Source organism: Nocardia bhagyanarayanae (genome assembly GCF_006716565.1).
In the GTDB taxonomy this organism is placed as follows: domain Bacteria; phylum Actinomycetota; class Actinomycetes; order Mycobacteriales; family Mycobacteriaceae; genus Nocardia; species Nocardia bhagyanarayanae.
The window spans coordinates 1,552,808-1,782,018 of record NZ_VFPG01000001.1 but is presented as its reverse complement, the minus strand read 5'-3'; the positions used below and the strand labels follow the sequence as shown (position 1 = coordinate 1,782,018).

At 68.1% G+C, this 229,211-nt stretch carries 206 protein-coding genes and 3 pseudogenes (1 of these 209 cut by a window edge); 101 read left to right on the top strand and 108 right to left on the bottom strand.

Annotated elements, in window-relative coordinates:
- Positions 1–1,680 precede the first annotated feature (1,680 nt).
- Together FB390_RS07420 and FB390_RS07415 are read right to left on the bottom strand one after the other, a co-directional pair.
- Positions 1,681–3,111 carry an LLM class flavin-dependent oxidoreductase gene (locus tag FB390_RS07420; RefSeq protein ID WP_141808279.1) on the bottom strand — a complete coding sequence of 477 codons (1,431 nt, stop codon included), beginning with the start codon at positions 3,109–3,111 and terminating at the stop codon, positions 1,681–1,683.
- Complete coding sequence (locus FB390_RS07415) at positions 3,108–4,319, bottom strand: acyl-CoA dehydrogenase family protein (protein WP_141808278.1); 1,212 nt, start codon at positions 4,317–4,319, stop codon at positions 3,108–3,110. The genes FB390_RS07420 and FB390_RS07415 overlap by 4 nt, the downstream gene beginning before the upstream one ends.
- A gap of 137 nt (positions 4,320–4,456) precedes the next feature.
- On the opposite strand from FB390_RS07415, the gene FB390_RS07410 reads away from it, so the two are divergent.
- Positions 4,457–4,759, top strand: coding sequence for a DUF1905 domain-containing protein (locus FB390_RS07410; RefSeq protein WP_246123901.1), 303 nt, complete (start codon positions 4,457–4,459; stop codon positions 4,757–4,759).
- 163 nt (positions 4,760–4,922) lie between these two features.
- On the opposite strand, the gene FB390_RS07405 is transcribed toward FB390_RS07410, so the two are convergent.
- From FB390_RS07405 to FB390_RS07395, 3 genes are all read right to left on the bottom strand, one after another.
- Positions 4,923–5,291 (bottom strand): hypothetical protein, encoded by a 369-nt coding sequence (locus tag FB390_RS07405; RefSeq protein WP_141808276.1) that lies wholly within the window; start codon positions 5,289–5,291, stop codon positions 4,923–4,925.
- Between the two features lie 151 nt (positions 5,292–5,442).
- On the bottom strand, positions 5,443–5,739 hold the full coding sequence (locus tag FB390_RS07400) for a hypothetical protein (protein ID WP_141808275.1): 297 nt from the start codon (positions 5,737–5,739) through the stop codon (positions 5,443–5,445).
- Complete coding sequence (locus tag FB390_RS07395; protein ID WP_067787098.1) at positions 5,726–5,950, bottom strand: hypothetical protein; 225 nt, start codon at positions 5,948–5,950, stop codon at positions 5,726–5,728. The genes FB390_RS07400 and FB390_RS07395 overlap by 14 nt, the downstream gene beginning before the upstream one ends.
- 96 nt (positions 5,951–6,046) lie before the next feature.
- On the opposite strand from FB390_RS07395, the gene FB390_RS07390 reads away from it, so the two are divergent.
- Positions 6,047–6,838, top strand: a complete 792-nt coding sequence (locus FB390_RS07390; RefSeq protein WP_141808274.1) for an alpha/beta fold hydrolase — start codon at positions 6,047–6,049, stop codon at positions 6,836–6,838.
- Positions 6,839–7,127: 289 nt separating this feature from the next.
- On the opposite strand, the gene FB390_RS07385 is transcribed toward FB390_RS07390, so the two are convergent.
- The 3 genes from FB390_RS07385 to FB390_RS07375 are packed head-to-tail and all read right to left on the bottom strand — an operon-like array spanning position 7,128 to position 10,067.
- Positions 7,128–7,769: a TetR/AcrR family transcriptional regulator gene (locus FB390_RS07385; RefSeq protein WP_141808273.1), complete on the bottom strand. Its 642-nt coding sequence runs from the start codon at positions 7,767–7,769 to the stop codon at positions 7,128–7,130.
- A 4-nt stretch (positions 7,770–7,773) separates the two neighbouring features.
- Positions 7,774–8,538, bottom strand: a complete 765-nt coding sequence (locus FB390_RS07380; RefSeq protein ID WP_141808272.1) for a crotonase/enoyl-CoA hydratase family protein — start codon at positions 8,536–8,538, stop codon at positions 7,774–7,776.
- A complete protein-coding gene (locus FB390_RS07375; protein WP_141808271.1) occupies positions 8,535–10,067 on the bottom strand; it encodes an acetyl-CoA acetyltransferase in 1,533 nt (510 codons plus the stop codon). Before FB390_RS07375 ends, FB390_RS07380 begins: the two co-directional genes overlap by 4 nt.
- A 135-nt stretch (positions 10,068–10,202) precedes the next feature.
- On the opposite strand from FB390_RS07375, the gene FB390_RS07370 reads away from it, so the two are divergent.
- From FB390_RS07370 to FB390_RS07355, 4 genes are all read left to right on the top strand, one after another.
- Entirely contained in the window at positions 10,203–10,967 is a 765-nt protein-coding gene (locus tag FB390_RS07370) for a crotonase/enoyl-CoA hydratase family protein (RefSeq protein WP_185757217.1), read from the top strand.
- A gap of 143 nt (positions 10,968–11,110) precedes the next feature.
- Positions 11,111–12,217 carry a glycoside hydrolase family 183 protein gene (locus FB390_RS07365; RefSeq protein ID WP_141808269.1) on the top strand — a complete coding sequence of 369 codons (1,107 nt, stop codon included), beginning with the start codon at positions 11,111–11,113 and terminating at the stop codon, positions 12,215–12,217.
- 147 nt (positions 12,218–12,364) lie between these two features.
- Positions 12,365–13,594, top strand: a complete 1,230-nt coding sequence (locus FB390_RS07360) for an erythromycin esterase family protein (protein WP_246123900.1) — start codon at positions 12,365–12,367, stop codon at positions 13,592–13,594.
- A 666-nt stretch (positions 13,595–14,260) separates the two neighbouring features.
- Positions 14,261–14,947 (top strand): class I SAM-dependent methyltransferase, encoded by a 687-nt coding sequence (locus FB390_RS07355; protein ID WP_141808267.1) that lies wholly within the window; start codon positions 14,261–14,263, stop codon positions 14,945–14,947.
- A 67-nt stretch (positions 14,948–15,014) separates the two neighbouring features.
- On the opposite strand, the gene FB390_RS07350 is transcribed toward FB390_RS07355, so the two are convergent.
- A complete protein-coding gene (locus tag FB390_RS07350; RefSeq protein WP_141808266.1) occupies positions 15,015–15,611 on the bottom strand; it encodes an alpha/beta hydrolase family protein in 597 nt (198 codons plus the stop codon).
- A gap of 230 nt (positions 15,612–15,841) precedes the next feature.
- Here FB390_RS07350 and FB390_RS07345 point away from each other — a divergent pair, with 230 nt between their 5' ends.
- Positions 15,842–17,677 carry an acyl-CoA dehydrogenase gene (locus FB390_RS07345; protein ID WP_141808265.1) on the top strand — a complete coding sequence of 612 codons (1,836 nt, stop codon included), beginning with the start codon at positions 15,842–15,844 and terminating at the stop codon, positions 17,675–17,677.
- Positions 17,678–17,846: 169 nt separating this feature from the next.
- On the top strand, positions 17,847–18,932 hold the full coding sequence (locus FB390_RS07340) for a glycoside hydrolase family 183 protein (protein ID WP_141808264.1): 1,086 nt from the start codon (positions 17,847–17,849) through the stop codon (positions 18,930–18,932).
- A gap of 219 nt (positions 18,933–19,151) precedes the next feature.
- Here the strand turns inward: FB390_RS07340 and FB390_RS07335 are convergent, their stop codons facing one another.
- Positions 19,152–19,535, bottom strand: a complete 384-nt coding sequence (locus FB390_RS07335; protein WP_141808263.1) for a hypothetical protein — start codon at positions 19,533–19,535, stop codon at positions 19,152–19,154.
- A 627-nt stretch (positions 19,536–20,162) separates the two neighbouring features.
- Here FB390_RS07335 and FB390_RS34105 point away from each other — a divergent pair.
- Positions 20,163–20,378: pseudogene (locus FB390_RS34105) on the top strand (NAD-dependent epimerase/dehydratase family protein); the annotation flags it as partial.
- A gap of 219 nt (positions 20,379–20,597) precedes the next feature.
- Here the strand turns inward: FB390_RS34105 and FB390_RS07325 are convergent.
- Positions 20,598–21,032: a hypothetical protein gene (locus FB390_RS07325; protein ID WP_141808262.1), complete on the bottom strand. Its 435-nt coding sequence runs from the start codon at positions 21,030–21,032 to the stop codon at positions 20,598–20,600.
- A gap of 906 nt (positions 21,033–21,938) precedes the next feature.
- Between FB390_RS07325 and FB390_RS07320 the strand changes: the two genes are divergently transcribed.
- On the top strand, positions 21,939–23,108 hold the full coding sequence (locus tag FB390_RS07320; protein ID WP_141808261.1) for a hypothetical protein: 1,170 nt from the start codon (positions 21,939–21,941) through the stop codon (positions 23,106–23,108).
- Entirely contained in the window at positions 23,105–23,389 is a 285-nt protein-coding gene (locus FB390_RS07315; protein ID WP_141808260.1) for a hypothetical protein, read from the top strand. The genes FB390_RS07320 and FB390_RS07315 overlap by 4 nt, the downstream gene beginning before the upstream one ends.
- Before the next feature lie 5 nt (positions 23,390–23,394).
- Here FB390_RS07315 and FB390_RS07310 read toward each other — a convergent pair whose 3' ends face one another.
- From FB390_RS07310 to FB390_RS07185, 26 genes are all read right to left on the bottom strand, one after another.
- Positions 23,395–23,694: a hypothetical protein gene (locus tag FB390_RS07310; RefSeq protein ID WP_141808259.1), complete on the bottom strand. Its 300-nt coding sequence runs from the start codon at positions 23,692–23,694 to the stop codon at positions 23,395–23,397.
- The gene (locus FB390_RS07305; protein WP_141808258.1) at positions 23,695–23,904 is read right to left on the bottom strand and encodes a hypothetical protein; all 210 of its coding nucleotides are present in this window, start codon (positions 23,902–23,904) and stop codon (positions 23,695–23,697) included.
- On the bottom strand, positions 23,904–24,677 hold the full coding sequence (locus FB390_RS07300) for an N-acetylmuramoyl-L-alanine amidase (RefSeq protein ID WP_141808257.1): 774 nt from the start codon (positions 24,675–24,677) through the stop codon (positions 23,904–23,906). Before FB390_RS07300 ends, FB390_RS07305 begins: the two co-directional genes overlap by 1 nt.
- A 95-nt stretch (positions 24,678–24,772) precedes the next feature.
- On the bottom strand, positions 24,773–25,165 hold the full coding sequence (locus FB390_RS07295; protein WP_141808256.1) for a hypothetical protein: 393 nt from the start codon (positions 25,163–25,165) through the stop codon (positions 24,773–24,775).
- Positions 25,166–25,249: 84 nt separating this feature from the next.
- Positions 25,250–25,681 carry a complement C1q domain-containing protein gene (locus tag FB390_RS07290; protein ID WP_141808255.1) on the bottom strand — a complete coding sequence of 144 codons (432 nt, stop codon included), beginning with the start codon at positions 25,679–25,681 and terminating at the stop codon, positions 25,250–25,252.
- Positions 25,681–26,028 carry a hypothetical protein gene (locus tag FB390_RS07285; protein ID WP_141808254.1) on the bottom strand — a complete coding sequence of 116 codons (348 nt, stop codon included), beginning with the start codon at positions 26,026–26,028 and terminating at the stop codon, positions 25,681–25,683. The genes FB390_RS07290 and FB390_RS07285 overlap by 1 nt, the downstream gene beginning before the upstream one ends.
- 8 nt (positions 26,029–26,036) lie before the next feature.
- The gene (locus FB390_RS07280; protein ID WP_141808253.1) at positions 26,037–27,323 is read right to left on the bottom strand and encodes a hypothetical protein; all 1,287 of its coding nucleotides are present in this window, start codon (positions 27,321–27,323) and stop codon (positions 26,037–26,039) included.
- A gap of 101 nt (positions 27,324–27,424) precedes the next feature.
- On the bottom strand, positions 27,425–28,477 hold the full coding sequence (locus tag FB390_RS07275; protein ID WP_185756969.1) for a hypothetical protein: 1,053 nt from the start codon (positions 28,475–28,477) through the stop codon (positions 27,425–27,427).
- The gene (locus FB390_RS07270; RefSeq protein WP_141808251.1) at positions 28,474–29,430 is read right to left on the bottom strand and encodes a hypothetical protein; all 957 of its coding nucleotides are present in this window, start codon (positions 29,428–29,430) and stop codon (positions 28,474–28,476) included. The genes FB390_RS07275 and FB390_RS07270 overlap by 4 nt, the downstream gene beginning before the upstream one ends.
- Positions 29,431–29,556: 126 nt before the next feature.
- A complete protein-coding gene (locus tag FB390_RS07265; protein ID WP_141808250.1) occupies positions 29,557–30,420 on the bottom strand; it encodes a hypothetical protein in 864 nt (287 codons plus the stop codon).
- 198 nt (positions 30,421–30,618) lie between these two features.
- Positions 30,619–32,187: a Gp37-like protein gene (locus FB390_RS07260; RefSeq protein WP_246123899.1), complete on the bottom strand. Its 1,569-nt coding sequence runs from the start codon at positions 32,185–32,187 to the stop codon at positions 30,619–30,621.
- Positions 32,187–33,080 (bottom strand): phage tail protein, encoded by an 894-nt coding sequence (locus FB390_RS07255; protein ID WP_221639222.1) that lies wholly within the window; start codon positions 33,078–33,080, stop codon positions 32,187–32,189. Before FB390_RS07255 ends, FB390_RS07260 begins: the two co-directional genes overlap by 1 nt.
- Positions 33,077–34,846 (bottom strand): hypothetical protein, encoded by a 1,770-nt coding sequence (locus tag FB390_RS07250; RefSeq protein ID WP_141808249.1) that lies wholly within the window; start codon positions 34,844–34,846, stop codon positions 33,077–33,079. Before FB390_RS07250 ends, FB390_RS07255 begins: the two co-directional genes overlap by 4 nt.
- A gap of 83 nt (positions 34,847–34,929) precedes the next feature.
- Positions 34,930–35,361 (bottom strand): DUF5361 domain-containing protein, encoded by a 432-nt coding sequence (locus tag FB390_RS07245; RefSeq protein ID WP_141808248.1) that lies wholly within the window; start codon positions 35,359–35,361, stop codon positions 34,930–34,932.
- Positions 35,322–35,603 carry a hypothetical protein gene (locus FB390_RS07240; protein ID WP_141808247.1) on the bottom strand — a complete coding sequence of 94 codons (282 nt, stop codon included), beginning with the start codon at positions 35,601–35,603 and terminating at the stop codon, positions 35,322–35,324. Before FB390_RS07240 ends, FB390_RS07245 begins: the two co-directional genes overlap by 40 nt.
- 107 nt (positions 35,604–35,710) lie before the next feature.
- Positions 35,711–36,298, bottom strand: a complete 588-nt coding sequence (locus FB390_RS07235) for a phage tail tube protein (RefSeq protein ID WP_141808246.1) — start codon at positions 36,296–36,298, stop codon at positions 35,711–35,713.
- Positions 36,299–36,371: 73 nt separating this feature from the next.
- The gene (locus FB390_RS07230) at positions 36,372–36,683 is read right to left on the bottom strand and encodes a hypothetical protein (RefSeq protein ID WP_141808245.1); all 312 of its coding nucleotides are present in this window, start codon (positions 36,681–36,683) and stop codon (positions 36,372–36,374) included.
- 118 nt (positions 36,684–36,801) lie between these two features.
- Positions 36,802–37,329: a hypothetical protein gene (locus FB390_RS07225; protein ID WP_141808244.1), complete on the bottom strand. Its 528-nt coding sequence runs from the start codon at positions 37,327–37,329 to the stop codon at positions 36,802–36,804.
- Between the two features lie 126 nt (positions 37,330–37,455).
- Positions 37,456–39,861: a hypothetical protein gene (locus tag FB390_RS07220; protein WP_141808243.1), complete on the bottom strand. Its 2,406-nt coding sequence runs from the start codon at positions 39,859–39,861 to the stop codon at positions 37,456–37,458.
- Between the two features lie 398 nt (positions 39,862–40,259).
- Complete coding sequence (locus FB390_RS07215; protein WP_141808242.1) at positions 40,260–40,709, bottom strand: hypothetical protein; 450 nt, start codon at positions 40,707–40,709, stop codon at positions 40,260–40,262.
- Positions 40,710–40,833: 124 nt separating this feature from the next.
- A complete protein-coding gene (locus FB390_RS07210; protein WP_141808241.1) occupies positions 40,834–41,283 on the bottom strand; it encodes a hypothetical protein in 450 nt (149 codons plus the stop codon).
- Between the two features lie 601 nt (positions 41,284–41,884).
- Positions 41,885–42,073: a hypothetical protein gene (locus FB390_RS07205; RefSeq protein ID WP_141808240.1), complete on the bottom strand. Its 189-nt coding sequence runs from the start codon at positions 42,071–42,073 to the stop codon at positions 41,885–41,887.
- A 1,120-nt stretch (positions 42,074–43,193) separates the two neighbouring features.
- Complete coding sequence (locus tag FB390_RS07200) at positions 43,194–43,880, bottom strand: hypothetical protein (RefSeq protein ID WP_141808239.1); 687 nt, start codon at positions 43,878–43,880, stop codon at positions 43,194–43,196.
- Positions 43,877–44,674 (bottom strand): alpha/beta fold hydrolase, encoded by a 798-nt coding sequence (locus FB390_RS07195; protein ID WP_141808238.1) that lies wholly within the window; start codon positions 44,672–44,674, stop codon positions 43,877–43,879. The genes FB390_RS07200 and FB390_RS07195 overlap by 4 nt, the downstream gene beginning before the upstream one ends.
- A 36-nt stretch (positions 44,675–44,710) precedes the next feature.
- Positions 44,711–45,127, bottom strand: a complete 417-nt coding sequence (locus FB390_RS07190; RefSeq protein WP_141808237.1) for a hypothetical protein — start codon at positions 45,125–45,127, stop codon at positions 44,711–44,713.
- Positions 45,124–45,348: a hypothetical protein gene (locus FB390_RS07185; protein WP_141808236.1), complete on the bottom strand. Its 225-nt coding sequence runs from the start codon at positions 45,346–45,348 to the stop codon at positions 45,124–45,126. The genes FB390_RS07190 and FB390_RS07185 overlap by 4 nt, the downstream gene beginning before the upstream one ends.
- A 142-nt stretch (positions 45,349–45,490) precedes the next feature.
- Here FB390_RS07185 and FB390_RS07180 point away from each other — a divergent pair, with 142 nt between their 5' ends.
- Positions 45,491–45,748, top strand: coding sequence for a helix-turn-helix domain-containing protein (locus tag FB390_RS07180; RefSeq protein ID WP_185756968.1), 258 nt, complete (start codon positions 45,491–45,493; stop codon positions 45,746–45,748).
- An 88-nt stretch (positions 45,749–45,836) separates the two neighbouring features.
- Here the strand turns inward: FB390_RS07180 and FB390_RS07175 are convergent, their stop codons facing one another.
- Both FB390_RS07175 and FB390_RS07170 read right to left on the bottom strand, forming a co-directional pair.
- Positions 45,837–46,079 (bottom strand): hypothetical protein, encoded by a 243-nt coding sequence (locus FB390_RS07175; protein WP_141808234.1) that lies wholly within the window; start codon positions 46,077–46,079, stop codon positions 45,837–45,839.
- 235 nt (positions 46,080–46,314) lie between these two features.
- Complete coding sequence (locus tag FB390_RS07170; RefSeq protein ID WP_246123898.1) at positions 46,315–49,053, bottom strand: VanW family protein; 2,739 nt, start codon at positions 49,051–49,053, stop codon at positions 46,315–46,317.
- A gap of 702 nt (positions 49,054–49,755) precedes the next feature.
- On the opposite strand from FB390_RS07170, the gene gnd reads away from it, so the two are divergent.
- The 4 genes and pseudogenes from gnd (at position 49,756) to FB390_RS34095 (ending at position 52,143) form a co-directional block, all read left to right on the top strand.
- On the top strand, positions 49,756–50,784 hold the full coding sequence (gnd, locus tag FB390_RS07165) for a phosphogluconate dehydrogenase (NAD(+)-dependent, decarboxylating) (RefSeq protein WP_141808233.1): 1,029 nt from the start codon (positions 49,756–49,758) through the stop codon (positions 50,782–50,784).
- A gap of 345 nt (positions 50,785–51,129) precedes the next feature.
- Positions 51,130–51,330 (top strand): helix-turn-helix transcriptional regulator, encoded by a 201-nt coding sequence (locus FB390_RS07160; RefSeq protein ID WP_141808232.1) that lies wholly within the window; start codon positions 51,130–51,132, stop codon positions 51,328–51,330.
- Positions 51,327–51,635: pseudogene (locus FB390_RS34100) on the top strand (HipA N-terminal domain-containing protein); the annotation flags it as partial. The gene FB390_RS07160 and the pseudogene FB390_RS34100, both read left to right, overlap by 4 nt.
- 91 nt (positions 51,636–51,726) lie before the next feature.
- On the top strand, positions 51,727–52,143 hold the full coding sequence (locus FB390_RS34095; protein WP_246124362.1) for a hypothetical protein: 417 nt from the start codon (positions 51,727–51,729) through the stop codon (positions 52,141–52,143).
- 161 nt (positions 52,144–52,304) lie between these two features.
- On the opposite strand, the gene FB390_RS07150 is transcribed toward FB390_RS34095, so the two are convergent.
- Positions 52,305–53,627 carry an acetyl-CoA C-acetyltransferase gene (locus tag FB390_RS07150; RefSeq protein ID WP_141808230.1) on the bottom strand — a complete coding sequence of 441 codons (1,323 nt, stop codon included), beginning with the start codon at positions 53,625–53,627 and terminating at the stop codon, positions 52,305–52,307.
- Between the two features lie 251 nt (positions 53,628–53,878).
- On the opposite strand from FB390_RS07150, the gene FB390_RS07145 reads away from it, so the two are divergent.
- Both FB390_RS07145 and FB390_RS07140 read left to right on the top strand, forming a co-directional pair.
- Positions 53,879–55,234 (top strand): 3-oxoacyl-ACP reductase, encoded by a 1,356-nt coding sequence (locus FB390_RS07145; RefSeq protein WP_141808229.1) that lies wholly within the window; start codon positions 53,879–53,881, stop codon positions 55,232–55,234.
- Positions 55,234–56,100, top strand: a complete 867-nt coding sequence (locus FB390_RS07140; protein WP_097246719.1) for a MaoC/PaaZ C-terminal domain-containing protein — start codon at positions 55,234–55,236, stop codon at positions 56,098–56,100. The genes FB390_RS07145 and FB390_RS07140 overlap by 1 nt, the downstream gene beginning before the upstream one ends.
- 55 nt (positions 56,101–56,155) lie before the next feature.
- Here the strand turns inward: FB390_RS07140 and FB390_RS07135 are convergent, their stop codons facing one another.
- From FB390_RS07135 to FB390_RS07120, 4 genes are all read right to left on the bottom strand, one after another.
- Positions 56,156–57,382, bottom strand: a complete 1,227-nt coding sequence (locus FB390_RS07135) for a DUF5685 family protein (RefSeq protein ID WP_141808228.1) — start codon at positions 57,380–57,382, stop codon at positions 56,156–56,158.
- A 103-nt stretch (positions 57,383–57,485) separates the two neighbouring features.
- Entirely contained in the window at positions 57,486–58,085 is a 600-nt protein-coding gene (locus FB390_RS07130) for a TetR/AcrR family transcriptional regulator (RefSeq protein WP_141808227.1), read from the bottom strand.
- Between the two features lie 309 nt (positions 58,086–58,394).
- The gene (locus FB390_RS07125; RefSeq protein WP_141808226.1) at positions 58,395–59,558 is read right to left on the bottom strand and encodes a glycoside hydrolase family 3 N-terminal domain-containing protein; all 1,164 of its coding nucleotides are present in this window, start codon (positions 59,556–59,558) and stop codon (positions 58,395–58,397) included.
- Between the two features lie 588 nt (positions 59,559–60,146).
- Positions 60,147–61,802, bottom strand: coding sequence for an ADP-ribosylglycohydrolase family protein (locus FB390_RS07120; RefSeq protein ID WP_141808225.1), 1,656 nt, complete (start codon positions 61,800–61,802; stop codon positions 60,147–60,149).
- A gap of 129 nt (positions 61,803–61,931) precedes the next feature.
- Between FB390_RS07120 and FB390_RS07115 the strand changes: the two genes are divergently transcribed.
- The 5 genes from FB390_RS07115 (at position 61,932) to FB390_RS07095 (ending at position 68,894) form a co-directional block, all read left to right on the top strand.
- Positions 61,932–62,417 carry a universal stress protein gene (locus FB390_RS07115; protein ID WP_097246494.1) on the top strand — a complete coding sequence of 162 codons (486 nt, stop codon included), beginning with the start codon at positions 61,932–61,934 and terminating at the stop codon, positions 62,415–62,417.
- Between the two features lie 62 nt (positions 62,418–62,479).
- On the top strand, positions 62,480–63,571 hold the full coding sequence (locus FB390_RS07110) for an isochorismate synthase (RefSeq protein ID WP_141808224.1): 1,092 nt from the start codon (positions 62,480–62,482) through the stop codon (positions 63,569–63,571).
- A 113-nt stretch (positions 63,572–63,684) separates the two neighbouring features.
- Complete coding sequence (locus tag FB390_RS07105) at positions 63,685–63,855, top strand: DUF2613 domain-containing protein (RefSeq protein ID WP_084483063.1); 171 nt, start codon at positions 63,685–63,687, stop codon at positions 63,853–63,855.
- Positions 63,856–63,901: 46 nt separating this feature from the next.
- Positions 63,902–68,059: an alpha-(1->3)-arabinofuranosyltransferase gene (locus FB390_RS07100; RefSeq protein WP_141811602.1), complete on the top strand. Its 4,158-nt coding sequence runs from the start codon at positions 63,902–63,904 to the stop codon at positions 68,057–68,059.
- Between the two features lie 328 nt (positions 68,060–68,387).
- Positions 68,388–68,894 (top strand): DinB family protein, encoded by a 507-nt coding sequence (locus FB390_RS07095; RefSeq protein WP_141808223.1) that lies wholly within the window; start codon positions 68,388–68,390, stop codon positions 68,892–68,894.
- 116 nt (positions 68,895–69,010) lie between these two features.
- Here FB390_RS07095 and FB390_RS07090 read toward each other — a convergent pair whose 3' ends face one another.
- Positions 69,011–70,246, bottom strand: a complete 1,236-nt coding sequence (locus tag FB390_RS07090; RefSeq protein ID WP_141808222.1) for an acyltransferase family protein — start codon at positions 70,244–70,246, stop codon at positions 69,011–69,013.
- A gap of 203 nt (positions 70,247–70,449) precedes the next feature.
- On the opposite strand from FB390_RS07090, the gene pgfA reads away from it, so the two are divergent.
- Entirely contained in the window at positions 70,450–71,604 is a 1,155-nt protein-coding gene (gene pgfA, locus FB390_RS07085; protein ID WP_141808221.1) for a cell envelope lipid trafficking protein PgfA, read from the top strand.
- 72 nt (positions 71,605–71,676) lie between these two features.
- On the opposite strand, the gene FB390_RS07080 is transcribed toward pgfA, so the two are convergent.
- Together FB390_RS07080 and FB390_RS07075 are read right to left on the bottom strand one after the other, a co-directional pair.
- Complete coding sequence (locus tag FB390_RS07080; protein WP_141808220.1) at positions 71,677–72,483, bottom strand: LLM class flavin-dependent oxidoreductase; 807 nt, start codon at positions 72,481–72,483, stop codon at positions 71,677–71,679.
- A 183-nt stretch (positions 72,484–72,666) separates the two neighbouring features.
- Positions 72,667–73,824, bottom strand: a complete 1,158-nt coding sequence (locus tag FB390_RS07075) for a polysaccharide biosynthesis protein (RefSeq protein WP_246123897.1) — start codon at positions 73,822–73,824, stop codon at positions 72,667–72,669.
- A 333-nt stretch (positions 73,825–74,157) separates the two neighbouring features.
- On the opposite strand from FB390_RS07075, the gene FB390_RS07070 reads away from it, so the two are divergent.
- On the top strand, positions 74,158–76,122 hold the full coding sequence (locus FB390_RS07070) for an MmpA family trehalose lipid delivery protein (protein WP_185756965.1): 1,965 nt from the start codon (positions 74,158–74,160) through the stop codon (positions 76,120–76,122).
- Positions 76,123–76,171: 49 nt separating this feature from the next.
- Here the strand turns inward: FB390_RS07070 and FB390_RS07065 are convergent, their stop codons facing one another.
- A complete protein-coding gene (locus FB390_RS07065) occupies positions 76,172–77,341 on the bottom strand; it encodes a glycosyltransferase family 4 protein (protein WP_141808218.1) in 1,170 nt (389 codons plus the stop codon).
- Between the two features lie 313 nt (positions 77,342–77,654).
- Between FB390_RS07065 and FB390_RS33425 the strand changes: the two genes are divergently transcribed.
- Entirely contained in the window at positions 77,655–77,801 is a 147-nt protein-coding gene (locus FB390_RS33425; protein ID WP_185756964.1) for a hypothetical protein, read from the top strand.
- Positions 77,802–77,952: 151 nt separating this feature from the next.
- Positions 77,953–78,735, top strand: a complete 783-nt coding sequence (locus FB390_RS07060; protein ID WP_141808217.1) for a class I SAM-dependent methyltransferase — start codon at positions 77,953–77,955, stop codon at positions 78,733–78,735.
- 4 nt (positions 78,736–78,739) lie between these two features.
- On the opposite strand, the gene FB390_RS07055 is transcribed toward FB390_RS07060, so the two are convergent.
- Positions 78,740–79,036 carry a hypothetical protein gene (locus FB390_RS07055; RefSeq protein WP_141808216.1) on the bottom strand — a complete coding sequence of 99 codons (297 nt, stop codon included), beginning with the start codon at positions 79,034–79,036 and terminating at the stop codon, positions 78,740–78,742.
- 243 nt (positions 79,037–79,279) lie between these two features.
- On the opposite strand from FB390_RS07055, the gene FB390_RS07050 reads away from it, so the two are divergent.
- Entirely contained in the window at positions 79,280–80,725 is a 1,446-nt protein-coding gene (locus tag FB390_RS07050) for an aldehyde dehydrogenase (protein ID WP_141808215.1), read from the top strand.
- Between the two features lie 44 nt (positions 80,726–80,769).
- Here the strand turns inward: FB390_RS07050 and FB390_RS07045 are convergent, their stop codons facing one another.
- Together FB390_RS07045 and FB390_RS07040 are read right to left on the bottom strand one after the other, a co-directional pair.
- Positions 80,770–80,973, bottom strand: a complete 204-nt coding sequence (locus tag FB390_RS07045; RefSeq protein WP_141808214.1) for a hypothetical protein — start codon at positions 80,971–80,973, stop codon at positions 80,770–80,772.
- A gap of 188 nt (positions 80,974–81,161) precedes the next feature.
- Entirely contained in the window at positions 81,162–82,115 is a 954-nt protein-coding gene (locus FB390_RS07040; protein ID WP_141808213.1) for a GlxA family transcriptional regulator, read from the bottom strand.
- 88 nt (positions 82,116–82,203) lie between these two features.
- Between FB390_RS07040 and FB390_RS07035 the strand changes: the two genes are divergently transcribed.
- Positions 82,204–82,992, top strand: coding sequence for an HD domain-containing protein (locus tag FB390_RS07035; protein WP_425465899.1), 789 nt, complete (start codon positions 82,204–82,206; stop codon positions 82,990–82,992).
- Positions 82,993–83,077: 85 nt separating this feature from the next.
- Here FB390_RS07035 and FB390_RS07030 read toward each other — a convergent pair whose 3' ends face one another.
- The 4 genes from FB390_RS07030 to FB390_RS07015 all read right to left on the bottom strand — a co-directional run bounded on the left by FB390_RS07030 (position 83,078) and on the right by FB390_RS07015 (position 88,691).
- The gene (locus tag FB390_RS07030) at positions 83,078–84,910 is read right to left on the bottom strand and encodes a phosphoenolpyruvate carboxykinase (GTP) (protein ID WP_141808212.1); all 1,833 of its coding nucleotides are present in this window, start codon (positions 84,908–84,910) and stop codon (positions 83,078–83,080) included.
- 243 nt (positions 84,911–85,153) lie between these two features.
- Positions 85,154–86,698, bottom strand: coding sequence for a coiled-coil domain-containing protein (locus FB390_RS07025; RefSeq protein WP_141808211.1), 1,545 nt, complete (start codon positions 86,696–86,698; stop codon positions 85,154–85,156).
- Positions 86,685–87,824 carry a hypothetical protein gene (locus FB390_RS07020; protein WP_141808210.1) on the bottom strand — a complete coding sequence of 380 codons (1,140 nt, stop codon included), beginning with the start codon at positions 87,822–87,824 and terminating at the stop codon, positions 86,685–86,687. Before FB390_RS07020 ends, FB390_RS07025 begins: the two co-directional genes overlap by 14 nt.
- 84 nt (positions 87,825–87,908) lie before the next feature.
- Positions 87,909–88,691 carry an SDR family oxidoreductase gene (locus FB390_RS07015; RefSeq protein ID WP_141808209.1) on the bottom strand — a complete coding sequence of 261 codons (783 nt, stop codon included), beginning with the start codon at positions 88,689–88,691 and terminating at the stop codon, positions 87,909–87,911.
- Between the two features lie 147 nt (positions 88,692–88,838).
- On the opposite strand from FB390_RS07015, the gene FB390_RS07010 reads away from it, so the two are divergent.
- The 6 genes from FB390_RS07010 (at position 88,839) to FB390_RS06985 (ending at position 97,407) form a co-directional block, all read left to right on the top strand.
- A complete protein-coding gene (locus tag FB390_RS07010) occupies positions 88,839–90,221 on the top strand; it encodes a lipase family protein (protein WP_141808208.1) in 1,383 nt (460 codons plus the stop codon).
- A 59-nt stretch (positions 90,222–90,280) separates the two neighbouring features.
- Positions 90,281–91,090 (top strand): tRNA (guanosine(46)-N7)-methyltransferase TrmB, encoded by an 810-nt coding sequence (trmB, locus tag FB390_RS07005; protein ID WP_141808207.1) that lies wholly within the window; start codon positions 90,281–90,283, stop codon positions 91,088–91,090.
- Between the two features lie 112 nt (positions 91,091–91,202).
- Positions 91,203–91,931 (top strand): NYN domain-containing protein, encoded by a 729-nt coding sequence (locus tag FB390_RS07000; protein WP_141808206.1) that lies wholly within the window; start codon positions 91,203–91,205, stop codon positions 91,929–91,931.
- Entirely contained in the window at positions 91,931–95,323 is a 3,393-nt protein-coding gene (locus FB390_RS06995; protein WP_141808205.1) for an MMPL family transporter, read from the top strand. The genes FB390_RS07000 and FB390_RS06995 overlap by 1 nt, the downstream gene beginning before the upstream one ends.
- Before the next feature lie 94 nt (positions 95,324–95,417).
- A complete protein-coding gene (locus FB390_RS06990; protein WP_246123896.1) occupies positions 95,418–96,281 on the top strand; it encodes a helix-turn-helix domain-containing protein in 864 nt (287 codons plus the stop codon).
- Positions 96,282–96,288: 7 nt separating this feature from the next.
- Positions 96,289–97,407, top strand: a complete 1,119-nt coding sequence (locus tag FB390_RS06985; RefSeq protein WP_246123895.1) for a serine hydrolase domain-containing protein — start codon at positions 96,289–96,291, stop codon at positions 97,405–97,407.
- 10 nt (positions 97,408–97,417) lie between these two features.
- Here FB390_RS06985 and FB390_RS06980 read toward each other — a convergent pair whose 3' ends face one another.
- Positions 97,418–99,244 carry a DUF2339 domain-containing protein gene (locus FB390_RS06980; RefSeq protein ID WP_246123894.1) on the bottom strand — a complete coding sequence of 609 codons (1,827 nt, stop codon included), beginning with the start codon at positions 99,242–99,244 and terminating at the stop codon, positions 97,418–97,420.
- 901 nt (positions 99,245–100,145) lie between these two features.
- Positions 100,146–100,607 (bottom strand): hypothetical protein, encoded by a 462-nt coding sequence (locus tag FB390_RS06975; RefSeq protein WP_141808204.1) that lies wholly within the window; start codon positions 100,605–100,607, stop codon positions 100,146–100,148.
- 325 nt (positions 100,608–100,932) lie between these two features.
- Here FB390_RS06975 and FB390_RS06970 point away from each other — a divergent pair, with 325 nt between their 5' ends.
- The gene (locus tag FB390_RS06970) at positions 100,933–102,123 is read left to right on the top strand and encodes a helix-turn-helix domain-containing protein (protein ID WP_141808203.1); all 1,191 of its coding nucleotides are present in this window, start codon (positions 100,933–100,935) and stop codon (positions 102,121–102,123) included.
- 586 nt (positions 102,124–102,709) lie between these two features.
- Here FB390_RS06970 and FB390_RS06965 read toward each other — a convergent pair.
- The 4 genes from FB390_RS06965 to FB390_RS06950 all read right to left on the bottom strand — a co-directional run bounded on the left by FB390_RS06965 (position 102,710) and on the right by FB390_RS06950 (position 106,636).
- Positions 102,710–103,387: a DUF1707 domain-containing protein gene (locus tag FB390_RS06965; protein WP_141808202.1), complete on the bottom strand. Its 678-nt coding sequence runs from the start codon at positions 103,385–103,387 to the stop codon at positions 102,710–102,712.
- Positions 103,388–103,468: 81 nt separating this feature from the next.
- The gene (locus FB390_RS06960; RefSeq protein WP_141811596.1) at positions 103,469–104,101 is read right to left on the bottom strand and encodes a response regulator; all 633 of its coding nucleotides are present in this window, start codon (positions 104,099–104,101) and stop codon (positions 103,469–103,471) included.
- Positions 104,102–104,169: 68 nt separating this feature from the next.
- The gene (gene macS / locus FB390_RS06955; RefSeq protein ID WP_185756963.1) at positions 104,170–105,348 is read right to left on the bottom strand and encodes a MacS family sensor histidine kinase; all 1,179 of its coding nucleotides are present in this window, start codon (positions 105,346–105,348) and stop codon (positions 104,170–104,172) included.
- Complete coding sequence (locus tag FB390_RS06950; protein ID WP_246123893.1) at positions 105,326–106,636, bottom strand: AI-2E family transporter; 1,311 nt, start codon at positions 106,634–106,636, stop codon at positions 105,326–105,328. The genes macS and FB390_RS06950 overlap by 23 nt, the downstream gene beginning before the upstream one ends.
- A gap of 121 nt (positions 106,637–106,757) precedes the next feature.
- On the opposite strand from FB390_RS06950, the gene FB390_RS06945 reads away from it, so the two are divergent.
- The 3 genes from FB390_RS06945 (at position 106,758) to FB390_RS06935 (ending at position 109,817) form a co-directional block, all read left to right on the top strand.
- Positions 106,758–108,278, top strand: coding sequence for an adenylate/guanylate cyclase domain-containing protein (locus tag FB390_RS06945; protein WP_185757214.1), 1,521 nt, complete (start codon positions 106,758–106,760; stop codon positions 108,276–108,278).
- Positions 108,279–108,282: 4 nt separating this feature from the next.
- Complete coding sequence (locus tag FB390_RS06940; RefSeq protein ID WP_141808199.1) at positions 108,283–109,377, top strand: lysylphosphatidylglycerol synthase transmembrane domain-containing protein; 1,095 nt, start codon at positions 108,283–108,285, stop codon at positions 109,375–109,377.
- Between the two features lie 80 nt (positions 109,378–109,457).
- The gene (locus FB390_RS06935; protein ID WP_141808198.1) at positions 109,458–109,817 is read left to right on the top strand and encodes a DUF3054 domain-containing protein; all 360 of its coding nucleotides are present in this window, start codon (positions 109,458–109,460) and stop codon (positions 109,815–109,817) included.
- 10 nt (positions 109,818–109,827) lie between these two features.
- Here the strand turns inward: FB390_RS06935 and FB390_RS06930 are convergent, their stop codons facing one another.
- Positions 109,828–111,438 carry an NTF2-like N-terminal transpeptidase domain-containing protein gene (locus FB390_RS06930; protein ID WP_246123892.1) on the bottom strand — a complete coding sequence of 537 codons (1,611 nt, stop codon included), beginning with the start codon at positions 111,436–111,438 and terminating at the stop codon, positions 109,828–109,830.
- Between the two features lie 454 nt (positions 111,439–111,892).
- Here FB390_RS06930 and FB390_RS06925 point away from each other — a divergent pair, with 454 nt between their 5' ends.
- Together FB390_RS06925 and aroQ are read left to right on the top strand one after the other, a co-directional pair.
- On the top strand, positions 111,893–112,489 hold the full coding sequence (locus FB390_RS06925) for a hypothetical protein (protein ID WP_141808196.1): 597 nt from the start codon (positions 111,893–111,895) through the stop codon (positions 112,487–112,489).
- Between the two features lie 14 nt (positions 112,490–112,503).
- Positions 112,504–112,941 (top strand): type II 3-dehydroquinate dehydratase, encoded by a 438-nt coding sequence (aroQ, locus tag FB390_RS06920; protein ID WP_141808195.1) that lies wholly within the window; start codon positions 112,504–112,506, stop codon positions 112,939–112,941.
- 16 nt (positions 112,942–112,957) lie between these two features.
- On the opposite strand, the gene FB390_RS06915 is transcribed toward aroQ, so the two are convergent.
- The gene (locus FB390_RS06915; RefSeq protein WP_141808194.1) at positions 112,958–113,404 is read right to left on the bottom strand and encodes a nitroreductase/quinone reductase family protein; all 447 of its coding nucleotides are present in this window, start codon (positions 113,402–113,404) and stop codon (positions 112,958–112,960) included.
- 561 nt (positions 113,405–113,965) lie between these two features.
- On the opposite strand from FB390_RS06915, the gene FB390_RS06905 reads away from it, so the two are divergent.
- From FB390_RS06905 to FB390_RS06895, 3 genes are read left to right on the top strand one after another with little or no spacing between them, the layout of a single operon-like run.
- Positions 113,966–114,895, top strand: coding sequence for an ABC transporter ATP-binding protein (locus tag FB390_RS06905; RefSeq protein WP_141808192.1), 930 nt, complete (start codon positions 113,966–113,968; stop codon positions 114,893–114,895).
- Positions 114,892–115,743, top strand: a complete 852-nt coding sequence (locus FB390_RS06900; RefSeq protein WP_141808191.1) for an ABC transporter permease — start codon at positions 114,892–114,894, stop codon at positions 115,741–115,743. Before FB390_RS06905 ends, FB390_RS06900 begins: the two co-directional genes overlap by 4 nt.
- Entirely contained in the window at positions 115,733–115,975 is a 243-nt protein-coding gene (locus FB390_RS06895) for a helix-turn-helix transcriptional regulator (protein ID WP_185756962.1), read from the top strand. Before FB390_RS06900 ends, FB390_RS06895 begins: the two co-directional genes overlap by 11 nt.
- A gap of 82 nt (positions 115,976–116,057) precedes the next feature.
- Here FB390_RS06895 and FB390_RS06890 read toward each other — a convergent pair whose 3' ends face one another.
- Complete coding sequence (locus FB390_RS06890) at positions 116,058–117,104, bottom strand: NAD(P)-dependent oxidoreductase (RefSeq protein WP_281292300.1); 1,047 nt, start codon at positions 117,102–117,104, stop codon at positions 116,058–116,060.
- Here FB390_RS06890 and FB390_RS06885 point away from each other — a divergent pair.
- Positions 117,078–117,431, top strand: coding sequence for a winged helix-turn-helix transcriptional regulator (locus FB390_RS06885; RefSeq protein ID WP_141808189.1), 354 nt, complete (start codon positions 117,078–117,080; stop codon positions 117,429–117,431). The genes FB390_RS06890 and FB390_RS06885 overlap by 27 nt on opposite strands.
- Positions 117,428–118,543, top strand: coding sequence for a glycerate kinase (locus FB390_RS06880; RefSeq protein ID WP_246123891.1), 1,116 nt, complete (start codon positions 117,428–117,430; stop codon positions 118,541–118,543). Before FB390_RS06885 ends, FB390_RS06880 begins: the two co-directional genes overlap by 4 nt.
- Positions 118,544–118,549: 6 nt before the next feature.
- Here the strand turns inward: FB390_RS06880 and FB390_RS06875 are convergent, their stop codons facing one another.
- Positions 118,550–120,130, bottom strand: a complete 1,581-nt coding sequence (locus tag FB390_RS06875) for an alpha/beta hydrolase (RefSeq protein WP_141808188.1) — start codon at positions 120,128–120,130, stop codon at positions 118,550–118,552.
- Between the two features lie 160 nt (positions 120,131–120,290).
- Here FB390_RS06875 and FB390_RS06870 point away from each other — a divergent pair, with 160 nt between their 5' ends.
- Complete coding sequence (locus tag FB390_RS06870) at positions 120,291–120,602, top strand: GNAT family N-acetyltransferase (RefSeq protein WP_141808187.1); 312 nt, start codon at positions 120,291–120,293, stop codon at positions 120,600–120,602.
- 15 nt (positions 120,603–120,617) lie between these two features.
- Here the strand turns inward: FB390_RS06870 and FB390_RS06865 are convergent, their stop codons facing one another.
- Positions 120,618–121,379 carry a lysophospholipid acyltransferase family protein gene (locus FB390_RS06865; protein WP_141808186.1) on the bottom strand — a complete coding sequence of 254 codons (762 nt, stop codon included), beginning with the start codon at positions 121,377–121,379 and terminating at the stop codon, positions 120,618–120,620.
- A 174-nt stretch (positions 121,380–121,553) separates the two neighbouring features.
- Between FB390_RS06865 and FB390_RS06860 the strand changes: the two genes are divergently transcribed.
- The 3 genes from FB390_RS06860 to FB390_RS06850 all read left to right on the top strand — a co-directional run bounded on the left by FB390_RS06860 (position 121,554) and on the right by FB390_RS06850 (position 123,560).
- Entirely contained in the window at positions 121,554–122,198 is a 645-nt protein-coding gene (locus tag FB390_RS06860) for a YqgE/AlgH family protein (protein WP_141808185.1), read from the top strand.
- Between the two features lie 67 nt (positions 122,199–122,265).
- Positions 122,266–122,850: a sigma-70 family RNA polymerase sigma factor gene (locus FB390_RS06855; RefSeq protein WP_141808184.1), complete on the top strand. Its 585-nt coding sequence runs from the start codon at positions 122,266–122,268 to the stop codon at positions 122,848–122,850.
- On the top strand, positions 122,847–123,560 hold the full coding sequence (locus tag FB390_RS06850; protein WP_141808183.1) for an anti-sigma factor family protein: 714 nt from the start codon (positions 122,847–122,849) through the stop codon (positions 123,558–123,560). The genes FB390_RS06855 and FB390_RS06850 overlap by 4 nt, the downstream gene beginning before the upstream one ends.
- Here the strand turns inward: FB390_RS06850 and FB390_RS06845 are convergent.
- From FB390_RS06845 to FB390_RS06830, 4 genes are all read right to left on the bottom strand, one after another.
- Positions 123,544–124,737, bottom strand: coding sequence for a Cmx/CmrA family chloramphenicol efflux MFS transporter (locus FB390_RS06845; protein WP_141808182.1), 1,194 nt, complete (start codon positions 124,735–124,737; stop codon positions 123,544–123,546). The genes FB390_RS06850 and FB390_RS06845 overlap by 17 nt on opposite strands.
- A gap of 343 nt (positions 124,738–125,080) precedes the next feature.
- The gene (locus FB390_RS06840; RefSeq protein ID WP_141808181.1) at positions 125,081–125,851 is read right to left on the bottom strand and encodes an ABC transporter permease; all 771 of its coding nucleotides are present in this window, start codon (positions 125,849–125,851) and stop codon (positions 125,081–125,083) included.
- Complete coding sequence (locus tag FB390_RS06835) at positions 125,848–126,825, bottom strand: ATP-binding cassette domain-containing protein (RefSeq protein ID WP_141808180.1); 978 nt, start codon at positions 126,823–126,825, stop codon at positions 125,848–125,850. Before FB390_RS06835 ends, FB390_RS06840 begins: the two co-directional genes overlap by 4 nt.
- 185 nt (positions 126,826–127,010) lie before the next feature.
- Positions 127,011–127,526, bottom strand: coding sequence for an EXLDI protein (locus FB390_RS06830; protein ID WP_141808179.1), 516 nt, complete (start codon positions 127,524–127,526; stop codon positions 127,011–127,013).
- A gap of 164 nt (positions 127,527–127,690) precedes the next feature.
- On the opposite strand from FB390_RS06830, the gene FB390_RS06825 reads away from it, so the two are divergent.
- The 5 genes from FB390_RS06825 to FB390_RS06805 all read left to right on the top strand — a co-directional run bounded on the left by FB390_RS06825 (position 127,691) and on the right by FB390_RS06805 (position 132,645).
- The gene (locus FB390_RS06825) at positions 127,691–129,361 is read left to right on the top strand and encodes a thiamine pyrophosphate-binding protein (RefSeq protein WP_141808178.1); all 1,671 of its coding nucleotides are present in this window, start codon (positions 127,691–127,693) and stop codon (positions 129,359–129,361) included.
- Positions 129,358–130,017 (top strand): SRPBCC family protein, encoded by a 660-nt coding sequence (locus FB390_RS06820; protein WP_141808177.1) that lies wholly within the window; start codon positions 129,358–129,360, stop codon positions 130,015–130,017. Before FB390_RS06825 ends, FB390_RS06820 begins: the two co-directional genes overlap by 4 nt.
- Positions 130,018–130,025: 8 nt before the next feature.
- On the top strand, positions 130,026–131,069 hold the full coding sequence (locus tag FB390_RS06815; protein ID WP_185756961.1) for a 3-oxoacyl-ACP synthase III family protein: 1,044 nt from the start codon (positions 130,026–130,028) through the stop codon (positions 131,067–131,069).
- Entirely contained in the window at positions 131,066–132,100 is a 1,035-nt protein-coding gene (locus FB390_RS06810) for an aminotransferase class I/II-fold pyridoxal phosphate-dependent enzyme (protein WP_141808176.1), read from the top strand. Before FB390_RS06815 ends, FB390_RS06810 begins: the two co-directional genes overlap by 4 nt.
- Positions 132,101–132,258: 158 nt before the next feature.
- A complete protein-coding gene (locus tag FB390_RS06805) occupies positions 132,259–132,645 on the top strand; it encodes a cupin domain-containing protein (protein WP_141808175.1) in 387 nt (128 codons plus the stop codon).
- Positions 132,646–132,847: 202 nt separating this feature from the next.
- Here FB390_RS06805 and FB390_RS33420 read toward each other — a convergent pair whose 3' ends face one another.
- From FB390_RS33420 to FB390_RS06790, 3 genes are all read right to left on the bottom strand, one after another.
- Complete coding sequence (locus tag FB390_RS33420) at positions 132,848–133,177, bottom strand: hypothetical protein (protein ID WP_221639220.1); 330 nt, start codon at positions 133,175–133,177, stop codon at positions 132,848–132,850.
- 94 nt (positions 133,178–133,271) lie between these two features.
- On the bottom strand, positions 133,272–133,532 hold the full coding sequence (locus FB390_RS33415; protein ID WP_185756960.1) for a hypothetical protein: 261 nt from the start codon (positions 133,530–133,532) through the stop codon (positions 133,272–133,274).
- 71 nt (positions 133,533–133,603) lie between these two features.
- A complete protein-coding gene (locus FB390_RS06790; protein ID WP_141808174.1) occupies positions 133,604–134,011 on the bottom strand; it encodes an SdpI family protein in 408 nt (135 codons plus the stop codon).
- Positions 134,012–134,125: 114 nt separating this feature from the next.
- Between FB390_RS06790 and leuS the strand changes: the two genes are divergently transcribed.
- Complete coding sequence (leuS, locus tag FB390_RS06785; protein WP_141808173.1) at positions 134,126–136,972, top strand: leucine--tRNA ligase; 2,847 nt, start codon at positions 134,126–134,128, stop codon at positions 136,970–136,972.
- A 43-nt stretch (positions 136,973–137,015) separates the two neighbouring features.
- On the opposite strand, the gene FB390_RS06780 is transcribed toward leuS, so the two are convergent.
- Together FB390_RS06780 and FB390_RS06775 are read right to left on the bottom strand one after the other, a co-directional pair.
- Positions 137,016–137,501, bottom strand: a complete 486-nt coding sequence (locus FB390_RS06780) for a DUF4189 domain-containing protein (protein ID WP_185756959.1) — start codon at positions 137,499–137,501, stop codon at positions 137,016–137,018.
- Positions 137,502–137,637: 136 nt separating this feature from the next.
- Positions 137,638–138,339 carry an SDR family oxidoreductase gene (locus FB390_RS06775; RefSeq protein WP_141808171.1) on the bottom strand — a complete coding sequence of 234 codons (702 nt, stop codon included), beginning with the start codon at positions 138,337–138,339 and terminating at the stop codon, positions 137,638–137,640.
- Positions 138,340–138,546: 207 nt separating this feature from the next.
- Here FB390_RS06775 and ggh point away from each other — a divergent pair, with 207 nt between their 5' ends.
- Both ggh and FB390_RS06765 read left to right on the top strand, forming a co-directional pair.
- The gene (gene ggh / locus FB390_RS06770) at positions 138,547–139,884 is read left to right on the top strand and encodes a glucosylglycerate hydrolase (protein ID WP_141808170.1); all 1,338 of its coding nucleotides are present in this window, start codon (positions 138,547–138,549) and stop codon (positions 139,882–139,884) included.
- Positions 139,885–139,942: 58 nt separating this feature from the next.
- On the top strand, positions 139,943–140,665 hold the full coding sequence (locus FB390_RS06765) for a glycoside hydrolase family 25 protein (RefSeq protein WP_141808169.1): 723 nt from the start codon (positions 139,943–139,945) through the stop codon (positions 140,663–140,665).
- Here the strand turns inward: FB390_RS06765 and FB390_RS06760 are convergent, their stop codons facing one another.
- The 3 genes from FB390_RS06760 to FB390_RS06750 form a co-directional block, all read right to left on the bottom strand.
- On the bottom strand, positions 140,666–142,732 hold the full coding sequence (locus FB390_RS06760; RefSeq protein ID WP_141808168.1) for a PhoX family protein: 2,067 nt from the start codon (positions 142,730–142,732) through the stop codon (positions 140,666–140,668). It lies immediately after the preceding gene.
- Between the two features lie 86 nt (positions 142,733–142,818).
- Positions 142,819–143,622 carry a hypothetical protein gene (locus tag FB390_RS06755; protein WP_141808167.1) on the bottom strand — a complete coding sequence of 268 codons (804 nt, stop codon included), beginning with the start codon at positions 143,620–143,622 and terminating at the stop codon, positions 142,819–142,821.
- Between the two features lie 124 nt (positions 143,623–143,746).
- Positions 143,747–144,283: a lipoprotein LpqH gene (locus tag FB390_RS06750; RefSeq protein ID WP_141808166.1), complete on the bottom strand. Its 537-nt coding sequence runs from the start codon at positions 144,281–144,283 to the stop codon at positions 143,747–143,749.
- Positions 144,284–144,416: 133 nt separating this feature from the next.
- Between FB390_RS06750 and FB390_RS34090 the strand changes: the two genes are divergently transcribed.
- The 5 genes from FB390_RS34090 to FB390_RS34605 all read left to right on the top strand — a co-directional run bounded on the left by FB390_RS34090 (position 144,417) and on the right by FB390_RS34605 (position 150,028).
- Complete coding sequence (locus FB390_RS34090; RefSeq protein ID WP_425465849.1) at positions 144,417–146,015, top strand: hypothetical protein; 1,599 nt, start codon at positions 144,417–144,419, stop codon at positions 146,013–146,015.
- Entirely contained in the window at positions 146,015–147,004 is a 990-nt protein-coding gene (locus tag FB390_RS06735) for a hypothetical protein (RefSeq protein WP_141808165.1), read from the top strand. Before FB390_RS34090 ends, FB390_RS06735 begins: the two co-directional genes overlap by 1 nt.
- The gene (locus tag FB390_RS06730) at positions 147,004–148,521 is read left to right on the top strand and encodes a tetratricopeptide repeat protein (RefSeq protein WP_141808164.1); all 1,518 of its coding nucleotides are present in this window, start codon (positions 147,004–147,006) and stop codon (positions 148,519–148,521) included. Before FB390_RS06735 ends, FB390_RS06730 begins: the two co-directional genes overlap by 1 nt.
- A 95-nt stretch (positions 148,522–148,616) precedes the next feature.
- On the top strand, positions 148,617–149,843 hold the full coding sequence (locus FB390_RS06725; protein ID WP_246124254.1) for a CHAT domain-containing protein: 1,227 nt from the start codon (positions 148,617–148,619) through the stop codon (positions 149,841–149,843).
- The gene (locus tag FB390_RS34605; RefSeq protein ID WP_281292417.1) at positions 149,750–150,028 is read left to right on the top strand and encodes a helix-turn-helix domain-containing protein; all 279 of its coding nucleotides are present in this window, start codon (positions 149,750–149,752) and stop codon (positions 150,026–150,028) included. The genes FB390_RS06725 and FB390_RS34605 overlap by 94 nt, the downstream gene beginning before the upstream one ends.
- A 54-nt stretch (positions 150,029–150,082) precedes the next feature.
- Here FB390_RS34605 and FB390_RS33410 read toward each other — a convergent pair whose 3' ends face one another.
- From FB390_RS33410 to FB390_RS06705, 3 genes are all read right to left on the bottom strand, one after another.
- Entirely contained in the window at positions 150,083–150,379 is a 297-nt protein-coding gene (locus FB390_RS33410; RefSeq protein WP_185756958.1) for a hypothetical protein, read from the bottom strand.
- Between the two features lie 203 nt (positions 150,380–150,582).
- Positions 150,583–151,308 carry an amino acid ABC transporter ATP-binding protein gene (locus FB390_RS06710; protein WP_067786864.1) on the bottom strand — a complete coding sequence of 242 codons (726 nt, stop codon included), beginning with the start codon at positions 151,306–151,308 and terminating at the stop codon, positions 150,583–150,585.
- Between the two features lie 3 nt (positions 151,309–151,311).
- A complete protein-coding gene (locus FB390_RS06705) occupies positions 151,312–153,105 on the bottom strand; it encodes an ABC transporter substrate-binding protein/permease (RefSeq protein ID WP_141808160.1) in 1,794 nt (597 codons plus the stop codon).
- Between the two features lie 394 nt (positions 153,106–153,499).
- Here FB390_RS06705 and FB390_RS06700 point away from each other — a divergent pair, with 394 nt between their 5' ends.
- Complete coding sequence (locus FB390_RS06700) at positions 153,500–154,756, top strand: cytochrome P450 family protein (protein WP_246123890.1); 1,257 nt, start codon at positions 153,500–153,502, stop codon at positions 154,754–154,756.
- Positions 154,757–154,775: 19 nt separating this feature from the next.
- Here the strand turns inward: FB390_RS06700 and FB390_RS06695 are convergent, their stop codons facing one another.
- Positions 154,776–155,570 (bottom strand): LLM class F420-dependent oxidoreductase, encoded by a 795-nt coding sequence (locus FB390_RS06695; RefSeq protein ID WP_141808158.1) that lies wholly within the window; start codon positions 155,568–155,570, stop codon positions 154,776–154,778.
- Positions 155,571–155,820: 250 nt separating this feature from the next.
- On the opposite strand from FB390_RS06695, the gene FB390_RS06690 reads away from it, so the two are divergent.
- The gene (locus FB390_RS06690) at positions 155,821–156,915 is read left to right on the top strand and encodes an ABC transporter ATP-binding protein (protein WP_141808157.1); all 1,095 of its coding nucleotides are present in this window, start codon (positions 155,821–155,823) and stop codon (positions 156,913–156,915) included.
- A 109-nt stretch (positions 156,916–157,024) separates the two neighbouring features.
- Here FB390_RS06690 and FB390_RS06685 read toward each other — a convergent pair whose 3' ends face one another.
- Positions 157,025–157,558 (bottom strand): winged helix-turn-helix transcriptional regulator, encoded by a 534-nt coding sequence (locus FB390_RS06685; protein ID WP_141808156.1) that lies wholly within the window; start codon positions 157,556–157,558, stop codon positions 157,025–157,027.
- A gap of 98 nt (positions 157,559–157,656) precedes the next feature.
- Between FB390_RS06685 and FB390_RS06680 the strand changes: the two genes are divergently transcribed.
- Positions 157,657–158,826 carry a thiolase family protein gene (locus tag FB390_RS06680; protein WP_141808155.1) on the top strand — a complete coding sequence of 390 codons (1,170 nt, stop codon included), beginning with the start codon at positions 157,657–157,659 and terminating at the stop codon, positions 158,824–158,826.
- Positions 158,827–158,855: 29 nt separating this feature from the next.
- Here the strand turns inward: FB390_RS06680 and FB390_RS06675 are convergent, their stop codons facing one another.
- Entirely contained in the window at positions 158,856–159,161 is a 306-nt protein-coding gene (locus FB390_RS06675; protein WP_141808154.1) for a hypothetical protein, read from the bottom strand.
- 405 nt (positions 159,162–159,566) lie between these two features.
- Here FB390_RS06675 and FB390_RS06670 point away from each other — a divergent pair, with 405 nt between their 5' ends.
- The gene (locus tag FB390_RS06670; protein WP_141808153.1) at positions 159,567–160,538 is read left to right on the top strand and encodes an o-succinylbenzoate synthase; all 972 of its coding nucleotides are present in this window, start codon (positions 159,567–159,569) and stop codon (positions 160,536–160,538) included.
- 526 nt (positions 160,539–161,064) lie between these two features.
- On the opposite strand, the gene FB390_RS06665 is transcribed toward FB390_RS06670, so the two are convergent.
- Positions 161,065–161,577, bottom strand: coding sequence for a TIGR04338 family metallohydrolase (locus FB390_RS06665; RefSeq protein WP_141808152.1), 513 nt, complete (start codon positions 161,575–161,577; stop codon positions 161,065–161,067).
- A gap of 727 nt (positions 161,578–162,304) precedes the next feature.
- Positions 162,305–163,150, bottom strand: coding sequence for a DUF2786 domain-containing protein (locus tag FB390_RS06660; RefSeq protein ID WP_141808151.1), 846 nt, complete (start codon positions 163,148–163,150; stop codon positions 162,305–162,307).
- A gap of 182 nt (positions 163,151–163,332) precedes the next feature.
- Between FB390_RS06660 and FB390_RS06655 the strand changes: the two genes are divergently transcribed.
- The 6 genes from FB390_RS06655 to FB390_RS06630 all read left to right on the top strand — a co-directional run bounded on the left by FB390_RS06655 (position 163,333) and on the right by FB390_RS06630 (position 170,538).
- Complete coding sequence (locus tag FB390_RS06655; RefSeq protein WP_141808150.1) at positions 163,333–164,634, top strand: ABC transporter substrate-binding protein; 1,302 nt, start codon at positions 163,333–163,335, stop codon at positions 164,632–164,634.
- 46 nt (positions 164,635–164,680) lie between these two features.
- On the top strand, positions 164,681–165,715 hold the full coding sequence (locus FB390_RS06650) for a carbohydrate ABC transporter permease (protein ID WP_141808149.1): 1,035 nt from the start codon (positions 164,681–164,683) through the stop codon (positions 165,713–165,715).
- Between the two features lie 44 nt (positions 165,716–165,759).
- Positions 165,760–166,629 carry a carbohydrate ABC transporter permease gene (locus FB390_RS06645; protein WP_141811591.1) on the top strand — a complete coding sequence of 290 codons (870 nt, stop codon included), beginning with the start codon at positions 165,760–165,762 and terminating at the stop codon, positions 166,627–166,629.
- 432 nt (positions 166,630–167,061) lie between these two features.
- Positions 167,062–169,344 carry a transglycosylase domain-containing protein gene (locus FB390_RS06640; protein ID WP_141808148.1) on the top strand — a complete coding sequence of 761 codons (2,283 nt, stop codon included), beginning with the start codon at positions 167,062–167,064 and terminating at the stop codon, positions 169,342–169,344.
- A 164-nt stretch (positions 169,345–169,508) separates the two neighbouring features.
- A complete protein-coding gene (locus FB390_RS06635) occupies positions 169,509–170,102 on the top strand; it encodes a GyrI-like domain-containing protein (RefSeq protein ID WP_246123888.1) in 594 nt (197 codons plus the stop codon).
- 10 nt (positions 170,103–170,112) lie between these two features.
- The gene (locus tag FB390_RS06630) at positions 170,113–170,538 is read left to right on the top strand and encodes a GyrI-like domain-containing protein (RefSeq protein WP_141808147.1); all 426 of its coding nucleotides are present in this window, start codon (positions 170,113–170,115) and stop codon (positions 170,536–170,538) included.
- 232 nt (positions 170,539–170,770) lie between these two features.
- On the opposite strand, the gene FB390_RS06625 is transcribed toward FB390_RS06630, so the two are convergent.
- From FB390_RS06625 to FB390_RS33405, 4 genes are all read right to left on the bottom strand, one after another.
- Positions 170,771–171,865, bottom strand: coding sequence for an inositol-3-phosphate synthase (locus FB390_RS06625; protein WP_141808146.1), 1,095 nt, complete (start codon positions 171,863–171,865; stop codon positions 170,771–170,773).
- Positions 171,858–172,415, bottom strand: a complete 558-nt coding sequence (locus FB390_RS06620) for a PadR family transcriptional regulator (protein ID WP_067786837.1) — start codon at positions 172,413–172,415, stop codon at positions 171,858–171,860. The genes FB390_RS06625 and FB390_RS06620 overlap by 8 nt, the downstream gene beginning before the upstream one ends.
- A gap of 114 nt (positions 172,416–172,529) precedes the next feature.
- The gene (locus tag FB390_RS06615; protein WP_141808145.1) at positions 172,530–173,303 is read right to left on the bottom strand and encodes a DUF1707 SHOCT-like domain-containing protein; all 774 of its coding nucleotides are present in this window, start codon (positions 173,301–173,303) and stop codon (positions 172,530–172,532) included.
- A gap of 22 nt (positions 173,304–173,325) precedes the next feature.
- The gene (locus FB390_RS33405) at positions 173,326–174,402 is read right to left on the bottom strand and encodes a DUF1707 SHOCT-like domain-containing protein (RefSeq protein WP_185756957.1); all 1,077 of its coding nucleotides are present in this window, start codon (positions 174,400–174,402) and stop codon (positions 173,326–173,328) included.
- A gap of 94 nt (positions 174,403–174,496) precedes the next feature.
- Here FB390_RS33405 and FB390_RS06605 point away from each other — a divergent pair, with 94 nt between their 5' ends.
- From FB390_RS06605 to FB390_RS06595, 3 genes are all read left to right on the top strand, one after another.
- Positions 174,497–174,982: a DUF5318 domain-containing protein gene (locus FB390_RS06605; protein ID WP_246123887.1), complete on the top strand. Its 486-nt coding sequence runs from the start codon at positions 174,497–174,499 to the stop codon at positions 174,980–174,982.
- Between the two features lie 787 nt (positions 174,983–175,769).
- Positions 175,770–177,956 carry a transglycosylase domain-containing protein gene (locus tag FB390_RS06600; protein ID WP_246124250.1) on the top strand — a complete coding sequence of 729 codons (2,187 nt, stop codon included), beginning with the start codon at positions 175,770–175,772 and terminating at the stop codon, positions 177,954–177,956.
- A 155-nt stretch (positions 177,957–178,111) separates the two neighbouring features.
- Entirely contained in the window at positions 178,112–179,821 is a 1,710-nt protein-coding gene (locus FB390_RS06595; protein ID WP_246124249.1) for a glycosyltransferase family 87 protein, read from the top strand.
- A 78-nt stretch (positions 179,822–179,899) separates the two neighbouring features.
- Here the strand turns inward: FB390_RS06595 and FB390_RS06590 are convergent, their stop codons facing one another.
- Complete coding sequence (locus FB390_RS06590) at positions 179,900–181,474, bottom strand: TerD family protein (protein ID WP_141808143.1); 1,575 nt, start codon at positions 181,472–181,474, stop codon at positions 179,900–179,902.
- 43 nt (positions 181,475–181,517) lie between these two features.
- On the bottom strand, positions 181,518–182,813 hold the full coding sequence (locus FB390_RS06585) for a TerD family protein (RefSeq protein ID WP_141808142.1): 1,296 nt from the start codon (positions 182,811–182,813) through the stop codon (positions 181,518–181,520).
- A gap of 181 nt (positions 182,814–182,994) precedes the next feature.
- On the opposite strand from FB390_RS06585, the gene FB390_RS06580 reads away from it, so the two are divergent.
- Genes FB390_RS06580 through FB390_RS06570 form a run of 3 tightly spaced genes read left to right on the top strand, consistent with a single transcriptional unit; the run spans position 182,995 to position 185,085 of the window.
- Positions 182,995–183,618 (top strand): AIM24 family protein, encoded by a 624-nt coding sequence (locus FB390_RS06580; RefSeq protein ID WP_097246425.1) that lies wholly within the window; start codon positions 182,995–182,997, stop codon positions 183,616–183,618.
- 10 nt (positions 183,619–183,628) lie between these two features.
- The gene (locus tag FB390_RS06575; RefSeq protein ID WP_141808141.1) at positions 183,629–184,321 is read left to right on the top strand and encodes an AIM24 family protein; all 693 of its coding nucleotides are present in this window, start codon (positions 183,629–183,631) and stop codon (positions 184,319–184,321) included.
- 2 nt (positions 184,322–184,323) lie between these two features.
- On the top strand, positions 184,324–185,085 hold the full coding sequence (locus FB390_RS06570; RefSeq protein ID WP_141808140.1) for an AIM24 family protein: 762 nt from the start codon (positions 184,324–184,326) through the stop codon (positions 185,083–185,085).
- A gap of 94 nt (positions 185,086–185,179) precedes the next feature.
- Here the strand turns inward: FB390_RS06570 and FB390_RS06565 are convergent, their stop codons facing one another.
- The 4 genes from FB390_RS06565 to FB390_RS06550 all read right to left on the bottom strand — a co-directional run bounded on the left by FB390_RS06565 (position 185,180) and on the right by FB390_RS06550 (position 191,291).
- Complete coding sequence (locus tag FB390_RS06565; protein ID WP_246123886.1) at positions 185,180–185,965, bottom strand: HAD family hydrolase; 786 nt, start codon at positions 185,963–185,965, stop codon at positions 185,180–185,182.
- Positions 185,966–186,022: 57 nt separating this feature from the next.
- A complete protein-coding gene (locus FB390_RS06560; RefSeq protein ID WP_141808138.1) occupies positions 186,023–188,734 on the bottom strand; it encodes a phosphoribosyltransferase domain-containing protein in 2,712 nt (903 codons plus the stop codon).
- 114 nt (positions 188,735–188,848) lie between these two features.
- Positions 188,849–190,060, bottom strand: coding sequence for an HpcH/HpaI aldolase/citrate lyase family protein (locus tag FB390_RS06555; protein ID WP_141808137.1), 1,212 nt, complete (start codon positions 190,058–190,060; stop codon positions 188,849–188,851).
- Between the two features lie 13 nt (positions 190,061–190,073).
- A complete protein-coding gene (locus tag FB390_RS06550; protein WP_246123885.1) occupies positions 190,074–191,291 on the bottom strand; it encodes a hypothetical protein in 1,218 nt (405 codons plus the stop codon).
- Positions 191,292–191,435: 144 nt separating this feature from the next.
- Here FB390_RS06550 and FB390_RS06545 point away from each other — a divergent pair, with 144 nt between their 5' ends.
- The 3 genes from FB390_RS06545 (at position 191,436) to FB390_RS06535 (ending at position 193,993) form a co-directional block, all read left to right on the top strand.
- On the top strand, positions 191,436–192,011 hold the full coding sequence (locus FB390_RS06545; protein WP_067786815.1) for a TerD family protein: 576 nt from the start codon (positions 191,436–191,438) through the stop codon (positions 192,009–192,011).
- Between the two features lie 161 nt (positions 192,012–192,172).
- Positions 192,173–193,276: a DUF475 domain-containing protein gene (locus FB390_RS06540; RefSeq protein WP_141808136.1), complete on the top strand. Its 1,104-nt coding sequence runs from the start codon at positions 192,173–192,175 to the stop codon at positions 193,274–193,276.
- 93 nt (positions 193,277–193,369) lie between these two features.
- Positions 193,370–193,993 carry a TerD family protein gene (locus FB390_RS06535; protein WP_141808135.1) on the top strand — a complete coding sequence of 208 codons (624 nt, stop codon included), beginning with the start codon at positions 193,370–193,372 and terminating at the stop codon, positions 193,991–193,993.
- Positions 193,994–193,996: 3 nt separating this feature from the next.
- Here FB390_RS06535 and FB390_RS06530 read toward each other — a convergent pair whose 3' ends face one another.
- The gene (locus FB390_RS06530) at positions 193,997–194,959 is read right to left on the bottom strand and encodes a DUF389 domain-containing protein (RefSeq protein ID WP_141808134.1); all 963 of its coding nucleotides are present in this window, start codon (positions 194,957–194,959) and stop codon (positions 193,997–193,999) included.
- 275 nt (positions 194,960–195,234) lie between these two features.
- Complete coding sequence (locus FB390_RS06525) at positions 195,235–196,617, bottom strand: glycosyltransferase family 87 protein (protein ID WP_141808133.1); 1,383 nt, start codon at positions 196,615–196,617, stop codon at positions 195,235–195,237.
- A gap of 678 nt (positions 196,618–197,295) precedes the next feature.
- Between FB390_RS06525 and rpsF the strand changes: the two genes are divergently transcribed.
- From rpsF to FB390_RS06500, 5 genes are all read left to right on the top strand, one after another.
- Complete coding sequence (rpsF, locus tag FB390_RS06520; protein ID WP_067786805.1) at positions 197,296–197,583, top strand: 30S ribosomal protein S6; 288 nt, start codon at positions 197,296–197,298, stop codon at positions 197,581–197,583.
- A 91-nt stretch (positions 197,584–197,674) separates the two neighbouring features.
- Complete coding sequence (locus FB390_RS06515) at positions 197,675–198,217, top strand: single-stranded DNA-binding protein (RefSeq protein WP_141808132.1); 543 nt, start codon at positions 197,675–197,677, stop codon at positions 198,215–198,217.
- A gap of 57 nt (positions 198,218–198,274) precedes the next feature.
- A complete protein-coding gene (rpsR, locus tag FB390_RS06510) occupies positions 198,275–198,526 on the top strand; it encodes a 30S ribosomal protein S18 (protein ID WP_067786801.1) in 252 nt (83 codons plus the stop codon).
- Between the two features lie 17 nt (positions 198,527–198,543).
- Positions 198,544–198,999, top strand: a complete 456-nt coding sequence (rplI, locus tag FB390_RS06505; RefSeq protein ID WP_067786799.1) for a 50S ribosomal protein L9 — start codon at positions 198,544–198,546, stop codon at positions 198,997–198,999.
- A 673-nt stretch (positions 199,000–199,672) separates the two neighbouring features.
- The gene (locus FB390_RS06500; RefSeq protein WP_141808131.1) at positions 199,673–202,330 is read left to right on the top strand and encodes a replicative DNA helicase; all 2,658 of its coding nucleotides are present in this window, start codon (positions 199,673–199,675) and stop codon (positions 202,328–202,330) included.
- A gap of 1 nt (position 202,331) precedes the next feature.
- On the opposite strand, the gene FB390_RS06495 is transcribed toward FB390_RS06500, so the two are convergent.
- Together FB390_RS06495 and FB390_RS06490 are read right to left on the bottom strand one after the other, a co-directional pair.
- Entirely contained in the window at positions 202,332–202,733 is a 402-nt protein-coding gene (locus FB390_RS06495; RefSeq protein ID WP_141808130.1) for a hypothetical protein, read from the bottom strand.
- A 123-nt stretch (positions 202,734–202,856) separates the two neighbouring features.
- A complete protein-coding gene (locus FB390_RS06490; RefSeq protein WP_185756956.1) occupies positions 202,857–205,730 on the bottom strand; it encodes a helix-turn-helix transcriptional regulator in 2,874 nt (957 codons plus the stop codon).
- A gap of 135 nt (positions 205,731–205,865) precedes the next feature.
- Here FB390_RS06490 and FB390_RS06485 point away from each other — a divergent pair, with 135 nt between their 5' ends.
- Positions 205,866–207,026, top strand: coding sequence for an epoxide hydrolase family protein (locus FB390_RS06485; protein ID WP_141808128.1), 1,161 nt, complete (start codon positions 205,866–205,868; stop codon positions 207,024–207,026).
- Between the two features lie 36 nt (positions 207,027–207,062).
- Here FB390_RS06485 and FB390_RS06480 read toward each other — a convergent pair.
- Positions 207,063–207,308, bottom strand: a pseudogene (locus tag FB390_RS06480) (RidA family protein); the annotation flags it as partial.
- A 21-nt stretch (positions 207,309–207,329) separates the two neighbouring features.
- On the opposite strand from FB390_RS06480, the gene FB390_RS06475 reads away from it, so the two are divergent.
- Complete coding sequence (locus FB390_RS06475) at positions 207,330–207,722, top strand: winged helix-turn-helix transcriptional regulator (RefSeq protein ID WP_141808127.1); 393 nt, start codon at positions 207,330–207,332, stop codon at positions 207,720–207,722.
- Between the two features lie 24 nt (positions 207,723–207,746).
- Here the strand turns inward: FB390_RS06475 and FB390_RS06470 are convergent, their stop codons facing one another.
- On the bottom strand, positions 207,747–208,121 hold the full coding sequence (locus FB390_RS06470) for a winged helix-turn-helix transcriptional regulator (protein ID WP_141808126.1): 375 nt from the start codon (positions 208,119–208,121) through the stop codon (positions 207,747–207,749).
- A 67-nt stretch (positions 208,122–208,188) separates the two neighbouring features.
- Here FB390_RS06470 and FB390_RS06465 point away from each other — a divergent pair, with 67 nt between their 5' ends.
- Positions 208,189–208,563, top strand: a complete 375-nt coding sequence (locus tag FB390_RS06465; RefSeq protein WP_141808125.1) for a VOC family protein — start codon at positions 208,189–208,191, stop codon at positions 208,561–208,563.
- Between the two features lie 97 nt (positions 208,564–208,660).
- On the opposite strand, the gene FB390_RS06460 is transcribed toward FB390_RS06465, so the two are convergent.
- Positions 208,661–209,575, bottom strand: coding sequence for an MBL fold metallo-hydrolase (locus FB390_RS06460; protein WP_141808124.1), 915 nt, complete (start codon positions 209,573–209,575; stop codon positions 208,661–208,663).
- Positions 209,576–209,709: 134 nt separating this feature from the next.
- On the opposite strand from FB390_RS06460, the gene FB390_RS06455 reads away from it, so the two are divergent.
- From FB390_RS06455 to FB390_RS06440, 4 genes are all read left to right on the top strand, one after another.
- Positions 209,710–210,552: a LysR family transcriptional regulator gene (locus FB390_RS06455; RefSeq protein ID WP_141808123.1), complete on the top strand. Its 843-nt coding sequence runs from the start codon at positions 209,710–209,712 to the stop codon at positions 210,550–210,552.
- Between the two features lie 91 nt (positions 210,553–210,643).
- Positions 210,644–211,051, top strand: coding sequence for a YciI family protein (locus tag FB390_RS06450; protein ID WP_141808122.1), 408 nt, complete (start codon positions 210,644–210,646; stop codon positions 211,049–211,051).
- Complete coding sequence (locus FB390_RS06445; protein WP_141811588.1) at positions 211,051–212,220, top strand: RNA polymerase sigma factor; 1,170 nt, start codon at positions 211,051–211,053, stop codon at positions 212,218–212,220. The genes FB390_RS06450 and FB390_RS06445 overlap by 1 nt, the downstream gene beginning before the upstream one ends.
- A 96-nt stretch (positions 212,221–212,316) precedes the next feature.
- A complete protein-coding gene (locus tag FB390_RS06440; protein ID WP_141808121.1) occupies positions 212,317–212,664 on the top strand; it encodes a DUF1330 domain-containing protein in 348 nt (115 codons plus the stop codon).
- A gap of 84 nt (positions 212,665–212,748) precedes the next feature.
- On the opposite strand, the gene rpoB is transcribed toward FB390_RS06440, so the two are convergent.
- Positions 212,749–216,249, bottom strand: coding sequence for a DNA-directed RNA polymerase subunit beta (gene rpoB / locus FB390_RS06435; RefSeq protein WP_141808120.1), 3,501 nt, complete (start codon positions 216,247–216,249; stop codon positions 212,749–212,751).
- A 659-nt stretch (positions 216,250–216,908) separates the two neighbouring features.
- Between rpoB and FB390_RS06430 the strand changes: the two genes are divergently transcribed.
- A complete protein-coding gene (locus tag FB390_RS06430) occupies positions 216,909–218,618 on the top strand; it encodes a cutinase family protein (protein WP_141811587.1) in 1,710 nt (569 codons plus the stop codon).
- Between the two features lie 54 nt (positions 218,619–218,672).
- On the opposite strand, the gene FB390_RS06425 is transcribed toward FB390_RS06430, so the two are convergent.
- Both FB390_RS06425 and FB390_RS06420 read right to left on the bottom strand, forming a co-directional pair.
- On the bottom strand, positions 218,673–220,310 hold the full coding sequence (locus tag FB390_RS06425) for an ABC transporter permease (RefSeq protein WP_141808119.1): 1,638 nt from the start codon (positions 220,308–220,310) through the stop codon (positions 218,673–218,675).
- A 2-nt stretch (positions 220,311–220,312) separates the two neighbouring features.
- Positions 220,313–221,224, bottom strand: a complete 912-nt coding sequence (locus tag FB390_RS06420; RefSeq protein WP_141808118.1) for an ABC transporter ATP-binding protein — start codon at positions 221,222–221,224, stop codon at positions 220,313–220,315.
- 82 nt (positions 221,225–221,306) lie between these two features.
- On the opposite strand from FB390_RS06420, the gene FB390_RS06415 reads away from it, so the two are divergent.
- The 6 genes from FB390_RS06415 to FB390_RS06390 all read left to right on the top strand — a co-directional run bounded on the left by FB390_RS06415 (position 221,307) and on the right by FB390_RS06390 (position 227,396).
- A complete protein-coding gene (locus FB390_RS06415; RefSeq protein WP_141808117.1) occupies positions 221,307–221,954 on the top strand; it encodes a TetR/AcrR family transcriptional regulator in 648 nt (215 codons plus the stop codon).
- Between the two features lie 83 nt (positions 221,955–222,037).
- A complete protein-coding gene (locus FB390_RS06410) occupies positions 222,038–222,751 on the top strand; it encodes a haloacid dehalogenase type II (RefSeq protein ID WP_141811586.1) in 714 nt (237 codons plus the stop codon).
- A gap of 193 nt (positions 222,752–222,944) precedes the next feature.
- Positions 222,945–223,835, top strand: a complete 891-nt coding sequence (locus FB390_RS06405) for a DMT family transporter (protein ID WP_141808116.1) — start codon at positions 222,945–222,947, stop codon at positions 223,833–223,835.
- Between the two features lie 32 nt (positions 223,836–223,867).
- Positions 223,868–224,518, top strand: coding sequence for a class I SAM-dependent DNA methyltransferase (locus FB390_RS06400; protein ID WP_246123884.1), 651 nt, complete (start codon positions 223,868–223,870; stop codon positions 224,516–224,518).
- A 151-nt stretch (positions 224,519–224,669) separates the two neighbouring features.
- Positions 224,670–226,019, top strand: a complete 1,350-nt coding sequence (locus tag FB390_RS06395; RefSeq protein WP_141808114.1) for a WS/DGAT/MGAT family O-acyltransferase — start codon at positions 224,670–224,672, stop codon at positions 226,017–226,019.
- A 258-nt stretch (positions 226,020–226,277) separates the two neighbouring features.
- Positions 226,278–227,396 (top strand): NAD(P)H-dependent flavin oxidoreductase, encoded by a 1,119-nt coding sequence (locus FB390_RS06390; protein WP_067786751.1) that lies wholly within the window; start codon positions 226,278–226,280, stop codon positions 227,394–227,396.
- Here the strand turns inward: FB390_RS06390 and FB390_RS06385 are convergent, their stop codons facing one another.
- On the bottom strand, positions 227,397–228,374 hold the full coding sequence (locus FB390_RS06385) for a DUF5996 family protein (RefSeq protein WP_141808113.1): 978 nt from the start codon (positions 228,372–228,374) through the stop codon (positions 227,397–227,399).
- Positions 228,375–228,742: 368 nt separating this feature from the next.
- Positions 228,743–229,211 carry the 3' portion of a FadR/GntR family transcriptional regulator gene (locus FB390_RS06380; RefSeq protein WP_141808112.1) on the bottom strand. Its footprint extends 308 nt past the window's final position, so the window shows 469 of its 777 coding nt (coding positions 309–777); its start codon lies off the right edge, out of view — the gene reads right to left on this strand; the stop codon is at positions 228,743–228,745.

The window sequence follows — 229,211 nt, the reverse complement described above, 5'->3', positions numbered from 1 at the left end:
CCGCCGCGCCCCAGGCCCGGTCACCGCGCACACACCGCCGCGCCCCATGCCCGGCCACCGCGCACACACCGCCGCGGTCACGCCCGACGACGCTGCCAGCACCACCGCGTCCCACCCCGATCACGACGCGGCACCCCGGCCGCGATTCCGCATCGAGCACGAGCCAGGTCGCAATGCCCCAAACCGCCACTACGCGGCCGATACCACCACGCCCTGCGTCCGCGCACGGCGCGAGCACCACCATGCGCGATCACCGCGCAGACACCGCCCCGTCCCCCTCGCGGCTACGCCGCCGACACCACGCCCCGCGCCGGCGCACGGCGCGAGCACCACCACCCCGCCCGCGCTTCCGCGTCAGGCACGTGCCGGTCCGCGCCGCCTTGAAACCGCCCCCACCCCACGCCGATCACCGCGCACACACCGCCGCGTACCACGCCCGACTACGCGTGCCAGCACCACGGCGTCGCACGCCCGGGCACCACCACCCCGCCCGCGATTCCGCATCGGGTACGAGCCGGTCGCAACGCCCCGAAACCGCCGCAGCCCAGGCCTGATCACCATGCAAGCACCGACCCGTACCCCTCGCGACTACACCGCCGACACCACGCCCTGCGTCCGTGCACGGCGCGAGCATCACCATCCCCGCCCGTGATTCCGCATCGAGCACGAGCCAGGCCGCAATGGCCGAAACCGCCCCGACCCCTGCCAGGTCACCGCACACACACCGCCGCCCACCACGCCCCACTACGCGTGCCAGCACTACTGCGTCCCGCGCCCGTTCACCGCCCAGGCACCACCGCTCTAGACGCGATTCCGCGTTAGGCACGTGCCGGGCCGCGACGCCCCGAAACCGCCCCAACCCCACGCCGATCACCACGCACACACCGCCGCGCACTACGCCCAACTATGCGTGCCAGCACCACCGCGGCCCCGCACCCGATCACGACGCGGGCTCCACCACTCACGCCCGCGATTCCGCATCGGGCACGAACCGGGCCGCAATGCCCGAAACCGCCCCAACCCATGCCCGATCACCGCGCAAACACCGCCCCGTACCCCTCGCGACTACGCCGCCGACACCACGCCCTGCGTCCGCGCACGGCGCGAGCACCACCACCCCGGCTGCGATTTCGCATCGAGCACGAGCCGAGCCGCAACGCCCGAAACCGCCGCAACCCCATGCCCGGTCACCGCGCACACCACCGCGTACCACGCCCGACTACGCATGCCAGCACCACCGCGCCCCGCACCCGTTCACGGCACGAGTACCACAGCCCCGCCCGCGATTCCGCACCGAGCACGAGCCAGGCCGCAATGCCCCAAACCGCCACTACGCGGCCGATACCACCACGCCCTGCGTCCGCGCACGGCGCGAGCACCATCACCCCGCCCGCGATTCCGCATCGAGCACGACCCGGGCCGCGACGCCCGAAACCGCCGCAACCCCATGCCCGGTCACCACGCACACCGCCGCGTACCACGCCCGACTACGCATGCCAGCACCACCGCGGCCCCGCACCCGCTCACGACGCGGGCACCACCACCCGCCCGCGATTCCGCATCGGGCACGAACCGGGCGCAAAGCCCCGAAATCGCCTCGCCCATGCCCGATCACCACGCAAACACCACCGCGCACCACGCCCGACTACGCATGCCAGCACCACGGCGCCCCGCACCCGCTCAGGGCGCGGACACCACCACCCCCGGCCGCGCTTCCGCATCGGACAACACCGTCGACCCCGGCCCGCCGAGCCGATACCTGGCCCCGCGATGCTCCTCCGGCAGCCGATCTCCCGCGCCGAACAACGCATTGCGCAAAGTACCCGGCACATACTCCTCGGCGTACGCACCGCGTTCGGTCAACACCGGGACGACGTGCCGCACAATGTCTTCGAACGTTCCCGGCGTGATCGCGTAGGCGAGATTGAATCCATCCACATCCGTCTCCGCGACCCACTCTTGGAGCCGATCCGCCACCGTCGCACCGGAACCCACGAACACCGGGCCGATGCCGCCGATGCCCGCCCAGCGGCCGATATCGCGGACCGTCCATTCGCGGCCGTCGTCGTCGAATTCCTGGAAGGCCGCGACGGCCGATTGGATGGCGTTGCTCTGCACCGCGCCGATCGGTGCGTCGAGGTCGTAGCGGGACAGGTCGATTCCCATCCAGCCGGACATGAACACCAACCCGCCCTCGACGCTGGCGTAGCTCAGGTATTCCTCGTGTTTCGCGCGCGCCGCCTCGTCCGTCTCGTCGGTGACGATGGTCGCGAGCGCGTAGATTCGCGCGGCGTACCGATCCCGTCCTGCGGCTTCCAGCGCGTCCCTGATGCGCGACACAGTCTGGGTGAGCACACGTTTGGAAGGTCCGGCCACGAAGATCGCTTCCGCGTTCTCCGCCGCGAATCGCACCCCGCGCGGCGAAGCGCCCGCCTGGTAGATGACCGGAGTGCGCTGCGGCGACGGCTCGGACAGGTGCACGCCGGGCACGGTGTAGTGGGTCCCGCGGTGCCCGATGTGATGAACCTTCGCAGGATCGACGAAGACGCCCCGCGCCGCGTCGCGCACCACCGCGTCGTCCTCCCAGGACCCCTCCCACAGCTTGTAGAGCACCTCGAGGTACTCGTCGGCCTGGTCGTACCGGGTGTCGTGGTCGAGTTGGTCGTCGGCGCCGAAATTGCGTGCCGCCGAGGGCAAGTACCCCGTGACGACGTTCCATCCGACCCGCCCGTTGGTGAGGTGGTCGAGCGTGGAGAGCCTGCGCGCGAAGGGATACGGGTGTTCGAAGCCGGTGCCGGTGGTGATGCCAAAGCCGAGGTGCTCGGTCACCGCCGCCATCGCCGAGACGAGGAGCAGCGGGTCGGCCACCGGTATCTGCGCGCCCTGGCGCAGCGCCGCGATGTCGTTGCCGCCGTATACGTCGTAGGTGCCGAGCACGTCCGCGATGAAGATGCCATCGAATCGCCCTCGCTCCAACAGGATTGCCAGATCGGTCCAGTAGCTGAGTTCCTTGTAGCGGTGCGATTGGTCGTCCGGATGACGCCACAGTCCGGGCGACTGGTGTGCGACGCAGTTCATGTCGAAGGCGTTGAACCGGATTCGGCGGGTCATCGGGTGGCGCCCCGTTCGCCCGCGCTCCACGCGAACGGCAGGTCGGCGCCGTTGAGCAGATGATCCCCGATGGCGCGGGCCTTCTGGATCGCCGGATTGTGCACCGAGATGGTGCGCGCGTTGCGCCAGTGCCGGTCCAGCCGCAGCCCTTCGGAAACGATGGACGCGCCGCCGACCTCGAACAGCAGGGTGGTCGCGGGCAGCACCGTATCGATGACGCCGAGCTGCGCCTGCGCGGCGGCGAGTTCCACTGCCACCAAATCGCTTTCGTCCTTGGCGCCGCGCGCCAACACCTCGTCCAGTAGATCGGCGACGGCAAGCACGGCGGCCTCGGCGGTGAACGCGGCGGCCGACAGCTTGCCGATCACCTGCTGCACCAGCGGATCGTGGCGCGGCAGATCGGCCGCGGAATGGGTGTAGCCGCGGGTGCGCCGGGCCACCCACTCGCGAGCGTCGCGCTCCGCGCGCCGCGCGATGCCCGCCAACACCGACAGCTGCACCAACTGCAGGTAGGAGGTGGCGTAGGTCGGGCCGGGCGCGCCGTACCCCGGGCCGAGGATCCGATCCTCGGTGACTGCCACGTCGCTGAACTCGGTGGTGCCGCTTGCGGTGAGGCGCTGGCCGAAGCCGTCCCAGTCGTCGTGCTGACGCACACCCTCCGCGTTCGCGTCGACCAGCACGCCGACTCGCTCGCCGTCGCGGTCCGCCGCGGCCAGGATGTGGTCGGCGTACAGGGAACCGGTGCTGTAGTACTTGGTGCCGTTGAGCAGCCAGTGGTCGCCGCTGCGGGTCAGCTTGGTGTGATACCGGTCGACCGCGCCGACACCAGGTTCGGTGATGGCGTTGCCGACCAGCGCGCCCTCGCTCACCGCGCGCAGCCAGCGTTCCCGCGCGGGCCCCGGCTCCGCGAGCAGCTGGTCCTCGACGAAGGAGAAGTGCACGCGCAGCGCCTGCGGCAGGTTAGATTCGGCGGCGGCGAGCTCGATCAGCAACCGGAACAGCTGCCGCACGCTCGCGCCGTAGCCGCCGAATTCGACCGGCGCCCGCAGCGCGCCGAACCTGGCGGCGCGCAGCCAGCCGATCTCCTCGTAGGCCAGTGTGCGGTCGGTTTCGCGCTCCACCGCGCCCTGGGCGATCCGGTCGAAGATCGGCAGGAAGATCTCATCCAGATCGGAGTCCGCGGTACGTGTCGCCTCGGTGGATGTCATCACCCCACGATGAACCCGATCGGCGGCGCGCTCACGGGTTGCGCGCACCGCGATCGAAATGCGGATCAGGCGAACCCATCGAGGTGGCGGTACAGCGTTCCGCGCACCCTGTCGGACCGCGCCGTTACAGTCGCCACGTGGCTGGTTCGAAGTATTCGTTCACGGCGCGGGTGTGGGAGCACTCCGGCGAGGGCTCCTGGCATTTCGTGTCGCTCCCCGAGGAGATCGCCGACGACATCGAGGAGCGCTACGGGCACCGGTCCGGTGGGTTCGGGGCGGTCCGCGTGCACGTCAGGATCGGCGCGAGCACGTGGTCTACCTCGTTGTTCCCGGACAAGAAGCGAGGGACGTACGTGCTGCCGGTGAAGAAGCCGGTCCGGATCGCGGAAAACCTCGTCGAAGGCTCACACGCCGAAATCGATCTGACGATAGCCCTCTGACCCCACCTTCCCACGGCTATCGACGGGAGAGAAATGGCGGCTCCAGGGCGACGCGGAGCCACCATTTCTCTCCCGTCGAATCCATTCGACTACGGTCGATAGAGAAATGGCGGCTGTCACGCTCTCGGAAGGGAATGCCGGGCTGCCCGAAGGATCGCCGTCGTCAGAAAATGCACTCCTGCACCATCCGTTGGGTCGCGGTGCCGACCCGCGTCTGGTCTTCGGCGCTGAGCCCGAGCAGCACCGGATCGACGGGACCGCTCAGGTCCGCGGTGAGAATCCTGCGCAGCCCGTCCTGAGAGATCTTCTCCTCCACGTAGATTCGCGCGACGCACTCGGATTGCTTCGGCGGCAATCCCTTTCCCGACAGCGCCGTGGCGATATCGGATTGGCTCAGGTCCCCCGCGGGCAGCGTGCCTGTCGACGCCACGGTGGTCGGCGCGGCGCCGGCGGTCGATGAATCCGGCGCCGTGCTCGTCTCGTCCCCGCAGCCCGCGAGCAGCGGCAACACCACACACACCGCCGCAATCACCGATTTCCTCACCCGATCAGATATACCTGCCCCGCTCGTTCGCGGGTAGGTAGGTGCTCATGTCCGTCAACGGCACACGAGCAGACCGTGCCTTCCCGTTGCTAGGTACTCATGCGGAGAACCACACCATCCGCAGACACACCCGCCCCCGTCACAAGTCCATCGCGGCGCGCAACGCGGTGTCGATCCGTTCCAGCACCTCGGCGTCCATGTCATCGATGCGGTCGGCGAGCCAGCCGCGATAGATGCGGCCGATGTTGCCCGCGTGCACCCAGCCGCGTCCAGGCACCTGGACCGCGAGGATGTCCTGCGGATCCTGGTCGAGCAGTTCGGCGGCGATCAGCCACTGCCGGGGTGATTCGTTGATGCCGTCGCTGCTGATGAGCACGACGGTACGGCGCCGAGGCGAACCGTGCGGGTGATAGCTCCACAGTTCACCCCTGCGCACGCATCGCCTCCTCGGCGGCGGCCAGCTCCGCCTCGTCGGCCGCGGCTTCCGCCGCCACATCGGTCACCGGACCGACACCCGTGCGCACCGCTTCCCGCCGCGCGGCTTTGGAGATCCACGCCGACGGCGACATGCCCGCCCTGGCCGCCGCCTGTTCCGCGAACGACCAGGCCGCCTCGTCCAGCGATAGAGTGACCTTACGCGTTGCCATACCTTTTATCCTACCCCCGAACGACCACTCTGCCAGCGGGAACACGGATGCCCTGATACTGTTGGCGCACCGCCAACAGAAGAACCGAGGACGAGCATGACTACGTGGAACCATCACCGGGTCGGCACGGGTGAACCGCTGGTCCTGGTGCACGGCGTCGGCAGCCGCTGGCAGATCTGGGAGCCGATCATCGACACCCTCGCCGCGTCCTTCGACGTGATCGCCGTCGATCTGCCCGGCTTCGGGCGCTCCGACCCGTTGCCGCACACAACCGTCGACGAACTCACCGACGCGCTGGCCGATTGGCTCGCCGCGCAGGGCATCGAGCGCCCGCACCTCGGCGGCAACTCGATGGGCGGACTGATCGCACTGAAACTCGGCGCGCGCGGCCTGGCTCGCTCGGTCACCGCGTACTCACCGGCCGGATTCTGGGATACCGCGGGCCGGGTGTGGTGCCAGCAGTCGCTGGGCAAGTCGGTCGTCCTCGCGCGCACTTTGCGTCCGCTACTCCCGACGATTCTCGGCACGGCAGCTGGTCGCACCGTCTTCCTGTCCCTGATCTTCGGCAAGCCGTGGGCGGTGGACGCGCAGGTCGCGATCGGCACCGCCGAGGGCGCGATCGAGTCGACCGGATTCGCCGAAGCTCTGGACTCCTTCAAAGATGTCCGCCTGCCCGAAATAGGCGCGCTCGCAGACATTCCCGTCACCATCGCCTGGGGAAACCGCGACATCCTGCTCACCTACGCCACCCAGCACCGCAGGGCTCGCGCCGAACTGCCCAACGCAAGGCACGTCACGCTGCGCGGCAGCGGGCACTCGCCGTACTTCGACGACCCGGAGGGATGCGCGCGGCTGCTGCTCGATCAGCTGGATAGGAATCGCACGTAACGCACGCGGGACCGAGGTTTCGCGCGAGAGGGCCGTAGCACCGCGCAGGGCCGCCGCCTCGGCCCCGCATCACTCCACCGGCCAAGGCCTCAGCAGCGTCCCGGCCAGACCCGCTGACGGGACCTCCGCGTTGGTGAGCCAGCCGTGCTCGCGCCAGCGGTGCAGCGCGGTCACGCGGCCCGCGCACCATCCACACCGGCCAAGGCTCCAGCGGTCTCCCGGCGAGAGCCGTTACCTCTGCCGAGGCTTCAGCAGCGCTCCAGTCAGCCGCCTCGGCCCGCGCAACCACTCACACCGACCGGGCCTCCAGCAATGTCTCCGCCGGAGCTGTCCCCAACAACACCCGCACCGCATTTCCCCAGCGCTGCTGCAAGATTCGGTTCCGCTCCACATTGCCCGTCAACAGCGCGCGCATGGCGAGCCCGGTCATGATCTCGATGGTGAACTCGGTGATCGTCGGCACCCGGGGATCGTCGGGGAACTCGGCGCGGAAGATGTCGCGAATGCTGGTGTGCATCAGCTCGAAGAGGCGCTGCTCCAAGGGCAGAAAGGCGGCGCGCAGTTCCGCGTCGGTGCGCGCGCCGACCCAGATCTCCAGTGCGGCAAGGAAAGACTCGCCGCTGAACATACGCATGGTGAGCTCGACGGCGGTCACCAGCCGATCGACGTCCTCGGGTATCGCCGCGAATTCCGTTCTCAGCTGCTCCAATCGGCGCGCGGCCAGGTGCTCGACGGCGCCGGCGAGCAGATCCGGCTTGGTCGGGAAGTGGTGCTGCAACGTGCCGCGCGGAACGCCCGCGCGATTCTGCACCTCGAGCGTCGTCGTGCCCGCGTACCCGACCTCGACCAAGCTCTCGATCGCCGCGTCCAGGAGCCGCGTGCGCATCCGCGCGCGGCGCTGCGCCTGCGTCTCCCGGACGCGTTCGGTCATCGGGTCAGCGCCCCTGCCACTTCGGTTCGCGCTTCTGCGCGAATGCCAATGCACCTTCGGCGGCGTCCTTGGAGAACAGCGCGGGCAGCGCGATCTCACCCTGCTTCGCGAACGCCTCGGCCACCGTCCAGTCCGGCGACTCGTCGATGATGCGCTTGCTCGCGGCGACGGAAAGCGGTGCGGCCGCGACAATTTCGGCGGCCAATTCCAGCGCGCTCGACAGCGCGGCGCCCGGCTCGGTGACCCGGTTGACCAGGCCGAGCTGATACAGCCGCTCGGCCCCGATGCGACCGCCGGTCAGGGCCAGCTCGGCCGCGATCGGGCGTGGCAGGCGCTGGGTCAGCCGCAGCACACCGCCGCCCGCGGCCACCAAACCCCGCTTCACCTCGGGGATTCCGAACTGCGCGTCCCGCGCCGCCACGATCAGATCGCCCGTGAGCGCCAGCTCGAAGCCACCCGCCAGCGCGAAGCCCTCGACGGCCGAGATCATCGGCTTGGCGGGCGGTTTCGCCGCGATACCGAGCGGGCCGCGGCGCTGCGTCATCGGCATCTCGCCCTTGGACGCGGCGACGAGATCCATTCCCGCGCTGAAGGTTCCGCCCGCCCCGGTGAGCACGAGAACGCGCGCGTCGGCGTCGGCCTCGAACTCGTCGACGGCCGCCTCGATGGCCTGCGCGGTGGCGAGATCGATCGCATTGCGTGCCTCGGGCCGGTTGACGGTCAGCAGCGTGATCGCGTCGCGGCGTTCGACGAGTACCTGGTCGGTCATCGGAGGGTCCTCTCGGTGCGCAGGGTGAGCTGGTCGGCGGCGGTGATCTGGGCGCTCGCGCCGATCGGGTCGCCGTCGGTGAACGCCGCGATGGTCTCGGCGTCCGAAACCCGAACAAGTATGCGTGCGCCCGCCGGATTCAGCGCGCTGATCACGACGGCCTCGGGTTCGTCGGCGTGCTCCGGCGCGGGGCCCTTGCGGTAGGCGACGGTGTAGGCCTCGACGGTCGCCGGGCCGGTGTAGCCGGGTGCGGTCACGCGACGCGCGTCCGGCGCCTCGGCCTCGACCGCGCGAAACAGGTTGGCGGGCGGACGCGTCGAGTAGACGCCGACGCCGTGCTTGGTGATGTACCAGCCGAGCGCGGTCGCCAGACCGTACGAGCCGGGGTCCTCGCGCAGCCGCGCGGCGAGGGTGGCGATGGAGTGCGTGGCGTAGTTGTTGCCAGGGCCGCCCGCGAAAGTCAGGCCGCCGGTGACCGAGAGCGGCCGCGCCGGATCGTCGATCGGCAGACCGAGTGCCTCCGCGGCGACCTGCACCGCGACGGGGAAGCAGGAGTACAGGTCGACGTGCGCGACGTCGTCGATGCCGACGCCCGCCGCGCCGAGCGCGGACCGGCCCGCCGCCGCGATCGCGGGCGACGCGCTCATGTCGGCGCGCTCGGAGACGAACCAGACGTCCGTCGCGGTCGCGCCACCGTGCGGGAAGACCCACTGATCGCGCGGGACGCCTGCGGCGTCGGCGGCTGCCGCGCTGCACACGATCAGTCCCGCGCCGAGATCCACGGACAGGTTGGCGACCAGCAGTTTCGGGTACGGGGTCGACACGAGCCGGTTGCTCGACGAGGGCGTCACCAGGTCGGCGACCGACTGCGCGGCGGGCATCCAGGCGTAGGGATTGTCCGCGGCAACGGCCGACAACCGCGACCACAGTCCGCCGATCCGCTCGCGGTGCGCGTCCTCGCTCAGTCCGAGCCTGCCGCGCAGCGCGGTCTCCATCAGCGCGTAGAAGTAGACCGGACCCCACAGTCCGGCCGCGGTCTCCATCTCGGAGTTGGGCGCCTTGTCCGAGCCGATCACCTCGGTCGGCGTGACATCCTCCGGTTGCTCGGGCCAGCCCGGCGCGGCGCCCGCGCGGGTCGCCGCGTTCCAGGAGGCCACGGATTCGGCGCCGGTGATCAGGGCGATCTCGGACTGTCCGTCGGCGATGGCCTGCGCGACCGTGTTCAGCAGCCGCTGCGGCGCGTCGCCGCCGAATCGCACGGACTGCATCGTGCGCTTCGGGGCGGTGCCCAGTTCGGCGGCCACCAGCGCGCCCAGATCCGGGTACGGCTTGCTGACCGGCGCGACCGCGGCGACCAGATCGGCGGCGCGCAGCAGCCGGTCCCCGGTGCCGCTGTCCGCGCCCGCCTGGCGCAGTGATTCGGTGGCGAGTTCGACCGGCCCTGGCAGTCCCGGCTCCCCCGTCCTGTGCACGACCTGCCCGACGCCGACGAGCACCGGCGTCCGCGGATCCATTCCGGCTGGCAGCATTGTTCCTCCGCTCCACTCCAGTTACCGTCAACATTGACGGTAACCTGTTTCCGATTGAAGCAGACCCCTCCGACCAGGGCAATAGCCCGTGGACAAGAACTGACTCCAGAGTAAGATCTGGCCATGGGATCCCACATCGCGCTGCGGTTCGACGGCGAACGCGCCTACGTGAACCTGAACCGGCCGGACAAGCACAACGGACTGACCATCGAGATGCTCGAGGACTTGGTCGACGCCGCGCGGACGGTCGCGAAGCGGAAGGCCGTCCGGGCTGTGATCCTGTCCGGGAACGGCCCCAGCTTCAGCAGCGGCTTGGACGTCGCCAAAGCGACCAAAGACCCGCTCAAGGGCGCGCTGAATTTCGTGCCGCTACCCTGGCGCGGCACCAACACTTTTCAAGAGGCTTGCTGGGCTTGGCGGCGGCTGGATGTTCCGGTCATAGCGGCGGTGCACGGTCGCTGTTTCGGCGGCGGATTGCAGATCGCGCTGGCCGCCGACGTCCGCTTCGCCACCCCCGACGCCGAATTCTCGGTGATGGAGGCCAAGCACGGCCTGGTCCCCGACATGACCGGCGCGGCGACCCTTTCCCGGTTGATCGGCATCGACAAGGCGCTGCTGCTGACCATGACCGCCGACGTGGTCGACGCCGCCTACGCGGAGCGCATCGGCCTGGTCACCGAGGTGACCGCCGACCCGCTCGCGGCCGCCGAGAAGCTCGCCGAACGCATCGCGGCGCGCCCCCCGCACGCGGTGGCGGGCGCCAAGCGGCTGTTCGAGCGGTCCTGGCACGCGTCGGCAAGGCGCACCTTCGGGATCGAGCGCGCTACGCAGCTGCCGTTGATCCTGCGATTGGCCATGAAGCGAGATGGAACATCGCACAACGAAAGCAACAATTCGTAGGGACAAGATCGCAAGCCACCAATTTCCCCGGTTCGACTGCTAGCATTTCCGTCGATTTGCCAGCCATTCGAAATGTGCTTCGGGACACATCGGGGGGTGGTGTGTCGAGGTCTGTTTCGGCGAGACCCGGAGGGCCTACGACTTTGAACAAGACCGCAAGAATCCTGCTTTCGACTCTGGCGGGTGGCACGGCCTTGCTTCTCACGGCAACTACCCCCGCCACGGCAAACCCGAACGCGATCAACCCGATTCCCGTGCTCAACGGCACCACCGGTCTGCCGAATCTGGCCGGTCGCAGCCGAGCGGTGTTCCAGGTGACCGGCATGGCGAGCCCCAACAACACGCAGACCTACAACGTGCTCGGCACCGATCTGGGCATCATGTGGGACAACGGCCACGGCGAGATGCTGACCGCGTTCGGTGACACCGCAGGACTCGGCTTCCCCAACCTGCTCGCGGGCAGCATGTGGGCATGGCGCAGCAACATCCTGGTGCGCAGCAACACCAAGGACCCCTCCAACGGCATCTATTTCGACAGCGCGGTGCGCGATGTCTTCGGCCAAGCGCGCGATCTCGTTCCGAGCCCGAAGATTCCGTTCATCGAGATCAGCCGCATTCCGACCGCGGGCATCGCGGTCGACGGCGTCCAGTACATGAGCATGATGTCGGTGAAGACCTGGGACAACGTCGGCGAGTGGACCACCAACTACTCGGGCCTCGCCGCCTCCGCCGACAACGGTGAGACCTGGGCGGATCTCGGGCACACCCGCCGTCCGAACGAGGGCGGCAACGCCAACTTCCAGATGAACGCCTTCTTGAAGAGCGGCGGATACGTCTACGAGTACGGCACCCCTTCCGGACGCGACAACGCGGCGTACGTCGCGCGGGTGCGCGAGCACGACATCCAGAACCTCGGCGAGTACGAGTATTGGGACGGCGAAGGCTGGCGCAAGAACGACGTCAACGCGGCGGCGCCGATCATGTGGGGCGTCGGCGAACTGTCGGTCATGTGGAACGACTATCTCGGCCAATACATCTCGCTGACCACCGACCCGTTCAACTCGGTCGTGATGCGGCGGGCCTCCTCGCCCGCGGGGCCGTGGAGCGACCCTGAGGTCTTGATCGACACCAGGGAACTGCCGTCGGCCTACGCGCCGTCGATCTTCCCGTATCAGACCGGGCGCGATCTGTACTTCATGACGACGGTGCACAGTCAGTACAACGTGGTGTTGATGCGTACCACGTTGTAATCAGGTTCTGCGCGCCAATGGCCGCCGCACTTCTCAACGGGGTGTCCGCGATCCGCGGGCGCCCCGTTTCCCTTTTCCGGAGCGCTTGACCTCAACAATGCTTGATGTATGAGGCTGGCGGCAGAACGCGAAACTCCGGGAGGAACAGTGACTTCTGCATCCAGCATCGTCTCCGCCGAACTGGCGGCCTGGCTGCGCACCGCCGCGCGTCCCGTGGCGGACACCGAGCCGGGCTTCGTCGGGCCGGATCTCGACGAACTCGTCGAATCCCTCGGCTCGGCGACGATCGTCGGGCTCGGCGAGTCGACCAGGTTCTCCCGGCAGACCTACGGCGTGCGGGAGCGGCTCTTCCGCGCGCTCGTCGAACGGCACGGGTTCCGCGCGTTGGCGATCCAGGACAGCGCGCGTTCCGGCGAGCGCCTCGACGAGTACGTCCGCACCGGGGCGGGCGATCCGGAAGCCGCGCTGGCCGGGGCGTGGCGGCCGCTGCGGACGGTCGAGATGGTCGAAACGCTGACCTGGATCAGGCTGTTCAATCAGCAGCACCCGGACGACCCGATCCGCGTTCTCGGCGTCGAACCGCCGGGCGCCGAACCCTCCGACTACGACGCGGTGCTGGACTACCTGCGCCGGGTCGCGCCGGATCGGCTGGAACGCGCCGAATCCCATCTGAGCCCCATCCGCACCGCGCATCAGATCGACGAGCACGTCCAGCGCCACCAAGGCATTCATCCCGGGCGCCCGTTCGCCGAACACGCCCGCGACGCGCTCGCCCTGCTCGACGGACTGCCCGACAGCGATGAGCACCGCACGGCCCGCGCACACGCGCGACTGATCGTCGATTTCCACGAGCACAGCGTGGCCGGACAGGGCGGCTTCGCCCGCGACGAGCGGCCGTCGGCCGAGCGCGTCATCGAATGGCAGCGCGAGACCGGCGCGAAGATCGCGTATTGGGACGGGATTGCCCACGTCAGCGCGCAGGCGCTCGGCGTCGGCTCGGCCGCGGGCGAGTTCCGCGGGACGGGCGCTCACCTGCGCGATCACTTCGGCACGGACTATGTCGCCGTCGCCATCGGATTCCACCACGGCGATCTCGGAATGGCTCAGGCGCCGCGGCCCCGGCCGGAGCTGGTGGACGCGCTGCTCGGCGAAGTGGACCTGCCCGCGTTCGCCGTCGACTTGCGCACGGCGGCAACGGAATCGGTGGACGCGTGGCGCCACGCCCCGGCCGAGCTGCGCACGATCAGCGGAATCTACGACCCGGCGAAGGACGCCGAGGCGCACATCAGCGTGCCGTCGCTGGCGGGCGCGTTCGACGTGCTCGTGCATATCCGCGAGACGTCCCCCGTGCAGTGGTTGCCGACGTTCTCCGGCTGAGCGGCGCCGACGGGTGCGGGAGTGCACCCCCAACCACCCTTTGACTACCGCTCGATAGAGAAATGGATTCGACGGTAGTCAAAGGGTGGCTGCTCAAGATCGACAAGCCACCATATGACTCCCGTCGATTTCCGTGGACTCCCCGAGCGGGCGACGGCCGCAATGCTGTGGCAGCTCGGGCTCGGCGCGTGCCGACGGCGTGGTGCGGCCAGGCACTCCGCGCCGGGCTCGAGGCCGACAAGCAGCGCGGGCGGCGCAACGGTGGCGGCGGTGGCGGCTCGGGCTCGGCACGTGCCGACGGCGTGGTGCGGCCAGGCAGTCCACCCGGGCTCGAGGCCGACAAGCAGCGCGGGCGGCGCAACGGTGGCGGCTTGGGCTCGGCGCGCGCCGACGACGTGGTGCGGCCAGGCACTCCGCGCCGGGCTCGAGGCCGACAAGCAGCGCGGGCGGCGCAACGGCGGCGGCGGTGGCGGCTCGGGCTCGGCGCGTGCCGACAGCGCGGTGCGGCCGGGCACTCCGCGGCGGGCTCGAGGCCGACAAGCAGCGCGGGCGGCAAGGGTGCGGCTGCGGCGGTAACCCGGTGCACCATTGCCGAGTCCCCGGCCTAGTGCGGACGGCGCGGTACCGACAGTTCGCCCGAGCGCGGCGGTTCCTAGACTCGCGGGTATGGATGCGGCCGATTGGGACGCGCGGTACGCGCAGAGTGAATTGGTCTGGGGCGCACCACCGAACAGCACCGTGGTGGAGCACGTCTACGGGCTGGAACGGCGCGTGCCGCCGCGGCCCGACACCGTCGACGGCGAGTCCCTGCCGCGCGCGCTGGACCTGGCGTGCGGCGAAGGGCGCAACGCGGTCTGGCTCGCCACCCACGGCTGGGAGGTGCACGCGGTCGACTATTCGCAGGTCGGCATCGACAAGGGGCGTACCGTGGCCACGCGGTTGTCCCGGTCGGTGCGGGGCCGCATCACCTGGCAGTGCGCCGACGTCACCGATCTCGACGCCGCCGGGATCACCGGCCCGTACGAGCTGGTGCTGATCGTCTTCCTGCACCTGCCCGCCGACCAGCGCCGCGCGGTACTGCGCCGCGCCGCCGAACTGCTCACCCCGGCGGGCACGCTGCTCGTCCTCGGCCACGACACCCTCAACCTGACGGAAGGCTTCGGCGGACCGCCGGACCCCTCGATCCTCTTCACGCCCGACGACATCGTCGCCGACCTCGCTTCGACCTCCGACCTGGAGATCCGCACCGCCGAACGGGTGCTGCGACCGACCGAGCACAGGGACGCCATCGACGCGCTGGTCATCGCGACCAAGCCCGCACCGGAACCCGCCGAGCCCGAGACGACTGCCTGAGTCGCGGCAAAGACGGTCACCGGGACGAAAAGCGCGCTACCAGCTCGGCTGCGCCGCCGGAGCGCACCTACTCCGACCAGCGGCGCAACCATGGCTGCACGGTCGCGGCGATGGTGTCGAACCCCGCACGGAACGAATGCGGCTGCCCCGGGATCACCCGCACCTCGGCCGCGTCGGCGGAATCGGGCACGCCGAAGGGGTCGTTGGCCCCATTGATCACAACAACCTCGATGTCCCCCGGCGCGAGCAGTTCCTCGCGCCGCGATTTCTCCGGCTTCCCCGGCGGATGCAGCGGAAACGAGAGCGCGAGCACGCCACGAGCACGCGCCGCGATCGCCGTACGACAGGCGACCCTGGCCCCGTTGCTGCGTCCACCCTGGATCACGGGAACCCCGCGCACTTTCTTGCGCAGCGCGGCCACGATCTCCAGCCAAGCGTCGTCCTGCTTGACCGCCGAGCCCGGTGCGCGCCGCCCAGCGACGCGGTAGGGCTGCACCACTCTGGCCACCGCGCCACCCAGCTCGAGCGCCGAATCGCGCACCACCATAAGATCTTTCGCCTCCACCCCGCCGCCGGAGCCGTGGGTGAGCAGCAGCAGGAAGGCGGGCTTGCGCGGCCGGTCGAGCTCGATCTCCGCGGGACCCGCGCTCGTCTCGATCTGCACACCTCACCGTAGCCGCGACCGCGTGGAGAGCACAGATGCCACGCTCAGAGGCTGTTTATCGCGTCACATTGCGCCCCGCAGTCTTTGCCAGCCCCTTACCGGCCGGTAATATGGCGCATAAGTTACCCGCGAGTAGCATGCGGAAAACCGGACACTACCCCGGTGGCGACAACGGGCGGGAACGGCAACCAAACCGACCGCACCAACTCAACGGAGAGTGAGTACAGACCATGGGTCACTACAAGAGCAACGTCCGCGACCTTGAGTTCAACCTCTTCGAGGTCCTCGGACTGGGCACCCTCCTCGACGCGGGCGCCTACGGCGACCTGGACAGCGACACCGTCAAGGAGATGCTCAACGAGGTGCGTCGCCTGGCCGAGGGCCCGCTGGCCGAGTCCTTCGTCGAGGGCGACCGCAACCCGCCGGTCTTCGATCCCGAGACTCACACCGTCACCCTGCCGGAAGCGTTCAAGAAGTCCTACCGCGCCCTCGAAGAGGGTGAGTGGATGAAGGTCGGCGTCCGCGAGGAGCTCGGCGGCCTCGGCGCTCCGTCCAGCGTGGTCTGGGCACTGAGCGAGATGATCCTCGGCGCCAACCCGCCCGCTCAGATGTACGGCGCCGGCCCCGGCTTCGCGCAGGTGTTCTACAACAACGGCACCGACGAGCAGAAGAAGTGGGCTCAGATCATCGCCGAGCGCAACTGGGGCGCCACCATGGTGCTGACCGAGCCGGACGCCGGTTCGGACGTCGGCGCCGGTCGCACCAAGGCGATCAAGCAGGAGGACGGCTCCTGGCACATCGAGGGCGTCAAGCGCTTCATCACCTCGGGTGACTCCGACGACCTGTTCGAGAACATCATGCACCTGGTGCTGGCTCGCCCCGAGGGCGCGGGCCCGGGCACCAAGGGTCTGTCGCTGTTCTACGTGCCGAAGTACCACTTCGACTTCGAGACCCAGACCCTGGGCGACCGCAACGGCGTGTTCGTCACCAACGTCGAGCACAAGATGGGCATCAAGGTCTCGGCCACCTGTGAGGTGACCTTCGGCGGCCACGGCATCCCCGCCAAGGGCTGGCTGGTCGGCGAGGTGCACAACGGCATCGCGCAGATGTTCGACGTCATCGAGAACGCCCGCATGATGGTCGGCACCAAGGCCATCGCGACCCTGTCGACCGGTTACCTGAACGCCCTGGCCTACGCCAAGGAGCGCGTGCAGGGTGCGGACCTCACCCAGATGACCGACAAGACCGCGCCGCGCGTCACCATCACCCACCACCCGGACGTGCGTCGTTCGCTGGCCCTGCAGAAGGCTTACGCCGAGGGCCTGCGCGCCGTGTACCTCTACACCGCCGCGCACCAGAACGCCGACGTGGCGAACCTGGTCTCCGGCGCCGACGAGGACGTGGCCTTCCGGGTCAACGACCTGCTGCTGCCGATCGTCAAGGGCGTCGGTTCCGAGCGGGCCTACCAGTACCTGACCGAGTCGCTGCAGACCTTCGGCGGTTCCGGCTTCCTCCAGGACTACCCGGTCGAGCAGTACATCCGCGACGCCAAGATCGACTCGCTCTACGAGGGCACCACCGCGATCCAGGCGCAGGACTTCTTCTTCCGCAAGATCGCTCGCGATCGCGGTGTGGCCCTGGCCCACGTTGCCGGCCAGGTTCAGAAGTTCATCGAGTCGGAGGCGGGCAACGGTCGCCTGAAGGGCGAGCGCAAGCTGCTGGCCACCGCGCTCGAGGATGTCCAGGCCATGGCCGCCACCCTGACCGGCCACCTGATGGGCGCTCAGGAGCAGCCGTCCGAGCTGTACAAGGTCGGCCTTGGTTCGGTGCGCTTCCTGCTCGCCGTCGGTGACCTGCTCATCGGTTGGCAGCTGCTGCGCCAGGCCGAGGTCGCCATCGCGGCCCTCGACGCCGGTGCCACCGGCTCGGATGTGGCGTTCTACAACGGCAAGATCGGTGTGGCGCAGTTCTTCGCCCGCAACGTCCTGCCCGAGCTGACCGCCACCCGCGCGATCCTCGCCAACCTGGACAACGACATCATGGAGCTCGACGAAGCCGCCTTCTGAGGCTCGTAGCTCGAAATACCCGCGGAGCGGTCCGGATTCGTCCGGGCCGCTCCGCGGCGTTTCGGGCCGAGGCGTGTCCGGTCCCACAACTTCACTCGCGCGCCAAAATCGCAGCGGGCAGGCAGAATGTTCGGGGCAGACGCGCGCGCCACAGAAGGGATCCGTCCGGATGAAACGATCGCTGTCCGCTTTCGCCAGAGCCGGGGCCGTCGCCGCGGCCTGCACGGTGGTGCTGGCGGGTCCCGCCGTCGCGGACCCGAACAACATCAACCCGATCCCGGTGCTCAACGGCTGGCGCGGACTACCGCAGCTGCCGGGGCCGACCAAGGCCGTCTTCCAGATGACCGGCATGGACAGCCCGAACCGGACGCAGAACGTCAACGTCATCGGCACCGATCTCGGCATCATGTGGGACGACGGCAGCGGCCGGATGATCACCGCCTTCGGCGACAGCGCCGGGCTCGGCATTCCGAACCTGCTCGCGGGCAGCATGTGGGCGTGGAGCTCGAACGTGCTGTTCCGCAGCACGACCAAGGATCCGTCCGGCGGCATCATTTTCGACAGCGTCGTGCCGAATCCGCTGCCGAGCCCCAAGATTCCCGGCATCGAGATCAGTCTCATTCCGACCGCGGGCATCTCGGTGGGCGGCGTGCAGTACATGAGCCTGATGTCGGTGCGAGAGTGGGGCGATCACGGCAAGTGGCACACCAACTTCGCCACCCTCGCGGTCTCCGGTGACGGCGGCCAGACCTGGGCCCCGCTGCCCAACACCCGCCGCGCGAACGTGGACGGGCACGAGCGCTTCCAGCAGAACGCCTTCCTGAAGCACGACGGCTACGTCTACCGCTACGGCACCGCCGCTGGCCGCAACAATCCCGGGTTCGTCTCGCGGACAAGGGAAGCCGCCATCGCCGACATCGACTCCTACGAGTACTGGGACGGCGGCGCGTGGAAGCCGCAGGACGCCAAGACCTCCGCGCCGATCGTGGAAGGCGTCGCCGAGCTCTCGGTGATGTGGAACGAGCACCTCGGTCAGTTCGTCATGCTGACGACCGATCCGACGAATTCCGTTGTCATGCGGACGGCTTCGGCGCCGGAGGGACCGTGGAGTGCGCCGCGGGTGCTGGTCGAGGCGGCGTCGCTGCCGACGGCGTACGCGCCGATGATCTTCCCGTATCAGACCGGGTCGGATCTGTACTTCCTGCTGACGGTGCACACGCAGTACAACGTCGTGTTGATGAAGACGCCGCTGTAGGGGTGCGGAAATGAAAGAGCGGCCCGGGGTTTCGGGCCGCTCTTTCATGTTTGGGGTGCGATCGCTGTCGGTGCTGTGCGATGCGATTGGGCAGACGCGAGGCGGCCCACCATGCGCGACACGGTCTGCTCGGCAGGCGAGCTGTTGGCTCCACCTGATGGGCACTTGCCGATTGCCGCGATCAGGGCCGCGGCCTCGCGCCACCCGAGTCGGAGGCGATCAGCCCGCCGAGCCGGTGCCGATCAATCGGCCGAGGCCGTTGAGCAGGTTGGAGGAACCGGCGCCCCAGCCGTCCAGCCAGGGGTTGGGGTAGCCGTCCGCGACCGGCAGCGGCTTCACGCCGCCGGAGCCGGTGCTCAGCAGCCGGGAGAGGCCGGTGGCGAAGTTGGACGAACCGGCGGCGGAACCGGTCGGAGCCTCGGTCGAGGTCGGCAGCGGCTTCACGCCGCCCGAGCCGGTGGTCAGCAGGTTGGACAGGCCGGTGGCGAAGTTGGACGAACCGGCGGCCGAGCCGGTCGGGGTTTCCGCCGACGCCACGCCGGAACCACCCAGGACGATACCGGCGGCGACCACAGCGATGCCGAGCACACGAATCTTGCTCATCGAATTCTTCTCTTCCCTCGAAAGCTCTCGTCGGCAACACGCTGCGGCCGACGCGGGCATATGTCTATCACGCGAGATTTGCGGGCACCGACGTGATGATGAACGCAGCGCAAATGATCAGTTACGAGTAGTTCACCCCTGCGGGGACTTCCGAGTGAAGCGCGGCGGTGTGGCTCTACCAGGATTCGGGGCTGACATGCGGGGATGGAGCCAGCCGTGAGGTGGCGGGCGGGGCGCCGGATGTCACCGGACCTGGCAAACGTTCCTTCCGTACGGAATTTTGGCGCGCGGACATTCGATCGAGGTGATTCGATGTGTTGCGCTCGGGGGTTTGGCGAGTAGGTTTTTCGGCGAACTTGCGGGGCTCTAAACGGAAAATTGCCCCGCCTCGGAGGAGGCGGGGCAATTTTGTTGGTTGCGGGGCCGCGGTTTGGCGCGTCGATTGGGGCGCGGCTATACCGCGTCGCGTTGGCGCGGGGTCACGGTGTCCCGTCAATGCCAGGGTTACCGCGTTGCGTCGGCGCCAGGGTTACCGCGTTGCGTCGGTGCCAGGGTTACCGCGTTGCGTCGGCGCCAGGACTACCGCGTCACGTCCGCGGCGCGGTGGTGGGCCAGCAGGTCGTCGGCCAGCTGGCGGTATCGGTAGTCGAACATCGGGCCGAGCACGGCTTCGGCACGGCCACCATCGCGGTGACCGGCGCGTCCGGCCTGGTCGGCACCGCGCTGTGCGCCTTCCTGAGCACCGGCGGCCACCGCGTGCTGCGCCTGGTGCGGCATCCGGCCCGCACGCCCGGCGAACGACGGTGGAATCCCGCGCCGGGATTACCGCGTTGCGTCGACTCCAGGGTTATTACGTGACGTCGGCGCCGGGATTACCGCGTTGTGTCGACTCCAGAGTTGCCAAGTTGCGTCGGTTACGGGGTTACGCGTCGCGTCGGTGCCAGATATTCATGTCGCGTCGGTGCCGTGGAGTTCGCGTCGCGCTGGCCCGGGGCTCTCATTTCGCGCTGGCCCCGGGCTGTCGCGTCGACGACATGCCTATCGCGCGGCTCGACACCCGAATTACTTCGTCGCGTCACCACCGGAGGAACCGGTGGCGAGGAGCTCCAACAGCGGCGCCAGCGACTCCGCTGAACCGGTACCGGTCTCCGTCGACGTCGACTCCGGCGTACCCGACGAACCCGTCGCCAGCAGCTCCAACAGCGGCCCCAACGACTCCGCCGAACCGGTACCGGTCTCCGTCGACGTCGACTCCGGCGCACCCGACGAACCCGTCGCCAGCAGCTCCAACAGCGGCCCCAACGACTCCGCCGAACCGGTACCGGTCTCCGTCGACGTCGACTCCGGCGCACCCGACGAACCGGTCGCGAGCAGCTCGGCCAGCGTGGTCAGCGACTCGGCCGAGCCCGTGTCGTCCGCGGCGGCGAGGCCGGAACCGGCCAGCACGATGCCGGCAGCGGCGGCGAAAGCGAACCCGAACGAACGAATGATCCTCATTTTGAAACAGTCCCCTTGGAAGAAGTTTTCCCTCCGTCGGCGACCTGTTGGTGGCCGACGAGAGTGTTCTATCACAGGGGTCCGATTGTTAACGACGAACAGGTCAATGCGAATGAGATTCGAGTAACGCGAATTTTGCGAGACGCCCGAGATGAAAGGTTCACAATTCGTCCACTCGCGACCGCAGTCCGCGCCCGACAACGGCCGCATGTAGCGGAAAGGCACTCTCAGAAGTCTCCCTACCAGGCGATAGGCCTGGGCATTTCAACAGATTGAACGCGATTTCCGATAAGCGCCCGATAAACCGAGCCCGCCGGGACGCCCGGCGTTCACCCATCGCAAGACCGCAGTATTACGGGCTCACCCTCGCTCGAATCATGCCGTGAGATCTATCTCACAGAATCGACCTGTAACGTTTCACCTGGGGAAATGCCGAAGAATTCATGCGAAATCGCCAAGTGAGATGCGCACAAAATGCAAGCTTCGGCCCGAAGCTTGCGGATGAAAGTACCGGATGGCCCCTTTCCGTATCGCTGCCCCATGACCCAGAACGCAAAAGCCCCGCCTCCGACGGAGAGACGGGGCACTTCGTCGCGCGAACGCCTACTGGGCGGCGGTCCTCGACGAACCGGAGGACAACGCCTTCACCAGGTCCATGAACATCTTGTCGATCGGGTACATGTCCGCGACCTGCTGCGCCGCGGGCGCACCGGGCTGCACCGGCTAAACGGCTTCGGCGCTTGCCACACCGGAACCGGCAACGATCCCCGCCGCAGCAGCGAGGGCAATTCCGCAGTCGACGCCGAACCATCGCTCACCGAAGGCCTCAGCCCCCGGCCGCACCGCTGGACGCGAATTGTTCTCTGCGCCCGCAGTGTTCGTGAGCAGCTCCGGTAGATTCGGATCATGGGGAGTCCGGCCGTGCGTCGGTTATACGAGTTCCGCCGTCCGGTCGCGATTGTGATCGGCATCGTGGTGGCGTTGATGATCGCGAGCTTGCTGCCGAGGTGGTGGTGCGGTCGTGACGCCGACGAGTGGTACCGCGGGAATCCCGCACTGGTGCGTGGACTCGCCGAGGAATTGGTGGCCTTCGAAGCCGATGACGATCATCGGCGTGCGACCAGCTCGGAAAAGGGTCTCGCCGAAATGTGGGGGCTGCTCGCGCACCAGATGACGGCGCTGGGACTGGCGCAAGCCTGTATGGAACACCCCGAATTTCGGGAACGCTACGCCCCGATAGTGACCCGCGCGGCAGCCAAGAGTCTGCTGCCCGAGATGCGCACGGAGTTCACCTCGGCCTGGCACGGCAAGGACGGGATGGCGGAACTCGACAGCCCAGACGGCCACGCCTACCTCTCCTATCCCGCCCTCGCGCTCGGGATGGCGCGCCTCGTCGATCCGGCGTTCCCGCGCGACCTCGCGGTCCGCCACGACGCGCTGATCGCCTCCTTCGAGCGGCGACTGCTCGCCTCGCCGACCGGCCTGCTCGACACCTTTCCCGGCGAGGCCTACCCCACCGACGTCGCAGCCGTCGCCGCCGCGATCGCGGTACACGGCCGCGCGACCGGCGCCGACCACAGGGCGGTCCTCGCGCACTGGGCGCAACGGGTGCGCGCGGTACAGATCGATCGCGGCACCGGGCTGGTGGTGCAGCGCATGGGCGTCGACGGGAAGGCACACGACGCCCCACGCGCCTCCGGAACCGGGCTGGCGGCCTACTTCGCCGGCTTCGCGGACCGCGCACTCGCCGAGGAGTTGGCGACCGCGTTGTTCCGCCAGGAGCGAAGTGTCCTCGGCTTCAGCGCGATCCACGAATACGGCGACGGCCATCACGGTGCCGGAGATATGGACAGCGGTCCACTGATACTCGGAATATCCATCTCCGCAAGCGGTTTCGCGCTCGCCCCGGCTCGCGCCTTCGGTCACCGCGACATGTTCACTCGCCTGTTCCGCACAACCGACCTCTTCGGTCTGCCTCTGCGAAGCGGGCCGCGCTTGCGTTTCGCGACCGGCGGAGTGATCGGCAACGCCCTGCTGCTCGCATTCCTCACCTCCGGACCGGAGCTCGCACGATGAGACTGCCCGCCACCTCCCGATTGCTCGCCGGATGGCGGCTGATCCGCATACCGGCGATCCTGGTCGTGCTGTACTTCGCCCTGCATCCGGTCTTGGCGGCATTGTCGGCGCGACACGGATTCGGCTCGCCCGACGGAGTCGGCCTCGGCTTCCTCACCGTCAGCGCCGCACTGGTCACACTCCGCATAATGCTGCTGGTCGTCGTGCCTGCCGTTCTCACCTACCGCGTTGTGGCTTGGGCGATTACGCGACTCATGGGCCGAGGTACGCCCATCCAGTGAGTCGCTCAGATCTCCTCTTGCAAAGAGGATGGGACTTCGTATCGGGCGACCGGCGGTTCCTGCCCGGGAACATGCAGCCGCAGAAACCCGCGCAGCTCATCGATGTGCTGCTGGAGCGCACGAATCAAACGGATCGCGTCGCGAAAGCGCTTCTTGTCGTCGACCGCCTGGCTTTCCAAAGTTTCGACGCGAGCGCGCAGTTTCGCGACCTCACGCGCCTGCCACGCGGTGACCGCGCCGATCACCGTGGCAACGGCAACACCGAACGCCTGCACCAATTCGGGACTCAACCAACTCTGCGCCATTCATCGTCCGCCGTCCCGCGAAACGGCCGGCGTGACCGCGGGCCGAATGACCGCGCCCGCGATCACCGGGGTGAGCAGACCATAAAGCGTCAGAACCGAATCGATCCACGAGACATCGATCCGATGGCCGACGACGAACGCGATCACGCCGGTGATCGCGACGAGCACCGAGCGCACCAGCGCGGGCTCGGGAAGTTTGGTAACGAACATCAGATCCTTCCTTCCATGGCGTCGAGCAGGCGATCGATCTTGAGCTCGACCGCCTTCAACCGCTGCTCGTTGCGGTAGTCGGCGGCGTCGGAATTGAGCACATAGCCGGCCACCGTGTCCCGGTACTCGGAATCCGCCACCCGAGACTGGAACCCGTACGTGAGCTCGAAATGCACTCTGCGCAGCTTGTCGAGGAGTTCGCGCTGCTCCACATCGGAAAGTGCCATCAGCACACCGCCTTTCAATCGTTCCGCGATATCGGCGCGGAATCGGTCCATATCCATGCCGCCGGGATCCCACTTGCCCTGCTTGGTTCCGGCCCATTCCTTGTGGCCGATCACCCGATCGGCCCCGTGGCCGATCCTGCGCAGGATCGCCGCGCAGCACCCCACGTACGCGTCGTATTGCTCGCGCGACCACCCCTCGGTGCCGTTGTTCACGGCTTCGATACCGATGGTGTGGAAATTCGCGTCGTCCTCGGGCAGCCCCGGCCACCGACCACGCCCCGCGTGCCACGACACACCTGCGGCGACAACCGTCACGGTGCCGTCCCTGTCGAGATGCAACTGCGACAACGGCCCCGCCAAATGCGCGAATCCATAGGCAATTTCGGACGACGGCGTGTGCGATCCCCCCGTGTGATGGGCGATGATCCCCCAGATCTCACCGAAATCCCCGTGCCCGCGCTCGCGCCAGCCGGGAAACTCGACGACGCGCAGGCCCTCCGCCCGGAGAACGTCGGCGAGCCATACCGGATCCCCTGTCCACGACATGGGCTTCCTGCCTTTCTGTATCGGTCCGGATTCCCGCGGCCGTCGGGGCGGGCGGCAAATCTTCTTCGGCGCCAGACCGCGAAATCGCGGAGTGATCAGTTGATTCGAACGTATGTCCCCGATCCGGCCCCGATGGTGGCGCGAAACGCCTGGAATCCAATGTTGTGCCAGGCCTGGACGGTGATCACGTCTCCATCGTTCAGACTCACCGTCGCGGCGACGGTCATTGTTCCGGACGTAGCGGTCACCATGCCGCCGGTCGCGAGGACGGTCGTTCCGTTGAGCATCAGCCGTGCCTGATGGCTTCCGCTGGTACCGGCACTGAACGGGAGTGCGGCGTTGATGGTCGCGGCGGACGCCGAGCCGTTGCACCGCAGCCCATTGCCGACCACTACGGAGCCCGGAAAGCCCGAGGTGTCGGCAGTCCAGCCGGGTACTTCCGCCCACACTTCGCTGGTACCCAACACGTGGGTACCGTTCTTCGTCATGGCCGACGGTTGAAAAACGCTTCCGCCGACAACAATCAGTGGCATCGGTGGTCACCTTCCTTCTGTGTCCCGACTCGAGTGCGGTCAGGGGAGGTCGTAGTACAGGTAGGTGCCTGCACCGGCATTCACGGTTGCGGTGAAGGACTGCGAACCGGTCAACCGCACCCACACCCGATCACCGCGCTCCAGGTCGAGCGGTGTGTCGGTCAGGACCACCGCCGAGTTGCCACTGTCCAGCGACTTGACGACCGTGTCGTTGTGCATCAGCTGGAAGTTCCTTGTGCCGTTGACCGCCAAGGTGCCGGTGACACTGAATCCGCACCGCACGACTACCGCGCCGCGGCCGTTCGAGACGAGTTCGTCGCCCGATATCACCGTCTGGCTGTAGCCCGTGCGAGCAACCCAGCCGATCACCTTCACATCGCTGGAGCCCGCGGGCACCGGCTGGTCACCGGACTTCTCCACGCCCATCGGGACCGCGGGCTCCACGACACCACTGACGACGACCAGCGCCATCAGCTCATCTCCGCTTCCTGCGTTACCACCTCGGCGATCTGCATTGTCAGTACGTCGCCGGCCGCGATGGTGATGTCGGCGGGCACGGTCAACTTGGTGTCACCGCCTTCGGCCACGGGGCCGGTGGCCACAACGGTTTCGTTGAGGAGCAGTTGAATCTCCTGTGCCGAAGCGGTTTCCGAACCGGCACCGCCGGGCTCCGGTGCGGGGGGAGCCCACGTGCCGGGATATCCGGACCGGGTGGTGGCCCATTCCGGCACCCCGCTTTGATCGGTCGGCTCGCCGGTCTCTTCGGAGGCGTCGCTCGAGACGGCGGTGAGGTCGATCGGCGGCCCGCCCAGGCCCATTCCCGCCATCAGACCGTCACCCCCTTCAGGCTGGCCTGCAATCCCTTGCCCGCGGGGTTGTCCACAGTTGTGACGACCACCGTGATCCGCTCCCCGACCGCGAAGGTCCAGTCGCCGGTCACCGTGGTGTCCTGTGCGTGATTCGCGGCGGCGATGGTGGCCGAGGTGCCCGCCACCACGGTGCCGTTGCGCCGGAGTTCGACGACCAGGTTTCCGGTGCCGGCCGTCTCTCCGCGATATGTCACCGATGTGACCTTGACCTGCCGTTCCATCCGCAGTCCCTCGGGCATCACATTGCCCGCGCCCGCGGCGCGGTTTCCGGTGTGGGACTTGAACGCGATGTCGTAGAGCTGACCTGCCGCGGTGGGCGTTCTGGCGTCGGTGAGACGCGTGTCAGTGCTCGCGATGGTGCCGATCGCGGTACGCGCTGCGGCCGCATCGACCGCGGTGACCAGGGAACGCCCCAGTGCGGTGGAGTCGGAAATCTGGTTGGCCGGGTGAGTGTGCGAGGTCGGGGTGCGCGCATTGGTGAGCCGCGGGTCGTCGCCGGCGACCGCAGTGGTCGAGGTGTCGCCGATGGTGGGCGGGAACGTAGCGGGTTTGCCGGTGATGCCCGCCCACTCGGTCGTGCCCGCCGGCCCTCGGATGATGACGCCTTGTCCGTTCGGCAGCCAGCCGCCCGCCGCGGCGTGGTACACATACAGCCGCCCATCCGCCTGCACGACATACTGTGCACCTTCGGGCGGGGTGGCGGGCAGCGAAGCGTAGGTCGCGACCTGGCCATCTATCTGAATGCCTTCGCCGCGAGGTCCCATGACCACCGCATCACCGGCCGAGGACGGCACCGGCGACACCAAAGTCAGGTCGACGAGTCCGGTCGAGCCGGCATCGGGGTTGGCCGAGTCCGGTCCGGGGACGTACTCGGAGACCGCGAAACTGAAGGACTCCAGCGGAATGCGCTCGCCGTCGTACGACAGGTCGAACGATGCCCGCCAGGTCCACTGGGCAGGATTCGTCGCGGAGTTCGGCGCCACAAGGCGCACACCCCGCTTACCGCGCCAGGTGAGATATCCGAACTCGTCCAGCTGGCACTCGTAGTGGTTCGGCAGCTGCACGTAGGTCGCTGGGCTGGGTTGCGCGCCTGGCACAAGCACTTTCGGCGCGTCGGCGCTGAAAGTGACGGTCCCGGTCAGCGGGGGGAATTCAGGAAGATCACCGAGGTCGGGGCCGTCGATGACATTGGCGAGAAAACGCCCGACGACTTTGCCGTACTTCAGCGGGGGCAGATCGGCCATGGATCAATGCCTTTCGGACAACCGGCGGCCGGAACGGCGTACCGGGTCGAGGTGAGTGGCCGGCTCCGAGAGCGAGCCGGTGACGAGTCGTGTGCCGTCGGCTATACGGGCTGGGCGGACACGATGAGTTGCGCGTTGGTCGTGTAGACCCGGTAATTCGCGGTGCCGACCACTCGGCGCACGATGACGTACAGGGTGGCGGTCTGGTTCGCGGCCACCACGGCAGCCGTCGAGCCGGGTTGAATCGGGTACTGGAACGTCGGCGCGATCAATGCGAAGCCGATGGCGCTCACCGCGTGACCCCGGGCGTAACCGACGAGCGCACCCTCGGGTCCGCCGATACGCACCTCGAAGTCGCAGCGGGTTCCGTTGGCGGCCGACGCGTAGGCGGACCCCTCGACGATGGGGCGCCAAGCCATCGGCTGCGCCGGAATGGTGATGGCGGCGACTACCTTGAACGGGTCGGTCATGTTGGTACCACCGGTGAACTGCTTCTCGCCGATGATCCAGGGTCCGGCCAGATTCGGGCTCGGGGCGGGCCGGAACTTCTCGATCGCGGCGTCCCACGCGAGCACATGGTCCTGGCCGAGCGGGTGCACCTCATCGATCAACACATCGGCCGCGTCCTGGATGCGACCGGCCGCACCAGGGTCACCGACATCACCGGTCTCCCCACGAGGGAAGGTGATCTCCAGCCGTTGCGCAGGCGCTGTGCCGTTCATGCTGGCGGCAGCCGTCGAGCCGGTCGCACCGGTGAGTGCCGCACCGGTGAGCTGATTGGGCGCGCCCGGCCTGCCCACCCGGCGAAACGCGTTGTCGAACGCTATGAGTTCGAGCCCGGTCCAGTAGTAGATCGCGTTTTCGGAGACGACCCGCCATGCTTTGCGCGCATCCGCCATGCCGAGACCGAGCGCGGTGAGCGCCGCCAGATCGGCGATATCGCCCTCCCACAGCCAAGGCCAGGCCGGGTCCCCCTCCGGGCCGACCGGACCCGCCGGGCCCTCGCGAAGCTCGATCATGACTTCTCGGTCGGCGAGTTCCACCGGGTTCACCGTGTAGGGAAGTCCCACCGAATCGGAGACACCGCGCATCGTGATCATGACGTCGTCGTCGTAGACGACGGTCGGTTCGTTCACCGTGTTCTCGATGGTCACAACGCCCCCACGGGTCGGGCCGTGCACACGATCTGCGCGTTGGCCATGGTGTAGTCGTAGTTGGCCGTGCCCTTGTTGCGACGCAACACCACGTGCAGGGTCACCGGCTGCCCGGCCGGAACGACGCCGATCGTGCTGTCCGGCGTGAGCCCGCGGGCGCCGTAGTACGGCTGGAATCGATTGAAACTGTCAGCGCCCCAGACCATCCCGGAGCCGAGCGCCACGATCTGGCCGTCGACCGATCCGATGCGCACCTCGGCGTCGACGCGGGAACTGAAATCGCCCGCGCCATCCGTAGTACCAACGACGACGCCGCCGGCGATCATGGGACGCCAGTCCACGTCCTGGGCTGGGACACTCAGCTGCGCGATGGGATGGAACGCCGCGGAGATATTCGACTGCGATGCCGCGAATCCGGCACCACCGTCCCAGGCTTGCCCCTCGGCGATCGTCCACGGCCCGCGCAGTCCGGGATAGGGGCGGGGCTTCCACTTCTCTGTCGCGGAATCCCATACCGGGACGGTCCGGTCGACGTGCGTGCCAGTGGCGTAGTCCGCCGCCTGACGAATCGGGCCCGGCCCACCTGGCTCACCCTTCTTGCCCTTGATCCCACGCGGGATCGTCAGATTCAAGGTCAGGTTGGGCGGAGCACCGACCACTTCCACCTGGAGATCGGAACCGGCCGGACCGGTATCGACCGTACCGATGGTGATTGCGCACGGTTCGCCGTCCGGTCCGAGCGCCCCGAAAGCTTCTGCGAAGGAATCGAATCCAGCGCCGTTCCAATACACCAGCGCTCCGGTCGATACGACGCGCCAAGCCTTTCCGGCGTGTGCGGGCGTCAACTTGGAGGACAGTGCCGTCAGAGCGGCCTGATCCGCGACATCACCTTCCCAGCGGAACGGTCGGGCCGGCTGACCGCCGACGCCCGCGTCACCCGTAGTCCCGGTCATCAACTCGAGCGATCCGTCACGTGGCGTGCCGTGCATTGCCTGCACTACACCCGGCTTCGCGACTCCTTCGTCGATGCCCCGGATCAGAGTGGATGCGAAGTACTCTCCTACGTTGGACATTTCACCTCATCCGATAGGTCGTGCGAATACGACAAGCGATGCCTTCGCATTGCTGAATCCGATATCGCCGGTGCCGGTACCGATCCGTTCGGCCGCCACCACGAGATTGGCGGGCTGCCCGGCGGGAACAATCGCGAAGTCCGTCGTCGGGGACATCGCCTTGGTGGTGCTTCCGTCGCGGTAGCAAGGGAAGACGGGCAGGTACATCCACCCACCGGAACCACCCAGCCCCGTCGCGACGATCTGGCCCTGGGAATGGTGCAGCCGGACCACGATCTCCGCCGATTGCACGGAATTCGCGACCGAGTAGCTGTACATATGGCCGTGCACCACAGGCCGCCACGCGAACGGCAGGGCGGGAATGGTGAAGGTACCGCCTTCGATCCGGTTGGTCGCCGCGATCTGCTCCGCCGCGAAGTCTTCCTGGAACCACGACCAGGGCCCGAAGCCGAGCGGCGCAGGCGCCGAACGGAACTTGCGCGTGGCCTTGCTGTAGGCGAAAACGCCACCCTGGGTCGGCAGGGTCTCGGTGTCGTAATCCACTGCCGCCGATATTGTTCCGGACGCACCGGGGGGCCCCTTCGGACCGCGCTGTCCGGCCGGTACCGTCACCTTCAGCTGCTGGTCAGCGCCCACACCCGAGAACTCGACCGCCGGAACGATCAGGTCCTCGCTGTGCACAGTCTCGGTGACGGCGATGGTATTCGGCGCGGCGACCGGCCCCTGCGGTCCGACCGCATCGGGCGAATGTCGCCAAGCGGTGCCGGTCCAAACGTCCATGCCGTTGTCATCGAGCCGGTGCCACCACTTACCGCGGTCCTCGGCACCCAACCCGAGTGGGCGCGTCGCCGCGTCGGCGATCGTGCCCATTTTCCGGAAGGTACTGCGTGGCCGCCCGCGTCGACCCGGCTCACCGGGAGGTCCGGGCGGCAGCGGAAGCACGGCCATCTCGGGGGAAACCGTCGTTTCGGCGGTCAGCACCGGCAACCCATCCGCGTCGGGTTGCCTGCGCACGGTGATGTGGGCGGGAAAAGTAATGTCCGCCATCGTTTCTCCTCGTCGGATAGGTCAGAAGATGAGCAGATCGAGGTCTGCGCCGACGTCGGTCGCCAGGTCCTTGACCGCGGCCGCGACCCGGCCCAGCCGCTGCCACGCCTTGACGATCGAATCCTCTTCGTCGGCGCCGTCGCCGACGACGATCTGCCATCGGGCCGAGCTCTCGCGGTCGTCGGTGAAGGTCAGCTCGGTCACGAAATCTGTGAAGATGTGCTCACCGAGCGCGAAACCGATCTGGTCGCCGAGACCGAAATCCCGGCCGAGCAGATACGGCGCGTTGTCTTCCACGGAGACTCGCTTGCTGGTGTAACCCCTGGTCAAGTGCAGTCCCTGACGGGCTGCGACCAGTCCGTCGAGCGTGAACGCCTTGTCGCTCCCCGTGATGTACAACTCCCGGAACGCATAGGGGCCCGCGCGTCTCACCCGCTCCTTGTCTCGATAAACCATCCAAGCCAGGAACACGTCGTTGAGCTGGCCGCGATACAGCCAGTCCAGCCCGATGAGCGACAACAGACCCTTGATCGCGATTTCGATGCCCGCGTTCACCCAGCCGGGTGACCGCCCACCGATGATGATGTCGGTGGCGGTCGGCTTGTGCAGGGCGACCTCGGAGGGACCGATTCCCGAATACTCGCCTTCGAAGTACCACACCCAGGGAAAGTTCTTGACGGTGCCCAACGGGCCCGTCTCCCCGTATACCGCCTCGTATTCGGTGGTCGAGTTGAAGTTCGGGTACCGCACCGGAGTGGTGCCGTCGTCCGCGAATTCCTCGATCCACGAGCGAATTCCGTCGAGCAGCGTGCCGGTCGCCCCGGTGACGCCCGACTTGTCGACAGTGTCGAGCACCACCGTCGGCCTGTCCAGATAAAACCATTCCGGCGCAGGCTGTTCGTCCTCACCAGGAAGGAAGAATCGTGCGGTGAGCATGACACCGGAATCCTCGAGCATCGGCGCGAACAGCTTGTCCGCCATGTCGAACCGTGCCGATGCGGCGCTCCAGCGGCTGGTGTCCGTCATCGGGTTCACCGGAACGACCGCGATCGGAAAGAGCGAGTCGCTGCCCTGCAAGCGCATCAGATTGGCCGTCAGATAGGTCGTGATCAATGTACGGACCGGGCCGAACTGGATCATGTGCCGCGGGAACTGGGCCAGGATCGGCGCGAATGGCGCGGCCCAGCAGCAGATCGTCGCGACGTGGTTCCAGCAGTGGATCGCCTCGATATCGACCGTCTCCACACCGTACTCGTCGCGCACGATCGACGCTTTGGTGATATAGCCGTCCCACCGGAAACCTCTGGTGTTCACGGTGATCGGGATGGTCGCATCCTCACCGTCTTCGTTGTTGAAGAGGTGATCGAAATGCACCATGTCGCGCGGGCAGGTCATCTTCAGGCCACCGGCAGCGTTGCGCGGGTAGCTGAATTGCAGCGACAGGTAGCTGTGCTCCTCGCCTACTTCCCGAAGATCCTTGTCCCAATATCGCACGAGCACATCGGGATTGCGGGCGTACTCTTGATCGGCCCGGTGGACCTGGTCCATCCGCCTGGATTCGTCGTGCGGATCCCACGTCGGCGCGCTCATCAGAAGGGCCTCGAGGATCGGGGAGTCACGGCGACGATCAGACTCGAGCTCGTATTTCCGCCCTCCACCTTCACGGTGATATCGCTGGAACTCCACGGCGGCAACGAAGCCATCCACCGACGGCCCGCGAGTCGCGGCCACACATTGCGGAACTGCGAAGTACCGGTCGTGTACACCCGAGCCGTGCGATGGCGTGGATGCGTATCGATGCGCAGTGTCTCGTCGACCTTCAATACCGGCGTCTGGACCAGGCGCAGCAGGTCACCGCCGACCGGATCCAGAATCGACCAACGGCCTGGGCCGTTCATCGTGTAGCGCGGCCAGGCGGGCTGGTCGGCGGCATTGCGGGCACGGACCGTGCCTTCGCCGAAGCCGGAAGCGTTGGTCCACACCGAGGTCTCCTCGAAGTGCCGTTCGAGCGGATCCAGGGCAACCGCCGACATCTTGTACGCCGCGAGGGCACTGCGAGCCGGATCGACGTCACCCACGAATTCCGGCGCCGCATCGAGCTGTGCTTGCTGGAACCGCCAGCCTTGATGGCGAGTGAAATATCCAACGGTCACCGGCTTGTCGGTGGACCACCCACGGAACCAGGCGTCATGCACCGCGTGGAAATCCCGAACCGGGTCCATCGCGGCGCTTTTCGCCGTCCCGGAGATGAGCACCAGGAAATCCCATTCCTTCTTCGATCGCACCGACCGCAAGAACGTCGCGCCATCCTGCCTCGCACCCTCCGACACCAGCAGCTGCACCGGTGCGAACATGAATCCGGCCTGTTTCGTCAGCCGCACCCCCTCGCGACCCGAATTGACACCTGCCAGATGCCAGACCCTCCCGTTGATGTCCCACACGACGACTTTCGTGTCGTGCGTATCCAAGAGCTGGTGGGTCATCGACCGAGACCTCCTCCGCGTTGCTGCGCCAGCGTGCGGCGCCGGCGAACCCTTTCCACCGCTATCGCGACGCTCTTCGGGTCCATGCCGTTGAAGTTGTAAATGTCCTGCCGAGCGGTATGACCGCCCGGACCTTTCGCGAGATCGACCAGGCCGAAGCCGCTGCCGATCACCTCTTTCGCGGTATCGGCGGCATACTTGCCCACCACCTCGACCGGCTTCAGCACCGTCTCGGCGGCGAGCTGGCCAACGGTGGAACCGAGGGTCGCGCCGACCGCGGTGGCGATCGGGGCCGCCGGACCGAGCCCGGCGCCGAGGGCCGTGCCGATCGCGGCGCCGATCTGACCACCGGCCTCGGAAGCCACGCCCGTGATGCCGCCCTTGATCGCACCGAACAGACCGCCGCGCACACCGCCGGTGATAGCGGAGGACAACCCGCTGGAGATCACGTCGTTCGTGTCCAGACCTTCCCAGCCGCCGGATTCCTCGACATCCGAAGGGTTTTCGGAGATCGTCGGTCCCGGTAGCTCCAGCGTCTTCGCCTGTGGGGTCGCGGGGGAATCGACTGTTCCGACGGGATGTGTTCGAAACGGCGCGAGCAAGGAGTTCAGGTTGGATCCCTGATTCGATCCCAAGAGGAACGCCATGGGATCGAATCCCGCGCCCGCATCGGTCGACACCTGGGGTGGCGACATGAATCCAGGCAGAATCCCTTGCAAGAAATCCGACGACGGAACCCATCCGGAGTTCAAGGCTTCCAGCAAGGGAAGTGCCCTCGATGCCGCATCCGCGTTGACGACGAATTCACCGTTGGACAGCCAAGAGAGGTTGTCATCACTCGTCGACGTTCCGCGACCGACGACGCGACCGCCCGTGGACATGCGGGGAATGCCGCCCGCGACGCGCGACAGCAGCTCGGGAACCCGTTTGCGGTCGGGCAACTCGCCTCGGCCACCGAACCGGTGACCGCCGCGACGCGGACGGGGGGCTTGTTCCTCGGGTGGCGCGGTGGCGTCGTCCGGCGCGGGCAGGTACGGGTCATCGTCGATGTCACCCGGTGGCACACTGCCGACGATCCCCGTACCGAGAGCCGGTCCCGGCACGTGGATACGGGATCCATAGTCCTGCACGGACGATCCGGAATCGCGCGCCGGGCCGTGGACGGGGCTACCGCCCGCGATCACGCCGGCCGGCTGTCGCGCTGGAGCCACGGCCGCCGGCCGGGACGCGCCGTTGCCACCGGCCGGCGCCGCGGTGTGATCGCTTCCGGCTTCGGCGCTCGCCGACCACGGTCGCAGCTGGTACGGCTTCTGGTCCGGACTCACCGGTACGACGGTCGCGGTGCCATCGGCGGCGAACAGAATCTCTTTCGCCGATTTCGAGCCGAATATCGTCGCTCTGCGCAATCGGCTGTCCGCGCCGATTTCGAGATCGTGTTTCGTACCGAATCCGTAGAACGCGCCGGGCTGATTCTTGAACAGAAACGTCGAGTGCCGAACAGGGGATGGTCCACCGGCGATCGGTATTCGCTGTAGTCGCGCCAGGAAGCCCGGCGGCTCCTGAAAGAATCCCGGGTGCGCCGGAATGCCGAACACCGGCGCCGGCAGGCCATCGGCGATCACGGCACGGCCGGAACTCTTCGCGCCGACAACCGAACTCGGTGACTTCTTATGATCAGGAATCGGGGCTGCCGTGCGACTCTGACCGCCGCTACCCGGATTCGACTTCGGCCGGTCCGGCCGGTCGTCTTTGTCTATAGGTGCCATTCTTCTTCCAAACCTCTTCGCTCACGGGCCGACACCTGCTGTCGGAAAGAGAAGAATCGTGTTCGCGAATGCCTCGCGGACTCTCACGGCGACGGGCGCTGATCGTCCCAGGTCAGGAAGTCGTTCATCGCTTCGATGCTGGCGGCTGTCCCGATCCGTTCGACGCCGCGTGTGACGCCCGGCCGTGGAATCGGCTCGGGACGGTCCCGACCATCCTGCGCCGCCTTGGTCTTCGACCACACCAGCCATCGCAAAGAGTCCGCCATATCGGCCAGCAGATGCTGGCCGAGCTGCCACTGGTGGTCCTCGCCGTAGACCGAACGCGCCAGCGCGGAATCCGCGGGCGCCTGCTTGATCAGCGCTTTCAGATCACGCCAGCTGAGGTCATCCGTACCGAGCATGCGCAGCCGGAGGCCGATGGTGATCAGGTCGTACTCGATAGCCTCGGTATGCTCTTCGAGAAGAGCATCGAGGCTCAGGATTCCCCCAGGCCGACCCCCGAATGGATTCGCCACGCATCCAGCAGCGCCTGGTATTCGTCCTGATCCATCTCGTCCAGCACCGCCAGAGCCTCGGCCGAGACGGTCAGCTCGATGAGCGTGTACATGGCGTCGATATCGTGCAGTCGGCGAATCCGCCGGATCAAGCCCGGCTTGAGATAAGACAATGACGGGAGCCGGATTTCGATATCGCCCACCTGCCGGACGAAGTCGTCCTTGACCTTGGTGGAGTTCGGTACAACAGGCGCAGTAGTCATGGGCGCAGACCCTTTCACGATTGTCGGTAGGCGCAGGCGTTATGAAGGGCCCAGCGGCAGCGGGCGGGCCTGCGCATAGGTTGAATCCCGCTGCCGCTGGGGGCTTGTCAGACGGCGAAGACGCCGTCGTCGAGGTAGCGATAGGCCTTCACACCGGTGTCGTCCTTGAACGCCTCGACGGTGATGGTGAAGCCGGCCAGTTCCTTGGAGACGAACTTCTTCTCCGTCACCTGCGCGATCCTGGCGTTCGGCAGGACGATGCGCAGCTTCTTGGTGTCGTTCTTCATGTCGAACACCCATGCGCGCGAAGGCAACACCGAACCGGTCTCCTTCACCTTGAGCAGGGTGCCGGTGGTGGCGGTGGCGGCGGTGACGGTCAGGTTCTCCGGACCGAACACCTCACCGAGCACGTCCTTGTCCCACACCGCGTAAAGGGTCAGACCGAAACGCACCGAGTGCTCGGTCTGCAGCTGCGCGATGATGTCGGCGTTCCAGTCCTTGACCGTCTCGACCTTGCGCTCGCCCCTGGACTCGATGCCGTCTTCGGAGACGTAACCGAGCGGCTTCAGCGCGGCGTTGATGGTGTCGGACGCCGAGGTCGGCAGCGGAGTGTTGAGCGGGCCGACCAGGACACCGCCGGTGACGGCAATGTTCGGGGTGCCCGCGCCGATGAACTTGCTGGAAGGCAGAGCCATTGTGTTTCTCCCTTGGGATGTTGCGCAGGCCCTAGGGATTGGTTATTCAGTTGTGACTCCGTTGCAGAGGGAGTCAGGCGAGGACAGAACCTCGCACGTAGAGGTCGGCAGTGATGATTTGCCGAGGGGCGGAAGTAGCGGGATCGGTGTCGTTTTCGACACCGACATCGTCGATGTGGTCGCACCACACCGTGCCGAGGTAACCCGGCGATGCCGCGGCCAAGATGGCGCGCACGATACCGGCCAGCGTCGCAGCGGCGCCGCCGTCGTCATAGCACTCGAGCACCATGCGTGGGCGATCGAGGATCAGGTTCGGCCCACGAAGACCTTCACGATCCTCGCGGTCGACACGCTTCTTCCGGTCGTTGCGGCTGACGCGAACCATTCGCGTCGGCCGTGGATCCGGAATCCTGCCGACCACCTGTGCGGAATCGGAAATCGCGGCGAGCTCCGCGGCGAGAAAGCCGATCAGAGTGGTCTCGATGTCCGGGAACACTATTCGTTCACCCATCGGATGACTGCCTTTCGTCGACGCCGTGGATACCTTCGATCCGCTCACGCAGCTGATCGACGATCCCGACGTAGGCTTCGGTTTTCGTGGCGGCCTCGACAGCGAGGCCGCGCGGGTGGGTGGCACACCATCGGCCGTTCTCGGCCGGCGTCACTTCGATATCGTCGAAGTCGTAGAACGACTCCACGTCCGGAACCGGCCATGCGCCGTCCTCGTCCTTGGTCACATGCAGACCGATATCGAACGCGCCAGGTGGCCCGCCCGGTGTCGGCACCCAACGGATCGTCTCCAGCTCGGGATGCCAACGGACGCCGCGCTGCACGAGATACTCGGCGACCCGGGTGGCTTGCTTGATGGTGGTGACGGTGGGTTCGGCACGCTTACGTCCGACCGAGTCGTGCCATTCCGGAAGGTGAATCACCGACAGCTCTTCAGCCAACGACCGCACTTGCGGATCCAACTCCGCGGTCTTCTCCGATTCGGAGAGTCCGCCTGTCAGCGCATGCTGCACGAACGCCAAGAACTCGGGCGTAACCAGCTGCCCATGCTCGGTTTTCGTATACGAGGGCGGTGGCTGATGGTTGTAGAACTGGACGGATTCGACTGTTTCGTTGTCAGACACGGATTTCTGAATTCCCTTGCTTCGCTAGACACGTAGTGACGGGTCGTCCCGCCGCCGCGGGGTGGGTTGGGGTTGCGGCTGTTCCGGTGCGGGAGCCGGGGTGGCCGGGACTTCGGGAGCCGGAGCCGGAGCAGGAGCGGGTGCCGGTACCGGGGTGGGAGCCGGGGCCGGGGTGGGAGCCGGGGCCGGACTCGGAGTGGGCTCCGGGGTCGTGGTATCCGGAATCGGGATGTCACTCGGCACCTCGGTCGCCGGCCCGGTCGCGGCAGGCCGTGGCATCGGGACTCGCCACGGAAGTCGGAACACCCTGCCGGGGCCGGGCAGCGGGAGGTACGGCATCTCGAACGACGGCCAGCGCCATCCGCCACTGTCACCGCTAGGCGGCTTCGTTTCACGTGGCCGGAGCTCGGGCGGAACGACGCGAGGATCATACGGATCCGGGATCAAATACCAGCCACCCTTGTGGTTCGACTCCCACTTCCAAAACGGCGGAGCCTGGAACATGTAGGGGTACCACTGGCGCTCACCGTGCAGCGGATCCGTCCCGCCGTCCGGGACCACACGCCACTCCGGGGGTTTGCTCGTATCCTCGTTGTTGTATTCCCAATGGGTGTCCTTGGGGATCGGTGGCAGCAGGTTCCCTTTGAACCGAGGGTCATACCACCAGCCCTCCGGTAGCGGTACCAGCTGCATGTTCTTGCCGTCGAATGTCCAGCCGTGCCCGAGCGGAGGGTCCGGAAGCTTGTTCGGGTACTGGAATGGCGCACCGGGGTTGTTGGGCAGCAACTTCCAGCCATCGGCTCCATTCGGCGACCACCGGTAGCCGTCGGGTGTGCCAGGGAGCACCGGTCCTCGCGGCGGCTCGTTCTGCGGCTGTTGCTGCGGCGCGGGGTCCACCGGTTGCTGTTCATGCGGGGGTTGTTGCGGGGGCTGCTGCTGTTGCGGCGTCTGTTGCTGCTGCTGCGGCTGCTGCTGCGGCACATGTTGCTGCTGCGGGGGTTGCTGTGGCGGCTGTTGTTCCTGCGGCGCTTCGGCCTGTGGCTGCGGAATCGGCCGTGGCTGAGGAATCTTCGGAAGCTCGGGCCGTATCTTCTGTGGCTTGTGGCGCCGCTGGTCGATCTGAGCTGACGGTAAGCGGAACCCTGGTTGCGGACTACCAGGAGGTATAGCCGATGCTGGCACACGTGACCGATCGTCCGAATCAGCATCATTTTGGTTCGGTGCTGAGGGTTTGTAGCGCGGCGCCTGCCGCTCGACCGAGGGGAAGTATTCTTCGAACGGACTTCGAGCGTTCGTCCACCTCGCCAACAGGGCTCGCAGAAAGGCGAGCTTCTGTTCGTCCGTAAGCTTCCGGAAAGCTGCGATCTGCGCGGGCGTAAGGCCGAGCTCACGAAGAAAATCTTCGAAATCAGGATGATTTACGATGTCCGGGGTCGGGAAGAACTTCCCACCGAACAGCATGTCGATCACCAACGCCCAGAAGAGCAGAGCCTCTCGGGCGTTCTGCGCATCCGAGCCCGTCACCTCTTGCGGATCTTCGGGCAGAATACCTAGCTCCTGGAGGCGCAAATAGACAGCATTCCAAGCCTTTCGAATCGTACCTCTGTGAAATTCGTCTGCAATGGACATCCAAATGCCGCGCAGATTCGAGTAGTCGTGACGTTCGTCCTCATCGAAGATTCCGGGATATTTATCGAAGATTTGCTGCTCGACAGCATGGTGCACATCTTTACCCCACGGGGCTATACCAGATTCACGCCAATAATTCTTCCGATACTCTGGCAGCAATTTCCATTCGTCATAGAACGGATCGCCGGGATTCGGGATCGGAGCAACATTGGTCGGCTTACCTGGCTTCTTCTTGTTCTCGTTGTTGTTCCCGGCGTCGACATCCTCCGTCTGTTCCTCGCCGGGGGCCACTGCGGCGCCGTCCTGCGGAGTATCAGCCGCCAACGGCTCCTCGACGGGTCCGCGATAGTCGGACTCAACCGGGTCAGCAATGGATGCCGCCACATATCTTTCCGTTTGTAGCGATGTCGGCGCTGTCGAGTCCTCGTCGAAAAGCATGCGACGGTTTTGGATTCGCTCGACCGCCCGCGCCGCACTGACCGGCGTCATGTGATCGAATTCATACGTACGGCCCGCCATATGGTCGACACCGGCGTAACCCCCAACAGAATCGGTTCTCGCAAGACCGGTTTCGATCGTGGCCCGAAAATTTGTGGAATTTCTGCCGACAACCTCGCCGATCTGCCGCGATAGGCGAACAGCTTCCAAGCTCAGGTCTTTCTGCACGCCGACACGAATCGATGTCACCAAAGAGGAGAATTCATCTGCGCCAGGTCGCATCGCCCTGTCGAGCTCATACTTCAGAAATCCAGCTATTTCAGGCACTGCAGGAATACTCGCATCAATAATCCCATTGGCCATATCAGCACCCCGCGTTTATAGGTATGTTCGAGGGCCGACTGGACACATGGAATTCACATGTTCACCAAGCCGGCAAGCTATCGAACTTTCGAACGACATGCGCACGATGAACCGCGTTGGGATCGGCCATCGGACGCGTGCGATGAATTAGCGCAAAAGCGCGATAAATAACGGAAACGAATGGATTCAGTCCGAGAAGTAGACCGAACAGGTCGCCGCAGAGGCGGAACGAATGCGGCGACTCGACACCGCACATGTTGCACGCAATATGGCAATGGTATCGAAATCAGACAACAAGATCTGATTGTGGGCGCGCGAACGATCGAAGTCCGTCGCGAGCAATATCATGCTGCATCGGCAGCATTGCCAAAGGAATGTGGCGTCGCTCTCGCGAAGCTTCAGAAGTCCAGGACTATGTTGCCGTCTTTGTCCAACTTGTTTGCGCCATCCCGAATCCGCGCATCACGATTCCAGAGGAACTCAGCTGCGCGCTCGGAGGCGATCAGCTTGCTACGACCCTGGATACCGAAGTCATCGCTGAACGCCCGCCCCGTGATGACCAGCCCGGTAAGGGGCGGAATGATGATGCGGTCCGGGTCTTCGACCAGCGCACTGATGGAGGTGGTCACCGGACCGAACTCGTAGCCTGTCAGATCCGACTCGGTCAGAGCATCGGCCAGCGGTTTCGTTACCGCGTATGCGCCGCTGTAAGACGTAATCAGTTCGCTGTCGACCGGATAGTAGAACTCGAAATGAGCCGAGACGACTCGCGGAGGATCATAGCTGGAGTCTCTGCTGACCTGACCGAAGTCGGCAGGGACCTCCGGGTTGATCAAGTAGAAAGTCATGAGTTATGTCCCTCGGGTCGGGCGTGCAGTCGGACGACTATGTCTTACATCTTAGTTCACAGCTGCCAAAACAACTGCCGGAGGATTGATCTGGAGGACCACAGGATATTTGGCTTCAACCACGTCAGAGGTCGATGATGATCTCGCCGTTCTCATCCAGCCGGGACGAATATTCGCGAAGGATCTCATCACGAGCGAAGAGGAACTCGGCAGCCCGTTGGGAGGCGATCAGCTTGCTGCGCCCCTTGATGCCGAAGTCGTCGACGAAGGCTCGGCCGGTGATGATCAGACCGAACAGCGGCGGGATGTCGAAGTCTTCGGGGTCTTCGACCAGCGAACTGATCGAGGTAGTCACCGGACCGAACTCGGATCCGTTCAGATCGCTCTCCGCCAGTGCATCGGCCAACGGTTTCGTCACCGCGTACGCACCGCTGTAAGACTTCATCAATTCCCGTTCGACCGGGTAGGCGAACTCGAAGTGAGCCGAAACCACCCGGCGGGGAGTGACGCTATCGTCGTAGACAACCTCACCGAAATCGGCGGGAACATCTGGCCTCAGCAGGTAGAAACTCATCGGTTACATCCTCGGGCAAGCGGGTTGACGTGATATCGGTTTCGGATTTCGCCCCTGCCATCGCGACAGGGCTCGATAGTATCCGAGTTGGTTCTAGCGCGTTGCGAACGTCGACCACACACCCGTAGTGGCGTAATCGAGTAGGTCGGTTTCACGCCCGTGGCGGCGCCCAGACCCCGACCGGACAACGGTTTCGCCGGACGAGACGGATGCCGCGCACGCGGCTGGGTAACCGGGAATGCATGAAGCCCCGAATCCAGTGACTGGATCGGGGCTTCATCTCTGGGTGCGATCGATGCTCGGGTGCGAACCTAGCTTCGATCTGGGCGCAGTTGTAGCGCTGCAAAAAGCTTCACCCAAGCGCGGCGGATTGTCAAGACCAAGATCATGTTTCCTGAAAGCGCTGGCGGTCAACGTCTTTCGGCAACTATCAGCGCCTCGGCAGAACCATGCACCAGTCGATCGAACGGCGACCAGCGCCGGCCAGCAATGGCTTTCGCCAGCATGCAATGCTCGACACAAATACACCATGGCGCACTTGGTCGCGGATCCTCTTCGACAGGCGCGACTTTCGATCACAGGTCGAGCGAGTCGGCGACAACTACCCGAACAGCTCCAAAGGATCTCGGCCGAGCAGCAGCGAGGCAGTGATCAGGTCGCAGAGAGTGGGGTGGTCTCGGGCGATGCGCTCGGCGACGTCCGGGCCAAGGTGTTCGCTCACGGTATAGATCGACTCGGCGTCGAATAGCTGGGCGAACGACAATGATTGACTACCTTGATCCACGATCACACTTCCCCTTTGGCACTGTCCCCCGACAACACTCGACTACTTCGTTTCGACGGGCCGCGGATGGACGGAAACGCCGGCCGGAGCCCTGTGGTCAACCTCGAACCCCTGTTGTCGCAACCTCTCTACGCACCACACGATCGGGTGCGAATCGTGATAGCACCGCACCCCCTTCGAGCGTGGCGCTCCGGCCCAGTGCCTTCCGGCTTCTGGATCGAATGGGACTGTATCAACAACTTCCGACTGGAAGGCTGTGTGGCAGTGGAACTCCGAAGCTTCGAGTGCTGGCGTTGCAGCGAGAACGATCGGCTTCGATGGGTGGAACCCCGCCCCCGGCCGAGAGCCGGCCGGGGGCGGGGCTGGCGCCCCGACGCTCGCATCGTCTGCGACCGCGGCGAACTGCCTGCGGGAAACGGGAGCTGGTCGGGACGGATCCGGGTAGGTCGATGGTGTCCCAGGGAATCGGGTACGTGCTTCGAGTGGCGCCACGCCCCCGGCCGAGGGGCGGACCGGGGGACGTGGCGCTACGCCTCGAACATCGCGGATGCGTCTACGACCGCGCTGGCATCGGCGGGAGACGTCGGGCAAGTTCGAGACGTGCATGCGGCAGGCTCTTTCCCGCTTGTCAATGGACATCGAAAGGGTTTCGGGGGCGTGCCACATGGGTTTGGGCGGGACGGGGTTTGCGCGTCCCAGGTGAAAACGACCGTGGCCCCGCGCATCCGAGAGGACGCACGAGGCCACGGTTCGAAGAATTGTGTCAGGGATATTCCGGAACTTTCCGGGATGATGGCGCAACTCTGGCGCTGCACAAAGTCTCACCTATCGAAGATCGGATGTCAACACCGGTCCGAAAATTTCTCCGAAAATGCTGGTAGGAGGCGATAATTGGATCGAGCCGATCCGATCGAGGTTGGGTAGTGGTCGGCTCGCGATTGCGCGAGCAGCTAGTCATCCGGTTGCCGAATGCTGGTGTCGGAGAACGGCACTACCCCACCTCGCCGAAGCGGGATGGGGCAGTTCTCGGCTGTGAAAGTGTGGCCCGGTCGGTCGAAGCTCGGTGTCGACGTGGACTCCGGTTCCACAAGGGCGTGTTATCGGAAAGTACTGCGGCACTGCGCAATTACTGGTCTACCTTGGAGCGTCGGGATCGACTCGGATAGGCCCGGTGTTCATCGAGCACTTGGCCGACCAGGAATTGTTCGGGCCAATCCGGTGCCCACGGACCCGGCAGCGGTGCGATTCTGCCCGCGTCGCGTAGCGTCTGCACCCGGCGCACCGTCAGCGTGCGATACTCCGCGCCCAATTCCTTTGCCAACGCCGCTATTCCGGACGCGTTCAGGCGGTGCGTGCGAGCCCGTGCAAGCGCGGACTCGTCGAGCACGACCGGAGCCTCGGCCGGACAGACGATCCACAGCGCCGCCTCGACCACGCCGCGGATCCGGGCGGGCGCATCCTCGGCGCCCTCCGTCATGGCCAGCGCGATCAGGTTCCGGTCCAACCAGCGGGCCAAGCCGGCGGTGGTCGGCGAACCCGTGTAATCGAGGCCGCGTTGTTCGCAGGCCAGGCGCACCCACGACACCAACTCCGCATGCAGAGCATCGGCGGCCCGCGCCGCGGCCGGGTTGTACGGGAGGGGTTGTTCGCCCGGTCGGCGATGCATGCGGAAGTCGCGGCGAGCGCCGTTGCGTGCCTGTTTCGTCATCGAGATGGTGAGATCCTCCGCCAAGTCCGGAATCTCACGGAGCAACTCGGCTAGCGCACGCAGTTCCGTGCGCTCGAGGTACAGGTGGTTGGGGTAGTCGCTCAATGCGAGCCCGCCCGTTCGATGGTCATAGTGTTCAGCGCTTCCGCCAGCTGCTGAGCATGCCCTTCGCGGACATAGTCGTCGGTGTGCCTGCCGTCGAGGAGGTAGCCGCGGGCGTAGGCGATCGCGCCCGCCCAACTCCGCCAGTTCTCCAACGACCACCACCGTTGCAACTGCTTGCGGCTGGCGACGTCGATGAGGCTTCGGCCCCAGCGCAGGGCGGCCCCCGGCCCCGCCATGCTGAAGTAGGCGCTGAGGTCGGCGATCAGGCGCAATGGATTTCCGGAGGGCAATGCCGTGATCGGATCACCGGGCGCCGCAGCCCAATACGTCGGAATGTTCGGAACCGGCCGCTGTCCGGCGATGCCGTATCCGCCAGGATCGGAACCGAGGTAGCGGCCGATCGGGCGCAGCGGATCGGCGATCAGCGCACAAGCCACTACCTCCAGGTGCGGCAGTTCGCCCCGCCCGATCTCGGCGGCGACGTTGCCCGCGATCGCGGCGCCCTGGGAATAGCCCGCGAGGATGACCCGGTTCGGCGTGGACTCGATCGCGTCGATCAGGGCATTCCGTCCCGCGGCGAGACTGTCGGCATAGGCGACCTGCCTCCCGTAGTCCGCGGGATATGGAACCATTCGCGAAACGAACCGTGTGCCGTCAAGGGCGGCGGCGAAGGAAGCGGTGACCGTCTCACCGTTGGGATTCCAGGTGCCGCCGACGATCAGCACGTCGATGACCTCTGCGGTCGGCGATGAATTCCATCGCGCGAGCAGCCGATTCCTTCTGAGGGTAGGCATGCCGGATCTCCTTTCGGATTCGGGAAGAGGGGTGCGTCAGCACACGACATCGGAGAGCACCGGCGACAAGCAGGTCGGGCACGCATCTCCCTGTCCCGCCGGGTATTTCAGGTGAAGGTTGCGTGGGTGGGTGGCAATCGCGTTGCCGAGCTCGGGCCGGATTGGATTGGGGTAGCCGTAGTCGACATACACCATCCGGTGATCCGCGCCGACGATGAGGCCGTGCTCCGTACGCCCGCACACAGGCGCTACGAACAGCGCCCAGCGACCGATACTGCGCCGAAACTTCGCCAGCGCCTCGGTGTCCGATCCGGGCAGCGCGGTAGCTGATCGATCGCTCATCGGCGTGATTCCGACCCGCATCGAAAAGTGAGTTCTGTCACCAAATGTTTTGAAAGATTCTTCAGCGAAAACTCGAATAGCTCGCCCCGGTTCCCTCGCGGCGCCTGTCATGGGACCCGCACCGCATCGGGAATCAGATCGACGGTCCGGCGGCCGAGCGCGGCCGCGACACGAACCAGCTCGGACAACGTAAAGGATGTCTCCGCGGTTAATCGGTGGCGGAGCACAGAAGGCGGTATGGAGGTGCCTTTTATCAGCTCGTTCGCACCCATTCCGGACTCGACAAGTGCCACGCGCACACTTTCCGCTATCTTCGCGTCTAGATGATCCATACAGACCAGAATAAGGTCCGTTTGGACTAGCTGCAACCGCATTCGGAGTCACCTGAGCGCCGAGTGGCATCGAGTGCCAATCATGCGAAGACTCGCGGCATGTCGTTTGCCAGGTAGCCGTTCGGACCTCAGAATGGTCCATATGGGTGCGAAAGAGACGGCTTCGGAAATCAACCGTGCGGTGGGAAACGAGCTTCGAGCCGCGCGGGCACGGCGGGACCTGACCAGACAACAGCTGGCCGAGTTGACCGGCCTCGCGGTCAGCACGATTCAGCGATTCGAGAACGGTGAGCGTTCACCGGACATGCAGCAACTGCACGCCCTGTGTGAAGCGTTGAGCATTCCGATGCGGGAGTTCGTCACGCTGGCGCTGAAGGACATCGAGCGCCCCGAGAGGTGATCTCGCGCGGGCTACGCGACGAACTACTTGGCCGCGCGGACCGAACGATCAGCCCCGGGCCGCTTGTCGGCGGGGCTCACGGATGTCGTCATGCGCAGCGCGAACCGGCCTCGCCCTGGCTGACTGCGCCGATCGCGACAGCCTCGGCGTATTCGACGACGGCTTGCACCGAGTCGACATCGAGCGCCAACGAAGCCAGCACGATGTCACATACCGTCGCGGTGCCGTGCAGGACGCGCGATGCGGCGTCCTCTCCGATTGCCGCCCCCAATGCCGCCGCGGCACCGACGTTCCGAACCGCTAGCTCCGTTACCGAGCCGATTTGCTCCACTACCTCAGTTCCCCTTCATCTCGGTGCTCGACTTCGAGCGCGTGATTCGGGGACAGAATCAGCGACGCGTCCCAGAATCAGGGTAGTTATATCCCATAGAATCCTTCATGGCGCACCAAAGACGTCCTGCTACAGGGGAATTCGCAAGACCTCGGAAGTATGGACACCGACGAAGCGGTGTTGCCGAGGATTCGCTATGAGGTGAAGAGGGCCGGTACGACTGCGGGCGTATGGCTCACTCGCACTTCACGACCGGAATGGGGTCGTACTTCACCGTGCGGGTCGCACGGGAGACCTCGCGCCCGGTCTTGCGGTCGGTGATCACTCGCGTATCGGTAATGGTGAATCCCGGCGCGCCTTCGGACGCGATGCAGTCCTTACCCTTCGGCAGGGTGATGGTGTTGGGTTCGGTGGGCTTGGTCTTCTCCCCGGTGATGGATTCGACGTCGACCGTCTTGGTGCCCCAGAGGCGGACGGTGATCTCCGAGCCGGTGGCGAAAGTCTCGATGTAGACGCCGCTTTGGGTGTTGTTGCGGAATTTGAGGTCGATGGCGCCGTCGAAGACGGTGGCTTCGCGCGCGGCCGGGTAGCGGGAGATGTAGTAGCTGTGTTCGGTGTGGCCCGCGTCTTCGAGTCCGGCGAAGTAGGCGGCGTTGTAGAGGGTCGTGGCGAATTGGCTGATGCCGCCGCCGACGGCGGTGCTGGGGCGGCCGTGGTCGATGATGCCGGATTCGACGTAGCCTTCCGCGGTGCCGCGCGGGCCGGTGAATTCGTTGAGCGAGAACGTTTCTCCGGGACGGACGACGGCGCCGTTGACCTTGTTGGCCACGGTGCGGATGTTGACGCCGGATGGTCCGCTGAAGCCGCTGGTGGTGAACGCGCCCATCTGTTCGATGATTCCGAGACCCTGCGCGGCCTCGGTGGTGAGCTTGGGCTCGACCTTCTCGTAGACGGCGGGCGTGCTGCGCTGCTGGGATGCGGCGAGCAGCGTGGGCAGCTGTTCGAGGGTCTTCGGCCAGTTGATCTTGTCGCCGACCACGGCGGGCACGACCCGTGGCGCTCCGCCGGTCACGGCGAAGGTCGCGTCCTTGGCCTCCACCTCGGATTGCGCGAGCTGCGGGGCGAGGATGGCGGTCGCGGCGTTCAGGTCGTAGTTCGCGGCGAGACCGCCGTGGCCGTCGGGAGCGAAACTCAGGACGGTCGCGATCTGTTCGGGGGTGAGGGTGGCGTCGCCGCCCTTACCCGTGAACACCACGTCGCCGCGCACGGCGGGTTCGGCGATCTCGTGTAGCGCACTCTGTACGGCCTCGGGTCGGACGGTGAGAGGTGCTGGGACAACGGGTAATTCGAGGGTGCCACCCTCGATCCAGTGGTCGATCAACGCGTTTCGCGCGGCGGGCATGTCGAGCACGCGGCCGGGCACGGGCGGGACGGCGACCGGCTTGCCGTTCTGGAACTGAATGGTGCCCTCGACAGTGGGGCGATCGTGCACGCGCAGCGCGGCGAGCTGACGGTCCAGCGCGGCGTCGTCCACGGTGCTCGCGACCGAGACCTCGCGGGTGCCGAAGAAGGAGATCACGCGGGCGAAGGGGTTGATCGGCTGGCCGCCGATGCGATCCCAGGTGCCCTGCCAGTCGACGGCCAGGCCCGCGGCGGAGGGGATGAGCTCGGCTCGCACGTCGCCGATCTGCAATGGCAGTTCCTGACCGGCCCGCCCGTCGAGGGTGGTGCGGAGTTTGGCGTCGGCTTCATCGACGTCCATCCCCCCGATATCGATTCCGGCGACGACCACACCGCGCGGCACGTCCCCGGAGGAGAGCACGGCGTCCACGGCGTAGCCGAGGCCACCGACGGCGATCACGGCTCCCGCGACGATTCCGGCGCGACGGATGGCGGGGGTCCGCCACCACGGCCCGGAATCGGCGGGCTCCGGTCTCGGCCTGGGTCTGCGCGCGTTCGCCCAGCGCTGTTGGTTCTCGGTGTCGGCAGGGGGGACGATCGCTGTCGCGTGTTCGGAGTCTGTGGGGTGCCCGCCATAGGGCGCATGGTCGGCATCGGTCCGACCGATGACGGCGGTCGCGTGCTCGTTGGCCGCCCCGTGCCCGCCGTAGGCCGCGCGCTCCGCATCGTCCCTGCGGATGAAGGCGGTCGCGTGTTCGTTGGGTGCCGCATGCTCGCCAAAGGCCGCGCGGTCCGCGTCTGCCTGACCGATGACGGCGGTCGCGTGCTGGTTGGCCGCCCCGTGCCCGCCGTAGGCCGCGCGCTCGGCATCGTCCCTGCGGATGAAGGCGGTCGCGTGTTCGGCATTCGCGACATCTACGCCATGCGGCGCCTGCTCGGCGCGGGCTACATGCTCGCCATAAGCCGCGCGCTCAGCGTCGTCCCTACGGAAGAAGGCGGTCGCGTGCTCGTTGGCCGCCCCTTGCTCGCCGTACGCGGCGCGCTCCGCATCGTCCCTCCGGATGAAGGCGGTCGCGTGCTCGGCGTTCGCGGCATCTTCGCGATGCGGCGCGTGCCCGGCGTGGGTCACATGCTCGCCGGGGGGCCGCTGTCCGGCGGTGCTCAACCACGCCGCATTGCTCGCCTGCCCGGCGCGGGCCACGTCCTCGCCATGGGACGGCTGTCCGGCGTTGGTCGACCACGCCGCATTGCTCGCCTGCCCGGCGCGGGCCACGTCCTCGCCATGGGACGGCTGTCCGGCGTTGGTCGACCACGCCGCATTGCTCGCCTGCCCGGCGCGGGCCGCATCCTCGCCACGGGACGGCTGTCCGGCGTCAGTCGGCCACGCCGTACCGCCCGACTGCCCGGCACTGTCCGACCACGTTGTATTACCCGCCTGCCCGGCGTTCTCCGGCCACGCGGCATTGCCCACGGCCGCGCCATCGGCGCCCGGCGTGCCGCCGCTGGCCTGGCCGGGAAGGTTCTCCTCCCAAGCGCCCGCCCACGTGGCATTGCCCGTCTGCCCACCGTTCATCGGCCCGGTGGGGCTGCCATGCCTGGCATCATTCGCCCAGGCGCCGTTGTCCTGACCCGCGCTCGTCGCTGGGGCTGGGCCGCTCTCCTCCCAAGCGCCACCCCACGTACCACTGCCCGCCTGTGCCGGGTTCGCCCCTTTGTCTTCGCGCCCGGGAGGCATCGCCTGCGTCGGGTAGCTGTCCTGCCCGGCGTCACGACCCGCGCCCGCCTGCTGTGAAGGCACTCGCAGCGGCGAGGTCGGTGCGGAGTCCGCAACCCATCGCTGCGGTTGTCCGGGCTGGGTCACCGGAAGTTGTGTGGTCTTCGCCTCATCTAGCGATTCGCGGTTCGATTCGAGGAGATGACGGAGTCCGACCTCGCCGTCTTGGTGTCGGCCGCGGCCGCGGTGTCCGGTGCTCGACTCGCTGGTCACGAACCGTCCTCCCCGATAGAGGTGCTTTTCTGGGCCGCGCACGGTGCGGGCCGTTATCCACGATAGTTGTCGGCGCCGGGTGCTTCAGTTCAGCTCGGACGCGCAGCAAACCTCGTGCAATGAACCGCCTCGAACACGGAAGAGCCCCGCGCAGTTGCCGGGTCGGGGGTCTGGCAACTGCGCGGAGCCGATCTGTTTATCGGAGCAGCGCACCCCGCGTTACACACTTCCCGTGGACAATCGAGGACGACCCGCCAGACAGCTCGCACACACGAGGGAGATGGACGGATGCAGCTGGGAATGATCGGTCTCGGGCGGATGGGGGCGAACATCGTTCGCCGCGTCGTCGAGGACGGGCACACCGCGGTCGGCTACGAACGCAAACCCCGGAACATCGAGGAGTTGCGCGCCGATCTCGGCGAAAATTTCCGGGGCAGCACCGACCTGCCGGAATTCGTGGGGATGCTGGAGAAACCCAGGGTGGTCTGGGTGATGATCCCGGCGGGGGCGACCGGCGCGGTGATCGACCAGGTCGCCGAGCTGCTCGAACCGGGCGACATCATCATCGACGGCGGCAACAGCCGCTACCACGAGGACATCAAGAGGGCCGAGAAACTCACGCCCAAGGGCATCCACTACCTGGACATCGGCACCTCCGGCGGCGTCTTCGGCCTGACCCGCGGCTTCTGCCTGATGATCGGCGGCGAGGCCGAGCAGGTGAAGTACCTGGATCCGCTGCTGAAATCCATCGCACCCGGCCTCGACGCCGCACCGCGCACCCCCGGCCGCACCGGGGAACCCTCCACCGCCGAGCTGGGCTACCTGCACTGCGGTCCGGCCGGGGCGGGTCATTTCGTGAAGATGGTGCACAACGGCATCGAGTACGGCGCCATGGCCGCCTACGCCGAAGGCCTCAACATCCTGCACAAAGCCAACTACGGCGCCGCGCACAAGGGCGAGTTCTCCGCGGAAGAGACGCCGCTGGAACACCCCGAGTACTACCAGTACGACATCGATGTGCCGGAAGTCACAGAGGTGTGGCGGCGGGGGTCGGTGGTCGCCTCGTGGTTGCTGGATCTGACGGCAGGCGCGCTGTACGCGGACCCGAACCTGGACTCGTTCGGCGGACGGGTCTCGGACTCCGGCGAAGGACGGTGGACCGTGGATGCCGCGATCGACGTCGGCGTGCCCGCACCGGTGCTCTCGGCCGCCCTCTTCGCCCGCTTCTCCTCGCGCGGCGAGTCGCTGTACGCCGACAAACTGCTCTCCGCCATGCGCCAAGCGTTCGGCGGCCATTACGAACTACCCCCGAAGTGAATTCGGGTGGCCGCGCACTGCTTTCGATGAGTCGGTCGAATCCGCCGTCCAACCGTTCGATCGTCGGCGCGCCGAAAAGTCTGCGCCCTCTGCCTTCGGACTCTTGGCCATGATGATGCGGAAGCCAGTCCGCAAGTAGGCGACATCGCCGCTTCGCATAGCCGGCACGCACAGACCCCGCCAGGACCGGTTTCGGCAGAATATTGCCGTTTCCGCGTTCACTGATCAATGAGCAAGCCCCAACAGAGGTGTTTCGGCAGGATATTGCCGATTCATGCATCGCCTGGGCGCACACTCGGCATCGCAACCTGATTTCGGCAGCATCCTGCCGATCGAGAGGACGCCATGTCGGAAGCCACAACCATCGGCCACGCGATCCGAACCGCGAGACGTCGACATCGCCTGACCCAAGAGCAACTTGCCGAGCTCGCGGGCACTTCGACCCGTACTGTCCGCGAAATCGAGCACGGCAGCGGAGGCACCGGCATCGCGACCGTCGCCGCCGTCGCGAATGCGGTCGGCCTCACCCTGGGCGTGACCGAGTGACCAAACCAGCCGACTTCCGCCGAGTCACCAAGGCCGACGTCTACAAGGCGGGTCGCCTAGCCGCCACGCTGGTCCGCACCGCGGATGGCGGAACCGAATTCACTTATCGGAGCGAGTATCTCGCGTCCGCTGACGAGCCGATCGCCACGACGCTGCCGATGCGATCGGCTCCGGTGCTCAACGCGAGCGGCGCGATACCGCCGTTCTTCGCGGGCCTTCTCCCCGAGGGCCATCGCCTGACCGTGCTCCGGCGAGCCGCCAAGACCAGCGCGGATGACGAGCTGACGTTGTTGCTCGCCGTCGGCGGCGACGTCCCCGCACCGGTGCTCTCGACTGCCTCTTTGCCCGCTTCTCCTCGCGCGGCGAGTCGCTGTACGCCGACAACTGCTTTCGGCCATGCGCCAGGCCTTCTGCGCACATTTCGAGTTGCCGCCGAGCAATTGGGCGGCATTGCGAATCGACTCCCTGAACCTGATTGCGACCGATATCGTCGCCGGAATGTACGGGTGGTGGAAGTCCTTCGAGCACTACAGCGTTGCCGGGTCTCGCCCCGTCGCGGTCTCACGGGACGTCGACGTGGTCGAGGCTCATGCCCGCAAGAACACGACCAGCTATGTCAAGCACCCCGTCATCGGCCGGTTGGATCATTCGGGATGGCGGCTGGTGTTCAAGCTACACGCGCGTGAGCGAGTGCAGGCACCTCAGCCGGAACCATATGAGAATGCGCGGGCAGGCGGCCGGTGGGGCAACATGGGCGAGGTCCCGCCACCAGCGGAAACCGACATAGCGAGTATTGATCTGGACGCCAGATAACCGACCACGACGACTCTATGACGTTGCGGGTTGCCAGGCGAACTCGGAAGCTGCGCGGCTGTGACTGAGCCGCGTGCACGCTGAGCTGAAATGAAAACCTTTGCGGTGACGAAACAAAAGCGGCACCCGGGAGGACCCGGGTGCCGCCTTCGGCGTTTACGTCAGCGTTCGAGGATGGCGACGACGCCCTGTCCACCAGCGGCGCAGATGGAGATGAGGGCGCGGCCGGAGCCTTTTTCGGCGAGCATCTTCGCGGTGGAGGCGACGATGCGGCCGCCGGTGGCGGCGAACGGGTGGCCCGCGGCGAGCGAGGAGCCGTTGACGTTGAGCTTGGTGCGGTCGATGGAGCCGAGCGCACCGTCGAGGCCGAGGCGCTCCTTGCAGTACTGGTCGGACTCCCAGGCCTGCAGGGTCGCGAGCACCACGGAGGCGAAGGCCTCGTGGATCTCGTAGTAGTCGAAGTCCTGCAGGGTCAGGCCGTTGCGGGCAAGCATGCGCGGCACCGCGTAGGTGGGCGCCATCAGCAGGCCGTCGGGGCCGTGAATGTAGTCGACGGCGGCGACCTCGGAGTCCACCAGGTGGGCGAGCACCGGCAGGTTGCGCTCGGCGGCCCATTCCTCGCTGGAAAGCAGCACCGCGGACGCGCCGTCGGTGAGCGGGGTGGAGTTGCCCGCGGTCATGGTGGCGTCGCCCAGCTTGGTGCCGAAGACCGGCTTCAGGGTGGCGAGCTTCTCGATCGAGGAGTTCGGGCGCAGGTTGTCGTCGCGGGTCAGGCCGAGGAACGGAGTGACGAGGTCGTCGAAGAACCCGCGGTCGTAGGCGGCGGCCATGTTCTTGTGCGACAGGTAGGCCAGTTCGTCCTGCGCCTCGCGCGCGATGCCGAACTCCTTGGCGGTGATGGCGGCGTGCTCACCCATGGACAGGCCGGTGCGCGGCTCGGCGTTGCGCGGGATCTCGATGCCGAGCATGCTCGGGCGCAGCTGGCCGACCAGCTTGAGGCGGTCCTTGTTGGTCTTGGCGCGGTTGGCGTCGAGCATCCACTCGCGCATGCCCTCGCTGACGCCGATCGGCGCGTCGGACGTGGTGTCGGTGCCGCCGCCGACGCCCGCGTCGATGCGGCCTGCCGCGATCGCGTCACCGACGGTGACGATCGCCTGCAGGCCGGTGCCACAGGCGAGCTGCAGGTCGTGCGCCGGGGTGTAGGGCGAAAGCTTGCTGCCCAGAACGCTTTCGCGGATCATGCCGTGCTCGCCGACCCGCTTGAGGACCGCGCCGCCGACGACCATGCCGAGCCGCTCGCCCTGCAGGTTGAACCGGCTGACCAGACCGTCCAGCGCGGCGGTGAACATGTCCTGGTTGGACGCGTGGGCGTAGGCCTTGTCGGAGCGAGCGAACGGGATCCGGTTGCCGCCCACGATCGCGACCGGACGCGTCGTCTTCGCGGTCTTGGCCGTGCTCTTGGTTGAACGGGCTTTGTTTGTCACTCGAGTCTCCAAGGTCTCGTGGGATGGTCCGGCGCCCGGGAGCGGTGTTTCGCGCAGATCGGTGCCCCGTGCGTTGGTTTACTTTAAACTTACTCTGGAGTAAGTTTGTTGTCGACACCGTACCCCGCAAATGTGCGCTGACACGCCCACCGCGCGGTGCCTGCCACGCAGTCCAGGCCCACGCGGAAACGTGCGGAACACCAGGGGCGAACCAGACATCCGCGAAATTCGAGACAGAAAAGGTAGGAACAGTGGCAGCCAAGAGCAAGGGTGCACCCAACCTCTACGGATCGTTCGTCCACTCCGCCCCCGGCCAGTTCCTGGCGAGCAAGCTCGGTCTGCCGCAGCCGGCGAACCTGCGCCGCTACGTCAAGGGTGAGCCCCCGCTGACCGGTCCGGTGCTCATCGGCGGCAAGGGCCGCGTCGCCGAGCCCGTGCGCGCACTGCTTTCCGACTACACCTTCGCCGACGAGGTCAGCCAAGGAACCAAGTACGGCGCGCTCGTCTTCGACGCGACCGGCATCGGCTCGATCGAGGACCTCTCCCAGCTGTTCGAGTTCTTCCAGCCCGCGATGCGCAGCATCACCCCGTCGGGCCGGGTCGTGGTCATCGGCACCACGCCGGAGCTGGCGGGCACCGTAGACGAGCAGATCGCCCAGCGCGCGCTCGAGGGCTTCACCCGTTCGGTCGCCAAGGAACTGCTGCGCGGCGCCACCGCCCAGCTCGTGTACCTCCACCCGGAGGCCTCGGCCGCCGCGACCGGCCTGGAGTCCACGCTGCGCTTCCTGCTCTCGGCCAAGTCGGCGTTCGTCGACGGCCAGGTGATCCGGGTCGGCAAGGACGACGCCACCGCCCCGGCCAGCTGGGACCGCCCGCTGGAAGGCAAGGTCGCCGTGGTCACCGGCGCCGCGCGCGGCATCGGCGCGACCATCGCCGAGGTGTTCGCCCGTGACGGCGCGAAGGTGATCGTCGCCGACATCCCGGCCGCGGGTGAAGCGCTCTCGGAGACCGCCAACAAGGTCGGCGGCACCGCGCTCGCGCTGGACGTCACCGCGCCCGACGCCGCGGACAAGCTCGCCGAGTTCGCCACCGAGCGTTTCGGCGGCATCGACATCATCGTGCACAACGCGGGCATCACCCGCGACAAGCTGCTCGCCAACATGGACGAGGGCCGCTGGAATTCGGTCATCAACGTGAATCTCGCCGCGCCGCACCGCATCACCGAGGGCCTGGTTGCCAAGGGCGTGCTGAAGGAGGGCGGCCGCGTGATCGACGTGTCCTCCATCGCGGGCATCGCGGGCAACCGCGGCCAGACCAACTACGGCGCCTCCAAGGCGGGCGTCATCGGCATGGTGAACGCCGAGGCGCCGAAGCTGGCGGAGAAGGGCATCACCATCAACGCGGTGGCGCCCGGCTTCATCGAGACCGCGATGACCGCCGCCATCCCGCTCGGCACCCGCGAGGCCGGTCGCCTGATGAGCTCGCTGCTGCAGGGCGGTCAGACCGTCGACGTGGCCGAGACCATCGCGTTCTTCGCCAGCCCCGCCTCGAACGCGGTGAACGGCAACGTGGTTCGGGTCTGCGGCCAGAGCCTGATCGGAGCATGATGACCGAGACCATCACGCTCACCGAAACGCCCAAGAACAGCAGCCTTTTCGTGAAGGCCGCGCTGGGGGCCGTTCCGGTGCCGCTGCTTTCGGCGCGCAAGTCCACGGTGCCGGATCGGGTCGTTCAGCTCGACGGGGTCAAGGTGGATCCGGATCACCTGGCCGCCTACTGCCGGGCCACCGGCCTGCGCTTCGGCGACTCGCTGCCGCTGACCTACCCGTTCATCCTCAGCTTCCCGCTGGCCATGCAGCTGGTGGTGGCGCGCGACTTCCCGTTCGTCGCGGTGGGCGCGGTGCACGCGCAGAACGTCATCGAGCGCACGCGCGAGATCTCGGTGAGCGAGCCGCTGGACTTCCGCACCCACATCGAGAACCTGCGGGAGCACCCGAAGGGTCTGCTGGTGGATGCGATTACCGAGGTCAGCGTGGGTCGCGAGCAGGTGTGGCGGCAGGTGACCACCTTCCTGCACCAGCAGCGCACCTCGCTGTCGGACCAGCCCAAGGGCGAGCCGAAGCCGGAAGAGGTGCCCCCGCCGCCGCTGCGCGCGCTGCGGGTGGATCAGAAGATGATCACCCGGTACGCCAACGCGTCCGGTGACCACAACCCGATCCACACTTCGGCCTTGGGCGCCAAGGCATTCGGGTTCCCGAAGGCGATCGCGCACGGCATGTGGTCGGCGGCCAACGTCCTCAGCAACATCGAGGGCCGCATTCCCGAGAAGGCGACCTACACGGTGAAATTCGGCAAGCCCATCCTGTTGCCCGCGACGGTGAACGTGTACGCGGATCAGGTCGAGGGCGGCTGGGATCTGTCGCTGCTGCACCCGAAGAAGGGTTTCCCGCATCTGACGGCGACGCTGCGCTGAGCTTGCTTCGCGGACGCCCCCGAATCGCTTTGATTCGGGGGCGTTCTCGTGTTCGTCAGCAGTCGCAGCAGCCGCCACAACTGCAGCAATCACCGCAGCCGGAGCAGCACTCGCCGCAGTCGCAGCAGGAACCGCAATCGCAGCTCTTCCACCACGCGTCCTTGCGTTCGCCGGTGCACGGACTGGTGTGGTCGGCGCAGCAGGCGTAACCGGTGCAGTAGACGCCGAACACGATGGTGAGGGCTTGGCCGAGGTTGGGGCGGCGGGTCGGGGGGCGGTGGGTGGTGCGCTGGGCGTGCGCGTGACCATCGCGAGTTGCGTTGCAGGCGTGAGCGGTTACCGCGCCGGCACCCTTCCCGAGCCGACGCACCAGCGCGTGCAGCGGGTCGAGCAGCATCCAGCGGACGGTGGGGACGTCGGCCAGCTGGGCCGCGGCGAGGGCTCTGCGCAGCTCCGCGTCGGACTCCCGCACCAGCTCGTACGACTCGGCGAGGGTGGTGCCCGTCGCGGCGAGCGGGTTGAAGCGGCCGTGCGCGGTGTCGTCGTCGAGATCCGCTACGGCGTCGGAGAGGTGGGCGATACGGCCGAAATGCTCTCCCACGGTGCGGAGGTGGTCCGCGTTCTCCGGTCGGTTCGCCAGAATCGAAGTGTGAGCGAAGAGTTCTGCCGCGCACAGGGCAGTCGGAGCCGTGAGTTCGTCGAGCGTGACGGGCGGCTCGCCGGAGGCAGCGTCGGGACTGACGGCGTGCACGTCGCGTCCGCCGATCCCACTCGGCCCCTCGCCGCCCGCCGCCGGATGAAGAGCGGCAGCACGACTTTCCACAAGCTGTTGTGAATAGATCGCGGCGACAAGAGGTTCCACGTTGAAGTCGATCAGCGCCGCCTGCCTGCGCGCGCTGTCCGCCCAGCGCGTCGACATCCTGGCCATGGGCCGTCCAGCGAGCCGCGAAGCGTCACCATCCGCGACGTGATCTCGCAGCTTGGCCGAGCCGAGCAGCAACGACGCGGTCGACGCGAGCAGGACGCCCGGCGAATCGGCGGCGGCGACCTCGGCACGCTGCATGCCGCGCAGCGGGCACCGGCCCGCGGTAGTGCGCGCCGAAGGAGCGGGCAGCTGTGCTTCGGTCAATACGCTGAGCAAGATCGCGTCGGTGTTGGTCGCGGTGCGCGCGAGCTGGCCGTGGCTGTCCCGCAGGCCGAGACAAAGCCCGCACATGTGCGCCCGCCATTCGGCCGCGTCGATTCCGTACTTTTCGGCGCCGTGCGAGCACGGCCTGAGCATTCCGAACACTTTTCCCCGTTTGTCCCCGAGCCCGCGCGGGCCCTCCTGCTGTGATCTCGACAGAGAGTGGCAGAGCGGAGCGCGGCTGGCAAACGGTATGCGGCTATTCCGGCTTCTTGCGACCGGCCAGACCGCGCCAGGCCAGATCGTCGAGCAGGTCCACCGCCTCGGCGACCTCGATGCGCCCGCTGGCGACCCGGTCGGCGATCGCCTCACCTGCTCCGATCACCGCGACCGCGACGACGTCGAAGTTGGTGCCAGGTTCGGCGTGCTTGGCGCTGGATTCGAGCAGCTTGGCGGTGAGCTCGATGACTCGCTCGCGCGCGTTGTCGATCTCGGAGGCGAAGGCTTGCTGCCCGATCGCTTGGCGGTAGAGCACCTGCCAGGACTTGCGGTTGCGGTCGACGAACCCGAGGAAGCCCTCCAGCGCGGTGCGGACCTGCTCGTGCGGAGTGAGCAGCGGGTTACCGGCGGGCGCGACGGCCTCGATGAAGCGCAGGCCCTCGCGCTGGATGCACGCGCGGAACAGTTCGTCCTTGGAGCCGTAATAGAGGTACAACATCGGTTTGGAGATCTTCGCCTCGGCGGCGATCGCATCCATCGACGTATCGTGGAAGCCCTTGCGCGCAAACACCTCGACCGCGGCGTCGAGCATCTGCTGCTCACGAACCGCCCGAGGAAGTCGCTTCGTTCCGCCCGCCATCCACTCTCCTACCGCATGGTGAATCTCTTATATTACTCCAAGGTAAGTTCCGCCGGACGGATTTGCTCACCAGTCGCCGCGGCCAGCTGTGCGGTGGAACAGGTCAGCGCCTCCCCCCGCCTGCACGGCGAGCCGCAGGGCGAATGCCGTCCGGCAGGGCCGCCGAATGGGCCGGGCCGGTCGACATCGCCGATGGCGGGACCGTCGGCGGAAACTCAGCGATACTACGGGGCGCGGCGGACAGGCCGCCTGTACGTCATACGAAGGTGCGCTTCGGGCGTACGTGCGGCTGTGCCACCGGCCGCACACTCAGCAGGGCGGCAGAGCACCCTTGTACGCGGCCATCCGCAGCACCGAGCGGTCGACCTGCGCGGCGGGTAGGCGACCGCTCGCCATCGCCTGCTCGAGCTGGTCGAGAACGGTCGGGACGGCGTCGGTGGTGATCCACAGGGCATTGTCGGCGCCCGCGACCAGCGCGGCTTCGACCGCGTCCTCGATCGTCATCCGGCTGGTGATGGCCGCCATACCGCCGAGGTCGTCGGTGAAGATCGGGCCGTCGAACGGTGCGGCCCCGTAGCCGGTGCCCTCGCGCAGCAGCGACATGACCTGCGGGCTGATGCTCGCGGGCACGTTCGGGTCGGTCAGACCGGGGACGTCGAGGTGGCCCACCATCACGGCCGCGCCCGAGCCGATCAAGTTCCGGAACGGCACCAGGTCGGCCGTCTGGAGCTGATCCAGCGGCGGCGTGCGCACCGCACCGGTGTGCGAGTCGCCCGATCCGGAGCCGTGGCCGGGGAAGTGCTTCATCACGGTGCCGACGCCGACCTCGCGCATCGCGCGGATGTAGGCGTCGGCGTAGCGGGTGACCACCTCGGGGTCATCGGAGAAGGAGCGGTCACCGATGACGGTGTCGTCGGGCTGGCTGCTCACATCCACGTCCGGGGCGAAGTTGACCGTGATGCCGAGTTCCTTCAGGTCGCGCCCCCGGGTGACGGTCGCGTCGTAGAACTGCTCGGGTGTCATGGTCTGCGCGGTGACACGGGCCGACGGGACCGCCCCGATGATGTCGCGAACCCGCGAGACCCGGCCGCCCTCCTCATCGATGGTCACCATCAACGGCGTCGTCGCGGCCGCTTTCACCGCGTCCAGCGCGGGCCCCGAGATCAGCGACCGGTCGGTCCAGCCTCCGATGAAAATGCCGCCGACCTGCTCGTTGCGCACGACGTTCGCCGCGTCGGCGCCCCCGGTGACGCCGACGGTGAGCAGCTGCGCGAGCTTCTGCCTCGGCGTGAACTTCGCGAGGTACTCGGCGCCGCAGTCGCGCTGGGCCGGGCTGGGCGGGGCAGCCGGCGCGGCCAGCGTCGTTTCGGGGGTTTCGGCGCGCGACGTGGCGGGAGCCGGGCCTTCGCCGTTGGAGCAGGCGGTGGCGACCGCGGCGCAGAGTGCGAGCAGGACGAGAGGCGTCTTCCGCATAGGTCAACGGTAGTGCGAGGAGGAAGCGGGGGTGTTTTGCGGGGTGCCGATTGCACGCCTGCGGGCACCTGCGGCAGCCGCCCGTGCGATGTCAAGGGGGCTGAACAATCGACGGTAGTCAAATGGTTGCTGCTCGAGATCAGATAACCACCATTTGACTACCGTCGATTTCGGGCAACCACCATTTCTCTATCGACGGTAGTCAAATGGCGGTTGAGCCCATGGCAGACCAACAGCCCTCCCGAAATAAACCGGCCAAACACTCCCGATTGCCCTCCCTGAACGCAACCACAGCCAGTCGACCACGCCGGAACAGAGCCCCACCCACCCAACTGCGGGAGGTAAGCCGGGTACGGCACACGACGCGCCCAGCACTGCTCAGAGGAAAACCTGGGTAGGCAAACCTTTTGGTCCGCCACAACATTGGGTGTGAAACCTTGGTAGGCCTACCCCCTTGGGAACCCGCAACATTGGAAACCGTCAACCAACCGCAGCATCCGACCAGGACGCACCGAAATCCCCGGTTACCTTGTATGGCCTGCTAATCCGGATACAAAGCCGCCACCAGCCGACCGCACGCGACCCGCGTCAGACCAGTGCACACGTACGTCGAGCAAGCTCCGAAATGCGCACACCGTCATAACCCATGACCGCACTGTGCAACATGTCATGCACCGGCTCGATCCAATGCCCAGGAATCCCCTTCGCGCCCACCAGAATTCCAGCGACCGACCCGGCGGTAGCTCCATTGGAATCGGTATCGGCCCCACTCTGCACCGTCGAAGCAATCGTCCGCGTGAAATCGCCACCACCCCAGAGCAACCCGGCGGCCACCCGGCACGCGTTGGGTATGGCGTGAACCCAGTTGTATCCCCCGTGCCTGGCGTCGATGTCGTCCACAGCCTCCTCCCATGAGAGACCGCGCTCGAAGTCGGCGTGAACCTCCGCAAGAGCGATCGCCAAACGCGAACGAGGCGGCAGGACATTCTGGGCGGCCACGAGAGCGGACGTCACGGCGGAAGTGCCACGCACCGAGTCCTGCCCGGTAAAGGCGGCAGCGACCAGGGCGGCCGCCCACATGGCCGCGAAAACGCCGTTCCCCGTATGGGATACGGCCGCCTCACGAGCAGCAAGACCCGCGGCGCGCTCCGGATCGCCCGGGCTGACGTAGCCGAAGATGTCGGCGCGGATCATGGCGCCGATCCACTCGCGGTAGGGGTTGCGGACTTCGGCTGTCCGCGGCGGGTGCAGGCCGTCGACGAGGTTCCGGTAGGCGACACGTTCGGCGGTGTAGGTCTGGAGGAAGGGAATGCGTTCCAACCACAGCTTTGCGACGTCGTCGGCGGTGAAGTTCAGGCCGCGGGATTCGAGGAGGTGCAGTCCTAGGACGGTGTAGTCGATGTCGTCGTCGCGCGGAGCGCCATCGATGCGGCCGCGCGCCGACACCGGCCAGGTCGGGTTGAGCGGGAACCGGGGCGAGGGTGGGAGCAAGGCGGGGACGTAGTCGGTCAGCGGATACGCGCCTGCCCGTTCCAGATAGGTACGGATGTGTTCGCGCGTCCACACGAACCCGTTCTCCAGCGGTTTCCCGAGCGCGCAGCCGACGCACCGGCCCAGCCAGCCGCCGTAGACGCGGTCGAAGAGTTCGTCTGATGCGAGGGAACTGGCGGACGAACCAGGTGACGCGCTCGACACCAACCCGACCGGCCCGGCATCCGACGACGCGACGCCAATCAATGCCCGAGGGGCTGCCACGGCGGTGTTGTCGAAGGAAACGCTCGATGAGGGATCGGCCGATCCAGCGGCAGCCGAAGTGGAACCGCCGGGAGGCGGAGGCCGGACCGACGCCTGTCCGGACTCCGAACCAGTCCCGGTCGACTCGCAACCACCCGAGCCAACCCCCGCGGACCCGAACCCCACACCGCCGGCCCGCGCGTCGGATCGCCGAACCGCCGACTCTCCACCCGCCGACTCAGACCGCCCGGCCTGCACCGAGAGCGCGACTTCGGACTCCCCCTCCTCATATCCCCACCCCGGATCCCGCCCCACCGACTCGATCTCCCCCAACAACGCCCAACACCCCTCGGCATCAACCGTCTCGGCCCCCGCCAACGCCCGAACCGCCGACTCGAACCCCGCGACCGGATACCCGGATTCGAGACGCTCGCGCCACTCGAAATACAGCAGCGCACGCGGGTCGGCCTCGTGCCTGCCGTAGAACACCGCTTCGATCGTCCGGTCCATCGCGCTCCCGGTTTCCGCTGCTCAACCGTGTTCCCAAGGCCGATTATCCCTGCGCGCCGCAGCCGCCGGGGACCGTGGCGCGGGGGTAGTGTCGGTTCCATAGCCAGGAGACTTGACCAGGAGGTCACCGTGCCCTGCGATCTGATGCTCATCGCCTACGACGGCTCCGAGAACGCCAAGCGCGCCATCGAATACGCCGGCCGGTTCCTCTCCGCGAACAGAGCCGTTGTGCTCACGGCCTGGGAACCCATGGTGCGCCAGGCCGCTCGGCTGTCGGGGTTGTCGGGCGTGATGCAGCCCGAGTGGGTGCCCGACGAGGAGATCGAGGACATCGCCTACGTCGACGCCCGCAACATCAACACCGAGGGCGTGCGCCTGGCCAAGCTCGCGGGACTGAACGCCGAGGCGCGCACCGCGGAATGCACCACGACCATCTGGAACGCCATCGTCGAATGCGCCGACGACTTGGACGTGGACATCATCGTCGCGGGCACCCGCGGCGCGACGGGCATCCGCGCCCTGTTGCACAGCAGCGTCGCCGACGCGGTGTTGAAGCACTGCCACCGTCCGGTGCTGATGGTTCCGCCCGGAAAGGAACCGCAGCGCGAATTCTGACCCGTGATCTCGGTCGCTCATACGCGCCCGCGGTCGTCGCGCGCCGCTATGGTCGAGGGGTCATGAACGGATTCCTGCTCGCCCAACCCGGTGGCGTGATGCGCGCGACCGGGATCCGGACGGCCTTCGACGACGCGAACCGGGCTCGCAAAGCCTTGCGGAACGGCGCGGCGGAGATCGTCGTCGGGGCGCTGCCGTTCGATCCCAACCGACCCGCCGCGCTCGCCGCGCCCGAGCGGGCCGAGCACACCGCGGGTCCGTGGCGTCCCGCCGCGCTGCCCGAGCTGCCCGCGGTGCGGGTGGTCACCGAAATACCAAGTCCCGCCGAACATATCGCGCGAGTGACGAAATTCGTCGAGCAGCTGAACGATCCGGACCAGCCGCTGCGCAAGGTGGTCGCCGCCCGCTCGGTGCTCGCCGAGGCGGACCGCGCGCTCGATCCGGAACTCGTCGCCGCGCAGCTGCTCACCAGGCACCCGCACGCCAACGTCTACGCGGTCGATCTCTCACCCGCCGGACGCACCGGCGCGACGCTGCTGGGCGCGACGCCGGAGGTTCTCGTCGCCAGGCACGGCGCGACCGTGACGCTGCGCCCGCTGGCGGGCACCCTGCCGCGCCGCGCCGATCCGGACGCGGACGCCGCGCAGGCCGCCAACCTGCTGACCAGCACGAAGAACCGCGACGAGCACGCGTTCGTCATCGAATGGATACGGCAGGTGCTCACGCCGGTCTGCGCCGAGCTGACCATCCCGGACGGGCCGCAGCTGGTCAATACGCACGACGTGTGGCATCTGGCCACGCCGATCACCGGCACCCTGCGCGACCCGTCGACCACCGCGCTCGATCTGGCGCTGCTGCTGCATCCCACGCCCGCGGTCTGCGGCACGCCCACCGTTTTGGCCCTCGACACGATCAACCACGTCGAGGAGGACCGCGGCTTCTACGGCGGCGCGGTCGGCTGGTGCGACACGCACGGTGACGGCGAATGGGTGGTGGCGATCCGCTGCGCCGAACTGTCGGCGGACGGCCGAGCGCTGCGCGCCTACGCGGGCGGCGGCATCGTCGCGGCCTCCGAACCGCGGTCCGAGCTGGACGAAACCACCGCCAAACTGCGCACCTTCCTGGGCGGACTCGGGTGCGCCGTGCCGGAGTAATCCGGGTTACCCCGATATTGTGAGACGCCGGATTGTCACCTTGCTCACCCTGAGCGCGGATCATGCGGTAGGTTGACCCGGAATTGCCTGTCCCGATGTATTGGAGAGCCGCGATGAAGTTTGCTGTTCCTGGTGTTGCGAGTGCGGTTGCCGGTGCCGTGCTCGGCGCGATCGCGGTGTTCGTGATCACCGCGGCGGTGCAGCAGAACACGCGCCCCGACATCGACCGCAGCGGCGACGCGGACTCCTCGTTGCTCAACAACGTTGAGTACGGCAGCCGCTGAGCCGCTGACCTCCGCTTCACCCGCCGACTCGCTCGGCTCCTCCGGTGTGGCCTCGGGTCCGTCCGAGGCCGCGCCGCTCGGTAGACGATGGTTCGCCGCGACGGTTGTCGTGGCGTTCCTGCTCACCTTCTTGCAGGCGCCCGGACTGACGGTCGCCGACACGAAGTACGACCTGGCGCAGAACCCGCTGGGTTTCCTCGACCGCGCCGCGCACCTGTGGAGCAGCCAGGCCCCGATGGGCCAGGTGCAGAACCAGGCCTACGGGTACTTCTTCCCGCACGGCGCGTTCTTCTCGGCCGGAGATCTGCTCGGCCTGCCCGCTTGGGTGACGCAGCGGATCTGGTGGGCGTTGCTGCTGCTCGCCGGGTTCTGGGGGATCGTCCGGCTCTGCGAGGCGCTCGGTCTCGGCAGCCGCGGGTCCCGGATCATCGCGGCGGTTGCGTACACGCTGTCCCCGCGCGTGCTCACCACGCTCGGCTCGATCTCCTCGGAGACCCTGCCGATGGTGCTCGCGCCGTGGGTGCTGCTGGCCCCCGCCGCGCTCGGCACCGCGTATCGGCGGCGCAAGCGGGGCGGCGCGGCGTCGCCCGCGGGCAGTGCGCTGGCGCTCGCGTTGATGGGCGCGGTGAACGCCGTGGCCACGGTCGCCGCGTTCCTGCCCGCGCTGCTGTGGTGGGCTTCGTACAAGCCGAACAAGCGCTGGTGGCGTTTCACGGCGGCCTGGATTCCGCTGCTGGTGCTCGCCACGTTCTGGTGGGCGGTGCCGCTGCTGCTGCTCGGCCGCGTGAGTCCGCCGTTCCTGGACTACATCGAATCCTCCGGGGTGACCACGCAGTGGGCGTCGCTGGCAGAGGTGCTGCGCGGCACCGACAGCTGGACCCCGTTCGTCTCGCCGGAACGCATCGCGGGCGCGGTCCTGGTGACCCAACCCGCCGCGGTGCTGGCCACGGGCCTGCTCGCGGCCGCGGGCATGGCCGGACTCGCCATGCGGTCGATGCCGTATCGCGGGCGGCTGGCGCTGATCCTGCTCGTCGGGCTGGTCGGGATCTGCGCGGGATACGTCGGCGAGCTCAGCGGTCCGTTCGCCGATTCGGTGCGGGTCTTCCTCGATTCGACCGGCGCGCCGCTGCGCAACGTGCACAAACTCGAGCCGTTGATCCGCATTCCGCTGGTGCTCGGTCTGGCGCATCTTCTCGCGCGGGTGCCACTGCCCGCCTCGGTGCCGCTTCCGGCGTGGCGCGGCGCGTTCGCCCATCCGGAACGCGATCGGATGGTCGCCGTCGCCGGACTGATCCTCACCGCGCTCGCGCTGTCCACCTCGCTGGCCTGGACCGGCAAGCTTGCCCCGCGCGGCGCCTACGACGAGGTGCCCGGCTACTGGCACGAGACCGCGGACTGGCTGGCCGAGAACGCCGCCGACACCCGCGCGCTGGTCGTGCCCGGTGCGCCCTTCGGCAGCCAGGTCTGGGGGCTGACCCGCGACGAGCCGCTGCAAGCGCTGGCGAGCACGCCGTGGGCGGTGCGCGACGCCGTGCCGCTGAACCCGCCGGGCACCATTCGCGCGATGGACTCGGTGCAGCGGCTGATCGCGGACGGACGCCCGTCGGCGGGATTGGCCGCCACGCTCGCCGATCAGGGCATCGGAATCCTGGTGCTGCGCAATGATCTCGACCCCGAGACCTCGCGATCGACCAGGCCCCTGCTCGCGCACCGGGCGATCGAGGGATCGCCCGGGCTGACGAAGGTCGCCGAGTTCGGGTCGCCGATCGAAACGAACGTCATCGCGGACGGTTTGGTCGCCGACAACGATCTGCGACCGGCGTATCGAGCGGTCGAGATCTACCGGGTCGAACCTCGGCCACCCGCGGGCAGTGACGTCGAAATCCGGTCCGGCACCGGGGCTCCCGACTCGTTCCCCGGCGCGTACACGGTTCCGCTCAGCGACGTCCCGATGGTGCAGGGCGGACCCGAAGTGCTCGAGCGACTCGACCGCGACGGCGCCGCACCGGGCCCGACTCTGCTCACCTCCGACGCCGCCCGCGCCGGTCTGCCGATCGGACCGGTGACCGTCACCGATACGCCGATGGACCGGGAGGCCGACTTCGGGAAGGTCGACAACCACAATTCGGCGCTGCGCGCGCCCGACGACGCCCGGCGCACGCACAACCTCGTGCCCGACTATTCGGTGCCCGGCGCGGAGCTGGTGCGCGGGGAATGGTCCGGCGCGACCGTGACCGCGTCCAGCTCCGCCGCCGACGCCACCCAGCTCGGCGGCGCGGCGCCCGGCAGTTCGACCGCGGCGGTCGTCGACGGCGACCCCTCGACGGCGTGGATCAGCAACGGCACGGAACGCGCTGTCGGCCAATGGCTCCGGCTCGACCTGGACGAACCGATCAGCTCCGGGCTGCTGCGGTTGACCACCAGCTCGGCGGCGATCGGCGACCCGGTGAAGTGGGTCGAGGTGCGCACCGCCAACGGCAGTGTCTCGGCGCGGATCACCGAACCCGGTGCGCAGGTGTCCATTTCGTTGCCCGCCGGGCGTGCCGACTGGCTGACCATCACCGCCATCCGCACCGAAGGCGGTTCCGGCGGTGGCCAATTCGGTATCAGCGAGCTGACCCTCGACGACTACAGCGTCCGCGACGCCCCCGTCCGCGTGGACATCCGGCACCACACCGTCCTGCCGCCGACCCCCGAGGACGCGCAGGTGACGGCCTGGGACCTCGGCCAGGAATTCCCCGGTCGCAGCGCCTGTTTCGACGCGCCGGACCGGGTTCGGTGCAGCAAGGGACTGGCGCTGGCGCCGGAGGAGCCCGGTCTCTTCGAACGCACCCTCGACTCGCCCGCGCCGATGACGGTCGTCCCCGACCTCACCGTGCGGACCCGGCAGGGGCCCGCGTTGGAGGCGCTGCTCACCGACCGCAGCAGGCCGGTGGCGCGCGGCAAGGCCGACGTCGGCGACCTGCGCGGCTCCGCGTTCGCGGCGACCGACGGCGATCCCCGCACCACCTGGACCGCGCCGGAAGACTCGGTGCGCGACATCACCGGCCCCAAGCCGACTCTCACCATCGAGCTGCCCGAACCCGCGCTGGTCACCGGCCTCGACATCACACCGTCGCTCGGCGGGTTGCCCGCCGCGCCGACCTCGGTGTCGGTGAACCTCGGCAACGGTCCGCAGGTCCGCGAGCTCGACGACTCCGGCGAACCGGCGCGCATCTCGTTATATCCGACGGTCACCGATCGGATCGAGCTCAGCGTGCAGAGCTGGAAGCCGGTGCTGGACAAGACCGCTCTCGGCTTCGCGCTCACCCAGCCGCCCGGCATCGCCGAAGTGGCGGTGCTCGGGCCGGACTATCCCGCGCCCGCCGGGCTGGACCGCGAGGTGACCGTGCCCTGCGAGGCCGGGCCGACGATCGCCATGGGCGGACGCACGATGGGCACATCCGTGACGGCGACCGTGGGCGACTTGCGTTCCGGCGCACCGGTTTCCGCGCGCGTGTGCTCCGATGAAGTCCTCCTCGTGCCGGAAGGTCGCGCGGAAGTCGTCGTCGCGCCTACCGAATTGTTCTCCGTCGACCGGCTGCGCTTGAACCGCACCGACTTCCAGCCCATCGCCCCGACCACGGATCTTCGGCTGCTGGTATTGCCGTTGAGCACGAACGTCGGCTGGGAAGCGCACACCGCCGATGGGCGTTCGCTGGCGCCGATCGTGGTGGACGGGTGGCAGCAGGGGTGGTTGCTGCCCGCGGACGCCGCGGGGCCGATCACGATCTCGTTCCCGGTGGATCGGTGGTATCGGCTGGGGATTTTCGGCGGATTGCTGTTGCTCGTGCCGTTGGCGTTGTTCGCGGTGCCGCGCGGGCGTCGGGTTTCGGCCGACGAGCCCACTTCACCCCGCCCGTGGCGAAGCCGTGTCGTGGGCGCACTCGGCCTCATCGCAGCCGCGACGATCATCGCGGGTCCCGCCGGCACGGGACTCGCGGCGGCGGGCTTGGCCGCGACCCACTTCGCCGCCCGGCACACCGTCCGATTCCTCGCCGCGACAGCGGGACTCGGCACCGCCGTCTCGGCCGCCGTACTGTCCACCGGCCCGTGGCGGGCGCCCGACGGCTACATGGGCCACTCCCTGTGGGTCCAGCTTCCCGCGCTGGTCGCGGTGATCGCGGTCGGCCTCGCCGCCCTCCCTCCGCGCCGAACCAGCTGAGCACACCCCCGCCCGAGGCGGGTCCAGTCGACGGGAGAGAAATGGTGGCTGTAGACCCGGATTCAGCCGCCATATCTCTCCCGTCGAAACCATTTCTCTATCGACGGGAGAGAAATGGTGGTTCGACCATTGACAAGGTCCGACTCATGTCAGGTGCTCAGGGCAGCCGCTGGATCCAGTGCGGTTCGAGCATGCCGAGCTGAACAGCGGCGAGGGTAGGCCCCACAGGAGAGGCCGGTTGGCCCACAAGGGGCGGTCGAGACGCCCCCATGTGCGGCATTTCCCGTAACGCGAACGCTGGAGCGCGGTATCGGTAACGTCCACAGCCGTGACCGACTGTGCCGAATGCGGTTTCGAGTACGACCTCGAGCTCGCGAACCAGACCTCCCGGCTCGCAGAGGATTGTGTCGCGGAATACCGCGAACTGCTCGCGCTCGATCCCGAACGCCTTCGACGCCGGGTAAGCCCCGAAATATGGTCGCCACTCGAATACGCCTGCCATGTAAGGGATGTCCTGCTGACTCAGCGCGAGCGGGCACTCGCGGCGCGGCGGGAGCATCGGCCGACGGCGGTGCCGATGGGACGGGACGAGCGCGTGGAACACGAGGGATACGCCGAACAGCACCCGGAAGACGTGGCGAGGCAACTCGGCGACGCGGCGATGCTTTTCGGCAATGTGCTCGACCGGCTCGGACCCGCCGACTGGGATCGCGAACTCGTCTATACCTATCCCGAACGATCGGCCCGCACACTGCGCTGGTTAGCGGTGCACACCCTCCACGAGCTCCGTCACCACCTGGTCGACATGCGCCGCCAACTCGAAGTCGCGGACTAGTGCCGCTTCCAGAATGGTCGGCGCGGTAACCGACCGAAGGCCACCTTCACCCCGCAAGACCGACCGAACGTTACCTTCAGTCACTCGGACACGACCACTGCGAGAGACCGCCCGACTCAGGGCGCTCCGACCTGCGCCGGATCCGGCACACCGCGCGGGCTGATCGGCCGCTCCTCCGCGGCAACCCCCGCGTCCTTCCGCTCGGTCTTCCGACGATCCATGCGGCGAGCCAACCGCCGCGACGGCTCCTCCACCAGCGCGTAGCTGGCCGCCGCCACGGGCAAGGTGATGGCGACGGTCAGAACGAGGACGTAGACGAAGTTCCCCCCGAACGGCAGGATGCCGAACACCGGGAAGACGATCGTGAGCACCGCGAGGTGCCAGAGGAAGATGCCGTAGGACCAGCGGCCCAGGGTCGCCGCGACGGAGGATTCCAGCCAGCGATGTTTCCGGTCGCCGAGAACCAGCGGCGCGAGCAGGCCGAAGCCGATGATCGCGCCGAGGGCCATCTTCGCGGCGTACTGCCACGGTTCGGCGCGGGTCAGTCCCGCGGGTCCGCCGAAATCGGTGGACGAGAGCAGGAAGGCGATCAGCGCGACGGTCCACATCAGCAGCTGGTTTCCGCCGATACGCCGCCAGATTGATAGCGGATGAACATCGTCGACGAGCTCCGCGAGCAGCATGCCCGCCGCGAACCACGGCAGATACGCGGGCAGCCAGTTGTCGGCGTGGATCGCGTCCGGAGTCGGCACCGGCAGGAAGTTCCAACTCAGGCTCACCAGCGCCAATGCCAGCACCGCCGGCGCTCGCCAGCGCGCCGACTTCCCACGCAACCGGACGAGCGCGAACGCCAACAGCGGAAGCACCAGATAGAACGCCACCTCGACCGAGAGACTCCACATCTGGGTGAGCCCATCGGTCAGCGTCAGCGGCACGAAGACCTGCGTCAACGCCAGATTGGACGCCCACACCCGCCAGCCCGCGGTATCGGCGGCGCTCGGCAGCAGAATCAGCACGAAGCAGACCACCGCCCAGTAGGCGGGCAGAATGCGCGCGGCGCGATGTCGCAGGTAGTAGCCCACCGACGGGGCCGCGCCGAGGTCGCGGGCCGCCGTCGCGTGCGGGCGCCACAGCAGGAATCCGGAGAGCGCGAAGAACACCGCGACGGCCATGTCGAAGCGTTCCCAGATCCGGCCGAGCACCGGCATTCCCGTCGCACCGGTCTGGAAGGCGACGTGCGTGAGCAACACGCCCAGCGCCGCCATGCCGCGCATACCTTCCAGCGCGGGCACGAAGCCGCGCGTCCGCGCCGGGTTCGCGGCCGCGTTTCGGGCGGCGAGGGTGGCGGTCATCTAGCTCCAGTCTGCCGGGGAATTTTTCCAGGTGAGAACTACTCGTTTCACTTTTCGCGCTAAACTCGGGCGATTTCTGGTCGGATTCCGGCCTCGGCACCGCATGGTACGCCAAAGGACTGTTAGTGTCGGGGCTCACGAAGTGCCGCGGACTGCCCGCAGTACTACGCACCGACCTGTGTTCTACGACGAGGAGTGTTTGCATGGCACTGAGTGCCGGTACCAGAAGGACGGTGGCCTGCCTGCTCGTGGGTCTCGGCGCGTTGCTCATCGTGATGGCGCTGATGATCCCGACGTACACCGTCGACAAACTGGCCAAGACTCCTCTCGACCTCGAGATCACCACCATCGCGAACAGTCAGCAGGGCTCGGAGAGCCTCGTGCTCGACTCCAGGTCGCTGACCGCGCCCGAAGGCGCGGCCAAGGTGGACTCCAACGTTCCGCTGATCTCTCAGCGGTTCGTCACGGTCGAAGAGCCTTCCGACGCCACGGAGATGACGATCCAGGCAGGTCAGACCCTGCGGCGCATCGACAAACAGGGCGACACCGGCCTGCTCACCGCCGTCGTCGACCGGGTGACCATCGACCGCAAGACCGGCATGCCGGTCGACAAGGAGCCCAACGGCTCCATCGCGACCACGGTCAACAAGGAAGGCGAGAGCATCGCCGATCCCGTGCAGCACACCGGTCTGCAGTACCGCTTCCCGATCGGCACCGAGAAGAAGTCGTACCCGTACTTCGACCTGAACGCGCGCGCGACCTTCGACATCGACTTCGTCGAAGAGACCGAGATCAACAGCATGAAGGTCTACCACTTCCGGCAGACCATCCCGGTCACCAACCTGTGGGACGTCGCGCAGGCGCCGACCAACCGCCTCTCGCTGCCCGCCGCCAAGTGGGGCCTCGAAGGTGAAGAGCCGGTCACCATGACCCGCTTCTACACCAACACTCGTGACCTGTGGGTCGAGCCGCAGACCGGCACCGTCATCAAGGGCGGCGAGCAGCTGCACCTGTTCTACGCGCGCAGCGGCGACAAGCCGGACGTCACCGCGCTGAAGTCGAACATCGTCTTCGACGAGAACACCGTCGAGTCGCAGATGGCGGTGGCCCAGGACAACATCGACCGTCTCTCGCTGTACGGCCGCATCATGCCGATCGTGCTCGGTGTGCTCGGCGTGATCCTGGCGATCGTCGGCGTGATCCTGGGTGTTCGCGGCGGCAACGCGCCCGCTCCGGCCCGCCCGGTCCGCGGTGGCAACCTGCCGCCGAGCGGTTCGGCCGCTCCCTCGCGTGGCACCGCGCCGCGCGGTGCGGACGACGCTCCGACCGAGCAGATCAATGTGAAGAAGAACCTCTGAGGTTCAGCGAGTTCTGAGAACGGCTCCCCGGCCAGGTTGGGGAGCCGTTTTCGTTTGTGCGGAGTTGTCCGGCTACCGTCCGGCGAGCTCGGCTACGACCGGAGCGAACCTCTCGGCGAAATCGGCGCCGAAGACGAAATAGGAGAAGCCGATCTCCTCCCGTCGCCGCTGGATTTCCTCGGCGGCGGCCGCCGGATCATCCGGAAGTACGGTCAGTGCGTCCGCCGCGCGAAGCGCAGCCGGGTTCGTGCTGGGGTGCGCCATGTGCGGCGCGACAGAGTCACCGATGACCGGCACGGCGAGTGCGAGCTCGATGTCCCCGTTGGTGCGGAAGTCGCGTGCCAGCAGCTCGACCTCGCCGCGCGGCTGATCCCCCAGCGCGAAGGTGACCGTGTCCGCGACCTCGGCCGCCAGCGCCCGGGCCTTCGGACCGAATACGGCCATCGCCACGGGCGTGTGACGGTCGGGGCCGTCGAGATCTCGCAGCGTCTCGACGGTCTCACGTATCTGGGCCAGCCGTTCGTTCGGCGGAGGTACGGCGGGCAGTCCCTTGTCGCGCAGCTCGTCCTCGATTCCCGGTCTGCCGGTGCCGATACCCATTTCGAAGCGGCCCTCGGTCAGCAGCGACAGCGAGTGCGCTTCCCACGCCGTCAGCCAGGGCGGCCGGAAGGGGGAGGCGTAGACCCAGGTGCCCACGCGCAGATCGGTCAGGGCCGCGACGGTGGCCAGCATGGGACCGGGCGCCGGTTGCATCTGCGGGAAGTCGGGCACCAGCAGCGTCGAGTAGCCGCTGTCGGCGATGCGGCGCACGCGATCTCGCCACGTCGGCAGGTCCGTTCTGAGCGGAGCGACCACCCCGAATCGAAACGGTCTCGTCATGCGTGGATTCCTCTCTGCGTCGACGAGATCACCCGGCGGCCACCATGGGGCAGGCGCATGATCATCTCGTTCGGTATATCCAGAGACATTGACGCCGGATCCGCGCGAAATTCACCGGTGCGCCCCGAGATCCATCCTCCGGCGAACGCCCTGTACTCGGGATTACCGTGCGTTCGGCGTGGGTCAGTCCGTCGCCGGTTGGGGTTCGGCGGGCTGGGTGTGGTCGGCGGTGCGCAGGACGACTACGGCGACCACGAGGGTGGTCGCGGCGGCGACGGAGACTGCGGTGACGATGAGCGACGGGACCGAGCGGGCGAAGGAGACCATGAGAGTGACCTCGACGGCGAGGCCGAGCCAGGTGACGGCGGCCAGGGCGGTGCGGTCGACGGCGATCGCGGAGAGCATGGCGCCCTGAAGCACCGCCAGGATGGCGCCGTGCATGGCGAACAGCCACAGGAGGCCTTGGATCGGCGCGTAGTCCTGGCCCGCGAGCAGCGGGGCGATCGGGGCGGCGAGTGCTGCGCAGAGCACCGCGACGATGCCGATGGCGGAGAGGACGGCGAGCGCGTCGCGGATGGCGCGCGCGGAGTGGGTCGGCTGGGCCATCCGCGGATAGAGGACGACGCCCACCGCCTGCGGCAGCCAGAACGCGATCTTGGTGGCGATGGCGCCGAGGGCGTAGCGGCTGGCGTCGACCTCGTCGAGGACCATCCGCACCACGATCAGGTCGGCCGAGGACAGCGCCATCAGCGCGGCCTGCACCTGCGCGGCCCGCAGCACCGGGAGCACGCCGACGGTGTGTTCGCCGGGTTCACTCTCCGCCGTCTGCGCACCTGCCAGCACACGCGCGAAGATCGCCGCCGCGACCAGCCCGAGCGCCGCCGCCCACAAGGCCGCCCCGGCCCCGCCGCCGAGCGCGAGCACGACCAGCGCGGGCGCCACCCGCGCCACACCCGCCGAACCCAGGACCACCGCGAGCTCACGGAAGCGCCTCCCGCCCTGCAGGATTCCCTGCTCACCGGAGAGCAGCACCAGCGCGGGCGCGGCGACCAGCGCACCGGCGCACGCCACCACACCCACATCCAGGGCGACCGTCACCACGGGGACCAACAAGGCCGCCACCACCGCGACGATCAGCGCGCACCGCCACTGCAGACCGCGCAGCGCCGACACCTCGGCCCCCCGCACCCGCTCGCGCGCCACCACGTTCTGCAAAGCAAGCGCCGGCACCGCGCACAGCAGTTGCACCGCCAGCAGACTCGCGAACTCGCTGTACCCGGTGACGCCGAGCCACCGCCCGGCCAACAGTTGCAGCAGGTAACCGGCGACGTTGGCGGTCATCGCTCCCGCCGTAACCAACGTCAGATCCGCCACCACAGGAGGACGACGAACCACAGACATCCCGCAATCGTCCCACCCAATCCGAAACACGCGCGCGCGACCCTGGTGAGAGCGGCCCGCACCCCACTCCCATAGGCCGTGCCGCAGCGCTGACCGCAGCCCGCGCTGCACTCGGTGGCCCCGGGCGGGTGTGCCGAACAGCTCTCGGGGGCAGCCCCGGCCTGATGGCTGGCCCGGGCTGTGGCGCTCAGGCAAGCGCGGTCGAGTGGTCCCGCGCGGCGCGGCACGGTGCCGACGGGACGGGCTCGGGTGGGCGTCGTAGGGTTCTGGGTCGTGAGTGACGGCGGTACGGGACTGCGTGCGCGGGTGATCGCGGGCGGGTTCTGCGCGGTGCTCGTGGGCGTGATGATGGGGCCGCTGTTCGGGCCCGGGTATCTGCTGTTACGGGATGCAGTGAGTACGCCGCGGTCGTATCTCACCGAGTCGGCGCTGGGGCTGGGGGATTCCGCGCCGCGGGCCGTTCCGCAGGACGCGCTGCTGGCGACCGTGTCGCCGCTCGTGGACGGCGGGTTGGTCGTGAAGGCCATTCTTGTTCTCGCGCTGTGGGCCGCCGGGTATGGGGCGGCGGTGCTGGTGCGGGAGTTGCTGCGCGCGCCGCTTCCCGCACAACTGGTCGCGGTGACGGTGGCGCTGTGGAATCCGTACGTGGCCGAGCGGCTCTTGCAGGGGCACTGGAGTCTGATCGCGGGGTACGCGGCGCTGCCGTGGACGGCGCTGGCTGCCTATCGGCTGCGGCTCGCGGCCCAGCACCCCGGCGGGCGATGGCGACCCGACGCGGCGACGGTCGGCGCGTGGGCGGGACTGGCCGGGTGTTTCGCGGCGGCCGGGCTGACGCCGACCGGAGCGCTGCTCGCGGGCGTGACCGCGCTGGTGACGGTGCACCGTCGGCATCTCCTCGGCACGCTCGTCCTCTTGGTGGCCGCGTCCGCTCCCTGGTTGACCGCGACGGCGCTGTCCGGCGCGGGCGCGGAGCCCTCCGATCCCGCGGGCATTCCAGCCTTCGCCGCGCGTGCCGAACCCGGGCTCGGCACGCTGGGTTCGCTGGCCGGTCTCGGCGGCATCTGGAACGGCGAGGCCGTGCCGGATTCGCGCACCACGCCGCTGGCACTGCTCGCCACCGTGCTGCTCCTGGCGATCGTCGTCACCGGCCTCCGTGCGGTCGCCACCGCCGAGACCGGCGGGCCCGAGAGCCTGCGCATTCGTCGCGCCCTGCTGGCGCTGGCCGCCGCGGCCGTCGTGCTGCCCGCGCTCGCCGCGACCGGCTGGGGGATGGCGGCGATGGAGTGGTTGGTGGTGAATGTGCCCGGGGCCGGACTGCTTCGGGACACGCAGAAGTACGTCGCGCTCGCCGTGCCCGCCTACGCCCTGTGCGCGGCAGCGGGCTGCACCGCGCTCACCGCACTCCTTCGCCGAACGGAGAGTGCCGCCGAGGAGAAGCGCGAAGCTTCATCTGCCGTAACCGAATTCGCTGAAGCAGTTGGACACGGCACAGCGCAGGCCATGATGGGGTCGCCCTCGGCGGTGACGAACGCAGCCGATGGCAGCGAAGAACCCCTGACGCCGGCTCCGGAGGTGACCTATTCGGCCCGGCGGTCACTGCACGACGAAGGCGCTGCCAAAGGCGGAACCTTCGTGACCGCAACGGCATTCATCGTGTTCCTCATCCTCCCCCTGTTCGACCTCACCTGGGGCATCGGCAACGCCCTCCGCCCCGTGCACTATCCCCCCGCCTGGCACAACGTCGCTCAACTCATCACCACCCCCGGCGACATCGCAGTCCTTCCCGGCGGCATGTTCCGCAAATTTCCCTACTCCGGCACCGCTCCCGTCCTCGATCCGGCGCCCCGCATGCTGCCCAACGACGTGCTGCAAACCGGCGAGCTCCCGGTCCGCGGCCGCACGGTCTCCGGCGAAGGCACTCGCGCCCGCGACGTGGAAACCTTGCTCCTACAAGGTGGTTCGGCCCAGGACTTGGCAAGACTCGGCGTCGAATGGGTCTTGGTCGAGCGCACCACCCCCGGCCCGCTCGGCGAATCGAAAACCGCACTCGCCCAATTGGACCCGATCTACACCGACGACCAGCTCGCCCTTTACCAAGTCCCGGGGCCGGAAATCACCGCTTCGACCCAGAACCACCGCGAAATCGCGATCGCCGCACACCTTCTTTGGGCGGTACTAGTGATCGGCGGCCCGGCACTCGCCCTTGTCGCTCGACGGGCGTCCCGCGCCGAGACTTAGCAGCCGCCAACGCTGAACGTGCTTATCGCGCGATGCCGTGCGGCGAATCTCAATCCGCTGGCGCCGCAACCAATCCCGACACATGCCCGCCGCGCGACACCGCCGCGAGCACCTCGTACACACCGTTCCCGGTCTGCTCCCAGGAGAACTCCCTTGCCCTGGCGCGCGCCTTCTCCCCCATCACGCCGCGCGCCGCGGAATCCTCCAGCAGGTCGCCGACGGCGGTGGTGAGCTGGGCGACGTCGTCGACGAGCAGGCCGGTGACGCCGTCGACGATGGAGTCGGTGAGTCCGCGGGAGCTGCGGTAGCCGACGGTCGGGACGCCGTGCTGGGCGGCCTCGATGACGGCCAGTCCCCAGCCTTCCTTGCGGGAGGGCAGCACGTGCACCCAGGCGCGGGCGAGCAGTTCGTGTTTGCGCCGTTCGTCGACGTGTCCGTGGAAGGTGACGGCGTCGTCGATGGCCAGCTCATGAGCGGTGGCCTGGAGGTTCTCGGCCCACCAGCCACCGCCGACGACGTCGAGGTGCAGGCCGGGGATCCGGTCGCGCAGCCGGGCGACGGCGGTGAGCGCGTCTTCGATCTGCTTGTGCGGCACGAGCCGCGACAGCACCACAACGCGCGGTTCGGACGTGCGGGTCGCCGCGGCGCCGGTCGGAACGTCGGCGGGAACGGGTTCAGCCCCGTTACGAACCACCGCGATGCGCGAGCGGTCCACACCGAGGGTGGCCAGCTCTTCCGCCGAGGGCAGCGACACGGTCAGGTACTGGTTCTCGCGGTGCACCCGCGGGGATAGTCGCGATTCGATCCACCAGCCGATCCGCCCGACCAGCCGACCGGCGACCGGCCACTGCTCTCGGTGCCCGTGGTGCACGAGCACCACCGAGGGCGCCTTGGTCGCGGCGGCCGCGAAGAACGGAATGCCGTTCTGGGTGTCGATCACCGCGTCGGGCCGCACCCCGCGCAGCGGTCCGATGCCGAGTCTGCCGAGGACGATGGCGGCCAGGGCGCGCGGGTAGACGGTGTAGCGTCCGCCGCCGCGGCTGATGTCGATGCCGTCGATGTGTTCCCGCTTCGGCGCACCCGGATAGCGAGCGGTGCGCAGCGTGACCTTGACCCCGCGTGCGGCGAGCTGCGCGCCGACCTGTTCCAGGTACCGCTCGCTACCGCCGCCCTGCGGGTGCCCGGTGTCACGCCAGCAGAGCAGGAGGACTTCGCGCACGGTGGAGCTTCTCTCGGTCGGTGGGTCTCGCCGGGGGTCGACGGACATCGGGCTACACAATAACGGGCACAGGCGTGCGAAGTCCGGTAATAGTCCGCGCACCGCCGGAGCGCATGCGAAGGGACGCACAAGGTCATCGGTCAAGGGCCCTATCCGCTCATCCTGGCACGTCACCGCCGATTCGAAGCGATTTTCACGAATTTGTCTGAAACATCCTCATTTCACAGCCGGATGCGGATACCCTCCCGCCACCCCCGATTTTCAGGGCAAGGCCGGTCGAAGGCTGACCGGCCATCACGATGAGGAGAACACCATGAAAATGGCACGGACGAGGACCGGCGGCGGCACCGGAAACGGCGGCGACCTCGACGGTCTGCTCGGCATGATCCTGGCGCTGATCACGTCGTCCACCTCGACCGGAAGGCGTACCTCCGCCTTCGCTCCGGCCATGCGCGGCTGATGACGGACTTCGTCCGGCAGCGCCGACGTGGCGCTAGCAGCGGCGTCGGCTGACCGCCCCCGAAGCGGCGGTCCGGTGCGCGCGGCGCCGGGCCGCCTTCCGGACAAACCCACACACCGCGCTCCCGACCCCCTGTGCGAAACTCGGCGCCGTGCTGAGAGCCGAAATCACACCGTCCGACGCGCCCCGATTCGCGCGACGCGCGACGCTGCGCCGGTCGCTGCGACTACTCGGCAGCTTCCGCTTCGAACAGACCGACCCGGCGCGCTTCTACGGCGGCCTCGCCACCGACACCGCCGAGATGATCGGCGATTTCTACGCCGACATCGCCGGAGCCGACCTCGCGGGCACCACGATCCTGGACGTCGGCGGCGGCCCCGGCTATTTCGCGGACGAATTCGCCAAGACCGGTGCCCGCTACATTCCCGTCGAACCGGACCCCTCGGAGATGCACGCCGCAGGCCTTTCCGTCCCCGGCGCCGTGCGCGGCTCCGGCATGGCGTTGCCCTTCCGCGACAACGCCGTCGACATCTGCTTCTCCTCGAACGTCGCCGAGCACGTCCCGCAGCCATGGGCGATGGCCGACGAGATGGTCAGGGTGACCCGCCCCGGCGGACTGATCGTGCTCTCCTACACGGTCTGGCTAGGCCCGTTCGGCGGGCACGAGACCGGACCGTGGCACTACCTCGGCGGCGAGTACGCCGCGCGCCGGTACCGCCGCAAGCAGGGCAAGGAACCGAAGAACCGGTACGGCGAGTCGCTGTTCGCGGTCCGCGCTTCCGAGGGATTGCGCTGGGCCGCAACAACTTCGGCCGACGTGCACACGATCTTCCCGCGCTACCACCCGCGTTGGGCCTGGTGGCTGGTGCGCGTGCCCGCGGTGCGCGAGCTGGCCGTCAGCAACCTCGTGGTTGTCGCGACGAAATCGGCCTGACCGGCTACTGCCGCGCGAGCCAACCGCGGCGCCAACGGCGGACGCCCGTGGAGTCCTGCTCCCACGGCGATTCCTGAATGGCCAGCCCGACCGTCTCCAGCGCGGTCAGGCCGACCTGATCGGCGAGGAGCCCGACGACGGCGACCGCCTCTGCGGCTTGCATCGCCGCCGTGGCCTGCTCGATCGTCAGCGTGCGCCCAGGTAGGAAGGACACCACCCAACCGCCCGAGCCGACGCTCTTCGCCTGGTGTTCGGTCTGATCGCTGGTCATCAACGACCGGCCGATCACTTGCACCGCCATGACACGTTCACCCCAATTACGGTCTCGGATCAATGCCTGTTCGGCCGAAGCCGGTTCGGCCGGAAAACGCGGGAGGGAGCTGGTGAGTAGCTACAGCATCCACTGTCCAGCAACAGAACGCAATAGTGCGTTCTCGGGGAAAGCGAACCGAAAGGTTGGAATTCGTCCAGGTCAGATGGGTGCGCGGAGAGAAAACTGAAACAGGTTACAGACAAGCGGGCGACAAAATTGTAACGTGTTCTCATGCATTACGACAGCTTGTTCATCGGCGGCCGCTGGACCGCGCCAGCGGGCACCGAACGCCTTCAGGTCATCTCACCGACCACGGTCGAGCCGGTGGGCAGCGTCCCCGTGGTGGAGCGGGCCGACGTCGACGCCGCCGTCGCCGCCGCGCGCCACGCCTTCGACCACGGCCCGTGGCCCACGACTCCGCCGCTCGAGCGCGCCGCGGTGCTCACCAGGGCCGCGCGCCTGATCGAGCAGCGTTCGGCCGATCTGCTCGCGACGCTCACCGCGGAGATGGGTGCGCCGCAGATGATCGCCATGACGCTCAACCAGATACCGGCCACCGCGGCATTGGACGCGTATGCCGCACTGGCGCACACGTTTCCGTGGCAGGAGACGCGCGTCGGCGGCTTCGGCACCACGCGGGTCACGCGCGAACCGCGCGGCGTCGTCGCGGCGGTCACCGCGTGGAACGTGCCGCTGTTCCTCGCGGTCAACAAGCTCGCCCCCGCCCTGCTCGCGGGATGCACGGTGGTGCTCAAGCCCGCGCCGCTCACCCCGCTGACCGCCAACATGGTCGCCGACATCTTCACCGAGGCCGGTCTGCCCGAAGGCGTGCTCTCGGTGCTGCCTGCGGATGCCGAGGTCGCCGAGTACCTGGTCTCGCACCCCGGGGTCGACAAGCTCACCTTCACCGGAAGCACCGCGGTCGGCCGCAAGATCGGCGCCATCGCCACCGGGCAGCTCAAGAGCGTCTCGCTGGAACTCGGCGGCAAGTCGGCGGCGATCCTCTTGCCGGACATGGACATCGCGGCGAGCATCCCGGTGCTGGCGTTCTCGGGTCTGATGAACAGCGGCCAGGGCTGCGTCGCGCAGACCAGGATCCTCGCCCCGCGCAGCCGCTACGACGAGATCCTCGACGCGCTCGTCGAACACGTGCGCACCCAGAAGACCGGCGACCCCACCGACCCGTCCGTCCAGTTCGGCCCGCTCATCTCCGAGCGCCAGCGCGAACGCGTCGAGGGCTACATCGCCAAGGGCAAGGCCGAGGGCGCGCGGCTGGTGCTCGGTGGCGGACGGCCCGCCGACCTGGATCGCGGCTGGTTCGTCGAACCGACGATCTTCGCCGACGTCGACAACAAGTCGACCATCGCGCAGGAGGAGATCTTCGGCCCGGTGCTCTCGGTGATTCCGTACGAGACCGAGGACGAGGCGGTCGCCATCGCCAACGATTCGGCCTACGGCCTGGCCGGTTCGGTGTGGACCACCGACATCGAGCACGGCGCCGAGATCGCGGCGCGGGTGCGCACCGGAACCTACGCGATCAACTGGTACGCCTTCGATCCGACCTCGCCGTTCGGCGGCTACAAGAACTCCGGCCTCGGCCGCGAGAACGGTCCCGAGGGACTCGACTCGTTCTGCGAGCAGAAGTCGCTGCTGATGCCGCTCGGCTGGACCGGGTAGACATCCGATTCATGGCGGGGGCGGGCAACTCGGCTCGCCCCCGGTCAGTCGTCGGGCATCACGACCCGCAACGCCGCCGTGTCGTGTCGGTCCGGTCGCTTCGGCGCGTCGACGACCTCGACCCGCCAGCCGGGCGGCAGCGCCTGCTCCAGCCGTCCCGCGGCGCGGCGAAGGGGCGTGCTCGCCGCCGCCAACTCGACGCCGGTCACCAACGGGGCTTCGGACGCGTCCCACTCCAGATCGGTCATTGCTCCAACCACCTCTCACGCGTCTGTGCGCCGCTCGCCCGGGGCGCCTGGGCCGCGACGGCGATAGGGAAGTAGTTCCTCCGTTCGGCTCGCTCGAGCATCGGCGCGCCGATCGGTTGTGAAGCCGATATCGAAGGTCAGGATAGGTCAGCGTCGGCAAACCTCCCGCAGCCGGGTGGGGCGGGCGGTCAGCGGCGCAGCGATCGGCGATATCCGGCGGGCGTCGCACCGGTGGCGGCGCGCAGATGCGTGCGCAATGCCGTGACGCTGCCGAAACCCGCTTGCGCCGCAACGACTTCCACCGGCAGGTCGGTGGTCTCCAGCAACTCGCGCGCCCGCGCGGTGCGCTGCGCCTCCAGCCAGCGCCGCGGCGTCGCGCCCACCTCGGCCTTGAAACGCCGGATGAACGTCCGCTCGCTCATCAGGGCGTGCCGAGCCAGCGCCGAAACATCCGGAGCCACAGCGGGATTCGCGGCGGCCCAGGCCATGGTCGCGGCAAGCCCGGACGCGCCGTCGCCGGAACGTCCCAGCGCGTCCGGAATGTATTGCGCCTGACCACCTTCCCGGTGCGGCGGTGTCACGTTCCAGCGCGCGAGTTCGGCCGCGAAGCCCGCGCCGAGTTCGCGGCGCACCAGGTGCAGGCACAGGTCGAGGCCCGCGGAGAGACCGGCGGAGGTGAGCACGTCGCCGTCGTCGACGTACAGCGCGCCGGGGTCGAGCCGGACCGCAGGGAACAGCTCGGCGAACTCCGCGCAATACGCCCAGTGCGTGGTGGCGGGCCGCCCGTCCAGCAGACCGGCCCTGGCGAGCACGAAGGCGCCGACGCAGATGCTCACCATGGTCGCGCCCCGCTCGGCCGCCGCCCGCAGCGCGTCGACCACCTCGGGCGGCGGCGGCAGGGTGGGCAGACCGATCCCCGGGACGACCACGATCTCGGCCTCGTCGAGCAGTTCCAAGCCGTAATCGACGCGCAGGTCGAAGCCGTTGGGCGTCCACACCGGCCCCGGTCGGATACCGCAGGTCCGCATCTCGAAGCCGCGGCCCTCCCCGGTCTTGTCGGGCCCGTGCCGGAACGCCTGGACCGCGCAGGCCAGGTCGTAGGTCATGACGCCGTCCAAGGCGAGGGCGACCACCTGTTTCACGCCCTCAGTTTGGCATGAATCGGAGCATTGCTGTCATTCACGCCACTGGCCCGAGCCGCGGGTGACCGGTTCACTGAGAACCACCGAGATGGAGGAGGTCGGCGTGGTCGCGCCAGCACAAGACAACCGAGCGCCCGCGGGCATGGACTGGACATGGGCCACGGAAACCGGTGGCGCACTGACCGGCCGCCAGCGCAGACAGCTCACCGGCAAGCTGGTCACAGCGCTGCCGGGCATCGTGGCCGGGCAGGTCCGGCTCGCCATCGGCCGCCGCGGCGCGGGCCGCGTCGATTTCACCGACCTGCGACTCCCCGACTCCCGGCTGGCACGCGCCGCGGAAAACGAAGCGCGCGAACGCCTTACGCCGCACGTCCTCGAACACTCCTACCGGAGCTACTTCTTCGGACGCGCGCTCGCCGAACTCGACGGCGTCCGCTACGACGACGAACTGGCCTACGTCTCGTGCCTGCTGCACGATCTGAATCTCGAACACCCAACGCCGGGAAGGTGTTTCGCGGTCACGGGCGCGGAGCGCGCGGTCGAGTTCGCCGAAGGCGCCGGTGCGACACCCGAACAGGCGCACACCATCGGCGCAGCCATCGCCGCCCATCTGACCATCGGCGTCGCCGATCGGCCGGACGACCTCGGCTTCGTCTCCGCGGGCGCGGGCGTGGACGTGCTGGGCCTGCGCATGGCCGACCTGGCGCCGGACTGGGTGGCCGAACTGCTGCTGCGCCACCCCCGCCACGACTTCAAGCGGCACATGATCGCCGCCCTGCGCGCCGAAGCGGCCGCCGTCCCCGACGGCCGCGCCCGATGGCTGCTCTCCACAGCCCAATTCGCGCCATTGATCCGGCTGGCGCCCTTCCCCGAGTAGCTTCGCGGATCACCGCACGCCGCATACGGCCACTGACACGCGATCGCCCGCACCGAAAGCCGGTGCGGGCGATCGCGTAAGAGAATCAGCCCAGGCGCTGCTTCAGCGCCTCGAACTCGTCGCGCACGCCCGAAGGCAGCTTGTCGCCGACGAACTCGAACCACTCCTCGATCAGCGGGATCTCCTTGCGCCACTCCTCGGCGCTCACCGCGAGCGCCTCGTCGACGTCGGCCGGATCCACATCCAGGCCCTCCAGATCCAGCTGCGCCGCGGTCGGCACGTGGCCGATGGGGGTCTCCTCGGCCTGCGCGGAACCCTCGATGCGGCCGATGATCCACTCCAGCACGCGGGAGTTCTCACCGAAGCCGGGCCACAGGAAGCGGCCGTCGGCGCCGCGACGGAACCAGTTGACGTAGAAGATCTTCGGCAGCTTGGCCGCATCGGCGTTCTTGCCGACGTTGATCCAGTGGCCCAGGTAGTCGCCCACGTGGTAGCCCATGAACGGCAGCATGGCCATCGGGTCGCGGCGCACGGTGCCGACCTTGCCCTCGGCCGCGGCGGTCTGCTCGGAGGAGAGCGTCGCGCCCATGAAGACGCCGTGCTGCCAGTCGAAGGACTCGGTGACCAGCGGAACGGTGGTCTTGCGGCGGCCGCCGAACAGGATCGCCGAGATCGGCACACCCTGCGGGTCGTCCCACTCGGGGGCCAGGATCGGGCACTGCGACATCGGGGTGCAGTAGCGCGAGTTCGGGTGGGCGGCCAGCGTCTCCGTCTCGCGGAGGTACCAGTCGTTGCCCTTCCAGTCGATCAGGTGATCGGGCTCGCCCTCGAGACCCTCCCACCAGACGTCGTTGTGGTCGGTGAGCGCGACGTTGGTGTAGACGGTGTTGCCCGCCTCGATGGTCGCCATCGCGTTCGGGTTCGACTGGTGGTTGGTGCCGGGCGCGACGCCGAAGAAGCCGAACTCCGGGTTGACCGCGTACAGGCGGCCGTCCTTGCCGAAACGCATCCAGGCGATGTCATCGCCGAGGGTCTCCGCGCGCCAGCCGGGAACGGTCGGCTGGATCATCGCGAGGTTGGTCTTACCGCAGGCGCTGGGGAACGCCGCGGCGATGTAGTAGGCCTTGTTCTCCGGGGAGATCAGCTTGAGGATCAGCATGTGCTCGGCCAGCCAGCCCTCGTCGTGCGCCATGGCCGAGGCGATGCGCAGCGAGTAGCACTTCTTGCCGAGCAGCGCGTTGCCGCCGTAGCCGGAGCCGTAGGACCAGATCTCGCGGTCCTCGGGGAAGTGGGTGATGTACTTCGTGTCGTTGCACGGCCACGGCACGTCTTCCTGGCCCTCGGCCAGCGGCGCGCCGACGGAGTGCAGCGCCTTCACGAACGGCTTGTCGGTGCCGAGCTTCTCCAGCGCGGCGGTGCCCATGCGGGTCATCACGCGCATCGAGACGACGACGTACTCGGAGTCGGTGAGCTCCACGCCCAGCTTGGGGTCCTCGGCACCGAGCGGGCCCATGCAGAACGGCACCACGTACATGGTGCGGCCCTTCATCGAGCCGCGGTACAGCTCGGTCATGGTGGCGCGCATCTCGGTCGGGTCGACCCAGTTGTTGGTCGGGCCGGCGTCGGCCTCGGTCTTGGAACAGATGTAGGTGCGGGACTCGACCCTGGCCACGTCCGTCGGGTCGGAGAGGGCGAGGAAGGAGTTCGGCTTCTTCTTCTCGTCCAGCTTCTTGAAGGTGCCCGCGGCCACGAGCTGGTTGGTCAGCCGATCCCACTCCTCATCGGAACCGTCCGCCCAGACCACACGGTCCGGCTGAGTGAGTTCGGCGACTTCTTGTACCCAGGCGAGTAGTTCGCTGTGCTCGGTCGGCGCCTGGCCGTCGGATCCACGAAGACCAGGAATGGTCGCTGAGGTCATGAAAACTCTCCTGAGATGGGCGGCGGTTTCGATGCTTCGCCGCCTGGCCCAAGGCCCATGACCAGCGCGAACACACCGAGTGCCACCGTTGGCGGGAAGGCAACCCGCTACGACCAGTCGAAAGCGCGCCCCGGCTGGACGGCGGACGAGGACGAAGCGGACGCCCAGGTTCCTGCTTAGAGGTTAACGCGATGTGACGATCGGTACGGAATCGGGTTCCTAACTAACTACCCATTCGGTTGCCTATTCAACAGGCACGATGTGCCGATCGAGGATGGCGATATCGCGTTCACATGCCGCCAGCTGGCCCGGCTGCTCGGCCGCGGCGCGCCGAATCCGCGCCTCGAGTTCGGCCACCCGACGATCGGTCTCCACCATCCGCGCGGCGCTCGCGCGCACCACGCGATCGGCCAGTTCCGTCTCCGCTTCCACCAGCGCGGTCGCCACCCGCTGCTCTAGCTGGGCTTTTACGTTGACGAGCGCGTCGGCGACCCACTGCCGGACGTGCGCGCGGTCGGCGACCTGCCGCCGCGCCCGCACCACCCACCATGCGACGAGCGCGCCGAGCAGCAAGGTGACCGGGATGCTCGCCACATCCAACGCCGGGACCAGCGACAGCGGGGCGACGAGCAGCCTGCCGAGGCCGACGCCCGCCGAAGCGCCCAGCGCGATCATGAGGTGATCTTCGACACCCCGGTGCCTCGGCTCCGGGTCGGGGCCGACCCGCGGCGCCGGGTCGCGCCTGCGGTGCGGCGGCGTGCGGTCCGCGCGGCCGGCGCCGTCCAGCCGGTGCGCGAGCTCGGCGAGCCGGTGCTCGATGCTCGCGTCCACCGCGCCGGTCAGCTCGGTCACGGACTGTTGCAGCCGGTCGGGGTAGTCGCCGAGTTCGGCGGGGCGCAGCCGGTCCAGCTCGGTGCGGGCGGCGGTGTGCAGCGCCCTGACGTGTCCGCCGACCTCGGTCATCAGGTCGACCCGCGCCAGGTGCAGCTGGCCGCGCAACGTCGACATGGCCGTCGCGCGGCCGCCGTCGCGCCCCGCGAGCAGCGTGGCGCGCTCCTCGCGCCAGCGCGCCGGTTCCGCGCCCGAGCGCAGCGCGGCGACCTGCTCGACCACCCGTTTCCTGGTGTCGGTGAGGACACGGGCGCGCACCGCGGTCAGCCGCTCGCCGCCGGACGCCGCCGCGCCCGCCGCGGCGGCGGTCAGTTCGGCGTGCAACGCGGTCAGCCCGGACCGGTCGATCAGTCCGGCGTCGCCGCCGGTGCGTCCGGCGACCGCGAGGCGCGCCGAGACCGGGAGGATGTCGAGATCGTCGAAGCCCTGCGCGGTGAGCAGGTCGAGATTGTGCGAACGCACCGTGCGCCAGTCCTGGTAGGCGTGCACGCCGTTCATGACGAGCAGGATCCGGGTCCCGTCGGACCGCAGGCGCCGCACCACGTCGAGGGTGTCGGTGCCGATGCTGGTGCCCGCGTCGAGCAGGATCAGCGCGACGCCCGACGGCGCGCCGCCCGCGGGCGCGGTGGATTCGACGGCCGCGTTCGCGTCGGTCATCGGATCGGTGAGGTCGATGCGGGGTTCGAAACGCGCCAGCTCGGTGCGCAAGAGGGTGGTGTTGGCGTCGTCGGGCCCGATCAGGGCGACCGTCGAAGCCGTTCCCGCGCCGCGCACCGCCTTCAGCAGCGCCATGCCCTGCGGGTTCCAGCGCGCGATCACCGCCTCCACGTCCGACGACAGCGGTTCCGGCGCGGCGGGCTCCCGCGGCGCCGGATCCGGTCGGTCAGAGTCCGGCACTGCTCATTCGCTCCCATAGTCGGATGTATCCGTTGTGCACCCGCAGTGCCGCGCGCCGCGCCACCGGCGGCATGTCGCTCGCGACCACGGCGCGCCAGCGGGCGGCCCGGTTCAGCGCGTCGTCGGCGTCGGCGGGCGCGGGCGACGGATAGCCCGCGGCGAGATGCGCGACCGAGGGATTCGCCAGCCCTGCGCACAAGGCCAGCCACATCGCGTCGTCGCCGTAGAGGTAGTCCTCGAGGATGTCCCTCGCCGGTCCCGCCTCGCCGGGCACCGCGCGGGCGGCCAGCCGCGCCAGCTCGTCGAGCAGCTCGCCGCCGCGCAACGCGGAGACCTGTTCGTAGCGGCGGTGCAGCAGCCGGTGCAGCGCGTCGATGCCGCTGGCGGCGTGCAGCAGTTGCAGGATCGCGTGCGGGCTCAGCTCGGGATCGTGGCGCAGGGCGCTCAGCGCGCAGGTGACGCCGTAGAGCTCCCAGCGGTGCAGCAGCTGCTCGCGTTCGGCGACGTCGGGGCCCGCGGTGGGCGAGACGAACAGGTCCGGCGAGAGCGTCAGCGCGGGGTCCGCGTCGGCCGCGAGCCTGCGCAACGTGGCCATGTCGGCATCGGTGACGGCGCCCGCCCTGGTGCGCACCGCGAGCGCGGCGACCACCGGTAGCGTGAGAATGCCCAGCTCCCTGGTGTACTGCTCGGCGGCGGCCACCGCGTCGCCCCAGCGCGAGCCGATCGCGTCGGCCTTGTTCAGCACCACCACGGTGCGCTCGGGCGGCAGCTCGGCCAGCACCCTGCGGTCGGCGGGCAGCGGCGCGCCCGCGAGCACGTACACGACGATGTCGGCGTCGAGCACCGGGTCGGACGCGCCCGGCTCGTCCACCGGACCGGTCTCCGCCGCCGACATCAGCGCGAGCGCTTGCAGCACCGTGGTCCGGCCGGCGTGCGCGCGCCCGGTCACCTGGATGCGCGGTGGCCTGCGCCAGCGGTTGACGGCGCTGTTGGCGTGCTGACCGATCGCGGCGGCCCGGCCACCCACCGACTGCAGATCGACGAGAAGCCGATCCAGCTGATCCTGTTCGCGCGTCGGCACTCCCCGTTCACGCATCTGCCCGTTGAATTCGGTGGCCGTCGGCATAGCTCACACCCCCTTGTCGACGCGCAATTCTGTCAGACATACGCGGTTCTGTCAGACACAGCGCCGCTCGGCGGCGCCGACCGCTCAGGCGCCCGCGAAGTATTTGTTGACCCCGCGAACCGCCCAGCTCGGGGCGTACTTCGCGGCGGCGGCGAGCAGCTTGGCCTGGGTACCGATCTCGTAGTGCACCTTGGGCAGCCGCGGACGTTTGCTCGTCGCCTCCCAGATGCCGTCGGCCACATCGTCGGCGGTCAGCCGCACGCCGAGCGATTTGGTCGTCCCGGTGCTCATGCCGTCGACCATCGCCGTCGCCACGAACAGCGGCCACACCGCGATCACCCGGATGTCGTGCCGCGACCATTCGAGATCCAAGGCCTCCGTCAGGCTTTTGACCGCCGACTTGGTCGCGCCGTAGCTGGCGAGTTCGGGCTGACCGTAGATCGCCGAGGCCGAGCAGAGGTTCACCACCTGGGCGCCCCTGGTGTCGCGCAGGTAGGGGAAGGCGTGGTGCATGCCCGCCAGCACGCCGCCCAGGTTCACGTCCATGATCGCCTGGTGGGTCACGAGGTCGATGGATTCGAAACGGCCCGCGCGCAGGATGCCCGCGTTGTTGATCAGGATGTCCAGCCTGCCCGTCGCCTCGTCGAACTCGGCGAGCCGCTCGGCCCAGTGCGTGTTGTTCGTCACATCCAGCACCCCCGTGCGCACCTTGCCACCTGCGGCGTTGATGTCCGCGGCGAGCCGGGTGAGGCCGACCTCGTCGATGTCATAGGCGCCGATGTGGTACCCGTGCCCAGCGAAAAGCAGTGCCGTCGCCCGGCCGATACCGGCCGCCGCACCGGTGATGAACACGGTCGGTGAACTCATGACGGCAGTCTAGTGCCGCCGTCGACCCCTGTTACCAGGGTTCACAGAGATGCCGGGCGTCACTTACTCTGCACTGGTGGTCGGCACCATTGTCGGTGCGCAGCTTCGCTTTTCGTGCGGGCGCGACGGCCCGTCGAGGAGGTTGCGATGACCGTCGACGCCATCGGTGTTGTCGACAGCGAACCGGGGGCCGTCGGCCACCGGCCGGTGCGCGGCGCGCAGGCGCTGCCGCCCGGCGACAGGCCGCTACTACCCAGCGCCGATCCGTTCTACCGGGCCCCGCGCGGATTCGCCTCCCGGCCGCCAGGGACCATCCTGCGTAGCCGCGCCATCGATCTCGCACTCTTCGGCCTTGTGCCGCAACAGGTTTCGGCATGGCAGTTGCTCTACCGCAGCAACGACCTGCATGGTGCGCCCGAGGTGGCGGTGACCACCGTGCTGCTGCCCGACGGCGCCGACCCGTCCGAAGACCGTCCGCTGCTCGCCTTTCAGACCGCCATGGACGCGGTCACCGAGAAGTGTTCGCCGTCCTACGCGTTGCGCCGCGGTTCCCGGGCGATCGGCGCGGTCACCCAGGTGGAGTGGCTGCTGGTCGCCAACGCGCTGCGCCGCGGCTGGGCGGTCTCGATCGCCGACCACGAGGGACCGCACGGCAACTTCGGCGCGCCGCGCGAACCCGGTTATCGCGTGCTCGACGGCCTGCGCGCGGCGCTGAACTTCGCACCGCTCGGCCTGCACGTCGACACCCCGATCGGCGTATGGGGCTACTCCGGCGGTGGCATGGCCAGCTCCTGGGTGGTGGAGATGGCGCCGACCTACGCGCCGGAGCTGAACATCGCGGGCGCGGTGCTCGGCGCGCCGGTCGGCGATCCCGAGCAGGTGTTCGCCCGGCTCAACGGCGGCCACTACGCGGGTCTGCCCGCGATCGTCATCGCCGCGCTGCGCAGGCTCTATCCGGCCCTCGGCGCGGTGATCGACGAGGAACTCACCGACGAAGGGCACCGTTTCGTCGCCACGGCCGAGACCTCGACGCCGCTCGGCGCGATCCTCGCGCTCGCGGGCAAGAAGATGGACGACTTCCTGCGGCGCCCGCTCGCGGAGGTCCTCGCCGCGCCCGCGTTCCGCGACATGTTCGACGACCTGCGCCTCGGCAACTCCACCCCCACCTGCCCGCTGCTCGTGCTGCAACCCGTGCACGACCAGGTCATCCACATGGACGGCGTGGACGGCCAGGTCGCCCGCTACCGGAAGGGCGGCGCGTCGGTCACCTACGTGCGCGACCGGCTCAGCGAGCACTTCTCGCTGCTGCCGATGGCCACCCCGATCAGCCTGGCCTGGCTCGCGGACCGGCTGGCGGGCGAGCCGCCGACGGGCGATTCCGACACCACCGTGTGGTCGGTGCTCGCCTCCCCGACCGGCCTGCGCGGACTGCTGGAAATGGCGAGCACCACAGTGAAGGTCGTGCTCGGGCGGCCGCTGCGGCAGGAGACCCCGACGGCACCGAGGATCGTCGCCGAAGTCGCGGCCTGACCTCGCGATGACCGCGCGGCCGGGGTTCGATTGCCGTGCTGTTCGCCGGATGCTGGACAATGGACGCCGTGAACGACGCCGCCAACCACACTGTCGAGTCGGTTCCGGGCAGGCCGTCCACAGCGTCGGCCCCGCTCGAAGCAGGCAGACGATCGCCGACCGGCTCCCGCCTGTACCCCCGGGTGACGAGCTTCCGCTCGCGCCGGGGCGCGCTGACCCCGAACCAGCAGGGCGCCTGGGATCGCATGTGGCCGAAGATCGGCCGCGAGGTCTCCGACGCGCCGCTGGACGCCGCCGCCTGGTTCGGGCGCGAGGCCCCGCTCGTCATCGAGATCGGCTGTGGCACAGGGACTGCCACGGCCGAGATGGCGCAGGCCGAGCCGCACCTGAACCTGATCGGGATCGAGGTCTACCAGCCGGGTCTGGCCCAGCTGGTGCAGCGCATCGAACGCGAGGGCATCGACAACATCCGACTGCTGCGCGGCGACGCCGTCGACGTGCTCGAGCACATGATTGCTGAGCAGTCGCTGACGGGCGTCCGCGTGTTCTTCCCCGATCCGTGGCCGAAGGCGAGACATCACAAGCGGCGCCTGCTGCAGCCCGCCACCCTCGCACTCATCGCCAACCGGCTCCGACCGGGCGGTGTGTTGCATGTCGCGACCGACCACGCGGGTTACGCGGAACACATCGCCGAAGTCGGCGCCGCGGAACCGCTGCTCATCGGCCTCAACGAGGCCACTGGCGGTGTCAGCGCGGACAACAGGGCGACCGCTCCGATCGGCTTCGACCGCCCCGTCACCAAGTTCGAAGGCAAGGCACATCGAGCGGGAAGCGCCATCACCGAGTTCATATGGGGCAAGATCGAATGATGAGCGAGCGCAGCGAGCGACCCATTAGCTCAGTCGTCACGGAGATCCCAGTGCAGCCGAGCCTCCCGCAGGCGACGCGCATGCCCGAGCCGAGCGTCAGCGAGGCGATGGCATGAGCGTCAGTGAGATGGCCCACGAGGTGGTCGACGTGTCCGCGGAGATCGGCGGCGCCGGGACGGAAGGTCTCGGCGGCGCCGCGCCGGACGTGCGCAGGGTCTTGCTCGTCTGGGACGCGCCGAATCTCGACATGGGTCTCGGCGCGATCCTCGGTGGTCGCCCGACCGCCGCGTACCGCCCGCGATTCGACGCGCTCGGCCGCTGGCTCCTAGCCCGCACAGCCGAGCTATCGGTGGGCAGTTCGACCAGGGTCGAGCCCGAGGCCACCGTCTTCACCAACATCGCGCCCGGCACCGCCGACGTGGTGCGCCCGTGGGTGGAGGCGCTGCGCAACGTCGGCTACGCCGTGTTCGCCAAGCCGAAGGTCGACGAGGACTCCGATGTCGACGCGGACATGCTCGCGCACATCGAAATGCGCAGCCGTGGCGCGGGACTGGCCGGCATCATGGTCGCCTCCGCGGACGGCCAGGCCTTCCGCGAACCGCTCGAACGGTTGGCCGCGCGCGGAATTCCCGTTCAGGTGTTGGGGTTCCGCGAGCACGCGAGTTGGGCCGTAACATCCGATACGCTCGAATTCATAGACTTAGAGGACATCCCTGGCGTGTTCCGTGAACCGCTGCCAAGGGTGAGTCTCGATTCGTTGCCCGACGAGGGCGCTTGGCTGCAGCCGTTCCGGCCGCTGTCGGCGCTGCTCACCTCTCGCCCCGCCCAAGGAGTCGCTTAGTGTTCACACGCTGGGGCGATCTGGTCTACCGGCTGCGCTGGGCCGTCATCGGCATGGTCTGCGCGGCCCTCCTGGCTTTGGGCGGCTACGGCCTAGGCCTGGAACACCACCTCAGCTCCAGCGGATGGGACGACCCGACGTCGGAATCCGCGGACGCCGCGCGCATCTCCGACACGGCGTTCGGGCGCGATCACACCAGCGACGTGATCGTGCTCTACACCGCACCCGAGGGCAAGACGATCGACGACCCGCAGTTCCGGGAGAAGATCGTCGACAGCCTCAACCGGCTGCCGAAGGAACATCCCGGCGAGATCGCCAAGGTCAACGGCGCCTACTGGCAGACCGATACCGGGCCGGGCGTTCCGCTGACCTTCGGTTCGAAGGACAAGAAGTACACCTTCGCCTCCATCGCCATCGTCGGCGACAACGACACCGACATGGTGCGCAACTACCGGAAAGTGAAGGACGTCTTCTACATTCCGGGCGTCGACGTCCAGGTCACCGGTCTGCAAGCCGTCGCGGGCACGCTCAACGACACGATGGCCGCCGACCAGAAGCGCATGGAGATCCTCGCCATCCCGGCGGTCGCGGTGCTGCTGTTCTTCATCTTCGGCGGTCTCGTCGCGGCGGGCCTGCCGCTGGTCGTCGGCGGTCTGACGGTGATCGGCGCCAACGGCATCATCATGTTCCTGACGAAGTTCACCGAGGTGAACTCGTTCGTCTCCGGCGTCGTCTCGATGATCGGCCTCGGTCTCGCCATCGACTACGGCCTGTTCATCGTCAGCCGTTTCCGCGAGGAACTGGCCGAGGGCTACGACACCCGCGCGGCCGTCCGGCGCTCGGTGATGACGGCGGGCCGCACGGTCGTGTTCTCCGCGACCATGATCATCGCCAGCCTCGGCGGCATGCTGCTGTTTCCGCAGGGCTTCCTGAAGTCGGTGGCCTACGGCACCATCGCGACGGTCTCGCTGGCCGCGCTCACCGCGATCACCATCCTGCCCGCGATGCTGGGCGTCCTCGGCAAGCGCGTGGACATGCTCGGCCTCAAGCGCTTCCGCAAGACCAAGACCGCGGAGGAAGTCGAGAACGGCTTCTGGGGCAAGACCACGCAGTGGGTGATGAAGCACCCGCTCAAGATCGCCGTGCCGATCTGCATCGGCCTGCTGCTGCTCATCATCCCGGTGAAGAACCTGGCCTTCGGCGGCATCAACGAGCGATACCTGCCGCCGGACAACAAGACCCGCGTGGCGCTGGAGAACTTCTACGAGGTCTTCCCGCTGAAGAAGACCGATCCGGTGCAGCTGGTGATGGTCTCCGACGACAGCGCCGCGGTCGGCAAGGTGTGGAAGGAAGCCGGCGAAGCGCCCGGCCTCACCGGCAAGTTCGAGGTGCCGAGCCGGTCCACCAGCGATCCCGACGTCTACCGGACGAGCGCCACGCTGGAGGATTCGGAGAACTACGATCCGACCATCGAGTACCTGCGCTCGATGGACGTGCCCGACAACGTCCAGCTCTACGTCGGCGGTCAGCCGACGATCCAGAAGGACAGTATCGACGCGCTGCTCGACCGCATGCCGTTGATGATCGCGCTGGTCATCTTCGTGACCACGCTGCTGATGTTCCTGACCTTCGGCTCGCTGGTGCTGCCGATCAAGGCCGCGCTCATGAGCGCGCTCGGCCTCGGCTCCACGCTGGGCATTCTGACCTGGATCTTCGTCGACGGTCACGGCGCGAGCCTGCTGAACTTCACGCCGCAGCCGATCATGTCGCCGGTGCTGGTGCTGATCATCGCGGTGATCTACGGTCTGTCCACCGACTACGAGGTCTTCCTGCTCTCGCGGATGGTCGAGGCGCGCACCCAGGGCGCGTCCACCACCGAGGCGGTCCGCGCGGGCACCGCGCACACCGGACGCATCATCACCGCCGCGGCGCTGATCCTGCTCGTGGTCGTCGGCGCGTTCGCGTTCTCGGATCTGGTGATGATGCAGTACATCGCCTACGGCCTGATCGCTGCGCTGTTCATCGACGCGACCATCCTGCGCATGCTGCTGGTGCCCGCCACCATGAAGCTGCTCGGTGACGACTGCTGGTGGGCCCCGGCCTGGATGAAGCGCATCCAGGAGAAGATCGGCCTCGGCGAGCCGATTCTCGACGACGAGCGGCCGGGCGGGGGCGAGGTCGTCGACCTGGTGAAGACCACGCCGATCACCGATCCCGTGACGATGCAGATGCCTGCGGTGTCGGAGGGCAAGCAGCCCCGTACGCCGCGGCGGGTGCGGACGATCGAGGAGATCGAGGCGGAGGCGCCTACGCAGAGCATCGATTCGGTTCCGGTCGCGAAGGGCAAGGATTCGACTCGCGCGCGGGGCGCTGGGAGTTCGGCTGCGGCGCCGCGTTCCACGACCTCCGGCGCGCACTCGGCCGCACCTGGGGCTCCGAGGTCCACGGCTCCCGGAGCGCCCGGTGTCTCGACTCCCGGAGCGCAGTCGGTGACGCCGCGTGCTGGGACTTCGGGTGTGCATTCGGCCGAGTCCACGCCGGGCGCCACAACGCCTGGGCCGCAGTCAGGTTCGGCCACTCCGCGTTCCACGTCGCCTGGAGCGCAGTCGGGTTCGCCCGCGATGCCGGGCGCCACGTCGCCCGGGGCGCAGCCGCGGCCTCGATCTGTCGGTGCGTACCCGGCCGAGTCCAGCATGCCCGGCGCCACAACGCGTGGGGCGCAGTCCGGTTCGCCTTCCAGCCCGAGCACCGGCACTCCGGGGGCGCAATCGGGTCCGGCCGCTCCGCGCTCCGCGATCCCTGGCGCGCAGTTCGATTCGCCTGGTACGCCAGGCGCCACCACTCCCGGTGCGCATACGGCCTCGTCCGGCACATCGCGTTCGGGGACTCCGGGCCCGCACGATCCGACCCGACCGCGCGCCAGTTCGCTCTCGGGCCTGCCGGATCCGAACCCGGGCAGGGCTGCGACGCCGACGGAGCCCCCGCGGCCGCGAGCCGTGCCGTTCCCAGCGGACCGGGCCGGGTCGACCGACGACGCGACGCGACCGATCCCGTCCGACGGCGCCCCGGCGCGCAGCGACACGTCCGGCGCGAACGCGGGCCAGCACGGCGCGAGCGCCTACGACCCGACGATCGGCGCCGCCCACTCGGCGCCGACGAACCACCACACTTTGTCCGGCACAACGGGTTCCGACCAGGCCGCCCACCACGCGGCACCGGACAACGGCGCGCCGGAGAACCCGGACGACAACCGCACCAGTATCGAGAACTGGATGGCCGAACTCCGGTCCTCCCGCCGCCGAGTCGCGGATTCGGACGAAGGCCGCCACCACAGCGGCGACGGCCGCTCGGTCAGCGTGAACGAACTCCTCCGCCGCCACGACGAGGACTGACCCGCTCCTGGTTCCGGTCGATACCGTCCGCGGACGGACCCGCGTGAGCGATGGCGGTATCCACGCCGTTCCGTAGCCTGGACGGGTGGGAGCTGTGGACTTCGGCCGCGAGCCTGATATGGGTTGGGATTTCGCAGGTCCGGCCGATGCCGGGCCGCTGGATGCCGCAATCATCGGTTACCGCGACGCGAGTGGCGCGGGGTTGGATCTTCGGGTTGCCGGGGCAGCGGCGATCACCGTGGTGATCGAATTGGGGGATCGCGGGCTGATCGTCGACGATGCTGCCGGACAGCGGACCCTCGGTGGCTTCGTGGTCGGGCTTCCCTTGGAGGCCATGCGTATTCGTAGCGAGCGGGCGGAGTGCGTCGAGGTCCGCTTATCACCGATACAGGCGTATTCGCTGTTGGGTGTTTCCCCCACCGATTTGGGCCGGGGTGTGGTCGCTCTGGAGGACCTGTGGGGATCGCGGGCTCGGCGGCTGCGTGAGCGACTCGTGTCGACCCGGACCTGGGACGAACGTTTCGCGGTGATGAAATCGTTTCTGGCGCACCTTGATAGGCCGATGCGGACGCCCGACCCGGAAGTGCTCGCATGCTGGAATCGCATACTTGCCTCCGGCGGCCGGGTGAAGATCGGTGAGCTCGCCGAATCTGTCGAATGGAGCCGGAAGCGGCTGTGGGCGCGGTTCGAGTCCCAGATCGGCCTGACACCCAAGCGGGCGGCGATGCTGGTCCGATTCCGGTACGCGGTCGACGGCCTGCTGGCGGGCCGGCCCGCCGCCGACGTCGCGGTGGACTGCGGGTACACCGATCAGGCTCATCTGTGCCGAGACGTGTCGCTGTTCGCGGACCGCACGCCGGGATCACTGCGGGCAGACGATCTGCCCACCATCGCCCGGCATCGGTACCGGGCCTGGGGAAGATTTTTCCAAGACCGGAGAGTACCGCTCGATCGATAGTGGTGCCGTGACCACCACATTCGATCCCGAGAAGCTACAGACCGCCCTGGAGAACGTCCATCGCGCGGGCATGCCCGGAATTTTCGCCGAGGTGCGCGACGACGACCAGATCTGGCGCGGCGCCGCCGGAGTAGCCGATGTCGACACCGGCCGCCCCGTCACCGCCGAGATGCGACACCGCGTCGGCAGCATCACCAAGACGTTCACCGCCGCCGCTGTGCTGCGGCTGGTCGACGATGGCGAAATAGATCTCGACACACCCATCGGCCACTACTTGCCGCGGCTGGTTCCCGGCGAACGCGGTGCGGCGATCACGATCCGGATGTTGATCAACCACACCAGCGGCCTCGCCGAATTCTTCCCGTACGCCTACCCTTCACTCGCGGCCTTTCCCGCCCTGGCGGAAACGACACCGGAGAGCCTGGATGACCACCGGTTCACCAGGTTTCACGCGACCGAGCTGATCGGAATGGGGGTCTCGGCGCCCGCTACCGGCACTCCGGGTGGCACACCGGGGGTGTACTCGAACACCAATTACCTGCTGCTGTGCCAACTCCTGGAGTCGATTACTGGTACTTCGGCGGAGAAATTCATCACCCGCAACGTCATCGAGCGCGCCGGGCTGCGGGACACCGAGCTCCCGCCCGGACCGCATATCAACGGACCGCACTCACTGCACTACGAGGCGTGGTTCGGCATGATCGACCCGCCGCGCGACTACAGCGTCTATGACATGTCGTGGACGGCGAACGCGGCTTCCCTGATATCGACCGTCGCGGACCTGAACCGCTTCTACCGCCTGCTGCTGGCCGGCGAAATCATCAGTCCAGCGTCGCTGGCGCAGATGCAACGCACCGTTCCGGTCATCGCCTTCGACGGAAGGACCGGCGACTACGGTCTGGGCCTGCAGAAGACGACACTGCCCGGCCACGGCGTCTATTGGGGGCATGAAGGTTCGGTCTGGGGCGGCGGCGCGATGTCCATGATCAGCGCCGACGGCAAACGGCAAGCGTCCATCGCGGTGAATCTGCAGCGCTGGAACCGACTCGACTCCGCGGGGAAGCCGCAGCCCCATCCCATCGACGACGCACTCCAGGCTCTCACCCAACTGGCGCTGGGTGGTTGAGACGCAGCCATCAATCGGCGCTGCGGGTGCCCGCTTCGGCGAAGGCTCGGGCGTAGCGGGTTCCCGTGAGTAGCAGGAGGATTCCGACTACCAGGAAGGCCGCGACTCGGATCAGGCCGTCGAGGGTGGCCAGGTCGAAGAGGAACAGCTTCGCCAGGGCTGCGGTGGTGACCAGCAGTCCGGAGCCGAGGGCGACCTTGGCGATGGCGGCAGAGCGGGAGAGGTTGCGCAGGCCGTAGAGCAGCGCGGCGGTGGCGGCCGCCATCCACACGATGGTGGCGATGCTGTGGCCGATGACGAAGCCGTCCCGCGCGCCCGTCGCGGTGCCGATCGCGACGATCGCGGCGGTCACCAGGTAGAGGGCCGCGCCACTCGCGGCGATCCAGAGGATCGAGTCCTCCGCGCCGCCCTTCGGTGTGCCTGCCAGCCGGCGGATGGTCCAGACCGCCACCGCGACAACGGCGAGACCGACGATCGCCGCCAGCGTGGTGGAGACGGACAGGTGCTTCTCGGCGAGTTGCTGCGAGGCAAGCCTTTCGGGGGTCGCGTTCGCGAGGAAGGCGAGTCCGCCGATCAACGCGAAGGCGATGCCGAGACCCGCGGCGACGCCGGAACGCAGCTGGCCCGCCACGCCGAGGAAGCCCAGTGCGACGAGCAGCGTCGCGATGGGAAGCGTCTGCGTACTCGTCACGCCGACGCATGCCTCGAGCAAGGCGAAGGAGCCCGCGACAGCCGCGGCGATGGCGGTGTGGCCCGGAAGCTTGGCCAGCTCACGGGTTTTCGGCAGCAGCGTCAGCGCGGCAGTCGCGAGCAAGACCAGCGCGAAAAGCCCAGCGATCAGTGCGGCGACGCGGCGGTCGAACAGCGCGGGCACCGCGAGCAACGGGGTGGTCGAGATGGCGAAGGCCACGGTCGCGGTGATGTCGTCGGCGCGGCGGCGCACCACCAGTGCGGTTCCGACCGTGCCGATCAGCGCCGTCGCGATCGCGGCGACCAGAAGCCACAGCTCGCGGGTGTGATCGGAGGTCTCGATGAGCGCCACGGCGATGCCCACCAGAGTGGCGATCACCGCGGGGGCGGTACGGACGACGTGCAGGAACGGCCAATCACGGTCGAATTGCACCGGAACGCAAGCCAATTGCAGCGCGATCAGGAAACCGAGCAGCACCAGTTCGACGGTCACGAACGGCGCGAGCAGCGCAGCGCCCGACACCACGAGCACCGCCAACGGCTGCGACTTCCACCGCATCGCGAGCCCGACGCCACCCGCCGCGACCGCGAACGCCACCGCCAACCCCACCACCGGGTTCAACCAGTGATAGATCGCGGTCACGGCGATCACATCGAGATAGGCGCCCGCGATACCAGTGGCCGCCAACGCGATACCGCCGACCCGCCCACCGGCCTTACCGAAGACCCGCATCCCCGCCCCGACAAGCGCGGCCGAGAAGGCCGCTCCAGCAACAACCCTCGGTACCGGCCCGAAGAACCCGGCCTGTGCCGCGAGCACCAACAGCATCACCACACCGATCAACGTCACCGCCACACCGGCCACGGCAAGCACCCTGCTGATCACCCCGTCCCGCTGCCACCACGGAACATGCGGTTCGCGCCGCACCGGCGGCGCGGGCGGTCGAATCCCGGGCGGCACCATCCCACCACCCACCGGCATCGCGCCCCGCGGAGCCCGGCCCCACGCCTGCGGCGGCACAAAACCCGGCGGCGGCGTCGCACCCGTTGTCGGCGTGACACCCGACGGCGGCATCACACCCGCCTGCGGCACCGCACCCGGCTGGGGCACGGCGCCGGAAGTCGGCGCGCCACTCGACGGCGGCATCACACCTGCCTGGGGGCCAGCACCCGGCTGGGGCACGGCGCCAGAAGTCGGCGCGCCACTCGACGGCGGCACAGCACCCGGCCGGGGCACCTCACCCGAGGGCGGCACAATGCCCCAACCATGCTGCGCCGCAGCCACATACGCCGACCCCTGGCCCGGCCAAGGCGCCCCTGAACCGACGGTCGGAGGCGGAACGGGCGCGCTTCCGACGGGAGATGCGCTCGCCCCAGTGGACGCCGATCCCAGCCCTTCGGCAACACCCGAAGTCGAGCCCGCGTCCTCGACCGCATCCGAACTCGAGCCCGCAGGCCACCCGCCCGCGGCCGCACCTGCACTCCCGGCAACAACGGTGCCCGCGCCAGCAGCAGGGGACGCCGACCCGCTGGCAGCGCCCGAGGCTGAGCCTCCCCCCTCGACCGCGCCCGAAGTCGAGCCTGCGCCTCCGGCAACACCCGAAGCCGAGCGTGCGCTCGCGGCCGCACTCGAAGTAGAACCCGCAGACCGCGCGGTCTCGGCATCACCTGTACTCGCGCCACTGACCGCAGCGGTCGTGGGTCCCGACTGGGCGGTCGCTGGGCCGCGGAGTGGGGCCGGGATCGGATTCGTGCCGCCCGGCACACCCTCGCCCGCCGGACCGGCCGCTGCTCCTTCCGGCGCGATCTGCTCGCCCAGCAGCGCCAGATCTCGTCCGAGCGCACCCATCCGCGTACCCAGCGCGGTGAACTCACCCGACAACCGCGAGATCAGCGCCGGATCGATAGATGTAGTCATATCCCCATGCTCGGCCCCTCATATGTACCGAACATGAGTAGAAACCCCCGGTGACGGGCCGATATCTACCCGATTTCGCCCCGACCGACCCCCAACCGGCTTGCGGGTGGGGGCCGGTCGCGCCAGGCGGTCATGGGGTGGGCGCGGTGCGCATGCCGGTCACCTGATGGATGGCGCTGATGACGTTCGCGCGCGGTGGCATGCGGAGCACACCGGGCGCGGGCTCGCTCGCCCAGTGCCAGCCGCGACGGGAGTCGGTGCTCGGCAGCAGTATGTGGCGGCCGCCGGGGATCACCGTGACCTGATGCCCGGCCAGGCAGCGCCGGACGTGCACGTCGACCGGGGTGGCAGGGCTGGGCGGCGTCACCAGGAAGGTCCAGCTGCGATCGCCGGGGTCGGCGACCACGGGCGCGATCAGCGTCCGGTCCAGCATGGCGAGGACCTTCCTGCCGAGTTCCGGTGGCATGACGACGCCGCCGAGCAGGGTGCCGGTGGTCACCACGGGACGTCCGGCCAGCAGTTGGACGGGCAATCCGTACCGATGTCGGAGCAGGTGCGCCGCTTCGTGCGGGCCGTGACAACGTTCGAACATGATGCTTCCCCTCAGGCGATTACGGTGCTGTGGCAGGTGATCGGCCGTCGGCGTAGCGGACCGTGCAGGTCACGGCCGCTCGGGCGCAGCTGTTCGGGTCGAGCGAGAAAGACTTGCGATGCGGTCGCGCGATCGGCGCGCCGGGCTCGCACAGTGGTTTTCGGCATGGTTTTCATTGCCGCCGCCCTTTGCGTTCTCAAAGTTGCAGAAAGGCAACGGTATTCCAACCAGAGGCAAACGAGTCGTACGTAATGTCCCACTGAGGATGAACACGAAGGCTTAGCGTCGTACCCTGAAACCCAGATGTAACAAAGGACTCGGGTACATGGACGATTCGTCGATCGGGGTGCGGATCCGGCGCTTTCGCGGCAAAGCGCTGACGCAGCGCCAACTTGCCGACCAGGCCGGGGTGAGCGTGGATCTCGTGCGCAAGCTCGAGCAGGGCGGACGCCAAACCGCGTCCATCGCGAGCCTCCAGAAACTGGCCCGCGCGCTCGACGTGGACATCTCCGATCTGGTCGGCAAACGCCACGGGATACCGTCCGGCAACCCGGACGCGGGCATCGTCGCCATCCGGCGCGCGTTGACCCCCGTTGACGACTTGCTCGGCGAGGTGCCCGAGGAAGAGGCCGTCAGCCTCGACGACGGCCGCCGAGCGGTCGACTACGCCTGGGGCGCGTACTGGGCGGGCCGCTACGAACTGCTCACCACGATCCTGCCCGCCAACCTCACCCAACTGCGCGCGACCGTGCACGCCGCACGCAACGGCTCGGTGGCCCCGGCCAACGAACTGCTCGCCCGCATGTGCTGGGTCACCGGTTGCACGCTCGTGCATCTCGGGCAGACCGATCCGGCGTTCCTCGCCATCCGCCAGGCGCTCACCGCCGCCGAACGCGGCAACGATCCGCTGCTGCTCGCGACCATCCGCGGCTCGGTGGCCTGGCAGCTGCTGGTGCAGGGCCGCTACGACGAGTCGCGTCGCGTCGCGCTGCGCGCCGCGACGGAGCTGGAGCCCGCGGGCGAGGTGCCGCACGCCCACTTGTCCGCGTACGGTTCGCTCGTGCTCCAAGGCGCGACGGCGTCCGGCCGGGCCCAGGACGTGCCGGAGGCGCTCTCGCTCATCGAGGCCGCCGGCGAGGTCGCGCTGCGCATCGGCGCCGATCGGCAGGACTACGAAACCTATTTCGGACCTTCGCAAGTCGTGATGCAGACGGTGGACGTGAACGTTTCGTCCGAACGCTATTCCGAAGCGCTCGCGGCGGCCAAGGAGATGCCGCCGAACAGCGGTCTGCCGCAGGCCTCCCGCGCCCGCCACCTGGCCGACACCGCGGTCGCCCTCACCCGCACCGGCCAGCACCAGCGCGCACTGGACGCCCTGCTCAACGCCGAGCGCGTCGGCGGCGTCGACTGGATCAAATACCAATCCCTCCCCCGCCACATCGTCTCCGAACTCCTCGACCACGACCGCCGAGTCCCCTTGCGCGCCTTCGCCCGCCGCATCGGAGTCAACACCTGACGGGCACCGGATCGGCTCCGCCGTTGGCGCGCCCGTCTGTGAGCAGCACCAGCATCGGGCAGCGGCGCGGGCGTCGGTGAGCAGCACCTACATCAGGCCCGCGGCGAGTCAACCCGACTCTCCCCGAACGCCGCCCCATACCGCCTAGCCACTGCATCCTGCTGGCCGCACACGGCCCCAATCGCGGCTCGACCCGACACGCCGCCCTTCTACCCCTGGCCACTTCGCCCGGTCGACTGCCCGCTGCCCCGAATCTCACAGCGTCGCTTCGGTCCCCTTCGACCGCACGCTGCTCTTCGAACTCGCGGCGTCACCGCTCCAGAACCACACGCCCGTCGATCACCTTCGAATCCAGCCGGGCCAGCGTCGAAACCACCATTTCTCTATCGACCGTAGTCAAATTGGATCTCGCGGGAGAGAAATGGCGGCTCAAACCGCCCGAACAGCAACCATTTCTCTCCCGTCGATCGTCGCCGCCGATGCGTGCGGGCGCCGCCGCGTCGATGCTCCGTGCTGGCTCATCATCGTGCCGGTGGTTGCGCTGACGCGCGGCGCGCGGCGGAGACCGTTGCGGAGAGTGCGGCGGTCAGTGGCCGAGGAGTTTGCGCCAGTGCGCGATGAACGGGTGCTTCGCGGTGACCGAGCCGAAGCGGATGCTTCCGTGCACGACCAGGTGGAGGGGGCCGAGTGGGGGGCCGGTGCGGACCTTGTTGTTCACGCTCGCGCCGATGAGGTCGAGGCCGTTCAGGTCGACGGTGGCCTCGGCGGGCACAACGAGGGTCAGCGAGCTGCAGAAATCGTCGACGTTGAGCTCGACCACCTGGGTGGACATCACCGCCTCGGTGAAATCGAGGGTGACGCCGGAGAACCAGTTGTTCAGGTGCAGCGAGGGCGCGACCTGCCACGGCCCGCGCCGGGTCACACCCGACATGCGGCTGCGGATCACGTTGCCTGCGGGAGTGGGCGGCATGGGCGGGCGCTTCGCGAACGAGGGCGTCGAGTTCACGAACGTGGTGGGCGGGGCGGCGGGTTGGCCGATCATGCGCACGCCGGGCAGGTCGATGAGCACGGCGTTCAGTTCGCCGCGGGTCTTGGCGGCGAGGGCGGTGTCCATCCGTTCGGTGAACTCGCCGAGCGAGAGCATCCCCAGCCCGACCGCCCGCTGCAGCAGCTGACCGACGTGCTCGCGTTCGGCGTCGGAGACGCGCAGATCCCGATCACCGACGGAGCCGACGCCATTGGATACCGATTCGGGTCCGCCCATGGCTTCGAGATTACCGAGATTCGGCCGGGCGCGGCATCGGGGCGTTCCCCGATTACGACTCCTCCGTTGGTCGGATGCCGCCTACTCGAGCCCCTGTTCGATCGCGTACCTGGTGAGTTCGACGCGGTTGGCCAGCTGCAACTTCCGCAGCGTCGCCTGCACGTGGTTCTCCACCGTGCGATGACTCAGCCCGAGCCGCGACGCGATCTGCTTGGCGGACAACCCTTTCGCCACCATCCGCAGCACCTCGGTCTCCCGCTCGGTGAGTGCGGGCCGGTGCGGTTCGTCGGGCTCGGCGGGCGCGGTCGCCATTCGGCGATACTCGCCGAGCACCAGCCCGGCCAGGCCCGGGGTGAACACCGGCTGACCGGCCGCCGTCGCACGCACCGCGTCGATCAGTTCGGCCGCCGACGCGCTTTTGACCAGGTAACCGGAGGCGCCCGCCTTGATCGCGTCGAGCACGTCGTCGCGCTCGGCCGACGCGGAGAGCACGAGCACCCGGCTCTGCGGCGACACCCGTAACACCTCGGCGGTGGCCGTCGCGCCGTTCCCATCGGGCAACTGCATGTCCATCAGCACGACGGCGGGTCGCACCGCCGCGGCGCGCCTGGTGGCGGAACCGACACCGTCCGCGGTCGCGACGACCTCGAATCCGGCCTCGGCGAGGTCGCGGGAGACACCGTCGCGCCACATCGGGTGGTCGTCCACCACCATCACCGAAATGGTCTCGGCCGCACCATCGGTCACCGCACCGCTCCTTTCGCCTACTTCATCCTGCCAGGTCAGCGGGCATCGCGCGGCACGCGGAACTCCCACTCGACGCCTTCGCCCACGCTGCCTTCGGTCAGCAGTTCGGCGGTGCCGCCGAGCGCGGCGATTCGGCCGACGATCGACCGCGAAACCCCCATCCGCCCTTCGGCCTCCGCCTCGGCCAGCCTCCCCGGCGCGATGCCGACGCCGTCGTCGCGCACGCTGACGATCAGCTCGTCGCCCGTGTCCTCCAGCAGCACATACGCTTTCGCGTCCGCACCGGCGTGCAGCTCGACATTGGCCAAGGCCGTTGCGACGGCGGCGGCGAGTTCGCCTGCCGCCCAACGCCCCACCCGAACGGGCTCGCCAGGCGTCGACACGAAGATCTTCGGCGTCGCGTGCACGGTCAGCAGCGGACGCAGGTCCACCTCCGCGCCGCCCGCGTCCTCCCGCACGCCCTGCTCGGAGATCAGCACCCGCAGCGCCACTTCCTGCTCCCCCGCGCGCAGCGCCAATTCCTCGGTGGGACCGCCGATTTCGGTGCCGCGCCGCTTGATGTAGCTGAGCACTTGGAGGACGCCGTCGTGCACTTCCCGTGCGAGCCGCTCGCGTTCCTCGGCGGCGGCGGTCAGGCGCACCGCGCGCTGCAATTGCTCCTGCGCGCGCCGGGCGGTGTTGGCGGCCAGCCCGAGTGCCAGGCCGACCGAGACGAGCACCGGCGCGGTCGCGTCGGCCCAGACGTCCTGACCCCACTGGTCGCGCACGGTGATGATGACCGCGGCGATCATCAGCCCGGACGCGATCCCCGCGATCGGACCGCGCAGGATCGCCGCCGAGATCACCGCGTTGGCCGCCCACATGGTCGTCGGCAGGGTCTGGTGTCCGTGGTACCAGTCGTAGTCGGCGACGAGCCGGGTCGCGGCGACCAAACCGATCACCACGACGTGGTCGCCGATCACCACCCACACCCGCACCTTGGCCACGTCGGCCACCTGCCACTGCGAGAGCATCAGCGCGGAAAGCCCCGACCACACCACCATCAGCGCGATGAACACCCAGCTCAGGCGCTGGTTCTGGTAATAGGGCACGGACGCGATCTGCTGACCGACCGCGTACAGCAGCGTCACGAGCCGGAACGCCTGCACGGCCCGCCACAGCGGCGCGGTCGCGGCGTCGGCGGGACTGAGCTCAGCCGACGGAGTCCGGGTCATCGGGCCCGCCATGATGGTTGTCGTCGGAGTTCTTCGTCAGACGGGAACCGTCCCGGTCCGATGCGGAATCGGAACCGCGCAGCGCGAGGCGCGAGCGCGCGGACTCCTCCGCCAAGGTCGCCGCCACGTCGAACCGTCCCGGATCAGGGTGGTCCGGCTCCGCCGAATACAACCCGTGCTCGGCGGTCTGGAGTTCGCCGAACGTCTCCTCCGGACGCTCGGCCAGCAACGATCGGATGGCCGTGTTCATCACCGCCACGGCGGGCACCGCGAGCAGGCCGCCCGCGATTCCGCCGAGCACCACGCCCGCCGCGATCGCCAGCACCACCGCGAGCGGGTGGATGCTCACCGCGCGACCCAGCAGCAGTGGTTGCAGCACGTGGCTTTCCAGCTGCATGACCGCGATGATGATGCCGAGCACGATCAGCGCCGTCACCAGGCCCTTGGTGACCAGCGCGATGAACACCGCGATGGAACCGGCGAGGAACGCGCCGATGATCGGGATGAACGCGCTGATGAACACCAGCGAGGCCAGCGGAAGCGCCAAGGGCACCCCGAGTATCGCCAGGCCCGCGCCGATGCCGATGGCGTCCACGGCCGCGACCACCACCGTGGCCCGCACGAAGCCGACCAGCGAGCCGAAGCCGAGCTGACCGGCCAACCGGACCCGCTCCCGGTGCTGGGTCGGGACGATCCGGGTGACGAACTCCCAGACCTGATCGCCTCCGTAGAGGAAGAAGATCAGGATGAACAGCGTGAGGAAGGTGCCGGTGAGGATGTGGCCGATCACCGTGGCCGTGGTGAGCGCGCCGGAGGTGAGACTGTCCTGATTGGACTGGATGGCCTTGACGATGGTGTCGCCCGCGTTGCGGATCTGGTCGTCGCTCAGGTGCGGCGGACCGTTGATCAACCAGTCCTGGACTCGGTGGACGCTGTCGGTGAATTCGTCCGACAGCTGCGGCACACCGGCCACGAACTGCTCGATGACGAAGGTCATGATCCCGGCCACCAGACCGAGCGAGCCGACCAGCGAGACGAAAACCCCCACCCACCTCGGTACGCCGAGCCGCTGCATCCAGTCCACCAGCGGCGCGAGCAGCGCGGCCGCGAGCAGCGCGATGGCCATCGGAATGACGACGGTCGCCAGCCGCTGCACGATCATCGCCATGGCGATCACCGCGGCCAGGATGACCAGCAGGCGCCACGCCCACTCCGCGGTCTGCCGGACTATCGGGTGCACCGCGTCCGCGGCGGAGTCCCGGCGCGGGCGTTCCTCGAGCTCGGTCACCTCGCTCAGGGTAACGGAGGTCGCCGACGAACCACGCCCACCGGACAGCGGCAAGTGGACGAATGATCGAAACGCTAGATTAGGGGGCGTGTCAGCGCCCTTGGAAGCGGTCAAACAGACCATGCGTACGCGCTGGCCGCTTTACCTGACATCGATGCTGTTGGCGAACGCCTTCGGCGCGGTGCTGGTGTGGGCGTTCATCCAGTACGGACTCCCTGTTCCGGAAGGCGAGGCGGCCGGTACCCGACGCACCGGTCTGCTCATCCCCGCCCTCGTCTTCATCGCGGGCGGGCTGCTCAGCCTCGCCGCTTCCGCACTGATGCTGCGTCCGGTCATGCGCTGGCAGATGCGCGGCGGTCCGCCGAGCCGCCAGGAACAGATGGCCGCGCTGCACGCGCCGTTGCGCCAGGCGATCCTGCATCTGGCGCTGTGGTTGATCGGCGGCGCGGTGCTGGCCGGACTCATCATCTCCGACACGCCCGAGCTGGCAGGCGCGGTGATCGTCACCGAGTGCATGGCGGCGACCATCGTGTTCGGCTTCACCTACATGCTCGGCGAGCGCATCCTGCGTCCGGTCGCCGCGCAGGCGTTGACCGAGGGCACCTTCGATCACACCCTGACGCCGGGCGTCGGCACCAGGATGGCGATGACCTGGGGCATGGGCACCTTCGCGCCGACCATCGCCATCGTGCTGCTGTGCGTCACCCAGATCTCCTCGGACGTGAAGTTCTCGGCGCAGTCGCTGGCCATCTCGATCCTGCTGCTCTGCGGCGTGGTGATCCTGCAGGCGCTGGCGCTGTCCATGCTCACCGGCTCGAGCATCTCCGATCCGGTGCGCCAGCTCAGCCAAGCCATCGACCGGGTGCAGGAAGGCGCTCGCGACGTGCAGGTCGAGGTGTTCGACGGCAGCGAGATCGGTCTGCTCCAGGTCGGCTTCAACCGGATGATGGAGGAGGCGGCCAAGCGGCGCCAGCTCCAGGAGCTCTTCGGCCAGCACGTCGGCGAGGAGGTCGCGCAGCGCGCCCTCGACTACGGCACCGAGCTCGGCGGCGAGACCCGGTTCGTCGCGGTCCTGTTCGTGGACATGGTCGGCTCCACCGCGACCGCCGCCGAACGCCCGCCCACCGAGGTGGTGAGCCTGCTCAACGAGTTCTTCCGGATCGTGGTCGACGTGATCGACCGGCACCACGGGTTCGTCAACAAGTTCGTCGGCGACGCGGCGCTCGCCATCTTCGGCGCGCCGCTGGACCGGCCGGACGCGCCCACCGCGGCGCTCGCGGCGGGTCGCGAACTCCGCGAGGCGCTGCGCGAGGTGCCGGGCCTGGACATCGGCATCGGCGTGTCCGCCGGTCTGGCGGTCGCCGGAAATATCGGCGCCGCCAACCGTTTCGAATACACGGTGATCGGCGACCCGGTCAACGAGGCGTCCCGATTGACCGAATTGGCCAAAGACCAACCGGGTCGGGTGCTCGCCTCCGGCAGTGCCTTGTATTTCGCGGAGGAAAGCGAGCAGGAGTTCTGGATCGCGGGCGAGGAAGTGCAGCTGCGCGGACGGCGCCGGAAAACGCGATTGGCCTGGCCGAAAGAAGGCGCCGACCCGCGCACCGATGCCGACGCCCGAACAATTCCTTCGCTAAGCTGACCGCGTGACGGCCAACGGGGATCCAGCGGGCGAGCCTGCACCGCGAGCGTCCACCGTCGAGCAAGGCCGGCGCAAATTCTGGTGGGTCAAATGGTTGCTGGGCGCCGCGCTGCTGGCTTTGTTGATAGGCGAAGGCGTCTATCTGTGGCCGCGACTGCACGAATCCTGGCGAAAACTCACCGAAATTCATTGGGGCTGGGTCGCGGCCTGTATCTGGCTGCAAGCGCTTTCCATGAGCGGATTCGGCCGGGTGCAGAAACAACTGCTGCATGCGGGCGGCGTCGATGTGAGTCAGCGCAAATCCGTGGCAGTCGTTTACGGCGCGACCGCGATGTCGGTGACATTGCCCGCGGGACAGGTCTTCTCCACCGCGTTCACCTATCGGCAGACCCGGCGGTGGGGCGCGAGTCCGATCGTCGCTTCCTGGCAGCTGGTCATCTCCGGCGTGATCGCCACCGCAGGTCTGGCGCTGCTCGGCGTCGGCGGCGCGCTGCTGGTCGGCAACCAGGTCGGCCCGTTCAAACTCATCCTTTCGCTCGCCGCGGTCGCCGCGCTGATCTGGGCGGGCAACTACATCTCGCGCAATCCCGGGTCGCTGGAGAAGGTGCTGCGACGGCTGCTCGCGCTGGTCAACCGGGTTCGCAAACGGCCCGCGGACCACGGGATGGCGAAGGCCGCCGAGATTCTCGCCCAGCTCGAGTCGGTGGATCTCGGCAAACGCGACGGAGTCTGGGTGGCGGGCTGGGCGGTGGTGCACCGATTCGCCGACGTCGCCTGCCTCGGCGCGGCCTGCTACGCCGTCGGCGCCGAGCCGAAACTCGCCGGACTGCTCATCGCCTTCACCGCGGGCAAGGCCGTCGGCTCCATCCCGTTCGCCCCCGGCGGCATCGTCTACGTCGACGCGACCCTGATCTACGGCCTCACCGCGGGCGCGGGTCTGCCCGCCGCCCAAGCGGTCGCCGCGGCGTTCGTCTACCGGATGGTCAGCTTCATCCTGGTCGCGATCGTCGGCTGGATCGTCTTCGCCTTCCTCTTCCGCACCCCGTCGGCCGACGAGGTCGCGTACGAAAAGGAATTCGAAACCCGCCGCACACTGTGAAACGCGGATGACTGGTCAGTGCAGGTCTCGGGGCGGTGTCGTGATCGAGATAGAACTGACACCGCACTACGCTTGCGCGGGTGAAGAGACTCGCTCCGGTGGCGGCAGACGCGGTATTGGTGATCTTGTTCTGTGTCATCGGACGGCGCAGTCACGACGAGGCGGTGATCGCGGGGCTGTTGAAGACGCTGTGGCCGTTCGCGATCGGCCTGGCGATCGGGTGGGTTCTCGCGCTGGCCGTCGCCGGGCGCGCGGGACGTTTCGACGGGACGGTCCTATGGCCGACCGGAATCCTGGTCTGGTTGTCCACGCTCATCGGCGGCATGGTGCTGCGCGCGATCAGCGGGCAGGGGACCGCGGTCAGCTTCGTGCTGGTCGCGGGCACCGTGCTCGCGTTCTTCCTGCTGGGGTGGCGCGCGGCGATCCGCGCGCTGAACTGATTCCCGCTGCTCACGGCTCCGGTGTCGCCAAGGACTGCAACATCCTGGCCGCCATCCGAGCGGTGGCGTTCCCACTGTCCACGTCGTTGATGTGTACCGCGAACGCCAGATCGCCCATGTTGGCGATCAACCAACCGTCCTCGCCCGCTGTCGCCGCGTAGGCGATCACCGGGTGGCCCCGCAACGGTGTCAGGTGGGGAGCTCCGGTGGCCTCGCGCAACATGGTGCGTAGTCGTTCGGTCAGCTCGCCGCCCAACGGCGTCAGCTGCGCGTCGGTGCCGCCGGTGCGCCCGACCTCGATCTTCGGCGCGGGCACCTCGCCGCGCGCGATCGACGCCGCCGCGATCGCCATTCCGAACGGACTGGCCAGCACCGCGTCCGACCCGCCGCCCTGGCGCACCTGCTCGGCGCTGCGCCCGGCGATGGCGAGCCGTCCGGTGACCTCGTCCAGCCCGGGCACCTGGAAATCGATGCCGATGCCGAGCCTGCTCGCGGCCTCCGCCGCTTCCTGCACCGAGACGTCCTGCGGCGCCTTGCCGTTGGACGCCGCCGCGACGGCGCGGAACAGCTCGATATTGCCGCCGACCGGGTACAGACCGGTGAACGCGACCGGTCCGTGCGCGCTGGCCTGGCTGTTCTGCGCGACCGCGACCACCGCGCCACTGGACGGTTGGATCGCCACGATCGAAGCGGGTGTGCCGACGCTCACCACCGCGTCCTCGGCGGCGCGCTGCAACCGCTGATCCATGGTGGCGACGATGTCCGGCCCCGGCGGACCCTGGTAACCGGCGACCTGGCTGATGAATCGCCCGTCCGGCTCGAAGATCTGCACGCCCCAGCCGGAGTGCTCTTCCTGGCTGGTCTCCCAGACCTTGCGCAGCGCGTCCAGCTGCGGCGACCAGACCCGGCGGTCCGAGGAGATCAGCCGCGGCTGCTTCTCCATCACCACGCCGGGAATCGGCGCCATGCGCGGTTCGAGGATCGCGAAATCGCCCTCGCGCAGGTTGACCGCGACGATCGGCTTGCCCTGCGAGGACGCCAGCTGCTGCATCAGCGACGGACCGGTGATCAGCGGCGCGACCGGCTCGATGGCCTTGGCCAGCGCGTCGGTGGAGGCGACCGGGTCGGACGTCCGCGTGGGGTCGAGCTTGATCACATTGATGACCTGCTCGTGCATCAGCGGCGCGCCGACCATGTCGAGCACCCGCGGCGGCGGCTTCGGCGTGGTGCGCACCAGCTTCACGGTGCGGTTTCCTTGCAGCTGCGGCATCACGACCGACGGCTCCCACGAGATCCGCCAGCCGATCGCCAGCTTGCGCACCGTGCCCTGGATGCTGTAGCTCCAGTTCTTGTTCTCGCCGAAGCTCCAGTCGACGTCCATGCTGAAGATGGCCGATTGCGCGTCCAAGCCGATGAATTGGGTCTTCTCGTAGTCGACCTTGCCGGGAGCGAGACCCTCGAACATTTGCTTCAGCGTTGCCGAAGCGGCGTTCGGGTAGGAGGTGAGTTCCGATGCCTTCTTGTAGTCCTGCTGATCGAGGAGTTCGGTGAAGCGCTCGACGACGGCCGCGGGCTCGTTGGGTTCCTCACGAAACCCGCAGGAACCCAAGGTGACTGCCATAGCCGCCACCCCCGCGAGTGCCATTGCGCCCCGAACGCGAAAGCGGCGGGATCCCCACACATCCATGTCGCCCACTCTTCACTCTTGTCACTCCAGCAACAAGACCACCGTACCTGAAATGAACCTGTTTGCGACGTCCCGGTGACCGGGCCGTTACCCATGCTCAGCATTGTCAATTGTGCCCGAAGACAGCGTCTCCGATAGGCCGAACGATAACGGTATCCAGTCACAAGGCGATAACCGGCGCCGCTACCGTACCGGCCGGAACGCGAACGCGCGAGCGAACCGCCTACCTCGATGATCCGTCCCGAGTCGAGGCCGCCCGACACAGTGCGACCTCCCCGGAGTACCCCATCCCGAGCCTGTTCACGCAGAGCGGAACCGTCGTGCCGTCTTGCGGCGTAATCTTGTAATCATTGAAAGCACTGCACCACAGTAAGTCAGGTGACTCGCCATGAGAAACGAACATCGCGGACGAGGTTTCGGACGCCCCGGCGGTTGGCAGCAGGCCGATCTCCCCGACCCCGCCGATGTGCCCGACTGGTTCGCCGGACGATTGCCCAGCGACTGGTTCGTCGGCAAACCGGTCATCGAAGTCGACCGCGACGAGATCGTGGTGATCGGTGAGCTGCCACTGCCCAAGCCCGAGCGCGCCGACGGCGAGGACGCCGAAGCGCCCACCGAGAAGATCCCGGCCGCGACGAAAGAGGGCGCCATCGCTCGCTTCCGCGAATCCACCCGTCCCGCGCGGATGCAGATCGCGGGCGAGGCCCAGCGCCGCTACGCACGCAATGTGGCGTGGGGCGTCTCGGTGGACGGCGAGCGAATCATGTTCACCCAGCTCGCCGTTCCGGTCATGACGCGACTGCGCCAGCAGGAACGCAAGGTCCTCGACACCCTTGTCGACTCCGGCGTCGCCCGTTCCCGCTCGGACGCGCTGGCCTGGACGGTGAAACTGGCCGGCAAGCACGCCGAGGCGTGGCTCGAGGAGCTGCGCACCGCCATGCGCAAAGTGGACGACCTGCGATCGGAAGGCCCGAAGGGTCTGTGAATTAGGGTGACGGCATGGCCGACACCGCACCGATCCTGGTTCTCAACGGGCCGAACCTGAACATGCTCGGCACCCGCCAGCCCGAGGTGTACGGTTCGGCCACACTCGCCGACGTGGTCGAACTGTGCGAGCGGACCGCGGCAAGGTTCGACAGGGAGATCGTCGCGTTCCAGTCCAATCACGAAGGGGCGCTGATCGATCGGATCCACCAGGCCCGGGGAGCCGAGTCGGCGATCGTCATCAATCCCGGCGGACTGACCCACACCTCGGTGGCATTGCGCGACGCGCTGGTCATTCCGGAAGTGCCGATCGTGGAGGTGCACATCAGCAATGTGCACGCGCGGGAGGAATTCCGGCACCATTCGTTCATCTCGCCCATCGCGACGGCGGTGATCGCGGGAATGGGAATTCAGGGATACGCCGCGGCGATCGAATTTCTCGCCACTCGCTGATTTTTCCCGCGCGGGTTCAGGCGAGACGGAAGACCGGGAAACCCGGTGCGATCGCGGCGAGTTCGGCGTCGGTGGCATCCTTCGTTACGCCCCCGAAGAAGCGGTTGACCTCCCACCCCCACTTCTCCAGGTACACCCGCAGCACCGGAACCTTGTCCGCGTCGGCGACCTCGGTGGCCGTGAACGCCTCGGCCTTGCGCCCGAGCCGCAACTCGCCCGCGCCCGCGACCCGCAGATTCCGCACCCACTGCGTGTGCCCGCGCGGCGCGACCAGGTAGCGAGTGCCGGTCTCGTCGACGAGCAGGTTCACCATCGTGGTCCGCCACTCACCGCTCTTGCGGCCCCGGACGGCCAGCAGCCGCGAACCGGCGATGCTGATCCCCAGCTTGGGCAGCCAGTTGAAGATGCGGTTCATGACGGGATCGAGGCCGGTGGGGGCGATGTAGCGGGTGCTGGCGTTCATGACGACTCCTTGTAGTGAGCACTGCTCTCTGTTGAGAACAATGATCCACGCCAGCGACCCCCGAGTCAAGAGCACCGCTCTCGTTGAATCGGGCGAACGCTCTCCAAGGTCGCGGCCTCCCGGAACCGCCGCCAACGGCCAACAGCGGTCACGAACCCCGACCGCCCGGTGGCACTCAGCCTTCGGGTAGTGGAATCAACTCCAGATGTTCGACCGACCGCGATTCCGCGACACGAGTTCTCTCGGCAACCGACTCCACTCCCCCACTGTGGGAAACCAGCCAACTCCCGCACACACAGCGCAAATAGCGAACGGAACGATGCGAGGACACGAGCATCGGCGAGGACCACGAGCAGGTGGGGCAGGTGTCAGGCATAGCTCACCCTGAATAACCAACGCCCATAAGGCAACACCCCACGCCGCGCGGCGGCCAATTCAAGATCGACTGGTGCCGGCATGACCTCGCCGGTCTCGAGCAGTGTCTCGAGACGAAGCATTGTTCCGGCGAAATGTAGTAGGTATGCTACGACTCATCCGGTCCACATAACGGGAGGGGATGCCATGACTGTGGGCGAAGGCGTCGTCATCGACGTCGAAGGTCTGCGTATGCGCTACGGCGCGAAGGACGTCCTGCACGATGTCGGGTTTCAGGCGCGCCACGGCGAAGTCATCGCGCTGCTCGGTCCCAACGGCGCGGGCAAGACCACCACGATCGAGATCCTCGAAGGCTTCCGCATCCGCTCGGCGGGCCGGGTCGAGGTGCTCGGCGCCGATCCCGCGCAGGGCGACGAGGCCTGGCGGGCGCGCGTCGGCGTCGTCCTGCAATCCTGGCGCGATCACGGCAAATGGCGTGTGCGCGAGATGCTTTCGCACCTCGGCGGATACTACGCGCCGTACGGCTCCGAGCGGATCCGGCGACCGTGGGACACCGACGAACTCATCGCGGCCGTCGGCCTGACCGAACAGGCGGGCGCGAAGATCATGTCGCTGTCCGGCGGCCAGCGCCGCAGGCTCGACGTGGCCATCGGCATCGTCGGCCGCCCGGAACTGCTCTTCCTCGACGAGCCGACCGCCGGCTTCGATCCGCAGGCCCGTCGAGAATTCCACGACCTGGTCCACCGTTTGGCCGACGACCAGCAGACCACCATCCTGCTCACCACCCACGACCTGGACGAGGCCGAGAAGCTGGCCGACCGCATCCTGATCCTGGCGGGCGGCCGAATCATCGCGGACGGCTCGGCCGACGAGCTGTCGCGCCGCATCGCGGGCGAGGCCGAGGTGCGCTGGACCCGCGACGACCAGCGCTTCGTGCACACCACCACCGAGTCGACCAAGTTCGTCTACGAGCTGTTCAAGCAGTACGGCGAGGACATCCGCGAGCTGGAGGTGCGGCGCGCGTCGCTCGAGGACACGTATATGACACTGGTGCGACAGTTCGAATCCGGCGAGGTGGAGAACGAGGTCCACGCCCTGGAGGAGGTGAAGCGATGAACCCGACGACGAACGCGGTCCGCGCCGGCTTGTCCCGCGGCGCGATCGAGCTGCGGCAATCGGTGACCAACGGCCAAGATCTGTTCGGCATGCTGTTCTGGCCGGTCATCATGGTCGTCGTGCTGTTCTTCATGCGCGACGCGAAGTTCGAAGCCAGCGGCTTCGACCTCGGCTCGCTCGCGCTGCCGAGCATCCTCGGCATGCTCGTCGCCTTCAACGGGATATTCGGCATCGGCCAGCTGCTCAGCATGGAGCGCGAGGACGGAACTCTCTTGCGCGCCAAGGCGACCCCGAACGGGATGGTCGGCTACCTGGTGGGCAAAGTGGTCACGGTGTCGGGCTGGGTGCTCGTGCCGTTCGTCATCGTGCTGATCCCCGGGTTGTTCCTGGTGGGCGGCACCGAGATGAACACCGTCGGCGCCTGGCTGTCGCTGCTCGGCATCGTGCTGCTCGGCATGTTGGCCACGTTGCCCATCGGCGCGTGCATCGGTTCGCTGTTCGCCAGCCCGCGCGGCGTCGGGTTCGCGTCCATGCCGATCATGGGACTCGTCGCGGTGTCGGGCATCTTCTACCCGATCACCTCGATGCCCGGCTGGGTGCAGGGGCTCGCCCAGTGCTTCCCGGTGTACTGGCTCGGCCTCGGCATGCGCGCGGCGATGTTGCCGGACGAGGCCGCGGCCGTCGAACTGGGCGGCTCTTGGCGTCACTTGGAAACCGTTGCGGTGCTGGGAATCTGGGCTGCCGCCGGATTCCTCGTCGCGCCGATTCTGTTGCGCAGGATGGCGCGTCGGGAGTCGGGTTCCAGCGTCGCCGCCCGCCGCGAGAAGGCCATGCAGCGTGCCTACTGAGGTCATCTACAACCGGATCGCCATGCTGCGCGCCGAGCGCGGCATCTCCCGGCGCGAGCTGGCGGAAGCGCTCGGTGTGCACTACCAGACGATCGGTTACCTCGAACGCGGCGAGTACAGCCCGAGCCTGCACCTGGCGCTGCGGATCGCGCAGTATTTCGAAGTGGCGGTGGAGGTCGTGTTCTCCACCGCGCCGTTCCCGAGGCTCGGGTCGGCGTCCGAAAGCGCCTGACCGCAAGGCGCTTTCGGACGCTAGCCGACCGAGCCGCGGAGAAGCCGGTACGTCGGCACCGGCTCCCCGGCTTGTTCGCGGTTCATGCCTGCTGCTCGCCCATGATCAGCTCGTACGTGGAGACCGCCTTGCCGCGCTCCTCGCTGGCGGCGACCGCCTTGCGCCAGAAGGCCTGGGCGGTGTGCGAGAACGTGGCGTCGACGCCGACCTCCTCGCTGGCGTCGATGATGTGCTGCGCGCCCGCGACCATCATCTTCAGGCTGGCCAGGTCGGCCCAGCCGCCCGCCTGGTTGGCGACGGAGAACTCCTGCATGAAGTAGGGGAACGCCTCGCTGGAGCGCACCGCGAACGGCACGAACTTCGCGATGTCGTGACCCGACTTGGCGATCATGGCGGTGGCCTGGTCGAAGGCGAGCAGCCACGGATGGAAGATGGTCAGCAGCGCCTGGTAGAAGATCTGCGCCAGACCGTCGTCCTCGCCCAGGTACTCCTGCGGGCTCAGCGGGCGCAGCAGCTCGGCGTGCGCGTCGAACACCTCACGCGGACCGCTGTAGAAGATGTAGGACGCGGGGTGGGCGATGTTGTCACCGGCCGACATCACGCCGCCGGAGATGAACTGCGCGCCGCGCTCGCGGACCCACGCGGCGCCCGCACGTGCCTTCTCGGGTGAATCGGATGACAGGTTGGCGATCACCTTCCCCGCCAACCGGTCCTCGGCCTGGCCGAGGACGTCGTACATGGCGGCGTAGTGGGTCAGGCTGAGCACGATAACCTCGTTGGCGTCGAGCGCCTCGGCGACCGTCTCGGCCCGCTTGGCGCCCAGTTCGACCATCGCGTCGACCTTGGCGGTGCTGCGGTTCCAGACGGTCACCTCGACGCCCGCGTCGAGGAAGGCCCGCACCATCGACTGGCCCATCGGGCCGAGCCCGACGACGGATACGGAACGGGTGGACTGCTCGGACATTCTGTGTCCCTTCGGTTCTGGTTCTGCTGGTTCGCGGCGCCGGGAACGATGGTCGTCTGTGCAGGTAGAGTCGACAAGACCGCACGTCGAGGTGGGGATACTTACCCCGAGGTCCGAAATATGGTCAGGAGGTCGGCGATGAACGGCAACAGTGGCGTAGATCACGATGTGTGCGGCATGTCGGTCGCCATCGACGTCGTCGGCGGGAAGTGGAAGCTGCACCTGATGTGGGTGCTCGGCGCGGGACCACAGCGCTTCGGCGAGATCCGGCGCCTGCTCCGGGGTGTGAGCGAGAAGGTCCTCGCCGAGAATCTGCGGCAGATGGAAGCCAGCGGGGTCGTGCATCGCGAGGTGTTCCCGGAGATTCCGCCGCGCGTCGAATACTCGCTGACTCCGCTCGGCGAGGAGCTCGCGGTGGCGCTGCGGCCGCTCGAAGAGTGGGGCGACAAGCACCGGGTGGAGCTGCTGGGGAATCTGGCTTCGGTCGGGTGAACGACGCGCCGCGGGTGTTGCTCGCGCCCGACAAGTTCAAGGGTTCGCTGACCGCGTCCGAGGTTGCGGCCGCGCTGGCGGCCGGGATCGCGGCGGTGCGTCCGGATGCGGGGATACGGCGAGTTCCGGTCGCCGACGGCGGTGACGGCACCGTGGACGCGTTCGTCGCCGCCGGATGGGAACGGGTCGAGACGACCGCGCCCGGGCCGACGGGTGCGCCCGCGGCCACCTCGTACGCGATGCGTGGAAGTACGGCGGTCGTGGAACTGGCCGAGGTCGTCGGGCTGGCGAAACTGCCTGGCGGGCAATTGGATCCGCTCGGCGCGGGCACGAAGGGGCTGGGCGTCGTCATCGCGAACGCGTTGGACCGCGGTGCGACGCACATCGTGCTCGGCTTGGGCGGCAGCGCATCCACCGATGGAGGCGCGGGTCTGCTGCGGGCTCTCGGCGTTCGGGTGCTGGATGTCGATGGCCGCGAACTGCCCTCGGGCGGAGGCGCTTTGGTCCGCGCGGCGCGAGTCGAGAGCACCGGTCTGCACCCCGAGGCCGCCGCGGCTCGATTCACCCTCGCCTGCGATGTGGACAATCCGCTGCTCGGCCCCAAAGGCGCGGTCGCGGTGTACGGCCCGCAGAAGGGCGCCGACGTGGAGCAGCAGGCGATTCTCGAAGCGGCGCTCGCCAATTGGGCCAACCTCGTCGGCCCGGAGTTCGCCGAACGCCCGGGCGCGGGCGCGGCGGGCGGCACCGGCTTCGGCGCCCTCGCCGTACTCGGCGCCGAGGTGCGCAGCGGCATCGAGGTACTACTCGAACTCCTCGACTTCCCCACCCTGCTCCGCGACGCGACCCTCGTCGTGACGGGCGAAGGCTCCCTCGACGCCCAAAGCCTGCACGGCAAGGCGCCCATCGGCGTCTGCCGTGCCGCGCGAATCGCGGGCGTCCCGGTCGTCGCGGTGGCCGGGCGCGTCCAGCTCTCCACGGAAGCACTGCGCGACGCGGGCTTCACCGCGTCGTACCCGCTGAGCGACCTCCAACCCGATCCCGCACGCTCCATGGCGGACGCCGCCCGACTGCTCGAACAAATCGGTGCGCGTATCGCCGAAGAGGACCTCTGAGCTCGCTTACGGCAATGGCGCCTGTTCGGCGTGGGTGATGGTGACCTGGCCGGTGCGCAGGTAGGTGAGCACCGCGTCGTCGACCGCGGGGTTTCCCCGGCCGAAGGTGCCGTGATCGCCGCCCTCGACCGTGATCAGCGAGCCCTGGAGCGCTCGCGCCATCGCGGGTCCGCCCTCGTACGGTGTGAGCGCGTCGTGGCGGCTTTGCAGCACAAGGGGTTTGGTCCGGAGCTCGGCGCCGGTGAGCGGAACGGGGTCGGCGATCGGGCGCCAGGAGCCGCAGCTGAGGCCGGCGCGGACCAGGTCGGCGCGGGCGTCCATGGCGTTGCCACCGGAGGCGATGGTGCCGATGGCGGCGCCGATCAGTTCCGGGCGGCCGGGCACCGTGTTCTCGTTGCAGGTGATGGCCGAGAAGACGAAGCGGCCGGTGGGGTCGGTGGCGGTGGCGCCCTCGATGGCGAGCAGTCGCTGCACGTTCGCCGGATCGGCGTTGGCGTCGGACATGGCCCGCGCGAAGGTCGGCCAGAACGAACGGGTGTAGGTGGCCACCGCGGTCGCGCCGACCAGCGGCACTTGGGCGAAGCTGCCGCCGGATATCAAGGTGCGCACAAGGTTTTGCAGCTTGCCGCCCTGCTCCATCGTGCCGTTGTAACCGTCGCGGGCGAGCTCGGCCAGCGGTTCGGGCAGTTCGCCGGGCAGATCGGCCACGCTCGCGGGCGGCGGTGTCAGGTTGGCGTACCAACCGCCGCCCTGCGCGGAGACCAGCCGCACCCAGTTCTGGTAGACGCGCAAAGCCGTGTCACCGAGCCGGTATTCGCCGTTGTGCTCGGCGATCCAGGCGAACAGGTCGTCGAGGCGCTGCTTGCCCGCGGCTTGCTGCTGGGCGAACTCCTCGGTCCACACCCAGTCGGGGTGCACGTTGGAGTCCAGCACCATCCGCTCCACGCGGTCGGGGAACAGCGAGGCGTAGACCGCGCCGAGATAGGTCCCGTACGAAGTGCCGAGGTAGCTGATCCGCTCGATGCCGAGCGCGGCCCGTACCGCCTCCATGTCGCGTGCGGTGTTCTCGGTGGTGATCGTGTCCAGATAGCCGGGCTGTGCCGCATCGCAGGCCGTCTTGATCTCGTCGCGGCTGCCGCCGCCGATCGAAACCTGTTGTCCCTCGGCGTTTTCCGTTTCCGACGCGCAGCGCAACGGAGTGGCCCAGCGCAGTCCGCGCGGCTGCACCGCGACGCGGTCGTAGTGGGCGTTCAGCTCGGCGGGCAGTACCTCGATCCGCTGCGCCCAGTAGCCGAGACTGTCCGCGCCGGGACCGCCGGGGTTGGTGAAGATGACGCCGTGTCGTTCGCCGGTTGCGGCGATCCTGCTGACGGTGAGATCGATACGCGGACCATCGGGTTCGGCGTGGTTCATCGGCACGCTGATCGCCGCGCACTGCACGCCCGCGCCTTCGGGCACCGAGCCGTCCGGGCAGGGACCGAAAGCCGGTGCGGGAGCGGCATCGGCGAGACCCGTCACCACCGACCCCGCGAGCACGCTCGCCGCGGCGAGGGCGGCGGCCACCCGTGAAATACGCGTCCTCATCATGTTTTCGCACCTCCGCCGGGCCACGGCTCTCGGGGAGCGCGCGACGCGACCAAGAGCATTCTGCTCAGGCGGCCACCCGGTAGACAAGTCGAACAGGCTATTTCACACCGGGATCCGCTGCGATGTCTCGACATCGGGCACACCGGAGTAGCTTCGAACCATGTCGACCGAGGTCCGCAACAACACCGCCATGGAACGATTCGAGATCTACGTCGACGGTGCGATCGCCGGGTACGCCGAGTATCAGGACACCGCGTCCGAGCGCGCGTTCGTGCACACCGAGATCTACCCCAGCTACGAGCGCCAGGGCTACGCCACCCAACTGGTCGGCACGGCGCTGGCGGGCACCCGGCGCGAGGGCTTCGGCGTGCTGCCGATGTGCCCGCTGGTGCACCACTTCGTGCAGACACACCCCGAGTACATCGCCTCGGTGCCACAGTGGGCCAGACAGCGATTGGGCTTGCCGCAGTAACCGCGACCGCCGCACTCAGTAGTTCGCGACCGCCCCATCGAGCGCGAGCTGGAGATCCGCGCGCACCAGCCGCGCGATCTCCGCGGGCTTGTTCGGCAGCTCGGTGATCGGCGGCTGGAAGTAGAAGCTGGCCGACTTGGCCTCTTCCCTGGTCGGCTCGATCTTCGGGTCGGGGCGGGGACCGTAGCTGAGACCGAGGCTGACCAGCGTCGGGTGCACGCCGAGCTTCATGGCGCGGAACGCGATGTGCCCGATGCCACTGCCGACGGCCTGCACCTGGGTCGGGTCGACGTCGTTGCACGTGCCCTCGGGGAAGACGGCGATGTGGTCGCCGCGCGCCAGCCGTTCGGCGCAGATGTCCATCATTCGCTGACCCGCGGCGTTCACCGCCCTGATGCCGTGGTCCTTGCCGCGGAACACCGGGATCCCGCCCATCATGTCCACCTTGCGCCGCTGGTCGGGATCGATGAACAGCTCGTCCTTGGCCAGCACCCGTACCTTGCCGATGACCGAGCGCAGCGGGCTGCGCCAGGCCGCCGCGGCCACCGTGTACGGATCGTTCTGCGACAGGTGGTTGATCGCGAAGATGATCGGCCGTCCGCTCTTGGTCAGCGCCCGCACCGCGTCCCTCGCGCGCTCCGCGTAGCTGATTCGCGGATGGTATCGGCGTCCCAGAAGGGCGTACGCGGCCATCGCCTTCAGCCGGTTCTGCCGGTGATCGCGGTAGTAGTCGTAGACGCTGTCGCTGTTCTCGAGGATGACCTCGGGCGGTTCCATACCGCCGACTCTACGACGTCGCCGGGCATGCGACACATCGGGCGGGAGAGAGATAGAGCACGCCGACAACCTGACCCAGACAGTTGTCGCGCCGAACGCCACCGAGTCAACTTTCGTCGAAATCGAAGGGCCTGGAAACGAGCACTCGGGCGAACAAACTGCGATGATGTCCGGGTGGCACGCGGAGACGACCCGGATGATCGGAAAACTCACGGCGGGCACGGTGACCGTCGCCGGCGCGATTCCCGGCGCGGCGAGCAGGCGGTGCGCGCGGGCACCCTGCTGCTGGCGGCGACGGACCTGGTCGAGCCGACCTTCCGAAGAACCGTCGTGTACATCATCGAGCACAACGACTCCGGCAGTCTCGGTGTCGTGCTCAACAGGCCCACCGACACCGCGGTGCACGACGTGCTACCGCGCTGGGCGGATCTGGCCACCACCCCGCGCACTCTGTTCAGCGGCGGACCGGTGAAACGGGACGCCGCCCTGTGCCTCGGCACCTTGAAGGCAGGTGCCACCACCACCGGGGTTCCCGGTCTGCGCCGCATCGACGGCCGCGTGGTGCTCGTCGATCTCGACGCGGATCCCGATCGCATCGCACCCCTCGTCGAGGGCCTGCGCATCTTCGCGGGCTACTCCGGCTGGACCTTCGGACAACTCGAAGGCGAACTGGAGAACGAGGACTGGATCGTCCTCTCGGCGCTCTCCTCCGACCCGATCAGCACCGGTCGCTCCGATCTCTGGGCGCATGTCCTGCGCCGCCAGCCGCTCCCGCTCTCGCTGCTGGCCACGCATCCGATTGAACTGGAACGCAACTGAGCACGTGTACTCCTCGAAACGAGAAGGAGTCCACACCGTGAAACGCACGAACTGACCCGGTGACCGCATGGGTATCCCACCGGGCACGCCGGACCAGCCCCGGCCCATCGATCCGGCCGCCGCGCAGCGCGGCGCCGCCGACGGGCCGGACGACCAGGCCGAGTTGATGCGCGTGCTGTACCAGGAGCACGCGCCCGCGCTCTGGCGCTACACCCTCGGCCTGGTGCACGACGCCGGTCGCGCCGAGGACATCGTGCAGGAAACGCTGCTGCGGGCCTGGCAGCGGCCGAACGTACTCGATCAGCAGACGATGTCGGCGCGCGCGTGGCTTTTCACGGTCGCCCGCAACCTGGTCGTCGACGAACATCGCAGCGCGCGCAACCGCAGGGAGTTCCGCACCGACAGCCCGCCCGAACAACCCGCACCCGATCAGGCCGATCGCACGCTGGACGGCTGGCTGGTCGCCGACGCGCTGGCCCGGCTCAGCACCGATCACCGCGAGGTGATCGTGCGCGCCTACTATCGCGGCCTGTCGACCCACCAGATCGCGGCCGAACTGGAGATTCCGCCCGGCACGGTGAAATCGCGCATGCATTACGGTATGCGGGCGCTGCGGCTGGCGTTGCACGAGATGGGGGTGACGAACCGATGATGGACATCGCCGACGACTACACGACGTGGGACGCGCCCTACGTGCTCGGCTCCCTCACCGGCAGCGAGCGTCGCGAATACGAGGAGCATCTGGCGCGATGCGAAGACTGCCGCGCCTCCGTCGCCGAACTCGCCGGACTGCCGGGCATGCTCGCGCTGGTGCCGACCGAGACCGCGCTCGGCATGATCGGCACGGCCGACGGCACCGCGCCCGAAGCGCAGCCGCAAGTGCCCGATCTGCTGCCGAGACTGGCCGCCGCGGAACAGCGGCGCAGGCGGCGCGGCCGATGGGCGGCGTTCGGCGGGGCGGTCGCCGCCGCCGCGGCGGCCGTCGTGATCGCCATCCCGGTGCTGAACAACACGACGACCGGGACGGAAGCGCCGGTGACCGAGCAGGTCATCGCGGAGCGGTCGATGAGCCCGCTGGAGCCGACCCCGATCTCGGCCAGCTTCAAGCTGATGGCCGACGGCGACCGCGCCCGCGTCGTGATGAGCTGCACCTATGGGCCGAGCGACCTGCGCTACACCTACAAGTACACGCTGCTGGTGACCGGCTCCGACGGCCGCCAGATGGAGCTGGACCAATGGCCCGCGGGCCCCGGCACCGTGCTGACCGTGGACCGCACCATCGACATGGCGCCCGACCAGGTGCAGAAGGTGGAGATCAAGTCGTCCGCGACCAACAAGGTGATTCTCACCGGGACGGTTTGAGCGCGTCGGCCGAGGTTGCGTTTTCGCGGTTCCGGCCGACCGAGACAACGGCCGCCGCGGCGATGACGAAAGCCGTGCCGCACCACAGGGCCCCGGACGGCTGCTCGGTGCCGTCGACGACCAGCCCGGCCGTGACCGGCCCGAGTACGGCGCCCATGTTGAACGCCGTCGTCGCCAACGCGCCCGCGATGTGCGGCGCGCGCGGTGCGGCCGTCTGCACGATCGTCGCGATCAAGGTCGACCCGACACCGAACGCGACCGCGCCCGCCACCACCGACATGATCACGATGCCGGTCAGCGTGTGTGCGGTCAGGGCGGCGAGCAGCCAGACTCCCACGAGACCGGCCGTGCCGATGGTGACGATCCGTGTGCGGTGCCGGTCGCTGTAGCGGCCGGTGAGCGTCACCCCGGCGAACGAGCCGATGCCGAACAAGGCCAGCACGACCGGAATCCACCGGTCACCGGTCTCGGTGACATCGGCGGTGATCGTGCCCAGGTAGGTGAATCCGGCGAAGGTGGCGGCGTTGACCAGGATTCCGGTCAGAACGGCCGCGCCGACAGTTCGGCTGCCCATCACCGCCCACTCGCGGCGCATCGACGGCCCTCGCACCTCGGACCGGTCGCCGTCCCGCACATCGCGCGGGATCATCGCCCAGACCGGCGCGATTGTCGCTGCGCCGACGATGGCGACGGCCCAGAACGCCGAACGCCACCCCCACGCCTGGCCGAGCAGTGTGCCCGCGGGCACACCGGCGATGCAGGCCACCGTCACCCCCGACACCACCACCGAGGTCGCGCGCCCGATCATCGCCGGGCCGACCCACCGCGGCAGCGCGGCCAGCACCACGGCCAGGAATCCGGCATTGGCGACCGCCGCGAGAACCCGCGTCACCAGCAGCACCGTGAAATCCGTCGTGACCGCACCGACGACATGGACGACACAGAACAGACCCATGAACGCACCGACCGAATACCGGACGGGCAACCGGCCGGTCACCATCGCCATCGTCGGCGCGCCGAGCACCATCCCCGCCGCGTACAGCGAGGTCAGCAAACCCGCGGAACCGAGCGAGACGCCGACGTCGGCGGCGATCCGCTCCAGCAACCCCGAAACCATGAACTCGGACGTGCCCTGCGCGAAAACCGCGACGGCCAGCACGAAAACCACAATCGGCATGAAGAGACAACTCCCCGGATACAGGGCGCCACAGACACGGCGCCCGAGATGGTTGCCGAATCGGGCGACACCCGTCGGCAGGAAACCAACGTCATCCGGCGTCGCGAGATAACCGAATCCGCCGGTCGCCCAGCGGAACAACACTCACAACGCCGCCCAGCCGTCAGGCCGGGCGGCTACCGTTCGGAGGCCTCCGGGGAATTCACGCCGTCACCATAACAATCGCGTTCGCGAGCGCACTAATGAATTTCCTCGCAGACGCGCAACACGCCTCGCAGAGGTGGCGACTCTGCGAGGCGTGGAGACGGTTTGTGCGGGTCGGCGGCTTTGCCGCGCGGTCGGTTCAGGCAGTCTGCTTGCGGAACAGCGATGCCGACCAGAGGTAGCCGACCAGGCCGAGGCCGACGCACCAGGCGAGCGCGATGATGCCGTTGTTGCCGATCTCGGTGCCCATCAGCAGGCCGCGCAGCGTCTCGGTCAGCGGGGTGAACGGCTGGTACTCGGCGAACTGGCGCATGCCGACCGGCATGGTGTCGGTGGCGACCAGACCGCTGCCGAGGAACGGCATCATTACCAGCGGGAACGGCAGGTTGCTCGCGCTCTCGGGGTTCGGCGCGATCAGGCCGAGCGCCACCCCGAGCCAAGAGAACGCGAACATCACCAGCGCGAACAGGCCGAACACGGCCAGCCATTCCACCGGGTTGGCGTCCGGCCGGAACCCGACCAGCAGCGCCACCGCGATCATGATCACGACGCCGATGAGCGCCTGGATCAGCGCGCCCATGACATGACCCGCCAGCATCGAGGGCTGGAAGATCGCCATGGTGCGAAAGCGATTCACGATGCCCTTGCTGGTATCGGACGCGATGGAGACCGACACCGCGACAGTCAGGTACGCGGGGAGCATCAGCATCATGCCCGGGGTGAGGTAATCGATGTAGTTGCCGCCGGAGGACTTCTCCAGCGCGCCGCCGAACACGAAGTCGAACACCAGCATGAGGATCACCGGCATGAGCACCACGCTGAAGGTCATGCTGGGATAGCGCTTGGCGTGCAGCAGGTTCCGGCGCAGCATGGTCACCGAATCGGTGAGCGCGATCGAGGTGGTGGTCATCGCAGGATCTCCTTCTCGGCAGTCGGGTGCCCGGTGAGGGCGAGGAAGACGTCGTCCAGGTTGGGGGTGTGCACGGAGAGGCCTTCGACCTCGATGCGCGCGTCGTCGAGCCGATCCAGCACGGAGCGAAGCGATTTCACGCCGCCATCGCTCGGCACGGCGAGTGTCAGCTCCTCGTCGCCGACGCCGTCGAGCACGCGCGTGGTCTGCCCGAGCACGTCCGCCGCGGCGGAAAGCTCCGAGGCGGTGGCGAATTCGAGGCGGATGTGTCCGCCCGGCACCAGCTTCTTCAGCTCGGCGGCGGTGCCCTCGGCGACGATGCGGCCGCCGTCGAGCACGGCGATCCGGTCCGCGAGCTGGTCGGCCTCCTCCAGGTACTGGGTGGTGAGGAAGACCGTCACGCTGTAATCGTCGACCAGCGCGCGGATGATCTCCCACATCGAGCGCCTGCTGCGCGGGTCGAGACCGGTGGTCGGCTCGTCGAGGAAGATCACGCGCGGGTCGCCGACCAGCGTCATCGCCAGGTCGAGTCGCCGCACCATGCCGCCGGAGTAGGTCGCGGCCGTCTTGTCGGCGGCCTCGACCAGGTCGAAACGGGCCAGCAGATCGGCGGCCAGGCGCTTGCCGTCCCGGCGCGACAGGTGGTGCAGATCCGCCATGAGCAGCAGGTTCTCCCGGCCGGTCAGCAGTTCGTCCACCGCCGAGAACTGTCCGGTCACCCCGATCACCGACCGCACGTCGTCGCGCTCGGCGGCGAGATCGTGACCGCCGACGCGGATTTCGCCGGAGTCGGCGCCGATCAGCGTGGTGAGAATCTGCACCGTCGTGGTCTTGCCCGCGCCGTTCGGCCCGAGCAGCGAGAAGATGGTTCCTTCCGGCACAGTGATATCGATGCCGTCGAGCACCACGTGGTCGCCATACGATTTGCACAGGCCGAGCGCCGAGATCGCCGGCGCACGATGACCGTTGATCATGGTGGTCCTTTCGTGACTAATTCATTACTTGATGCGAATAAGTGCATGTTTCACCCGCACCGCCGCCCAATCGCGGTGCGGTGTTGTTTCTAGAAGGTGCTATTCGGTTGTCGCGGAATACCTTTCGCGCGACTCGAGATGTACCTCAGTTCGCTGCGGCCATGCGCGGCGTCCGGCTGTGACGATCAGATGTCGAGGTCCTCGATCTGCGGGCGGTCGGCGATGTAGGCCACACGCTCGTAGAGCTTGGCGGGCATCTTGTCCTTCAGCTCGGCGAGCGAGTCGGCGATCTCCATGACGAAATCGCCCCAGTCCTGATCACCGAGGCCGGTGAACCGCCGCCACTGCCTCCAGTCCTTGAAAATGTTGGTGTCGGTGGGGAATTCGGACCAGTTCGAGTACTGCGCGTGCAGCACGAACTTGCCCTTGCGGGACCGATAGACGCGCACGTGCTCGGTGCGCTCGTCGTTGACGTCGCGCCATTCGCCGAGCAGGGATCCGGCGAAACGCACCTGCCGAACGCCGTTGTGGCCGACCCGCAGGACCACTTCCTCGTACCCTTCTTGACGCCCCTCCTCCAGCTCGATGAAACGGCGCAGCGCCGTGGTCACCGCGCCGGACAGATTGCCGCCAACCAGCTCCTGGGCGCGCTGGAACAGCGGTAGATCGTCGTCGGCTACATAGATGGTCTTGTTGGGCATGAACTCACTATACGTAGATGTATACGTACATGCAAGGCGCACTTCCACACCGGCTCGGTCGTTCGATGTTGAACCGCACGGCGGGGCATCTCGTATTCCTCGTGTACGAGGTATGCGATCGGCCGGGCGCACGCGCTGCCGACCGATCCGGGGAAGGAGCGTCTATGCCTGACAGGGTCGCGGATTATCTGGTTCGGGCGGTTTCGACACTCGGTGTGCGGCATATCTTCGGCGTCGACGGCGCCAATATCGAAGACCTATACGACGCGCTGTTCGATTCCGAGGTCACCGGTGTGGTGGCCAAGCACGAATTCTCCGCGGCCACCATGGCCGACGGCTACGCCAGGGTCACCGCTGGGCTCGGTGTGGTCGCCGCGACATCCGGCGGCGGGGCGATGAATCTCGTTGCCGGACTTGCCGAATCGTATGCGTCCCGGGTGCCGGTGCTGGCGCTCGTCGGTCAGCCGCCGACGGCGCTGGAGGGCCGAGGGGCGTTCCAGGACTCCAGCGGGCGCGCGGGCTCGATCGATGCGGTCCGCCTGTTCGGCTCCGTCAGCCGGTACTGCGCCCGTGTGGAAACGGCGGCCCAACTGCCCGACAGCGTGGTCAGGGCAGTCGCCGCCGCCCGGCGCGGTGGGCCTGCTGTCCTGCTGCTGCCCAAGGATGTGCAGCAGGCCGGACTCGATGCGGTCCCGCCGTTCCGGATGCCGCCGCGCTCGTACCGTCGCGATGCGAGCGGGCTCACCGCGGTGCGCGCCGCGCTCACAGCGGCGCGCAGCACGGGAAAGATCGTGATCATCGCCGGCGATCAGGTCGCCCGCGACGACGCGCGAAACGAATTGGCGCGACTCGCAACGGCTCTGGACGCCACGGTCGGCGTCGCTCCGGACGCCAAGGACGTCTACGACAACTTCGATGCGGGATTCTGCGGCGTCGCGGGCAGCATGGGTCACCCAGAACTCACCGCGGATCTCCGATCGGCGGCGCTCTGCCTGGTGATCGGCACCCGGCTGCCCGTCACCGCGCGCGCCGGGCTCGACGACCTGCTCGCCGATCTCACCGTGGCCAGCGTCGGCATCGCCCCGCCCTACCGTTCGACCATCCATGCGACGAGCACCGATCTGTCGATCACTCTCGGTGAGCTCGCCGACGAATTCCGTAGTACCGCAATGGAATCGCATGCGGCGCCGGACGCGTCCGCCCTGACGCCGCTCCAGGTGCCGACCGCCGACGGGCCCGGGCTGCGCTATCGAGAGCTCGTCGAAACCATCGGCGCGGCGCTGCCCGAGGGCACCGACGTCTTCGCCGACGCGGGCAACACGGGCGCCGCGGTGGTGCACCACCTGCGAGTGCCGCGCGGCGGACGGTTCGTCGTCGCCCTCGGCATGGGTGGGATGGGCTACGCCTTCGGCGCAGGCATCGGCGCCGCGTTCGCTCGGCACGGGCCCGGTCGCACCGTGGTGATCGCGGGCGACGGGGCGTTCTACATGCACGGCATGGAAGTGCACACCGCCGTCGAACACCAGCTGCCGATCACCTTCGTCGTGCTGAACAACAACGCGCACGCCATGTGCGTCACCCGCGAACAGCTCTACTACCGAGATCGATACAGCTTCAACAGGTTCCGGCCCGCGTTCCTCGGCGACGGGATCGCCGCCATGTTTCCCGACCTGCCCGCCTACACCGTGCGCACACCGGCCGAGCTCGCCGAAGCGCTCGGTCGCTGCCTGGCGACAGCGGGGCCGTCGTTCCTCGCGATCGACTGCGACCCCGACGAGATTCCCCCGTTCACACCGTTTCTCACCACGCTCGAGAACTCCAGGAGGACCCCGTGACGACCAGCGCCCTGCCCGCGCTCAGCGACATACCGGAAGACGTCGTGCCCGGCGTGCTGCGGATCGAGAACTCCGACAAGGACGAGACGACTCCGATCATCATGGACATGCTCCGGTCGGTGTACCCGCACGACCAGATCTTCGGCGAGTTCTGCCCGGTCCAAGGCTATGTCGCCGCGCCGCCTCGCGAGGTGTACGAATATCTGGCCGATACGAGGTCGCTGGAGGAATGGACCTACAGCCTCCGCGGATTCACCGAAACCGAGGAACCGGGCCTGTGGCTGGCCTACGACCGGCTCGGCGACGCCACCAAGATCTACACCCGCACGGTGGCCAATCCGGACGCGATGACCGTCGACTACCACTGCGCGTGGGACCAGGGGCGGCACCTGTGGATGGTCTACCTGATGCGGGTCGTGGACGCGCAAGTGGTGCTGCACAAGCCGGGTTCGGTTGTGCTGTGGACGAATTGCCGTCATCCGTTCTACGACGAGAACCCCTACCCCGAGACGGCGCCGGCCGGGCGTCCGGTGTGGGTCGGCGACTTCTGGGAGATGTTCTCCGCGGGGCATCAGCTCGAGCTGGACAACCTCAAGGCGATCTGCGAATACCGGGCCGCGCACGGTTTGCCGATCAAGCCCGACTGGATGAAGTGAGGACGCCCATGCCCGCGACCGATCCGGACGCTTCGCCGCTGCCCACCGTCAGCCTGGTCGACGTGTCCTCCTACCTGCCCGGCGCGCCCGTCGAGACCGAGTACTTCACCCAGTTCGCGCGCTCGGACCGGATGGCGAAGAACGTGATGTTCCGCGCCCCACGCGGGCGCCATCACGTGGGCCGAGACGAGACCGCCGTCGACATGATCGAGCGCGCGGTCGAGCCGCTGCGGCAGCGCCGGGGGACACAAGAGCTTTCGAGCGTCGACGTGCTGATCACGCACACGCAGCTGCCGGACAATCCGGTGCTCGGCAGCGGGCCCGAGGTCGCCAGGCGGCTCGGCATGCGACCGCGCGTCGTCTACGACATCCACAACGGCGGCTGCGCGGCGTTCGTGCACATGATGGCGCTGGCCCGAATGATCTTGCAGACCACCGACGCTCGCACCGCGCTCATCGCGGTCGCCCAGAACTGCGCGGGACCGGTGTTCACCCAGACCGAGATTCGCAAACTCGCGCAGGCGCCGGTGCCTGGCGACGGCTGCGGCGTGGGTCTGCTGGTCAAGGACGACAGCGCGCCGATCCTCGACATCGAATGCCGCACCTACCCGGAATTCGCGGGGGACATGGATTTCACGACCAACGGCGAGCGCAAGTACTGGGAACCCGGTCCGGGCCAGGCCTGTGTGAGCTTCACCGAATCCAAGGTCACCAAGGTGTTCGCGCGCGGCAATCGGTTGGTGCCGGAAGTGGCGCTCGCGGTGTGCGATCGGATCGGTGTGAAGGGGCGCGACATCGACACGTTCGTCACCAACCAACCGAACCGGTTGTTCCTGCGCAACTGGCACGACGCGCTCGAGCTGCCTGCCGAACGGCACCCCGACACCTTCGACCGGTGCGGAAACCTCTTCGCCGCTGGGATTCCGGTGACCTTGGACGTGGAGAATCAGGCCGGGCGCCTGCGCAACGGGTCGGTGGTGCTGATGTCCGCGTTCGCGCACGCGGGCGATTTCGCCGCCGCGGCCGCGGTGCGCTGGGGCGCGGCGGGATGAACATCGGGTCCGCCGAGGACACTCGCTCCTCGCGACACCACCATCGGCTATCGCGGCCGGTGCGGTTCGACCTCTCGCTGAGCGAGAATCCCTTTCCGCCCCTACCTTCCGTGCTCCGTGCGGTGAACCAGGCTCTCGCGCAAGCGAATCGGTATCCCGAGTTTCTGCCTCGGTTGTTACCCGAGATCATCGCGCGGCACGTCGGCGTGGCCGGCGATCAGGTGGTCGTCGGGTCCGGGGCGACCGGGGTCGCCATGCAGATCATCCAGGCCGTCACCGGCGACGGCGCGGAGATCGTCGCGGGCACGCCGACCTTCGACGGGTATCCGATCATCGCGGGGATGGTCGGGGTGAATCTGGTGCCGGTGCCGTTGGACGCCGCGGGCAATCAGGATCTTCCCGCGATGCGGCGGGCGATCGACAAGCGGACGGCGTTGGTCGTGGTGTGCCGTCCGCACAATCCCACCGGCACCCTGGTGCCCGTCGGCGAGTTGAAATCCTTCCTCGGCGCCGTGCCGCACCGGGTGACGGTCGTGCTGGACGAGGCGTACGCCGAGTTCCTCGGGCCCGCCGACCGGGCGGACACGCTCGCGCTGCTGCGGAAGTATCCGAATCTCCTTGTGCTGCGGACCTTTTCGAAGGCGTACGGACTCGCGGGGTTACGCATCGGATACGCGTGCGGGCGGCGCGAACTGGTCGAGCGTGTGCGACGACTGCAACTCCCCTTCGGCGTCTCGGCCTCCGCCGTCGCCGCCGTGTCCGCGTCCTACGCCGCCGAACCCGAACTCGAGGCCCGTATCCGTTTCATCACCGCCGAACGCGAGGGGTTGCGCAACGCACTGCTCGCCTGCGGCCACGCCATCCCCCGCAGCCACGCCAACTTCCTCTACCTCCCCGGGCCGGGCGTGGCGACGGCGTTGCGGAGGGCGGGTATCGCGGCGAAGGTCTACCCGGACGGGAGCGCGCGCATCGCCGTCGGCGATCGGGAGGCGGGGCGGGCGGTGCTGGCGGCCGTCGCGGGGTTGCGCTGACCGCCCTTCGCCCCCCGCTGTCCTCGTCCGCGGCGAGCGATGATCAGCGAGCCGCCCAGTACTGCGACCGCTCGACCACCGCGACCCGCTCGGCGGCGTTCCGCGGCAGCGAACGAAAGGATCCGGGCAGCCTCCCCGGCGGATGGTTCGATGGGTGGGTGCGAATCCCACGTCTGCCCGCTCTGGTGGCCAACGCAGCGCCCGCGTCGGGCACCGCGAGCCGAGTTCTCGCGCGCTTCACCATCGCCGGGCGCGACATCCTGCTGCGCCAGACGGTGATCGCTCCCGGCGGCAGCAGCGGCTGGCACTACCACGACGGCACTCTCTTCGTCCTGGTCGCACGCGGAACCCTCGACCACCCCGGCGCAGACGGCGCACCCGTCACCTACCACCGCGGCCGAGTGTTCCGCGAACCAAGCGGCCCCGACTATCCCCACGTCGCCCGCAACCTCGGGCCCACCCCGGTCACCCTTCTCGTCCTCTACCTCAACCCCAAGGGCAGCCCACTCTCCCGCAGCATCCCACCACCCCCGGGCACCGACTGACCCGAATCGACGGGAGAGAAATGGTGGTCACCAACGGCGTGCCAACCACCATTCGACTCCCGTCAGAACCATTTCTCTATCGAGGGGAGAGGAATGGCGTGCGATCAGCCCGGGGGCCTCGGCGGTCGGTGTGCGGGCAAGGAGCCGAGCACGCCGCTGGCCGAGATCACGTCAGCCTCCGCCGCCGCTGGCCGCGATTACGTCAGCCTCCGCCGCCGCAGCCCCCGCCTCCGCCGCCTCCGCCACAGCCTCCGCCGCCGCTACAGCTGCTGCCGCCGCCGCAGCCGCCGCTCCGGCCGTCACTGCCGCCGCCATCGCCGAAGTAGGTGAAGCCGCCCGCGCTTGCCGCAGCTCCCCAGCCTTTGGTGCGGTGCCGCGGCGAGGTGGGTAAGGGTGTGCGACGGAGCCGGACGACGCCCACGACGACGAGCACCGCGGCCAGTGCGAAGAACACGGCGCCTACTCCGAGCCCGAGCGGCGCGCTCACAGCCAGCCCGGCAACGAAGGCCACCACCGCGAAACCGAAATACATCCGAACCTCCCCCGGATAGAGCCGCCGACCGGCGAACTTCCCCAAGCCTACCGACCCCCGACAAGAAACCCCCGGTTTTCCAGCGGCGACGCCCCTAATCGCCTCCGCCTCCGCCACCACAGCCGCCTCCACCGCAGCCACCACCACCCCCGCAGCCGCCGCCGTCGTCCGATCCGCCGCTGTCACCCGCCCACCACCGGCCCCTCGGCCGAACCGTGTTGCGCTTGGTCTGGACGACGCCGATCACCACGAAGACCGCGGCGATCGCGAAGAAGATGCCCGCCAGGGCGAGGCCGTAGAAGTCGAGAATGGCGAAGCCGAGGATGGCGACGATCGTCGCCAGGATGAAGAACATGAACCCCTCCGAAGGCGAACCGCCCGCTGATGAAGCTCAGGGTACGCGCAGGGAGGGGCTTGGGGAGTGAATCAGTTCGCGGGCTGGCAGGCGTCGCGCAGCGAGCACGCGCCGCAGGACTGGCCGCAGCCGCCGATGTCCTTCACGGGCACCAGAGCGGCGATCGCCTCGCCCGCCGCGTTCGCGCCCGCACCCAGAGTGAAGAGGGCGATGACGGCGGTGGCGCCGCCCACGACGAGAGCCACGACACCGCCCGCGGCGAAGGCGACCAGACCACCGGCGAACAGCAGCGCGCCCGCGGCGACCGAGGTCGGAGCGGCGACGCGGTTCGCGATGCGGAAGGTCTCTTCCGAGGTGAGGGCGGCTTCGGTGTGTACACCGACGAAGCGGTTGGGCGGGAGCTTGCCGATCAGTCCGAGCACGCCGGTCGCGATGGCAACGGCGGCCAACACGAACAGGACGAGAGCGACTACGAACACCTGTGCAGGCTAGCGCATGGACGCGCGCGGCCCGATTTTCGGTCCCTCGGACCGCACGTTCTACCCTGTAATACGAAGTTTGTCCAGGATCGGCGAGAACAAGAAGGCAGGACCGTGCAGGACAGTCGTGCAACAGAGAGCGATGTACCCCAGCACCGGTACAACGCTGACCTCGCGGGCCGCATCGAGCGCCGGTGGCAGCAGAACTGGGTGGAGCGTGGCACCTTCCACGCGCCGAACCCGACCGGCCCGCTCGCCGGGGAAACACCCGCGGACAAGCTGTTCGTCCAGGACATGTTCCCGTACCCGTCGGGCGCGGGCCTGCACGTAGGCCACCCGCTGGGCTACATCGCGACCGACGTGTTCGCGCGCTACCACCGCATGCACGGACGCAACGTGCTGCACGCGCTGGGCTACGACGCCTTCGGCCTGCCCGCCGAGCAGTACGCGGTGCAGACCGGCGCGCACCCGCGCGACACCACCGAGTCCAACATCGCCACCATGCAGCGCCAGCTGGACCGGCTGGGCCTCGGCCACGACCGGCGTCGCTCGTTCGCGACCACCGATCCCGAGTACTACCGCTGGACGCAGTGGATCTTCCTGCGCATCTACAACGCCTGGTACGACCTGGAGATCGGCCGTGCCCGCCCCATCGCCGACCTGGAGGAGCAGTTCGCCTCCGGCGCGCGTCCCGCGCCCGACGGCAAGGACTGGGCGACCATGTCCGCCGCCGAGCGCGCCGCGGTGATCGACTCGTATCGCCTTGTGTACCAGACCGATTCGATGGTCAACTGGTGCCCCGGCCTGGGCACCGTGCTGTCCAACGAGGAGGTCACCGCCGAGGGCCGCAGCGAGCGCGGCAACTTCCCGGTCTTCCGTAAGCGCCTGTGGCAGTGGATGATGCGCATCACCGCCTATTCGGACCGGCTGGTCGACGACCTGGATCTGCTGGACTGGCCGGAGAACGTGAAGGCCATGCAGCGCAACTGGATCGGTCGTTCGCGCGGCGCGCAGGTGAAGTTCGATTCGGACGCGGGCCAGATCGAGGTGTTCACCACCCGCCCCGACACCCTGTTCGGCGCGACCTACATGGTCCTGGCCCCCGAACACGAGCTGGTCGACCGGCTGACGGCGGCGCAGTGGCCGGAGAACACCGACCCGCGCTGGACCAACGAGGGCGCGGCGACCCCCGCCGACGCCGTCGCCGCCTACCGCAAGGCCATCGCGGCCAAGTCGGATCTGGAGCGCCAGGAGAACAAGGAGAAGACCGGCGTCTTCCTGGGCGCGTACGCCACGAACCCGGTGAACGGGCAACGGATTCCGATCTTCATCGCCGACTACGTGCTGATCGGCTACGGCACCGGCGCGATCATGGCGGTGCCCGGCCACGATCACCGCGACCACGAATTCGCCACCGCCTTCGGCCTGCCGATCGTGGAGGTCATCTCCGGCGGGGACGTCGCCAACGGCGCCCATGCGGGCGAGGGCGTACTGGTGAATTCCGATTACCTGAACGGCCTTTCGGTCGAAGAGGCCAAGGCGACCGTCATCGGCAGGCTGGAGGCCGACGGACACGGCACCGGCACCATCCAGTACAAGCTGCGCGACTGGCTGTTCGCCCGCCAGCGCTACTGGGGCGAGCCGTTCCCGATCGTCTACGACGAGCAGGGCGCACCGCACGCGCTGCCGGAATCCATGCTGCCCGTGCGGCTTCCGGAGCTGGACGACTTCGCACCGGTGACCTTCGACCCGGACGACGCGAACTCCGAGCCCTCCCCGCCGCTGGCCAAGGCCACCGACTGGGTGCACGTCGAGCTGGATCTCGGCGACGGGCCGAAGAAATACCGGCGCGACACCAACGTCATGCCGAACTGGGCGGGCAGCTCCTGGTACCAGCTGCGCTACGCCGACCCGACCAACCCGGAAGCGTTCTGCGCCAAGGAGAACGAGCAGTACTGGCTGGGTCCGCGCACCGCGGAGCACGGCCCGAACGATCCGGGCGGCGTCGATCTGTACGTCGGCGGTGTGGAGCACGCGGTGCTGCACCTGCTGTACGCGCGCTTCTGGCAGAAGGTGCTCTTCGACCTGGGCGACGTGAGCAGCAGCGAGCCGTACCGGCGGTTGTTCAACCAGGGTTACATCCAAGCGCACGCCTACACCGACGAGCGCGGCGCGTACGTGCCCGCCGCCGAGATCGTCGAGCGGGCGGGGAAGTTCTTCTGGACCGATGCGACCGGCGTCGAGATCGAGGTCTTCCAGGAGTACGGCAAGATCGGAAAGTCGTTGAAGAACGCCATCTCCCCGGACGAGATGTGCGATCTGTACGGCGCCGACACCTTCCGCTTCTACGAGATGTCGATGGGTCCGCTGGACACCTCGCGGCCGTGGGCGACCAAGGACGTCGTGGGCGCGCACCGGTTCCTGCAGCGGGTCTGGCGTCTGGTGGTCGACGAGGAGACGGGCGCGCTGCGCGTCACCGAGGACGCGCCGTCGGAGGAGACGCTGCGCCTGACGCACAAGACGATCGCGGGCGTCGACGAGGATTTCGCCGCGCTGCGTGACAACACCGCGGGCGCGAAGCTCATCGAGCTGACCAACCACCTCACCAAGAACTACCCGGACGGCGCACCGCGCTCGGTGGTCGAGCCACTGGTGCTGATGCTGGCCCCGCTCTCCCCGCACATCGCCGAGGAGCTGTGGGAACGGTTGGGCCACAGCGTTTCCCTCGCGCACGGGCCGTTCCCGGTCGCGGATCCCGCGCTGCTGGTCGAGGACACGGTGGAGTACCCGATCCAGGTGAACGGCAAGGTGCGCAGCCGGATTCAGGTGCCCGCCGACGCCGACAACGCCGCCATCGAAGCGGCCGCGCTGGCCGACGAGAAGATCGCCGCGCTGCTGAACGGCGCCGCGCCGCGCAAGCTGATCGTGGTGCCGGGCCGCCTGGTCAACATCGTCGCCTGATTCGTCGAAAAGGCGCCCACCGTTGTGGTGGGCGCCTTTTCGCTCAGTCCTGGCAGAGCGACTCCAGGATCTGGGTTCGGTACCCGGTGCCGATCTGTATGGCGTTGTACACGGCCTCTTCACGGGTGCGTCCGCTACCGGTGGTGTACTCGACCGAGCCCCAAGTGTCGGTCTTGGCGTTGTAGCTGGTCGATTGCACGAGTGCGCCGCAATATCCACTGGGTAGCCAGATCTGCCAGGCGCAGTCGCCGCCGGTGGTGTAGGGGCCGGAGGAGCCGGTGGGCGGATGGTGTACCACGGGGACCCTGCTGTTGCAGGCGCCGACAGCGGCGTCGACGGCTTCCCCGGACGACGGATAGTTCCAGGCGCTTCCGGTCTCGCCGGTCGATGTCGAGAGCGCGATCGCGGCATAGCGGGTGGCGTCCGCCGAGGCGGTGGCCTGCGGGACGGTCATGGCGACACCGACCGCCGCGGCGACGATGCCCCATCGAGCCAGGCGGGCGGCGGACCGCGGTGCTGAGTTCTTCATGGTCGCGACCTTGCCCGACCGCTCTTGCCGAACTCTTAAGGCGCGCAGGGTTATCGGCATATGCCGGGGCGCCGTCCTTCCGCACTCTTCGGCCGGGCCGCGGCAGCACGTCGTGCGATGTGAACCGGGGCCGACCTCAGCGGGCGATGGGCCGCAGCACGATCTCCGTCGGATGCGCGTCGCGCGGCGTCTCGACGGCGTGCCGCACCGCCGCCGCGACGGTCTCTGGGGTGAGGAACTCCTCCGGCCGGTACTCGCGGCCCTCGTTCGCGGTGATCTCGCGCTGCATGTCGGTATCGATGCGGCCGGGGTGGATGGAGGTCACGCGCAGCGCGGGTTCCTCCAGTCGCAACGCGTCGGCGAAGGCGCGCAACCCGAACTTGCTCGCCGCATAGGAGGCCCAGCCCGCGTTGGCCCGCAACCCGGCGCCCGAATTGATCAGCACCACATGACCGTTCGACGCGCGCAACGCGGGCAACAGCAGCCTCGTCAGCTCGGCGACCGCGATGAGATTGGCCTCCAAGGTGTTTCGCCACTGCGTCACCGAAGATTCCGCGATGGTGCCGAGATCGGCGATCCCGGCGTTGTGCACGAGCACGTCCAGCCGCTCGACCGCGCCGACCGCCGCGGCGACGGCCTCGTAGTCGGTGAGCTCCACCGGCCAGGGCGTCGCCTCCGGCAGCTCGGTGAGGATGTCGCGGAGCGCGTCTTTCGAGCGCGCGCCGAGCAGCAGCTCGTGTCCCGGCGCGAGTTCGCGGGCGATGGCCGCGCCGAGCCCGCGGCTGGCACCGGTGATCAACGCGGTCGGCTTCGGTGTGCTGGTGACGGCGGCGTTCATGCGCCCCACCGTAGTCGGCGCGCCGGAATCGGCCTCGAATCCGTAGCACCGCGCCGACTCGTAGCGATGCACGCATACGTCGGTAACCAATCTCCACGGACGGGGCATGCGAGAGTGAGATTCGCCGAACACCCGGTGCGCCGCGCTGCGACGCAACCCACCGCCGCTGATCGCGCATATCTGCGCGTCGGATCGCAGAATAGGGGGATGGCACATCCGGGTTTCACCCCAACTCAGCTCGCGGCGCGCGCCGCCTACCTGCTGCGGGGCAACGACCTGGGCACCATGACCAGTGCCGCGCCGCGCCTGTATCCGCACATGTGGAGCTGGGACGCGGCGTTCGTGGCCGTCGGTCTCGCACCGCTCAGCGTGGAGCGCGCGGTCGTCGAGCTGGACACGCTGCTCTCGGCACAGTGGAAGAGCGGGATGATCCCGCACATCGTGTTCGCCAACGGCGTGGACGGCTACTTCCCCGGCCCTGCCCGCTGGGAGTGCCGCAAGCTGGCCGCCAACGCGCCCGACGGTCCGGACACTTCCGGCATCACGCAGCCGCCGGTGCACGCCATCGCCGTGCAGCGCATTCTCGATCACTCCCGCCGCCACGGACGCAGCACCAGGGCGGTCGCCGAGCAGTTCCTCAACCGCCGCTGGCCGGACCTGGTGCGCTGGCATCGCTGGCTCGCGCACGCCCGAGATCCGAAGGAGAACGGCCGGATCACGCTCTACCACGGCTGGGAATCCGGCATGGACAACTCGCCGCGCTGGGACCGCGCCTATGAGCACGTCATCCCCGGCGACCTGCCCGCCTACCGCCGCGAGGACGTGCTGGTGGTCTCCGATCCGACGCAGCGACCCACCGACCGCGAGTACGACAGATATCTCTGGCTGGTCGAGCAGATGCGCCGGGCCGGATACGACGACTACCAACTGGCCTCCACCATGAGCTTCGCCGTGCAGGACGTGTTCGTCACCGCGGTCTTCGCCCTGGCCTGCGAGGTGCTCGCCAATATCGGCGAGGAGTACAAACAGCCGCACGCCGACGTGCGCGACCTCTACGCGTGGGCCGAGCGCTTCCGCGCGGGGGTCGTCGCCACCGCCGACGCGCGGACCGGCGCGGCCCGCGACTTCGACGTGCGCCTCCAGCGCTGGATCGATACCGAGACCCTGGCCGTCTTCGCCCCGCTGCTGTGCGGCGGCCTGCCGCGCGACACCGAACGCAGCCTGCTTCGCCTTTTCGAAGGCCCGCGCTATTGCGGCCACCCGGACCTGCGCTACGCGCTGCCGCCGTCGACCTCTCCCGTCTCCAAGGACTTCCGGCCACGCGAGTACTGGCGCGGACCGGTGTGGCCGGTGATGAGCTGGCTGTTCTCCTGGGTCTTCGCCCGCCGCGGCTGGGCCGAGCGCGCTTTCATGCTGCGAGCCGAGGGACTGCGGCAGGCCAGCGACGGCAGTTTCGCGGAGTACTACGAGCCCTTCACCGGCGAACCGCTCGGCAGCATGCAGCAGTCGTGGACGGCCGCCTCGGTGCTGGACTGGCTGGGCTAGCAAATGTCTCGTCTGTAACACTGGTCACAACAGCCACGGCCGCCTAAGGTCGAAGGCCATGGATAGCACTCGTTGGAGAGCGACTCGCAGTCTTGCGTTGTCCGCGATCGTGGTGGGCAGCATCCTTTCGGCGACCGGTCAGGCCGCGGCCGCGCCGGTCGGGCCGGACGTCTCGTCCTGGCAGCACATCGACGGCCGGTTGATCGACTGGTTCGCGGTCAAACGCTCCGGCCACGACTTCGCCATGGTCAAGGCGACCGAGGGCCTGAGCTACATCAATCCCTACTTCGTGCCGGACAGCTTGTTGATGCGGGCGGCGGGCATCGCGCGCGGCACGTACCACTACGCGCGGCCGCAGCTACCGCCGGAACCGCAGGCGGCGCTGTACGCCGCGACGGTGCTCGGGCAGAACGGTCCGCTGGACCTGCCGCCGGTGCTCGATCTCGAGCACTCCGGCGGTCTGAGCCCCGCGGCGCTGATCGACTGGACGCACCGCTACCTGAACACGGTGCAGGCACTGACCGGCCGGGTGCCGATCATCTACACCTACCCGAACTTCTGGAAGACGGCGATGGCGAATACCGGCGAGTTCACCCGCTATCCGCTGTGGATCGCCGACTACCGCGGCAACGCGCAACCCGAGGTGCCCGGCGGCTGGCCTACCTGGACGTTCTGGCAGACCACCGACAGCGGGAGCATCCCCGGCATCGCGGGCCGCACCGATCTCAACGTATACAGCGGCGCCCAAGGCGATTTCGCCACGTTCGCCAATATGGGCTGACTACACTCCGATCCGGCCGCCGTCCTTCTTCCACACCACCGCGACGGACGGCCTCGGCTGCGCGGAACCGCCATCGGGCCAGTGCGAGGACGGGTTGTCGGGGGTGGCGTCGTCGGACTCGCCCGGATGCTGCACGCACACGATCACCCGCGACTCGGTCACGATCGGACCGCAGGTCTCCGCGCCGCGCGGCACGGTCAAGAACTGTTTGGTCTCACCGCGATTCGCGCCGTCCAGCACCACCGAGAAGAGGCCGTCGTTGGACTTCAGCGCGTTGCCGTCGGTGGAGATCCACAGGTTGCCGTACGGGTCGAAGGCCAGGTTGTCCGGGCAGGAGATCGGGCTCACCTTGGTCTTGTCGAACCCGGCGTAGTAGGTGTCCGCCGCGTTCGGGTCGCCGCAGACCAGCAGCAGCGACCAGGTGAACTCGGTGCCGGTGTGATCGTCGTCGATCTCCAGGACCTGACCGTTCTTGTTGAGGTTGCGCGGGTTCGCCTCGTCGGCGCCCGCCTTGCCCTCTTTACCGCGGTTGTCATTGTTGGTCAGCGCGACGTACACCTTGCCGGTGTAGGGGTTGGCCTCGAAGTCCTCCGGGCGGTCCATCTTCGTCGCGCCGACCTTGTCGGCCGCGAGCCGGGTGAACACCGCGACCTCTTCGGCGGTCATTCCGTCGACCAGCGACTTGCCCTTACCCTCGGCGTCCGTCTCCAGCAGCGGAATCCACTGACCCTTACCGGTGAAGCCCTTGTCCGACGGCTTGGCGCCGGTGCCGTCGATCTTGTCCGCGTGGTCGCCGGTGAGCTTGGCGACGTACAGCGTGCCCGCGGCGAGGATGGTCATGTTGTGCCGCCTGCTCGCCGCGCCGGTGCCGGACTGCACCTTGCGGGACGAGACGAATTTGTACATGTAGTCGAACCTCTCGTCGTCACCGGTGTAGGAGACGACGTCGCCACCCTTGGTGACGTAGATGTTCGCGCCTTCGTGCTTGAGCCTGCCCATGGCCGAGTGCTTGACCGGCGTGGAGTTCGGGTCCCACGGGTCGATCTCGACGACGTAGCCGAATCGGTTGGCCTCGTTGGGTTCCTGAGCCAGGTCGAAGCGCTTGTCCGCGCGCTCCCAGAGGTTGGCCGTCGCGCCCGCGGTGAATCCGTAGCGCTTGGCGCGCGCCACGGCGGCGTCACCGCCCGCGGGCTTGTCGCCGTTGGCGAAGTAACCGTGGAAGTTCTCCTCGCCGGAAAGCACGGTGCCCCAGGGCGTTACGCCGCCCGCGCAGTTGGCGAAGGTGCCGAGCACCTTGGTGCCCGTCGGGTCCGCGGAGGTCTTCACGAACTCGCTGCCCGCGGCGGGTCCGGTGAGGGTGAACTCGGTGGTGGCGGTGATGCGGCGGTTGTACTTGCCGAAGACGGGCGTCAGCTTGCCGGTGCCGGACTCGCCCTTGACCTCGACGACGGTCAGGCCGTGCGCCGCCATGGTGATGGCGAGTTGCTCGGGCGTCGGGTTCTCTTTGTCGTAGCCGCGGAACATCTGCGGCGCGGTGGTGTACTCGTGGTTGACCACGAGCAGGTAGCTGTTGGCCTGGCCCTCGATGGGCAGCAGGGCGGCGAAATCGTTGTTGTAGCCGAACTGCTTGGCCTGCGCGGCGGCGGTCTGCCGGTCGAAGTCGAAGGCGGGGGCGTCGGCGAACACCGGGTCGCCCCAACGGATCACGATCGACTGGTCGTAGCCCTCCGGGACGACGACGGCGTCTTCCTTGTTGGGCGCGACCGCGGTGAAATTGGTTCCGGTGCCGGGCGGGCCCGCCGGGGCGGTTCCGCTGGAGCCGGCGGCCTCGTCGTCACCGCAGGCCGCGAGGGCGGAGGCGGCGCCGACCGCGAGAACCGCGGCCGCGCCGCCCTTGATCAGCCCACGCCGGTTCAGGGAGCTGACGATGTCGCCGAAGTACTCGCCGCCCGAGGTGTTGGGCGTCTCGTGAAAGCACGCGTTGGCGCATTTGTACTCGCAGGTCACGGCGGCGCGCGCGGAGCGGCCGTCGTGCTGCACGAAGAGGGCGAGTGGTTTCAAGGTCACGATCACTCCTGCTTTGGGCTGTCGGCCGCACGCTAAACCCCGCAGGCTATTCCCAGGAAACGCGTGGGTGAACAGCCGACCAAGTCTCAGGCGTTCACCGGAACCGCGATGACCACCTCCTGCTCGTTGGCCGGCAGGTAGTGCACCTGGACGATCCTGCCCACCTGCACATTGCCCACGCTGGCCGGCGGCAGGAACTTCTCGGCGCTGGTGCGGAAGGTGCTGCCGTCGGGCCGCGTGACGGCAAGCCCGATCACCACCTTGGAGTAGCCGTCACGGATCTCGCCGGGCACCGACAGCGACTGCACCACCGCCTGCGCCGCGATGCCGCGCGCCGCGATGTCCAGCTTGGCCTTGGTGGTGAAGCCCTTGCGGATCATGGATTCGTTCATCACCCGTTGCGCCTCGACGCTGTCGCCGGAAAGGTCCACCTCGACCTTGTCGGTGCGGTCCGGGAGGTAGCGCACGGGCAGCACAACGCCGGGGCGCAGCAGCGCCAGTTCGGTGAGCGGCACGATCACCTTCGCCGCGGAGTCGAAGACCTTGCCGTCCACGCCCTCGACGCTGAATTCGATGCGGATCTGCGGCTGGTCGTTGACGGTCACGCCGGTCTGCCGGAACGACTTCACGGTGCCGATGCCGAGCAGACCGCCACGGAATTCCGTGGTGTTGAGCCCGGTCAACGCCGACATGATGCCCTCGCCGGTGAAGGCGAAGACCATCACCACCGTGGTGAACGCGATGATCGGCAGGGCCATGAAGCCGTTGAGCCAAGCGGTGAAGCCGGGCTCCCACGGGCTGCTCGGTTCGTAGGTGAGGCCGTGCCAGAGGTAGAGGCCGATCGCGGCGAGAGCGAAGACGATCGCGGCGGCGCGCAGTTTGGTTGCCATGGTGTGCTCCTTGGTTTTTGTCGGTCGGACTTTCCGAGTTCCGGGCCACCCCGTCGTCCCGTCCTGGCGCACCCCTCGGTGGCGCCGGGCGCGTGGGACGACGGGGAGCCGAGCACTCGGACCGTCAGGCGCCGACGATGGTCGAGCAGGCGAAGGTGATGTCGAAGGTCGAGGTCGAGGGGCCCGCGAGCGGGTTGCTCAGGTCGGGCGCGCCGACGCCCTCGCCGGTGACCTTGAAGGTGTTGCCGTCCTTCACGAGCTTCGCCGAGCCGCCCGGCTGGCCGTTGCCGTAGCCGACCGCGTAGGGCAGACCCGAGGAGCCGCCCTGGCTGCCCGCGATGCCGACGGCCTGCACGGTGTCGCCGGTGATGGTGGCGCTGACCGAAAGCTGGCCGTAGGTGGCGTTGTTGTTGTCGGTCAGCGCGAGGGCCAGGGTGTCGCCCTGCTTGGCGCAGGTGGTGTCGAACGTGCCGGTCAGCGCCTTGCCGTCGACCAGCGCCGCGGACTTGCCCGCGGCCGGGCCCGCGGGCGCGGCGGCGGTGGCCTGCTGCGAGGTCGTGGGCGAGCTCGTAGCGGAGTCGTCGCCGCAGGCGGTGAGGAATCCGGTGAGCGCGACGGCGGCGAGGGCGGCGGTTCCGATGCGGAAGTGCTTGGCGTTCATGGTGATCTGTTCCTGTCTCTCTCGGTTGGTCCGGCCCTGTTGGGCCGTTGAGAGAAAGGTAGGAATCGCGCGCCGCCTACCGATCCCAAGTTTCGGCGGCCCGAACCGACCGAAGGTCCGTTAACCTGGTCGAATGCGACGACCGCGCGCCATGGTGCTCGACGAGGTGTGGCGCAAGCTCGACGGTGTCGAAGCACTCAGCGGCCCACAGGGCGGACCGCTGCGCCGGACCGTCAAACTCGTGCTCGACCCGCTGGTCATCCGGCCCGTGCAGCATCCGAGCTGCGCGGGCGCCATCCTGACCGCGGACGGCGCGACGCTGCTCGCCACCCGGATATACGCCGCCGCCGACGTGCTGCGCGCCACCGCGGCCTGGTTCACGCTGCTCAAGCAGGTCCGCCGCGCGCTGCGCATCACCGAGGGCAATCCGCAGGATCTCTACTTCCAGCGCTGTTTCGAGCTCGCGACTACGGCGGGACACCCGGATCCGGTGCGGGACAGGCAGAACGCGGAGGCCGCGCTGCGCGATATCCACGAATTCGCCGCCGGCCGAACCACGCAGGCGCTCAAGGAGCACCTCACCGACGCGGAGGTGGTGCGGGAGCTGGGTGGGTTGATCGAGATCGCCTGGCGGCGTCGTCCGGCGGCGGTCAGCGGCGATCACACAGCGGGGTTCGAGGAACTGCTCGACGCGTGCGCCAACAGTCGGGTGACCGGCGACGGGCAGCCGGAACTGGACCGCCTCGTCGCGGCGCACGCGGGCACCCATTCCGGTATCGACCTGTGGCACCGGGCATCCGGCGGCAGCGCGAACGAACTCGGGCTCACCGCGCATCCGCTGCCGCGCCCGCCCGCGCTCGGCGCGTCGGCGTCCAAGGCGGATCTGGGGCTGCCGTTCGACCGCACGATCTACGAACGGGTCTTCACGGTGTTGCAGGCGTCGAGCGAACGCGCTGAGCTACCACCGATTCCCGAGCTGGTCACCGACGAGATCGCCCGTAGTTGTGCGCCGTGGGCGCTGCTCGACGAGACGCTTCGCGTGGGCGCTGCGGCCGGAGTCGTTCTGGCTGTCGGGCTTTCGCCGTTCGGTGTGGTGTCGGACGAGCGCGGTGGTACGGCGGCGCGGGTGCGGCACCTCTCGGATGCCGCGCGAGCGGAACGCGGAAGCGGGGCGAAGGACGGGCGGTTGGATCGCGGCGGTGCGGCGGTCCTCGCGCGGGCAGAAGGCGACAGCACGGCGGACGCCGCAGGGGCGGAACGCGGCAGGGCGGCCGCCGTCACGCCGCGGGATCGCGGCGGTGCAGCGGACGACCCGTGGTCGAGTCGCGGCGCGGAGAAACTCACGCGGGCAGCCGAGCCGGTAGCCGCGCCCGGCGGTGAGGCGCGCGAAACCGCTGCGCACCAGGTGATCAACAACCGATGGCGGCGCGAAGCCTATGTGCTGCAAGCGCGGCGGCTCGCGGTGCACGAGGCCGAGGAAGCCAGTGGTCCGCTCGCGCAGATCGCCGCGGAACTCCGCACCCCATGGCGGCCCTACCTGCGGCGGCTCTGGGTTCGGTTGCACGGGCGGGATGTTCGCGCGGCTCCGGTAGAAGAACCCGATGAGCTGTGGGATCTGCTGGACGGCGTGGGCCGCTCGGTCATCCTGGATCACCGCACCAAGGTGAAGAACGCGCTCAGCGCGAATGCGGTCGCGGGTGAGTTCGGTTCGACGGAATCGAGGGCGAGCTGATGAACGCGGTGCTCGTACGCGAACACGCGGACGGACTCTGGTCCGTCGCTCCCGTCGGCGCGCCAACGGTTCTGGATGACGCGCCCGCGCTGGACACCCTGGTGTTGGAGGTGATCGGCGGCCATCTCAGCTGGAGTCTGCTTGCCGACGAACGTATTCCGGCCGCCGTGCTGCACGACCTCGACGACGCGCAGGAATGGTTGTGGGCGGTATACGGCGAACGCGTCACACTGGCTGTCGCCGACAAGAGAACCGGCGAACTCGAGGCCGAACCCGCGCTGCCCACTCTGGTGAACAGGGCCAGGCGACTGGCTTACGCGCACTGGGCGGCTCGCTGGTGGCCCGCGTCCACCATCGACGGCATCCCGCCGCTGGATCAGCACCTGCTCGACACCGAGATCGCGACGCTCACCGAGGAATGCGAGTCGCTGGTGGACGGCGTCGACGCGCACCTCGAGCCGGTGACAGCGCCCTCCACCGCGCTCGGCCGGGCGGAGGATTACGCGCTGGCCGCCGGGCCCGGTGCCCGGCACGGCGAGCTGGTCTTGGGGCGAGGCAGCGGCGGATGGGATTGGCGGCGTTGTCCGCCCGGGCTTGTCGACGCCTCCGAACGCGCGGTGTCCTGGGAATTGACCAGGGCCGAGGGCGCGACGCTCGTTCGGGTTCGCGCGGTGGCCGCTCCCCAGTTGGTGTCCGCGCCCGAGCATTTGCGACCGCGTGCGTTGCTCGACACCGTGGGCGGTTCGGTCGACACCGAACTCGAGCTGTTCGGCGATACCTGGCAGGGTGCGGCGTCGGTTTCGTCGGACGAAGTCGCCGCGGTGCGAGTTTATGTTCCCGGCGTTGGTCCGGCGGAGCTGCGTGCCGAACGGGAAGAACGGCAACGTATTCGCGATTTCGCGGTCGCTCGGCTCGGCCGTGCGGCAGCGGGTGACGAGGACGCGCTGCTCGCCGAGGTATCCGCCGCGGCAACGGATTCGGACTTCTGATGACCGCTGACGAGGCGCCGCCCGGCCTGGAACTGCTCTACGAAGGGGCCGCAGCCTATCAGCGCGGCGAGGTCGCGGAGGCGCTGCGCATCTTCGAGCACGCGGTACGCACCACCTCCGATGGCGTGCGAGTCAGCGCGCTGGTGAACGCGGCGAGCATGTGCGACGAGCTCGGCGACCACGCGGGCGCGGTCGTCCGGTTCCGGTCGGCACTGGCGGAGATTCCCGAGGACGCGGTCGAGAAGCGGGCGTCAACGCTCGTCAACTACTCGCAGGCGCTCCAGCACCTCGGCGAGCTCGACGACGCGCAAGCGGCGCTCGAGCAGGCCAGGGCGCTGCTCGCGGACAATCCCGAGTTCGGTGCGCTGCGCGTGCCGTGCCTGCTCTCGCTGACGGCGGTCGCGTTCCACCGCGCCCAATGGGTGCGCGTCATCGAACTCGCCACCGAAACACTGGACGTCGCTGAGCGTTTCGCACCGCACCTGGCCGGTCATCCGCTGATGAACCTGGCGGGTGCGTACTTCGAGACCGGACGCAGGGAACTCGGCATCGACTTCGCCCAGCAAGCGCTGGCCGCGTTCGAGGCGGCGGGCGACCGCAACGCGGTGGCCGAAACCCAGCAGAATCTCGCGACGCTGTACACCAGGGTCGACCGGTTCGACGCGGCGGAGGAGCCGCTGCGAGCGAGCCAGGAGTACTTCGAACAGGCGGGTCTCGAGTATCGCGCCGGAGTCGGGCTCAGGATCATGGGGTTCGTCGCCGAACAACGCGACGACGACGAACAGGCCGAGGCGCTGTACCGGCGCAGCCTGGCCTGCTTCGAGGCATCCGGCGCGGCGCTGGATGTGGCCGCGGTGCAGACCCGCCTCGCGACGGTGGCGTTCAAAGGGTTTCGCGTCGACGAGGGACAGGAGCTGCTCGCCGCCGCGTTCGACGCGTACGCCTCGCGCGGCCTCGGATTGCACTGCGCGCAGGTCGATTTCTGGCACGCCGTGCTGCTGGAGGCCCTCATCGACAGCGTCGACTCGCCGACGCCCGAGCTGTTGACGCTGGCCCGCGATGTCGCGGTGCCGGCGGCGATCGCCATCGACGCCGTCCGATACACGCTGCCGAACGGCAACCAGCGCGCCCAGTGGAACCGCGAGATCGCCGACCCGGCCATGCGCTTGGCGTTCCGATTCGCCTATCTCTGCGGCGACGGCCCACTCATCGCCGATCTCATCGAAACGCAATGCGCTGGAACCACGTTGGATATCGCGGCCACGGACCACCAACCCCGCCCCCAGCTTCCGCTCGAACCGCTGTCGCCGATCGAAACCGCGCCGTCGATGGGAGGTTCCGCGCTCCAACTCGGATCGGCGTTGGCCAAGGTCGCCGCCGCGGCGGGGTTGCGAGTAGCGCCGCCGCCACGGCTGGCAGTCGCGCCAGACGGGCACATCGCGCTCGCCCAGTACATCGCCGCCGCCGAGGGGCGTTATGGGCGCGCGGTGCGGGAGGGGCGGGTGCTGGCGGTATGAGCCGAGTGGTCAGCGATCTACCGGGCGCACGGGAGGTGGGCGCGGGGCCGGACGCGGGGAGAGAAGCATCCGAGCGACCGACGGTTGTCGTGCGGATGGCCGATGCCGGTGACGTCTACATGTCCTGGCGGTGGGAGGACGATTCCGCGCCGCGGGGCGCCGCGATGCTGCCGGGTGATCCGATCACGGAGGCCGTGCGGGCGCTCGCCGACGCGCTGCCGAATCCCAACGTGCCCGGTGGGCTCGAGCGCGCGCTCACGACCGGAGCCTTCGCCTCGCCCGATGCGGAATACCCACTGGCGCAGTCTCTTTCTCGGGCGCTTCTGCCGTACGGCTTGGCGGTGCAGTTGCACGAGCTGTATACGCGCGGAATCCGTCCGCACATCCGGCTGCAACCCTCGCCGCGGGTGGCGCAGGTGCCGTGGGAGATCATCGCGCCCGACCCGGCCTTGCGGCTCGTCGATTTCGCCGACGTCAGCCTGCTCGCGCCCGCGGGTGTCGTGCACGCGCCGGATCGCCGCGCGCGTTCTTGGTCCGCCGACCGTGAGTTGCCCGTGGTGGCGGTCCTCGATCCGCGCGTGCCGGGTTTTCGCGCCGACTCCGCCCTCGGTTCGGTCCTCGGGCGGATGGACGGCACCGGACCGCTTGCCGAGCGAGTCGCCGAACTCGTTGCGGAGCAACGCCTCCGCCCTGTCGTGACAGATCCCGTCGAAGTCTTCCGCCGCACCGATCTGGATCGCGCGTGGCTCTCCGAAACGCTCCGCGCGGGGGCTTCGCGGCTGATCTACGTCGGTCACGTCACGGCCGCGGCCCCGGAATCCGGTCAGAGCGAGAACGCCGAACTGCACCTGGCCTGCGCCGCCGACACCACCGGTTTCGCCGAACCGCTGCGCGCGCACCGTCCGCTCTCGGCCAAGGACCTCCTGCTCGGCACGCACACGCTGGAGCCCGAACCCGTTGCGGGCCCCGACCTTTGGCCGATTCCGAGCCGTGTCGCCCTCATCGCTTGCGAAAGCGGCGGCGACCTACGCTTCACCGAGGCGCTCGGCCTCATCGCCGCCATGATCAACGGCGGCGCCGAACTCGTCACCGCCACCCGCTGGCCGCTCCCCACCGACCTGGCCTTCCAGCGCCTCGCCGGCGCCACCGCCGCGACCCCGCTGCAAGATCTCATCCGCGCCATCGACACCGCCCACGACCACCCCAACCCCCTACTCCCCCTCACCACCTGGCACCGCACCCGCCTCACCACCTGGCGAGAAACCGGCGCCATCCACCACTCCCCCCTCCTCTGGTCCGCCATAGCCACCTTCCACACCTGACCACACCCGCCCGACGGGAGGAACTCGGGATGACGCAGGCCGAGTTGGCCGAGCGGGCGGGATTTAAGCAGCCCGCCGTGGCACGGTTCGAGGCGGGCGGCACCATGCCGACGATCCCGATGCTCGAGCGGTATGCGGAGGCGTTGGGGTTGCGGTTGGAGGTGCGGTTGCGGGCGGCGGGGTAACGGTCACTCGGCCGTGCGCCGGACTGTTGGCGGACAGTCACGGACGCGCCGGGGTCAGTGTTCGTCGTAGTGACCGTTGTGGGGGGCGTGGCGGTGGCCGTCGTGGATGTAGTCGATGTGGTCGCCGTGGGGGACGGCGACGTGGCCGCAGCCTTCACCGTGCACGTGGTCGTGGTTCGCGGCTTCGGTGTGGCCGGAGGGCTCGCATTCGTCGAAGTGGCCGTCGTGGGCGCGGTGCAGGTGGCCGTCGTGGACGTAGTCGATGTGGTCGCCGTGCGGGACGGCGACGTGGCCGCAGCCCTCGCAGTGGGTATGCGTGTGGCCGGTGTGCTCGGAGTGTGCCGCAGTCATCAGAAAGCCTTCTTCCATCGGGATGGACAGGTGCATCTGTGAACAAGGACACATTAACACTTACGCATGAATGCGGTTGCCAAGGGTGCGCTGAACGGCAAGTGCAGGTGCCCGCGAGCGCCACCGCGGGCAATGCTCGACGGACGGCGCACCTCTGCGTGCCGGGTCGGCGGCGCGGGCGGGAAGCCGCCGCGGGCGAAACCTCAGAGCACCTGCGAAAGAAACTTCCGCAACCGCGGCGTCTCGGCCGCGTCGAACAGCGCCTCCGGCGCGCCGGTCTCCACCACCTGCCCCTGGTCCATGAACACCACGTTGTCCGAGACGCTGCGCGCGAACCCCATCTCGTGCGTCACCACGATCATCGACATGCCGCCCGACGCCAGCTCGCTCATCAGCCCGAGCACGCCCTTCACCAGCTCGGGATCCAGCGCCGAGGTGGCCTCGTCGAAGAACATGATCTCGGGCCGCATGGCCAGCGCGCGGGCGATCGCGACCCGCTGCTGCTGGCCGCCGGAGAGGTTCCCCGGACGTGCGTCGGCCTTGTCGGCCAGCCCGACGATCTCCAGCTGCTCGATCGCCAGTGCCCGCGCCGCGTCCTTCGACAGACCGCGCAGCTTGCGCGGCCCGAGCGCGATGTTGTCCGCGACGGTCTTGTGCGGGAACAGGTTGAAATGCTGGAACACCATGCCGATGCGCTGGCGCAGCCGGTCCGGGTCCTCGCGCAGCACCGACTTGCCGTCCAGCAGCACGTCACCGCGGTCGGGTTCGTGCAGCCGGTTGAGCACCCGGAGCAGGGTCGACTTGCCGGAGCCCGACGGCCCGATGACGGTGGTGGTCGTACCCGCGTCGACGTGGATGTCGATACCGCGCAGCACGTGGTTGCGGCCGAGGGTCAGGTGCAGGCCGGTTCCGGTCAGAGATGCACTCATCGTTCAGCGCCCTTCGGTGATGGTGGCCTGCTCCAGCTCGTCGATCGGCTGGTCCGGTCGTCCGGTGCGCATCCGGTGGTCGATGTAGTTGACCAGGTGCGTGAGCGGGATGGTCAGCACCAGGTACATCAGGCCGGCGGCGACGAGCGGCGAGAGATTTCCGGTCTGCGCGTTGAGATCTCGGCCCACCGCGAACAGTTCGCGCTGGCTGGCCAGCAGACCGAGGAAGTAGATCAGTGAGGAATCCTTGATGAGCGCGATGAATTGGTTCATCAGCGCGGGCAGCACCCGGCGCACGCCCTGCGGGATCACCACCAGCGTCATGGCCTGCCGGTAACCGAAACCGATGGCGCGGGCGGCCTCCAGCTGCCCGGCTTCCACGGATTGGATTCCGGAACGGAAGATCTCGCCGATGTAGGCCGAGGCGAGCAGCGCCAGCGCGACCGCGCCGAGCCAGTACGGATTGTTCCCGGTGATGTTGCGCGCCACCGGCCCGATGCCGAGACCGATGAGCAGGATGATCACCACGGCGGGCAGACCGCGGAAGATATCGGTGTAAACCCGTGCTGGCCAACGCAACCAGCGCGTGCGGGAAATTCCCGCGACGGCGAGCAGCATGCCGATCACGGTGCCGAGCGCGCCCGAGACGAGCGCCAATATCAGCGTATTCGGCAGACCCGTCTTGATCAGATCGGGAAACGCCTTGCGGTACAGCGACCAATCGAAGAACGTCTCCCGCAACTGCTGCAGGGTCGATTTCGGAGCGTTCTGCTCCTGGCTCTCTTCCGTCGTGTTCTCCGCGGCGAGTGCGGCGAAGTCGGGCAGCTGCGGCGTAGGCGCGGCCTTGGAGCCCGGCTTCCAGCCCGGCGGCAGCTGCCTCGGCACCCAGTCGCTGTAGAGGCGGGCGTAAGTGCCGTCCGCGATCACCGCGTCCAGGCCGCTGTTGAGCGCGTCGGTCAGCGGTTTGTTGTTCTTGTTCACCGCCCAGGCGGCGAAATTGTCCAGGCTGAAAGCGTTCTGGACCACCGAGGTGCCGTCGCCCGGCTTGATCGCGCCTTCGGCCTGCGCCGAGGGCGCGACCCAGGCGTCGACCTGACCGGTCTTCAGGTTGGCGTAGGCGGTGTTGTAGTCCGGGAACTTCACCGGGTCCAGGCGCAGGGTGTTGACCACGTAGTCGTCCTGCACGGTGCCCTGTACGACCGCGATGCGGGTGCCCGGCCTCAGATCCGCGAAGCTCTTGATCGGACTGCCGTCGACCACCACGAGGGCGAAGTACCCGAAGTCGTATCCGTTGGTGAAGCCGACCAGTTCACGGCGTGCGTCGGTGGTGGTGATGTTGGAGGAGCCGACGTCGAAGCGCGCGCCGGCGACTTGCGCCAGCAGGCCGGAGAACTCGGTACCCGAGAATTGCACTTGGAGACCGAGTTTCGCGGCGACCGCGCGCAGCAACTCGTTGTCGAAACCGGTGAAGGTCCCCGCGGAGTTCACGCAGATGCTCGGCGGCGCGTCCGAGAGGGTGCCGACGCTGAGCGTGCCGGGTGTGATCAGCCCGAGTTTCGTCACATCGATGGATTCGAGCGGGACCGTGTTCGCGGTGGTGTACCGGTCCGGACCCGCGGTGGCGGGTGACGCGAGGTTCGTCGGCGCCGCGGACGCCGCGCTCAGTCCCGGCGGCGCGCAGAGGTCCCTGGTGTCGGCGGAATCGTTGCCGGAACCGCAGCCCGCCGCCGTCAGGCCGACGGCGAGCAGAAGCAAGGTGATCAGGGCACGACGCCGCGCAGCGGGCAGACCAGCCATGTTCCAGACCCTAGTCGGGATGCACCGCAAACCCACAGTTACGGGCGACCGACGCGACGAGGGTCACTCCGAGCCGAACGGCGCGGCTGTGCGAGAATCCCTCGGGAATTTGCCCCGGGTACGCGGAAACTTTCGTCGATGCACTTGGCCCCGTGGCTTGTTCATGGTTCCCACCGATCGAAACTGCTCGACGTTTCCACCGATGCAGCAGGCGGCCGACTTCGCCGCGGCGCCACCACGATCGGACAGCGAGCGATCACTGCTGTCACCGCTTCTCGAGACTGCGTCGGGACTGAATCAGAACCGTTCGACCTCGAAAGGACACAGGGCTAGTGACCTACCTGGATTCACGTTCGGCTTCGGCCGGCTCCGCGTCGAGGACCGGGGGCGCCTCGTGACGGCCGCCAACGAGATCATCGAGCTGACCGACGACGACTTCTACCAGGACCCGCACGCCGTCTACCGGAGGTTGCGCGAACGCGGTCCCATCCATCGCGTCCGCTTGGACGGCGTGCTGAGCTGGCTGGTCGTCGACCAGGACGTGGCAAAACAGGCCTTCGTCGAGCCGAACATCAGCAAGCGGGTCACCTCGCCCGAAGGCCAGGCGGCCATCGCCAAGCACGGCGGAGCCGAGAAGTTCGCGGGCGCTGTCAACGAGAACATGCTCTTCGCCGATCCACCGCAGCACACCCGGCTGCGCAGCCTGGTGGCGAAGGCGTTCGCGAGCCGCGCGGTGCGCGACCTCGGCCCCCGCATCACCGCGATCGCCGACTCGCTGCTCGACGAGTTGAGCGCCAAGGAATCCGCCGACCTCCTCGACGACTACGCGTTCCCGTTGCCGATCATGGTGATCTGCGAGCTGCTCGGCGTGGCGGACGACGACAAGGACGACTTCCGCGCCTGGACGGAGATCGTGGTGAACGAGTCGGCCAGCGTCGAGGAACGCACCAGCGCGGGCATCAGCTTCTTCACCTACCTCACCGAACTGATCGCCGTGCGCACCGACAACCCCCGCGAAGACCTGCTCTCCGAGCTGATCATCGCCAAGGACGACGGCGATCGGCTCGATCAGCAAGAACTCATTTCGATGCTGTTCCTGCTGCTGGCCGCCGGACACGAGACCACCGTCAACCTGATCGGCAACGCGGTGCTCGAACTGCTGCGCGATCCGGCCACCGCCGAACGGCTGCGCGCGGACCCGATCCGCGTCCCGGCATTCGTCGAGGAGATCCTGCGCTGCCAGGGTCCGGTGCACATGGCGACGGCCAGGTTCACCACCGCGCCGATCACGTTGGGCGGTCATGACATCGACGCGGGCGAGTTCGTCATGATCTCCCTCGCGGCGGCCAACCGCGACCCGCGGCGGTACCTGGATCCGGACGGCGTGGAGCCCGCCCGCACCGACAACCGGCACATCGCCTTCGGCCACGGCATCCACTACTGCGTCGGCGCGGCGCTGGCCAGGATGGAAGCCACCATCGCGCTCAACCGACTGCTCGACCGGATCCCCGCGATGTCGCTCGACGGCGATTTCGCCGAGCTCAGCTGGCGCAAGAGCCTGCTGATCCGCGGCCTCGCCGCACTGCCCGTTCGCCTGTCGCCGCCTGTCGAGGGGGCAGCGACCCGCGAGCTTCAGTACTCGGCGAACTGACCGCGGTTCGAACCCGGACTCAGGCCAGTCCGCTGACCTGTTCCGGGTTCACCTCGTCGCGCCAGCGGATGGCCTGCTCGAGCTCGCCGAAGTCGTAGCCGGGGCCGCTCACCCCGACGGTGAACAGCCCGACCCCGGCCTCGACGAACTTCGGCGCCCGCTCCGCACCGGGCCACGGCACCGAGCGCTCGATACGAGAGGCGTCGGTGCCGATGGCGGCGGCGTGCTGCGCGAGCACCTGGTTCTTGTGCGTGAGACCGGCGAGGTCGGCGAAGCTGTGCCAGATGTCGGCGTACTCGGCGACCAGGCGCAACGTCTTCCGCTCGCCACCGCCGCCGATCAGAATCGGGATCTCCCGGACCGGCTGCGGGTTCAGCTTCTTCAGCCGCGCGGTGAGCCGGGCCATGCTCTCCTTCAGCAGATCCAAACGGCTTCCCGCCGTGCCGAATTCGTAGCCGTACTCCTCGTAGTCCTTCTGGAACCAGCCCGCGCCGATGCCGAGGATCAGCCTGCCGTCGCTGATGTGATCGACGGTCCGCGCCATATCCGCCAGGAGTTCCGGATTCCGGTACCCGCCGCCGGTGACCAGCGCGCCGATCTCCACCCGCTCGGTCTGCTCCGCGAACGCCGCCAGCATCGTCCAGCACTCGAAGTGCGCGCCGACCGGATCGCCGCTGAGCGGATAGAAATGATCCCAGTTGAACACGACGTCCACACCGGCGTCCTCGGCCCGCAGCACAGCATCGCGAATCAACCCGTACTTGGGCGCGTGCTGCGGCTGCAGCTGAACTCCGATCCGAACCGGTCGACTCATCTCAGGCCCTCCTCGTCGCTCGCCGATCTCCGCGATCGAGGCTACCGGCGTCCGGAGGATCCGGCGTGGTGAAACCGTTCGCGGTGGTGTGGCGGGGGCGGAGGTCACGAATAGCCGCGGACCGGACTCGGCTGCGGTTAGGTCGAGCGACCGATACCATCGTTCGGACCGTCCGCGCGCCGCGTGCGACGGTGACCCCTCTACTCGGATCGTCCGGCACGTTCCTGCCGGTGAAGGGATGTGATCTGCCGTGGCTACGGTGACCTTCGAGCGGGCTACCCGCCTCTATCCCGGCGCGACCAAACCCGCCGTCGACCAGCTGGATCTGGAGATCGCCGACGGCGAGTTCCTGGTGCTGGTCGGTCCGTCCGGTTGCGGGAAGTCGACCTCGCTGCGGATGCTCGCCGGGCTGGAGGAGGTGAACGGCGGGCGCATCCTGATCGGCGCGAACGACGTCACGCACGCGGAGCCGAAGGAACGCGACATCGCGATGGTGTTCCAGAACTACGCGCTCTACCCGCACATGACGGTGGCCGAGAACATGGGCTTCGCGCTCAAACTGGCCAAGGTCGCCAAGGCCGAGAAGGACCAGCGCGTGCTGGAGGCGGCCAAGCTGCTCGACCTCGAGCCGTACCTGGACCGCAAGCCGAAGGCGCTGTCCGGTGGTCAGCGCCAGCGCGTGGCGATGGGCCGGGCGATCGTGCGCCAGCCGCAGGTGTTCCTGATGGACGAGCCGCTGTCGAACCTGGACGCCAAGCTGCGCGTGCAGACCCGGACCCAGATCGCGCAGTTGCAGCGGCGGCTCGGCACCACGACGGTGTACGTCACCCACGACCAGGTCGAGGCGATGACCATGGGCGATCGGGTTGCGGTGCTCAAGGACGGCCTGCTCCAGCAGTGCGCGACCCCGCGCGACCTCTACCGGGACCCGGCCAACGCGTTCGTCGCCGGTTTCATGGGCTCGCCCGCGATGAACATGTTCACGCTTCCGGTGTCCGACGGCGCGGTGGCGCTGGGCGGGCACGCGCTGCCGGTGCCGCGTTCGGTGTCCGACGCCGCTGAAGGCAAGCTCGTGGTCGGTATCCGCCCCGAACACTTCGAGCTCGGCAGCGGACTCGGTAAAGGCGGCATCGAGATGGAAGTGGACGTGGTGGAGGAGCTCGGCTCCGACGCCTACATCTACGGCCGCACGATCGCCGAGGGTCAGATCAACGGCGCGGGGGAAACCATTGTGGCGCGGGCTGATTGGCGCAACCCGCCCGCGAAGGGCACCCGCCTGAAGCTGTCGACCTCGCCGGAGCACACGTACTTCTTCTCCGCCGCCGACGGGCGTCGCCTGAACTGAACACCGAGCGGTTGCGCTGGATCGACGGGAGTCGAATGGTGGCTGATCGACCTTCTACAGCCACCATTTCTCTCCCGTCGATCGTCCACCTCGTTCTGGGACGGGCCGATCAGGCTCCGGGGACCTCCCGCTCCGAGCGTTCGCGCCGCTGTCGGAGGTAGTCCTCGTTGACTCGGATTCCGAGCTCCTCCAATTCGATTTCCTTGCCTGTCGCGCTGCGCACCTCGACGCGGACCGGCGCGCCCGTCGCCTCTTCCACCAGTAGCAGCGGGGCCGGGCCCGGCTGTAAGTAGGCGTCGCCCCATTGCATCAGCGCCAGGACGGCGGGAAGCAGGTCGCGGCCCATGGGGGTCAGCACGTATTCGTGGCGGGTGCGTTTGCCTTCTTCCTGGTACGGCTGCTTGGCGAGCACGCCCGCCGCGGTGAGTTTGCGCAGTTGAGCGGCGGCGGCCGCGTCGGTGATGCCGACCCGAGCGGCGAAACCGTCGAAGCGCCGGGTGCCGTAGTAGGCCTCGCGCAGGATCAGGACGGCCGAGCGCGTGCCGACGAGGTCCATCGCCTTCGCGATCGAGCAGTCGACGGCCTGCCACGAGCTGAGATCGGCCAAGGGTCCTTCCATTACGGCTGCCATGACGCACATCATAGCGATTACTGGCTTGAGCCGACTATATCCAGGCGTTAACCTGGCTATAAGAAAATTGAGCCAGGGTGCAAGAGCCCCGGTCACAGGAAGGATCCGCCATGAGAGACGCGGTGATCGTCGAAGCGGTGCGCACGCCGATCGGCAAGGGGAAACCGAACGGGGCGCTGCACGACGTGCACGCGGTGGACCTGCTCGCGCACAGCCTGCGCGCGGTGGTCGAGCGCAGCGGTATCGATCCCGCGCTGATCGACGACGTGATCGGCGGCGTGGTCACGCAGGTCGGCGAGCAGGGCGCGAATGTGACGCGCCGGGCGGCGCTGGCCGCGGGCTACCCCGAATCGGTGCCCGCGACAACGGTCGACCGGCAGTGCGGTAGCAGCCAGCAGGCCATCCACTTCGCCGCGCAGGGCGTCATCGCGGGCGCGTACGACATCGTGGTCGCCGGGGGCGTCGAGTCGATGGGCCGAATCCCGATGGGCGCCAACCTCGTCGGTTCGGAGGACGTGTCGGGCATCGCGTTCGCCGATCGCTATCCGGAAGGTCTTGTACCGCAGGGCATCAGCGCGGAACTCATCGCCGCGAAATGGGGCCTCACCCGCACCCAGCTCGACGAATTCGCGCTGACGAGTCACGAAAAGGCCGCCCGGGCAACGAAGAACGGCCTGTTCGCCGCCGAACTCGCCCCTATCAACGGACTGGAAACCGACGAGGGCATCCGCGTGGGCAGCACCCTCCACACCCTCGCCGGACTGCGACCGGCCTACTACGACCCCGCCATGGCCGAGCGCTTCCCACAGATCGGCTGGCAGATCACCGCCGCCAGCGCCAGCCAGGTCAGCGACGGCAGCGCCGCGGTGCTGATCATGACCAGCGAACGCGCCGAGCAGCTCGGGCTGCGCCCGCTGGCCCGCCTGCACAGCTTCGCCGTCGCGGGCGACGACCCGCTCATGATGCTCACGGCGGTGATCCCGGCGACCCGAAAGGTGTTGCGGCGGGCCGGTCTTCAGCTCTCCGATATCGACCTCGTCGAGATCAACGAGGCGTTCTCGCCGGTGGTGCTCGCGTGGGCGCAGGACACCGGGGCGGATATGTCGAAGGTGAACGTCAACGGTGGGGCGATCGCGATCGGTCATCCGTTGGGGGCTTCGGGCGCGCGGTTGATGACGACTCTCGTGCACGCCATGCAAGACCGCGGGGCGCGGTATGGGTTGCAGACGATGTGTGAGGCAGGTGGGCTCGCGAACGCCACGATTCTCGAGCGGTTGTGAGGGCGTGGGCGCCCGGTTCCGCCGGGCGCCTAGCCGAGCACGAGTGCGACGAGGCAGCCGAGTAGCCACGACTCGATCACCAACGGGACTGCGACCAGTGGCGTCCATCCAATTGGTCTGCGGGTGCGTAACTTCGAGAAGGACATCACCGCGGCCGCCACACCCGCCGCGGCGATGCCCGTCCAGGCGATCACGTAGGAGATCGGTAGATACCGCTGTTCGTCGTCCACAAGGAAGTCGTACAGCGGGACGAGAAGCGCTGCGGTCCAGCCGACTCCGAGGGCGATCGAGGTAGCGAAGGCGGCGCGCATCAAGTCGCCCAGTTGCCTCACCATCGCCGAGCTCATACATCCAGGGTGCCCGCACAGGTGCCCCGACAATCTCGACCGAAGGTCCCCGATTGCAGTGCTGATCCGCCTGCAACGCCCACCCGCTTGTCGTACCAACCTGCTCGCCCTATGGGAGAGCCTGCCTCGCCAGGCTGCTCGCCGCACAGCCCTCTGCCGCACCAACCTGCTCGCACTATCGGAGAGCCTGCTTCGCGAGGCTGCCCGCCGCACAGCCCTCTGCCGCACCAGCCCGCCCGCTGCACCGATGTGCTGCCTCACCGGCCCGCTCGCCGCACCAGCCCGCTCGCCCCATCGATGTGTACCGCACCAGCCCGCGAGCCGCATCAACCCTGCCGCGTCGATCCGCTTGCCGGTCGATACCCGCGCCGACGCACCGTAGGCTGGCATGCGATGACTGCCGACATCTCTCCCGAGCCCGTCGTCTACGCGATTCCGCTGCGCACGCGGTTTCGCGGGATCACCGTGCGGGAGGGGATGTTGATTCCGGGGCCGATGGGCTGGGGGGAGTTCTGCCCGTTTCCCGAGTACGACGATCGGGAGGCCGCGGGCTGGCTGGCCACGGCGTTGGAGCAGGTGACGACCGGCTGGCCGGAGCCGGTGCGGGAGCGGATTCCGATCAATTGCACGGTGCCCGCGGTCGATCCGGAGCGGGCGCACCGGATCGTCGGCACGTCGGGGTGCCGCACGGCGAAGGTGAAGGTCGCCGACCATCCGGATTCGCTCGCCGAGGACCTGGCACGGGTCGAGGCGGTCCGCGACGCGCTCGGGCCGGACGGCGGGATTCGGGTGGACGCCAACGCGGTGTGGGATGTGGACACCGCGATCGCCCACATCGCGCGAATCGACCGCGCCGCAGGCGGTTTGGAATACGTCGAGCAACCGTGCCGCACCGTCGAGGAACTCGCCGCGGTGCGCAAGAAGGTCGACGTGCGCATAGCCGCGGACGAATCCATCCGGCGCGCGGAGGACCCGCTGCGCGTCGCCGTGGCGGGCGCGGCCGACGTCGCGGTGTTGAAATGCACACCGCTGGGCGGAGTTCGGCGCGCGCTCGAGGTCGCGGCGGCGGCCGGGCTACCCTGCGTTGTCTCCTCCGCCCTGGAAACCAGCGTCGGCCTCGGCGCGCAGCTGGCGCTGGCCGGCGCCCTGCCCGAACTCGACTTCGCCTGCGGACTCGGCACGATCTCCCTCTTCGAAGGCGACGTAGTCACCGAATCCCTGCGCCCGGTGGACGGTTTCCTGCCCGTCCCACGCACACCATCAGCACCGGACCCCGACCTCTTGAACCACTACCGCCACCCCGACCCCAACCGTGTCGCCTGGTGGCACGCCCGCTACGAGCGCGTCCGCGCTTTGCTCCCTTGAACGGAACCACTGGACCTGCCGGAACCCGCGCCGCGCCCTAGCCAAAACCCACACCGCACCCCGCTGGAAGCCCACACCGCGGCGTGCCCGAAGCCAACACCGCGCCCTGCCAGCGCCTGCACTGCACCCCTGCTCGAAAACCACACCGCACGCCGCTCGAAACCAACATCGCATCCCGCTCGAAGCCAACATCGCATCCCGCTCGAAGCCCACACCGCGCCGTGCCCGAAGCCCGCCCAGCACCCTGCCAGCACCCACACCGCACCCTGCTCGAAGCACGCACCGCGCCCTGCCCGAAGCCCGTACTGCGCCTGCTCGAAGCCCACACGTACCCCTTGCCAGCGCCCGTACTGCGCCCGCTCGAAGCACGCACTGCGGTCTGCTCGGACGCACGCTGAGCTGTGCATCCGTTGAACAGCCATTTCCCTATCGACGGTAGTCAAATGGTTTTGACGGTAGAGAAATGGTGGTTTCAGCGCCCCCGAAAGCAACCATTTCTCTCCCGTCGATCGCGGACTTCGCGCTCCTAGCCGAAGTGGACGCCGCAGCTGAGCATTGTGGTTCGCAGCAGTAGGGCGGCTTCCGGGCCGATGATGCCGTCCACAAGTTCGAGGTAGCGGGTGCAGAACTCGGGGCCATGAGGGGCGACTTTGTCGGCGGCGGGTTCCAGATGGTGGGCGAGTTCGTGCAGCACGACCAGTTCGCGCAGAGCCCACGCGGTGCCGCCGGTGTGCAGCGGCACCGCGAGGACCGCGTCGGCCGCTTCGTAGTGAGCGGCGGTCGCTCCGGCACGCGACCGCACCCGAACCGGCACCTCGGCTCGATCCCATTGGGCCCGAACCCAATTGAGGGCGAGCACCTTGTCAGCATAGGTCTGGACCGACGCCACCGAGGCGAAACGGCGCTCGATCGGCAAGGTGATCTGGGAGCCGTAGAGTTCGACGGTGCGGTTGCCGTGCTCGTCGGCCCGATCGAACATCCCGCGAACCAGCTGCTCGGCGTCGTACACCTTGCCGCGCTGTACATCTCGCACACTCACAGCGGCACTGCCCGTCGCCTACCGGCCGCCCACGCATACCGAAGATCGGTAGGTCGCGGACCCGGCCCAATCCACGCGAACCATCCAAGCGCGCCGTCCAGCCCACCGGGTACCTGACGGCTCACCCGCCCCCGAAAGTCGAATGACCTCTGCCCCCCGGCCTATTCGGGTGATACACCCAATCACGCCGCTTGACCCGCCCAGCACCTGACGGCCCGCCGACTCGCACCGGAAGTCGACGACCCTCTGGCCCAGCACAATTCGGGTGACGTCCCCAGCCGCGCCACCTGGCCCGCGCGACACCCGACGACTTACCCGCGAACACCGAAGATCGGCAGCGCCGCCCCATAGGGCGACGCGCCCGACCTCGACACCGGACCGCCGATCACCCCACCACGCACCCCGCCCAGCCCCGTCGACCTGCCCGGCCGTGCGCCCTGAACCGGCAGCACGCTGTGAGCTGCTTACTGAGCCGGTGAATCGGCAGCTCGATCCCCCACGCGACTCCATCCGCGGAATCACCGCGCCGCACCGGCTGCGATAGCCCGGGCCCGACTCCACACCGGAGCGCTGTACCCACCGGCCGACCTATCCGACCGCCCACGCAGCGGCACCCGGCGACTCACCCACCCGCGGCCGAGGACAACTGCCCGGGCCCGACTCCACACCGGAGCGCTGTACCCACCGGCCGACCTGCCCGACCGCCCACGCAGCGGCACCCGGTGACTCACCCACCCGCGCCCGAGGACAACTGCCCGCGCACCCCACCCAATTCGGGTGAAGTCCCCAACCGCGCCGCCTGGCCGGCGCGATCACCCGCGCGCCGGGCGGCCGCCGAGTGTCCGGCCGACGCTTGGGGCCCGCGCCAGGTGCCGCGGGCTTCCGAGGTGCGGGTGTAGAAGTCGGTGAGTTCCAGTTCTTTGTCGCGCAGGGCGAGGGCGGTGCCCGCGGACGCCGTTTCCGGCGCCACCGCTTCGGCTTCCACTTCCGATTTCACCTCGGCGAGCCTGCGGCCGATGCGCGCGGCGAAGGCCATCTGGAAGTTCAGCCGGGCGGTCACGGGTGCCGCAGGGGCTTGGACGCGGCGCTGTACCGTGCGGCCCCAGCGCTTTTCGCTGACGACCTTCTCGACGGTGGCCGAACGGTACTGTCCCGACTTTATGTAGTGGTCGGACGCGCGCACCATTTGAACGAGCAGGCTGGCGTAGAGCGCCTCGCAGGTGTCGATGTCGGTGTCGAAGCCGTAGGCGTAGACCTGGGTGGAGGTGCGGGCAACATCGCAGCGCACGTCGTTGGCCTGCGCGATCGCGACGAACAGCTGCACATAGGTGCGCAGCCCTTTCTTACCCGGCTCGCCGATCGGGACGACCCGCTGCACCGGCGTCGGCCTGCGCTCGCGCCCGGCGATGTGCGCCCGCGCCACCGCGAGATCGATCGAGGAACGGGTGGCCAGCCGCTGCGCCGCGGCGAGGAACGCCTCGGCCTCGTGCTCGTTGTCGGTGGCCTCGGCCTTGCGCAGCAGACCGCCGATGCGTGTGAGCATCCGATCGGGAACCGCGTTCGGCGAAGTCATCGGCAGCCAGAGTAACCGCGGGCCCCGACACCGTGCGCCCGCCGCCCGTCGCTCTCCCGACATCCTCCGCGACCAGCACTTCTGGACCGCTCTTCGGGCGTGGCGGATGAACACCATGTATCTTCCGTTGTGCAACCGGCAGGGTGTGCTGCTGCTCACGTCGTACCCATGGAGTGTTCGCGATGGCTTTGAAGAAGGTGTCGTCCCTACGTTCGTCGCTCGTGCCACGGGCCGCGCTGGCGGCCGCCTCGGTCGCGCTGCTGACGGCTACCTTCACCAGCGCGTGCACCAGCGACAACGGCGGCAACCCGACGAGCCAGAACCTGACCGGGCGCGGCCCGATCACCTACGTCGAGGGCAAGGACACCACCGAGACCGGTGTGGTCAAGCAGCTCATCGAGCGCTGGAACGCCTCGCATCCCGACGAGCAGGTGACGTTCAAGGAGCAGTCGAACGACGCCTCGCAGCAGTACGACGACCTGGTCGAGCACATGCGCTCCAAGCAGTCCAACTACGACGTGGTCGCCCTCGACGTGCCGTGGACCGCCGAGTTCGCCGCCAAGGGCTGGATCCAGCCGCTGAAGGACTCCTTCGCCATCGACACTTCGACGCTGCTCTCCCCGCCGGTCGCCAGCGCCACCTACAACAACACGCTCTACGCCGCGCCGCGCAACACCAACGGCGGCCTGCTGTTCTACCGCAAGGACCTGGTCCCGAACCCGCCGAAGACCTGGGGCGAGATGCTCGGCCAGTGCCAGATCGCGCGCGACAACAACATCGGCTGCTACGCGGGCCAGTTCGCGCCCTACGAAGGCCTGACGGTGAACACCTCCGAGGTGATCAACGGCTTCGGCGGCACCTTCGTCGGCGCCGACGGCAAGACGCCGACGGTGGACAGCCCGCAGGCGCGCGCCGGTCTGAACACCCTGGTCACCGCCTACAACAACGGCGACATCCCGAAAGAGGCCATCACTTTCAAGGAGCCGGAATCGGCCAACGCCTTCACCCAGGGCAAGCTGATGTTCCTGCGCGCGTGGCCGTCCACCTTCGGTGACGCGGGCGCCGAATCCTCGCTGGTGAAGGACAAGTTCGCGGTCGCGCCGCTGCCCGGCGAGAACGGCGTCGGCGCCTCCACGCTCGGCGGCTACAACGCGGCCATCAGCGCCTTCTCCAAGAACAAGGCCACCGCGCTGGACTTCCTGCGCTTCCTGATCAGCGAGGACGCTCAGCACATCATCGCCTCGGGCGCCCTGCCCTCGGTGCGCGCCTCGATGTACGACGACCCGGCGCTGATCGCCAAGATGCCGTACCTGCCCGCGCTCAAGGAATCGATCGCGAGCGCGGTGCCGCGCCCGGTAACCCCGTTCTACCCGGCGGTGTCCAAGGCCATCCAGGACAACGCCTATGCTGCCCTGACCGGAAACAAGTCCGTCGACGACGCGATCGTGGGGATGCAGAAGGGCATCGAGACCGCGGGATCGTAATCGAGTTTCGCAACGGACCCGACCAACCCGTAGGAGAGAGATAACGGTGTCGGATCCTTCGGGAGCGGCCACTCGCGTGCCGAGCGACGAATTCCTTCCGCGCAAACGCGGTTTCGGCGCGAGCCTGGCCTGGGAGCTGCGCCGTTCCGGCAAAGCCTGGGTGTTCGTCGCGCCGGTGCTGATCGCGCTGGCGGTGGTCATCGGGTATCCGGTGTTCCGCGCGCTGTACATGTCCTTCCAGAAGGACTCCGGGCTCGACCCGAGCACGGGCATGTTCGTGGAAGGCGGCAACGCCGGATTCTCGAACTACACGCACTGGCTGCTGCAGCAGTGCACCCTGCCGACCGGCGAGACCATCGCCTGCCCCACCGGCAATCTGGGCTCGCAGTTCTGGATGGCCATCGGCGTCACGCTGTTCTTCACCGTGATCACCGTGGCGCTGGAGGCCGCCATCGGCCTCGCCATGGCGATCGTCATGGGCAAGAGCTTCAAGGGCCGGGCGCTGCTGCGCGCGGCGGTGCTGATCCCGTGGGCGATCCCGACCGCGGTCACGGCGCGGTTGTGGGAGTTCATGTTCCAGTACGACGGCGTGGTGAACCGGGTACTCGGGACGCACATCCTGTGGACCTCGGACCCGTGGGCCGCGCGGTTCGCGGTGATCGCGGCCGACGTGTGGAAGACGACGCCGTTCATGGCGCTGCTGCTGCTCGCCGGTCTGCAGGTGATCCCGAACGACGTGTACGAGGCGGCCAAGGTCGACGGCGCCTCGGCCTGGCAGCGATTCACCCAGATCACCCTGCCGCTGCTCAAACCCGCACTGCTGGTGGCGATCCTGTTCCGCACCATGGACGCGCTGCGTATGTTCGACCTGCCCGCCATCATGACGCTGGGCAACCCGTCGACCCGCACGGTCTCGATCCTGGTCGTCGACCAGGTGCGGCAGGGACCGAACAGCGCGGCCGCCCTGTCCACCATCACCTTCCTGCTGATCTTCGCGGTGGCCTTCGTGCTGGTGAAGATCCTCGGCGCCAATGCCGTTCGCACTCAGGAGGCCCAGCGCGAGGGGAAGGTGCGCGCATGACGACGAGTGACCGGGTGCGCACCCGCGAGACAGGAGGCGCGCCGATGGCGACCGAACCGACCACCGTCCCGCGCGCGCCGTGGACCAAGCGGCTCGGGTCGGCGCGCATCTACCTCGGCGTGCTCGTCGTGCTGGTATGGGGGCTCGGTCCGTTCTATTGGATGGCCGTCACCGCGTTCCGCGATCCGGTCTACCAGTTCGACAACACACCGTGGCCGACGCACGTCACGCTGGAGAACTTCCGCAACGCGTTCGACACCAGCCGCGGCAACGACTTCGGCAAGGCACTGATCAACAGCGTGATCATCGGCGCGTGCACGACGGCGATCGCGCTGGTGATCGGCATCTTCGCCGCGTACGCGCTGGCCAGGCTGACCTTCCGCGGCAAGTACGTGGTGGCCGGGCTGATCCTGAGCGCCTCGATGTTCCCGGTGGTCGTGCTGGTGACGCCGCTGTTCCAGCTGTTCACCAACCTGGGCTGGATCGGCGAATACCAGGCGATGATCATCCCGAACATCTCGTTCGTGCTGCCGATGACCGTCTACATCCTCGCCTCGTTCTTCACCGAGCTGCCGTGGGAATTGGAAGAGGCGGCCCGCATCGACGGCGCGAGCAAGATGCAGGCGTTCCGCCTCGTCATGCTGCCGCTGGCCGCGCCCGCCGTGTTCACCACCGCGATCCTGGCTTTCATCGCCGCGGTGAACGAGTACCTGCTCGCCCGGCTGCTCTCCAGCGACCAGACCGAGCCGGTGACCGTCGCGATCGCCCGTTTCTCCGGCAACAACCCGCTCGTGCAGCCCTACGCCGCGATCATGGCGGCGGGCACGATCGTCACGATTCCGCTGGTGATCATGGTGCTGCTGTTCCAGCGCCGCATCATCTCCGGTCTGACCGCAGGCGGCGTCAAGAGCTGAGATATCGGCGCGCTGGCGCGCGCGTGTTCGCGGCTCTGTCTTCGGCGCGCTGGCGCGCGCGTGTTCGCGGCCTTTATGTCTCGCTTCCCAGCGCTCGAGACTCGCGACTTCGTCGCATGCGCTTCGAGCGCTGGGAAGCGAGACGGCCGCGAACGGTCGCTCGTCGGGCTCGCTCCCGACGGGGCTGGTAGGGCTGGATTGCTTCGTTAGGTCGGCAGGTTGAGCCGTTTGAATGCGGGCAGGCCGAGAGCTGAGTCATCGGGGTTCGCGGTGCGCGGCTGGCCTGTGGAATTCGGGTTACTTTGTCTAAGAAGCGGAATGCTGGGGACAGTGTGCGGCATCGAACCGCGCGGGCGGGGTAAAGTCCGCTCATAGCTTCGTTCGGCGATCGTTGTCAGTGCAGGTGGGGTTCGACCGACGCTCCGGGAGGAGATGATCGTGAGCTCGTTCGGCAAGCGACGCGGCCAGCGTGGTGCCGGGGGCAAGCCATCGTCACCGCAGCACGCCTCCATCGCCGGCTTCCGGGAACGGCGCCGCGCACCGCAGACACGTGCGCGGAAGACGCAGGCCCCCAAGAAGACTCGGCCCACCGCGGAGCCGACACCGCCCACGAACCCCGACCGGCCCCCGCGCAGCCGCGCCGAACGTCTCCGCCGGCTCGCGCTCGCCCTGTTCATCCTGTTCGTCGCGGTGCCCTCGCTGCTGTTCGTGCTGGTGTACTGGAGCGCCGAGATCCCCGATCCGGCCGCCGTACAAACCAATCAGATCGCCACCATCCTGGCCTCGGACGGCAGCACCGTGATCGCCAAAGTCGTTCCGCCGGACGGTAATCGGAGTCCGGTGCCGCTCTCCGAGGTGCCCGAACCGGTGCGCGACGCGGTGCTCTCCGCGGAGGATCGCGATTTCTACACCAACCCCGGCTACTCGACCTCGGGCTTCCTGCGCGCGGGCCGGGACAACCTGTTGGGCAAGGAGGACGCGGGCGGCGGCTCGACCATCACCCAGCAGTACGTGAAGAACGCCTTCCTCGGCTCGGAGCGCACCCTGACCCGCAAGATGCGCGAACTGATCATCGCGGCCAAGATGGCGCGGCAGTGGAGCAAGGACGACATCCTCGCCGCCTACCTCAACACCATCTACTACGGGCGCGGTTCTTACGGCATCGCCGCGGCGTCGAGGGCGTACTTCGGCAAGCAGCCCGCGCAACTGACGCTCGCCGAGGGCGCGGTGCTCGCGGCCGTCATCCGCACGCCGTCGATCCTTGATCCGGAGACGCACCTGCCGGAGTTGAAGGCCCGCTGGCAGTACGTGCTCGACGGCATGGTCGAGATGGGCGTGCTCGCGCCGGGCCACCGGGACGCCACTGTCTTCCCGACGATTCTGCCGATCACCGACATCCCCGACGCCAACGCCGCCCGCGGTCCGGAGGGTCTGATCCGCACCCAAGTGCTTCGCGAATTGCGCGCGTCCGGCATCAGCGAGCGCGAGCTCAACACCGGCGCGCTGCGGATCACCACCACCATCGACGCCAGGGCCCAGCAGGCCGCGCTCACCGCCGTGCACGACCGGCTCGGCCCGCAGCCGCCGCACCTGCGCGCCGCGGTGGTCTCGATCGATCCGCGGTCCGGCGCGGTGCGCGCCTACTACGGCGGCGAGGACGGCATCGGCTACGACTTCGCGCAGGCGCCGCTGCAGACGGGGTCGGCGTTCAAGGTGTTCGCCGTGATCGCCGCGCAGCAGCAGAGCATCCCGCTGACCCGCGTGCTGGACAGCGCGCCGGTGACCGACCGCGGCACCAGGATCACCAACGTGGACGGCGAATCCTGCGGCAAGTGCAGCATGGCCGAATCGCTGAAGCGCTCGCTGAACACCAGCTTCTACCGGCTGACCATGTCGATGTTCGAGGGGCCGAAGGCGATCGCCGAAGCGGCGCACCAGGCGGGCATCCCCGAGGAGATTCCCGGCGTGGCGGGCAAGACCCTCACCGAGGACGGCGGCCCGCCGCTCAACGGCATCGTGCTCGGGCAATATCTGGTGCGCCCGATCGACATGGCCTCGGCCTACGCGACCATCGCGGCCTCGGGCATGTATCACCAGCCCTACTTCGTGCAGCGGGTCGAGACCGGCGACGGGCGGGTGCTGCTCGATCGCGGCGCGCCCGAGCAGCAGGTCGGCGAGCAGCTGCCGGCTGGGGAGCAGCGGATCAAGCCGGCCATCGCGGAGAACACCATCGCCGCGATGATGCCGATCGCCGCCTATTCCAACGGGCACGCGCTGGCGGGCAATCGACCGTCTGCCGCGAAGACCGGCACGACCCAGTTGGGCCAGTCCGACAAGAACAAAGACGCCTGGATGATCGGATTCACGCCCTCGCTGTCCACCGCCGTCTGGATCGGCAGCGAGCAGTCGCAGCCGATTCACACCGCGCGCGGCGCGGACATCTACGGTTCGGGCCTGCCCGCCGACATCTGGAAGCAGGTGATGGACGAGGCGCTCGAGGGCACGCCGATCGAGCAGTTCCCGATCGCACCCGCGGGCGGCCCGGCGGGTGGGAATCAGCAGCAGCGCCCGGGCAATCCCTACGACATACTGAACCCGAATCCCCCTCAGCCGCAACAGCAACCGCAGGAGCCGTCGATCGTCATCCCGCCGCCGCCACCGGAGCCGCGGCAGGTCGAGATCTTCCCCGGACTGAGCGTTCCGGTGCCCGGCTGACCTGTCTTCGGCCAGGTAACTGTGACCGAACCCATCTCGAGTCGATCTTGTGACCTACCGAGCCTCCGGGGAACGCATGACATGGCAGCATCGTTTTGCCAGAGTGAGAGCGCGACCGAGCGGCGCCGAGGTGAACGTGGGGCGACGCCCGTCCCATGGCGACGATGCGGAAGGATATGCGCTCGAGCGACGACGGCAGCGGCGCGAGCGACCGGCCGAAAGGCGGTAGCCTGGCGGACCAACAGAGGGGCCCGGAAGCGCCGCCAATTGAAAACAGACTAGACATAGGGGCTACGCCGGTGGATTTCAATGTCGTTGACCGTCCCGAGACGCTGGTGGCGGGCACAGTACTTCGCAGCCCGGCGCTCGCGGTCGAGGGGCCACGCCGCGCGAAGGTGGAGGAAGCGTGGAAACGCATCCTCTCGCGCCGCCTACCGGGACCCCCGACCACCGCCTATGTCGACCACGCGCCGGAGATCAATTCGTATCTGACCCACATCGTCGGCTACCGCTGCCGCAGCCTCGACGACCTGCTGCCCGGCGATGTGCTTGCTAGGGTGCCCGCCGGTCGCTTCGCCCGTTTCATCGCCAGCGGCGACGATCTCGGCGATACGATCGTCAGCATTTGGCGGGCGGTATGGGATGCCGAAGCGGCGGGCCGTTTGGTGCGTTCCTATTCCGGCGATTGGGAGCACTATCCCGACGACCGCACCGCCGAAGTCTTCGTGGCGCTGGCCGACGAACCGAGCGACGGGTAGGACAAAAGCAGTGGATTTCGAGATCGTCACCCTGGACGAGGGTTTGGTCGCCGGACTGACCATCCCGCTGGCCGGCCGTGAAGTGGCAGCCCGCGACCTGGACCTGGTGAATTTCACCTGGGACCGCTACCTCGCCAGGGAGAAGAACGTGCCGCGCGTCGCGGCTTACATCGGCCAGAACGACCACGCCGTCGCGGTACTCGGCTACGACGTCGCTTCGCTGGACGACCTGGACCAAGGCGACGTCGTGACCCGCATCCCGCACGGCCGCTACGCGAAGTTCGTCGTCTCCGACAAGCCCTACGACCTGCTGCGCACCGCGTGGGCGCAGGTCGCCAAGGCCGAGAGCGCGGGCATCATCACCCGCTCCCACACCGCCGAGATCGAGCGCTACACCGGCCCGACCTCCGTCGAGGTCTACGTCTCGCTGGACTGAGTACACCTCGAAACCGACGAGAGCCGTGCCTCGCCTTCGGCGGCGAGGCACGGCTCCTGGGTAAGTCATGGGCGCAACCACAGGTTTCGAGCGGAGCGAGACCTGGCATTGCCGTTCGCGGCCCGTCTCGCGTCCGAGCGGTCGAAGCGCATGCGACGGAGTCGCAAGTCTCGACCGCTCGGACGCGAGACACCAGGGGCCGCGAACACGCGCGCGCCAGCGCGCCGAGAACTCAGCCGATGATGAACGCTTCGAGCTGGGCCCGGGCGACGTCGTCCGCGAGCTGCTGCGGCGGGGACTTCATCAGGTAGGCCGAGGCCGGGATGACGGGGCCGCCGATGCCGCGGTCCTTGGCGATCTTGGCCGCGCGCACCGCGTCGATGATGATGCCCGCGGAGTTGGGCGAGTCCCACACCTCGAGCTTGTACTCCAGGTTCAGCGGCACGTCGCCGAAGGCGCGACCCTCGAGGCGCACGTAGGCCCACTTGCGGTCGTCGAGCCAGCCGACGTGGTCCGACGGGCCGATGTGCACGTCGTTGGCGCCCAGTTCCTTCTTCAGGTTGCTGGTGACGGCCTGGGTCTTGGAGATCTTCTTCGACTCCAGGCGCTCGCGCTCGAGCATGTTCTTGAAGTCCATGTTGCCGCCGACGTTGAGCTGCATGGTGCGGTCGAGCTGCACGCCGCGGTCCTCGAACAGCTTGGCCATCACGCGGTGGGTGATGGTCGCGCCGACCTGGCTCTTGATGTCGTCGCCGACGATCGGGACGCCCGCGTCCACGAACTTCTGCGCCCACACCGGGTCGGAGGCGATGAATACCGGGAGCGCGTTGACGAAGGCGACGCCCGCGTCGATGGCGCACTGGGCGTAGAACTTGTCCGCCTCTTCCGAGCCCACCGGCAGGTAGGACACCAGGACGTCGACCTTCGCGTCCTTCAGGGCCTGCACCACGTCGACCGGCTCGGCCTCGGAGAGCTCGATGGTCTCCGCGTAGTACTTGCCGATGCCGTCGAGCGTCGGTCCGCGCTGCACGACCACGTCGGACGGGGGTACGTCGGAGATCTTGATGGTGTTGTTCTCGCTGGCGAAGATCGCCTCGGCCAGGTCGAAACCGACTTTCTTGGCGTCCACGTCGAACGCGGCGACGAACTTGACGTCGCGGACGTGGTACGGGCCGAACTTGACGTGCATCAGACCGGGCACGGTCGAGGTCTCGTCCGCGTCCTTGTAGTACTGCACGCCCTGGACCAAGGAGGAAGCGCAGTTGCCCACGCCCACGATGGCCACGCGAACTTCGGTGGCGTTCTCAGCCGTCTTGATGTCACTCATGGCCGATGGTTCCCTCTTTCTGTGGTGCCGCCTTCGTTGATTGCTCCGCCGCAATCAACTCGTTGAGCCAGCGCACTTCGCGCTCGCTTGATTCCAGACCGAGTTGGTGGAGCTGGCGGGTGTAGCGATCCAGCGACCCGCTGGCCCGTTTGATCGCTTCCCGCAATCCCTCTCGGCGCTCCTCGACCTGCCGGCGCCTGCCCTCCAGGATCCGCATCCGCGCCTCCGCGGGAGTGCGACTGAAGAACGCCAGGTGGACGCCGAAGCCGTCGTCGGTGTAGTTCTGCGGTCCGGTGTCGGCGAGGAGCTCGGTGAAACGCTCCCGCCCCGCCGGCGTCAGTTGATAGACCCGCCGCGCGCGGCGCATGGTGACGCCTGCGACGTTCTCCTCCGCGATCAGTCCGTCCGCCTGCATGCGCCGCAGCGTCGGATAGAGCGACCCGTAGGAGAAGGCGCGAAACGGCCCGAGCAGACCCGTCAGCCGCTTGCGCAGCTCGTAACCGTGCATGGGCGCTTCGAGGAGCAGCCCGAGGATTGCCAGCTCGAGCATCGGGCGTCACCCCCTGACTGTTGTGCAGACCTAACCGATGGATGCGACTTCCGAGTATATCGCGCCGATATAACCGGGCACAGCGATGGGCGATATATGAAGTATGTGCGCAGGTCAGCGACCGGGCGGGCGGACTTCCAGCGGCTCGCCGTCGAAAAGCACGGTCATGAAACCGCTCTCGTCCACCTCGTTGCGGACGAAGATCTGCACGCGCGGTGGAGCGTTCTTCTCGGCTTCACGCTCGATGCTCACGTGCGAGATCGGACTGCCCGGCAGCAGCAACGACTGCGGTGCGCCCGCGAGCAGCCGGGAGACGACCGGCAGGTCGATGGTGGCGAGGTCGACGGTCGGGGTGTCGAGCTTGCGCGACTGCGAACTGCTCGACGCGTCGAAATCACCGTCGAAGTGGAAGTACTGCGACCTGTTGTTCACGTTGCGATAGAAGATCGCGTACCGCGGATAGACGGTGAGGTCGTCGACGACCGTGTCGCCGAACTCGGCGCGGTACCGATCGATGAAGTAGGCAAGGCCCGGGCCGGTGGTCAGGTCCGGCAGCGGGTCGGCGGCGACGCGATCGGCTCCGCCACGCCCGACGCATCCGACGAGCGCGCCGAGCAGCGCGGCCGCGAGCAGGATCGCCGCAGGCAGCCACCACCCGCGGCGGCGACCGCCGCGCACGACCGGCGCGTCGACCAGGTCGCCGGGAATTTGCAGGTCGGCGATCAGCTTGTCCAGTTCCCCGAACGACTTCGCCCGCATGGCCGCCTCGGTGCGGGCGGTGTGCTCGCTTTCGGTGAGCTGTCCGTCGGCGAGCGCGGCGTCGAGCAGGCCACACACGTCGGCGCGATCGCTGTCGCGCGCCCGCAGCCGGGTGGTGTTCGACGCCATCACCGCGCGCTCCCGCCCTGGTTCATCGGACCTCCCAGACCTTCAGCACCTCGCCCGCGGGCGTGAGCTGGACGCGACCGTACTGGCCGCGCTCGTTGTTCACGCGAATCTCGACCAGCGGCCTGCCCGGCGCGATGCCGGAATCGTCGACGGAGAAATCGATCGAGTCGACGACGCCGCCGGGCACTTTGGTGAGGGCGGGCGCGTTTGCGAGCACCTTGCCGATCGCCTCGACATCGAGGATGGCGAGGTCCACCGTCCGGGTCTCGGCCCTTCGCGTCGTGATGATGTCGTTGGGCCGCTGGAACCCACCCCAGTAGTTCCAGTCGACGGACCACTGCGGGCCCTCCGGCGCGATCCGCCGCACGGAGGCGAAATTCTGGTGCAGCGCGAGCTCGTCGACGATGGTGTCACCGAACTTCTCGCGATACCGGTCGCGGAAGAGCGTCATGCCCGCCACGGTGTTGAGCTCGGGCGTCGGCAGCACGAGGGGCTGCACCGGGTTCGGATCGATCGTCTGCCGGGACGTCGCCGCCACCCGCGAGTCGTCGCTTCCTGCGACGAGGTAGCCCGCCCACACGCCGAGCACCGCCGTGACACCGACGGCGACGCGGAACAGGAGCCGACGGCGGGATCGCGGCGGAGTCGGCGACGGTTCGGCGGCGCGCTGCAAGTCCGAAACCAATTCCCCGAGCTCGCCCAGTGTTTTCGCCTCGGAGGCGAGTTCGGTCGCCGCCTCGTGTTCCTCGGCGGTGAGCTGCCCGTCGCCGAGCGCGCCGTCCAGGACCCGAACGGTGTTGGCGCGATCGACATTTCGCGCCCGGGTGTGACCGGCGTAACCCGCACGGGATTTGCCGCGCCGCAAGGGTTTCCGCGTCGCACCGCGCGGCGCCAGATCGCGGGCGGCCGCGGGCACCTGGAGATCGGCTGTCAGCCTGGCCAGTTCGCCGATGGTTTTCGCCTTGGAGGCTTTCGCGGTCCGCTCGCGATACTCCTCGCCCCCGAGCTGCCCCTCCGCGTAGGCGGCGTCCAATACCCCGCACGCATGGACACGATCGATGTCTCGCGCTCGCATGCGCCCGTCATTCCCGGTGGACACCACCGAATCGTAGACGGCTCCGACCCCCGCCGCGCCCCGTTCCACCGGCCGAATTCGGACCGGCGACAGGCGGTGCACCGCATCGGCGGACGGCATGAGAGGGCGCGGGAAGCCGCACAGACCGAGGCGTCCTCGCCCGCGCCCCGCTACTCTGGTTGGCGTGCGAATTCAGCGGCAGGTGGTCGACTATGCGCTCCGGCGCCGGTCGCTGCTGGCTGACGTCTATGCGGGCCGGGTCGATGTCGCCGAGGTGTGTGATGCAAATCCCTATCTACTGCGTGCGGCGAAGTTCCACGGTCGGGGGAGCGAGGTCACGTGCCCTATCTGCCGGAAAGAACAGCTCACCCTCGTATCCTGGGTCTACGGCGACGGCCTAGGACCGGTGGCTGGTTCGGCTCGCACACCCGAGGAGCTCACGCGCCTCGCCGAGACTCGCGAGGAGTTCTCGGTTCATGTCGTCGAGGTATGCCGGAGCTGCAGCTGGAATCATCTGGTGCAGTCGTACGTGCTCGGCAACGCCCCGGCGCCCACGCGTCGCCGTACGGGTACCCGAGCGAACCGACGTACCGCCGCCGAGTGATGTGCCTGGTCATCTGCCAGTCGGGTGACACGCGGAGCCCACACGTGTCCGCTGCGGTGCCCGTGACCGCACCGAGCCAGCCTGACCGATACGAGTTATGGAGATCTTGTCAGTGAATTCGCCTTACGAGACTTCCCCCTACGGCGATGAACCGCACGGCGGCCGTACTCAGCGAAGTTCACAACCGGCTCCGAACCCGTCACCAGGCCAGCGCCAAGCGCCACCTCCCGGTTTCCGTCCGCTGCCGCCCCCGGGTGGTCCGCGCCAGGGTGGCCCGCAGGGCGGTCCGCGCGGTCCGCAGGGTGGCCCCGTGGGTGGTGGGCGCGGTCCGCAGCCGCCGCACCGTCCGGGCCCGCCGCCGCAAGGTCGTCCCCCGCAAGGTCGTCCCCCGCAGGGCCGTCCGCCGGAGGGTCGTCCGCAGCCGCCCGGTGGCGCCGCGGGCGCGACCCAGCGCATTCAACGGCCCGGCCAGAATCCGCAGGGCGCGCCCCGGCCCAGCTCGCTGAGCGAGGCGGTCGCCGAGCGCGACCGGCGGTCCGGTCCGAGCGCCGCCGTCCGTCCCGCGGGCGGCGCGCGGCCGAACACCGGCCAGCGGCCCGCGATCGATCGCGATCGTCGTCCGAACGGTCCCGTCACCGGGGAGCGCCGCGCCCAGTCGGGTCAGCCGCCCTCGGGTCCGCCGCCGCGCCGCAACGGCGGCGGTGACGGTGGTTCCGGTGGGGCGGGAAGGCGTCCCGGTGCGAAGCGGATTCCGTGGAAGCTGATCCGCCGGACTCTCTACGTCTGCATGGCGCTCGCCATCGTGGTGCCGAGTGCCGTCTTCCTCGTCGCCTACACCACGGTGTCGGTGCCGCAGCCCGGCGATCTCAAGACCAATCAGGTCGCGATGATCTACGCCAGCGACGGCAGCACGGTGCTGAGCAAGGTGGTTCCGCCGCAGGGCAACCGCACCGACGTGACCATCGAGCAGATCCCGCCGCACGTGCGCAACGCCGTCATCGCGGCCGAGGACCGGGACTTCTACACCAACCCCGGCTTCTCCATCTCCGGTTTCGTGCGCGCGGCCCGCGACAACATCCTGGGCAAGGAGAGCGCGGGCGGTGGTTCGACGATCACCCAGCAGTACGTGAAGAACGCGCTGGTCGGTGACGAACGCTCGCTCACCCGAAAGATGCACGAGCTGGTCATCTCGGCGAAGATGGCGCGGCAGTGGAGCAAGGACGAGATCCTCGCCGCCTACCTGAACACCATCTACTTCGGTCGTGGCGCGTACGGCATCGATGCGGCGTCCAAGGCCTACTTCAGCAAGCCGGTCCAGGATCTCACCGTCGCCGAGGGCGCGGTGCTCGCCGCCACCATCCAGCTGCCGTCGCTGCTCGATCCGGAGAAGAACCCGGAGGGCGCCAAGACGCGCTGGAACTACGTGCTCGACGGCATGGTCGACGGCGGCAACCTGAAGCCCGCCGACCGGCAGGGCATGCAGTACCCGCAGGTGACCCCCGTGGCGCAGACCCAGGACAAGACGCTGGATTCCGGACCCGAGGGCCTTATCAAGACCCGAGTGCTCGAGGAGCTCTCGGAGGCGGGCATCAGCGAACAGCAGCTCAACACCGCGGGTCTGCAGATCACCACGACCATCGATCCGAAGGCCCAGCAGGCCGCGGTCGACGCCGCGACGAGCAAGATGCAGGGCGAGCCCGAGCAGCTGCGGACCGCGGTGGTGTCGATCGATCCGCGCACCGGCGCGGTGCGCGCCTACTACGGCGGCACCGACGGCCAGGGCTACGACTTCGCCAACGCGCCGCTGCAGACCGGTTCCTCGTTCAAGGTGGTCGGCCTGGCCGCGAACCTCGAGCAGGGCATTCCGCTCTCGCAGATGTACGACAGCTCGCCGCTGACGGTGAACGGCATCAAGATCACCAACGTGGAGGGCGAGTCCTGCGGCATGTGCACCATCGCCGAGTCGCTGAAGCGTTCGCTGAACACCAGCTTCTATCGGATGCAGCTGGACATGGGCAACGGCCCGCAGAAGATCGCGGACATGGGCCACAAGCTCGGTATCCCGAAGGAGCTGCCGGGCGTCGGCAAGACCCTGTCCGAGCCGGACGGCTCCGGCCCGAACAACGGCATCGTGCTCGGCCAGTACCAGGCCCGTCCGCTCGACATGGCCTCCGCGTACGCCACGCTGGCCGCCTCCGGCGTGTACCACCAGCCGCACTTCGTGCAGCGGGTGGTGACCGCCGACGGGCAGGTGCTGCTCGATCGCGGCGATGTCGCGGGTGAACAGCGCGTCTCGGCCGCCGTCGCAGACAACGTGACCGCGGCGATGAAGCCGATCGCGCAATACTCGCGCAACCACCAACTTGCCGGCGGTCGCGAGTCGGCGGCCAAGACCGGTACCGCCCAGCTCGGCGACACCGGCGAGAACAAGGACACCTGGATGGTCGGCTACACGCCGTCGTTGTCCACCGCCGTGTGGGTCGGCAGCGTCGACAACTCGCCGCTGCGCAACTACGGCGGCGCGATGATCTACGGCTCGGGTCTGCCGTCGGACATCTGGAAGGCGACCATGGACGGCGCGCTGCAGGGCACGCCGACCGAGACCTTCCCGAAGCCCGCGCCGATCAAGGGGCAGGCGGGTGTCCCGGAGTGGACCGCGCCGTACACCCCGCCGTCGACCGTCGACGCGCCGGTGCCGCCGGTGGTGATCGCGCCGACCCAGGTGGAGATCCTGCCCGGCATCACCATCCCGGTCCCCGGCGTGCAGCCCAACCCGCAGCCGCAGCAGCGTCCGCAGCAGCGTGAGCAGGACCCGGGCCCGCTGCCCGGCCAGCCGGTCGCCCCGACCGGCGGCGGCTCGCCCACGCAAACGGGCTCGCCGCGTCCGGGCGGAACCGGAAACGGCGGCGGCGGAGCGGGCGACAGCGGCGACGAAGAAGGGTCGAACAGCACGCAGCCGACGCGCAGTCGCTGATCGACGCGGCCGACCGAGTCGGCCGGCAGCCCGCGCACGACCACGACATTCCCGCCCCGGGTGGTGACCTACCGCCCGGGGCGGGCCTGTGCTCGGGGTCGGTTCGGGCGGACCTATTAGGCTCGGGTTCCGTGACCGATCAGCAAGTGGTGGACGTGCGGACGGGAGAGGCCGCGCGCTCCGGCGGGGGCTCTGGTGGCGGGACACATTACGCGGCGCCCGCGCCGCTCGCACCGGATCTGCGCTCGGCCGACGCGCGGGATCGCCCGAGCCGCAACGATTCCCTGGCCGCGCAGCTGAGCACCGTCGTCGGCGGGCCGGTGGGCGATCACGCGCTGATCGGCCGGGTCCGCTTCTGGACACCGCTGCGGGTGATCTTCGCCTGCACGGTGATCTTCCTGGCGCTGGGCTGGGCGACCAAGGCGGGCTGCATCCAGCAGACCGACGCGGGCGACGGCACGCTGACGCTGGACTGGAACAACGGCCGCCAATACGTGGCGATGTGCTACTCGGACACGGTGCCGCTGTACGGCGCCGAACGCCTGGACGAGGGCGCGTTCCCGTACAAGAAGGCCTGGGTCGAGCAGACGCCCGACGGCGGGCGCGAGACGCGCTACATGGAATACCCGGTGCTCTCGGGCCTGTACCAGTACGTGTCCATGCAGATCGCGAAGACCTGGGACGCGCTGCCGCTGCCCGGCGCGCTGCAGGTGGTCATCTACTTCAATGTCGTCGCGTTCGGCCTCGCCATCGGCTGGCTGGTCACCGTGTGGGCCTCGGCGCTGCTCGCCGGCCGCCGGATCTGGGACGCGGCGCTCATCGCGTGCTCGCCGCTGGTGATCGTGCACGCGTTCACCAACTTCGACGCGCTCGCGACCGCGTTCGCCGCCACCGGTCTGCTGGCCTGGGCCCGGCGCAGGCCGGTGCTCGCCGGTGTGCTGCTCGGGCTCGGCGGCGCGGCGAAGCTGTATCCGCTGCTGCTGCTCGGCCCGATCGTGGTGCTGTGCCTGCGGGTCGATCCGATGCACCGGGTGCCGAGCGCCCGGCTCGGGCTGCGGATGCGCGATATCGACGGCTGGCACGCCGCGCTGACCTGGGTGCGCGAAACCCCGTACCGCATCCAGTTCTTCGGCTTCCGTCCGCTCGGCGCGGCCATCGTGGCGGTGGTGGCCGCGGCGGGCACCTGGCTGGCGGTGAATCTGCCGATCGCGGTGCTGTATCCGAACGGCTGGCGCGAGTTCTTCCGGCTCAACACCACCAGGCACGCCGACCCGGACTCCATCTACAACGTGATCACCTCGTTCACCGGCTGGACCGGGTTCGACGGCGAACTGAACCACGGCGAGGCGCCGACCGTGCTGAACGCGGTCTCGCTGCTGCTGTTCGTGCTCGCCTGCGCCGCGATCGCGTATATCGCGCTGACGGCGCCGCGCCGCCCGCGCCTCGCTCAGCTCTGCTTCCTCGTGGTCGCGGCCTTCCTGCTCACCAACAAGGTGTGGAGCCCGCAGTATTCGCTGTGGCTGGTGCCGCTCGCCGTGCTCGCGCTGCCGCACCGCCGAATCCTGTTGGCCTGGATGACGATCGACGCGCTCGTCTGGGCGCCGCGCATGTTCTACTACCTCGGCCTCGACCGCAAGGGCCTGCCCGAGCAGTGGTTCACCGGCACCGTCCTCGTGCGCGATCTCGCGGTGCTCGGGCTCTGCGCGCTGATCGTCTGGCAGATCTATCGGCCGGGCGAGGACTTGGTGCGCCGCGATTTCGTCGACGACCCGGCGGGCGGCGTCGTCGACCGCACCGCCGACCCGCTGCTCCCCTGGCTGCCGGAACCGTTGCGCCCCAAGCGGGTTCTCGCCCGCACCGGCTGACCGGCACCGCACCACCTGCCGCCGACCGCCTGGCCTGGAGCGACCACTTCCGAGCGCCGCGGCGCAACCGGTCGTGCTCTACTCCGAACGCAACAGCTTCGCCGCCCGGTCCGGATCGCGCGGCAACAGATCGAGCTCCAACTGCCAGGCGCTGCCGGTCCACGGGTCGAACAGCGGGGTGTCCGCCACGGTCGGCAGATGACGGCAGGCCTGCGACAGTGCCGCGACGGTGCCGTCTTGCGATTCCGATTCGTCGCTGCCGACGATCACGATGGACAGCCCGATCAGATCGCCGCGCAGGGTCAGCGCCGTGATGCGCTGGGCGTCGGAGGCCTGGTAACCATGCGGGAAGTCGGCCGCGAGCAACACCCGGTGCTCAGCGGGTGGTGTGAAAGCACCGCTGTTGTAAGCCATCTCGGCCAGCTCCGCGGCGTCGACGAGGGCTTGCAGCCGCGCCGAGATATCGCCGTGGTCGGTGATCGGCGGACCGTTCAGCACCGGTCCGAGCGGCGCGAGCAGTCCGGTGAACGCCCCGGTCAGGTCGATGGCATCGATGCGGGTGCGCCTGCCGGGATCGGACGCGAGGAGCCGGGCGAGCAGCGCGCCGACCACCGGAACGACCGCCGCCGAATGTTCGGTGTCGATCCACAGCGGCCTGGTCAGCGGCACCGGCACGCAGTACGGGATGCGCAGCGGCCCGCGTTCGATCGCGTACAGCTCACCCAGTCGGATACCGTCGCTCGGCTTGGCGCGGCCCTCCCAGGCCGGTGACGACCAAGAGGCCAGCGCGGGCGGCAGCAACCGGTCTGCCTCGGCGAGCTCGCGCATCAGATGCTCGCTGTCGCGCCGGTGATTGCCCTCGGCGACCGCGACGAGTTCGTCGCTGCGGCGTTGCGCCTCCTGGCGCTTGGCCTCGGCGACCGGGGTGTTCCTGGTCGCGGGATCGGACACCGCTGCCGAGAGTTCCTCGTCCAGCCGTTTCGCCGCGTAGTCCCGTGCCGAGATGAGCGCGGCGGCCGAGCGGGCCGCGTCCTCGAAGATCATCCACAGCCGTTCCAGGCCGTGCGACACCTCCAGCGCGGGCGCGCCGGTCGGATGCTGGGCCTGCTGCGGCCCGGCGATGGCGTCGCGGTCGCCCGCGGGATGCGGGGCGTGCGCCGCGGCATCCGGCCCACCGGACACCTCGACGCCGTGCGCGGGCAGCAGCACCGGCAGCCCGCCCGCGTAGCCCTGGCCGACCGCGCGCACCTTCCACGCGTCCCCGCGCCGGTAGACCTCGAGACAGATCAACGCCGCCTCGCCCGCCGCGGGCGCGATCGCGAATTCCGTTGTGACCGTGCCGTTCTCGGCGAGCGACGCGGTCACCGGCCCGAGCTCGCCGGCGCCCGGCGCCGCGGGATCGGCGCTGACCACCAGCAGCACCGCCTTGGCGTCGGCGCGCACCTCGGCCAGGGTGATGCTCACCTCGTCACCGTCCAGCGCGACGCCGCCGGTGCTCGGCTGGTTGTAGAAGACGAAGTCCGACGCGTCGAACACGCGCAGGTTCTCCGCCACCACCAGCGCGGAAACATCCAGCGCCGCAGAAGCTTTCGCACTGAATCGCAGCACGTCGCCGGTCAGCGGGATGTTCTGGCCCGCCTTCAGTTGAATCACGTTGTCCGCCATGCTCTTCGCGCGTACCGCCGGTGAGCCTGCCTCAGAGGAAGCGGCCCAGCTGGGGAATCGCCTCGCCCGGATGCTTGGCCTGGAAGCCCTCGCCGAGCGCCTGCATCTTCCAGTCGCCGCCGACGCGGAACACCTTCGCCATCGCCATCGCGGTGAACGGCATGCCGCCCGCCATGGTGTACCTGGCCAGCTCGGCGTTGTTGGAGCCGTCGACGAGGCGGCAGAACGCGTTGCGCACCTGCTCGAAGGTGTGGCCCTTGTAGGAGGTCACGATGAACACCAGCGAGGTGATGTGGGCCGGAATCCTGGTCAGGTCGACCAGGATGACCTCGTCGTCGCCCTCGCCCTCGCCGGTCAGGTTGTCGCCCTGATGGCGCACCGAGCCGTCCTTGGAGGACAGCTGACCGTAGTAGGCGTAGTCGGCCGGGTTACCGTCGGCGAACATGATCACCGAGGCGTCCAGGTCGATGTCGACGGTGCGGTTGCCGAACATGCCGCGGGTCTGCACCGGATCCCAGCCCAGACCCATCTTCACGAAGGTCAGCGCCTGGCCGCCCTCCTTGCGCAGGGTGACGCGCTGGCCCTTCTGCAGGCTGACCGGGCGGTCCTTGCTCAGGCTCACCTCGCCCGTCGGCTGCGCGGCCTGTTGCGGCGGGGCGGGCGGCGGCGGGTAGCCACCACCCGCCGGGGGCGCGTATCCGGGGCCGGGCGGCGGCGGGTACGAGCCGGTGGACGCGTACTGCGGCGACTGCTGGGCCGGGGCCGTCTGCTGCGGATGATGCGTCGGCGGCGCCTGCGGCGGGGCCTGCTGGGCCGCGGGCGCCTCGTCGACGGTCACGCCGTGATCGGTGACCAGCGCCGCGAATCCACCGGCGTAGCCCTGGCCGACGGCGCGCACCTTCCAGGAACCCTGGCGTCGGTACAGCTCGAGCGCGATCACGATGGACTCGGTGTCGAGCCCGTCGATTCGATACTCGTACAACGGATTACCGCCGGCGTCGGAGACGACGGCCACCGGCGGCGCGGTCCTGCCGAAATTGCTGGAGGCGTCGTCGAGGGTGATCACCGCGCGGATCTGGTCGATATCGGCGGGCACCGCGTTCAGCGACACGGCGAGCGAGGCGGGCTGCCCCGCGGGTGCGGGCTGCAGGTTGACGCCGGGGCCGTTGGGCTGGTTGAAGAAGACGAAGTCCGCGTCCGAGCGGACCTTGCCCCGCTCGGTCACCAGCAGTGCGGACAGGTCCGCCGGTGCCGACAGCTGGACGGAGATCACCACATCGTTGGTGGCCAGCGGGCCGTTCTGGCCCTTGGCGAGTGTTGCGGACAAGGTCGACCCTTCGCTTGTCGGTGCGTACGGTTGCCACTCTACGAGAAACGGCCCGGCCACCGCCGAAGTAAACGCCGCGCGGGCCGTTGCGAATCGCGCGTGTCCGTTACAGTGACCGCTGGCAGCGGAATGTGACGACGACCCATGTTCCGATTAACGCGACAGCAGGGCAAACAGCCAGATGGCACAACTTTTCGAACAGTCGAAGAAGGTGGTCGAGGCCCATCTCGCCGGAACGAGTGTCCGCGCGATCGCCGGGTCGATGATCGCCTACGAAGGAAACGTGCAGTTCAAGGCCGCCGGATTCGGCGGAGGCGACGGCGTGCTCGCCGGGCTCAAGCGGCGCGCCACCGGCGAGAAGTTGTCGCTGATGGAATGCGGAGGCAACGGCAGGGTCTTCTTCGCGGTCAACGGCCAGCACGTGTCGGTGGTGAACCTGAACGGCGAGACGCTGCAGGTGGAATCGCAGCAACTGCTCGCCTTCGCCGGGAACCTGCGCACCGACGTGCGTTTCGCGGGCTTGCGCGGCGCGTCGACCGGGGCCGGGCTGTTCACCACCACCGTCACCGGCCAGGGACAGGTCGCGCTGCTCTCCGCGGGCGGCCCGCTGATCCACCTGGAGGTGTCGCCGCAGTATCCGCTGGTGGTCGATCCGGACGCGTTCGTCGCCGCGCAGGGCAACCTGAACCAGTCCTTCGTCACCGATGTCTCGTGGCGGACCATGGTCGGACAGGATGCGGGCGAGGCGTTCTCGCTGCGCTGGGAAGGCCAGGGCGTCGTGTTGATCCAGCCTGCGGAACGGTAAGGGGCCGGGGATGTTCGAGAAAGTCAACGGCAAGGTCGTCAAGGTCGACGTCGGCATGGCGGGCGGCGTCGTCGCGCGCAGCGGCGCGATGCTCTACTACAGCGGCGACGTTTCCTTTGCGCCGCACCAGATTCCGGGCGCGCAGGGCATGGGCGGCGGCGGGCTGATGGGCATGGCGGGCCGCATGATGGCGGGCGAGCACGAGCGCACCATGCTCGCGCAGGGCAACGGCCAGGTGCACTACGGCTTCGCGGGGCTCGAGGTGCACGTCGTGCAGATGCAGCCCGGCGCGTCGCTGCGGGTGGAAGCCTCACGGCTGCTTGCCAATACCGCGGGTCTGCAGAGTTCGATCGTCTCGGTGGCGAGTTCCGGCGGCGGTGGCGGCGGCGGTCTGATGGGCGCGCTGCGCGGCGCGGCCTCCGGCGCGCTGACCGGGCAGGGCATGTTCACCACCCAGCTGTCCGGGCACGGCGCCGCGGTACTGCTCGCGCACGGCGGCTTCCTGGAACTGCAAGTGGGCGGGCCGAATCCGATCGTGGTCGATCCGCAGGCGTTCGTCGCCGCCTACGGCAATGTGCAGACCGAACTGAAGACCGCGCTGAGCTGGCGTGACGCGGTCGGGCGCGGCTCCGGCGAGGCGATGCAATTGCATTGCGTCGGACAGGGTGTCGTCTACGTGCAGGCCTCCGAAGAGAAGTTGTGACCATGGCCCAGATCCTGAACCCGATGACGCTCGGCGAGAGCGACAACATCCCGGGCAACAGCTACGCCTACTGCATCGACCTCAACAAGCCGTGGTTCATGCGCAAGGGCGCGATGATCGCCTACTACGGCCAGATGAACTTCCAGCTGCTCACCCACGGCCTGCACGGTGGGCTGATGCACATGGTGTCGCAGCAGTTCTCGGCGCCGCTGTTCACCAACGACTACGTCGTGGCCGAGGGCCACGGCAAGCTGATCATCGGCGACCGCGGCTACGACATCAATTCCTTCGATCTCGACGACGGCAACCTCACCATCCGCGCGGCCAACCTGCTCGCCTTCGAGCCTGGTCTCGCGCTGAAGCAGTCGATCGTGCCCGGATTCCTCACCCTGATCGGCACGGGCAAGTTCCTCGCCTCGTCCAACGGGCCGGTGATCTTCGCCGAGCCGCCGCTGCGGGTCGACCCGGAATCGCTGGTCGGCTGGGCCGACTGCCCCTCCCCCAGCCACCACTACGACCACCAGTGGGTCTCCAGCTTCCTCGCGGCGGGCGCGGCGCGCTTCGGCGTGAACTCCGGTGAGGAGCGGCAGTTCGATTTCACCGGCGCCGGGACGGTGCTCATCCAGTCCAGCGAGAAGGTCATGAGCGACTCGGTGCTCGTGCGCACCATCGAGGGCCAGTTGCAGAGCGGCGTCACCGTCGGTGGCCTGCAACGCCTTCAGGGTGTGATCGCCCAGCAGCTCGCGGGTCAGCAGCAGTACTGAGTTCGGCGGACCGGCACGGCGTTCGCGCCGGTCCGCACCCGAAGCCCGCGAACGGTCGTCCGCATCTCGCGCACGACCGGAGACGGGTACGACCTCAGTCGGCGAGCGGCGCCGCCTTGATGAACCAGTTGATGATCTCCTCGCCGGCGAGGATGCCGGTGGCGCGGGTGATGGTGAGGTTGGGGCTGGTCCAGTTGAGTTGTTCGAGCTCGCCGTGCCGCGGCCGGATGGCCGAGTCGGCGGCGCGCAGCATTTCGGCGTCCAGTGCGCCGTCACCGGCGGCGAAAGTCTTGGCTTCGCCGGTGAGCTCGCCGGATTCCATCAGACGGCGGCGCACCTCGGCGACCGCGACGCTCTTGCACACCGACTGCGGCATCGTGTAGATCTTGCGGCCCTGCTGGGAGGCCGACCAGCCGCGCTCGCGGCACCAGGCATCCCATTCGGCGAGGAAGCCCTCGGGCACCGCCTTGGGCTTGACCACCAGGTAGCAGAAGAGATGATCGGCGACGCGGAACTTGGTCACCCAGGAGTCGTCGATCCTGGCGCGTAGCTCGGCGCTCACCTCCGAGAGGGTGGCGCCGCTCTGGCGCACCTTCACGTCGATGTCGATGCGCCAGCGCATATCCGGGACGCCGTCGACCAGGATGTTGCCGCCGTTGCTCGTGATCGCGTAGCGCCAAGGCGCCCCGGGTAGTCGAATCCGATTGAACTGCTTGATGGTCCGGGTAGTCGTCGGGATGACGGCCGCCGGTTGGGTGAGCGTCTGCATGCGCAGCGCCGCGGCCGTCGTCATGAACGACAGCGGCGCGCCCTCCAGATGCTCCACGCACACCATCGGCACCTCCGAGGCGGTGCTGAAGGCGTTGCGCGAGTAGATCATCGTGCGGTCGAGATCGGTGGCGACTAGCGCTTGTCTTCGTGGTCTTACCAATAGCATCTACTTCGGTACTTCCTTGATCAATCCCATGCACGAGTACGCCAGATCGGGGACGACCTCGACGGGCACACCGCGCGCGGCGGCGAGCATCCGGATGTGCGCGTGCTCGGGGGCGTCGGCCTCGCGGACCAGCACCCGCCACGGCACGCGCCGCAGCAGCACCCGGGTGGTCTCGCCGACCCCCGGCTTCACGAAATTCACACTGGCGATGCCGTATTCGGCACGCACCTTCTCCACCGAGGACCAGCCGGTCCAGGTGGGAGTCCGATCCGAGCCGAGCACCGCGGCAAGCTCGGCGGGCACGCGCGGGCGCACGGCGTCGAAAGCGCCGGTGACGGCGTCGAGCAGGCGGCCGGAGACGTCGTCGGCCGCCAGTTCGCGATAGAACTTCGCGCCGTGGAAATCGCCCGGCCCGATGAGCGTGTCGTTCAGCACGGTGCGCGAGATGAGCCCGGACACGGTGGAATTCAGGCACGCCGAGGCGATCAGGAAATCGTCACGGGTGCCGTAGGTGCGCACGCAGTGGCCGGGATCGGCGAGCACGGCGAGCTCGTCGTCGAATCGGGCGCCGCCCGCCGCGTGATAGGCGTCGAGCGCCTCGGTGAGTTCCTTGGTGATCGCGCCCTTGCCGGTCCAGCCGTCTACGAACACCACCGAGGACGGATCGTGATGCCGGGCAAGGTAATCCAGCGCGGTCGCGTCGATGCCGCGGTCCCGCACGATGGATACCGCGTAGTGCGGCACATCGAGGCCGGGCAGCCCGTCGCCCCGGCCCGAGCGCAACCAGCGCTTCATCAGGATCCCGACCGGCGTGCCCGCGCGCGCGAGCGACACCAGCACGATGTCCTCGCCGCGCTCGGCGACCACGAGTTCGGAGACGGTGGCCACGGCGAGGGCAAGCCGCTCGGCGCTCTCCGCGAGCACTTCGTCGAACAGACCGCGATAAGCGGCGTCCGGCTGGTATTCGATCGGCAGCGACTCCGCGTAGTGCGCGACACCCGCTTGGATGCGGCGCTCCCGCTCGGCGACGTCGGCCTCGAGGTCCGCGTCGGACAGGTCCTTCAGCAGCCAGGAGACCTCGTCGGCCGCGTACGAGCCGAAGTCCGGCCCGTGCAGGGGTGCGGGTAGCCGAGGCTCCCCGGTCGCTTCCGGCAACGTCTCGGTGCGCACGGAGCCGTTCGTCTCGACCTCCTCGTCGACGGTCGCGGCCTTGGCTGTCGCACGCCGCTCGATGTCCAACTTACGCGGATCGGCGCCCGGCACGAGCGCGACGAGCACGTCGGCCCCCGATGCGGTGAGAACGTCGACCAAACCGCCCTCCGCGATGAGCTCCGGCGTGTCGGCGGGCGGATCGAGTACCACGACGAGAACCGGATCGACTCCGGTACCGCCGGACGAGTCCGAACCGGTCACGCCATCGCGCGCGGCCCGCGCGTCGTCGTCGTCGGCTCCCGCGTCTCGCGCACCTCCGCCGGCGGCCCGCACGCCATCTCCCGAGATCCGCGCATCGTTGTCGAGGATGTCCTCGACCGCACGCTGCGCCGTGAGCTCGCGCAGCTCCGCGTCGAAATCCTCCGGCCAGCAGGCGTTGTAGAGATAGCGCGGCGCGTCCGCGTCGGGTTCCGGTGCGACGAAACGGAATCCGCGCCGTAGCGGGTACCCCGGCTCGTCCAGGACGTAGGCGGGCGAGCGGGTCGTCGTCTGATACCTGGTCGGGACACCCGACTCGGCCAGCGCGGCGGCCAGCCGCAGCGGCAGGTACATCAGCTCCTCGTGCCCGAGCACGATGACCGGACGATCCGGCGCGTCGACGGCCAGGCGCGCGGTCAGCACCGCGGCCGCCGCGGCGACGGCCGATTCGAAGGCTGGGGTGTCGGAGTCCAGTATCCCGTGCCGTCCGCCCTCGGGCACCGAATCGGGCCATGGCAGTTCGAGGCGACCGAACGAACCACGCTGCGGCGCGACAGGATTCAGCGCGGGATCGGGCATCGACGTGACGGCCTCGATCAGGCCGTCGGGCAGCTTGGTCAATCCTGCGGCCAAGCACACGGTGTCGATGCGGGCGCCGAGTTCGGCCGCCGCGCTTTCGAATACGGCCCGGTCCGCGTCGGTGCGCATGTCCACCAACGAGGCGAGCACATAGTGCGAGCGCGGCGCGAAGTCGTGCAGCGCGCGCACCGCGTCGATCGCCGTCGCGCCGGTGGAGATCTCGTCGTCGACCAGCACCAACGGCAGGTCGTTTCGGAAGATCTCGGCGGGCGCGGGTTGCAGCAGGTGCGAGGTGGCGTGCGAGTGCCCCTCTTCGAAACCGGCGAGGGTGTCGGCCTCCGGCACGTCGCGGCGCGTCGAATGCAGGTAGCACCGCGCGCCGATTCGCGCCGCGACGGTGTGACCGAGACCCGTTGCGGTCTCGGCGAATCCGAGCACGACGGCCGGAGCCGCCGGTTCGCCGGCGCGCTCGTCGAGGACGGCGCGCACCAGATCACCGAGCCGGTTGCCCGCGTCGAGCACCACCCGCGGATCGGTGGGCAGGTGCTTGCCGAGCACCGTCGAGACCAGCAGGTGCGCCCGGCGCGGATTGCGCCGCAAACCGGGCTCGATCAGCATGTCGATCGACAACTCGGCGGGCAGCACGCCGTCGGAACTGGTGCCGTGACAAGACAGATGATGCAATTCGATACCGAGTGTTCGGGTCGCCCACGGCGAGGTCATGCCCGCGCCTCACTACCGCTCGGACGGCTCCTACCACTCATGCCTGCGCCTCGCTGACGCTCGGCTCCGGCATGCGCGATGCACGCTGGCACATGATTCGCTCACTTCGTTCGCTCATACCTTCACCAACGCCGTGAGCAGATCCACGAAAGAAACTCCCTTGTTCGCCACCCCGAATACGCGCGCCCGCAGCAGCGTCTGCCGGGCCCAACTGCGGTGTGGCCGCATCTCGTTCATCTTGTTGCGGTAACCCGAGGCCGCCACCCCGCCCACGTCGACCTGAAGGATGTCGAGCGCGTCGGAGTACTCCTCGTGCGACACCACCGACAGCGCGTGCACCGCCGCGACGTGCGAGGGGTGGATCACCGTCTTGCCCTGGATGCCGTTGGCCCGGTCCAGGGTGATCTCGCGCAGCAGTCCGTCCAGATCCCGGCTGACCAGGTACTGACGAAATGGCACGGCGTCGGACTCCTCGAACGGCGCGGTGCGCAGCAGCGGCCGGAACATCCGCTCGTGATCGGCGAAGTACTCCCACACCGGTCCGGTGATCACGAAACCGGTGCCGTCGGCGCGGCCCAGGTAGTTCACGATGTCGGCGATGACGTCGGCGACCACCCGCACGTCGTAGATGGTCAGGTCGCGGTCGCGGCGGATGCCGAAGGTCGAGCACATGTCGGTGGCGCCGACCCGCACCGCGAGCACTCGCTCCCGGTGTTCGGCCAGCATGGACGCGATGTTGGTCAGCTCCTGATCGCGGGTCTGGCGGTGCACCAGGGCCGCCGATTCGAGCACCGGCATGCCATAGAGCGGCCTGCCCAAGCGCTCGGTCGCCGCTTGCAGCGCGTCCAGATAGGCGCGCCCGGTGGAGCTGTCGAACTTCGGGAAGACGAAGCCGGTCAGCGCAGGCGCGCCCGCCCCGAGTTGGTCGACGATCTCGCCGATGGCGCTCGCCTCGCGCACGCGAATGAACAACAACGGGTTGGGTTCCGAGCTGGCCGCCAGCTCGCCGAGCGCGTCGACGGCCTGTTTCTTCGCGAGCTCCACCTCGTCGTCGGCGACGGCGTCCTCGAGGTCGATCACCATCGAGCAGACGCCGCGGTCGGCGCGGCGCCGGATGGTCTCGGCGAGATCGGGTCTGGTGGCGGGCGCGTACAGGGTCGCGCCGAGGCCGTACGCGAGCAGGTCCCGGTCGGTGTGCTCACCGAACGGTTCGGGCTGGCGGTGGAAGAGATGTCTGGCGTCGGGGCCTTGCAGCTGCCGAAAGTGGCGCAGCGGCAGTCGCTTCCGCAGGGATACTTCCTGCTGGACGGCGACAGGAGCGGTCATCGGTGCTCCGTCCTCATTCTCGTCGTGGTCCTGCTTGTTTTCTCATTCGATCCACTACCCCGGCTATGAATTCGGTGACGGCATCCAGTTCCGCCACATAGGCCCAGTAATCGGGGTGCCGCCCCGACAGTGTTTCGGTGATTCGTTCGATTCGTTCGGCCTGTGCGTCCAGCACAGATCCCCATTCGCCCGCGAGCCCCCGACTCACCGCGAGCATCTGTGCGTCCCGCAACCTGAATCGTACGGCCTTGGCCTTGTCTTGCGGGTCCTCGCGAACCGAGCGCAACAGTTCGAGCCGCTTGGTGACGGCGTCGATCAGCTGCTCGGCCGCGCCGAGGCTCCCCCGCGCGGTAGCGGTCAATTCAAGGGCTGACTCCGGATTCTTGGCGACCAATGCGGCGCGTGCCCTGGCGAGAGCGTCGGCGGCGGCATCGATGGCTTGCTGGCTTTCCCGCCCATTGTTGGCCAGATCCGCCGAACTCGCAGCATTGAACTCGCGCAGCAAGGCCGAGTAGGCCGGCCCGACCCGCTCGGACCGGTTCCGTACGGCGGCCAGCCTGGTATCCACCGAGGTGAGCGCGGTATTCGCGGCGCCGAGCCGAGATGGGGCCTGCGCCAACGCTTCTGCCAATTCCTTGGTGGCCGCGTCCAAGCGGTTCGCTGCCGTGCGGACGGCGCCCGAACCACCGCTCGCACCTGCCGATTCCAGTGTGACCAGCGCCTCATCCACGGCGGCCGCGCGCTGCCGCACCGAGGGGTATTCGGCGTACTCGGATTCGGCGGCCTGCCCGCGCACCGCGGCGGCCGCGACCTTCACCTGCTGCGCCAGCTGCGGCACCGAGCGAACGATCGCGACGGCTTCCTCGAGCCGGGTCTGGTTGCTTCGATAGAACTCGTCCACCGCGCGTGCGGCCTCGACCAACTGCCGCGTGACGGCGTCGGCGCGCTGCTGACCGTCGGCGACGCTCGTGCCGTCGCGCTGGGCCGCCTCGAGTTCCTCGGTCAGCGCCAGATACGCGCCCGCCGCGTCGTAACAGCGGCCGCGCACCGGATCCCACGCCGCCGCGAACCCCCGCTCGGAGAAGACTTCCTCCGAGGCGTGCACCGCGGCCTCCGCCGCGCTCTGCCGCCGGTCCATGTCGAGGAACGCGTCCGCGAGCCGGGCTCGTGCCTGCTCGATCCATTCGCTGTTCCCGGACGACCGGAACCAGCTCCGCCTGCGCCCTACCACGCCCCGATGGTAGGAGATCTTCCTGTTCGCCGGGGGTTCCCCCAGTTCCTACGCAAGTTCGCCGAAACCTACTACTGTCGTAAGTCGTACCCGGCGATTCGGACATGCTGGGACCACAGACGGACTAATGAAAGGGATTCCCGCATGGGTGTCAGTTTGTCCAAGGGCGGCAACGTCTCGCTGACCAAGGAGGCGCCTAACCTGACTGCTGTTTCCGTCGGCCTGGGGTGGGATATTCGGACCACTACCGGTACCGACTTCGACTTGGATGCCAGCGCGATCGCGACCGGTGGCGACAAGAAGGTGCTGAGCGACCAGCACTTCGTGTTCTTCAACAACCTCCGCTCGCCGGAGGGCGCCATCGAGCACGCGGGCGACAACCGCACCGGCGAGGGCGAGGGCGACGACGAGGTCATCAACGTCGACCTGGCCAACACCCCGCCGACCATCGAGAGCATCTTCTTCCCCGTCTCGATCTACGACGCCGACACCCGTCAGCAGTCGTTCGGTCAGGTGCGCAACGCCTACATCCGCGTCGTGGACCGCAGCAACGGCACCGAGCTGGCCCGCTACGACCTGAGCGAGGACGCCTCGACCGAGACCGCCATGGTCTTCGGCGAGCTGTACCGCAACGGCGCCGAGTGGAAGTTCCGCGCCATCGGCCAGGGCTACGCCTCCGGCCTGGCGGGCATCGCCCGTGACTACGGCGTGAACGTCTAACGAAGACACGCTCAACACGAGGGGGCTCGCCCTGACGAGCCCCCTCGTCGTGCGACCGGGGCAGCTATCGCGCTGGTCGCATTCGTTGGACATCCGGCGGTTCAACGGCCACGCTGGTATCGATCTCGCCGTTTCAGTTCCCATTCACGAAAGGTCCACGCGTGGTCCTGCGCATCTTCGGCCTGTCCGGCCTCGTCACCGTGGCGTCCCTGGTAGTGGCGTTCCTGTACGGTGGCCCCACCGCCCTCGCGCTGTGCGCGATCCTGGGCATCCTCGAAGTCTCCCTGTCGTTCGACAACGCCGTCATCAACGCCACCGTCCTGCAGCGGATGAGCGATTTCTGGCAGCGCATCTTCTTGACCATCGGTGTGCTCATCGCCGTCTTCGGCATGCGCCTGGTGTTCCCGCTGGCGATCGTGTGGATCACCGCGGGTCTGAATCCGGTGGAAGCTTTCGATCTCGCGCTCAACCCGCCCGCGGGTGACGCGCCGTACTTCCCCGACGGCAGCCCGAGCTACGAGACATTGCTCACCGACGCGCACCCGCAGATCGCGGCGTTCGGCGGCATGTTCCTCGCGCTGTTGTTCCTGAACTTCGTCTTCGAGGAGCGGGAGATCACCTGGCTCGGCTGGCTGGAGCGGCCGCTGGCGGCGGCGGGCAAGCTCGACATGCTCTCGGTCGTGGTCTCGGGCGCGGGCCTGATCCTGACCGCGGAGTTCCTGGCCCCCGACGACAAGCGCGCCACCGTCTTGGCCGCGGGCGTACTCGGCATGATCGTCTACATCGCGGTCGACGGGCTCGGCTCGATGTTCCACACCGAGGAGCACGCGGGCGGACCGTCGGAGCTGGCCAAGGCCACCGGTAAGGCGGGCTTCTTCCTGTTCCTCTACCTCGAGGTGCTGGACGCCTCGTTCTCCTTCGACGGCGTGATCGGCGCGTTCGCCATCACCTCGGACCCGATCATCATCGCGCTCGGCCTCGGCCTGATCGGCGCCATGTTCGTCCGGTCCATCACGGTGTACCTGGTGCGCAAGGGCACGCTCTCGGAGTACGTGTACCTGGAGCACGGCGCGCACTGGGCGATCGGCGCGCTCGCCGCGATCCTGCTGATCTCGATCGGCGTGCACGTCAACGAGCTCGTCACCGGTCTGATCGGTGTTGCGTTCATCGGCGCCGCGTTCATCAGCAGCGTGCTTCGCAACAAGCGCGAGGGCGGCGACGAGGAGGAACTCGAGAACGAGCGAGCTGTCACGCCGGTAGGCTGATTTTCGGCAGGCAGCCGACGAACTCGACGCGGCAGCGGCCCCTCCGGACGGAGGAAGCCGTTGCCGCTTCTCTTTTCCCGAGGGGGACCGCGCATGGCGTCCGAGCAGCAGTCCGGCGGTGCGAATTCGGCGAAGGTGACGCTGTCCAAGGCGACGCCGACCATCAACCTCACCAAACCCGGTGAGCGGCAAGGGGTCTTGCGGGTCAATCTGAACTGGTCGCGGACCGCCAAGGGATTCTTCCGCAGGTCCAAGCCGGTCGATCTCGACCTCGGCTGCTTCTACGAACTGGCCGACGGCGCCAAAGGTGTCGTGCAGGCGGTCGGCGAGAACTTCGGTTCGCTGGAGGGCGAGCCGTACATCCAGCTCGACGGCGACGACCGCAGCGGCGCCGTCACGTCGGGCGAGAACATGCACATCGATCTCGCCCGGCCCGAATTGTTCAAGCGCATCCTGATTTTCGCCTTCATCTACGAGGGCGTGCCGAACTGGGCGGCCGCCGACGGCGTGGTCACCCTGTTCCCCAGCAACGGACCGCAGGTGGAGATGCGCCTCGACTCCCCGGTCGACGGCGCCCGCTCCTGCGCCGTCGCCCTGCTCCAGAACAACGGCCGCGGAATCACCGTGCACCGAGAAGTGCAGTACATCAACGGAACCCAGCGGCACATCGACGAGGCCTACCGCTGGGGGATGCAGTGGAACAGCGCGAGCAAGTGACGGCTACAGCATTCGGTAGGGCTTGCTCAGCGCCCTGGCGCGGCGCACGGAGACGCGCGACCACACCGCCTGCTGGAGGGCCAGGGTGGCCCACCCGGCGAACGCCATGCCGGAGAGGTTGAGCACCAGCTGCAAGGTGCTCCCCCAAATCGCCTCGCCGACACCGAAAGCCGCGCCGAGCGCGATGTTGCCTGCGGCGGGCACCGTGGTCACGGAGATGAACACACCCGCGAGGCCCGCCGCTTTCGACGAGGTGAGGGCGAGCACGCCCGCGGCGGCGGCGATCACCGCGACGATGAACGACCACTTGTCCGGCGTGTAGATGAACGCCGTGCTCGGCCGCGGGCCCGTCACGTCTTCGATGGTGATCCAACCCAGCCCGCGACCGATCAGCACCAGCAGGAACGTCACCGCGATCGCCGCGGTGAAACCGAGCAGCAAGGTGCGCGCGGCGTGGCCGAGCAGCACGAAACGGCGGCGCACCAGCGCGACGCCGAGCGCGGCGATCGCGCCGAACTCCGGACCGAGCACCATCGCGCCGATGACCAGGATCTGCGAATCGAGCACGATCGCGATGGCGGCGATCGCCGTCGCCATCGTCATGAAGCTCAGGTAGGTCCAGTTCAGCTCGGTTTCCTCGTAGGACCGCTGCGCGACCTCGGCCCACACCACCGCGTCCGCGCTGCTGCCCGGCGTGCGCATCTCGGCGTCGAAACCGCTGCGCGACATCCAGGTTCGCACCTGGTCGAATTCGATGCTCCCGTGCTTGTGCACGCCGAGCGCGCGCAACTTGTCGATGATGTCGTTGCCCGCTTCCCGCGCGACGTCCGCGAGCACCAGATCACCGGGCGGTTTCAGCGAGGACCCGCGCATGACGGCAAGCCCGCTCACCGCGGTGTCCCGGTCGAGGATCTCGAGCACGTCGTCGGTCAGCGCCGCGGGAGAGAGGATCCGCATTTGCAGCATGCGCCCAAGTGTGCCTGGGGCAGGTGTACCTGCCAAAGGTTGGTTCTCTGGGGGAGTGCCTGGCAACGGGAAAGAACGGTCTGCTTGTGGGCCGTCTACGCACAAGTACACCCGCCAAGGCGGGAGCGGGTGTGCCTTGCTAACGGGTGGTGGGGACAGGTGCGCCTGCCCAAAGGTGGTTCTCCGGGGGAGTGCCTGCCAACGGGAAAGAACGGTCTGCTTGTGGGCCGTCTACGCACAAGTACACCCTCCAGGGGGTGGTGCGGGGTCCGTGGTCAGGCGGGGACCAAGTCACCTCGGTCCGGTGTCGTCCTCGCGGTCTTCCCGTCCTCCCCGCGCGGATCGGCCCTGATGAACAGGAAGAACAGTGCGACCAGCAGGACCGCACGCCCCCACACGCCGAATTGGACGATGACCTCCTGGGTCTCGAACGGTGCGCCGGAGCCCATGGCGTAGAAGTAGCGGAAGACGCCGATTCCGATGGCCGCGTCGGCGAGGAGGTACGCGCCGATCACCTGCCACGGCACCGCGAGCAAGACCAGGAACGGGATCAGCCACAGTGTGTACTGCGGCGAATGCACCTTGTGGAAAACCAGGAATCCACACAACATCGCGCCGCTCACGCCGACCCATGGGAAGACGCCGGTCGCGCGATAACGCTTCCAGCCCAACCAGATCGCGAGCACGAACGCGGCGAGGATCAGGGACGGCGAGGCGATGGAGACGCCGTCGTGCCAGGACTGGCTGGTCTCGGTCTCCCGTCCGTACAACAGGTGATGTCCCCAGTACCAGATGGAGTTGGTGGTGATGTCGGCCTGGCGCAGCTGCTGGAAGGTGATCGACGCCCGCCAGCCCTCGTATCCGATCAGCGCGAACGGCAGGTTCACCGCGACGACGGTGCCGATGGCCGCGCCCGCGGTCATGAGCGCGCCGCGCACGTCGAGACCGGAATCGTCGTCGGGATCGCGCCCGGCCCCACCGGTCAGCACGTAGATCATCAGCGGCAGCACGAAGATTCCCGGATACAGCTTCAAGCAGAAGCCGATACCGAGCAGCACGGCGGCGAGCACGCCGCGGGTCCGCAGCGAATACTTGGTCGGCACGGTGACCACGTAGACGGCCGCGACCGCCGTGCAGACCACCGGCAGCTCCCAGTTGTGGAAGGCGTAGAGCACCAGCGGCGGACCTATCGCCCACAGCAACGCGGCTCGTCCCGCGAGGCGGGCCAGGAACCAGGCGGTGAGCAGCGCGAAGGGCGCGAGCAACAACGCGGAGAGGCGCAGGAAGGCCGCGTCGTCGTCCGCGCCGATCGCGCCGACCCACATGAGCGTGCCACTGAGCACCGGGTATTCGACGGCGCCACCGGTGAGCAGGCCGTCGTCGGTGATGCCGCCGTCGACGTAGGGGAAGACGTGCCGGTCGATGTCGCGGCCCAGCCACAGGTATTGGATGTCGGAATAGCAGACGTCCGAATCCTTGATCACGTCGAAGACCGTGCTGCGGCCGTTGTCGTAGAACGGCGCGCCCGCGCACCTGGCCTTGTTCGCGTAAGCGAGCGCCAACGTCAGGCCGCACAACAGCACGACCACCGCAGCGAGCGCGGTCCGGCGAGGCACGCGCCGGACCTGCACCCGGGTGGCGGCGGGTCCGATCGACATGCAGACCACCTTATGTGCGGTACCCGCGCCGCGTCATGACGCAAACCCCCACCCCAGGCAGGTGCACTTGTGCGGGTACGGCGCAAGAGCAGGCCATGTGTTCTCCCGTTGCAGGCACGCATTCGGAGAACCACCCCCGGGCAGGTAAACCCGCCCCCGGCAGGTGCACTCGCGCGGCGACGGCCCACGAGAGCAAGCCAGTCCCTTACCCGTCGCAGACACTCACCCAGAGAACCACCCCATGAGCAGCCACACCCGCCCCCGCTCCCACCCCGGCGTGCACTTGTGCGGAGACGGCCCATGAGCAGACCGTGTTCTCCCGTCGCAGGCACGCATTCGGAGAACCACCCCTGGGCAGGTACACCCGTCCCCGCCCCCGCCCCCGGCAGTTGCACTTGTGCGGAGACGGCCCACGAGCAAGCGAGTCCTTTCCCGTCGCAGGCACGCACCCAGAGAACCACCTCATGAGCTGGCACACCCGCCCCCGCAGGTGCACTTGTGCGGAGACGGCCCACGAGCAGACCGTGTTCTCCCGTCGCAGGCACGCATTCGGAGAACCAACCCCCGGGCAGGTAAACCCGCCCCCATCATGTAGCCTTGTCGGGTTGCTGACGCAACGAACCCTCCTGCCACGGACCGTCCGTGGCCGTTTCCTAGTCCACAGGAGGTGATTGGTCCGTGCGTCATTACGAAGTGATGGTCATCCTCGATCCGAGCCTGGACGAGCGCACTGTTGGTCCGTCGCTGGACAACATGCTGAGCGTCGTCAAGACCGAAGGCGGCAAGATCGACAAGGTCGACATCTGGGGCCGTCGTCGGCTCGCCTACGAGATCCGCAAGCAGGCCGAGGGCATCTACGCGGTGGTCGATCTGACCGCGACCCCGGCCACGGTGAGCGAGCTCGACCGCCAGCTGGGGCTCAACGAGTCGGTGCTGCGCACCAAGGTTCTGCGCCACGACAAGTAGTTCCACCGCGCTCGTCAGCGTCGGTGCCTGTCTCTAGGCTCTAGCGCAACAAGCGAGTGCATGCGGACTGCACACCGAGCAGGAGGAACCCATGGCAGCAGGCGACACGGTCATCACCGTCATTGGAAACTTGACGGCCGACCCCGAACTGCGTTTCACGCCCGCGGGGCAGGCGGTGGCGAACTTCACCGTCGCGTCCACCCCCCGCGTGTTCGACCGTAATACCAATGAATGGAAAGACGGCGAAGCGCTTTTCCTGCGCTGCAACATCTGGCGCGAAGCCGCGGAAAATGTCGCCGAAAGCCTGACCCGAGGCGCTCGCGTCATCGTGAGCGGACGGCTCAAGCAGCGCTCCTACGAAACCCGTGAGGGTGAGAAGCGCACGGTCGTCGAGCTCGAGGTCGACGAGGTCGGCCCCTCGCTCCGCTACGCGACGGCGAAGGTCAACAAGGCCAGCCGCGGCGGCGGTGGGGGCGGCGGCTTCGGTGGTGGCGGTGGCGGTAACTACGCCTCCTCCGGCAGCAGCGGTGGTGGCGGCGGTCGTTCCGGCGGCGCCGAGGACGACCCCTGGGGCAGCGCGCCCGCGGCAGGTTCCTTCGGGGGCAGCCGCATGGATGACGAACCGCCGTTCTGAGACGGCTTTCATTGGCCCGGATCACTTGGGCCACAATAATTTTGGAGTAAGAGACACATGCCTAAAGCGCCCGCGCGCGAAAAGGTGCTGAAGAAGAAGGCTTGCGCTTTCTGCAAGGAAGCCAAGTCCGGCACCGTTTCGATCGATTACAAGGACACGACGCTGCTGCGTAAGTACGTCAGCGACCGCGGCAAGATCCGCGCCCGCCGGGTGACCGGCAACTGCGTGCAGCACCAGCGTGACATCGCCGTTGCCGTGAAGAACTCGCGTGAGGTGGCCCTGCTGCCCTACGTGTCGACGGCTCGCTGAGTAAGGGAGGCACGCAAATGAAGTTGATTCTGACCGCTGATGTGGACAACCTCGGTGCCCCCGGCGACACCGTGGAGGTCAAGGACGGCTACGGCCGCAACTACCTGCTGCCGCGCGGCCTGGCCATCGTCGCCAGCCGTGGCGCGCAGAAGCAGGTCGAGGGCATCCGCCGGGCGCAGGACGCCCGCCGGGTTCGCGACCTGGACCACGCCAACGAGCTGAAGCAGGCCATCGAAGGCCTGGAGTCGGTCTCGCTGAGCGTGAAGACCGCGGGCACCGGCAAGCTGTTCGGCTCGGTGACCCAGGCGGACGTCGCCGCGGCCATCAAGACCGCGGGCGGCCCCGTGGTCGACAAGCGCAGCATCGAGCTGCCGAAGGCGCACATCAAGTCGACCGGCAAGCACGGCATCGTGGTGCACCTGCACCCGGACGTGGTCGCCAAGTTCGACCTGCAGGTCGCCGCCGCGAGCTGAGTCCGCACCGCCTCCGGGCGGTTCGCACTTCACGTCGAAGACCACCCCCGTGATCGCACGGGGGTGGTCTTCGGCTTGCCTTTTCGCGTTGCGCTCCGCTGTTAGCCAGCTATTTGCTCTGGTGTGATGCAGTGAATTGGAGCACTACCGGCTCGCGTCGGCTATCGCGTTTCACCTCCGGTTATTCGGCCTGTGGATTACTGGGCAAACCGACCGATCGCAATGTGACTCAGCTCATAGCGTGCACACGCGCTGTTTACCCAACACGCCCGGCTGTTCATCTCGAGCGACACGCCGAGGTGAGATCTATCCACACGTGGATGGATGCGGAAACGCGCATCCATCAGCGTCTTTAGCCGGAGTGACCTGGGTTTTCCCCAAGTTGTACACAGGGGGTGCACACGGTTTGGTAAACAGTCCCCAACTTATCCACAGTTGTGTGCACAGCTCGGTTTGGCGACGCCCCACCGAGTCGCCTAGGTTCGTCGCATTGCCCGGATCGGGCCGTACGGAATGGCGCGATTTCGAGCTGTCGCGATGGTTGCTGGAACCGGTCGACGCGGCTGGGGCAAATGCGTCCGTGGCCGTGGCAAACGTGTCAGAGGCCCGGAGTAAGAACGAGTCATCGATACGGTGAAATCCGATCGTGGGGCAGAGAGGACGGTCGAGTCTGGTGACGACCACCGATGACCGCGGGCACACCGACTTCCCGCCCGAACCTCCCGGCGAAGACTTCGGCCGCCAGCCGCCGCACGACATGGCCGCCGAGCAGTCCGTCCTCGGCGGCATGCTGCTGAGCAAGGACGCCATCGCCGACGTCGTCGAGGTCATCCGGCCCGGCGACTTCTACCGCCCAGCGCACCAGGCGATCTACGACACCATCCTCGATCTGTATGGCCGCGGTGAACCCGCCGACCCCGTCACGGTCGCCGCCGGCCTCGACCGCCGCGGCGAACTCAAGCGCATCGGCGGCGCGCCGTACCTCGTCACCCTCACCCAGACCGTCCCCACCGCGGCCAACGCGGGCTACTACGCCGAAATCGTCGCGGAGAAGGCCATTCTGCGCCGCCTCGTCGAGGCGGGCACCCGCATCGTCCAGTACGGCTACGCGGGCGCCGACGGCCAAGACATCGCCGAGGTCGTCGACCGCGCCCAGGCCGAGGTCTACGAGGTCACCGAACGCCGCACCACCGAGGATTTCCTCCCCCTCGAGGAACTCCTGCAGCCCACGATGGACGAAATCGACTCCATCGCCTCCCGCGGCGGCATCTCCCTCGGCGTCCCCACCGGCTTCACCGAACTCGACGAAATCACCAACGGCCTGCACCCGGGCCAGATGATTATCGTCGCGGCTAGGCCTGGCGTGGGCAAATCGACGTTGGGCATGGATTTCATGCGGAGTTGCTCGATCAAGCATGGGCTGGCCAGCGTCATCTTCTCGCTCGAGATGAGCAGGACCGAGATCGTCATGCGTCTGCTGTCGGCGGAGGCGAAGATCAAGCTCGGTGATATGCGGTCGGGGCGGATGAGCGACGACGACTGGACCAAGCTGGCTCGGCGGATGAGCGAGATCAGTGAGGCGCCGCTGTTCGTCGACGATTCGCCCAACCTGACCATGATGGAGATCCGGGCGAAGGCGCGTCGTCTCAAGCAGCGCCACGACCTCAAACTGGTTGTGGTGGACTACCTTCAGCTGATGACCTCCGGCAAGAAGGTCGAATCCCGCCAGCAGGAAGTCTCGGACTTCTCCCGAAACCTCAAGCTGCTGGCCAAGGAACTCGAAGTCCCGGTGGTCGCGATCAGCCAGCTGAACCGGGGCCCCGAACAGCGAACCGACAAGCGCCCCATGGTCTCCGACCTCCGCGAGTCGGGCTGTATGCCCGCCTCGACCCGGATCCTGCGCGCCGACAATGGTGGCGAGACCACGCTCGGTGAATTGCTCGCCAGTGGCGAACAGCCCTTGGTGTGGTCACTGGACGAACGTATGCGGATGGTTGCGCGTCCGATGGTGAAGGTGTTCCCCAGCGGACGTAAGGAAGTCTTCAAGCTGCGGCTCGCATCCGGGCGCGAAGTGGAGGCGACCGGCAACCATCCGTTCTTGACGGTGGACGGCTGGATCCCGTTGGAGAAGCTCACTATCGGCGACCGCCTGGCGACGCCGCGGCAGGTTCCCGAACCGGTGCACACCACTCGCATGGCCGATGCGGAGGTGATCCTGCTCGCCCACATGATCGGTGACGGCTCTTGCGTGAAGCGGCAGCCGATCCGCTACGCGAGCATCGACGAAGACAACCTCGCCGCCGTCACGACCGCGGCGCAGCACTTCGGCGTGGCGGCGGTGCGCGACGAGTACGCGGCAGCACGCGTCACCACCCTCCGCCTGCCCGCGCCGTATCGACTCACCCACGGCAAGCGCAATCCCATTGCGGCGTGGCTCGATGAGCTCGGCCTCTTCGGCCTGCGCAGCTACGAGAAGTTTATTCCGCAGGCTGTTTTCGCCTTGCCGAACGATCAGCTCGCGCTGTTCGTCCGGCATCTCTGGGCGACGGACGGCTCGGTGCGCTGGGATGCGAAGGGACGCCAGGCGCGGATCTACTACGCCTCGACCAGCCGCCGCCTCGTCGACGACCTCGCTCAGGCGCTGCTGCGCCTCGGCGTGCACGGCCGCATCAAGCGCGTACAGAAGTCCGGTTATCGGGACTGCTGGCACCTCACAGTCGACGGCTGCGAGAACCAAACCGTCTTCCTGCGTGACATCGGCGTGCACGGCGCGCGGGGCCGGGCAGGGGAGTCGGTCCTCACCGAATTGGCCGATTTCACCCCGAATACCAACGTCGACACGGTGCCCAAGGAAGTCTGGACGAAGGTCCGCGACCTCCTGTCCGCCCGGCATATGACGCACCGCGAGTTCTCCGCCGCCATGGGCTCCCGTTTCTGCGGATCGACCATGTGGAAGCGCTCCCCGAGCCGCTCCCGCCTGGCTCGCGTCGCCACCGTCCTCGATGATGCCGACATCGAGATGTTCGCGACCAACGACGTGTTCTGGGACAAGATCGTCGAAATCACCAGCCTCGGTGAACAAGACGTTTACGACGGCACCGTCCCCGGCACGCATAACTTCGTGGCCCAAGGCATCTCAGCGCACAACTCGCTCGAGCAGGACGCCGATATGGTCATCCTGCTGCACCGCCCCGACGCATTCGAACGGGACGACCCGCGCGGCGGTGAGGCCGACCTGATCCTCGGCAAGCACCGAAACGGCCCCACCGCCACCATCACCGTCGCCCACCAGTTGCACCTGAGCCGGTTCGTGGACATGGCCCGCGGCTGATTCAGGCGGCGTCGAGGGCCGCGGTGATCTTGCGGGCCATCACAGCCATGGCGGGGCTGGACTCACCCTTGCGGGGCGCGGCGGCGGCTTCGACGGCGACCAGGACGGTGCCGCGGAAGTTGTCGGCCTCGCCCGGATACTTGCCGAGCAGGCGCATGGCTGTGGTCAGGCTCGGCAGCACCTGGTCGGCGAGTTCGGCGACGGACTTGCCTTGCAGATGGATGTCTTTGGACTTGGCGGCGAGCACATGCCCGACCAGTCCGGTCGCCGAGGTCAGGGCGATGGAGCCGTGCGTGATGGCCTTGTGCGGCGCACCGGCGGCGGCCATCAGCGACACCGCGCCGTAGGCCGCGATGCGCAGGGTGCTCTTGTCCTGGTCGGTCAGGGTGACGGTGATGGACATGTCGTGTACTCCTCGAAATCGGTTGTGGCACCGTCTGGAACGGTGTCGGTGCCGGTCGTTTTGTTCGATGTACACACTGTCGCCGGGCTGACTGACACCGAGCTGACATACAGCTGACACCTTCTACGAGATCAGGTTGTGCCGGTGGGCGATCGCGGCTGCTTCGGTGCGGCTGGATGCGCCGAGTTTCGTGAGGATTCGGGAGACGTGGACGCCGGCGGTGTTGGGGCTGATGAACAGCTCGGTGGCGATGCTTCGGTTGCTCATTCCTTCGGCGATCAGGCGCAGCACGTCGAGCTCACGGGCGGTGAGACCGAAACCGCGAGGCGCGCTGTCCGCGTTCGTACTCGCAGCGCCGACAGGGGAATCGTCCACTGTGAGGCGGCTGCGGCGGGCCAATTGCCGTGCGGCATCAAGAATGTGGACCGCGCCGAGGTCGGCGGCGCGTGACACGGCCAGTCGCAGCGCGGCGGTTGCCGACGCACGATCACCCGCGGTGACGGCGGAGTCCGCTGCGGCGAGTAGAGCTTGGGCGTGTTCGTAGGGTTGCCTCAGGGCGGCCCAGGCATCGGCTGCTGTCGACCAATCGGGCGCGGATCCGGTGGTGTGCGCGCGGAATACGGCGGAGTGTGCGAGGTGGACCGGTGAAGTCCGCGGCATCGAGTCGGCCAATGCCCGCAGCTCGCCCGGGGCCTGCGGTACTCGGGCGCTCAACGCCACCAATGGCCAGGTTTCGTGCGGATAGGCGGTCAGCACGTCCGTGCCGTCGGCCACCGATCGATCGAGGACCGCCCGCGCCGCTGCCATATCCTCTCGCTGCACGGCGAGTGCGGTGTGTAAAACGTGCAGCTGGATGCGATACTGCCGCGCCCAGACACCGTCACCGAGTAGTGCCGCGACCTGCTCGGCCAGCGTCAGCGCTCGCTGCGAATCACCTTGGGCTAGAGCGATTCTGGCGTGCGACAGCCGCAGTGCTGCCACGCTCAGCGGCGGCAGCTGCGACAGCTGCACGTCATCGACCACACCGAGTGCTTCGGGCCAGCGCCCGAGCGCTGTCAGCGCTTGGGTCCACTTCACGAACAGGATCGGTCCCGATTCCTCAAAGCGGAAGGCGGCCTGCGCTGCGCGTAGTCCTCGTTGGACCACGCCGATCGCGGCCTCGTATCGGCCTGCCCCGACCAGTACCGCCGATTCCCACACCGCGACGTCGACAGCTGTCCGGGTGTCCGAGGACAGCTCGGCTGCTCGCCTGGCCTGTTCGAAACACGCAATGGCGGTGTCGATGTCGTCCGCGGACGCCAATCCTCGGTAGGCGTGGGCGCGGGCGGTCGATCGAGCGATTCGCACCGAGTCCGGGATCGGTCGGTCGCCGGGACCGAAGTCCAGTTCCGCATGTGATTCCAGGGTGCGCAAGACCGCAGTCGCGTCCTCGGCCGCGCCGGCCGGATCACCTGCGAAGACCCGGTGGACGGCGCGGTCGGCCAACACTTCCGCGCGGAGAACTGTCGGGGGTTGTGCGGCCAGAAGTTCGAGGGCGCGGTCCACATCCGCGCCCGGGCCCGCTCCGGTGCGGCTGCGCAGCGCGGCGCGCAGTCGATACAACCGGGCGGCCCGGGATGGGTCGAGGGCCGGGTCGACGGCGGCCAACGCGTCATCGACGGCGGTAATACCGCGCACGACTTCACCGCTGCGGTCGCAGGCGGCCGCAAACTGTTCCAGGACAGCACTTCTCGTTGTGTCCAGGAGTTCCGCGGCGGGCAGGCGGTCCCACAGGTCCACAACCCGTTGCAGGGGATACAGCTGGGCCGCGGCGTCGTCGAGGGCTGCGGCGGTTTTCCAGAAAGCGATCAGCGCCCGCCGCAGGTCGCCCGAAGCCTCGGCATGGTGGGCCAGCTCGGCGTAGTAGACGGGCGGGGGCAGCGCCGCGCGGTGGGTGCGCAGTATCTCGACCAGTGCGGCGTGCATGCGGGAGCGTTCGGCGGGCAGCAGATCCTCGTAGACGGTCTGGCGGATCAGCACATGCCGGAATTCGTATCCGGTGTCGGTGGCGTGCAACAACTCCCGATCGGTCAGCTCTCGCAGCGCCGCAAGCAGCGACGCGGCGGGCAGCCCGCTGAGGGCGGCCAGCATGTCGTGTCGCACGGGCGAACCGATGACCGCGGCCGCGGCGACAACGACTCGGGAGGCGTCGCCGAGTCCCGACAAGAAACTCAACAGCAGGTCGGTGAGATCGGCGGGGAGATACTCCGTCGATCGACTCAGCGCCTCGACGAACAACGGGTTTCCGCCGCTGCGCTCGAAGACCCGGGTGATCGCCTCCGGTGCGGGCTCGCTGTTGAGCAGCGCCGCCAGCTGGCGCCCGACCTCGTGTCGTGTCAACGGCTGCGGAGCGACCATGCGCACCGCGGGGTCGCGGCGCAGCTGGGCGACCAAGTCACGAAGCGGCCCGGACTCGGCAGGCCGGTAAGTGCCGATCAGCAGAATCCGACGCTGTGCCAGATTGGCCACCAGGAATGCCAGCAGTTCCCGAGTGCCCTGGTCGGCCCAATGCAGATCCTCCAGCACGAGCACCACTGGTCGCCGCGCACCCAGCTGCTCGAGCAGCATCAAGACCTCACCGAACAGCTGGGTGCGATCCGACTCGACGGCAGGGAGCCCGGACCGCACCGCCAGCTGCGGCAGCCAACGCGCCAGCGCGGGCTGTGGCGGCAGCAACGCGGCCACTTCGTCCACGCCGAGCCGGCGCACCAGGCTCGACAGCGCGGCAACGAAGGGCGCGAACGGCACCGCGGTGCTGCCGAATTCGAGACAGCGTCCGACCGGAGTGAGCACCGACGGATCGAGGCGACCGCTGAACTCCGCGACCAAGCGGGATTTCCCGATTCCCGCCTCACCGCCGATCAGCACCGCGGCCACCTGCTCATCGCGGAACGCATCCGCCAGCTCCGCTACCTCCGCGGCACGGCCGACAAGCACGCCACTGACCACGCCACTCACCCGGCAATCATTGCGCATCGGCCACCGGCTCGACAGCCTGTGAGCCTCTTTACCCGGCTGGACCAGGGACAGCGGCCCGAGAATAACGAGATTTCGTGATTCGGCGGCGCCCTTGTTACCGGAATCGTTCAGGGCATGAGCGACAACGAGATCCGCCCCTTCCGCATCGACATCCCGCAGACCGACCTGGACGACCTGCGCGAACGCCTCGCCCGCACGCGTTGGATCGACGAGGTCCCCGCAGCGGGTTGGGAACGCGGTGTGCCGACCTCCTACCTGCGCGATCTGACCGCGTACTGGACCGAGAAGTTCGATTGGCGCGCGATCGAATCCCGCCTCAACGCACACCCTCAATTCACCACCACCATCGACGGCCAGAACCTGCACTTCTTGCACATCCGCTCGCACCATGCCGAGGCCACCCCGCTGCTGCTGATCCACGGCTGGCCCGGGACCGCGGCCGACTTCCTCGACCTGGTCGGGCCGTTGACCGACCCGGCCGCACACGGTGAGCCCGAGGCTCCGTCCTTCCACCTGGTCATCCCGACGCTGCCCGGCCACGGGTTCTCCGGAGCGCTCACCGAACTGGGCTGGCACGACGGCAGGGTCGCTGCCACGCTGGCCGAGCTCATGGCCCGGCTCGGCTACGAACGCTACGGCGTCCATGGCGGCGACCACGGTGCCTTCCTCGCCCCGCGCCTCGGCCGCGAGCACGGCGAGCACGTGCTCGGAGTGCACGCCAACGCCCTTGTCACGTTCCCGACCGGCGATCCCGCTGATATGGCCGCTCTCACCGACGCCGACAAGCAGCGCCTCGCCGGCATGAAGGAGTTTCAGGACAACGGGTCGGCCTACATGAGTTTGGCGGGTTCGCGCCCGAACACGTTGGCCCAGTTGCTCGCCGATTCGCCGGTCGGGCAGCTCGGCTGGATCGTCGAGAAATACAAGGAGTGGACCGATGCCGCCGGCGAACTGCCCGACCAGGCCATCGACCGCGACAAGATCCTGACCACGGTCACGATCTATTGGCTCACCGATACCGCGCGCAGCGTGGCCAACTACTACTACGAGCGGTTTCATGACGGGTCGATGTTCGCGCCCAAGCCGAAGGGCACCGTGCCGACCGGTGTCGCCGTCTTCACCACCGCCGATTTCGCGATTCGCCGTTTCGCCGAGAAGGCGCACAACATTGTGCACTGGTCGGAGTTCTACTCCGGCGGCCACTTTCCGGCGCTGGAAGTGCCCGACCTGCTCGCCGGTGACCTCCGCGAGTTCTTCGGCGGCCTCACCCGCTGACACCGTCGATGGCGGGCCACAGTCGGTGACTGGAGCTCAGTCGAGGACTGCGAACGCCTCGACCTCGACGAGCACGTCGGGCTCGAACAGGTAGTCGACGCCGATCGCCGACAAAGGCGGCAACGGGCGCGGTATTCCGAGCTCTTCTGCGACGCGGTCGATACCTGCGATGAAGTCGTCGTACTTGTCCGGGCTCCAGTGCGTGACGAAGAACCGGAGGCGTACGACGTCGGCGAAGCTTGCTCCGGCGCCCGCCAAGCCGCGTGCCGTGTTGCGAAGGGAACTTCAACGAGACTAGGTGTCATGCCGGATACCGCTCCACACAGTTCGGACAGTCCTCAGCTCACCGAGCGACACCGCGAGCTGCTCGACCAGGTGCTCGACAAGTGGTCGCTACAAATCCTCGATGCACTGTGCGAGCGGCCGTTGCGCTTCAACGAGCTCCGTCGGGCGATCCCGGTCGTGACGCAGAAGCCGCTCACGGCGGCACTGCGGCGCCTCGATCGCAACGGGATGGTCGAGCGCGTCGTCACGAGTACCCGACCCGTCGCCGTCGAGTACCGCATCACGCGGATCGGAAAGTCGTTGCAGGACCTCATCGACGCGCTCCTGCACTGGACCACCGCCACGTTGCCCGCCGTCGAGCGCGCCCGTGCACGCTTCGACGACCAGGAAGAAATGCCATCACGCTGGTAGCGGGCGCGGTCGACGGCCGCTGCGTCAGTGAGATGTTCGTGGAGCGGCCCGACTTGCGGGCGCATCGAGTAGACGGTCCAGGTGAGTGCGGGACCAATCACACAACGCGTGGATCGCGTCCACAAGCTCTGTTCCGGCCTCGGTGAGGGAGTAGTCGACGCGGGGATTGGCAGTGCCGTGATCGTATCGTGCGACCAGACCGTGATTTTCGAGGTCGCGCAGGGTCTGGGTCAACACCTTGTAGCTGATGCCGTCGACTGCGCGGTGCAGCTCACGGAATCGGCGGCGGTCCGCATGGATCTCCTCCAAGACCCGCAGGCCCCACTTCGTCGACACCACGGCGAACACACGCAGCGCGATATCGCGTGCGCGCTGCTCGTCCTCATCATCGCTGCGCATCGAACACCACCGCTCACCTTCAAGTGCGTACTGCTGCCGCCGCCAGCTCGACCGTAGCGTCTCGGCTATGCAGATCCTGAAAACCTACGCCCGCTTGTTCGTCGCCGACCTCGACACCGCGCTGCCGATCTACGAGAGCATCGTCGGTGCCCCAACGGATCTGCGGTTCGGCTTCGAGCAAGCGGAGATCGCGGCGGTCGGCGACTTTCTGCTCATCGCAGGCTCACCCGAACACATCGATCGCTATCGCTCGACAGTCGGGCCGGTGATTGTCGACGACCTCGACCAGTTGATCGCTCAACTGACGGCCTCGGAAGCCGTCGTGACCGGTGGGCCGTTCACCAGCGAAACGGGCCGATTCGCCTACCTTCGTCATCCCGACGGGACGGATGTCGAATACGTCGAATGGTCGCCAGAGGTGCGGGCCCGCGTGCTCGGTTGAACTCGGAGGGGTCACCACGAGCCCACGAAATGCCGCGACTCGAGCAATCACCCGATGAAGGGCAGTCGGTTTCGCAGTTCGGGGCGAGGTTCCGTACTCACTGTTCGGAGTCGCCGTTGCGGTGGGGGTGTTCGGCGCACAGGCAGCCGACGCCTTGCTCGATCCAGTCCTGCCCCGCCCAGTCCGGATGCCGTTCGATCATCAGGGCGCGTACTTCGTCGACGATCGTGTCCTGGCTCATCGACGAGTCGCGGCGGAGCCAGGTTTCGTCGCGCAGCAGGCGCAGGTAGTCGCCGACGTCGGTGAGCAACCGCGCGCCGCCGATGTCGCCGTGGCCGGGCACGACGATCTTCGGCTGTTCGGCGGCCAGCCGCTCCATCACGCGGATCCAGCCGGTGCCGGACACGTCGGTGTCGTGCGGCGGGAACCAGGGGAAGATCGCGAATTGTCCCGCCTCGACCAGATCTCCGGTGAACATCACCTCGGCATCGGGGATCGTCACGACCTGGTCGCCCTTGCTGTGCGCTCGGCCGGTGGCTCGCATCCGCACCACGCGGCCGCCCAGGTCGAGGTCGTAGGAGTGGTCGTAGACAATGTCGGGGGTGGCCAGTTCGACGCCTTCCAAGTGCCGGGCGATCGACGGCCCGAGGCCGCGGAACATCTCCAGGTAACCGCCGCCTTTGGTGGCCAGGTCGGTGGCCTGCGCCCGGTTGATCAGGAAGGTCGCCGCGTCGCTGAATACTTGTGCGCCGAAGGCGTGTTCGGGGTGGAAGTGGGTCGTGGTCAGGTACAGCTTGCGGCCTGCGGCGTAGTCGGTCGCGAATTCGAGCACCTTCTCGGCGTTGGCCGGACCCATTCCGGTCTCGACGACCAGCACTGAATGCGTGCCGCCGATCAGCCCGATGTTGGGAACCAGCTGCACGTTTCGGTTGGGAACAACCACCAGATCGCGGGCGAGTTCCCGTACTCCGGTGATCTCTACGGCAGGTTCAGGCAGCACGTGTTCGGCCATATGACCTCCTCGAAAAAGGCGTAGCCACAATCGGATTCGCCGTCTATCGGACGCGTCCAGTCCAGCGCGGCGCGGATCGCCCCGTCCAACACCTGTTTCCTCCACCCGATACCGTGCGGGTATCGTCGCCGGTGATGGACCTGCGCGCGCTGAAATACTTTGTGGCCGTTGCGGAGGAGCGGCACTTCGGACGCGCAGCCGCCCGTCTCCACATGTCCCAACCGCCACTGAGCCGGGCCATCAAACGCCTCGAGGCCGAACTCGGCGCCCACCTGCTGCACCGCTCCGCCACCGGAGTCGCGCTCACCCCGGCCGGAGCCGTTCTCTACGACGAGGCGCGCGCACTGCTGGAGCAGGCCGAGCAGGTGCGCGCCCGCGTCGGCGCCGCCGCCGGACCTGCCGCCATCACGATCGGCATGCTGGCCGACAGCGCCGAACAGGCCGGTACTCGCCTCGCCGCCGCCTTCCGTCGACGCAATCCCGAGGTGCGAATCCGAGTTCGCGAAGCGGATCTCACCGATCCGACCACCGGTCTGCGAACGGGTCTCGTCGATATCGCGCTCACCCGAATGCCGTTCGACGACAAAGGGATCGACACCGTGGTGCTGCGCTCCGACCCGGTCGGGGTCGTGCTCCGCAGCGACGACCCCCTCGCCGACCGCGAATCCCTGCTGCTGAGCGACCTTTCCGATCGCCGCTGGTTCCAGCTGCCCGAGGGAAGCGATCCCGTCTGGCGCGCCTATTGGAACGGCGGTGAACTCCGGCGCGGTCCCGTCGTCCGCACCGTCCACGAGTGCCTGCAAGCAGTGCTCTGGAGCGGCACGATCGGGCTGGCGCCCCTCACGCACGCACTGCCCGAGGGCCTCGTCGCCGTCCGGCTGACCGATATGCCGCCGAGCAGCCTTGTCGTCGCCTGGAACAGCGCCACCGTGAACCCACTCGTCCGGTCGTTCGTACAGACCGCCGCGGCGACTTGAAAAATTTCGGCGGCAGATGTCGAGAACGTCGTGACGGTTCCGTCCCAGGGGTGAGCGACCAACTAGGGTCGCAAGCCGAAGGGAGAATGTCATGGCCAAGTACCTGCTGCTCAAGCACTATCGAGGCGCCCCGGCGGCCGTCAACGACGTGCCGATGGATCAGTGGACGCCCGCCGAGATCGAGGCGCACCTGCGGTACATGAACGACTTCGCGGCCCGCCTGCAAGACAGCGGCGAGTACGTGGACGGCCAGGCCCTCGCGCCGGAGGGCGCCTGGGTCCGCTACGACGGCGAGGGCAAGCCGCCGGTGACGGACGGGCCGTTCGCGGAGACGAAAGACCTGATCGCCGGCTGGATGATCATCGACGTCGACTCGTACGAGCGCGCCGTCGAGCTGGCAGGGGAGTTGTCCGCGGCGCCCGGCGCGGGCGGCAAGCCGATTCACGAGTGGCTCGAGGTTCGGCCGTTCCTGACGGCTCCGCCGACCGTCACCGAGTGATGGGCGCCGACGCGGTGGACGAGGGCCGGCTGCGGGACCTGATTCCGGGCGTCTTGGCGGCCCTCGTCCACCGCGGGGCGGACTTCGCGACCGCGGAGGACGCGGTCCAGGAGGCGTTGATTCGTGCCGTCGAGACCTGGCCGAACCGGCGCCCCGAAGATCCCAAGGGCTGGCTGGTCACCACGGCGTGGCGTTGCTTCCTCGATCTCGCCCGCTCCGACACCGCGCGGCGGCGCCGTGAGCTGCTGGTCTCCGAGGAGCCGCCGCCGGGACCGGCCGCCACTGTGGACGAGACGTTGCAGCTCTACTTCCTGTGCGCGCATCCCAGCCTGACCCCCGCGTCGGCCGTCGCGCTGACGCTGCGGGCCGTCGGCGGGCTGACCACACGCCAGATCGCGCAGGCCTACCTCGTGCCCGAAGCGACGATGGCCCAGCGGATCAGCCGGGCCAAACGCACCGTGAGCGAGGTCCGGCTGGACCGTCCCGGCGACCTGCGCACCGTGCTGCGGGTGCTCTACCTGGTGTTCAACGAGGGGTACAGCGGCGACGTCGACCTCGCCGCGGAGGCGATCCGGCTGGCCAGGCAACTGGCGACGACCACGGACGACCCGGAGGTCGCGGGACTGCTCGCCCTGTTCCTGCTGCACCACGCGAGACGCCCGGCCAGGACCCGCGCCGACGGCAGTCTCGTGCCACTGGCGGAGCAGGACCGTGGCCTCTGGCGGCGCGATCTGATCGCCGAGGGCATTGCGATTCTGCAAGCGGCCCTGGCCCGCGACCGGCTCGGGGAGTATCAGGCTCAGGCCGCGATCGCCGCGCTGCACGCCGACGCGCAAACAGCCGAGGAAACCGACTGGGTGCAGATCGTCGAGTGGTACGACGAGCTCGTCCGTCTCACCGACAGCCCGGTGGTTCGGCTCAACCGCGCGGTCGCCGTCGGCGAGGCGGACGGACCGCACGCGGGCCTCGCAGCACTCGCCGGACTCGACCCGAAGCTCCCCAGGTACACCGCTTCGTCCGCCTACCTGCACGAGCGGGCCGGCGACATCGCCACGGCGGCCCGGCTCTACGTGGAGGCGGCCGCACAGGCGCAGAATCTCGCCGAGCGCAACCACCTCACGCTCCGCGCGGCCGCCCTCCGGCAGCGCCTCTCGAGCGGAGGGGTCTGAGCACCCCTCCGCGCTTACCTTTCAGGTAATCGATCCGTGTCCGGCTGCGTGCCAGGATGGCGGCGTGACGAAAATCGGTGGAACGGAAGGATGCTCATGACCGCGTACGTCATCGCTCATCTGCAGGATGCGGCGCCGCATCCGGACATCGCCGAGTACATCGAGCGGCTGCCCGGCACACTCGCGCCGTACGGCGGGCGGTACCTCGTGCACGCCAAGCAGCACGAGGTGAAGGAGGGGAGCTGGCCGGGAGGTGTTGTGATGCTGGGGTTTCCCGGGATGGACGAGGCGCGGGCCTGGTGGGACTCGGCCGAGTATCGGGAGATCGCGCCGCTGCGCTCGCGGCACATCGACGGTGACATCATCCTGGTCGAAAGGGTTCCCGAGGACTACACCCCGGCCGCCGCCGTGCGGGCGATACGCGAGGCCGCGGCTGTCGAATAGCGCTCGAGGCGCGTAACTTCCAGCCGCGACCGCCCGGGATGCCGTGCACCGAGAATCCAGCGCGCGGCAGCCCGGACGTGCGAATCAGCCCGGAAGGTCGTCGATCGATGCGGACTCCTGGCGGGACAACGTGATGCCGAGATCGGCGGCGGTGCGGTCTAGTTCGTCGTCGCCGTGCTGCAATTCGACGGCGGACCCGGCGGAGAGGACCTCGACGTTGAGGCACAGCGACTGGAGTTCCTTGAGGAGCACCTTGAACGACTCCGGAACGCCGGGCTCGGGGATGTTCTCGCCCTTGACGATCGCCTCGTAGACCTTCACGCGGCCGACGATGTCGTCGGACTTGATGGTGAGCAGTTCCTGCAGGGTGTAGGCCGCGCCGTAGGCCTGCATGGCCCAGCACTCCATCTCACCGAAGCGCTGACCACCGAACTGCGCCTTACCACCGAGCGGCTGCTGGGTGATCATCGAGTACGGGCCGGTCGACCGCGCGTGGATCTTGTCGTCGACCAGGTGGTGCAGCTTCAGGATGTACATGTAACCGACCGCCACCGGGTACGGAAAGGGCTCACCGGAGCGGCCGTCGAACAACGTCGCCTTACCGTCCGCGCCGACGATGACCTCGCCGTCGCGGTTGGGCAGTGTCGACGCAAGCAACCCGGCGAGTTCTTCCTCGCGTGCGCCGTCGAAGACCGGTGTCGCGAGATTCGTGCCTGGACTCGCCGACAACAATTCCTCGGGCAACCGCTTCGCCCAGTCCGGACGCGCACCGTCGGCGAGCTGAATGTTCCAGCCCGCCTTGCCGATCCAGCCCAGATGGGTTTCCAGGATCTGGCCGATGTTCATACGACGCGGCACACCATGGGTGTTGAGGATGATGTCGACCGGAGTGCCGTCCGGCAGGAACGGCATGTCCTCGGTCGGCAGAATCTTCCCGATCACACCCTTGTTGCCGTGGCGACCAGCGAGCTTGTCACCGTCCTGGATCTTGCGCTTCTGCGCCACATACACCCGCACCAGCTCGTTCACACCCGGCGGCAGGTCGTCCTCGTCATCACGGGAGAACACCCGGATACCGATGACCTTGCCCGACTCACCGTGGGGCACCTTCAGCGACGTATCACGCACCTCGCGCGCCTTCTCACCGAAGATCGCGCGCAGCAACCGCTCCTCCGGAGTCAGCTCTGTCTCACCCTTCGGGGTCACCTTGCCGACCAGGATGTCACCATCACGAACCTCGGCACCGATACGCACGATGCCGCGCTCGTCCAGATCGGCGAGCACCTCATCGGACACATTCGGGATGTCGCGGGTGATCTCCTCGGCGCCCAGCTTGGTGTCACGGGCGTCGATCTCGTGCTCCTCGATATGGATCGAGGTGAGAACATCCTCTTCCACCAGGCGCTGCGACAGAATGATCGCGTCCTCGTAGTTGTGGCCCTCCCACGGCATGATCGCCACGAGCAGGTTCTTACCGAGGGCCATCTCACCGTTCTCGGTGCTTGGTCCATCGGCCAGCACTTCGCCGCGTTCGACGCGCTGACCCTCGTCGACGATCGGACGCTGATTCGCACAGGTGCCCTGGTTGGTCCGCGCGAATTTGCGCATCCGGTAGGACTTGCGGGTGCCGTCGTCGGCCATGACCGTGACGTAGTCCGCGGAGACTTCCTCGACCACACCGGATTTCTCGTTCACGACGACATCGCCCGCGTCGATCGCGGCCCGCGACTCCATACCCGTACCGACCAGCGGGGCTTCGGTCCGGATCAACGGCACGGCCTGCTTCTGCATGTTCGCACCCATGAGAGCGCGGTTGGCGTCGTCGTGCTCGAGGAACGGGATCATCGCGGTCGCGACCGACACCATCTGGCGCGGCGACACATCCATGTAGTCGACTTCGGCGGGGTCGACCAGCTCGACCTCGGAGTTCTTGCGACGCACCGCGATTCGGGCGGCGACGAAGCGGCCGTCGGCATCGAGCGCCTCGTTGGCCTGCGCCACGACATGCCGGTCTTCTTGGTCGGCGGAGAGGTAGTCGACCTCGTCGGTCACCCTGCCGCCGACGACCTTCCGGTACGGCGTCTCGATGAAGCCGAACGGATTCACCCGCGCGTACACCGAGAGGTAACCGATCAGCCCGATGTTCGGACCTTCGGGCGTCTCGATCGGGCACATCCGGCCGTAGTGGCTGTAATGCACGTCGCGAACTTCGAGACCGGCACGCTCCCTGGTCAAGCCACCCGGTCCGAGGGCCGACAGACGGCGTTTCTGGGTCAGGCTGGCCAGCGGATTCCGCTCATCCAGGAACTGCGACATCTGCGAGGTTCCGAAGAACTCCCTGATCCCCGCGACGACGGGGCGGATGTTCATCAGCGTCTGGGGTGTGATGGCCTCGATGTCCTGAGTGGTCATCCGCTCGCGGACGACGCGCTCCATGCGGGAGAGGCCGACCCGGATCTGGTTCTGGATCAACTCGCCGACGGTGCGCAGCCTGCGATTACCGAAATGGTCGATGTCGTCGACCTCGACCGGCACCTCTTCGCCGCCGGGCGCGGTCATGACCTTGTCCCCCGCGTGCAACCGCAGCAGGTACTCGATGATCGTGACGATGTCTTCCTCGGTGAGCACCCGTGCGCCGGAGGGGATGCCGAGTTTCTTGCCGATCTTGTAGCGGCCGACGCGGGACAGGTCGTAGCGCTTCTCGTTGAAGAACAGGTTCTCCAGCAAGTTCTGGGCGGACTCCTTGGTCGGCGGCTCGCCGGGACGCAGCTTGCGATGGATGTCGAGCAGCGCCTCATCGGTGCCCGAGGTGTTGTCCTTCTCCAGTGACGTCATCATGGTCTCGGAGAAACCGAATCGCTCGGTGATCTGCGCGGCGGTCCAGCCGAGCGCCTTCAACAGGACCGTCACCGGCTGACGGCGCTTGCGATCGATGCGCACGCCGACGGTGTCGCGCTTGTCGACGTCGAACTCCAGCCACGCGCCGCGCGACGGGATGACCCGCACGCTGTGCAGATCCTTCTCGGTGCCCTTGTCGACGGTGCGATCGAAGTAGACACCCGGCGAGCGCACCAGCTGTGAAACGACGACACGCTCGGTGCCGTTGATGACGAACGTGCCCTTGTCGGTCATCATCGGGAAATCACCCATGAAGACCGTCTGGCTCTTGATCTCGCCGGTGTTGTTGTTGATGAACTCCGCGGTGACGAACAACGGCGCCGCGTAGGTCATGTCCTTGTCTTTGCATTCCTCGATCGAGGCCTTGACCTCCTCGAAACGGGGTTCGGAGAGCGTCAGCGACATCGTCGCGGCGAAGTCCTCGATCGGGCTGATCTCCGCGAGCACCTCCGCCAATCCACCTTCGGGTGAATCGCCGATCGCCGCCGCCCGTTCGCGCCAGGCCGGCGCACCGATCAACCATTCGAACGACTCGCTCTGGATATCCAGCAATCCTGGAACATCCAGCGGTTCACGGAGTTTCGCGAACGAGACCCGCTTCGGGATCCCTGCTTTCGCGGTACCGGCGGGGTTTGCGGCATCGACCTTGGTCTGACTCGAGACTGCCAAGATGCGTCCTTCCAGCACCTCGCGCCGCCCACGCGGATCGCGCGGTCGTCACGGTATCTGCTTGTCCTGTGGGGGTGTATTCACATCGCGCACCGTGCCGGACACTGCCCGAACATGACTCGACAACAACGGGTAGAAAGCGGCACGCAGACAAGAGCCGCTTCTACAGTCATTTCGTATTTCGAGAGTTGGACAGCGCGCGTCTCGGCGCGAAGTCTCAAATTACACCTGAACTCGACCGATGTCGAGGGCGCAAATAAATAAGCACCGCATTTCTGGGTGCCTTCCCGTATTTATAGTGACATCCGGATAAGCCATTCGTCAAGACCATTAGCGGTAATCGGTCACGCATTCGCGTCGGATGCGAAAGAGGGCTGCGGAGACCGATTCCCGAGCGACCTGTCCGCTGCTGTGTCTGGTGAGTGGGCGGGCGGCCGCGGCTGCCTGGGCCCATCGACGAATGCGATCGGCACTGGATGAACGAGACGTTCGACACTGTGCGTCGTAGATGGCCCTGGCCAGCATGTTCGCCGGCGGCGGCATCCGGGCCGGCCGCCCCCACAGAACCCCCACGAATCGATCACAGTAACGCTCGCCGGCCGAACCGCGACGTGCTTGGTGACATATGGCCCGTCGGGGGGCCAGCCCACCTGTCGGTACTGGAATGGGATCGGGACATGGCTTTTCGCGAGTTTTTCGCGCGGCATCGCATCGCTTCGGCCGTTGCCGCACCAGCTGTGCTCGGCGTGGCGGCTATAGTCGCCGCGTCGTTCGCCATCAATTCGCCTCCGCACACGGCGGATACACAACTCAGGGCTTCCGTCACGGAATGCCATGACATGGTGACCATTTCGGTCGCCGGTCGCGGCGACACTCCCGCGGAGGGGACCACGAAGTTGCTGGTCGACGCCAACGGCAACGAGTTGCCCGCCGCGCTGGCCGGTGACCACAACAGCCGCTGGGTCGATCCGGTCGTGAACGCTCCGGCCGACGATGTCGAGCCCGGCTCCTACGCCGCGGTCTACATCGCCTACCCGGCGAACATGGCCACCTACGAGGACGCCGTCAACGCGGGCGTCGCGAACACCCAGCAGGTGATGCGGGAGATCGCGCAGGCCTGCCCGGACACCAAGTTCTCGATCGTCGGTTACAGCGAGGGCGCCGACGTGGTCCGCCGCGTCGCGATGAACATCGGGCACCAGGAGGAGGGCGATCCGACGATCGTCGATCCGGACGACGTGCTCGGTGTCGTCATCCTGGCCGACTCGGGCCGCTCGGCCGGCGACGGGCCGTTCCCCGGTTCGAAGGATCCGTTCAGCAACCCGGACGGCTTCGATCAGCAGTATCAGGACGGCAGGAAGCCGGTCTCCGGCCAGGGCGCGCTGCCCGGTACCAGCGGTGACTTCGGCAAGCTGAACGGCAAGATCGCGTCGTTCTGCTCCGAGGGCGACCTCACCTGCGCGGCGCCGGAGAACATCTCGTTGTTGCAGCTCGTGGTGAACGTGGGCAGGCAGATCAACGTCGACCAGCTCGAGCGCGAGGGGCTCAATCCGACCAACGGCATGGACGTCGCCGTTGTCCTCGGTCGTATCGCGATGACGGCGTTCGCGGACATCGCGTCGCAGCCGAACTGGATGGCGAGCGACGAGACCTTCCTCGAGGTTCTGCTGCGGGTCTCCGATCCGGAATACAAGCCGGGTCAGCAGCCGAAGGAGCCCGCGAAGTCGGACGCGATCTCGACCGACCAGATGTCGCCGCTGGCGTACCTGCCGCAGAAGGTGCTGAACGAGATCATCGGTCTCATCGTGACCAACCAGAACACCATTCCGGTGATCATGAGCGACCCGTACAAGCTGACGCTCGGTCCGGACCACACCGGCCACCACTTCGACTACTGGCGCGACGCCAACCCGGACGAAGGCAGGCCGCTGACCTCCGCCGAGTACGCGGCCGCATGGCTCACCCACCTGGCGAAGCAGGCGCAGGCGGGCGAGACGGTCGACAAGTCCTCCGAGCCGGACGCCGCCGATTTCGCCGCCGCGCGGGAGGCGGTGGAGTCGGCCACGAAGCCGAAGTCCGCCTCTACCACGACGACGACCTCGGCCGCGCCGACCACCACCACCACCGCGCCGACGACCACGAAGACCGACGCCGCCGTCACATCGACGACAACGGCGCCGACCACCACGCCCCCGGCCTCGTCCGAAACCTCGAGCACCACAACTGCTCCGGAGGTGGCGAACCCCCAGGCGCGGACCTCGGTCGCGGCACCCGCCGAAACCGTGGCACCGGCTGAGCCCGTGGCGCCGACCACCACCCAGCCGACCACGACCCAACCCACCACCACGACGCAAACCCCGGCGCCGACCACCACCGGCGCGAGGTGAGTTAGCCGATGTCGGCGGCCACCGAACAACCGCCGACATCTCCCGGCAACGCCTTCACGATCGTCCACCGATCGTGAAGGCGTTGTTCGTTATAAGTCGAGCCAGTCCCCACGAGCTGCTGCGCGTCGGGATGTCGCGGAAGGCGAACCCGTTGAGGCCCAGAGCAATCAAAGCGGTGGCCAAGGTGGCGGAGGCGATCAGTGCCCAGGGGGAGACGGGGTCGGATGGAGTGCGGCCGACCCATTCCAGTGGGGAGAGGTGGCGGAGCCATTCGGGGAGGCGGAGGGTGTCGGCGAGGGTGGCGACGACTGCTACGGCGACGAAGGCGGCCCAGCTCGCGGACAAGGCGGCGGGGCGGATTCCATAGAGCGCCACCGCGAGTCCCAGCAGTAGGAGGACGGAAGGCAGGTACGAGAGCGTGGCGAGGGTCAGTCGCAGCACGGCCGAGGAATCGCCCACCGCCAGCGCATCGCTCACGCCGAGCGCGAATCCGCTCACCGCGGCGACCACGGCAGTGCCGCACGCGACGATCAGTACCTCGGCGGCCAACCATCGCGACCTCGAGATCGAGCCGGCCAGAACTGGTTCCAGCCGATCGCCCGGCTCGTCCTCCGCGATCCGGCCGACGCCTTGCACCGCGTAACCTGCGACGATCAAGGCCAGCAGCACCACGACGAACGACAGGTACGCATCCGGATTCGCGCTACCGCCGCCGAAGACGTCCTGGAGAGCAGCGTTGTCCGCCATCACGGTGCGGATCGCGTCGGCGAGCGCACCGAACGAGATGGCAACGAGCGCGCCGATCACACTCCATGCGACGACACCGCCGCGATGCCTGCGAAGCGCGAACCCCCAGGGCCGCAGCAATATCGGTGCCGCAGATACGGGTCCGCGACGAGCGGCGAGCACCCCGGCGCCGTGATCACGGCGACCCGCGACCCAGCAAGCCACGCCGAACATCACCGCGGCGAGACCCAGCGCAAGCAGCACAGGCCACCACCGCCCGGCGCCGAACGGGCGCGCCTGCTCCGCCCAGCCGATCGGCGACAGCCACACCAACCCGTTGCCGCGCACATCGCCGATGCCGCGAAGGAGGAATGCCGCGATCAACACGACGAGACTGATGCCGAGGACGTTTCGTGCCGATGCGACCACCTGGGCCGCCAACGCCGTGATCGCGGCGAAGCAGCAGCCGAGCGACATCAGCGCCGCCGAATAGAGGAGTGCGCCACGCAATTCCTGCCCTGTCACCAGCAAAGTGACAACCATGGATACGGAAACCAATACCAGCGCGGAACCGGTCAGCACGACCGCCGCGGCGACTCCGGCGACCCGGCCCACCGACCCGGCGCGCAACAACTCCGCCCGCCCGGATTCCTCTTCGCGCCGCGTCATCCGCGTCACCAGGTGAATTCCCATGAGCGGAAAGGCCAGTGCGCTCATGAACCCGAATTCGTAGGCGATGACTCCGCCCAGATCGTCCAGTCCATAGGGCCTGCCGTTGATCGCGAACAACGCCGTGCCCGATTCGGTGGCCGCCCGGTAGCCCGCCAATTCGGCGGGGGTGGAATACAGGCTGTCCAGCGACCACACCGTCCCCGCGAAGACGACCGCGAGCCCGAGCACCCAACACGAGATCTGCCGACGGCTGCCGCGCAGGCCGACACCAACCATCACCGTGAGTCCGCGCACCGCTACACCCCCACCGCTTCGGCGGACGCGTAGTTGCGCAGGAACAACTCGTCCAGGCTCGGCGGATTAGCGGTGATCGACACCAATCCGGCCGCGTGCAGCGCGCCGACCGCCGCCCCGACTTGCCCGGCGTCCACGCCGAACGAGACCGCGTACCCGGCCCCGTCCTGCTCGATGCGCACGGCACTCACCCCGGGCACGTGGTCCAGCACCGGCGCCGCGGTGGTGACCGCGTGCACGTGAGTCGTTGTGTGACGGCGTAATTCGTCCAGTGTTCCCGTCGAGACCGTCCGTCCCTGCCGGATGATGCTGACCCGGTCGGCGAGCGCTTCGACCTCGGCGAGGATGTGACTCGACAGCAGTACGGTGCAGCCCGCGCGCTTGCGTTCGGCCAGCGTCTGCTGGAACACCTGCTCCATGAGCGGATCCAGCCCGGATGTCGGCTCGTCCAGGATGAGCAGCTCGCTGTCGCAGGCGAACGCGGCGACCAGCGCGACCTTCTGCCGGTTGCCCTTGGAGTAGTCCTGGCTCTTCTTTCCCGGATCCAGTTCGAACCGTTCGACGAGGGCATCGCGACGGACGCGGTCGAAACCGCCGTGCGCGGCGGCGAGCACGTCGAGGCATTCGCCGCCGGTGAGGCCGGGCCACAGCGACACGTCACCGGGGACGTAGGCGATGCGGTCGTGCAGCCGCACGGCGTCGCGCCACGGATCGCCGCCGAGCAGGCGGGCGGTGCCGCCACTGGGCCGGACAAGTCCGAGCAGGATCCGGATCGTCGTCGATTTGCCCGCGCCGTTCGGCCCGAGGAATCCGTGCACCTCACCGGCCTCGACCCGCAGGTCGAGTCCGTCGAGGGCGGTGAAGTCGCCGAACCGCTTGCGCAGTCCGATCGTCTCGATGACGGCGTCGGCCATAGCCGCACCCACCTTTCAGAATGTCGGTGTGTACCGATGGTACACACCATAGGTGCGCACGACTAGGCCCTAGGATGTGACCATGCCGCTCCCCCGCTTCACCCGGCTTCCCGCCAACGAACAACGCCGCATCCTCGATGTCGCGCAGCGGATCTTCGCGGAGGACGGCGTGGAAACCGCCTCCTACAACCAGATCATCGCGGCGGCGGGCATCTCGAAATCCTCGGCGTACAACTACTTCGACGGCCGCGAAGACCTGCTGTACACCGCACTCGACGACGTCGCCGCTCGCCTCGCGGAGGTACTCGGCACGTGGCGGGAGGTCGCGGACGACGCCGAGTTCTGGTCGCAGTTGAAGACCATCGAGCAGCGGCTGCGCGCCCACATCGAGACGCACCCCGCCGACCTCGCGCTGATCGATCCCGCCTTCCTGCTGCGGGAACAGGGCGCGTTCATGTCCTGGATCGCCGACTTCGTCGCGAACGGGATCGCCATCGGCATCATCACCGTCGAGACCGACCGCAACCTGCTGGTCGCCGCCACCGCCGCCGTCCTTCGCGCGGTAGACGGCTGGGGCGCCGCCGAGATGAAGGCGGGCCGCACACCCGACCCGGATCAGGCCTGGATCCTGCTACGCAACCTGTGGGGCACCCCGCCCGTCCGACCCAACCGCACCGGACCGACAGCGCGGGTTGCGGGCGACCATCGGAGGCTTGGTCACCGCGACTGAACCCGACCGCGCTGCCCCCAGTGTCGCGGCTCTGCGCCGCACGACTCCCACTCGTCCGCGCCGAGCAGGTCCCGCGTGGTTGGATTTCCGAGGTGGGAATAGAGGCATTGCTGTTCGACGTGCAGGGCACGGCTACGGATTTCCATTCGACGGTGCTCGGCGCGTTGCGCACGGCGAGCGCGGGCAGGCATCCGGGAGTCGACTGGGTCGAATTCGTAGACCGCTGGCGCGCGAGGTATTTCGACGTGCTGCGGGAGGCGAAGGTCGGTAAGAACGACTGGACGACGGTGCACTCGGTCTACGCGGACGCACTGGACCGGCTGCTGGCCGACTACGGCGTAGCGGATTTCGATGACGCCGAGCGAGAAGACCTGGCCTGCGCTTGGCAGCGGATCGTGCCGTGGCCGGACGTCGTCCCCGGACTGACCCGATTGAAGACGCGGTACACACTGGCGACGCTGTCGAACGCTGATGTCGCGGCGGTGGTGAATATTTCGAAGCTGGGCGGTCTGCCGTGGGACGCGGTCTTCACCGCCGAGATGGCGGGCGCCTTCAAACCGGACCCGGCGGCCTACCGCATGGCCGCGACCTACCTGGGACTCGCGCCGGGACAGATCATGATGGTCGCCTGCCACAAGTACGACATCCGGGCGGCGGGCGCACTCGGTTTCCGCACGGCGTTCGTGGCGCGGCCGCTGGAGTTCGGAGTGGGCGGCGCGGTGGATGTGGAGTACGAGGACGAGTTCGACGTGAACGCGGGGGACTTCCTCGACCTGGCGGATCAGCTGGGTTGCTGATCGGCGTTTGTCGCGAAAGTCGTTGAGGTCCTGATACCTTCGCGACCCATCGCCCGGGAAGCGACGCGCCGAGAAGACCTGTCGCCGTGGGAAAATCGGATCTGTCGGATCATGGGATCACCCGCTAGGCTCCTCGTGGATCGAAAGCGAGCGAGAGCATGAAATCTGCGGCGACGGCTCGGGGAACGGTGCGATGAGCAAGCGCGGTTGGCTGCTGTTCCTGGCGATGGGCGTGATCTGGGGCGTGCCGTACGCGATGATCGCGGTCGCGGTCGAGGACTTCGACCCGGTGTTCGTGGCGTTCGGCCGGACGCTGATCGGCGGCCTGTTGCTGTTGCCGATCGCGCTGTACACCGACGCGCTGCGACCGGTCTTCCGGCGCTGGCGACCGCTGCTGCTCTACACGTTGGTGGAGATCTCGGGCCCGTGGTTCCTCATCGGGTACGCCGAGACCACGCTCAACAGCTCCACCGTCGGTTTGCTGATCGCGGCGGTGCCGTTGATCGCGGTACTGATCGTGACTCGCCTGGGGCACGAAACCTTCGACGCCCGAAGGATTCTGGGCCTGATCGTCGGCTTCGCGGGTGTCGCGGCGTTGGTCGGCCTCGACGTGGATCTGTCGAATCCGGCCGCGATCGGCGCCATCGCCCTGACCACGATCGGCTACGCCGTCGGCCCGATCGTTATCAACCACTCGCTCGCCGACTTGCCGCCGATGGGCGTGGTCACCGCCTCGCTGCTGCTCGCGGCCGCGCTCTACACGCCGTTCGCAGCACTGCGCAGACCCGAGCACTTCCCCGCGGACGCCTCGCTGTCGGTGCTCGGGCTCGCGATCGTCTGCACCGCGGCGGCTTTCCTGCTGTTCTTCGCGCTGATCGGCGAGGTCGGTCCGGCGCGCGCCACGGTGATCACCTACATCAACCCCGCGGTGGCGATCGTGCTGGGCGTGACGCTGCTGAATGAGCCGCTCACCGCGGGGATGGCGATAGGATTTCCGCTGGTAGTGCTCGGATCGTTCCTCGGAACAAGGCAGTCTCGCGCCGCCGCTCCGCAGGACGACCCCGCGCTCTCCGCGACGCCATGAGACGCACCGTTTCGCGCAAAGGAGTTCCGCTCTTGACCCATGCCGATGTCGACGCCACCCGCACGGCCTACGACGACATGGCCGAGCTCTACACCGAGTTCGCCCGCGACAACCTGGCGGTCAAGCCTTTCGACCGCGCCATGCTCGGCGCGTTCGCGGAACTGCTGCGGGCCAACGGTTCCGGGCCGGTCGCCGACATCGGCTGCGGCCCCGGCCGAATCGCCGCGCACCTCGAATCGCTCGGCGTCCCGGCCTTCGGCATGGACCTCTCGCCGCGCATGATCGAACTGGCGCGCAACGAGTTTCCCGGCATGCGGTTCGAGGTGGGATCGATGGAGGAGCTCGCCATCGAGGACGGCGCGCTGGCCGGGCTGGTGGCCTGGTATTCGATTATCCACCTGCCGCCGGAACGCGTGCCGCACGTGTTGAACGAGTTCTACCGGGTACTACGGAGCGGAGGGCACGCACTGCTGGGATTCCAAGCGGCGGACGCCGCCGACACCGTGCTCGCCTTCGACCACAAGGTGACCCCGGCCTACCGTTGGTCACCTGACCGGCTCGCCGAGCTGGCGCGCGAAGCGGGCTTCACGGTGATCGCCAGGATGGTCTGCGCGCCGAATCCCGACGAGCGGTTCGATCAGGCGTACCTGATGGTCGCGAAGCCGGCCGATCCGGTGGGCTGATTCCGCGCACATCCTGGGCTACCCCCAGGTAGGTTCGGTACGGGTGCGCAGGATTCCGTTGCGCAGGATTCCGTGGTGCGTCCCACCCGACAACGTGGTCGATTGCTCTCATCGCACAAGATCTCCACCGTCGTCAGGGGGCGACTCATACATGGAACTCATCGCACCGGTTGATGCCGTATTTCTGCTTGCCGAATCCCGCGAGCACCCGATGCACGTCGGCTCGCTACAGCTGTTCGAACCGCCGGAGGGGGCCGGTCCGGAGTTCGCCAAGGAGACGCACGAAAAGCTGTTGTCCTGCCGCGAGATCCATCCCACCTTCCGCAAGCGCCCGGCCAACCTGCTCGGCTCGCCACAGCTGGCCTGGACGCTCGAGGACGAGGTGGAGCTGGAGTACCACGTGCGGCGCATCGCGCTGCCCGCGCCCGGCACCCACGAGCAATTGATCGAGCTGGCCTCCGGGCTGCACAGCTCCCTGCTCGACCGGCACCGTCCGCTGTGGGAGATCCACCTGATCGAGGGACTGAAAGACGGCCGCTTCGCACTCTATTCGAAGATGCACCACGGCTTGATCGACGGCGTCTCGGCGCAGCGGCTGCTACAGCGCACGTTGACCGACGACCCGACCTCGAGCGAGGCGCGGGTGCCATGGAACCTGCCGCGTTCGGGACGCAAGAAGGAGTCGTCCGATTCCGGATTGCTCGGCGCGGCAAGGTCTCTCGTCTCGGTTGCCGCTTCCGCCTCGCCGCTGCTTCGCGCGGCGCGCACCGCGCTGCGCGAACAGCAGGTGACGCTGCCGTTCGAGGCGCCGAAGACCATGTTCAACGTGCCCATCGGCGGCGCCCGGCGCTCGGTCGTCCGGTCTTGGCCGCTGGAGCGGATCAAGCAGGTGCGCAAGGCGACCGGTACGACGATGAACGACGTCGTGCTCGCGATGTCGTCGGGCGCGCTGCGCACCTATCTCGCCGAGCGTGACGCGCTGCCGGACAAGCCGCTGATCGCGATGGTGCCGATGTCGCTGCGCTCGGCGGACGACACCGAGACCAACGGCGTCAAGGTCGGCGCGCTGCTGTGCAACCTCGGCACCGATCTGGCCGATCCGATCGCCAGGCTGCGGACGGTGAGCGAGTCCATGCGCAAGAGCAAAGAGGTCTACAGCGAGCTCTCGCCGGTGCAGTCGATGGCGCTCTCGGCGCTGATGGTCAGCCCGATCGCGCTGAACCTGCTGCCTGCCCTCATCCCGTGGACCACGCCGCCGTTCAACATCGTCATCTCCAACGTGCCGGGTCCGCGCGAGCCGATGTACTGGAACGGCGCGCGGCTCGACGCCATCTACCCGCTCTCCATCCCGTTCGACGGCCAGGCCGTGAACATCACGCTCACCTCGAATGCCGACAACCTGGACTTCGGCCTGGTCGGCTGCCGCCGCAGCGTGCCGCAGCTGCACCGCATGCTCGATCACCTGGAGGGCGCGCTCGCCGCTCTGGAAGACGCGATATAAGGCGTCGGCCGCCACGGTCGAGGAAGGGGTACCGCGAGAAAACTAGAACGTGTTACTGTCGATCTATGGTGCCCCCACCGGTCGACGACGCCGCCGCCGCGGCATGGCGATACCCGCGGTGTGCGGCGGATTCGGCCGGTCGGGGCGGCAGTCCGTCGCCCGCGAGGCGAAACCCGCGTGGCAACTATGTAACCCGTTCTAGAACGTCCGCGGCCGCTGCGATCCGGTCACGGCGTAGGTAAGGGAGACCAGCACCCGATGCGTACCGAAATCTGCGACCGGCTGGGGATCGAGTTCCCCATCTTCGCCTTCACCCACTGCCGCGACGTGGCGGCCGCGGTCAGCAATGCCGGTGGGCTCGGCGTCCTCGGCGCGGTGGGCTTCACCGCCGAGCAGCTCGAGGTCGAGCTCGCCTGGCTGGACGAGCACGTCAACGGCGTGTACGGCGTCGACCTGGTGATCCCCTCCAAGTACGAGGGCAAGGGCATCGACGATCTGACCCCCGAGCAGCTGGAAGCCAAGCTCGGCGAGATGGTGCCCCAGGGCCACCGCGACTTCGCGGAGAAGATCCTGGCCGATCACGGCGTCCCGCGCCTGCCCGCGGAGGAGCACCACAACCAGCTGCTCGGCTGGACCGCGACCACGGTGGCCCCGCAGATCGAGGTCATCCTGAAGCATCCCAAGGCCAAGCTGGTCGCCAACGCGCTCGGCACGCCGCCCGCGGACGTGATCGAACAGATCCAAGGCTCCGGCAGGCTGATCGGCGCGCTGTGCGGTTCGGTCAAGCACGCGCTCAACCACAAGGCCGCGGGCTTGGACTTCGTGGTCTGCCAGGGCACCGAGGGCGGCGGCCACTGCGGCGAGATCTCGTCCATGGTGCTGTGGCCGCAGGTCATCGATGCGATCGGCGATATGCCGATGCTCGCCGCCGGTGGTATCGGCGACGGGCGTCAGGTCGCGGCGGCCATGGCCATGGGCGCGGCAGGCGCCTGGACCGGCTCGCTGTGGCTGACGGTCGAGGAGGCCAACGTGCCGCCCGCGCAGATGCAGACCTACATCGACGCGAGCAGCCACGACACCGTGCGCTCGCGCTCGTGGACCGGCAAGCCGTGCCGCATGCTGCGCAACGACTGGACCGACGCGTGGGAGTCGGCCGACACCCCGGACCCGCTGCCGATGCCGCTGCAGATGATGGTGGCGCTCGACGGCGTCAAGCGCGGCCACCGGTACCCGGAGGCCGCGAAGGACGTCAACTTCAATCCGGTCGGTCAGGTGGTCGGCATGATGACCAAGGTGGAGCGATCCGCCGATGTCGTCCAGCGGCTGATCAACGAGTACGTCGAGGCGTGCGACCGCCTCAACAAGCTCAACGGCTGATCACGCGGGCCATTCCGGCCAGCGCGCCGCCTTCTGCTCCAGCACCGGATCGGTGATGCCGCCCCAGCAGGCCAGCCGGTCGGCATCCCATCCGGCGAGCTCGGAGCCGTTGGCGTAGACGGACTGGAAGAACTCCAGTGCCGCGCCCACCGGGTCGCCGGTGCGGCGCGCGGCGTCGTAGGCGTAGTAGGCGGAATGGCCCGATCCGGATTCGACCCAGTGCGCGCCCGCGGGCTTCAGCGTCCGGTCCGCGAGTCCGTCCGGTTCCGGCGCGACGTAGGAATAGAAGGTCGGCTCGGGAACCTTGTCGTCGCCGAACCAGAACCCGGCGCTGATCACCTCGCGCGAATAGGCCTCGCGGGTAACGGAATCGACGGCCGCCGGTAGGTCGATCTGCCGGGGCGAGAATCGCTGCACCGCGAGATCGAAGGTATGCCAGAACAATTGGACGGGGCTGATCTTGCCGGAGTAGGTGGCGCTGAACTCCTCCAATATCCGCCCGACCTGGCTGAGCACGCGAAAAGCCCTGCGCGCCTTGTCCGGGTCGTAGGCGGCGTGGTCGGTGTCCTCTTCGAACGGCCGGTCGGAGTCGGGCAGGTCGAACGGATGTGGATGCGGCATGACGACCTGGATGCCGAGGTCGCCGAGTCCGCCCATCACGTCGGTGTAGAAGGTCGCGACGGACTGCTGGAGCAGATCGATCTCCACCTCGACGCCGCGATCGGTCGCGATGCGCAGCACGTGGTCGAAGAAGTCGAAGGAGCAGGTGAACACCGGTCCGTTGCGTGCGGTGCCGAGCGGAACGGTGGTCCAGCCGCGGGCGGTCAGCCGGAAGGTCATGTGCCACCAGTGGTTGCGGCGGATGCCTTTGGCCAGGGCGACCTTGCCGACCACCTGGGCGAAACGGTGCAGCGTGTCCTTGGTCGGACGCCAGGATTCCAGCGGTATGGCGGGCAGCGATTCTGCTGACTCGGTCATGACGAAAACGGTACGACCGACTCCGGCAATGCGCTAGCAAATCGTGCGGCCTGCCCGCCCCGCCATCGCCACCCGGCCAGTCCGATGACGGGACGGCCCGACGCCGTGCGCTGCGGCGCCGAGTCCGCGGGTCGCCGCATGCCGTCGAGGATCCGGCCGCACCCATCACGCCTCCCCGTGATCGGACAGCGGCAGCGGTGGCCCCGAGCGCGTCGGCGACGCCGTCCAGCCAAATTCAGCATACCTGTCTCAGACGCAAAGGTCTCGGATATGTAATGAACAAGTGACCAGGTCGCCGAGCGGCCGCGAATCGCGCGACCGCTCGGGACAGACCTACTCAGACAGCCTGTTTTGTACGTTTTGCCGGATCAGGCGGTCGCCGCGCGCGCTTCCTCGGCCTCGGCCTCCCCGCCGCCGAGCAGTTCCTCGAACCGGGCGATGACCTTGTCGTGGTACATCCCGAACAGGTCCTCGAACAGCGCGAGCTGCGCCTCCGACGGGCCGGAGCCGGATTCCCAGACCGCGACGAGCGCCCGCCACACCAGCACGTGCAGGTCGGCCGCGCCCGCGAAGTACGCCTCGATCGCCTCGGGCACCTCGAGCACCATCTCGCCGATAGTGTTCATGATCGCGCGCTGCATGCTCAGCCCGAGCGCGGTCAGCAAACGCCGGACCAGAGCGACCTCGATGGCGAGGATCTGGCGGTAGTCCGGAACCTCCAGGCGGGCAAGGGCTTCCAGTTCGTCGATGGCCGCCTTCAGCTCGGCCGGGTCGATCTCCTGTTCGCTCGCGGTGTAGGCGAGCAACGCCTCCATGACGATTCCGCGCTGCACGTCG

Bases quoted from the DNA above. Each gene is read 5' to 3' on its own strand.
- FB390_RS07335 (WP_141808263.1), bottom strand. From the start codon at position 19,535: ATGAGCAAGATTCGTGTGCTCGGCATCGCTGTGGTCGCCGCCGGTATC.
- FB390_RS06725 (WP_246124254.1), top strand. From the start codon at position 148,617: ATGGCCGATGCCGGTGACGTCTACATGTCCTGGCGGTGGGAGGACGAT.
- FB390_RS06420 (WP_141808118.1), bottom strand. From the start codon at position 221,224: ATGGCCGACGCCGTCATCGAGACGATCGGACTGCGCAAGCGGTTCGGC.
- FB390_RS07380 (WP_141808272.1), bottom strand. From the start codon at position 8,538: ATGACCGACCAGGTACTCGTCGAACGCCGCGACGCGATCACGCTGCTG.
- FB390_RS34090 (WP_425465849.1), top strand. From the start codon at position 144,417: ATGCGACGACCGCGCGCCATGGTGCTCGACGAGGTGTGGCGCAAGCTC.
- FB390_RS06460 (WP_141808124.1), bottom strand. From the start codon at position 209,575: ATGGCCGAACACGTGCTGCCTGAACCTGCCGTAGAGATCACCGGAGTA.
- FB390_RS06555 (WP_141808137.1), bottom strand. From the start codon at position 190,060: ATGACCGCTCCTGTCGCCGTCCAGCAGGAAGTATCCCTGCGGAAGCGA.
- FB390_RS07255 (WP_221639222.1), bottom strand. From the start codon at position 33,080: ATGACCCACCAGCTCTTGGATACGCACGACACGAAAGTCGTCGTGTGG.
- FB390_RS07035 (WP_425465899.1), top strand. From the start codon at position 82,204: ATGGAGGAGGTCGGCGTGGTCGCGCCAGCACAAGACAACCGAGCGCCC.
- FB390_RS06660 (WP_141808151.1), bottom strand. From the start codon at position 163,150: ATGACTTCGCCGAACGCGGTTCCCGATCGGATGCTCACACGCATCGGC.
- FB390_RS06945 (WP_185757214.1), top strand. From the start codon at position 106,758: ATGCGTACGCGCTGGCCGCTTTACCTGACATCGATGCTGTTGGCGAAC.
- FB390_RS06515 (WP_141808132.1), top strand. From the start codon at position 197,675: ATGGCAGCAGGCGACACGGTCATCACCGTCATTGGAAACTTGACGGCC.
- FB390_RS06765 (WP_141808169.1), top strand. From the start codon at position 139,943: ATGGATAGCACTCGTTGGAGAGCGACTCGCAGTCTTGCGTTGTCCGCG.
- FB390_RS06635 (WP_246123888.1), top strand. From the start codon at position 169,509: ATGCGGAAGGATATGCGCTCGAGCGACGACGGCAGCGGCGCGAGCGAC.
- FB390_RS07105 (WP_084483063.1), top strand. From the start codon at position 63,685: ATGAAGTTTGCTGTTCCTGGTGTTGCGAGTGCGGTTGCCGGTGCCGTG.
- FB390_RS07235 (WP_141808246.1), bottom strand. From the start codon at position 36,298: ATGGCTCTGCCTTCCAGCAAGTTCATCGGCGCGGGCACCCCGAACATT.
- FB390_RS06850 (WP_141808183.1), top strand. From the start codon at position 122,847: ATGATGGACATCGCCGACGACTACACGACGTGGGACGCGCCCTACGTG.
- FB390_RS06475 (WP_141808127.1), top strand. From the start codon at position 207,330: ATGCCGGATACCGCTCCACACAGTTCGGACAGTCCTCAGCTCACCGAG.
- FB390_RS06640 (WP_141808148.1), top strand. From the start codon at position 167,062: ATGATCGTGAGCTCGTTCGGCAAGCGACGCGGCCAGCGTGGTGCCGGG.
- FB390_RS06980 (WP_246123894.1), bottom strand. From the start codon at position 99,244: ATGCCGCCGTCGAGTGGCGCGCCGACTTCCGGCGCCGTGCCCCAGCCG.
- FB390_RS06885 (WP_141808189.1), top strand. From the start codon at position 117,078: ATGAACGGCAACAGTGGCGTAGATCACGATGTGTGCGGCATGTCGGTC.
- FB390_RS06930 (WP_246123892.1), bottom strand. From the start codon at position 111,438: ATGGCAGTCACCTTGGGTTCCTGCGGGTTTCGTGAGGAACCCAACGAG.
- FB390_RS07305 (WP_141808258.1), bottom strand. From the start codon at position 23,904: ATGTTCGTTACCAAACTTCCCGAGCCCGCGCTGGTGCGCTCGGTGCTC.
- FB390_RS07385 (WP_141808273.1), bottom strand. From the start codon at position 7,769: ATGACCGAACGCGTCCGGGAGACGCAGGCGCAGCGCCGCGCGCGGATG.
- FB390_RS06755 (WP_141808167.1), bottom strand. From the start codon at position 143,622: ATGGCAACCAAACTGCGCGCCGCCGCGATCGTCTTCGCTCTCGCCGCG.
- FB390_RS06705 (WP_141808160.1), bottom strand. From the start codon at position 153,105: ATGGCTGGTCTGCCCGCTGCGCGGCGTCGTGCCCTGATCACCTTGCTT.
- FB390_RS07120 (WP_141808225.1), bottom strand. From the start codon at position 61,802: ATGGACCGGACGATCGAAGCGGTGTTCTACGGCAGGCACGAGGCCGAC.
- FB390_RS07050 (WP_141808215.1), top strand. From the start codon at position 79,280: ATGCATTACGACAGCTTGTTCATCGGCGGCCGCTGGACCGCGCCAGCG.
- FB390_RS06455 (WP_141808123.1), top strand. From the start codon at position 209,710: ATGGACCTGCGCGCGCTGAAATACTTTGTGGCCGTTGCGGAGGAGCGG.
- FB390_RS33415 (WP_185756960.1), bottom strand. From the start codon at position 133,532: ATGTTCTTCATCCTGGCGACGATCGTCGCCATCCTCGGCTTCGCCATT.
- FB390_RS33420 (WP_221639220.1), bottom strand. From the start codon at position 133,177: ATGTATTTCGGTTTCGCGGTGGTGGCCTTCGTTGCCGGGCTGGCTGTG.
- FB390_RS06735 (WP_141808165.1), top strand. From the start codon at position 146,015: ATGAACGCGGTGCTCGTACGCGAACACGCGGACGGACTCTGGTCCGTC.
- FB390_RS07195 (WP_141808238.1), bottom strand. From the start codon at position 44,674: ATGCCTACCCTCAGAAGGAATCGGCTGCTCGCGCGATGGAATTCATCG.
- FB390_RS06970 (WP_141808203.1), top strand. From the start codon at position 100,933: ATGGACGATTCGTCGATCGGGGTGCGGATCCGGCGCTTTCGCGGCAAA.
- FB390_RS06625 (WP_141808146.1), bottom strand. From the start codon at position 171,865: ATGAGTGACATCAAGACGGCTGAGAACGCCACCGAAGTTCGCGTGGCC.
- FB390_RS07265 (WP_141808250.1), bottom strand. From the start codon at position 30,420: ATGGGCACGATCGCCGACGCGGCGACGCGCCCACTCGGGTTGGGTGCC.
- FB390_RS06775 (WP_141808171.1), bottom strand. From the start codon at position 138,339: ATGAACGCCGCCGTCACCAGCACACCGAAGCCGACCGCGTTGATCACC.
- FB390_RS07280 (WP_141808253.1), bottom strand. From the start codon at position 27,323: ATGGCCGATCTGCCCCCGCTGAAGTACGGCAAAGTCGTCGGGCGTTTT.
- FB390_RS06580 (WP_097246425.1), top strand. From the start codon at position 182,995: ATGGCACAACTTTTCGAACAGTCGAAGAAGGTGGTCGAGGCCCATCTC.
- FB390_RS06815 (WP_185756961.1), top strand. From the start codon at position 130,026: ATGCCCGCGACCGATCCGGACGCTTCGCCGCTGCCCACCGTCAGCCTG.
- FB390_RS07170 (WP_246123898.1), bottom strand. From the start codon at position 49,053: ATGAACGGTGGGCAGACGGGCAATGCCACGTGGGCGGGCGCTTGGGAG.
- FB390_RS07185 (WP_141808236.1), bottom strand. From the start codon at position 45,348: ATGGATCATCTAGACGCGAAGATAGCGGAAAGTGTGCGCGTGGCACTT.
- FB390_RS06870 (WP_141808187.1), top strand. From the start codon at position 120,291: ATGTCGACCGAGGTCCGCAACAACACCGCCATGGAACGATTCGAGATC.
- FB390_RS07315 (WP_141808260.1), top strand. From the start codon at position 23,105: ATGAGACTGCCCGCCACCTCCCGATTGCTCGCCGGATGGCGGCTGATC.
- FB390_RS06545 (WP_067786815.1), top strand. From the start codon at position 191,436: ATGGGTGTCAGTTTGTCCAAGGGCGGCAACGTCTCGCTGACCAAGGAG.
- FB390_RS06685 (WP_141808156.1), bottom strand. From the start codon at position 157,558: ATGATGTGCGTCATGGCAGCCGTAATGGAAGGACCCTTGGCCGATCTC.
- FB390_RS33410 (WP_185756958.1), bottom strand. From the start codon at position 150,379: ATGACTGCGGCACACTCCGAGCACACCGGCCACACGCATACCCACTGC.
- FB390_RS07000 (WP_141808206.1), top strand. From the start codon at position 91,203: ATGAGCGTCAGTGAGATGGCCCACGAGGTGGTCGACGTGTCCGCGGAG.
- gnd (WP_141808233.1), top strand. From the start codon at position 49,756: ATGCAGCTGGGAATGATCGGTCTCGGGCGGATGGGGGCGAACATCGTT.
- FB390_RS07230 (WP_141808245.1), bottom strand. From the start codon at position 36,683: ATGGTTCGCGTCAGCCGCAACGACCGGAAGAAGCGTGTCGACCGCGAG.
- FB390_RS06535 (WP_141808135.1), top strand. From the start codon at position 193,370: ATGGCGTCCGAGCAGCAGTCCGGCGGTGCGAATTCGGCGAAGGTGACG.
- FB390_RS06385 (WP_141808113.1), bottom strand. From the start codon at position 228,374: ATGACCGAGTCAGCAGAATCGCTGCCCGCCATACCGCTGGAATCCTGG.
- pgfA (WP_141808221.1), top strand. From the start codon at position 70,450: ATGGCACTGAGTGCCGGTACCAGAAGGACGGTGGCCTGCCTGCTCGTG.
- FB390_RS34095 (WP_246124362.1), top strand. From the start codon at position 51,727: ATGCGCCAGGCCTTCTGCGCACATTTCGAGTTGCCGCCGAGCAATTGG.
- FB390_RS07295 (WP_141808256.1), bottom strand. From the start codon at position 25,165: ATGACGAAGAACGGTACCCACGTGTTGGGTACCAGCGAAGTGTGGGCG.
- trmB (WP_141808207.1), top strand. From the start codon at position 90,281: ATGGACGCCGTGAACGACGCCGCCAACCACACTGTCGAGTCGGTTCCG.
- FB390_RS07285 (WP_141808254.1), bottom strand. From the start codon at position 26,028: ATGGGCCTGGGCGGGCCGCCGATCGACCTCACCGCCGTCTCGAGCGAC.
- FB390_RS07010 (WP_141808208.1), top strand. From the start codon at position 88,839: ATGACCGTCGACGCCATCGGTGTTGTCGACAGCGAACCGGGGGCCGTC.
- FB390_RS07090 (WP_141808222.1), bottom strand. From the start codon at position 70,246: ATGACCGCCACCCTCGCCGCCCGAAACGCGGCCGCGAACCCGGCGCGG.
- FB390_RS07270 (WP_141808251.1), bottom strand. From the start codon at position 29,430: ATGACCGGGACTACGGGTGACGCGGGCGTCGGCGGTCAGCCGGCCCGA.
- FB390_RS06975 (WP_141808204.1), bottom strand. From the start codon at position 100,607: ATGTTCGAACGTTGTCACGGCCCGCACGAAGCGGCGCACCTGCTCCGA.
- FB390_RS06675 (WP_141808154.1), bottom strand. From the start codon at position 159,161: ATGGTGAGGCAACTGGGCGACTTGATGCGCGCCGCCTTCGCTACCTCG.
- FB390_RS07320 (WP_141808261.1), top strand. From the start codon at position 21,939: ATGGGGAGTCCGGCCGTGCGTCGGTTATACGAGTTCCGCCGTCCGGTC.
- FB390_RS06605 (WP_246123887.1), top strand. From the start codon at position 174,497: ATGAGAGGGCGCGGGAAGCCGCACAGACCGAGGCGTCCTCGCCCGCGC.
- FB390_RS07160 (WP_141808232.1), top strand. From the start codon at position 51,130: ATGTCGGAAGCCACAACCATCGGCCACGCGATCCGAACCGCGAGACGT.
- FB390_RS07355 (WP_141808267.1), top strand. From the start codon at position 14,261: ATGGATGCGGCCGATTGGGACGCGCGGTACGCGCAGAGTGAATTGGTC.
- FB390_RS06680 (WP_141808155.1), top strand. From the start codon at position 157,657: ATGAGAGACGCGGTGATCGTCGAAGCGGTGCGCACGCCGATCGGCAAG.
- FB390_RS07310 (WP_141808259.1), bottom strand. From the start codon at position 23,694: ATGGCGCAGAGTTGGTTGAGTCCCGAATTGGTGCAGGCGTTCGGTGTT.
- FB390_RS07015 (WP_141808209.1), bottom strand. From the start codon at position 88,691: ATGAGTTCACCGACCGTGTTCATCACCGGTGCGGCGGCCGGTATCGGC.
- FB390_RS07020 (WP_141808210.1), bottom strand. From the start codon at position 87,824: ATGCCGACGGCCACCGAATTCAACGGGCAGATGCGTGAACGGGGAGTG.
- FB390_RS06570 (WP_141808140.1), top strand. From the start codon at position 184,324: ATGGCCCAGATCCTGAACCCGATGACGCTCGGCGAGAGCGACAACATC.
- aroQ (WP_141808195.1), top strand. From the start codon at position 112,504: ATGGCCGACACCGCACCGATCCTGGTTCTCAACGGGCCGAACCTGAAC.
- FB390_RS07180 (WP_185756968.1), top strand. From the start codon at position 45,491: ATGGGTGCGAAAGAGACGGCTTCGGAAATCAACCGTGCGGTGGGAAAC.
- FB390_RS06810 (WP_141808176.1), top strand. From the start codon at position 131,066: ATGAACATCGGGTCCGCCGAGGACACTCGCTCCTCGCGACACCACCAT.
- FB390_RS06925 (WP_141808196.1), top strand. From the start codon at position 111,893: ATGAGAAACGAACATCGCGGACGAGGTTTCGGACGCCCCGGCGGTTGG.
- FB390_RS06395 (WP_141808114.1), top strand. From the start codon at position 224,670: ATGGAACTCATCGCACCGGTTGATGCCGTATTTCTGCTTGCCGAATCC.
- FB390_RS07395 (WP_067787098.1), bottom strand. From the start codon at position 5,950: ATGGCAACGCGTAAGGTCACTCTATCGCTGGACGAGGCGGCCTGGTCG.
- FB390_RS06730 (WP_141808164.1), top strand. From the start codon at position 147,004: ATGACCGCTGACGAGGCGCCGCCCGGCCTGGAACTGCTCTACGAAGGG.
- FB390_RS07375 (WP_141808271.1), bottom strand. From the start codon at position 10,067: ATGCTGCCAGCCGGAATGGATCCGCGGACGCCGGTGCTCGTCGGCGTC.
- FB390_RS07215 (WP_141808242.1), bottom strand. From the start codon at position 40,709: ATGACTTTCTACTTGATCAACCCGGAGGTCCCTGCCGACTTCGGTCAG.
- FB390_RS06960 (WP_141811596.1), bottom strand. From the start codon at position 104,101: ATGGTGGTGGACGACCACCCGATGTGGCGCGACGGTGTCTCCCGCGAC.
- FB390_RS06405 (WP_141808116.1), top strand. From the start codon at position 222,945: ATGAGCAAGCGCGGTTGGCTGCTGTTCCTGGCGATGGGCGTGATCTGG.
- FB390_RS07125 (WP_141808226.1), bottom strand. From the start codon at position 59,558: ATGCGGAAGACGCCTCTCGTCCTGCTCGCACTCTGCGCCGCGGTCGCC.
- FB390_RS33425 (WP_185756964.1), top strand. From the start codon at position 77,655: ATGAAAATGGCACGGACGAGGACCGGCGGCGGCACCGGAAACGGCGGC.
- FB390_RS06840 (WP_141808181.1), bottom strand. From the start codon at position 125,851: ATGACCACCACCTCGATCGCGCTCACCGATTCGGTGACCATGCTGCGC.
- FB390_RS07045 (WP_141808214.1), bottom strand. From the start codon at position 80,973: ATGACCGATCTGGAGTGGGACGCGTCCGAAGCCCCGTTGGTGACCGGC.
- FB390_RS07325 (WP_141808262.1), bottom strand. From the start codon at position 21,032: ATGAGGATCATTCGTTCGTTCGGGTTCGCTTTCGCCGCCGCTGCCGGC.
- FB390_RS06560 (WP_141808138.1), bottom strand. From the start codon at position 188,734: ATGACCTCGCCGTGGGCGACCCGAACACTCGGTATCGAATTGCATCAT.
- FB390_RS06905 (WP_141808192.1), top strand. From the start codon at position 113,966: ATGACTGTGGGCGAAGGCGTCGTCATCGACGTCGAAGGTCTGCGTATG.
- FB390_RS06825 (WP_141808178.1), top strand. From the start codon at position 127,691: ATGCCTGACAGGGTCGCGGATTATCTGGTTCGGGCGGTTTCGACACTC.
- FB390_RS06710 (WP_067786864.1), bottom strand. From the start codon at position 151,308: ATGAGTGCATCTCTGACCGGAACCGGCCTGCACCTGACCCTCGGCCGC.
- FB390_RS07075 (WP_246123897.1), bottom strand. From the start codon at position 73,824: ATGACCGCCAACGTCGCCGGTTACCTGCTGCAACTGTTGGCCGGGCGG.
- FB390_RS07390 (WP_141808274.1), top strand. From the start codon at position 6,047: ATGACTACGTGGAACCATCACCGGGTCGGCACGGGTGAACCGCTGGTC.
- FB390_RS06750 (WP_141808166.1), bottom strand. From the start codon at position 144,283: ATGAACGCCAAGCACTTCCGCATCGGAACCGCCGCCCTCGCCGCCGTC.
- FB390_RS07210 (WP_141808241.1), bottom strand. From the start codon at position 41,283: ATGAGTTTCTACCTGCTGAGGCCAGATGTTCCCGCCGATTTCGGTGAG.
- FB390_RS06525 (WP_141808133.1), bottom strand. From the start codon at position 196,617: ATGTCGATCGGACCCGCCGCCACCCGGGTGCAGGTCCGGCGCGTGCCT.
- FB390_RS06645 (WP_141811591.1), top strand. From the start codon at position 165,760: ATGGCGACCGAACCGACCACCGTCCCGCGCGCGCCGTGGACCAAGCGG.
- FB390_RS07080 (WP_141808220.1), bottom strand. From the start codon at position 72,483: ATGACGAGACCGTTTCGATTCGGGGTGGTCGCTCCGCTCAGAACGGAC.
- FB390_RS06915 (WP_141808194.1), bottom strand. From the start codon at position 113,404: ATGAACGCCAGCACCCGCTACATCGCCCCCACCGGCCTCGATCCCGTC.
- FB390_RS06495 (WP_141808130.1), bottom strand. From the start codon at position 202,733: ATGTCCATCACCGTCACCCTGACCGACCAGGACAAGAGCACCCTGCGC.
- FB390_RS06780 (WP_185756959.1), bottom strand. From the start codon at position 137,501: ATGAAGAACTCAGCACCGCGGTCCGCCGCCCGCCTGGCTCGATGGGGC.
- FB390_RS07250 (WP_141808249.1), bottom strand. From the start codon at position 34,846: ATGGCACCTATAGACAAAGACGACCGGCCGGACCGGCCGAAGTCGAAT.
- FB390_RS07345 (WP_141808265.1), top strand. From the start codon at position 15,842: ATGGGTCACTACAAGAGCAACGTCCGCGACCTTGAGTTCAACCTCTTC.
- FB390_RS06470 (WP_141808126.1), bottom strand. From the start codon at position 208,121: ATGCGCAGCGATGATGAGGACGAGCAGCGCGCACGCGATATCGCGCTG.
- rpsR (WP_067786801.1), top strand. From the start codon at position 198,275: ATGCCTAAAGCGCCCGCGCGCGAAAAGGTGCTGAAGAAGAAGGCTTGC.
- FB390_RS06575 (WP_141808141.1), top strand. From the start codon at position 183,629: ATGTTCGAGAAAGTCAACGGCAAGGTCGTCAAGGTCGACGTCGGCATG.
- FB390_RS07340 (WP_141808264.1), top strand. From the start codon at position 17,847: ATGAAACGATCGCTGTCCGCTTTCGCCAGAGCCGGGGCCGTCGCCGCG.
- rplI (WP_067786799.1), top strand. From the start codon at position 198,544: ATGAAGTTGATTCTGACCGCTGATGTGGACAACCTCGGTGCCCCCGGC.
- FB390_RS06440 (WP_141808121.1), top strand. From the start codon at position 212,317: ATGACCGCGTACGTCATCGCTCATCTGCAGGATGCGGCGCCGCATCCG.
- FB390_RS07130 (WP_141808227.1), bottom strand. From the start codon at position 58,085: ATGGCGGGCGGAACGAAGCGACTTCCTCGGGCGGTTCGTGAGCAGCAG.
- FB390_RS07260 (WP_246123899.1), bottom strand. From the start codon at position 32,187: ATGAGCGCGCCGACGTGGGATCCGCACGACGAATCCAGGCGGATGGAC.
- FB390_RS06620 (WP_067786837.1), bottom strand. From the start codon at position 172,415: ATGCTCGAGCTGGCAATCCTCGGGCTGCTCCTCGAAGCGCCCATGCAC.
- FB390_RS07300 (WP_141808257.1), bottom strand. From the start codon at position 24,677: ATGTCGTGGACAGGGGATCCGGTATGGCTCGCCGACGTTCTCCGGGCG.
- FB390_RS07415 (WP_141808278.1), bottom strand. From the start codon at position 4,319: ATGACATCCACCGAGGCGACACGTACCGCGGACTCCGATCTGGATGAG.
- FB390_RS06615 (WP_141808145.1), bottom strand. From the start codon at position 173,303: ATGGCGTCGAACACCACCCGGCTGCGGGCGCGCGACAGCGATCGCGCC.
- FB390_RS06390 (WP_067786751.1), top strand. From the start codon at position 226,278: ATGCGTACCGAAATCTGCGACCGGCTGGGGATCGAGTTCCCCATCTTC.
- macS (WP_185756963.1), bottom strand. From the start codon at position 105,348: ATGACCCGGACTCCGTCGGCTGAGCTCAGTCCCGCCGACGCCGCGACC.
- FB390_RS06670 (WP_141808153.1), top strand. From the start codon at position 159,567: ATGACTGCCGACATCTCTCCCGAGCCCGTCGTCTACGCGATTCCGCTG.
- FB390_RS07190 (WP_141808237.1), bottom strand. From the start codon at position 45,127: ATGACAGGCGCCGCGAGGGAACCGGGGCGAGCTATTCGAGTTTTCGCT.
- FB390_RS06485 (WP_141808128.1), top strand. From the start codon at position 205,866: ATGAGCGACAACGAGATCCGCCCCTTCCGCATCGACATCCCGCAGACC.
- FB390_RS06835 (WP_141808180.1), bottom strand. From the start codon at position 126,825: ATGATCAACGGTCATCGTGCGCCGGCGATCTCGGCGCTCGGCCTGTGC.
- FB390_RS07420 (WP_141808279.1), bottom strand. From the start codon at position 3,111: ATGACCCGCCGAATCCGGTTCAACGCCTTCGACATGAACTGCGTCGCA.
- FB390_RS06565 (WP_246123886.1), bottom strand. From the start codon at position 185,965: ATGATCTACTCGCGCAACGCCTTCAGCACCGCCTCGGAGGTGCCGATG.
- FB390_RS06695 (WP_141808158.1), bottom strand. From the start codon at position 155,570: ATGAGTCGACCGGTTCGGATCGGAGTTCAGCTGCAGCCGCAGCACGCG.
- FB390_RS06600 (WP_246124250.1), top strand. From the start codon at position 175,770: ATGGCGCTCGCCATCGTGGTGCCGAGTGCCGTCTTCCTCGTCGCCTAC.
- FB390_RS06415 (WP_141808117.1), top strand. From the start codon at position 221,307: ATGCCGCTCCCCCGCTTCACCCGGCTTCCCGCCAACGAACAACGCCGC.
- FB390_RS07135 (WP_141808228.1), bottom strand. From the start codon at position 57,382: ATGCTCAGGCCGTGCTCGCACGGCGCCGAAAAGTACGGAATCGACGCG.
- FB390_RS06965 (WP_141808202.1), bottom strand. From the start codon at position 103,387: ATGGGCGGACCCGAATCGGTATCCAATGGCGTCGGCTCCGTCGGTGAT.
- FB390_RS06830 (WP_141808179.1), bottom strand. From the start codon at position 127,526: ATGCCCAACAAGACCATCTATGTAGCCGACGACGATCTACCGCTGTTC.
- FB390_RS06445 (WP_141811588.1), top strand. From the start codon at position 211,051: ATGGGCGCCGACGCGGTGGACGAGGGCCGGCTGCGGGACCTGATTCCG.
- FB390_RS06655 (WP_141808150.1), top strand. From the start codon at position 163,333: ATGGCTTTGAAGAAGGTGTCGTCCCTACGTTCGTCGCTCGTGCCACGG.
- FB390_RS07240 (WP_141808247.1), bottom strand. From the start codon at position 35,603: ATGACTACTGCGCCTGTTGTACCGAACTCCACCAAGGTCAAGGACGAC.
- FB390_RS07140 (WP_097246719.1), top strand. From the start codon at position 55,234: ATGACCGAGACCATCACGCTCACCGAAACGCCCAAGAACAGCAGCCTT.
- ggh (WP_141808170.1), top strand. From the start codon at position 138,547: ATGGCACATCCGGGTTTCACCCCAACTCAGCTCGCGGCGCGCGCCGCC.
- FB390_RS06465 (WP_141808125.1), top strand. From the start codon at position 208,189: ATGCAGATCCTGAAAACCTACGCCCGCTTGTTCGTCGCCGACCTCGAC.
- FB390_RS07220 (WP_141808243.1), bottom strand. From the start codon at position 39,861: ATGGCCAATGGGATTATTGATGCGAGTATTCCTGCAGTGCCTGAAATA.
- FB390_RS06875 (WP_141808188.1), bottom strand. From the start codon at position 120,130: ATGATGAGGACGCGTATTTCACGGGTGGCCGCCGCCCTCGCCGCGGCG.
- FB390_RS06845 (WP_141808182.1), bottom strand. From the start codon at position 124,737: ATGCCGATTGTGGTTTTCGTGCTGGCCGTCGCGGTTTTCGCGCAGGGC.
- FB390_RS06450 (WP_141808122.1), top strand. From the start codon at position 210,644: ATGGCCAAGTACCTGCTGCTCAAGCACTATCGAGGCGCCCCGGCGGCC.
- FB390_RS07030 (WP_141808212.1), bottom strand. From the start codon at position 84,910: ATGACCTCAGCGACCATTCCTGGTCTTCGTGGATCCGACGGCCAGGCG.
- FB390_RS06855 (WP_141808184.1), top strand. From the start codon at position 122,266: ATGGGTATCCCACCGGGCACGCCGGACCAGCCCCGGCCCATCGATCCG.
- FB390_RS07290 (WP_141808255.1), bottom strand. From the start codon at position 25,681: ATGGCGCTGGTCGTCGTCAGTGGTGTCGTGGAGCCCGCGGTCCCGATG.
- FB390_RS07055 (WP_141808216.1), bottom strand. From the start codon at position 79,036: ATGGCGGTGCAAGTGATCGGCCGGTCGTTGATGACCAGCGATCAGACC.
- FB390_RS06430 (WP_141811587.1), top strand. From the start codon at position 216,909: ATGGCTTTTCGCGAGTTTTTCGCGCGGCATCGCATCGCTTCGGCCGTT.
- FB390_RS07110 (WP_141808224.1), top strand. From the start codon at position 62,480: ATGAACGGATTCCTGCTCGCCCAACCCGGTGGCGTGATGCGCGCGACC.
- FB390_RS06865 (WP_141808186.1), bottom strand. From the start codon at position 121,379: ATGGAACCGCCCGAGGTCATCCTCGAGAACAGCGACAGCGTCTACGAC.
- FB390_RS06530 (WP_141808134.1), bottom strand. From the start codon at position 194,959: ATGCTGCAAATGCGGATCCTCTCTCCCGCGGCGCTGACCGACGACGTG.
- FB390_RS06900 (WP_141808191.1), top strand. From the start codon at position 114,892: ATGAACCCGACGACGAACGCGGTCCGCGCCGGCTTGTCCCGCGGCGCG.